Source organism: Enterobacter cloacae complex sp. HYC042_NIDB, from assembly GCF_056673315.1.
The window spans coordinates 3,659,978-3,890,663 of the sequence record NZ_CP109650.1 but is presented as its reverse complement, the minus strand read 5'-3'; the positions used below and the strand labels follow the sequence as shown (position 1 = coordinate 3,890,663).

Below are 230,686 nucleotides of genomic sequence, written 5' to 3'. Positions count from 1 at the left end.
ATTGGCGTGCTGGGGATCTCCGCCGCCAGCGCGTCCAGCGGGATGTCCGTGTGGTCAATCATGATCTTCCCGGCGCTCTTCGCCAGCGGCATGGCGCTGGTGGATACGCTCGATAACCTGCTGATGGTCGGTGCCTACGGCTGGGCGTTTGATAAACCGCAGCGCAAGCTCTACTACAACATGACCATCACCGGCACCTCCGTGGTGGTTGCGCTGTTTATCGGCGGGCTGGAAGCGCTGGGCCTGCTGATGGATAAATTTGCCCTCAGCGGCGGCATCTGGGATCTGATCGGCGCGGTAAATGACAACCTGGGCAACGCCGGGTTTGTGGTTGTCGGGCTGTTCGTTGCCTGCTGGCTCATCTCCATGGCCAACTATCGCTGGCGCGGCTACGACGCGCTGGTGGTGCGTTCCTGAACTCCCCACCCTGTTTTACCCGGCGGCGCTACGCTTGCGCGGGTCTGCATGTAGGCCGGGTAAGCGGAGCGCTACCCGGCAATACGAGGGTTAAGCAGGCAGCGATTTCAGCAGGGCGAAGGCCTCCTTCATCCTGTCTTCGCTGACGACAAAGGCGCATATCTGACCGTCTGCATCGGTGCCGCGCGCCACCATTCCCTGCGGTTCGAGGGTAATTTGCCAGTTCAGATCCTGACGCTGCGTTTCACCTGCAAGATGCAGCGGCAATTCCGGCGTTTTGACCTTTACCAGCATGGCGGGTAATTTCAGCGGCGCGCTGCCGCCGAGCAGGTTTTTTGCCAGATACATGGCGCTTAATTGTATCGGTTGCAGGAAGGGCAGCACCTGGCCGTTAATTTCCGCGCAGTCGCCCAAGGCATAAATATCCGGCCGCGTGGTTTGCAGGTAGCTATTTACCTTCACGCCGCGGTTGATTTCAGCCCCTGCACGATGCGCCAGCGCGGTTTCCGGGCGCAGGCCCGTCGCGGCAACCACCGCATCCACTTCTACGCTGCGGCTGCGGTCGAGCGTGGCACGGATACCGCCTTCGGTTTTGCTCAGGCTTTGTAGCTGCGATTTCAACATCAGATGCACGCCCATATCGGTCAGACGATGCTGTAAGCGACTGCTTACTTCTGCGGGCATCAGCGCCGACAGAATGCTCGCCGCGTGGTCAACCAGGGTGACAGATTTTCCCGCCCGACAGAAGTCCATCGCCAGCTCGGTGCCTATCAGCCCGCCGCCGACAATCATCACCCGTTGCGCATCGCGTAGCCGGGTTTCGCTGCCCTGATACTCCTGCTGGCTGTTGAGGGTAATCATCAGCTCGCGGCCCTCAACCGGCGGCACAAACGCAGATGCCCCGGTCGCCAGCACCAGCCTGTCGTACTGCCAGGTTTTCTCTTTCGCTTTTACCACGTGGGCGTCGGCATCGATATCGGTGACCCAGGTGTACGGAAACAGACGCAGGTTGAACTGCTCCGCGAACTCCCCCGCCGTCTGGCGGGTGAGGTCATCGGCGCGCTGATTCTGGCTAATGACGTGGCTTAAATCAGGCTTGTTGTACTCGTCCATGCTGTCGGCGGCGATCAGCGTCAACGGCACGTTTGCATCCTGTTTGCGGATATTTTTCACCAGCTGGCGGGCAGCAAAGCCCGAGCCGATGATAACGATGCCGTTGCTCATTTTGCCTCCGTTGCCAGTTCATCAAAGACGTCTTTGCCGAGGGAGCATTCCGGGCAGAGGAAGTTGTCCGGCACCTCGCTCCACGGCGTGCCCGGGGCAACATCCTGCAGCGGTTCGCCCAGCTCAGGATCGTAGGTCCACTGGCAGACGCTGCACTGCATGCGCGGACCTAGATCGGCGCTGGCTGCCGCAGAACAGGTTTGTGGCTGTTCCGCAGGTTTTGCGGTGACTTCAGGAAGCGGGGCGAGCGCCCACTGACGGGCGATGTCGCGGCCATGCTGGCGGCAGATTTCCAGCGCGTCGATATCCGGACGCCATTTCGCCTTCAGGCTCATGGACATCTCAAAACCCGCATCCTGTAAACGGGTGGAAAGACGGTCTACCGCGCCGCCGCTCCAGCCGTGAGAGCCAAAGGCGCTGGCGCGTTTGTTGCGAAAGCGCAGGCCGGTCATCTCTTCCACCAGGCCGGCAATCTTCGGCATCATCACGTTATTCATGGTGGATGTACCCACCAGCACGCCCTTGGAGCGGAAGACGTTGGTCAGGATTTCGTTTTTATCGCTACGCGCCACGTTGAAGATTTTCACCGCCACGTTCGGGTCAACTTCGTTGATGCCCTGGGCAATCGCGTCCGCCATCATGCGGGTGTTGTTGGACATGGTGTCATAGAAGATGGTGATGCGGTCTTCCTGGTAATCCGCCGCCCATTTCAGGTACAGCTCGACGATCTGGGTTGGGTTTTCACGCCATACCACGCCGTGGGAGGTCGCAATCATATCTACCGGCAGGTTGAAGCCAAGGATCTCGGTGATTTTTGGCGTGACCAGACGGCTGAACGGAGTCAGGATATTGGCGTAGTAGCGCTGACACTGTTCGAACAGCTCGGTCTGATCCACTTCATCATTGAACAGACGTTCGTCGCAGTAGTGCTGGCCGAAGGCGTCGTTGCTGAACAGCACCGCGTCGCCGGTCATGTAGGTCATCATGCTGTCCGGCCAGTGCAGCATCGGGGTTTCGACGAAGATCAGCTGCTTGCCGTTGCCGATATCCAGCGTGTCGCCGGTTTTTACGGTGTGGAAGTTCCACTCCGGATGATGGTGGTGGCCGTTAATTGAATCAATGGCGTTGGTGGTGCAGTAGATTGGGGTATCCGGAATGTGGGACATCAGCTCGGTCAGCGCCCCGGCGTGGTCCTCTTCCGCATGGTTGATGATGATGTAGTCGATGTCATTCAGGTCGATTTCACCGCGCAGGTTCTGCACGAACTCACGGCTGAATTTATGATCGACGGTATCAATCAGGACGTTTTTACCTTCGCGGATGAGATAGCTGTTGTAGCTGCTGCCGCGCAGCGTTTTGTATTCCGTCCCGTGGAAATCGCGCACTTCCCAGTCACGTTGACCCACCCAATGAATGTTATTTTTAACCAGAATAGACATAGCAACCTCAACTTAATACAGCGTTTTTAAATAAGATGGTTTGCTTATATCAAGTTGCGTGCCAACTTTTTAAATTATTAATATTCAATAAGTTGTGATTTAATGCCCCATAATGAGTAGTCATTATGACTATCCTAAAAAGAGTCAATATGACATTATGCATTGTCAAAATGACAGTGAGGCAGGCATGAGTTTTTCCGTAGACGTGCTGGCGAAGATCGCCATAGAACTGCAAACCGGTATCGGCCATCAGGACCGCTTTCAGCGCCTGATCTCCACGCTGCGCCACGTGCTGGATTGCGATGCGTCGGCGCTGCTGCGTTACGAAGGGCGGCAGTTTATTCCGCTGGCTATCGACGGCCTGGCGAAGGACGTACTCGGGCGGCGCTTTACGCTGGAGGGCCACCCGCGTCTGGAAACCATCGCCCGCGCGGGCGACGTGGTGCGTTTCCCGGCAGACAGCGATCTGCCCGATCCGTACGACGGCCTGATTCCGGGGCAGGAGAGCCTGAAGGTGCACGCCTGTATTGGCCTGCCGCTGTTCGCCGGGCAGAATCTGATTGGCGCATTAACCCTCGACGGCATGTCGCCGGATCAGTTCGATACCTTCAGCGACGAAGAGCTGCGCCTGATTGCGGCGCTGGCCGCTGGAGCGCTGAATAATGCGCTGCTGATAGAGCAGCTGGAGAGCCAGAATATTCTTCCCGGCAGCCCGGCGGCGTTTGAGCAGGTGGCGCATACGGAGATGATCGGCCTTTCGCCCGGCATGGCGCAGCTCAAAAAAGAGATTGAGATTGTTGCCGCGTCCGATCTGAACGTGCTGATCTTCGGAGAGACCGGTACCGGTAAGGAGCTGGTGGCGAAGTCCATCCACGAAGCTTCGCCGCGCGCGGTCAACCCGCTGGTGTACCTCAACTGCGCGGCGCTGCCGGAAAGCGTGGCGGAGAGCGAACTTTTCGGTCACGTCAAAGGGGCGTTTACCGGGGCCATCAGCAACCGCAGCGGCAAGTTTGAAATGGCCGATAACGGCACGCTGTTTCTTGATGAGATTGGCGAGCTTTCCCTTTCACTTCAGGCCAAGTTGCTGCGCGTATTGCAGTACGGCGACATCCAGCGCGTGGGGGATGACCGCAGCCTGCGGGTGGACGTGCGGGTCCTTGCTGCGACCAACCGGGATCTGCGCGAAGCGGTGCTGGCCGGGCAGTTCCGCGCCGACCTGTTCCATCGCCTGAGCGTGTTCCCGCTGTCCGTGCCGCCGCTGCGCGAGCGCGGAGACGACGTGGTGCTGCTGGCGGGTTATTTCTGCGAACAGTGCCGTCTCAAAATGGGGCTGTCCCGCGTGGTGCTTAGCCCGGGGGCGAGAGCGCATCTGCTCAGCTACGGCTGGCCGGGCAACGTGCGCGAGCTGGAGCATGCGATTCACCGCGCGGTGGTGCTGGCGAGGGCGACGCGCTCGGGGGATGAAGTGGTGATTCATGCGCGCCATTTTGCGCTGCATGAGGAAAATGCCCCGACCGTGAAGCCTGCTGTGCCTGGAAGCGCAATCGAAAACCTGCGCGAAGCGACGGAAGAGTTTCAGCGTCAGATGATTACCCGCGCGCTGGAGCTGAATAACCGCAGCTGGGCGGCGTGCGCGCGGGCGCTGGAGATGGACGTCGCCAACCTGCACCGGCTGGCGAAGCGTCTTGGGCTGAAGAGTTAAATAATCCCGGCCTGGTAGAAGTCCTGCAGGTTGATAGCGCCGCACAGCCTGCCGTGCTCGTCCACCACCGGTGCGGCGGTGATTTTGCGCTTCATCAGCACCTCTTTGGCTTCAATGGCGCGGCTGTCGGCATTGAGCGTCAGCCCGCCTTTGGTCATGGCGTCAGACACGTTTGTTTCCAGCCTGCCACCGCCCACCAGCCAGCGGCGCAGGTCGCCGTCGGTGAAGACGCCCTTCACGTTTCCGCCGTCATCGCATACCGCCACCAGCCCCAGACCGGTGCGGCTCAGCTCCAGCATCGCGTCCATCACGCTGGTATCGAGTTTGACCTGCGGAATGGCATCGTCGGTGCGCATCAGATGGTGAACCTTGTTGAGCAGTCGCGCGCCGAGCGCACCTGCCGGATGCGAACGGGCAAAATCTTCCTCATTGAATCCGCGCGCCTGCATTACCGCCATCGCCAGCGCGTCGCCCATCATCAGGGTGTTAACGGTGCTGGAGGTCGGGGCGAGGTGCATCGGGCAGGCTTCACGCTCAACGGAAATATCCAGCGTCGCTTTGGCGGCCAGCGCCAGCGGCGAGCGGGGTTTCCCGGTCATCGCCAGCAGGGCGACCGATTTTTCCTGCAGGCGCGGAATAATCAGATCCAGCTCTTTGGCCGAACCGGAGTAAGAGATAAACAGCATCACGTCGCGGCTTTCGATCATCCCGAGATCGCCATGCAGCGCCTCTGCCGGATGCACGAAGAACGCCGGGGTACCGGTGCTGGCGAGCGTCGCGGCAATCTTCTTGCCGATATGGCCGGATTTACCGATGCCCGCCACAATCACTTTGCCTTCGCAGTGGATAATGGTGTTGGCGGCGCGGACAAAATCCTCGCCCAGACGTTCCGGCAGGCGGCTGGCTTCCTGCAGCTCCAGCATCAGCGTCTGGCGGCCCGTTTCTAACAGAAAATCACTCATCTCTTTCTCCGGTTACGATCACGTCGATCCCTTTCTCTTCCAGCGCTTTTTTGAACGCCGGATCAATACCCGCGTCGGTAATCAGCTTATCAACGCTTTCGAGGCTACAGACAATATTGGGGCTTTTGCGGCCAAACTTCGACGAGTCGGCCATTAAAATCACTTCCCGCGCGGCGTTACACATGGCTTTGCTGACGCTGAACACCTCGTTAAACGTCGTGACGCCTGCGTTCAGGTCGATGCCGTCGGTGCCCATAAACAGTTTATCGAAGCTGAAGTGGTCGAAAGCGTTCTCCGCCAGTTGGCCGTGAAAGGACGCCGATTTTTTGCGGAAGGTGCCGCCGGGCATCAGGATGGTCTGCTCGCTGTCGAACTCCGACAGTGCGTTGACGATGTGCAGGCTGTTGGTCATCACCGTGATGTTGTTAAAGCGGCTGAGCAGGGGGATCATCTGCAGGACGGTACTGCCTGCGTCGAGGATTATGGAATCGCCGTCCTGGATAAATTTGACGGCGGCTTCGGCAATCAGCGCTTTCTGGTGGGTATTGATCAGCGTTTTGTGATCGATTGGCGGGTCCGCTTCGTCCTTGTTGAGCACCACGCCACCGTAGGTGCGAATAACGGCGCCAGAGTTTTCGAGCAATACCAGGTCCTTGCGTATTGTCGTGCCGGTGGTGTCAAAGTAGTGGGCCAGATCCTCTACCGAGCATTTTCCCTGCTTTTGCAGATGCTCGAGAATGGCCGCCTGCCGCTGACGTGGTTTCATAGGCGCTTCGTTCCTTAGGTTGCGAAATGATAATTTCGCAAGTCTATAACTTTCACAACGAAATTATCCATGTTTCAGATTGAGCGCTAATGATAGTGCATTCTGACAGAGTGGATCATGGGGAAAGATCACATCAGGCTGCAATTCCTGAAACAAGAGGCCGTTGATTGCCTGGATTTTGGCCGGACGGGCAAATACCGTCATGCCACGCATGAGGAGGGAATCGCACACCCGGTCGTGCTCGTCCAGCGCTACGGCGACGACCACGCGCGGTTTAAAGCGTCCGCCGGAACGCCCGACGCCGACGCGGCCCTTCTGACACAGCGCATCAAACGCGCGGTTAAACTGGTGGATCTGCCAGCCGCCAAACGCCATCTGGCACAGCCAGGCGAGGGCGGCGACGGTGATGAGTGCGGTTACCATATCGACTCCTTGTTTTGTTCCCTCTCCCGGTGGGAGAGGGTTAGGGTGAGGGCATCAGGCCGCTCGATCAGAACATGATCTGCCCACCGGTCACGTTAATCGACTGCCCGGTGCAGTACGACGCTTTCGGACTGGCGTAAAACAGCAGCATGTTCAGCACGTCCTGATAGTCACACCCGCGCTTCAGCGGCACTTTATCGATGTAGTACTGCTCCACTTCCTCAGCCTTGATGCCGAGCTTGGTGGCGTACTGCGGCAGCAGGGACTGGAACATCGGCGATTTCAGCAGGTTGCCCAGCATCAGCGAGTGCACGGTAATCCCGTATTCGGCCAGATCCAACGCCAGGGACTGCGTCAGCCCCACGCCGCCAAACTTCGCCGCGCTGTAGCCGGAGTTGTGCTTGCTGCCCACTTTCCCGGATTTGGAGTTGATCTGAATGATGCGCCCCTGAATCCCGTCGCGGATCATCAGGCGGGAAAACTCGCGGGCGCAAAGGAAATAGCCCACCAGATTCACCTGCAGCGAACGGTCAAAATCCCCCAGCTCGAAATCGCTGATAAACGCCGCTTTCGCAATCCCCGCGCTGTAGACCAGCAGATCGGTGCGCCCAAAAATCTCGTCCACGCCGCGAGCCAGCGCCATCACGCTCTGCTCGCTGGTGGCGTCGGCACCAAACCCGTACGCCATCCCTTCGCCAAACTCGGTGTTAATGGTGTCCGCCACGCGGGCGGCTTTTTCACTCTGAATGTCCACTACCGCCACGCGGTAGCCCTCTGCGGCAAGCCCACGGCAGAGGAACTCGCCTAAGGTTTGTCCCCCACCAATGACAACGGCAACCTGACTCATGTGACTCTCCTTAATTACGCAACAAATTTTAACGTGCAGCCTGGGGTGACAGACTGCGGAACCGGGCCATCCACGTGAACCGTACCGGGGTATTCCGCCTGCGGCTGGCCGTCGAAGCGCAGGGTGATGTGGCCGAGCTCGCGCAGGTTTTGCTCCGCCACGTCGCCGACGGCGGTGACGACATAGCGCGCCTCGCCCAGCTCCAGCTGGCTTCCGGCCTTCAGCTCGCCGTTCAGTTCGCCGTGGCAGTGGATAAAGCAAAACTCTTCGATATCCGCCGGAGCGCCTTCGCGGAAGGTGATCAGCATCTGGTCGCTCAGCGCGTCCGCTGCGCTCTGGCCGATGCGGATAATGGTGGTCTGGTAAATGACGTTCATTGCAGGAACCTCTTATTGATAGATAAAGCCGGAGACAAACCAGGCAATCAGCACCGTCGGCGCGCCCGTCAGGAAGCGGCTCACCAGCACGGACGGCACGCCCACGCGCACGGTGTCCTGGCGCGCTTCGGCCAGCGACAGACCCACGGGGATGAAGTCGCACGCCGCCTGGGCGTTAATGGCAAACAGGGCGGGCAGGGCGAGGTGCGGGGGAATGTTGCCCAGACCAATCTGCACCCCTATCAGCACGCCGATGACCTGGGCAATCACCGCGCCCGGGCCGAGGAACGGCGACAGCAGCGGGAAGGAGCAGATCAGCGCCAGCGTCACCAGCCCGAGCGGGTGGCTGGCGAGCGGGGCGAGGCCGTGGGCAATCCAGTCGCCCAGGCCGGACGCCATGATGATGCCGATCAGCGCCGAGATGAACGCCATAAACGGCAGAATCGTTTTCAGCACCGTATCGATAGTGTCGCGCCCGGACTGGAACAGCACCGCCACGGCGGAGCCCATCCCCATCCCGACCTTCGCCAGCAGGCCGTCGCTTTGCTCGGTGATTTTCTTGCTGGTGTCGTACTCGCGCGGGGCTGCTTTTTGCGGCGCGGCAGAGCCATTCACCAGAGTGATGTTGTCCTCCTTCACGCCCGAGACATAAATGTCCTCAAGGATGTACTGCGCCAGCGGGCCGGATTTCCCAGTGGAGTGAATATTCACCGTCGGAATGCGGCGCTTCGGATAGATGCCGCAGCGCAGCGTGCCGCCGCAGTCAATCACCGCCACGCCGATGTCCGCTTCCGGCGGCTCGCCCTCTTTAAAGCCGTCAACCGCTTCCCAGCCGGTCAGCTCGCGCAGCTTGTCGACAATCGCCGGGCGCGTGCCCGCGGTGATGTAGACGATCTTTTTGCCTTCGGTGGCGTCGAACTCCAGCGGGCCGCCCCAGCCGCCCGTGCCTTTCTCAATGCGGATCCGGTTCATGCTGTCGCTCCTGAAAGATGGACCTTCTGTTCAAGCTGGATGCCCATTTTTTTCTCGAAAATAGCGGTGGTGAGGTCAGTCACCCAGCCGCGAAAGAAGTTGGTCACCAGGCCAACCAGCAGGTAGCTCACCGCCAGCGGGCCGAGCGGCAGGCCAAGCGTGGTCAGGCCGCTGGCGATCCCGAGATAGACAAACAGCTCACCGGGGTTGATGTGCGGGAACAGGCCGTTCATCGAGTGGCAGCTGTAGGAGGCGGCGGCGTAGTAGCTCGGCTTGTACTTTTCCGGCATAAAGCGGCCGAGGCTTAAGGTCATCGGGTTACAGAAAACAAAGGTGCCGATGAATGGCAATATCAGGTAGCGGGACAGCGGGTTACCGGCGCAGCGCTGGGCAAAGCGTTCGATGCGCTGCTGGCCGATAAAGTTGATCAGCGCGTTCATGATCACCAGCAGGCTGATCAGCAGGGGCAGGATCCCGGTCACCATACCGGTGAACACTTCTCCGCCTTTCTGAAACAGCCCGATGAACCACTCGGCGCCGTGGGTGATGGTCTCTATCATTCTTCTCTCCTGTGGGGCTTTTTTGTTTTTGTATAACTGCGGCTAATAATAATCACTTTGAAAGGTTTTAAAGTGTTAGTTAGATCTCACAATGAAAGAAAAATGTATTATTTTGAAAGTTAATTGATGAGGTGAATGATTTTCGGTGGAAAAAAGCGCGGATTTGCGTTGTGGAGGCGCGTACCGCTTCCTTGAGGTGTTGCGGATGCTTTACCATACTGGGTTCTTGTCGAACCCGTTAAATGGATGTCTCATGTTCAAGCGTCGTTATGCAGCGCTGTTGCCTGCGCTTATCCTGCTGTCTGCCTGTAGCAGCAAACCTAAGACCGAAGCCGTTCAGCAAACGGCGGGCGCACCTTCCGGGGGATTCCTGCTGGAGCCGCAGCACAATATGATGCAGATGGGAGGCGACTTCGCGAATAACCCGGCGGCCGAGCAGTTCATCGATAAAATGGTGAGCAAACACGGTTTCGACCGCCAGCAGCTGCATGAAATTTTGTCTCAGGCGAAGCGTCTGGACTACGTTCTGCGCCTGATGGACAGGCAGGCACCATCCGCCCAGGTGCCGAGCGGGCCGAACGGCGCGTGGCTGCGCTACCGCAAACAGTTTATTACCCCGGACAACGTGCAAAACGGCGTGGCGTTCTGGAACCAGTATGAAGATGCGCTCAACCGCGCGTGGCAGGTTTACGGCGTGCCGCCGGAAATCATCGTCGGGATTATCGGCGTAGAGACCCGCTGGGGGCGCGTGATGGGCAAAACCCGCATCCTCGACGCACTGGCGACACTCTCCTTTAACTACCCGCGCCGCGCGGAGTATTTCTCTTCCGAGCTGGAAACCTTCCTGCTGATGGCGCGCAACGAGCAGGACGATCCGCTCGATCTGAAAGGGTCATTTGCCGGCGCGATGGGCTACGGCCAGTTTATGCCGTCCTCCTATAAGCAGTATGCCGTCGACTTTAACGGGGATGGTCACATTAACCTGTGGGATCCGGTGGATGCCATCGGCAGCGTGGCGAACTACTTTAAAGCGCACGGCTGGACGCCGGGCGGCCAGGTTGCCGTGCAGGCGAACGGCGAAGCGTTTGGTCTGGAAAACGGCTTTAAAACCAAATACAGCGTTGCGCAGCTGACGGCGGCAGGCTTAACGCCAACCCAGCCGCTGGGCAATGTTGACCAGGTGAGCCTGCTGCGTCTGGACGTGGGAACCGGCTACCAGTACTGGTACGGCATGCCGAACTTCTACACCATCACCCGCTACAACCATAGCACCCACTATGCGATGGCGGTGTGGCAACTGGGGCTGGCGGTATCGCAGGCTCGCGTCCCGGCGGCGTCGCCGTTTAGTCAGTAACTCGCCTTTTTCCGCCCTCTCCCTGTGGGAGAGGGCACCCGCGCGCACCTCTTCCCGCAGAAACATTTCGCCACACTCCCATTTCATTCCCGCCGTTTACATCTTCATCGCCTTTCATTATTGTTATGTTATAACATTATTTTTGAGTTGAAATATCCATGTCCCTGTTTTCTCTCTCATCCCCGGTTCGGCTGCTGCTGGCGATGGTGCTCATTCTTTTTCTCGGGCTGGCCGTGCGCTGGGCGGTGGCGCTGCCATGATCGTGATGAACGCACTGGTTGCGGGCTACGACCGCCAGCCCGTCACGCGTCCGCTTTCGGGCGTGATTGAACGCGGCAGCATGACCGCGATTATCGGCGCCAACGGCTGCGGCAAATCCACGCTGCTGAAAACCCTCGCCGGATTTATTCCGCCCGTCAGCGGCAGATTTCACTGGCAGGGTAGACGACCGGTAATCGGATGGCTGGCGCAGCGTCACGCGCTGGAAGCGCAATTTCCGCTGACCGTCCAGGACGTGGTGAGCATGGGCTGCTGGCCCGGAATTTCGCTTTTCGCCGGTTTTCGTCGCGAAGCGCGTCTGCGCATTAGTGGTGCACTTGAGCGCGTGGGGCTGGAGTCGATGGCGCTCTCCACCATTGATGAACTCTCCGGCGGCCAGTTTCAGCGCATGCTTTTTGCCCGCGTGTTAGTACAGCAGGCGCCGCTGGTGATGCTCGACGAGCCCTTCACCGGCGTTGATGAAGCGACTTGCAACGTGCTGATGGATCTGATGCTGGAGATGTATATGCAGGGGCAAACGCTGCTCGCGGTACTGCACGACAGCGAGCGCGTGGCGCGCCACTTCCCGCAGACGCTGCGGCTGGATACTGACGCCCCCCAGTGGAAAACCGAACGGGTGAGGGTGGCATGATCTGGCACACATTCTTCCAGCCGTTTATCGAATTCGGCTTTATGCGCCGCGCGCTGGTGGTTTGCCTGGCGCTCTCCGTCAGCACCACCGCGCTCGGCGTGTTTCTTCAGCTGCGCCGGATGAGCCTGATGGGCGATGCGCTTTCTCACGCCATTTTGCCCGGCGTCGCCGTGGGGTATTTGCTCAGCGGGATGTCGCTGTTGGCTATGACCGTTGGCGGGTTTATCGCCGGGATTGCCGTTGCGCTGGTGGCCGGGCTGGTCAGCCGCCGCACGCCGCTGAAAGAGGATGCCAGCTTTGCCGGTTTTTACCTGGGGTCACTGGCGCTGGGCGTCACGCTGGTATCTCTGCGCGGCTCGAATGTCGATCTGCTGCATCTGCTGTTTGGCTCAATCCTCGCGGTGGACAACGACGCCGCGCTGTTTGTGACCGGCGTGTGCATCTTCACCCTTATCATGCTGGCCCTTTTTTACCGCGGGCTGGTGACGGAGGCGTTTGACACCGCCTGGCTGCAGGTGAATGCCCGCTGGCTACCAGGCTTATTGCACGGTCTGTTTCTGGCGCTGCTGGTCCTGAACCTGGTGGCCGGTTTTCAGGTGCTCGGCACGCTGATGGCCGTCGGGCTGATGATGCTCCCGGCGGTGGCGGCGCGCTGTTGGGTACGCACCTTACCCGGATTACTCCTGATGGCCGGTATCAGCGGTATTTTCTGCGCGTGGCTGGGGCTAAGCCTCTCCTGGGCGGCAAGTTTACCCGCGGGGCCATCTATTGTGCTGACCGCCAGCGCGCTGTTCTTTATTTCCGTTTTATTTGGCACGCGCAGCAGGCTGGCTGGCAGCCTGCGGGCGCTTTTTTAACGCAAGGGGAAACGATGAAAAGTACAGGATTAATCATGGCGCTAGCGCTGGGGATGATGTCGCATAGCGTGATGGCGAAAACGCTGAATGTGGTCACCAGCTTTTCGATACTGGGGGATATCGCGCAGGAGGTGGGGGGCGATCGTGTAAACGTGACGACGCTGGTGGGGCCGGACGACGATCCGCATACCTTCGAACCGTCGCCTAAGGACAGCGCGGCGCTGAGCAAGGCTGACGTGGTCGTGGTCAACGGTTTGGGGCTGGAAGGCTGGCTCGACCGCCTGGTGAAAGCCTCCGGGTTCAAAGGCCAGCTGGTCGTTGCCTCAAACGGGGTGAAAACCCACACGCTTGAGGAAGATGGAAAGACCGTGACCGATCCGCACGCCTGGAACAGCGCGGCGAACGGTGCGCTGTATGCGCAAAATATTCTGAACGGGCTGGTGAAAGCCGATCCAGAAGACAAAGCGGCGCTGGAGGCTTCAGGAAAACCATACATTGCGCAACTGACTCAACTGGACAGCTGGGCCAAAACGCGCTTTAGCCAGATCCCGCAGGAAAAGCGCAAAGTGCTGACCAGCCATGACGCGTTTGGTTATTTTGGCCGCGCTTACGGCGTAACCTTCCTGGCACCTCAAGGGCTCTCTTCAGAGAGCGAGGCCAGCGCGTCGCAGGTGGCGGAGATTATCAAGCAGATTAAAGCCGACGGCGTGAAAACGTGGTTTATGGAAAACCAGCTCGACCCGCGTCTGGTGAAGCAGATTGCGTCGGCGACGGGCGCACAGCCGGGCGGCGAACTTTACCCGGAAGCCCTGTCGGCAAAAGGTGGGGCAGCAGACACCTACGTTAAGGCGTTTCGCCATAATGTCGATACGCTTGCGAACAGCATGAAATAATATTTCTACAGCCGGTGCGCCCGCACCGGCTTTTTTCTGAAGCCCCCTCGTAAAACCTGAAGCGCATCCCCATATCTGACGAGAAAGTGCTATCTTGTGCTGCACGTTTTTCTCAAGCCTGGAGCAAGAATGACTGACCATGAATTGATGCAGCTTAGCGAGATCGTTGGCCTTGCCCTGAAGCAGCGTGGCGCGACTATTACCACCGCGGAATCCTGCACCGGCGGCTGGGTGGCGAAAGCGATTACCGATATCGCCGGCAGTTCCGCCTGGTTTGAACGTGGCTTTGTGACCTACAGTAACGAAGCTAAGGCGCAGATGATTGGCGTGCGCGAAGCCACGCTGGAACAGCATGGCGCGGTCAGCGAACCGGTTGTCATTGAAATGGCCATTGGCGCGCTGAAAGAGGCGCGGGCAGATTACGCCATTTCCATCAGCGGCATCGCGGGGCCGGACGGCGGCAGCGACGTGAAGCCTGTCGGCACCGTCTGGTTCGGGTTTGCCACGTCCAAAGGGGAAGGGATCACCCGCCGGGAGTGCTTCAGCGGCGATCGCGAAAGCGTGCGTCGTCAGGCTACCGTTTATGCGTTAAAAACGCTCTGGCAACAATTTCTACAAAATACTTGATACTGTATGACTATACAGTATAATTGCACCAACAGAACAGAAGTCCATGGTGAAGCGCAGTTGCTTCTCCCGGCATGACAGGAGTAATAATGGCTATCGACGAAAACAAACAGAAAGCGTTGGCGGCAGCACTGGGCCAGATCGAAAAGCAATTCGGTAAAGGCTCCATCATGCGCCTGGGTGAAGACCGTTCCATGGATGTGGAAACTATCTCCACCGGTTCGCTTTCTCTGGATATCGCACTGGGCGCGGGCGGTTTGCCGATGGGGCGTATCGTAGAAATCTACGGTCCGGAATCCTCAGGTAAAACGACGCTGACCCTGCAGGTTGTTGCAGCGGCGCAGCGCGAAGGTAAAACCTGTGCGTTTATCGATGCCGAGCACGCGCTGGACCCGGTCTATGCCCGTAAGCTGGGCGTTGATATCGACAACCTGCTGTGTTCCCAGCCGGACACCGGCGAGCAGGCGCTGGAAATTTGTGACGCGCTGGCACGCTCCGGTGCGGTTGACGTGATCATCGTCGACTCCGTTGCGGCGCTGACGCCAAAAGCGGAAATCGAAGGTGAAATCGGTGACTCTCACATGGGCCTCGCGGCACGTATGATGAGCCAGGCGATGCGTAAGCTGGCCGGTAACCTGAAGCAGTCCAATACGCTGCTGATCTTCATCAACCAGATCCGTATGAAAATTGGTGTGATGTTCGGTAACCCGGAAACCACCACCGGTGGTAACGCCCTGAAATTCTACGCCTCTGTCCGTCTGGATATCCGCCGTATCGGCGCGGTTAAAGAGGGCGAGAACGTGGTGGGTAGCGAAACCCGCGTGAAGGTTGTGAAGAACAAAATCGCAGCACCGTTCAAACAGGCCGAATTCCAGATCCTCTACGGCGAAGGTATCAACTTCCTCGGCGAGCTGGTTGACCTGGGCGTGAAAGAGAAGCTGATTGAAAAAGCGGGCGCCTGGTACAGCTACAACGGTGACAAGATTGGTCAGGGTAAAGCGAATGCTATCTCCTGGCTGAAAGAGAACCCGGCTGCGGCGAAAGAGATTGAGAAGAAGGTGCGTGAGCTTCTGCTGAACAACCAGGACTCCAAACCTGATTTCGTGGTGGATGCCGCGGATGCTGAAGAAACCAACGAAGACTTTTAAGTCTCTCGTGTAAAGATGAAGGGCTGCTGACGCGGCCCTTTTTGCATTTCTGATTCTGCAGGTTTTTTATGAGTGAACCGACATCACGCCGACCCGCCTACGCGCGCTTGCTGGATCGTGCGGTACGCATTCTCGCCGTGCGCGACCACAGTGAACAGGAGCTGCGGCGGAAGCTGTCAGCGCCCGTCATGAGCAAAAACGGGCCGGAAGAGATTGATGCCACTGCGGAAGACTACGACCGCGTGGTGGCCTGGTGCTATGAGCATCATTACCTGGACGATGACCGGTTTGCCTCGCGTTTTCTCGCTAGCCGTGGTCGCAAAGGGTATGGGCCCGCGCGCATCCGCCAGGAGCTTAACCAGAAAGGGGTGGCCAGGGAGTCCATCGAAAAAGCGATGCGCGAAAGCGACACGGACTGGTGCGAACTGGCAAAAGAGCAGGCGATTCGTAAGTACGGCGAACCGCTGCCGCGTGAATTTTCAGAAAAAGTCAAAATCCAGCGCTTTTTGCTCTACCGCGGCTTTCTGATGGAAGATATTCAGGATATCTGGCGTAATTTTGCCGATTGAACGCATGCGGGATTTTACTTCCCACTAAAGAAAACTTATCTTATTCCCACTTTTTCCAGTAGCTGGTCCGTCCAACGGTTTACCGATACAGGCTGGCTACGACATTTCGTTAGCTTGATTTCAGGATAATTATGAGCAAGAGCACCGCTGAGATCCGTCAGGCGTTTCTCGATTTTTTCCATAGTAAGGGACACCAGGTTGTTGCCAGCAGCTCCCTGGTACCGAACAACGATCCGACTCTGCTGTTTACCAACGCCGGGATGAACCAGTTCAAGGATGTGTTCCTTGGTCTCGACAAGCGTAATTATTCCCGCGCCACAACCTCACAGCGTTGCGTGCGTGCGGGCGGTAAACACAACGACCTGGAAAACGTCGGTTACACCGCGCGCCACCACACCTTCTTCGAAATGCTGGGTAACTTCAGCTTCGGCGACTACTTCAAACATGATGCCATTCAATACGCATGGGAGCTGCTGACCGGTGAAAACTGGTTCAACCTGCCGAAAGAGCGTCTGTGGGTGACCGTCTACGAAACCGATGACGAAGCGTTCGAAATCTGGGAAAAAGAAGTGGGTATCCCGCGCGAGCGTATTATTCGCATCGGTGATAACAAAGGCGCGCCATATGCGTCTGATAACTTCTGGCAGATGGGCGACACCGGTCCTTGCGGTCCGTGCACCGAGATCTTCTACGATCACGGCGACCATATCTGGGGCGGCCCTCCAGGCAGCCCGGAAGAAGACGGCGATCGCTATATTGAGATCTGGAACATCGTCTTCATGCAGTTCAACCGCCAGGCTGACGGCACTATGGAGCCGCTGCCGAAGCCATCCGTTGATACCGGTATGGGCCTGGAGCGTATCGCCGCGGTTCTGCAGCACGTTAACTCCAACTACGAGATTGACCTGTTCAGCACTCTGATCAAAGCCGTTGCGAACGTTACCGGCGCGACCGATCTGAACAACAAATCGCTGCGCGTTATCGCAGACCATATTCGTTCCTGTGCGTTCCTGATTGCCGACGGCGTTATTCCGTCGAATGAAAACCGTGGCTACGTGCTGCGTCGTATCATTCGCCGTGCGATCCGTCACGGCAACATGCTGGGCGCGAAGGACACCTTCTTCTATAAACTCGTTGGGCCACTGATTGGCGTGATGGGGTCAGCCGGCGACGAGCTGAAACGCCAGCAGGCGCAGGTTGAGCAGGTTCTGAAAACCGAAGAAGAGCAGTTCGCTCGTACGCTGGAGCGCGGTCTGGCGCTGCTGGACGAAGAACTGGCGAAGCTTAAGGGCGACACGCTGGATGGCGAAACCGCTTTCCGCCTGTACGACACCTACGGCTTCCCGGTTGACCTGACGGCGGACGTTTGCCGCGAGCGCAACATCAAAGTTGATGAAGCAGGCTTTGAAGCCGCGATGGAAGAGCAGCGTCGTCGTGCGCGTGAGTCCAGCGGTTTCGGTGCAGACTACAACGCGATGATCCGCGTTGATAGCGCGTCTGAATTCAAAGGTTATGAAGCGCTGGAACTGACCGGCAAAGTGACCGCCCTGTTTGTTGACGGTAAAGCCGTAGACAGCATCAGAGCGGGTCAGGAAGCCGTCGTCATTCTGGACAAAACGCCGTTCTATGCGGAATCCGGCGGTCAGGTTGGCGATAAAGGCGAACTGAAAGGCAACGGTTTTAGCTTCAGCGTCAGCGACACCCAGAAATACGGTCAGGCGATCGGTCACCAGGGCAAACTGGTATCCGGTTCTCTGAAAGTGGGCGAGGGCGTACAGGCTAACGTTGATGAAGCACGCCGTGCGCGCATTCGTCTGAACCACTCTGCAACCCACCTGATGCACGCAGCCCTGCGCGACGTGCTGGGTACCCACGTTGCACAGAAAGGTTCTCTGGTAAACGATAAAGTGCTGCGCTTCGACTTCTCGCATTTTGAAGCGATGAAGCCGTCTGAAATTCGCGCGGTGGAAGACCTGGTGAACGCGCAGATCCGTCGTAACCTGCCAATTGAGACCCACATTATGGATCTTGAGGACGCGAAGAAAAAAGGTGCGATGGCGCTGTTTGGCGAGAAATATGACGAGCGCGTTCGCGTGCTGAGCATGGGCGACTTCTCTACCGAACTGTGCGGCGGTACTCACGCCTCGCGCACCGGTGACATCGGCCTGTTCCGCATTGTTTCCGAATCCGGTACGGCTGCAGGTGTGCGTCGTATTGAAGCGGTGACCGGTGAAGGCGCAATCGCCAGCCTGCATGCGCAGAGCGATCAGCTGCACGACATCGCGCAGCTGCTGAAAGGCGATAGCCAGAATCTGGGCGAGAAAGTGCGCGTTGCGCTGGATCGCACGCGTCAGCTGGAAAAAGAGCTGCAGCAGCTGAAAGAGCAGGCTGCGGCGCAGGAGAGTGCAAACCTCTCCAGCAAGGCTGTAGACATTAAGGGCGTCAAACTGCTGGTCAGCGATCTGGCGGGCGTTGAGCCTAAGATGCTGCGTACTATGGTCGACGATCTCAAGAACCAGCTTGGTTCTACCGTTATCGTGCTGGCGACAGTGGCAGAAGGTAAGGTTTCTCTGATTGCGGGCGTCTCTAAGGATGTGACCGACCGCGTTAAAGCAGGGGAACTGATTGGTATGGTCGCTCAGCAGGTGGGCGGCAAGGGTGGCGGTCGTCCGGACATGGCGCAAGCCGGTGGTACGGATGCGGCGGCACTTCCTGCGGCATTAGCCAGCGTTGAAAGCTGGGTAAGCGCGAAACTGTAATAACTACAAAGCACAAGCAGACGCCATAGCGGCAACGTTATGGCGTCTTGTTCACTGTGCTATCGATAACGATAAAGTCAGGTTGAGTTTGTGTATATCGGCTAAACTTACGTTTAACAGAATGTGATGCCGTGACTGCTTACACTTTACGTGTTTGTCATCGCTTACTTTTTGGCGTTATATGATGGATAATGCCGGGATACAAGAGACCCGACTCTTTTAATCTTTCAAGGAGCAAAGAATGCTGATTCTGACTCGTCGAGTTGGTGAGACCCTCATGATTGGGGATGAGGTCACCGTGACAGTTTTAGGGGTAAAGGGTAACCAGGTACGTATTGGTGTTAACGCTCCTAAAGAAGTATCTGTCCACCGTGAAGAGATCTACCAGCGTATCCAGGCTGAAAAATCCCAGCAGTCCAGTTACTGATATTGTCGCGTCTCGCTGTCGGGCGAGACGCAACCCTCCCGCTATTTTTCCTGCTCAAAGTTACCGTTTAATTTCAATCGCTCTCTTTTTAACCACTCCGTTACCCTTAACTCGTCTCAATACCGCCATTTCGGCAGATGTTTTCTGTGGCGTTGCCTGCAAAATTCGCTTATAAAACACCCTCTTTGCGGCTTTTACATGCGAATTGCGTGTGATTTGTGCAAACGATAAAAGCTTTTGGAAAATTGTTTGACTTATAAGTCCCAGAAAGTAATATATGCGCCACGCAGCGACGAGAAGCTCTTAACGAGTTGCTCGAAGCACTCGAAAGAGGCGTTGTGTGGTGAGGTGGCCGAGAGGCTGAAGGCGCTCCCCTGCTAAGGGAGTATGCGGTCAAAAGCTGCATCCGGGGTTCGAATCCCCGCCTCACCGCCATTTTGCATCCGTAGCTCAGCTGGATAGAGTACTCGGCTACGAACCGAGCGGTCGGAGGTTCGAATCCTCCCGGATGCACCATCTATTACTTCATATTGCTTTCGAAGTGATATGAATATCGAGCAGTACAGTAGTAAATCCCGATGCATCCGTAGCTCAGCTGGATAGAGTACTCGGCTACGAACCGAGCGGTCGGAGGTTCGAATCCTCCCGGATGCACCATATTCTCCGAGATAACAGCGATGCTGTTGTTTCAAGGTCTGCGAGTTAATCGCAAGCACCAGGGAGGATAACGTTGCTTTAGCAACGGCCCGAAGGGCGAGGCGCAGCCGAGTAATCCTCCCGGATGCACCATTTACTATTTCTGAAAGCAGTTCCCTGATGCATCCGTAGCTCAGCTGGATAGAGTACTCGGCTACGAACCGAGCGGTCGGAGGTTCGAATCCTCCCGGATGCACCATTTACTGTTTCTAAAAGCATTTCCCCGATGCATCCGTAGCTCAGCTGGATAGAGTACTCGGCTACGAACCGAGCGGTCGGAGGTTCGAATCCTCCCGGATGCACCATCTTATCTTCTTTTGTCTATTCCTTCGACGTTCCGTCAGCAATCACACTCTCAATCAGCGACAAAAACCCCCTTTTACGATAAAGTAATGCTTTGTTAATCGTTTAGCGAGAGCACGATGTACGCACAGTATGACGGTTTGATCTTCGACATGGATGGCACCATCCTGGATACTGAACCCACGCATCGTCAAGCCTGGACCGAGGTCCTTGGCCGCTACGGCATGCGTTTCGACCTTCAGGCGATGATTGCCCTCAACGGATCCCCAACCTGGCGTATTGCGCAGGCCGTGATTGAACTGAATCAGGCCGATCTCGACCCACACCTTCTCGCACGTGAAAAAACCGATGCGGTAAAAGCCATGCTTTTAGATACCGTATGCCCTCTGCCACTGATTGATGTGGTAAAAGAGTGGCACGGGCGTCGCCCGATGTCTGTCGGGACGGGCAGCGAGAGCGCGATAGCAGAAGCGTTGCTCAACCATCTTGGCCTGCGCCACTATTTTTCTGCCGTGGTGGCCGCCGATCATGTTAAAAATCACAAGCCCGCGCCGGACACCTTCCTGCTTTGCGCAGAATTAATGGGCGTACCGGCGGCAAAATGCGTCGTGTTTGAAGATGCCGACTTCGGTATTCAGGCCGCGCGTGATGCCGGAATGGCGGCGGTGGATGTGCGCTTACTGTGAGTGACGCGCTGTCACTTGCCTCATTATTCGCCAGCAGTTTTCTAAGCGCCACGCTGTTACCGGGAAATTCGGAAGTGGTACTGGTGGCGATGCTGTTGTCCGGCGTGAGTCAGCCCTGGCTGCTTGTATTAATAGCAACAATGGGTAATAGCCTTGGAGGGCTGACTAACGTTATTCTTGGGCGTTTCTTTCCGCTGCGCGAAAAATCGCGCTGGCAGGAAAAGGCAGTCGGCTGGCTAAAACGCTATGGCGCTGCCACGCTGTTATTAAGCTGGATGCCTGTAATAGGCGATTTACTGTGTCTGCTGGCGGGATGGATGCGCATCTCCTGGGGACCGGTGCTCTTTTTTTTGTGCCTTGGCAAGGCGTTGCGCTATGTTCTCGTGGCGTGGGCAACACTACAGGGTATGACGTGGTGGCACTAATTGGTGGAATGAATACGCGACCTTCAATCGTCAACCATTACAATTATGCTGAGTAACATTACTTTGACAGGCGGGAGGTCAATTTGATCCCGGACGTATCTCAGGCGCTGGCCTGGCTGGAAAACCACCCTCAGGCTCTGAAGGGTATTCAGCGTGGTCTTGAGCGTGAAACGCTGCGCGTTAACGCGGACGGTAGCTTAGCGACGACGGGTCACCCGAAGGCGTTAGGCTCGGCGCTGACACATAAATGGATCACAACCGATTTCGCTGAAGCGCTGCTGGAGTTCATTACGCCGGTGGACGGCGATATTGATCATATGCTGACGATCCTGCGCGACATCCATCGCTACACCGCGCGCAATCTCGGCGATGAGCGTATGTGGCCGCTCAGCATGCCGTGCTATATCGAGCAGGGCCAGGAGATTGAGCTGGCGCAGTACGGCACGTCAAACATTGGTCGGCTGAAAACGCTTTATCGCGAAGGTCTTAAAAATCGCTACGGCGCGCTGATGCAGACGATCTCTGGCGTGCACTACAATTTCTCTTTGCCGATGGCGTTCTGGCAGGCGAAGGGGGGAGAAACGGATAAAGAAGCGATCTCCGCCGGTTATTTCCGTCTGATCCGCAACTATTACCGTTTTGGCTGGGTGATTCCGTATCTGTTTGGCGCGTCGCCTGCCATTTGTTCATCGTTCCTGCAGGGGAAACCGACCACGCTGCCGTTCGAAAAAACCGAGTGCGGAATGTACTATCTCCCGTACGCGACTTCTCTGCGCATGAGCGATCTGGGCTATACCAATAAATCGCAAAGCAATCTCGGTATTACGTTTAACGAATTGCACGAATATGTGGCAGGATTGAAGCGGGCGATTAAAACTCCGTCGGAAGAGTACGCGAAAATCGGCCTCGAAAAAGACGGAAAGCGCCTGCAAATCAACAGCAACGTATTGCAGATTGAAAACGAACTGTATGCGCCAATTCGTCCGAAGCGCGTGACGCGCAGCGGTGAAACGCCGTCGGATGCGCTGCAGCGCGGCGGCATTGAATACATTGAAGTGCGCTCGCTGGACATCAACCCGTTCTCACCGATTGGCGTTGACGAGCAGCAGGTTCGCTTCCTGGATCTGTTTATGGTCTGGTGCGCGCTGGCGGATGCGCCGGAAATGAGTTCAGACGAACTGCTTTGTACGCGCACGAACTGGAACCGCGTGATTCTGGAAGGCCGTAAACCGGGTCTGACGCTGGGTATTGGCTGCGAAACGGCGCAGTTCCCGCTGGCTAAGGTAGGTAAGGATCTGTTCCGTGACCTGAAGCGTGTTGCCCGCACCCTGGACAGCATCGACGGCGGCGACGCGTATCAACAGATTTGCGACCAGCTGGTGGAATGCTTTGATAACCCGGAACTGACGTTCTCTGCGCGCATTTTGCGCACCATGATCGAGCAGGGGATTGGCGGCACGGGGCGTTCACTCTCAGCGGAGTACCGTGAGATGCTGATGCAGGAGCCGTTAGAGATCCTGAGCGAAGCGGATTTTGTCGCGGAGCGCGACGCGTCCCTGGTGCGTCAGAAAGAGGTTGAAGCGGCGGATACGGAGTCGTTTGAGGCGTTTCTGGCGAAGCAGGCTTAAGCAGAAAAGAAAAAGGCCACATCGCTGTGGCCAAAATATACATCTCTGAATTCAGGGATGATGATAACAAATGCGCGTCTTTCATATACTCAGACGTGCATTCTGTAGAAGAGTTCAGTTTATTTTAAAAAAAATCACTATCGGAGGTGACGTATGCCGTTATTAGATAGCTTTACTGTCGACCATACCCGTATGGAAGCACCTGCAGTCCGCGTGGCGAAGACCATGCACACCCCGCACGGCGACACGATCACCGTCTTCGATCTGCGCTTCTGCGTGCCGAATAAAGAAGTGATGCCGGAGAAAGGCATTCACACCCTGGAACACCTGTTCGCCGGTTTCATGCGTGACCACCTGAACGGCAACGGCGTTGAGATCATCGACATCTCTCCGATGGGCTGCCGTACCGGCTTCTACATGAGCCTGATTGGTCAGCCTGAAGAGAAACGCGTCGCCGATGCGTGGAAAGCGGCGATGGAAGACGTGCTGAAAGTGAAAGAGCAGAACCAGATCCCTGAGCTCAACGTTTACCAGTGCGGCACTTACCAGATGCACTCTCTGGAAGAAGCCCAGGAAATTGCCCGTCACATCATCGAGCGTGACGTTCGCGTAAACAGCAATGAAGAGCTGGCCCTGCCAAAAGAAAAACTGCAGGAGCTGCACATCTAGTATTGTGCCTGTGGATGCCCGGTGGCGCTTCGCTGGCCGGGCCTACAATCCTCATGACGACAACCACCACCTTCTCCTTTACCCATCGCCCGCTTGTGCCGTTTTCGCATGATTATGCTCATGGCGATAGCGAGCCGTGGCATGAGCACGACTGCGCTCAGCTGCTGCACAGCCTGACGGGCGTCGTGCGGGTCGATACCGCATCCGGCTGCTGGGTAGTGCCGCCCGGGCGCGGCGTCTGGCTACCGGCGGGGACACAGCACTCGCTTCGCATCACCGGCAACGTTGCAGCCCGCACGCTGTTTATCGATCCGCTGGCGCGAGCCGATCTCCCGGCGACCTGTCAGATCGTGCAGATCTCCCCGCTGCTGCGCGAGCTGATCCTCACCTCCCTGACGCTACCTGAGTCGTACTCGCCGGGAAGCCGTGACGAGCGCGTGTATGAGCTCATTCTGGATGAAATTCGCATCATGCCGGTGCTGCCGTTTCACCTGCCGGAACCGGAAAGTGAAGCGTTACGCCAGCTGTGTCGGCAGGTCCGTCAGTTACCAGGTGAAAGCTGGAGCGGTCAACAGAGCGCGAGCTTGCTCGGCATGAGCGAGCGTACGCTGAACCGCCATTTTCAGCAGCAGACCGGGTTAAGCTACGGCGAGTGGGTGAGGAGGGCGCGCCTGCTGGAAGCCTTAGTGCGGCTGGCGCAGGGCCAGCCGGTGCTGCGCGTGGCGCTGGATCTGGGATACGGCAGCCACAGCGCCTTTACGGCGATGTTCCGCCGGGCGATGGGTATCTCACCCAGCGATTACTTTAAGAACGACTAACCGCGTTAAACAGCGCCTGAAGCGACGCGCGCGCCACGTCGCTGTCAATGCCCACGCCCCAACTGCTGGTGCCGTCCTGGAACAGGCAGCGGATATAGGCCACCGAGCGGCTGTCGCTGCGTTCGCCCAGCGTATGTTCGTGATAATCCTTAATCACAAACGGCGCGTTGACCCAGCGGCTCAGGCCCTGCGCGGCAGCGGAGAGCAGACCGTTGCCCTGACCCTCCAGCTGGCGCGTTCCCCCCTGCGTGACGACGTTTGCCGTCAGCCGCAGCTGGCCGTCCTGCTGGCCGTCGCTGCGGTAGGATTGCAGCGCCAGCTGCGGGGTCGTTACCAGCCCGTAGCGGGTGCGGAATAGCTGCCACAGCGCGTTCTGCGTCATTTCTTTCCCGTGGCGATCCGTTTCCTGCTGCACGTGCTGGCTAAAATCCTGCTGCAGGGCGCGGGGCAGCTTCAGGCCGTGGTTTTGCTCAATAAGCCAGGCGCTGCCGCTTTTTCCTGACTGGCTGTTCACGCGGATCACCGCTTCGTAGGTGCAGCCGATGTCCTGCGGATCGACGGGCAGATAGGGCATCTCCCAGCGATCGCCAGGCCTGCGGGCATCAAAGCCTTTCTTGATGGCGTCCTGGTGCGAGCCGGAGAAGGCGGTATAGGCCAGCCGTCCAGCCCACGGATGGCGCGGATGGACAGGCAACTGGTTGCAGGCCTCTACCGTTTCGACCACCCGATTCATATCGCTAAAGTCCAGATTGGGACTAATGCCCTGGCTGTAGAGGTTCATCGCCAGCGTTACCAGGCAAACGTTGCCCGTGCGTTCGCCGTTGCCAAAAAGGCAGCCCTCTACGCGGTCGGCCCCGGCCATCACCGCCAGCTCCGCGCTGGCGACGCCCGTTCCGCGGTCGTTATGCGGATGCACGCTGATGCACACGTCGCGGCGGCGGCTGAAGTGGCGGCAGAAATACTCGATCTGATCGGCATAGACGTTCGGCGTACTGACCTCGACGGTAGCGGGTAAGTTGATCACCATTGGCCGTTCATCGCACGGCTGCCAGATCTCCGCCACGGCTTCACAAATCTCCAGCGCAAACTCCGGCTCGGTAAAGCAGAAAGTTTCCGGGGAGTACTCGTACTGCCAGCGGGTTTCAGGGTTCTCTTCACAAAGCTGGCGGATAAGCCGCGTGGCGCGGGTGGCCAGCTCGACGATCTGCGCTTTCTCCATGCCGAACACCAGGCGGCGGAACAGCGGGGCGGTGGCGTTATACAGGTGGACGGTGGCCTGCTTCGCGCCGCGCAGGGATTCAAAAGTACGATGGATGAGATCTTCCCGCGCCTGTGTTAACACCTGAATCGTGACGTCATCCGGAATGCGGTTCTCTTCGATGAGCTGGCGGACAAAGTTGAAGTCGGTCTGCGAGGCGGACGGGAAGGCGACCTCAATCTCTTTAAATCCGCAGCCCAGCAGCAAATCCCAGAACTGCAGCTTGCGCGCGCTGTCCATCGGCTCGGCAAGCGCCTGGTTGCCGTCGCGTAAGTCTGTCGAGAGCCAGCGCGGCGCGCGGGTGATGGTCTGCTCCGGCCAGCGGCGGTCGGGCAATGAAACGGTGGGATAAGGCTGGTATTTGTCGGCGGGTGTGTTCAGCATGATGCGCTCCTGTTGTCTTTTCACTATCGTGAATTGATTTCAGGAGCGCTGCTTTATCGAAACTGACAATCGCTGTCGCGTTCTGGACAACGCGAATTAGTGCGCCCCTCCGCCGCCGCCACCGGCGCCAAACGGCGGTCTGGCAAACCACACCAGCCCCAGCAGGACGATGAAGATCCCCGCCGATATCCAGAAAATCTCGTTTGCTGAGATAATCAGCCCCTGGTTGGTGATCTGCTGGGCAATCCAGCCGGATGCCTGCTGCTCCGTCATCCCCATGCCCTGAAGCTGACTGTACATCTGCTGGGCGTTCGGATTGTACGGGTTCACCGCTTCGGTCAGCTGGGCGTGGTGCATCGATTCACGGTTGGTCCACAGGGTAGTGGTGATCGACGTCCCGATGGAACCCGCTAGCGTACGGGTGAAGTTCGACAGGCTTGATGCCGCCGCCAGACGCTCAGGCGGCAGGCCAGAGAGCGTAATGGTGGTCAGCGGCATAAAGAAGCACGCCACCGCAAAGCCCTGAATGAACTGCGGCCACGCCGAGGCGCCAAAATCCATTCCCGGCTCAAAGGTGTACGCGCGCCAGTAGAAGCACACGGCGTACATAATGAAGCTGAACGTCACCAGCCGACGCATGTCGAGCTTGTGGGCGAAGCGGCCAATAATCGGCGACAGCAGAACCGGGATCACCCCAACGGGCGCTGAGGCCAGACCCGCCCAGGTCGCGGTATAGCCATACACCTCCTGCAACAGCTGCGGCAGCAGAACAATCGCGCCGAAGTAGAGCATATAGGCGAGGCTGATACACAGGCAGCCGATGGTGAAGTTTCGCGATTTGAAGAGCGAGAGATCGACAATCGGGTTGTCGTCCGTTAGCTCCCAGACAATCAGGAAGCTTATCGACACCACCGCGACAATGGTCAGGATGATGATCTCCTGCGAGTTGAACCAGTCGAGCTCTTTACCGCGGTCGAGCATGATCTGCAGACTGCCGATACCCAGGATCAGCAGCGCCAGCCCGATGCTGTCGATACGGCGCTGTTCGGTGCGCGTCTCTCGTCCCCGTAGCGACTGCAGCGTCATCAATACCACGACGGCGCCAATCGGTACGTTGATAAAGAAGATCCAGCCCCAGTGGTAGTTATCGCTGATGTACCCGCCCAGAATCGGTCCGCAGATAGGCGCGACGATAACGGTCATTGACCATAGCGCCAGCGCGACCGAACGTTTTGCTGGGGGGTAGTTGCTCAGCAGCAAACTCTGCGACAGCGGGATCAGCGGCCCGGCGACAATCCCCTGAATGACGCGGAAGAAAATCAGCATCGTCAGGCTGCTGGACATGCCGCACGCCCAGGAGGCAAGAACAAACGCTACCGTGGACCAGAGGAACAGCTTCACCTCACCGACGCGCTTCGCCAGCCAGCCGGTGATAGGGATGGAGATGGCGTTTGCCACCCCAAACGAAGTAATGACCCAGGTCCCCTGGCTCAGCGACGAGCCAAGGTTGCCGGCGATGGTTGGGATCGCCACGTTTGCGATGGTGGAGTCCAGCACCTGCATGAATGTCGCCAGCGACAGCGCAATGGTCATAATGACCAGCTGCGCGCCTTCCAGCGGTTTTTGCGGCTTTTGCTGTTGCATAACGCTCACCTTCGGTTTAACCGGCGTTTGCCTTCACGATGTCATCGATCAGTTTGTTGACCGGATCGAGGCTAATTTCACGGGCGTTACTTTCATAAACCGGGCTGCTACGCACCTGGCTTGCCAGGATCTGACCGTCGCGGTTGGCGGTATCGACCGTCACAAGCGTGGAGAGGCCGATACGCAGCGGGTGATCCGCCAGCTGTTTGGCATCCAGCTCGATACGCACGGGCAGACGCTGAACCACTTTGATCCAGTTACCGGTGGCGTTTTGCGCAGGCAGCAGGGAGAAAGCGCTGCCGGTCCCCATATCCAGACCCACCACTTTCCCGGTGTACTTCACGTCATCGCCGTAGATGTCGCTGACGACCGTCGCGGTCTGGCCGATACGCATATGGGCGAGCTGCGTCTCTTTAAAGTTGGCGTCTACCCACAGGTTGTCTGCCGGCACGACCGCCATCAGCGGCGTGGTCGGGCTAATCTGCGCCCCTGGCTGGACGGAACGGCGGGAGACGTAGCCGGTCATCGGGCTGACGATTTTGGTACGCTGCAGGGCAAGCCATGCGTTGCGTACTTCAGTCGCCGCCTGTTGTACGGCGGGCTGGTTTTCGAGGCTGGTGCCGAGCACCATCGCCTGGTTGGCGTTGTACTGCTGAATCGCCACGTCCAGCTGTGCCTGGGCACTGGCAACCGCGTCGCGCGCGTGCTGCAGCTCTTCACGGCCAATCAGGTTAGCGGTGCCGAGCGGTACACGGCGGTTCAGGTCGCTCTGCGCCTGCGCGAGTGCTGTTTTCTGTACGTCGATGTTGGCCTGCAGCTGTTTACTGTTGATCATCAGCTGGCGGGTCTGACGGACGCTGGAGGCCAGCGCGGTCTGGGCTTTCTCAAAGGCCTGCTGGGCGTCGGTTGGATCGAGGGTCACCAACACATCGCCTTTTTGCACAAAGTCGGTATTGTCAGCCCAGACTTTCGTCACGCTGCCCGACACCTGCGCCATAATCTGTACCTGGTTCCCTGCCACGTATGCGTCGTCAGTCTCTTCTGCATGACGCAATACTAAAAACCAATAGATCCCATATGCCACGGCAATAATAATAAAGAGCAAGGTCAACAGAAGAAGGGCACTTTTACGTTTGCCTTTCTTATTGGCCGGTTGCTGCGGGGTAGTGCTCTCCGCATTTGCGCTCATTGTTGTTCTCCACGATCTTCTTATTTTCACATCGGCTGAGCCGACCTGTTGTCAGAAAGGCCAGCAGTGTGACGTGCTGGCCTGTCGGTTTTCTTATATAAATCTGGATTGTTGAGCGTGTCGTCGCGTTAGCGCAGCGCCTCAAGAACAGCGCCTTCTTCATCCATCTGGTCCAGACGGGTGAGCAGCTTGCGAGTGATATGCTCAAGCTGGTCGCGCTCGGAAGTACTGAGGGCAGACCAGAGTTTGTGCAGGCAATTGTGCTGAGGTGGCAGCACCTCACGCAGGAACTGGTGACCTTTATCGGTCAATTGCAGATGCAGGCAGCGGCGATCGTTATCGCTTTCACGGCGCTCAATCCAGCCGCGCTTTTCCAGCTCATCGGCAATACGGGTCGCATTGGTACGGGACGATCCCAGCGCGCAGCTCAGCTCAGAAGGCTGAATGCTATGGTTTTCCTGAGACTCCAGCGTAATCAACGCCATAAACAACGTCTCGTTAATCCCTTGAGCTTTCAGCATTTTATTACGATTTTCCAGCAGCTTACCCTGCATGTGCATGCACAGGCGGGTCAGCAGGATTTCCTGATAAGGGAAGTCCTCATGACGACTGGCGCGGAATTTAAGCATTTGTTCAATGGGCGTAAACGAACTATCCATTTTGGGCATAACCTCATTAATTACAGCCGATATAGTAACGATGGTGACAAATAATGTAAATGAATTATTTGTGCGGTTATATCCGCCAAACGAATGCCACCATCAAAGAGCGCCGGGTAAGTCCGTGACCCGGTGAGCACAGAAAGCGTAGGGTATAAACCCGCTGAAGAGAGGATGTGGGGACGGGGGTCTGAACTATTCATGCCAATTGTAGATATGTCACCCACATTAAAATTTCTGGGATAAATGATTACGTTTACATTAACAGACTGCCGGGCCCCTTTACACCCTAAGAGGCCCAAAGCAATGTAAAACTTAATGAATTGCTTCCTGACGATGATAGCCGCGCCACCATACAACCAGGTTAAGCGCGGCGACGATTGCCCCTATCCCGCACACACCTGACCAGCCGGCATGCTGCCACGCCGACGCTGATATTAACGAACCCGCCGCACCACCAATGAAGTAGCTGGTCATGTATCCGGCCGTGAGGCGGTTACGCGCCTCGGGCTTCACGCGGTAAATCACGGTCTGGTTGGTGATGTGAACACCCTGTACGGTGAGATCGAGCACCAGAATACCGACGATCAGCGCCAGCACCGAGACGTGCCCATACCAGATGGCCGCCCAGGAGAGCAGGAGCAAAATCAGTCCGGCTGTCGTGGTCATGTGCGATTTGCCTTTATCAGCCAGCCCGCCTGCCGGGCGAGCGCCCAGTGCACCTGCTGCACCGGCCAGACCGAACAGACCAATCACCCCTTCGGAATAATTGAACGGCGGTGCTGCCAGCAGAAATGCCATCGACGTCCAGAGAATGCTGAAGTTGGCGAAGGTTAAACACCCCAGCAGAGCGCGGGTGCGCAGCAGTTTATCCTGCGTGAACAGGCTAAACACGGAGGCCAGAAGCTGCGGGTAATTCAGGTGGTTCTCCTGCTTCACCTTCGGCAGCCCGCGCCACAGCGCCAGCGCCATCACCACCATCAATACGCTCGCCACCCAGTAGACGGTGCGCCAGCCGCCGAGGCTTGCCAGCAGCCCGGCAACGGTTCGCGCCAGCAGAATGCCCAGCAGCAGGCCGCTCATGATAGTGCCGACCACTTTGCCGCGTTTTTCCGGCGAGGCGAGCGTTGCGGCGAGAGGCACCAGGATTTGCGCCACGACGGAGAAAAGCCCCGTTAGCGCGGTACCGACGATCATCATCGTCAGCGACTGGCTGCTGGCGGTGATCAGCATGCCGCCTGCCGCCAGAAGCGTCATAGAGACGATAAGCATCCGACGCTCAAACATATCGCCCAATGGCACCAGGAACAGCAGCCCTGCCGCATAGCCGAGCTGCGCAGCGGTGACGATAAAGCCGGCGGAGCTGGCTGAAAGATCGAAGGCGCGCGCGATAGTATCAAGCAGAGGTTGTGCGTAATAGTTGCTGGCGACTGCCAGACCCGTTGCCACGGACATTAAAAGGATGAGTGCGGGGCTAAGCCCCTGAGATGTTTTTGTCATTAGTTTCAGGAATCGTGAGTTAAGTGATTATTTTTCCGGAAACCATAATAGCTAATGATTGAGAATGTTGGGGGATTGTTATGTGTGTGTTTGTGCGGTTAATCCCCTCACCCTAACCCTCTCCCCAGAGGAGGGGCGGGCCGGGGTGAGGGGTAAGGTTGTGTTGTGTTTTTACTTCTGCGCCGCAAGCGCCTCTTTCACCCAGCCATCAAACTGCTGCTGGTGGGCTTTGATCCAGCCATCCACGTGGCCTTTAACATCCGCCTCAGAGGATTTGCCCGCATGCATCATCGCATTCTGGGCGTTGATGTCCGCCAGCGGCAGCTTCATCACCGAGAACAGCTTCGCCGCAGCCGGGTTTTTCTCCGCCCAGGCTTTGTTCGCCACGATGTGCATAGTGTTCACCGGGAAGCCATAGTTCATGCCGTTCGGCAGTTTGGTGTCGATATCTTTCTGCTCGCCGGGCAGGGAGGAGAAGGGCACCTGTAACCACACCACGTCTTTGCCCGGCTTCAGCACGTCGCTCACCCAGTACGGCGTCCAGGTGTAGTAGATCACCGGCTTGCCTTCTTTAAAGCGGGCAATGGTGTCGGCCATCATCGCGGAGTAGTTGCCGTGGCTCACGTCGACGGTTTTCGCCAGATCGAACGCTTTGTTCTGGTGGTTAATCACCGCTTCGCAGCCCCAGCCCGGCGAGCAGCCCATCATGTCGGCCTTGCCGTCACCGTTGGTGTCGAACAGTCTGGCGATCTTCGGATCTTTCAGCTGCTCAATATTGGTGATGTGGTACTTATCAGCGGTTTTCTTGTCGATCAGATAACCCTGCGCCGCGCCGGTCACGAAGGTGCCTTCGCGATAGAATTTCTTATCGCCACCTGCGGCGGCATACATGTCGTCGTGCAGCGGCTGCCAGTTCACGGCGGTAAAGGTGGCATCACCGGAGGCAATCGAGGTGTAGCCCACGTTGTAATCCACTTCGCTCGGCGTGTTGACCGTATAGCCCAGCTTCTCCAGCGCGCGGCTGACGATCAGGGTCTGGAAGCTCTCTTCCGAAATGGTGCTCTGCACCGGCTGCACGGTAATGCCTTTGCCCGGCAGGTCAGCGGCAAACGCGCTGGTGGAGACAAGGGTGGCAAACGCTGTGGCAAAAAGTACGTTATGTCGCATCGTTGTTCCTTATTTTGTAAATGGGCGGGTCAGTAACCCGACAGGGCCGGTGGTGTACCAGCGACGGTTGCCGCGACTGCGTGAATCACGACCGACAGCTTGGGTCAGGCGGTCAAGGATAATGGCGAGGATCACAATCCCGACGCCGCCGACGGTCGCCAGCCCCATGTCGAGACGGCCAATACCGCGCAGCACCATCTGGCCGAGACCGCCAACGGCGATCATCGAGGCGATCACCACCATGGACAGTGCCAGCATCAGCGTCTGGTTAACGCCCGCCATAATGGTCGGCATCGCCAGCGGAAGCTGAACCTTAAACAGCATCTGACGCGGGCTGGCGCCGAACGAGCGCGAGGCCTCGATCAGATCCGCAGGCACCTGGTTAATGCCCAGGATCGTCAGGCGAATAATCGGCGGCAGGGCGAAGATAATGGTCACCACCACGCCCGGCACGTTACCGATGCCGAACAGCATCACGATAGGCACCAGATAGACGAACGCCGGGGTGGTCTGCATCGCATCCAGCAGGGGACGAATAATCTTCGCCGCCCGCGGGCTGCGCGCCAGCCAGATCCCCATCGGCAGGCCGATGACAATGCAGAAGAGCAGGGCGGTCAGCACCAGCGCCAGGGTAATCATCGCCTGAGACCACGCGCCAATCGCGCCGATGGCGATCAGGGAGATCAGCGTGGCGACGCCCATACCCGCGCTACCGAACTGCCATGCGATCAGCGAGAACAGGATTATCGCCACGGGCGCAGGCATGCCCAGCATCAGCTGCTGGAAGCCGTTCAGGATGTAATCCACCGGGATGCGGATCCCCTGGAACACCGGGCGGAAATGGGTAACGACCCAGTCGATCCCCTCTGTCACCCAGCTGTCCAGCGGGATCAGCGTCTTGTGGAACGGATCCATAATATTGAAATGCTCTGGCGCAGGCGCGGGTGCGCTGTTGAGCCAGTCCGCCGCGCCGCCGCCGTCGGCAGGTGCGGGCGTGGAACCCCACGCATCGGCAGATTGCGCCGCGCTGTCCGCAGCTTCAGTGGTACCCCATGGGTTTGATTGATCAGCCATTGTTTGCCCCCTCGCGATCTAAAGCCTGTAGCAGCATCCGTTTTGAGATGATGCCAACGTACTGTTGTTCTTCACCGACAACCGGCACGGCGCAAGGCGCCTGACCCACGTGAGAGAGCAACTCGCTAAGCGGCGTTTCGGCATCTACGGCAAGTGGAGCGTCAATCAACGCCGCATCGATTCCCTGGTTTTCGCTCAGGGCGGTTTTCAGAGAGTCGATGGAGACAACGCCGACAAATTTATTGCCGCGTTCAACCAGATAACCGTATTCACGGTCTTCATCCTGCAACAGCTTCAGCGCGGAGCGCGGGCCGAAGCCTGGCGTTTTTCGAATAATGCCGTTCGGCGTTCGGCGGGCAATATCTTTCGCGCTAAATACCTGGCTAATATCCACGCCGCGGAAGAAGGTGCGCACGTAATCATTCGCCGGATTATTCAGAATTTCATCCGGCGTGCCGACCTGCACCACTTCGCCATTTTGCATAATGGCAATGCGGTCGCCAATACGCATGGCTTCATCGAGATCGTGAGAAATAAAGACAATGGTGCGCTGGTGTTTGGCCTGTAATTTTACCAGCTCATCCTGCATCTCGGTGCGAATTAAAGGATCGAGGGCTGAAAAGGCTTCATCCATTAATAATATGTCTGGATTAATGGCTAACGCGCGGGCTAATCCGACGCGCTGACGCATCCCGCCCGAAAGCTCGTCCGGGTAGGCATGAGCGTAATTTTCCAGCCCAACCTGACGCAAAGCATCCAGGGCTTTTTCCTGACGTTCCTGAGCAGGCGTGCCGGCTAATTCCATACCGAAGGCGGTATTATCGAGCACCGTCATATGCGGCATCAGCGCGAATGACTGAAACACCATTGCGATCTTCTTTCTGCGCACCTCGCGGAGTTCTGCGTCTGAGATTCTGGCGATATCCACGCCGTCAATCAGCACCTGTCCGCGGGTGGGTTCAATCAGGCGATTGAGAAGGCGAACCATAGTGGATTTACCCGAACCGGATAACCCCATGATGACAAAAATCTCGCCTTCTTCAATGGCCAGACTGGCGTCTTTAACGCCAAGCGACAGCCCGGTTTTTTCCAGAATTTGCTCTTTCGAAAGGCCTTTCTCAATATATTTGAATGCGCGCTGCGGGTGCTCGCCAAATATTTTATAAAGATTTTTCACTTCTAATTTAATTGCCATGCAATAGAGAGTGTCCTGTTATTTGTTTATGTCGATATGATTACCATGGTAAATTGTTAACGGGCATAACCCTAACATACTGACAATCTGAGGCAACCCTGAGTTGGCCTGACGCCGGAATTTTGCTGCAAGCGAAACGGCTGAATTTCCCATGAATAAAGGGCTGAGGACGGTTTGAATTTTTCTCAATTTTTTGCTGCTGCGTCGGGAAATTCGCCTGAATCGGTGTGATTCAGGCGAATATGACGAGGAAATTACAGTGTAGTGCCTGGTGAAATAGTGGTATGGAAATAATGAGATTTATATTTAATTAATGAACGTTAATTCATACATTAAAAATCCCAATCCTCATCTTCTGTCTCCACCGCTTTACCCATCACGTACGACGATCCGGACCCGGAGAAGAAATCGTGGTTTTCGTCCGCATTGGGCGACAGCGCCGCGAGGATCGCCGGGTTTACCTCCGCCATCTCCGGCGGGAAAAGCGCGTCGTAGCCCAGGTTCATCAGCGCTTTGTTCGCGTTGTAGCAGAGAAACGCTTTCACGTCCTCTTCCCAGCCCGTTCCGGCGTACAGCTCTTCGGTATAGCTTAACTCGTTGTCATACAGATCCATCAGTAAATCGAGGGCGAAACCTTTGAGTTCCTCGCGTTTTTCCGGGCTGACTTTCTCCAGCCCTTTCTGATACTTATAGCCGATGTAATACCCGTGCACCGCCTCGTCACGGATAATGAGGCGAATCAAATCGGCGGTGTTGGTGAGCTTGCCCCGGCTCGACCAGTACATGGGCAGCCAGAAGCCGGAATAGAAGAGGAAGGATTCCAGGAACACGCTGGCGATCTTCTTCTTCAGCGGCTCGTCGGCGCGGTAATACTCCAGCACCAGCTCCGCCTTGCGCTGCAATGACGCGCTCTCTTCGCTCCAGGCGTAGGCCGCGTCCACGTCTTTGGTCTGGCACAGCGTCGAGAAAATCGAGCTGTAGGAGCGGGCATGCACCGCCTCCATAAAGCTGATGTTCGACATCACCGCCTCTTCGTGCGGCGTCAGCGCGTCGCTCATCAGCGCGGGGGCACCCACGGTATTCTGAATAGTGTCCAGCAGCGTCAGGCCGGTAAAGACGCGGATCGTCAGCTGCTGTTCGGCGTGGCTCAGCGTCTGCCAGGCTGGAATATCATTGGAGAGCGGCACCTTTTCCGGCAGCCAGAAGTTGCTGGTCAGGCGGTTCCACACCTCCAGGTCTTTATCGTCCTGAATCTTGTTCCAGTTAACGGCACTCACGCGTGACAGTTTCATCCTTTCTCCTTACAGCGCGCAGGACACGCAGCCTTCGATTTCGGTGCCTTCCAGCGCAAGCTGGCGCAGGCGAATGTAGTACAGCGTTTTGATGCCTTTCTTCCAGGCGTAAATCTGCGCTTTGTTGATATCCCGCGTGGTGGCGGTGTCCGGGAAGAAGAGCGTCAGCGACAGCCCCTGATCCACGTGCTTCGTGGCCTCGGCGTAGGTATCAATGATTTTCTCCGGGCCGATCTCGTACGCGTCCTGGTACAGCGCCAGGTTCTCATTGGTCATAAACGGGGCAGGGTAGTAGACGCGTCCGGTTTTGCCTTCCTTACGAATCTCAATCTTCGACACGATCGGGTGAATGCTCGACGTGGCGTGGTTGATGTAGGAAATCGAACCGGTTGGCGGCACCGCCTGCAGGTTCTGGTTATAAATGCCGTAGCGCATCACGTCGTCGCGCAGCTGCTGCCACATCTCGCGCGTCGGCAGGGTAATGCCGGCGCGGTCAAACAGCGCGCGCACTTTTTCGGTTTTCGGCTGCCAGTCGCCTTCCAGATACTGGCTGAAATACGCCCCGCTGGCGTAGCGCGACTGCTCAAAGCCTGCGAACCGCTGGTTGCGCTCGCGCGCCAGCATCATTGAGGTATGAAGCGCATGCCAGGTGACGGTGTAGAAATAGAGATTCGTGAAATCCAGCCCTTCCGGGCTGCCGTAGGCGATGCCTTCCCGTGCCAGATAGCCGTGCAGGTTCATCTGCCCCAGGCCGATGGCGTGCGATGCGGCGTTGCCCGCCTCGATGGACGGCACGCTGCGGATGTGGCTCATGTCCGATACCGCCGTCAGCCCGCGAACGGCAGTCTCCACCGTGCGGCCAAAATCTGGCGAATCCATGGTGTGGGCAATATTGAGCGATCCGAGGTTGCAGGAGATATCTTTGCCGATCTCCGCGTAGTCCAGGTTTTCGTCGTAAGCGGAGGCGCTGTTGACCTGCAAAATTTCCGAGCACAGGTTGCTCATGTTGATGCGCCCGGCAATCGGGTTGGCGCGGTTAACCGTATCCTCGTACATGATGTACGGATAGCCGGATTCAAACTGAATTTCCGCAAGCGTCTGGAAGAAATCGCGGGCGTTGATGTATTTCTTGCGGATGCGATCGTCTGCAACCAGCTCGTCATAAAGCTCGCTTATCGCCACGTCGCCAAACGCTTTGCCGTAGATCCGCTCCACATCATATGGCGAGAAGAGCGCCATATCGGCATTCTCTTTGGCCAGCTTAAACGTGATATCCGGGATCGTCACGCCGAGCGACAGGGTTTTGATGCGGATTTTTTCGTCGGCGTTTTCGCGCTTGGTATCGAGAAAACGCAGGATGTCCGGGTGGTGCGCGTGCAGGTAAACCGCCCCCGCCCCCTGGCGCGCGCCAAGCTGGTTGGCATAGGAAAACGCATCTTCCAGCATCTTCATCACCGGGATGACGCCGGAAGACTGGTTTTCGATGCGTTTGATCGGCGCGCCCGCTTCCCGCAGGTTCGAGAGCAGAAACGCCACGCCGCCGCCGCGTTTGGAAAGCTGCAGCGCCGAGTTCACCGCACGGCCAATCGACTCCATATTGTCTTCGATGCGCAGCAGGAAGCAGGAGACCAGCTCGCCGCGCTGGGCCTTGCCGCAGTTGAGGAAGGTGGGCGTAGCGGGCTGGAAGCGGCCGGAGAGGATCTCCTCCGTCAGCCGTTCAGCCAGCGCTTCATCGCCCTGGGCCAGCGTCAGGGCCACCATCACGGTGCGATCTTCAAAGCTTTCCAGGTAGCGTTTGCCGTCGAAGGTTTTCAGGGTGTAGCTGGTGTAATACTTCCATGCGCCAAGAAACGTCTGGAAGCGAAAACCGCTGGCGTGCGCACGTTCAAACAGTCTTACCACGAAGGGACGATCGTAGCGGGCCAGGACGCGCTCCTCGTAGTAGCCCTCGTTAACCAGATAGTCGAGACGTTCATTCTGGCTTGCAAACGTCACGCTGTTGGGCCGCACGTGGGCGGCGAAAAAAGCCTCTACCGCCTCGCGATCTTTGCCAAACTGAATGCGCCCCTCCCGGTCATAGAGGTTAAGCATCGCGTTTAATGCGTGGTAGTCCGGCGTCGCCTGAATTACCCGTTCTGCGGTTGTCGTTGCCAAAATTCGTTCACTCCTTTACGCACGTTTTCTACGTCCTGCTGTGTCCCCATCAGTTCAAAACGATAGAGATACGCACGCCGCATTTTTGAGAGATGACATCCCCGGCGCGGCCAAAGGCATCGCCAAAATTACGATTGCCCGCCGCGATCACGCCCCGAATCAGTACCCGGTTATGAGGATCGTTCAGAAAGCGGATCACCTGGCGGGGTACTGCTCCTGCCGTACCGCCGCCGCCATAGCTGGGCACCACCAGAATGTAAGGTTCGTCTATCTGAATGCGCTCCCGCTCGTTGAGCGGAATACGCACCGCAGGCAGCCCGAGGCGCTCAATAAAGCGCAGCGTGTTTTCTGAGCTGCTGGAGAAGAAGACCAGCCCACTCATGCACGCGTGGCCTGAGCGCTCAGGCGGTTAATCATGTCCGGGCGAAAGCCAGACCAGCTGGTATCACCGGCAACCACCACCGGAAGCTGACGAAATCCCTGTTCGCGCAGGGTATCCGCGGCATCGGGCACCAGGTCGATATTTACCATCTCAAACGCCACGCCGCGGCTCTCCATCGCCCGTTTGGTGGCGTGGCACTGAACACAATCGTTACGAGTGTAAATAATAATGCTCATGATTCGTATTTCCATTTAGAATGAGAAAACGGCGCGAGTTAACGCGTCATAGAGTGTGTGTCTTTCTAAAGCGAATACTAGATGTAGTTGATAAAAGATTCAACCATACAAGATATGGGAAATTCAGATTAATATTGCCCTGATGATGAGCACAGCGGGGCAGGGCGGGCTGTACGGGTTTTTCAGGCTTACAGGCATAAAAAAGCCCCGGCGCCTGAGGCTACCGGGGTTGAGAATGTGGGCTTACTTACGCAGGCTGAGCAGGGCTCCGACAAAAATGCCGACCGCCGCGACGGTTCCCAGCGTACACAGTGGTTTTTCACGTACGAAGGTCGTAGCACAGCTTGCCATGTCGCAGGCCGCCTGCGTAGCGCGTGAACGTCCGTTCATACGGGCGCGGGTTTCACGGAGCAGAGACTGAGCCTTACGTTTCGCAGCATCTGCTTCATCCTTCGCATCCGATCCCCAGGATTTCAGCACTTCCTCAAGCGTGTCCGCTAATTGGCTGACATCATTACGAATATCCTGCGCGTCGTCGTTAATATCGTTTCGGTTCGGTCTGTTAAACATACGATCCTCCGTAATTTTGTGTTCCCGTTTAGTTTAGTTCAGAAATTTAATATCTGAAGCGCGTCACGCGTTATCCGCCAGTTTATGGACTATTCTGAAAGCCCTGCTAATGCTGATTACTGTAAGGTTGCCGGGCAGGAAAAGATAACGAGGAAAAGATATGTATTTACGACCTGACGAGGTGGCACGCGTTCTTGAAAAAGAGGGATTCACCATGGATGAGGTGACGCCAAAAGCGTATGGATATCGCCGCGGCGAGAATTATGTTTATGTTAATCGTGAAGCCAGGATGGGACGTACCGCTCTCATTATTCACCCGACGCTGAAAGACAGAAGTCTGTCATTTGCTGAGCCTGCCTCGGATATTAAAACCTGCGATCACTATCAGCAATTTCCGCTCTATTTAGGCGGTGAACGGCATGAGCATTATGGTATTCCGCACGGTTTCAGTTCGCGTATGGCGCTGGAGCGGTTTCTGAAGGGACTGTTTGGTGACGTACAGTAAATCTGCGACTGGCTTTCGCCAGTCGCTTCACATTACGCTTTTACCTGGCCGTACTGGCTGACCTTAAACAGGCGGCGGCAGTAGTCGAGGAAATAGCCGTATACCGCACCCATCAGCATTGATACCACGATATTCGAACTGACCGCTGCGGCGATCTGGTGCCAGTCCGCGCCCACTGTCAGGAGAATAGCCACGTAGACCGGCGACTGGAACGTGACGTACGCCAGCACGTCGGCAAGATTTTTCATCCAGCCCGCCGGGCTGATGCGGCGCGCGAAACGCATGACGGCATCGCGGTATAGCCCGTAAGGCCATGCGATAATAATATTGACCGGGATCGCCACCAGACGAGAAGAAAGTGACTGCTCGAAGGTCATTCCGGAGAGGAATATTTCAATCAGCATGTTCACAACGGAACAGTAGACAACCATCGCGAAAGTATCCGCCACCGCGTGGCGCAGGCGAGATTGCGGCGAGAACATGTCTGAACTCCTTGAGAAGAACGCAGTGGAATCGGTTTTCCTTCAGCGGCTAGTGCTTTAGGTTGGTTTGTTTGAGGTGTATAGCGTATATCTCTATGTTTGAACTAACAACTAGTTATTAATTTTTATTTACTCGCCTTTTGTCCACAAAATTCTCTAAAATTGGTTGTTTTTTATCCGGTTCGTTATAATCTGTCTCATTAAATGTTTTACTTATATAAATCAATTGGTTAGGTGTTTTGCTTTTGACGCAGAAATCCACTCCCCTGATGAGAGCGCACTATGCTGTGATTTGGATTAAAGTTGACCATTTATATTGATTCGGTGATTAGATCTACGTGTTTCCCGCCAATGCTATGCGCTATTATTAACGGCGATATTTAAATATATTTACATTTATGCCCGTTTGGACCTTTGGGTAGATATTTCAACTGAAATGAATTATTCTTGGGGCGATTTATCTATTTACCCCAAAGAAAAGGTTTTCAATAATATGTCTTTGACGTTACAGAATCTTAATAATATCCGAACCCTGCGCGCGATGGCGCGAGAATTAACCCTGGACGTTCTTGAGGAAATGCTGGAAAAGGTCAGGGTCGTTACTGAAGAAAAACGCAATGAGCTGGCGGAATTAGAGCAGCAGCGCGCTGAACAGCAGGAAAAAATTAATAACCTGCTGGAACTGATGAAAGCCGATGGTATTTCTCCGACTGACCTGCTGGGTTCAGAACTGGCGCAGGCGGGTAAACCGACTAAAAAGCGTAAACCGCGTGAAGCGAAATATCGCTTTATTGACCAGAACGGTGAAGAAAAAACGTGGACCGGCCAGGGCCGCACGCCGAAGCCTATTGCCAGCGCACTGGCAGAGGGTAAATCACTGGATGATTTTCTGATCTAATACGTGGACCGGGCGGAACAAGCCGCCCGGTTGTCTGTTCAGCAGACGCCGAAATCACCTTCTTCGGTATACGGCGCCAAATCGGCCGCTTTCAGCGTATATTTCTCGCCTTGTTCATTGCTGGCCTGTACCGCCACCACGTTTTCACCGTTCACTTCGAGCACTTTCAGCTTTGGGCCGCCTTTTAGCGGTTGCACATAATCACCGACAGAAAACATATAACCTCCTCATCGTTTTAGCGATCTTCACCTTAGCCGACGTCTGATGTCGGGTACAGCGTAATTCATTGATTACTGCTTATGAGGTATGACGGTTCCACGGCATCACTTTCAGCAACCGTGCCATACCGCAAAAACCTGTCACACCGGCGAACAGCAGCCCGGCACCGACGAAACCGCTCAGCAGGAAAAAGCCGCTGGAGACGCTATAACCCAGCACCACGCCGCAGAGGATCAGCAGCCCGGCGGCAATTTGTACCTGCCGCATCAGCGGGAGCGGCTGGGATTTATCTTCAACGGTCAGCAGCCCTGCCTGCTTCCAGCCCTGAATGCCCCCCTCAACCACGAAGGCCTGAGCCGGCAATGCTGCCTGCGCAAGTCGCGCAGCATTGTTTGATGTCCGTGTCCCGGACTGACAGTGGAAAATCACCGTTTCACCAGGGGCAGCGTTGAGCCCGCCGGGTAAAGAATCCAGCGGTATGGAGCGTGCTGCCGGAATATGCTCGCGGGCATACTCATCGGGATCGCGAATATCAATCAGTTTTGCGCCTTCTTTAATAAGCGCGTTCGCCTGCTGTGGCGAAATAAGAGAAAGAGACATGGTGTTTCCTTACGGTCAATTTATGAGTAGTAGAACATTTAAGGAAGGGCTTAAGCCAGTGTAAAGAGGGTAAAGGCAGGTAAAAGCGCGAGAGACGAATGGCAGTAACCCGTAAACTGGCTATGCTTAGAGAAATGTCTCTTTTTAATTTTCAATTGGTTAGCTTGCACGGAGTGATTATGGGTTTTTGGCGCGTTGTTTTTACGATTATTCTCCCGCCGCTGGGCGTGCTGCTTGGCAAGGGACTGGGCTGGGCGTTTATTCTGAACATCCTTCTGACCATCCTGGGTTACTTCCCGGGCCTTATCCACGCGTTTTGGGTGCAGACGAAAAACTAAGCACGCCACAGTAAATCACTGTATATACCGGTTAATACGCCTTCCGGGCCAAACTGCTGTTTGATCCAGCGCGTCACCTGGCCGGTCGCCGCATGCTGCGTGGCGAGCAGCATGCGCGAGTCCTGCCGCGGATTGTTAATACGCCGCGTGATGAGCAGACCGTCTTCCATCGCTTCTCTTGCGATGTATTCCGGCAAAAAGCCAATCCCTTCCCCCAGAATCTGGCACTGGCACTTGGTGTTGAAATCCGGCACCAGAATCGCCTCCTGACCGTGCAGCAGCCAGCCGACCTTCTTGTTGATGGTATGCGCGGTATCTTCCACCATGATGTTGGGGTACAGGCGCAACTGGCTCTCCGCTATCGGTTCGGGAACTAAGGCGAGGGGATGTTCCGGCGCGATGGCAAACACCCAGCGAATGGCGCCAATTTCGGTGTAATCAATCCCGCCGCCGTCCAGCAGCGTATCCGGCGCGCCAATCGCGATGTTGGCCTGATTGTTGATGATCGAATCCCATACGCCGTTATACACCTCGGTCGTCACCGTGATCTGGCAGGTGGGAAACTGCTTTTTCAGCACCTGCAGCAAACGCGCGGTATGGCGCGGCGTATACAAGAGCTGATTAATGCAGATGCGCACTCGCGCCTCGATGCCCTGCGAAATGGTATCAATCCCGCGCTTGATGGCGTGGAAGTCGTTCAGCAGCTCGGTGGCCTTACGGTAAAAATAAAACCCGGACTCCGTCAGCTCGATGCTGCGCGTGTTGCGCACAAACAGCACCACGTCCAGCCCGGTCTCCATGCGCTTAATGGTGTAGCTAATGGCGGAGGTCGTCACACCCAGCTCGGCGGCGGCTTTGCTGAAGCTGGCGAAGCGTGCCGCGGTGGTGAAGGCCAGCAGGTTCTCTTCGGTAAAGATGGAATTCATATCACAGCATCCTCAGCCATCAGTTTTGAACATATTTTAACAGCGCCGTTACATCATATTTGAAGTCTGTCACAGTTCTGACTATTTACGCGGAGCCGCGTCCTGCAAGGCTTTTACAACCATAAGGATAATGCTGCCTGAGGCGCTAAAAAACGGTAAACCATAAGAAAAAGGTTGCACAGACGCACGTTTTAGCCTGACTGTTGAATTTAACTCAACAATGAATTGCGTGTCGATGAATCATTTTTAAGCGGATTCTTTTGTGACCAGGCTGTTGCTATTCTCAGGTCATCAGAAGTGAAACATTGGGAGACTGAATATGTCTGCAAACGCACTCGTTACGGAATTTCTGCTGGCGGCAGAAGAGGGCAACATCGACGCGCTAAAAGCCTGCCTGGATAACGGCGTGGATATTAACGCCACCAACCGCCAGAAAAGAACCGCCATTATTATTGCCAGCCTGAAAAAGCATTATGCCTGCGTGGAATTTTTAATTGCCGCCGGCGCGGATATTGATAAACAGGACCAGACCTGTTTTAACCCCTTCCTGATAAGCTGCCTGACTAATGATTTAACCCTGCTGCGCATCGTTCTTCCGGCGAATCCGGATCTCGACCGTCTGACGCGCTTCGGCGGCGTGGGCATTACCCCTGCCAGTGAAAAAGGCCACGTTGAAATCGTGCGCGAGCTGCTGGAAAAAACCGATATTAACGTCAACCACACTAACTTTGTCGGCTGGACGCCGCTGCTGGAAGCCATCGTGCTGAATGACGGCGGCGCAAAGCAGCAGGAAATTGTGAAGCTGCTGCTGGACCACGGCGCGAACCCGCACATGACCGATAAATACGGCAAAACCCCGCTCGAACTGGCGCGGGAAAAAGGCTTCGATGTAATAGCCGACCTGCTGCTGGCGGCGGGCGCATAACGCATTCGGCCAGCCACGTCCGGCTGGCCGTTAATTCAAACAGTATTTTTACCGACGTGCATTCTGCGCGACGGCGGCCCCCTTTTATCCGTATTCAGGAGAAAACAATGCCAACCAAAATCGTCATAAAAAAGAACACGTATTTCGATTCGGTTTCCTTAATGTCGGTTTCCACCAAAGCCAATAAACTGCCGGGCGTCGAACAGGCGTTTGTGGCAATGGCGACGGAAATGAATAAAGGCGTTCTGAAAAATCTCGGGCTGCTCACGCCGGAATTAGCGGAAGCCAAAAATGGCGACCTGATGATCGTGATTAAAGGCGACGCGGCGAACGATGAAACGCTGGCGGAAATAGAAGCTTTATTTACCCATAAAGCGAGCAGCGGCACCCATGAAGCACGCTACGCGACAATTGCCAGCGCCAAAACGCATCGCCCGGACAGCAACCTGGCGGTCATTTCCGTCAACGGCACCTTTGCCGCCCGCGAAGCGCGTCAGGCGCTGGAAAACGATCTTAACGTCATGCTCTTTTCCGATAACGTGTCGCTCGACGACGAGCTGGCGCTGAAGCAGCTGGCGCATGAGAAAGGGCTGCTGATGATGGGGCCTGACTGCGGAACCGCCATCATCAACGGTGCGGGGCTGTGCTTCGCCAACGCGGTGCGTCGCGGGCCGATTGGGATTGTTGGCGCTTCCGGCACCGGCAGCCAGGAGCTGAGCGTACGCATTCACGAGTTCGGCGGCGGCGTGTCGCAGCTGATTGGCACCGGAGGGCGCGATCTCAGCGAGAAAATCGGCGGCCTGATGATGCTCGACGCCATCGACATGCTTGAGGCGGATGAGGGCACCCGGGTGATTGCGCTCATCTCCAAGCCGCCTGCGCCAGCGGTGGCAGAAAAGGTGCTGGCCCGCGCCAGAGCCTGCCGCAAGCCGGTGGTTGTTTGCTTCCTCGGCCGCAGCGAACCGCCCGCCGATGAAGACGGCCTGCAGTTTGCGCGTGGCACCAAAGAGGCGGCGCTGAAGGCGGTGCTGCTTACCGGCATTAAAAAAGAGTCCCTGGATCTGCATCCGCTCAACTGGCCTTTGATTGAAGAGGTGCGCGCCCGCCTGACCCCGCAGCAGAAGTACATTCGCGGCCTGTTCTGCGGCGGCACCCTGTGCGACGAAGCGATGTTTGCCGCGCTGGAGAAGTTCGACGATGTCTGGAGCAATATCCAGCCCGATCCGGCTAAGCGCCTGAAGGACATCAGCGTCAGCCAGGCCCACACCTTCCTGGACTTCGGTGACGACGACTTCACCAACGGCAAACCGCACCCAATGATCGACCCGACCAACCGCATCAGCCGCCTGCTACAGGAGGCGCGCGATCCGCAGGTGGGCGTCATCGTGATGGACTTCGTGCTCGGCTTCGGCGCGCACGAGGATCCGGTGGGGGTGATGATCGACGCGATCAAAGAGGCGCAGGCGATCGCGAGAGCCGATAACCGTCCGCTGGAGATCCTCGGCTACGTGCTCGGCACCGACCAGGATCCGCAGTCGCTGGCGCAGCAGTGCCAGCGGCTGACCGACGCAGGCGTCATCTGGGCCAGCAGCAGCACCAACACCGGATTACTGGCACGCGAATTTGTTTGCAAAGGGGAGAACGCATAATGACCACTTTATTCAACCAGCCGCTTAACGTCATTAACGTCGGCATTGCGATGTTCAGCAACGACCTCAAAAAGCAGCACGTTCCCGTGACCCAGCTCGACTGGACGCCGCCGGGGCAGGGCAACATGCAGGTGGTAGAAGCGCTCGACCAGCTGGCAGAGAAACCGCTGGCGGAGAAGATCGCCGCCGCGAACAAAATCGCCCTTGAGCGCATTATCCAGTCTCACCCGGTGCTGGTGGGCTATGACCAGGCAATTAACGTAGTGCCGGGCATGACCCGCACCACCATTCTGCACGCCGGTCCGCCCGTCGCATGGGAAAACATGTGCGGCGCGATGAAGGGCGCGGTTACCGGTGCGCTGGTATTTGAAGGGCTGGCAACGGATCTGGAGGATGCCGCAAGGCTGGCGGCTTCCGGGGAGATCACCTTCTCGCCGTGCCACGAGCACGACTGCGTGGGCTCCATGGCGGGCGTCACCTCCGCGTCGATGTTTATGCACATTGTTGAAAACAAAACCTATGGTAACCGGGCGTTCACCAACCTCAGCGAGCAGATGGCGAAGATCCTGCGCATGGGGGCTAACGACCAGAGCGTGATCGACCGTCTGAACTGGATGCGCGACGTGCTCGGCCCGATGCTGCGCGACGCGATGAATATCATCGGCGAAATCGACCTGCGCCTGATGCTGGCCCAGGCGCTGCACATGGGCGACGAGTGCCACAACCGCAACAACGCCGGCACCACGCTGCTGATCCAGGCGCTGACGCCGGGGCTGATTCAGGCGGGCTATCCGGTGGAGCAGCAGCGCGAGGTGTTTGAGTTTGTCGCCAGCAGCGACTACTTCTCCGGCCCGACGTGGATGGCGATGTGTAAAGCCGCGCTGGATGCCGCTCACGGCATTGAATATAGCACCGTGGTTACCACCATGGCGCGCAACGGCTACGAGTTCGGCCTGCGCGTTTCCGGCCTGCCGGGGCAGTGGTTTACCGGTCCGGCGCAGCAGGTGATTGGCCCGATGTTCGCAGGCTACAAGCCGGAAGACTCCGGACTGGATATTGGCGACAGCGCCATCACCGAAACCTACGGCATCGGCGGCTTTGCGATGGCGACGGCACCGGCCATCGTTGCGCTGGTGGGCGGCACGGTGGAGGAAGCCATCGACTTCTCGCGCCAGATGCGCGAAATCACCCTCGGCGAGAACCCGAACGTCACCATTCCGCTGCTGTCGTTTATGGGCATTCCAACCGCCATCGACATCACCAGAGTGGCGGGCAGCGGCATTCTGCCGGTGATCAACACCGCCATTGCCCACAAAGACGCGGGCATCGGCATGATTGGGGCGGGCATCGTTCACCCGCCGTTTAGCTGTTTTGAAAAGGCGCTGTTGACCTTCCGCGATCGCTACGTTCTATAAGGTATGCATCCATGAAAAACATGAAACTGGAGTGGAAAAGAGGTGACTGGGCGGCCTATTTCGGGTTGATGACCAACAACCTGACTAATTTGCTGACCATGATGGGGTTGCTCATTTTTGTCGTCGGCATCCCGAAGGAGATTGTTTATGGACGCATCGCGCCGGCCTTCGGGCTGGCGGTGCTGGTAGCGAGTTTATGCTACACATGGTTTGGTCTGCAAATGGCGCGCGCCACCGGACGTACGGACGTCACCGCGCTGCCGTCCGGCCCGAGCGCACCCTCGATTTTTACCGTGACCTTCCTGGTCCTGATGCCCGTCTACCAGCAAACCGGCGATGCGGATTTCGCGATTCAGATTGGCCTGGTGTGGTGCTTCGTGGAAGCGATGATCCTCGCGGGCGGCTCGTTCCTGGGTGAGACCATCCGCAAGATGATCCCGCGTACCGTGCTGCTGTCGTGCCTGTCCGGTCTTGGCCTGCTGCTGCTGGCGATGAACCCGATGTTGCAGGCGTTCGAAGCGCCCACCGTGTCGTTCATCGTTCTGCTGCTGATCTTCATTAACTGGTTCGGTAAAAAGCCAATTTTCGCCAAAATCCCGACCGGCCTGCTGCTGCTGATTGCCGGAACAGCGCTGGCGTGGATTTCCGGACTGCAAAGCCCGGATGCCATCAAGGCGTCCATGTCATCCTTCGGCTTTAACCCGCCGGAAGTGCACGTGGACAGCTTTATGCAGGGCCTGCCGCACGCGCTGCCTTATCTGGCGTCCGCCGTACCGCTGGGGCTGGCGAACTACATCTTTGACCTGGAGAACATCGAAAGCGCCCACGCAGCGGGGGATGAGTACCCGACCCGCAAGGTGATGCTGGCGAACGGCCTGGCTTCCATGCTCGGCTGCCTGATGGGCAACCCGTTCCCGGTCACGGTCTACGTGGGCCATCCCGGCTGGAAGGCGATGGGGGCGAGCATCGGCTACACGCTGGCGTCCGGCGTGACCATGTTCATCGTGCCGCTGTTCGGGCTGGGGGCGTTTATGCTCGCCATCATACCGATGACCGCTATCGTGCCGATTCTGGTGTTTATCGGCGTCGTCACCGCCAACCAGGTGGTGCGGGAAACGCCGAAAGTAGAGGTGCCCGTCATCTTTATCTGCCTGTTCCCGTGGATCGCTAACTGGGCGCTGACCATGATGAACAGCGTGATGAGCGCGGCGGGAACCAGCGCGGCGAAAATTGGCACCGACGTGCTGCACAGCAAAGGGATCTACTACGAGGGGCTGATGCACCTCGGCAACGGTGCGCCGCTCGCCAGCATGCTCTGGGGCTGTATCGCTATCTTCGCCATCATTAACAAACCGCTGCGCGGGGCCGTCGCCGCCGCAGGAGGCGCCCTGCTGGCGCTGTTTGGCGTGATCCACGCGCCAGTGGTGGGATTTGCCGAGGGCAGTTCCCTGATGTTCGTCACGGCCTACCTGATGATGGGCGGCATGTTTGTGGTGAAGCATTTCCTCGACAGCCGCGAAGTTGCGAGCGCTGAAGTTACTGTTGCGAAGGAAAACGTATGAAAGAGCTTATGGTCGTCGCCATCGGCGGCAACAGCATTATCAAAGACAACGCCAGCCAGTCGGTTGAACATCAGGCGCAGGCGGTCAAAGCGGTGGCCGAGTCGGTGCTCGAAATGCTGGCCTCCGACTATGACATCGTCCTCACCCACGGCAACGGCCCGCAGGTGGGGCTGGATCTGCGCCGCGCTGAGATCGCCCACGAGCGGGAAGGGCTGCCACTGACCCCGCTGGCAAACTGCGTGGCGGATACCCAGGGCGGCATCGGCTACCTGATCCAGCAGGCGCTTAACAACCGCCTGGCGGCGCGTGGCGAGCAAAAGGCGGTCACGGTCGTCACCCAGGTGGAGGTGGATAAAAACGATCCCGGCTTTACGCACCCGACAAAACCGATCGGCGCGTTCTTCAGCGAGGCGCAGCGCGACGAGCTACAGCTCGCGCACCCGGACTGGCATTTTGTCGAGGATTCAGGCCGGGGCTATCGCCGCGTGGTGGCCTCGCCCCAGCCGCTGCGCATCGTCGAGGCGGATGCGATTAAGGCGCTAACGCAGAAAGGTTTTGTGGTCATCGGCGCGGGCGGCGGAGGCATTCCCGTGGTGCGCAGCGAGCAGGGGGATTATCAGAGCGTGGATGCGGTTATCGATAAAGATCTCTCCACCGCGCTGCTGGCCCGTGAGATTTGCGCCGACGTGCTGGTGATAACCACCGGCGTGGAGAAAGTCTGCGTTAACTTCGGCAAGCCAGACCAGCAGGCGCTGGACACCGTCAGCGTGGCGCAGATGACGCGCTACATGGACGAAGGACACTTTCCGGCGGGCAGCATGCTGCCCAAAATCGTCGCCTCGCTGGCATTTTTACGCCACGGCGGCAGGCGGGTGATCATCACCTCGCCGGACTGCCTGCCCGCGGCGCTGCGCGGTGAAACGGGTACCCACATTGTTAATGAAGGAAGATAAGATGAGTGAAAACAAAAGCCGCCGCGAGTTTATCAGCCAGAGCGGCAAAATGGTCACCGCCTGCGCGTTGTTTGGCGCAACCGGCTCCGTGGCGTATGCTGCCGACACTGCAAAGGCAACCTGCGAGACGGGGAAACCGATGAACATCACCGCAAAACATTACTATCTGGACAACGTGCTGCTTGAAACCGGGTTTAATTTCGATGGCAGCGTGGCGACGAGCACCCGCACCGAGCTGAAAACGCTGGAGATCAAAGACGGGAAAATTGTCGCCCTGCGCGACAACGGCAGCCACGCCGACGCGACCCTGCCGCACTACGACGCGGGTAAAAAGCTGATGCTTCCGGCGATGCGCGACATGCACATTCACCTGGATAAAACCTTCTACGGCGGCCCGTGGCGCTCCCTGAACCGTCCGGCGGGCACCACCATTCAGGACATGATCCGCCTGGAGCAGACGCTGCTGCCGGAGTTACAGCCCTACACGCAAGAACGCGCCGAAAAGCTGATCGACCTGATCCAGTCCAAAGGGTCCACCATCGCCCGCAGCCACTGCAATATTGAGCCGGTTTCCGGCCTGAAAAACCTGGAAAATTTGCAGGCGGTGCTGGCGCGCCGCAGCGCAGGTTTTGACTGCGAAATCGTTGCCTTCCCGCAGCACGGCCTGCTGCTCTCCAACGCTGAAAAGCTGATGCGCGAGGCGATGCAGGCCGGGGCGCACTACGTGGGCGGGCTGGACCCAACCAGCGTTGACGGCGCGATGGAAAAATCGCTCGATACCATGTTCCAGATTGCGCTGGACTACGACAAAGGGGTGGATATTCACCTCCATGAAACCAGCCCGGCGGGCGTGGCAGCGGTGAACTACATGGTGGAAACCGTGGAGAAAACGCCGGAGCTGAAGGGGAAGCTGACCATCAGCCACGCCTTCGCGCTGGCGACGCTCAACGAGCAGCAGGTGGATGAGATTGCCACCCGCATGGCGGCGCAGCAGGTGACCATCGCCTCCACCGTGCCGATTGGCACCCTGCACATGCCGCTGAAGCAGCTGCGGGAGAAGGGCGTGTTTGTTATGACCGGCACCGACAGCGTGATCGACCACTGGTCGCCGTACGGTCTGGGGGACATGCTGGAGAAAGCCAATCTGTACGCCCAGCTCTATATTCGCCCGAACGAGCAGACGCTCTCCCGCGCGCTCGGCATCGCCACCGGCGACGTGCTGCCGCTGAACGATAAAGGTGAACGCGTATGGCCGAAAGCGCAGGACGACGCCAGCTTTGTGCTGGTGGACGCCTCCTGTTCCGCCGAGGCGGTGGCGCGCATTTCTCCGCGCACCGCGACGTTCCACAAGGGGAATCTCGTCTGGGGGACGGTCGCCTGACGCCACGATGGGGTATCGCTACAGGTGATACCCCGACAATCGCAACTCCCGATCAATCCACTCGACGAACTGCTGGATCTTCCACGCGCGTTCGTTCATGTGCGGCATCACCAGATGATGCGCGTTAATGGCGATTCCCATCTCATCCGGCAGCACCTGTACCAGCGAGCCATCCTTCAGGTGATCGGTAGCCATCATTTTGCTCTCCAGAATAAACCCCAGCCCCATGCGCGCCGCTTCAAAGCTCATATAGGAACGGTCGAAGCTGAGGCTGAAATTGAGCCAGGGCCTGTCGATATTGTGCCAGGCGAACCATTTTTCCCAGTTCACCAGAGTGCTGGTGGAGGAGATAAGCGACTGTTGCAGCAGATCGGCGGGCGTGCTGATGGGATGCTCTTCTGCATAGCCCGGCGAGGCCAATACTACCAGCGTGTCGTTTTTAATGGTCATCACCCGGTAAGCATCCCAGTCCGGAATACCATGACGGATATCAATGTCGATATTATCTCTGGCGAACTGCAGGTTCTCATAGGAGCAGGTGAGATTGATGGTGATATCAGGATATTCGGCGCGGAATCTGCCCAGACGGCGCAACAGCCATGACAGTCCGAAGGTGGGGGAAGAGTGCACGCGAAGCACAGCATTGTCTTTTTCTTTCACGATCTGATCGGTGGCGCGCCCAATGGCGCTCATCGCCGCCGAGACCTCCCGCAGATATTTTTCTCCCGTCGGGGTGAGTTGAACCCCTTTGCCGCTGCGGATAAATAATTTCTTGCCCAGCCACGATTCCAGCGACGCAATCTGGTGGCTTACCGCCGAAGGCGTGACGTTGAGCTGTTCCGCCGCCTGATGGATGCTCAGGGCGTTAGCAACGGCGATAAACGCCTGCAAATTTCTGAGCGAGGGCAGCGATAACGTCTGGCGATCCTGCGCGGACATGGCCTACTCCTTACACGATAATTGATAAAAAACATAACATTGAGACTGCGAGCGGGCAATTTTATCCCGATGTTATTTTTTTGAGCTGTATCGCGAATCAAATTTATCTCAGCAATAAATGAGCTTTATTGAATGGCGTTTCATGGGTGAACCGATATATTGACGTTGAACGCAATAATAAAATGACTCACGGTGTTCGAATAATGAGGTAAGTTATGTCTCGTATAGAACAAGCTGTCCCCTACATAAAGACTAAAAAAACCAATTACCGTTTCGTTGTGCTGGCATTAATTTTTATTGTTTATGCCATTAACTATGCTGACCGAACAAATATTGGTGCGGTACTGCCGTTTATCATTGACGAATTTCATATCAATAATTTCGAAGCCGGTGCCATCGCCAGCATGTTTTTTTTGGGATATGCCCTGAGCCAAATTCCTGCGGGCTTTTTTATTGCCAAAAAGGGAATTCGCGGCATGGTGGCACTGTCGATATTCGGCTTTTCTGCCTTTACCTGGCTGATGGGCACCGCAACCTCGGTTCTGGGCCTGAAGTGTATCCGCCTGGGGCTGGGGTTAACAGAGGGGCCGTGCCCGGTAGGGCTGGCCTCCACCATCAATAACTGGTTTCCGCCAAAGGAGAAGGCCACGGCCACGGGCGTCTACATCGCCGCCACCATGTTCGCGCCCATCCTCGTGCCGCCGCTGGCCGTGTGGATCGCCATGACCTGGGGCTGGCGCTGGGTCTTCTTCTCCTTTGCGATCCCAGGATTGGTCATTGCCGTCCTGTGGTATCTGCTGGTACGCACGAAGCCGTCCGAGAGCGCATTCGTCTCTAAAGCGGAGCTGGAGACCATTACCGCCGGTCAGGAGACGCCGGACGCCAGACGTGAAAACATCGTGATTTCACCGGGCTTTGCACGCCTCGATCGGCTGATCCGCGTTCGGGAGTTAGCCCCGGTAAGCACGGTGAAAGGGCTGTTTACCTCGAAAAATATTCTCGGCGACTGCCTGGCCTATTTTATGATGGTCAGCGTGCTGTACGGACTGTTGACGTGGATCCCGCTCTATCTGGTGAAAGAGAAAGGCTTTACGTTTATGAGCATGGGGCTGGTCGCCAGCATGCCGTGCATCGGTGGATTTATCGGTGCGATTTTTGGCGGCTACGTCTCAGACAAACTGCTCGGCCGCCGACGTAAACCGACCATGATGTTTACCGCCATCAGCACCGTTTTAATGATGGTCATTATGCTGAATATTCCGCAAAGCACCGTGGCGGTTTGCGTCGGACTATTTTTTGTCGGTCTCTGTCTGAATATTGGCTGGCCCGCTTTTACAGCTTATGGCATGGCTGTTGCGGACAGTAAAACCTATCCCATTGCCGCGTCCATCATCAATAGCGGCGGTAATCTCGGCGGATTTGTTTCCCCGATGCTGGCAGGTTATCTGCTGGATAAAACAGGTAGTTTTAATTCCGTGTTTATTTATTTCGGTATTTGCGCAGCCATTGGCTTAATTATGATTATGCTACTGGAAGAGCCGAAATAAATCATTAAATCTCTCTTGTCCGAATGGAGTAAATATATGCTACTGAAAAATAAAGTCGCCGTTATTACCGGCGCGGCTTCCGTACGCGGTTTGGGTTTCGCTACGGCGAAATTATATGCCGAACAGGGTGCGAAAGTGGTGATTATCGATTTAAACGCTGAAGCCAGCCGGGCTGCCGCCGCGAGCCTGGGCGACGAACATCTGGGCCTTGCGGCGAACGTCAGCAATGAATTACAGGTTAATGCCGCCATTGAGCAGGTGCTGGGGAAATACGGGCGCATCGATATTCTGGTGAATAACGCCGGTATTACTCAGCCGATCAAGCTGATGGATATCAAACGCGAAAATTACGATGCGGTGCTTGACGTCAGCCTGCGCGGCACGCTGCTAATGTCCCAGGCGGTTATTCCCACTATGCGCGCGCAAAAGTCGGGCAGCATCGTCTGCATTTCATCGGTATCGGCCCAGCGCGGCGGCGGCATCTTCGGCGGCCCACACTACAGCGCTGCAAAAGCGGGTGTGCTGGGACTGGCAAAAGCCATGGCGCGTGAGCTGGGGCCCGACAATGTGCGGGTAAACTGCATCACGCCGGGTCTTATCCAGACAGACATCACCGCAGGCAAGCTGAGCGATGAGATGAAAACGTCCATTCTGGCGGGCATTCCGCTTAACCGCCTCGGAGACGCGCAGGATATTGCCCGCGCCGCGCTGTTCCTCGGCAGCGACCTCTCTTCTTACTCCACCGGTATCACGCTCGACGTGAACGGCGGGATGCTGATCCATTAAGGAGATACGACGATGACGGATACCACAGTTCAACAGGTTGCCGCCGCGGCCTGGCGCATTCGCCGCTACGCGCTGCGCATGGGCGAAGTGCAGGGGCAGGGCTACATCGGGCAGGCGCTGGGCTATGCCGATGTGCTGGCCACCGCGTTTACCCACGGAATGAACCTTAAGCCGGGCGAGCCGGAGTGGGAAGGGCGTGACCGTTTTCTGCTCTCCCACGGCCATTACGCCATTGCCTGTTATGCGGCCCTGATTGAAGCCGGGATCGTTCCTGAAGAGGAGCTGGAGACCTACGGTGCGGACGACAGCCGCCTGCCGATGTCCGGTATGGCAACCTACACGCCAGGTATGGAGATCTCCGGCGGTTCGCTGGGGCAGGGCTTAAGCATTGGCGTTGGCATGGCGCTGGGGCTGAAGCACAAGCAGAGCGCGGCATGGGTCGTAAACTCCATGTCGGACGGCGAGCTGGACGAAGGGTCAACCTGGGAAGCGGCGATGTCGGCGGCACATCACGGCCTGTCGAACCTGATCGTGCTGGTGGACATTAACCGCCAGCAGGCGGATGGCAACTCGCACGCGATCCTCGGCTTTGAGCCGCTGGAGGATAAATGGACCTCCTTCGGCTGGTACGTGCAGCGCGTGAACGGCAACGATGTTCCTGCGCTGGTGACGGCGTTTGATAATGCCAAACGCTACCCGGAAAACCAGCCGCGCGTCATTTTGTGCGACACGCTGATGGGCAAGGGCGTGCCGTTCCTCGAAAAGCGTGACAAGAACCATTTTATTCGCGTGGATGCTGACGAGTGGCAAAAGGCACTCGCCGTGCTGGATGCCAACAAACCTGAAGGAGTGCTGTAATGAGCCAGACCACGGAGAAAAAACCGCGTTTAACCACGTCGGCGATGATTGCCTCTATCGCGGAAGAGGGTCAGGAGACGCGCGCCGCACCGTTCGGTCACGCGCTGGTGAAGCTGGCGGAACAGCGACCGGAGATCGTCGGCATGACGGCGGATCTGTCGAAGTACACCGATCTACACATTTTTGCCCAGGCCTACCCGGAACGCTTCTTCCAGATGGGCATGGCCGAACAGCTGCTAATGGGGGCCGCGGGCGGCATGGCGAAAGAGGGCTTTATTCCTTTCGCCACAACCTATGCCGTCTTCGCTACCCGCCGCGCCTACGACTTTATCCATCAGGTGATTGCTGAAGAGCACCTGAACGTGAAGATCTGCGCGGCGCTGCCGGGGCTAACCACCGGTTACGGGCCGAGCCACCAGGCGACGGAAGATATTGCGATTATGCGCGGTATTCCGGGCATGACGATTATCGATCCCTGTGACGCAATCGACACGGAACAGGCGGTGCCGGCGATGGCAGCGAACGATGGCCCTGTCTATATGCGCCTGCTGCGCGGCAAGGTGCCGGTGGTGCTGGACCAGTACAACTACCAGTTTAAGATTGGCAAAGCTGCGCTGCTGGAAGAGGGGAGCGATGTCCTGATCGTCGCCTCAGGCCTGATGACCATGCGTGCGCTGGAGGCGGCGAAGCAGCTGCGTAAGGATAACGTCAGCGTGGCGGTGCTGCACTCGCCCACCATTAAGCCGCTGGACGAAGAGACGATCCTGGCGCAGGCCGCGAAGCCGGGACGGCTGGTCATCGTGGCGGAAAACCACAGCAGCGTAGGCGGGTTGTGCGAAGCCGTCGCGTCGCTGTTGATGCGCAACCGCGTGAACGTGGATTTCGATACCGTCGCGCTGCCGGACGTGTTCCTTGATGCGGGCGCGTTGCCCACCCTCCATGACCGCTACGGGATCTCAACCACAGCCATGGTGGAGAAAATCCGGCGCAGGCTGTGATTTATCAGACAGATACGTTGCCAACGGGCGAGGGGTGCTTTACCCTCGCCTCTGTTGCGATAAAGGAGTCCGTCATGGCACAAAACATCTACGACAACCCGGCGTTTTTTGAAGGCTACGCTCAGCTTCCGCGTTCGGTGCAGGGGCTGGACGGTGCGCCTGAGTGGCCTGCGCTCAAGGCAATGCTGCCTGATTTAACCGGCAAAGCGGTTATCGATCTCGGCTGCGGTTACGGCTGGTTCTGCCGCGCGGCGCGCGAGCTGGGCGCTAGCGACGTTACGGGCGTCGATATCTCAGAAAAAATGCTTGCCCGCGCGGCTGAACTGACGGATGACGTACAGATTCACTATCAGCGTAGCGATCTGGAATCTCTTCAGCTTCGCGAAAACAGTCTCGATCTGGTCTACAGCTCGCTGGCGCTTCACTACCTGCCGGAGCTGGGCACGCTATTCGCCAACGTTCAGCGTGCGCTAAAACCGGGTGGCAGCCTGGTCTTCTCGATGGAGCACCCGATTTACACCTGCGCCACCCGTCAGGGCTGGCTGACCGACGACAGCGGCGAGCGGTTCTGGGGCGTGAACCATTATCAGGACGAAAGCCAGCGCGTCAGCAACTGGCTGGCGGATGGAGTGATTAAATACCACCGCACGCTGGGCACCACGCTTAACGCGCTGATAAAGGCCGGGTTAACGATAAGTGAAGTCAATGAGTGGGGACCAACGCAGGCGCAGATTGACGCCTGGCCTGCATTGTCCGAAGAGGCGGAGCGCCCGATGCTGGTGCTGATGTCCGCCCGTAAGGCTCAGTAACCTACCTTATACACCCGCCCGCTCTGCACCCCTTCCACGCTGCGGCGGTAGGCCTGGGCCACGGTCGCGGCGGGAACGCTTTCAAAGCCAGGGAAGAACCCGTCATATGCTTCGGCGGATTCCGTCAGTACCGTTGGGCTAATCAGGTTAATGCGGATCCCGCGCGGCAGTTCGCAAGCTGCGGCGCGGACAAACCCTTCCAGCGCCGCATTGACCGTGGTGGCATTTACGCCCTGCGCAATCGGCTCGTGCGCCACAATCCCGCTTATCAGCGTAATCGAGCCGCCTTCGTTCAGATAATGCTGGCCGGTCAGCGCCAGACGCACCTGCCCGAGCAGCTTGTCCTGCAGGCCCTGGTTGAAGTCACTGTCCTTCATGGTCGCGAGCGGGCCAAAGTAGAGACCACCGCTGGCGGAGACAATCGCATCCACCGGGCCGATTTTCTCAAACAGCGCCTGCACGCTCGCCTGCGAGGTGATATCCACCTGGTAGTCGCCCCGAGTGCGACCCACGCGGATGACCTCGTGACGACGGCTTAACTCTTCGGTTACGGCACGACCGACCGTACCGCTGGCACCAATAATGACGATTTTCATATCCGACTCCTCATGTTGTGAGCCCTCATTCTTTAATAAATAAAAATTCAGATAAACTGGGCTAAAGTTAGATGATTACTAACCAGGAGTTTGGAATATGGATAAGCTTCGCGGCATGGAGACGTTTATCGCGGTGGTAGAGAGCGGCAGCTTCACCGGCGCGGCGGCGCGGCTGGAGATGTCGGCGGTGATGGTCGGGAAATATATTGCGCTGCTCGAATCTCAGCTCGGCACACGGCTGCTGGAGCGCAATACCCGTCGCCAGAGCCTGACCGACGCCGGACGCGTTTATTTCGAAGAGGCCAGGCGCGTGCTGGAGCAGGTCTCGATTGCCGAAAGCGCGGTTGAACGGCTGCGCGCGACGCCCGCCGGCACCCTGCGCGTCACCGCCCCCACGTCGTTTGGCGGCTGCGCGATCGCCCCTCTGACGGCCACATTTTTGCAGCGCTACCCGGAAGTGCGTATCGAACTGGATCTCACCAACCGGATGGTCGATCTGGTGGAAGAGGGGGTCGATCTGGCCATTCGCATTGGCGATATCCGCAATGACGATCTGGTGGCGAAATATCTGTGTCCCTACAACATGGTGATTTGCGCCGCGCCGGATTATCTGGCGCGACACGGCACGCCGCAGACGCCCGCCGATCTGGTGGATCATCTGTGCCTGTCGCACACGGTATGGACCGCGCGCAACGAGTGGCGGCTGCCGGGTGCGGAAGGGGAGGTGCGCTGGAAGCGGGATGCGATCTTAAGATGCAACGACGGCTACGGCTTACGGATGGCGGCGCGAGCTGGGGCAGGGCTGCTGCTGCAACCGGAAGTGCTGGTGGCGGAAGAGCTGGCAAGCGGCAGGCTGGTGCGTGTGCTGGAGCCGTTCACGCCCGCGCCGAGGCCGGTGCATTTACTGTGGCGTCAGGATTTGCGTCCCCTCCCTAAGCTAACGGAATTTATTGCTCATATTCTGCTAAGATTGGGCACAATATAAAAAAAGAAGGTAATCAAAGAATGTCTGCAAACAAACTCGCCAGCAGCGCGCAGGGCCTGCAATCATCTGCCATCCGTGAATTATTAAAACATAGCAAAATGGCGGGCGTGATTTCGCTGGGCGGCGGTATTCCCAATCCGGACCTGTTCGATCGCGAAGGGCTTAAAATTGCCGCCGATGCCGTGTTGTCACAGAATTTTGGCGAGGCGTTCCAGTATGGCCTGACGGAAGGCGTACCGGGGCTGCGCGAAGAAATTAAACGCATCTGCGAGGGGCGCGGCATCGCCTGTAAGGCCGATGACGTGGTCATTACTTCCGGCTCTCAACAATCTCTGGACGTGCTGGCGCGTGCGTTAATTAATCCGGGCGATACGGTTGTCGTTGAACGTCCTACCTATCTCGCCGCGCTGCAGGTCTTTGGCCTGGCACAGGCGAATTTTGAATCCGTCGGCACCGACGGCGACGGCATGAAGGTCGATGAACTTGAAGCGCTGGTGGCGAAGAAAACCATCAAGGCGGTTTATATCGTTCCAACCTTTGGTAACCCTGGCGGCGTAACGCTTTCCGAAGCGCGCCGTAAACAGCTGGTGGAATTATCAAAGCGCTATGATTTCGTGATTATCGAAGACGATCCATACAGCGAAATTAACTACACCGACGACGTGTTCCGCCCGCTGATTGCCCATGCGAAAGATATCGGCAATGAGGATAACGTGGTGTACACCTCTACCTTCTCCAAAATCCTCGCGCCGGGCACCCGCGTGGGCTGGGTGCTGGTGCCGGAATGGCTGAAGCGCGCGGTGGTGAACCTCAAGCAAACCACCGATCTGCACACCAGCACGCTGTCCCAGCTGATGACCTACGAGTACCTGAAAACCGGGCGTCTGGCGAACCAGATTAAAATGATCCGCGAGGCCTATCGCCAGAAATACCAGACGTTTGCAACGGAACTGGAAGCCGAGCTGGGCGATGTGATGTCGTTCCACAAGCCGAAGGGCGGGATGTTCCTGTGGGCAAAAATGAACAACGGCATGAATACGACGAAATGGCTGGAAAAAACCTTAAGCAACGGCGTGGTGTTTGTACCGGGCGAGTTCTTCTACTGCAACGAACCTGACCAGACAACGCTGCGCATGTCATTCGTCACCCCAACGGATGAGCAGCTTAAAGAAGCGGTTCGACGCCTGAAGATCTCCCTGTAACAGAGCGCGCATAACGGCAGTTGCCGTTGTGCGCGCAGGGTGAGCTTATTGCGTGGCGTGGGCGAGCGCGCGGTCTGAAGCATCGCCGCCGATCGTCTGCGTCACTTCATGGATACGACAGATTTTCCCCTCGCGCAGTGCGGCAAACATATACACCTCTAATTCCGCCTGGCGACCATCTGGATACGTCACCGTAGCCCAGTGCCGGTCTGCTAAAAGATTCTCGTGACAGGCCAGCTCTTCTACCCTGAATGCGATCGCGCGGATCTGCGAGCGGACGTGGTTCAGGTGCTGCACAAAACCCCGAAAATCAAGCGCGTGACCATCCGTGTACTGCTGGTAATCGGGCGTGAACACCTCTGCGGGATCTAATTCGCCTTTGAACAAGCGGCTTAACAGGCACGCCATTTTTTCGCGCTGTAGGATATTGTCAGGCTGGGCTATCAGGGTTGTGATGATGCTCATGTTGGCTCCTTGTGTAGTTGAGCCACCATTATCCTTGACAGTCGACGTCGCAGTTTCTGTAATACGTCGATGAATAACGATTTTCGGCCAGGATAAGATGATCGGTACAGAGACGCTCCGCCATCCCGGCGGTTACCGCACCGCGTGGCACAGCCATCCCACAGGACAGCTCTGGCGTATTGCAACGGGGCTGCTGGTGATTGAGACCCAACAGGGGCGTTCGGTTGTACCGGCAAACCATATTGGCTGGATCCCGCCGGGCCAGCAGCACGCCGCCTTTTCTGAAAGCGCGATAGAAGGCTGCGCTATCTATCTTGACCCTGCGTGCTGTGCAATGCTTCCCGATGCCCCCGCGCTGTTTGAGCCCGACGATCTCACTCATGCACTGTTTTCCCGCTTAAGCGTTGCAGAAAACGAGTACGATCCGCGAAAGCTCACCCTGCTGCTGGATGAGCTTGCCCTGACGCCTCAGGTGCGCTTTTATCTGCCCGTACCGACGGATCCGCGTCTGAAGAACGTGGTCAGCCACTTGCTGCAGTGTGTCGATGATAATCAAACGGTCAAGAGCCATGCCAGCCATGCCGGGATGAGCGTGCGTACGTTTAACCGTCGATTTAGCGCCCAGACGGGAATGAACTTCGTCAACTGGCGGCAGCTGGCGCGCGTCATGCAGGCAATGGAGTGGCTGGCGGCGGGGAAGCCGGTGGGATGGATTGCGCTGTCCTGCGGCTACAGCAGCGTCAGCGCATTTATTGAGGTTTTCAGAATGTGGACCGGTAAAACGCCGGGGCAGTGGGGGATTAAAGGTGGCGCTGTAGAGCCGGTTTGATTCAGGCCACATCCGGCTGGCCTGATTTCCTTTTTGCCATGATTTCTGCAATCGTTTTTATACGGCTCAGCTCCTCCTGAGTCCGGGAATTGGTTTGCGCTTCCCAGACGTCGACGTTTAGCTGCAGGTTCAACCAGAATTCAATGGTGGTATCGAATGCCTTGGCCAGTCTGATTGCCATATCGGCCGTCAGTTTACGATTATTATTAACGAGAGCACTGATGGTGTTACGGTGCACGTTAAGCATTTCCGCGAGATCGCTAATTTTCAGATTGAGCGGCTCAAGATATTCATACTGCAACACATCGCCCGGCGTGGTGGGTTTGCGTAGAGCCTGTTGAAGAGTCATAGGTAATGCCTCATTTGTATGGCGTGTACTTGTGCGAAGAGAGGTAGAGATCGTCTGCTTTGCCCTCTGACCACCTGAATACCAACCTGTATTGCCTGTTAACGCGAATCGCAGAGTACCCTGCAAGCGGGGGATTCAGCGATTCATACATATTGCCTGGCGGGGATCTCAGCTCCCGGTGCGAGGTGGCAGCGTTGATCATATCCAGCTTCCTCGCTAAGGCTGATTCAAGGCTTGAAGGGATCACATTGCTTGATTTCCCGTACAGAAAAAAATCCTTAAGCCATTGATCACGAAAATGATTAATCATAGCGCTTATGAGCTCCACTCCATGAAGCTATGTGGATAATAATGCACTCTTGCACAGTGCGCAAGTGCGTTTCGATTGGCGGCTATGTTACCCTGATGCAGGCTGAAGGAAAGCGTAAGGCGTCATTAAAAGCGGTTTCTTCGAGGCGGATTCCAGAAAAGGGGGATTGTGGTGTGGGTGCGGCATGATGCCCTCTCCCACAGGGCTGAAGAATCCCCACAAATTAATGCGGGCAGCGAATCATCCCCTCGCCCCTTTGGGGAGAGGGTGAAGGGGAAGATCGTAGCCGCCACCCGGCGAAGACTATCGCTCCCTCAGCGCCTCCTTCGCCCGGTTAAACGGCTTGATCAGATAATCCAGTACCGTTTTCTCTCCGGTCTTGATGTCCACTGTGGCAATCATCCCCGGCACGATCGAGAAATGCCTGCCCGCCTTATTCACCAGGTAATCCTGGCTGGTGCGGATAAACACGCGGTAGTAGAACACTTCCGGCTTGGCCTCGTCCTGGATAGTGTCCGGGGATATAGTCTCCACCACCCCGTGCAGCCCGCCGTAGATGGCGTAATCGTAGGCGGTGATCTTCACCAGCGCCTCCTGGTTCGGGTGGATAAAGGCGATATCGCGCGGCGAGAGGCGGGTTTCAATCAGCAGATGATCGTCCACCGGCACAATCTCCATCAGTTCGCCGTTGGGCGGGATCACGCCGCCGATGGTGGTGACTTTGATGTTTTTTACGATCCCGCGCACCGGGGATTTTACCGTCAGGCGGGTGACGGAATCCTCGCGGCCTTTGAGGATCGCCGAGACCATATCCACCTCGGCGTTGGCCTTGGATAGCGCCTCGCGCGCCTGAACGTAATACTGGGAACGCACGTCGGTGAGCTTCAGCTCCAGGTCGCTTTTCTGCCGCTGCAGGCGGAGCACTTCCACGTGGCTGGCGGCGCCGGTTTTTACCAGCCGCTGGGTGATTGCCAGCTCTTTGTTTGCGAGATCTAACGCTGAACGCAGTTCACGCTGCGTGTCCTCCAGCTGCGCGCGGCGCGAATTGTAGAGCCGCGTTTCGGCGGCGGTCAGTTCGGTCCATTTCTCCAGCGAAGGCGGGAACTTCAGCGGCAGATCGTTCACCTCGGCGTACAGACGGGCGCTGGAGGCCAGCGACGCGCGGTAGCGCGCCGCGCTTTCGCCGACGTTAGATTCCGAGCGGGTAGGATCCAGCCGCGCCAGCACCTGTCCGGCCTGCACTTGATCGCCCTCGTGAACGTTCAGCTCGGTGAGGATCCCCCCGTCCAGCGACTGCAGCACCTGCTCGCGCGAGCTGGGGATCACTTTTCCGGTTCCCGTTGAGACTTCATCCAGCATCCCAAACCACGCCCAGACGCCCAGCGCCACAAACATCAGCAGCGAAAAGATCACAATCCGCCGCGCGCCGGTATAGCCGCTTTCGGAGTCGAGCGCATTATCCAGATCGTCCATCGCGGCTACGTCACGCTGACTGATTTTCATTTTTCCACTCCCGTCCGGTTGCTGCCTGCTGCTGTTGCTGCATGCGGCTGTTGTTCAGCGCTTGCGCTTTTGGCGCGTCCATGACCAGCATCCCATCTTTCAGCACGACCACGCGCTCCACCAGCTCCAGCACCGGCACGCGGTGGGTGGCGACAACCAGCGTCCGGTTGCCGAGCCACGCCCCCAGGCGCTGGATAAATTCCCGCTCGGTGTGTTCGTCAAGGGAAGCGGTCGGTTCGTCCATCAGCACGATATTCGGATCGCGCAGCAGCATCCGCGCCAGCAGAATCGACTGCCGCTGACCGCCGGACAATCCCACGCCGTTCTCCATGATCGGGTAGTCCAGCCCCTTTGGCAGCTTCTGCACAAAACTGGCCGCGCCGCACATCTCCAGCACCTCGAAGATCTCCTCGTCGGTGGCGCGGGGCATGCCGAGGGTGATGTTCTCGCGCAGGGTGCCGTAAAACAGCCGCGCGTTCTGGGTCATAAAGCCAACGTTTCGCCGCACGTCGGCCACGTCCAGATGCGGCAGGCTGAGGTTGTCGAGCCGCAACTCGCCGGCCGCCAGATCCATGCCGCCCGCCATCGCCTGCAGGAGAGTGGATTTGCCCGCGCCGTTACGCCCGAGGATCGCCACTTTCTCGCCCGGCCTGATCTCCAGACGGTTAATGCGCAGCGCCATGCGCGGATCTTCCGGCTGATAGCGGAACTGCGCCTGCTCGAAAAGATAGTGTCCGCGCAGCACGTCCTGGCGGATCGGCGTCTCTTCACGCTGATTTTCAGTAGGAAGCTGCATAATGCTGTCCAGCCCCTCTTTGGCGGCCTTAACCTGCTGCCAGCGGGCGAGTACGCCGCACAGCGTCGCCATCGGGGCGATCATCCGCGAGGCCAGCATTGAGGCGGCTACCACCGAGCCGGTGGTCAGCGTGCCGTCAATCACCATCGGCGCGCCAACCACGATCACGGCGGCGTAAACCAGGCTCTGAACGGTCATCCCCCAACTGATCAGGTTCTGGGTCAGCTCGCGGGTGCGCAGGCCGGATTCCGCGGTGATCTGGATATAGCTGTTCCACTGCTGCAAAAAGCGGTTCTCCGCCTGCATCAGCTTGATGTCCTCCAGCCCCTGCACGCTCTCCACCAGCACCGCGTTGCGCAGGGTGGATTCATGCGCCGACTGCTTCGCCAGCTCGGCCAGCTTCTTTTGCAGCAGCAGGCCCGGCAGCACCATGATCACTGCCGCCACCGGGGCGATCCACGCCAGCTGCGGGGCGATGATCGCCAGCACCACCACAAACAGGAAGAAGAAGGGCAGATCGACAATCGTCGAGATGGTGGAGGAGGTGACCATCTCGCGGATCTGCTCCAGCTCGCGCAGCTGGGAGATAAAGCTGCCGGTGGAGCGCGGAATGGCGCTATGGCGCAGCCGTAACGCGTGGCCGAACACGCGATCCGAGACGCGCAGATCCGAGCGTTTGCCCAGCAGATCCATAATGTGCCCGCGCGCAACGCGCAGCACAAAGCCAAACAGGGTGGCGATCAGCACTCCGATGGTCAGCACGTAGAGCGTCGGGTAGGACTGGGCGGGGATCACCCGGTCATACACCTGCATGGAAAAGACAATGCCGGAGAGGGAGAGCACGTTGATAAACAGCGCCGCCAGCATCACCCAGCTGTAGGGACGCAGGTCGCGCATCACCAGCCGGTAGAGCCAGTCCGGACGGTACTTTGAGATGTAGGCGTCCACGCGGCTGTCTTTCAGCGCGGCCAGCGGACGCAGGGCGATAACGTGGCGGATGGCGGGCAACATTGCGCTCATCGACAGGCGGTTGGTGTATGTCTTGTCGTCGAAAAAGCTGACCTCGAGCGTATCGTCTCCGTCGAAATTCTCGATCACGCCGATTTTTCCGTCGTTCAGCGCCACCACTACCGGCAGACGCCAGCTGTTGATCGACTGCTGATCGGCCGTCAGCAGCTGGAACGTCAGCCCGGCTTCACGGGCAAGCTGAGTCAGTGCGGGCACCATCGGTTTGCCTTTCAGCCACGGCGCGCCCGCGACGAGCGAGCCTGGCGAACAGGCAACGCGGTAGCGCGTGGCGACAAAGCCAAACGCCTGAGCCCACTGCTCCAGCGCCTCATCCGTCATCGTTTCCCCCTGCGGGATGTCGCGTTGCTTCATGGCTGGATCTCCACGGTCTGGATGGTGCGGTTATCAAGATCGAACGCATGACGCAATTGCCCGGTGTTATACAGGCAGTTGAGCTGCAGCTGATGCAGCTGACCGAGGGTCTGCTGCTGGGTAAAGCGCGCCTGATAGACCTCCTGCTCGGCGTTGAGCACGTCCAGCAGCGGGCGCGAGCCGAGATCGAGATACTGCTGCTGGTAAAGCTCGCGGGTGCGGGCGCTGAGCGCCTCCTGGCGACCCTGAATTTGCAGCGTGCTTTGCAGGCTCATGACCTGGCTGCGGGCCTCCAGCAGCTTCTGGCGGACATCGAGGCGCGTGCGCTGAATGGTCGACTGCGCCGCTTCCACCGCGTGACCGGCGGCGTTGCGTCGGGCGGTGAGCCCGCCGCCCTGATAGAGCGGCATCTGGACTTTCACCCAGGCGGAATATTGGGTGCGGTCCCGCGTTTCGTTACCCGCGTAGCGATCGTTCAGATAGTGACGGACTTCCGGCTCCAGCGAGACGGTTGGCGTCATCTGCGCGTCGGCGTAGTCAAGGTTAGCCTGAGCGACGTTCGCCTGTGCCCAGGCGGCGAGGACCGCAGGCACCAGACGATCGTCCGGCTCGGCGATATCGCAGCTGCGGGCCAGCTTCTGCGGAAAGTCATTGCTGATATCGTTCAGGCTGTTCCAGCCGAGAAAGCTCATCAGCGTGGCGCGGGCGCTGTCGAGGCTGGCCTGATACTGCATCAGCTGGGCGCGCGCCCCTTCAATGCGCGCGTCGGTCTGCACCACGTCAGAGAGCGAGGTGGCCCCTTCGTCGTTACGCTGGCGGGTCAGGGTGCCTATTGATGAGAGGGCGTCAAGCTGCTCTTTGGCGGTGTCGACCATCTGCTGCCAGGTTTGCACCTGCACCATGGCGATAGCGGTATCGTGGGCGATGGTGTCGATACTGACCAGCACGTTGGCCTGCTGCTGGGCGACCCCGGCGTTTTCGGCCCGCACCTGGCTTGCCACTTTGCCGAAGTCGTAGAGCAACTGTGAAAGAGAGAGCACCAGCGACGGCGTAAAGCCGTTCTGGTCGCCGTCGTGGGAATACCCGTTGTCCATGCCAGCGTTGATTTGCGGATAGTATTTCGATTTGGCGACGTCGACTTCTTCGTTCTGTTCGTAGAGTTTGCCCACGGCTTCAGCGATCGCCGGGTGCCAGGTGACGGCGCGATTAACGGCCTCGCCAAGCTGTAGTGAACCGGGAGCGGCTTTGCCTGCCACCGGGGCGACGCGGCCATTCAGTGAGGGGAGTTCCTGCGTTTCGCGGAGCTGTCCGGTATTGATGGTTGCCGCCGGGTTTGCCGCGATGGCGGGTGCAGATATCAGGCAGCACGAGAGCCACCAGTAAGGCATCTTTATTCCCATGTCTTGTCCCTAATAAATAAGTACAGCTTTATTATTTATGCCCGGGCGCTGTGCGCCCGGGTCATGTCCTGCAGGTGCTATCAGGTAATGATGTGTTGCTGGTTCACAAGCTCGTCGTACGTGGTCTGCACGTTATCAAGCGTAACGAGTGCAGTATTAGTGTAGGTGCTCCCTGTGCCGTCACGGTCGATGGAGATCACAGTGTTGCTACCGCTTTGCGTGACATTGATATAATTCCCCAGCGAGGCGGTATTACCGTCCCAGCCCACCAGCAGATCGCCAATGTCGATCTTGTCTCCCTGCGCCAGGGAGAAGTTCGTCCAGTGGTCGCCGCCGGCGCTGGTGATGTTGCCCCCCGTCGCGTTGCCCGCCGTGCTGTTCAGCACCTGATAAATCAGCGTGTCGCCGTAGGCCGTACCGCTAATCACATCGTTATGCTCCGAACTGATAAATTTCGGCGCCATGTTGATGGTCAGCGACGCGGTGTCCGTGGTGCCGTTGGCATCGGTCAGGGTGTAGTTAAAGACCTCCTTCGTGGTAATGGTAGAGAGCGATATCCCCGGGTTGAGCGTATAGGTGTAACTGCCGTCTGCGGCAATCGCCAGCGTGCCGTAATGACCCGTGATGCTCGACTGCGTGCTGCCGGTGTAGGGATCCAGCGTAGTGGTAATGCCGTCGTAGCCGGTAATGCTCACGCGGGTATCCACCGAGTGCAACTGGTCCATCGTCCCTGCGGAACCGGTGCCGTCGAAAATGTTGCCGTCAACGGTGTGGGTGCCCGTGGCGTCGAACTGCGACAGCGAGTAGCTTGTGCCGGTGACGCTTGGGGTGATGGTGATATTTCCTACTCCCAGCGGCCCCATTCTGCCGGTATAGCTCAGGGTGTAGGTCCCCGCCTCCAGGTCGAGACCCGTCAGGTTGACCGTTGCCGTGCCGCCCAGCAGCAGCCCGCCGTTGAACGAGCCGGTTCTGACGGTGGTGGCGCCGTTGGTCAGCGTCCAGTCAACCGTCAACCCTGTAAGCGTCAGCAACGAGGCGACGTTAAACGACAGCACCACGTTGTGCAGCGCGGTATTGGCATCCACCACGAAGGTGCCGGAGCCGGAGCCCTGGGTTGAAGCGAGCAGCGCGGCGTTCCAGCTCGCCGACCCGACGGTTGTATCCGAGTACGCGGCGGTGTGGTGTACCGACGTCACGTCCATCGCGGTGCTGACATCATTCACCGCATTCATCGGCTGCGCGGTTGGGGTGATGTTGAGCGAAGCCGTGTCTTTTGTGCCGTCCGGCGCGGTAATGGTGTAGACGAAGGTATCCGGGGTGCTGATGTGGTCAACGCCGACGCCGCTATTCAGGGTGTAGGTGTACTCCCCGGCCGCGTTGATGCTCAGCGTACCGTACTCGCCGGTAATGTTCGTCAGACCGCTGCTGTTCACCGCTACGCCGTTAACTTCCGTCACCAGCGTGCCGACTGGCGCAATATCATCCGACAGAACGTCCCCGGTAGTGCTCGCGCTGACGCTCGCCACGCTGTAGACATGATCCTGCAGCACGTTCAGCGTGTAGGCCGTCAGGGCGGTGATCCCTGCAGCCGTATTCAGCAGGAACAGGTACTCACCGGCCGGCAGTTGCAGCGTCAGCTGAGGCGAGGTGCCGCCCAACAGCGGCGCGCGCAGCCAGCCTGGTTCAACGCGCATCTGCTCGAAGGTCTGGGTCGCGTTGTTGAACTTATAGACGTACAGATCAAACACCGACGCCAGCGCCACGCCGCCCACGGAGGCCTGGATGGTCATGGTGCGGGTAGTGCCTTCCTCCACGTTATAGATGATGGGATTGGTCATATCGTCCAGCAGGTTCAGCCCCAGCGTGTTGCCGAGATTGATTCCCACCAGGGTAAAGCCGCCCTGGGACGACGTACCGTTGTTAATCGCGTTGACGGTGGTATCGAAGGTCAGCGAGTTCGTATCGTCAACCGCGACAATACCGCTGGTGGCGGTACCGGTGCCCAGCGACAGCACCAGATTCGCCGACGCGCTGACGCCGTTATGCGTGATGGTGTAGCTGAAGCTCTCCGTCCGGCCAATCACCGATGCGCTGGTGTTGGTCAGATCGTAGGTGTAACTGCCGTCGCGGTTAATGGTCAGCGTACCGTACTGACCCTGGATCACCGTGCCGTCGGCAGTGACGCTGGTGGTGACACCCTGGGCGTTAGTGACGGCCGTGACCGTTGCCCCTGCCGGAGCGTTGTCGCTGCCTGCGGTTGGGTCAACGTCGGTGATCACGTTACCGCCGAGGCTGGTGTCGCCCGTAACGGTGCCCGGCCCGGTCTCTTTCACCGCCACGTCGAGGCTGGTGTAGGAGCCGGTTGCCAGCAGGTTGGTGTTATAGCTCAGCACGCGGTAGTTGCCGTCCGCCAGCCCGGTCAGGTTTAGCGAAACGCCGGTTGCCCCCAGGGTCAGCAGGTCGGCAAACTGCGGCTGTCCGGTATCGACTACGGTAGTCCAGGTGTTGTTAACGGTGTCAAAGCGCTGAACCACCAGCTCAAGGGTGTTGAGCAGAGAGAGCACGGCCCCCGTGGCGTTGGCGTTCACGACGATATCCGCGCTGCCGCCGCTGCCCACGGTGAAGTTGACCTGAGCGGTGTCATTACCGAGCAGCGTCAGGACGTTGCCCACGGCGCCGACCAGCAGGAAGCCGTAGTCGCTGTACTGGCTGTTGGTGACGGTGGCCGTGGTGCTGAGATCCAGCTCTTCGACATTATTGCTGGCGGAGAGCGGCACCACTGGCGCAAGCGCCGAGCCGGGCTGCGAGATATTGCCCGCCGCGTCGGTGGCGGTGATTTGCAGCGTCTGGCCTTCAGTCTGTTTGTTAACGAAGGTGTAGCTGTACGTGCCGTTGCTGCCCGCTGTGGTCGTGACCGTCGAGCCGTCCGTGAGTCGGATGGTGACGGTACTGCCTGCTTCAGCATTCCCGGTTAATACGCTACCGTCGGCGTTGAAGGTTCCGGTTGGGGCCGTTGGCGCGGTCAGATCGACGATAATCGTCGTCACGGCCGATGCCGGGCTGGTGTTGCCTGCGGCATCGGTGGCCGTGGCGGTGAAGTTGTGGGTGCCCTGCGTCAGCGTGGTGGTTTCCGGCAGCGTCCAGTTGCCATTGCCGTCGGCGGTGACGGTGCCCACCAGCGTGATGCCATCGTAGATCCGTACCGTTGCATTCGCTTCGGCGGTCCCGCTCAGGGCCGGACGCGTGTCGTTGGTCGGGTTGGTGCCGGTTACCGGGCCGATGACGCTACCGACATCATCAATTACCGAGCTGATGACCGGCGCTGCCGGGGCAAGAGTATCGACGTTAATCGTGTACCCGGCGGTTGGCGCGCTGGCATTGCCCGTCGCATCGGTGGCGGTAAAGGTCAACGTGTGCGGGCCGTTGCCCAGCGCCGGAGAAGGCGTATAGCTCCACGCCCCGCCGGTGGCGATCACGCTGCCGATCTGCACGCCGTTATCGAAGATTTTCACCGTAGAACCCGCTTCCGCCGTACCGCTGAGGGTTGGCTGCGCGTCGTTGGTTATTCCTCCGTTCGCGACTGGCGTTGCCGCATTGCCGACGTCATCCAGAATGCTGGTGAGCACCGGCAGCGCTGGCGGCGCGGTGTCAATCGTCAGACTGAAGCTTGCGGACGACGCGCTGGTGTTGCCTGCGGCATCCGTAGCCTGCGCGGTGAAGCTGTGCGCCCCCTCTGTCAGCGTGGTATTGAGTAAGATACTCCAGCTGCCGCTGCCGTCTGCGGTACCCGTCCCGACCAGCGTGGTTCCCTCATAGATATTCACGGTGGCAAACGGTTCGCTGGTTCCGACCAGCCGCGGTACGGTGTCGTCGGTCGTCTGCCCGGACGTGATTGGCCCGGTAATGCTCCCCACATCGTCAATCGCCTGGCTGATAACCGGCGCGGTGGGTGCCGTGCTATCGACAACCAGCGTAAAGCCTGGCGAGGCGGGGCTGATGTTCCCTGCGGCATCGGTGACCGTGGCGGTCCAGGTGTGGCTGCCAGCCGCCAGTGGCGTGGACGGCGTAAAGCTCCATGCACCGGTACCGTCAGCCAGCGCGGTGCCGACAGGCTGCCCGTTTTCATAGATAGTGACCGAGGCGTTGGCCGTCGCGGTGCCGCTCAGCGTTGGCGTGGTGTCGTCGGTGCTTTGCCCGGAAGTGAGCGGGGTTTGAATACTGCCCACGTTATCTGCCGCGGCTGAAATGACCGGCGCAGACGGCACGCCCGTATCCACCGTCAGGTTAAACGGTGCCGTTGCAGTACCCACGTTGCCCGCCGCGTCGGTGGCGTTGAAGGTAATGGCATGCGGTCCGTCGATCAGATCGGTACCCGGCGTGAAGGTCCAGCTGCCCTGGGCATTGACCACGGCGGTGCCAATTTCGTTGCCATCAACAATCACGTGCACCGTAGAACCCACGTCGCCCGTACCGTTGAAGGTCGGACGCGCATCGTTAGTGCTGTTACCCGACGTGAGCGTCCCCGTGGTCGGTGCGACATCGTCAATCACGCTGGTCACCACCGGCACGCCAGGGCCTGCGGTATCGACGGTGAAGGCGAAGACCGACGAGTTCGCCGAGGCGTTGCCCGCGGCATCCGTTGCGTACGCGCGCAGGGAGTAGCTGCCGTCGTCCAGCGGCGTGGTCGGGGTGAAGGACCAGTTACCGTTTACGTCGACGGTCGTCGTACCCAACTGCGTACCGTTATTCATGATGTAGATGGTGCTGCCTGCCTGTCCGGTGCCGCTAATCGTTGGAGTGTTGTCGTTGGTCGCCTGCCCGCTGGTGAGGTTGCCCGTGACGCCGCCAGGGACGTTATCACTTACCGTATCCAGAGTTGGAACTGTCGGCGCCGTGAGGTCAACCACCACGCTCCACGGGGCGGAGACCAGGCTCAGGTTACCCTGCGGATCGGTTGCCTGAACCGTGAACGCGTGTGGCCCTTCGACAAGCGCGGTCTCTGGCGTAAAGCTCCACGCGCCGGTGCCATCAGCCGTAACCACGGCAATCTGGGTAGCGCCATCGAAAATGGTCACGATGCTGTTTGCGTCCGCTGTCCCCGAAAGGGTTGGCGTGGCGTCGTTCGTTTCGCTGCCGCTGGCTACCGGGGTGGCGGTATTGCCCACATTATCCGTTACGCTGGTGATGACCGGCGTGGTGGAAATGGAATCCACCACGATGGTGAAGTCAGCCGAAGGACCGCTCTGATTTCCCGCCGGATCGGTCTCGCGGATGGTCAGAACATTACTGCCTTCTGGCAGGGCGGGCGTGGTGTAGCTCCAGGTGCCGGTATTACCAACCACCACGCTGTCCAGCAGCACGCCGTTGTTGTAGATGGAGATAGTATCACCCACCGCGCCGGTGCCGGTGAGGGTCGGCTGGCTGTCATTGGTGGTCTGGCCGCTGGTCAGCGGACCGGTGACAGGACCCACGTCGTCAATGACCGAGCCAATGGTTGGCGTGCCAGGCGCGGTCAGATCGACGGTTACGCTGGCCGCTGGAGAGCGGCCGCTGGTGGCACCGTTGAGGGTCGCGGTCACCTCAAAGGTGTGCAGCCCCTCGCCAAGCGCGGCCGGCGTATAGCTCCAGTTGCCGCTGCCGTCGGCGGTCACCGTTGTTAATGGCGTCGTGCTACCGTCCTGATAGATAGTAATCACGCTGCCCGCTTCGGCCGTACCGGTAAGCGTTGGCGTGGTGTCGTTAGTGGTTTTGCCTTTCACATCGCCGGTGACCGGGTCCACGTCATCGACGATGGCCGTAATGACGGGTACCTGGGGCAGCTCAAGCGGCGAGTCGGTGACGATAAAAGGCACGTTAGCGCTGGCATTTCCTGCGGCGTCCGTGGCGGTCACGGTCAGCGTGGTTGGATCCAGCTGCGCCGGGCTCAGCGCAATGGAGAAGCTGCCGTCGCTGCCGACAACGCCGGTACCAATGACCGTGCCACCGCTGTCTTTCACGGTAATGGTGCTTCCCTCTTCGCCGGTACCGGTCAGCGGTGTCCCTTCATCAGCCAGGAGCATGTTGCCCGGATCGGCCGGGGCGACGGTATCGACCGTCACGCTCAGCGGTGCTGAACTGCCAGAGAGGTTACCCGCCGGATCGCTGGAAGAGACGGTGAAGGTATATGTAGCATCCGGCAGCGTCGCGTCGGCAGTCCAGCTCCAGGTGCCATCCGGCTGCACCGTTACCGTCACGGCAGATGGCGTGCCGTTTACGGAAACGATCACGGTAGTTCCCGGCTCACCGGTCCCGGTAAGGGTTGGCGTGCCGTCCTGCGTATACAGCTGGTTGTTGGAGAGCTGGCTGTCAGCAACGGCGCTAATGACGGGGATTTCCGGCGCAAGGGTATCAAGCGTGACGGAAACGACCGGGCTCGGCGCGCTGACGTTACCCGCGGCATCGACTCCCGCAACGGTGATGTTCAGCAGGCCGTCCTGCTGTGGTGGCAGGACAAAGCTCCATTCTCCGTTAACGACATCGACACGTCCTACCTCAACGCCGTTGTTGTAAACGATGACCGTGTCGCCAGTCGTGCCGGTACCTCCGACGGTTGGCGTCGCATCGGTGATTAAGCCCCCATTCGGCTGGCCCCCGACGGCGTCAAATACCGGTACATCCGGTGCTACGGTATCCACGGTAATCGTAATCGCTGGCGACGGGTCAGAGACGTTGCCCGCCTCATCGGTGGCGGTGGCGGTATAGACGTGGCTGCCTTCCCCAATATTACTGTCAGGACGCCAGCTCCAGTTGCCGTTGCTGTCTACCGTCACGGTGCCCACGATGGTCGGTGTGCCGTTAACGGTATCAGTGATGTTGATAACGTCATTCGCCGTACCGGTGCCGCTCAGGACCGGGCGCGGATCGTTGGTGGTTCCGCCATCGGGAACGGGGCCGGTTATCTGGCTGACGCTGTCGGTGATCACCGGTGCTGCTGGTGCTGTTGGCGCATCGGTATCAATGGTGATGGTAACCGGCTGCGACGGGGCGCTTTCGTTGCCCGTGCCGTCCATATTTGTGACGGTCAGGGTAATGTCATAGGTGCCGTTAGGCAGCGGGGTAGCTGGCGTCCAGGTCCAGTTGCCGGTGCCGTCCACGAGCACATCATCAAGCTTGACCCCACCGTTGTAGATGGTCACGGTATCGCCCGGATTGCCGGTGCCGCTCAGGGTCGGCGTGGTGTCGCGGGTGGTTTCTCCCGGGTTCAGCGGCGTTTCTGTACCGTCAGGATTGACGGTGATTGCCGGGATATCCGGCGTGGCTGGCGGAACGGTATCTACCGTCAGTTCAAACGGCGTTGAGATGGTGGTATTGCCCGCGGCATCCGTGGCATGCACCGTCAGCGTATGCGGGCCGTCGGTGAGCGGGATAACGGGGGTAAAGCTCCAGCCGCCGCTGCCGTCGAGGGTCGCGGTGCCGAGCAGGGTGGTACCGTCATAGACGGTAATCACCGCATCTGCCGGCGCGGTGCCGTTCAGGGTCGGCGTGGTGTCGTCGGTGGTGTCGCCGCTGGTAAGCGGCCCGTTAACGCCGCCGACGTCATCGGTTACGGTGGCGATGGTGGCCGCCGCTGGCGGTGTGGTATCGACGGTCAGGGTGAAGCCGCCTGACGGCTGGCTGGTATTACCCGCTCCATCGGTGGTGACGGCGGTAAAGGTATAGGTGCCGTTAACAAGCGGTGTGGTTGGGGTATAGGTCCACGTGCCGCTGCTGTCGATCACAATTGTCGTGAGATCGACGCCGTCCTGGCGGATGGTGACGGTTGAGCCCGGCTCCGCGGTGCCGTTGAGCGTCGGCGTGGTGTCATTGGTGCTGTCGCCAGAGTTGAGCGCGCCGAGGCGCTCTGGCACGTCATCCACCACCTGGGTAATGACCGGCGCATCCGGGGCAACGCTGTCAATGATGATGCCCCAGCTGTTGGAAACGTCGCTAATGTTGCCCGCCGCGTCAGTTGCGACGGCGGTCAGGGTATGTTGACCCTCAGCGATCGGGGTGTCCGGAGTAAAGCTCCACGCGCCGAGGCCATCGGCGACGGTGGTTCCAATATCAACCCCATCCACGCGGATGGTGACCGTGGCGTTGGCCGCGGCGGTACCGCTGAGCGTCGGGGTTGAATCATTGGTGGTCTCATTGAGGTCGAGCGAGCCGGTTCGTTCAGGCACATCGTCAACGACCTGCGTAATCACCGGGGCGGCCGGTGCCGTCCCGTCGACAATAATGGTCCACGCGTTCGATTGTCCGCTCGGGTTGCCGGCGGCATCCGTCGCCGTTGCCGTCAGCACGTACGTACCATCGGCCAGCGGAGAGGGCGGCGTAAAGCTCCACTGGCCGGATGAGGGGACGGCCACCGTGCCGATGATATCGCTGCCGTTGAAAATCGTGATGGTCGAACCGGGTTCGCCCGTGCCGTTAAGGGTCGGTGCCCGGTCGTTGGTCAGCCCATTCTGGTCCACGGGACCGGTTGTGTTCAGCACGTCGTCAATCACCGACACGATAACCGGGGCCTGCGGTGGGCTGATATCCGGCGCTGCTGCGGAGGTTGCTGGCCCCGTGTTGCCCGCAGCGTCGGTGGCGTCTGCGGTCAGGATTTCGCCGTTGAGCTTAGGCGGGGTCAGCGTCAGGCTAAAGTTGCCCTCGCTGTCGGCCACCGGGGTGCCAAGGATAGCGTCGCCTTCACGGATGGTTACCGTGCTGCCAGGCTCCGCGGTGCCGGTGATGGTGCCGCCATCATTCGATACGACGAGGTCGCCGGGGGCCAGCGGCGGCGTGGTGTCCACGGTGAAGATGATTGGCTCTGAGGCCGCACTCTGGTTTCCGGCTGCATCGGTTTCAACGACGGTTATCGTGTGCGTTCCGTCCGCGAGCGGGCCGTCTGGCGTGACGCTCCAGGTGCCGTTCGGCAGCACCGTTGTGGTTCCAACCGCGACGCCGTTATCGTAGATAGTAATTGTGCCACCGGGCTCGCCCGTTCCCGCCAGGATCGGCTTTGACGCATCGGTAGGCGTGCCTGCGGTTATGGTCCCTCTGATCGCACCCGTGTCGTCGGTCAGCACAATCGCGGTTGGCGCGGTCGGCGGGGTAAGATCCACGGTGAGGGTAAATACCGGTGAGGCCGGTCCGAGGTTGCCGGCGGCGTCGGTTGCCCGCACGGTAATCTGGTGGGTGCTTTCAGTCAGATCGGTTGACGGGGTAAATGTCCAGGTGCCGTTGCTGGCGACGAGCGCCGTGCCAATGGCGACTCCGCCGTCATAGATGGTTACGGTGGAGCCCGCCTCCGCGGTGCCGCTGAGCTGCGGGCGTGGATCGTTGGTGCTGCCGCCGTTGGTGACCGACCCCGTTTGAGGATCAATATCGTCCGTCACGCTGCCGATCGTTGGGGCATCGGGTGCGGTGAGATCCGGCGCCGTAATCGTTGTGCCCTGGCTGGTATTCCCGGCCGCATCCGTCGCGGTGGCGGTCACCTGTTCGCCGTTGGTCAGCGGAGTGCCGAGAGACACGGTAAAGTTGCCGTCACTGCCGGTTTTTCCGGTGCCAAGGACGTTGCCGTTCGCGTCTTTCAGCGTGATGGTACTGCCGGGCTCGGCGGTACCGGTGACGCTTTTACCGTCCGACGAGAACTGAAGGCCGGAGGGTGCATTCGGCGGTGTTGTATCCGGGTTGGTGGGATCGACTGGCGTACTGGGGTTAGGGTTAGGATTGTTGTTATTCCCATCATCGTCATCCCCGCCGCCGCCGCCGCTGGAGCTTGCCACCGCCGCGATGGCGCCAGCCGCGACAATGCCGCCCAGCGCCCACGGCCAGATGGCGGCACCACCTGCATCACTCCCGGATGCGGCCAGCAAGGCGTCCGTGGACGCGATGGATTCGTACGTGGCGGCCCCGGTGGGATCTTCAATCCACCATAACGCACCGTCACTCTCCTGGAGCACCAACTGGCTCACGCCCTGTGCGTCGGTGACATAGAAATTTTTAAGGGTGATCACTTCCCCTGAGTGCAGTGTCACCACCAGATCGTTACCACTTCGCGCGAAGTGGGAGACATCGGCTCGCTCTACATGAAGCTCAACGATAGAGGAATGGCTCAGCGTAACCTGTGTGCCTTCCGTAGTCGTTTCCACGCCAGTGAGTTTTGATATAACAGAGATTTGGCTCATTTAGGTATTACTCCAGCAGAGTTATCGTGAACGACGAGCAAGACGAGCCATCTCTGGAGAAGGTAAAGGGCGCCCCCGGCGGAGTTACTGTTTTTTAAACAGCACTCACCGTCTTTTTTAGAGCGAACGATGCCCGCCAGGATTCAGAGTGGCAACATCAGAGCGAATGTAATTACTTACGAGACAGAATGTTTGTTATGCGTATTTTGTGCCTTATAAAACCCTGTAATTAATAGAGGATTTGGTTTTGAGGATATAAAAATGATATAGCCAGAAAACGGTGAATGTGCAAATTAAGCTTTCGTAAATAAAGAGGTAGGTCGTAAAGAGGCCATTAATTTATTGATGAGGTTTATGTATTTGTTTTATTAATGGATTGTTTTTGTTGGATATTTTCTGATTTCACTATGCTTTTTTATTTATGTTTTAGATGTAGTTTAATAATTGGTGGTGTCGTTTTTGAATGCAATTAAAAATGTTATTATTTAAAGCTGCTTAATCATGGTTTAAGTTAGGATAACATTCTTGATGTAGGATATATTATATTGATAGGGGTTTAAAATATATTCTTATGTGGTGTTGGAATTATGCTACTGCGAGCAGGAAATATAATAACCTGCTGTATTTTCAATACGGTCATTCATTAACCTGATACTGAGGGCGAAAAAAAATGACCGCAGGGATGGGCATCCGGACATTTGCATCAATCCTATCTGTCGTCATAAGGCGGCGAACAAAAAGGGGCAGATATACACGACGTATCGCTTTTATTCGAAGCAATAAAAAAGGCCGCTAACGCGGCCCTGAGGTGTGTATGTCGGTTATTCAGTGACTTTCTTTTCCAGCTCGCTGGCACCTTCTTTGGTTTTGTTCCAGCCTTTCTCTGCGCCTTCTTTAGTGGCATCCCACCCCTTCTCGGTGCCTTCTTTGGTTTTATGCCAGGCTTTCTGGGAATCTTCGCTGACTTTGCTGCCAAAGCTTTCGCTTTTACCTTCCGCAGCATGCTGCTGTTTCAGCTTCAGCTCTTCGCCTTTGTTCTGCTCTTCGTGCAGTTTTTGCTTCGCTTCGTTGGCGTTTGCGTTCGCCGCAGCGACGGTATCGTCAGTTGCATGTGTGGTCGCAGCAAATACTGGGGAAGCCAGCAGAACGGCAGATAATGCGATAATTGTTTTTTTCATAATATCCTCATTTAACGTTATCGGTTATGAGCGTGATTCAGCATGGCACAGACGAAGCGGGGTAGCTTTAGGAAAAAACTGTAATGAGATCAAAGTACCCAGGCAAGCGCCCCCTTGCTTGAGGGTCACCCGAAGGATAAAAAACCTATTTCTATGAGGGCTGCAAGGGTCAGCAGAATAAAGAAAATAACGACCATGGGTCTGTACATTTTAAGGCTCCATCCTTGTGTGATGTCTTGTCCAGCGTACGAGATACATCGTTAAGCCATCCCCGGCACGACATATCCCCTGAGTGAATTGTGTCCGTTTTTACTTTTCCATGGGAGGAGGGCGGTGTCGTTGATGTTTATCAAAGGGCAGCGGCAGGGTAAGGAAAATCTGCATGAAAGTTACTGGCCTTGTTAGCGTTGAACGCTTTACGTTGCCGCTGGCTCTCGCCACTGGCGGACGTGCTCGATCAGGGCTCTTAGCTTGGGCGCCATATTGTGACGCTGGGGGAAATAGAGATAAAAGCCTGGAAAAGACGGAAGAAACGTATCCAGCAGGGCAACAAGCTGCCCCGTTTCAATATACGGAGTGAATGTATCCTCCGTGGCTAAGGTTATGCCGCCGCCGGCCAGTGCCAGGCTGAGCATAAGGCGCAGATCGTTTGTGGTGATCTGCGGTTCAATCGCCACATCGAAAGGAACGCCCGCCTCCTCAAATTCCCAGCGATAGGGGGCAACGTCCGGGGCTGGGCGCCAGCCGATACACCGGTGAGCCACCAGCTCGCGGGGGTGCTCAGGTACGCCGTGAGTCGCCAGATAGGACGGTGAAGCCACCACCCTCTCACGCTGCTGACCCGTAAGGGGAACGGCGATCATGTCTTTTTCAATAACTTCACCCAGCCTTACCCCGGCGTCATAGCCCGCCGCCACGATATCGAACTCCTCGTCCGACACGAAGATATCAAGCGATACCGCAGGATGCGCAGCCGCAAACGAAGCGAGCAGCGGGCCAGAGAGAAACGCTTCCGCGATTGAGGTGACCGCGATTCTGAGCTGGCCGCGCGGTGTGCTGTCCGACGCGACGTCTTCAAATGCCGCTTCAATATTGGCGATGGGGGCCTGCAACGATTTACGCAGCCGTTCCCCTGCTTCAGTGAGGCTTACCGAGCGCGTGGTGCGCATCACCAGCAGGGTTTGAAAACCATCTTCAAGACGCCTAATCCCCTGACTGACAGCGGAGCGGGTTATGCCCAGCCGCGCGGCGGCAGCGCTAAAGCTACGCTCCTCGGCGACCGCCAGAAAAACGGGTAACAGATTGAGATCGATTTTCATTGTTTAATATTGCTAACCAGTGAGTCCAGTAAATGCAGGATACAAGAAACAATGGTGAGTATCTATTATCACGTTGAACTCAACGTAAGGAGCAAAACATGAACAAAGTTATCTTAATTACCGGTGCATCAAGCGGTATCGGAGAAGGTATTGCCAGAGAGTTAGGCAAGGCAGGAGCGAACGTTTTCCTGGGCGCTCGCAGGCTGGATCGCATCAACGCCCTGGCTGCTGAAATCCGCAGTGCAGGGGGGGAAGCAGAGGCCGCAGTCTTAGACGTTACCAGCCGCCAGTCGATGGCTGACTTCGTACAGGCAGCGCGTGAAAAGTGGGGCCGCATTGACGTGCTGATTAACAACGCGGGCATCATGCCTCTTTCTCCGCTTTCGGCAGGCAAGCAGGATGAGTGGGAGCGCACCATTGACGTGAATATCAAAGGCGTGCTGTGGGGGATAGGCGCCGTTCTGCCGATTATGGAAGCCCAGGGGTCGGGACAAATCATTAATATCGGCTCGATTGGTGCCTTGTCCGTGGTGCCCACGGCTGCTGTCTACTGTGCCACCAAATTCGCCGTACGGGCGATTTCGGATGGTTTACGTCAGGAAAGTTCGAACATCCGCGTGACCTGCGTTAACCCTGGGGTAGTGGAAAGCGAACTGGCCTCGACCATTACGCACCCGGAAACCATGGCGGCGATGGACGCGTACCGTGCTATTGCCCTCAAACCTGCTGATATCGCCCGCGCTGTGCGCCATATCATCGAGGCGCCTGAGAGTGTCGATACAACAGAAATTACGATCAGACCGACGGCATCTGCGAACTAACGTTGCGGATGAAAATTAGCGGGTCAGGCCGTTGCCTGACCCGCTTTACTTTCTTACCACGGCTGCTCGGTCGGCATAATAAACAGCTCTGCCACGTCCACATGTTCCGGTGCCTGCAGCACGTAAACAATCGAGTCGGCGATATCATCGGCTTTCAGGAACGTCATCTTCTCCTTCAGCTGTTCCATCTGCGCACGATAATTTTCGTCACTGATATGCTCGAATAATTCACTTTCTACGGCACCCGGCTGGAGTGAGGTGACGCGAATGTTGAACTGCGGCGCCACTTCCATACGCAAAATATCCGAGAAGGCGGCAACGGCGTGCTTCGTTGCACAGTACACCCCAAGTCCGGGGAACGTTTTGCGCCCAGCGATCGACGAGGTATTGATGATGTGACCAGACCGCTGCGACTGCATAATCGGTAGTACGGCCGCTACGGTGTTAAAGAGGCCTTTTACGTTCACGTCTACCATTTGGTGCCATTCATCGACTTTGAGGCTGGCAATATCAGAGATCGGCATCAGCCCGGCGTTATTGAAGGCGATATCAATGTGGCCATAGCGTTTATGCAGTGTCGCGACCCCTTCATTAACCGAGGCCGGGTCAGTGACGTCCATAACCAGCGCAATGGCTTCGCCGCCAGCAGCCTCAATGTCAGAGACCAGCGCCTGCAGGCGATCCAGGCGGCGGGCGGCGAGACCGACCCTGACGCCCTGTTTCGCTAATTTTTTTGCCGTGGCGGCACCAATCCCGCTTGAAGCACCGGTGATGAGAGCGACTTTATCTTTAAGTTCCATAACTGATCCTCGTGAGAGTTAATTTCAACGCTTCAGAAAGAACGTCTGAAGTACGGGTCAATAATGGATGTTTCAGGCGGTGGCTTCGCGCGGGCTTTTGCTTAAACTGTCGGACTTTTGCTGCGAACGATATCGCTGCGATAGTGCGAGGGCGTCACGCCGTTATGCCTGAGGAAGACGGCAGCAAAATGGCTGGGGCTGGTGTATCCCACGTTCAGGGCAATATTGATAATGGAATCATTGGTTTCCGACAGCATGCGGCGCGCTTCCTCCATGCGTAGCCGGATAAAATAGTGGGAGGGCGAAAGCCCGGTCGACTGTTTGAAGGCGCGGCTAAAATGGTATTCGCTGAGATCGGTCAGCTTAGCCAGCCGTGCCAGGTCAAACGGCTGGGCCAACCCTTCCCGCATTGCCGTAAAGACCCGGTGCAGTTTAAATGCCTGCAGACCTCCCCGGTGTCGTTTCGTATGCGTGCCGTAGGTGCGAACCAGGTGTACCGTCAGCGCTTGGGCAATCCCCTGGATAAAGGGGCCGCTTGGGGGAGTTTGCAGATACAGCTCCTGGCGTATCTGCTCCAGCAGCGCGGATAGCGTTTCGTCGCGCGCGCCGGAGACTTCCCGCAGTTCACACTCCTGCATCATGGCCACGCCGATATACACATGCATGACGACGAACGGTATATCTGGCTCGGCTTGCCACCGCATTTCAGTGGGAGAGGCCGCCGTCGTGAGAAAGAAATCGCCTGCGGTAACGCGGTTTGCTAACCACGCCTCGCCTGGGGAACGCTCCTCAACAACGGCTTGACCAGAAAGGATCCAGACGATAAAGGGCTCCGGAACCGCCGGAATAATGACGTTTTCCTGGACTTGTCTGCGGGCCAGAATTTGAACGAATACATCCCGGGAAGATTGCGCCCGATGCTCCCGGAGCAGCTTGCCGGGAAGGTATTCTTCAAACGTCTCTGCGGAAGTTCGCTGAGTCATCGTTAGCGTTGCCTTTTGCTATGCCAGTTGCACCAGATTTACCCCCGGAAGAGGCCCTCCAGGGAATTGTTGTAGCGTCCCGCCGATCTCAAGACTGCCTAAATCAATGCTTGCGAAGCCCAGTTGCCCGGCTAACGCTTTCACTTCCGCCTTCGCCTCTGCATCGTCTCCGGAGATAAAGACGACACGATGGCCACCCGCTTGCGCCGGATCCTGAGCCAGCACCCCTGCAAGAAGGGTATTGAAAGCTTTGACGACGCGTGCCCCTGGCGCCCACTGGGTCACAAGCTGGCTTGAGTTTTTTCCACCCAGTTCTGCCAGTTTATAGCCGGGCAAAAGTACCGGGTTCGTGGCGTCAATCAGGATGCGTCCATTCCAGGTAATTCCGCTTAACGCGGCTTCGGTTTTGTCCCAGTTAGTGCTGACAAAAACGATGTCAGCTTCAGCGGCCTGTTGTGCGGTGCCTGCGCGAGCCCCGCGGCCCAGTCCTTCAACCACATCAGACAGGCTTTCCGGCCCGCGGCTGTTGCTCAGAATAACGTTCATGCCCGCATTTACCAGCTGTTTCGCAAAGGCTTGCCCAATTGCACCAGCGCCGATAATACCTACAGTTGTTGTTTTCATGCTTAATTTCCTTCAGGAAGAGTAGTGAACATGCGTAGAGAGTAGTAATCTCCGTCCTATCTGAGTAGCCTATATAATTAGATGTATTCCATCTGCCGGAGCGATACATGCTGGACGGTATGTCTGTTGATCAACTGCGCACATTTATTGCCGCCGTTGATGAGGGAAGTTTTTCGGCCGCCGGGCGTAAACTGCGGCGCGCGCAGTCGGTTGTTAGCGCGACGCTGGCCAATCTTGAGGCGCAGGTCGGATTCCCATTATTCGATCGCTCCGGGCGATATCCGAAACTGACGGAGGCGGGCGTCGCGATGCTGGAAGCGGCACGCCTTGCCGCTGCCGGGATGGACGCCTTCAAGGCTAAGGCGCGCACCTTAGCCGAAGGGCTGGAGCCTGAACTGGCGGTCTCCGTCGATGTGATGTTTCCTGTTGCGCAGCTCACCGCTGCGGTGCAGGCATTTCATCAGGTATTTCCCGACACGCCGCTGCGTTTGTATGTGGAAGCATTAGGGGCGGTTCTCCAGCCTCTGCTGGACGGCCACTGTCGGGTGGCGATTATCGGCTCGCTGCCGCATATTCCGGCTGGATGCACCTCTGAATTCCTTCTCAACGTGCCAGCCGTGGCCGTTGTCTCTCCTGAACATCTGCTGGCTAACCTGCCAGGGCCGATCCTTCGCTCGCTTTTAGCGGAACACGTCCAGCTGGTGCTGGCCGATCGTTCGTCGCTTACCGTAGGCCGGAGCTTTGGCGTGATGTCGTCAAAAACCTGGCATTTGGCCGATATGGGCGCGAAGCACGCTTTCCTGCGTGCCGGGCTTGGATGGGGTTATATGCCGCTGCCAGTGGTTGAGGAGGATCTTGCGACGGGTAAATTGGTCACGTTGAATTTGCAGATGCAGCCTGACGTCGGACCGGGTTTTGCCATGCAGGCCGTGCATTTAGAAGAGCATCCTCCGGGCCCGGCTGGCCGCTGGTTCATTAATAAGCTCAAAATGCAGGTTAGCGCAGCTGGTTTACAACAGATCTGACTGGTCTGCGAATCCAGACTACGCTTGCTAAAAAATGGTCGTCTGAATTTCGGTTGTGACGTTCATACTGAATGCTTAGATTCATTTTCAATCTATTGAGAGGAAATGAATATGAATTTTGCAGAACTCCACAACCAGGATCAGCCCCTGCTTATCGCTAACGTTTGGGACGCCGCCAGTGCTGTCGCAGCGCAAGAAGCAGGCTATCAGGCACTGGGAACCTCCAGTGCAGCAATAGCGTCCATGCTGGGATATGAAGACGGGCAGGGAATGCCGTTTGATGCGTTATTTTATGTGGTCACCCGTATCCGGGCTGTCAGCAGCCTGCCATTGAGCGTTGACATGGAAGCAGGATATGGTGATTCAGCCGAAGAGATAGTCGCTAATCTCAGGCACCTTGCTCAGACAGGCGTAGCAGGCGTTAACCTTGAAGACAGCAGAGTCATTAATGGTAAGCGTCAGCTTGACGATATCTCTGATTTTTCCCGTAATCTCAGAACAGTATGCAATGCGCTGAGAAGCGAAAACTGTAGCCTGTTTCTGAACATTCGGACTGACACTTACCTGCTCGGGCATGAAGACGCTTTGCAGGAGACGATATTACGGGGTCAGAGCTATAAAGCTGCAGGTGCTGATGGCCTTTTTGTTCCCTGTCTTACGTCAGAGAAAGACATCAGCCTCATTGCAGAGGCAACGGGTCTGCCTCTGAACGTCATGTGTATGCCCGATCTTCCGTCGTTCGACAGGCTGAAGCTGGCCGGGGTAAACCGCATTTCAATGGGCAATTTTGTTCATTCAGCCATGCAGTCAACGCTGAGTGATGTAATGCATGCGATTCGAACTCGTCAGTCATTTGCAGGACTTTTTAGCGATGAAAATAACCGATAAGAATTTGTGTGATATCTGGTATCAGGCATTGCTCGAACGAGATTCAGAATATACCGGCGTATTTTTTGTTGGCGTCAAAACTACTGGCGTATTCTGCATTTCGGTATGCCGGGCGCGAAAGCCCAGGCGCGAAAATGTTGAATTTTATAAAGATGCCAAATCTGCCCTGGCGGACGGCTTTCGTCCCTGTAAGGTCTGCAGACCCGCTGAAAATGCGCACAGCGCGCCATTATTTGTTGAACAGGCGCTTGCGCTTGTCAGGCGCGATATTAAATCCCGTGTGGCTGACGCGCAGCTTCGCCAGCACGGAATCAGTCCGGAGCGGGTAAGACGCTGGTTCCTGCAACATCACGGCATCACTTTTCAGGCTTTCCAGCGAATGCAGCGGGTGAACGTTGCCCTGCAGGAGCTAAAAAGCGGACGAGCGGCTACTGACGTTGCGCTGGACAATGGCTATGAATCCCTGAGCGGGTTTGGTTACATCTACAAGCGGCTTACTGGCGCAGCGCCGACTCAGGCAACCGAGGTGATTGTCATTCATCGGTTTACCACTACGCTTGGGCCTATGTTTGTCTGCGCGACAGAGCGGGGAGTGTGTCTGCTGGAGTTTACCGATCGCCGGATGTTAGAAACGGAATTCCGCGATATCCAGCGTTTATTTAACGCCAGAATTGTCACCGGAGAAAACAGCCATACCCGGCAGACAGTAAAAGAAATCAGCGAGTATTTTGCCGGAACTCGCCGACAGTTTGAGCTCTCTGTGGATGCCCCGGGCAGTGATTTTCAACAATCCGTCTGGCATGAGTTGCGTGCAGTTCCCTATGGACAGACTTCGCACTATCAGGCCATTTCGCTAGGGATGAATAAGCCCAATGCTGTGCGCGCCGTCGCTGCAGCTAATGGTGCAAACCGGATTGCGATTGTGATCCCTTGTCACAGGATAATTGGCAAAGATGGAAAGATGACGGGTTACGGCGGTGGTATTTCGCGCAAAGAATGGCTCATTGAGCATGAGCGAAACAATGTTTGATGGCGTAATGTTCCATTGTTGCCGGAATATTTTAAGAACTTCGCGGGATAAAATGCAGACACAAAAAAGCCCGCAGGGCTTGCGCCGTGCGGGCTCTTAGGACTTCATCGGATGACTCTGGTAATCACCGAGCTGGCGGAGTCTGAATAAATTAATTAAATACCTGTTTTTATTGGAAATTCATTAATTCAACTTTCATCGGTATACCTAAGCGTATACCAATGGCGATTTGTTGCAGTGTCGCCTGAGTTTAAGCAAACCTGTTTTTCGAATGGATCACATCAAGAAAAAAGTTTTTTTGCATATAACTGTTCACACTGTTCACCTTTTATTTTTTACAAGTAATTTCATGTAGTTAGATGGTGAATATACGGTGAAGAGTGAACAGTGGACTGTTCACTCTAAAGTTATTTTTAGGGAGTAAAAGACCGGCTGTTGCCATCTGAGGTCGGTTAAGCCGCTGCGGGTTTGTCTACATGTAGCTACTTCGAAGAATGGGCAAGTCTGCGCACAGTCATCAGGAAATAGAATGGGGTTGAATCCCACAACTCAGGTGAAAAATCAAATCCATACCGGCTTTTGAACTCCTCATCCAGCCTGTCTCCGTAAAGCGCAAGGAAAGAATCGACCTCTTCGGCTAAACTCACTCGACTGTCTGCGTGAGGCGCTGCTGGTCTGGCTGGCCGCCGGTAAAAAATTAATTATTCGGTGCAGGATAATGACATTTTAACGGCCATCGGATTCAGGCCTGATGCGGCTTCGCGAGATGATAGTCGTGAAAAATTCACGCCAGCACAGAACCTGAATTACACCCGCAGCCGTGCAGAACTGGCCGTGCGGTAGTCCGCTTAAGAATCCCCGAAAATCCCTCCATTTTTACGTATAAAAGCCATGCATGCATAAGGTGCATGGTTTTGCATGCGTTTTACAGACACTGGATCCCCCGCCAGCACCAGCACTGGCGCGCCCTGAGGCCGGTCATGCACCTGCATTAAAAGCGCCCCCTTAAGCTGGCAGGCGGGGTGGGGAGAGCATTGCGCGCTGAGTGGATATACACATATTTATTATACTGAGGTGTTTAAAACCAATTTATCGAAATATCCTCATATGAATATAAAATGTGTTGTGACAATAAAAAGTTGCTAATTATTATTAATAAATTAGCAACTTAGATTTGTGAAGATAACTACATTAAATGACTATGTCTTTAAATGGCGTTGTCAAATTTTCAAAATGTAGTCATTTTTGTCATAATAACGACCAACCCCGTAAGTGTTGTTATTTAAAGATGAGTCGATTTTAGATGTGGTCATAATAAGTTGAAAGCCTTTTGAATTACTAAGGCTTGTAGTGATTAATTTTTGGAGGTTATGGCTTCGAGCTTCATTTATATCCCCGCATTCAAAGTCCATGATGGAGAAACGAGGATATCGGCAAGCTGAATCAACGATTGAAAAAATAAGGAATGCTAAATGCAGAGCTGCTTTTTTGACAACGTTTGAACTATCTGAATAATTTACCCGTTCATTCAAAAGCCAGCGATCTTTTGCGAAGTCAATCTCTGAGGAGAGTTGAGTTGCTGTTTTAAATAGCTCTTCATTCCCCGAATCTCCTTCCAGAATAAAAGTGGAAAACTCAGATAGTTTTGAGTAAACATATTCTTTTCTATGCTGACTTTTGGCCTCGAGAGCGGCTATTCGTGAACGACAACTTTCCATTTGCTTTGCGATGTCTTCACGTTTTAATTTTAAGTCGTCAACTTTAGCTATTGAATCAATTTTATCTTGCAGGGAGTTGATTTCAATTAGTTTTGCAGTTCTTTCTTCTATGATTGAAGTTATAGCCAACTCACGATGATTTGAAACCAAGTTGATTTCAAATAATCTATTTTGCAAGCTTTCAAGTTCTTTTCGGAGTTCTTGAATATAGTTCTCTATATATTCTGCTGAACTATATAGTTTTTCTACGATCTTATCATTCTGACGCTGTTGATATTGCAGTTCGTTCAGTGACTCAATGTATTTCTCCTCTAATGAGGAATTGTTGACTGTTGATTTGCAAAGTGCGCAACCACTATCATTATCAGTGTTATCGTGTTCTGATATTGGTGTTAAGCAACAAGGGCAGTATTCAAAAGAAATTCGACCTAAACCTTTATATGTTTCTTGTGATTCATTTAAAGATTTTAAACGATATACTAAATTTTGCCCAAAAAGCAAACAGTCCTGAATCTCGGTCTTGTTTGAGCTTAACTCATTGTTATTAAATGATATTTTGTTTGTTAGTGATTGTATTTTTAAAAGGATGTCATTGCGTTCGATAGCTAAGTTATATTCGTTGTTGCTATCAATATTATCTGTTGAACGTAATAATATTTCTTTCTTTGAGTCTATTTCGGATAGCTCAATGTATTTTTCATTCAATAATTCGTTAATTATTTCAACGGTTAGACTGGCATCATTTCCCAAAAGCTCGAAATATGCTCTTAATTCTGTTCCAGTATTTTCATAATCTCTCTCATACTTCAATAGATTTTGACGAACTGAGTGAGTTTCCAAATCATCAAGACCGAAAAGAAACTCAGCGATGGCTGTTCTAGTGTTTTCATTATCAGAGCGAGTAGATTCTTTGCGAAATATTCTGTTGGAATCTGATGATTGACTTAAATAAATGAGTCGCATTATTTGATGCATAGTTAAATTTTGATAGCTGTCAGATTTATATTGTCCCCAATCGAAAAGTTCAAACATCATTTCTGAGAAGCTCAATCGCTCATTGCTTCTCCTTGAACCATAGTCTAGCCAGCCATCCGCATCTTTCATCGCCTTTTCATACTCTCCCTCATAGATTTTAATATGAGGAACTGCACCACTAGGATCCACCGGTCTGGTTAAGGTAATAATTCGGTCATTGATTGTAATTTCTGCATTGACATTCGAGCATTCATCAGCTGGATATTTCCAGTCGTCTTTTTTTAATTCGCCACCTAAAACATAAAAAATCATATCTAAAATTGTTGATTTTCCTACAGAGTGTTCTCCTCTGATTATGTTTATTCCATCGTGAAATTTTTCGTCATATAACTGTTTGCCAGCTTTAGTTATGACTAATCTATTTAATTTGAGATATGATGGTTTTTTAATCATAACGATATTCCATTAAATTAGTTTTTGCCTTGAGGCCTTTTTTGCCTTTGATTGCCAGTTTTGGTATTTCGTTAGCAATAGTAGTAAATTCAAAGCTAGCTCTAAAGGTGTCAGCTTCAAGCGTATTAATCAGGGATGCTGGTATTCTTTCAATATTCAGGAAGATATATTCATCTATCAAAGATAGAATTCCCTTCGAAAATAAATGTGCCAAGGTGTTTTTACGTATTATATTTAATTCAAAGAAAATTCTACGAGGATTTTCAATTGTTTCATAAGAGTGCGCTATATTAGAAATTTGGCGTGCAAGTTTTGAATTTGAGCGCGGCCATCCATCAATATTCTGCATTTGACAAGGGAAAAGGTAATAAAAATCCATAAAATTAAGGTGCTCATCCCTAATCTTACTATTATTTTTATATAGCAAACTTATAATACGATATGAGCAATGGTTTGCATCTTTAAATGGATGATAAATAATCATTAACCAACCCACCGTAAGTGACATTTACCCGTTAAGAAGAAAATCATACCTCTAATTAATTCGCTAGAAATGGCGGTACTAACTTCCGATACTTCTTCATAAAGAGGTTCAACTATTCTGTCATAAATGACTCTGTCAATTATAGCAGTGTTTACTGTGTTTTTAAACAGTGGTTTGACGTATTGTGAAAAAGATGAGTTTATTTTACTTAAACAATGACAGTAAATTATTTCTTCTGATATGGAAAACTGATGCTTGCTAACTCGCCTTGCAAACTTATTTTCTAAATAAGCCGCATCTTCTAACAAATCAAGACGATTGCCTTCTTTTAGTTTTTCTTCTAATCCTATGATTTTACGACCGGGACGGGGCTGAAGATACTCTTGCAACTCTTCGAGCATGTATCTATATTCTTGATCTGTCTCGCAAAGTTTTTTAGAACGTTCTAATAAATTTGCTAGTGCATTGCTCCGATTTTTAACCTCATTGAAACTTATGTGTGTCCCAACGTTAAGATCTCTTCCTGGACTATTATTAGTTATTTCATTATCAGAAATGACTAGGCCTTCACTTTTTTCCATTTTTGAAGCCCTGTCCAATATTAATGTCACCATCGCTTTCATTATTACTGACGATGTTTTTAGTTATTTCCCCATTGGAAAGTATGTTAATGTTTTTTGCTTTATTTCCGGTTATTTTGTTTCCTTTTATACCCGGCTGAGAATTTGTTTTTTTGTTATGGGATGTCCAGTAGATTATTAAAAGTAAAGAATTTACTAATAATATAAATAGCACTGAAACGATAATTGGATGGTTCGAGATAAAATTAACATTTTCAAAAATAGGCATTGATAAATATAATGCAAAAACACAGAAAATCGTTGCTCCTGCATTGTATTTCAAGCTACTCTTAAAGAAACCAAGTTCCATTTATTACTCCGTGTATGTAGAATTGAGTCAAAAAGATGCTGCTATCGAACAGTCCCATTTTTTGCAGAAGTGCACTGCATACCCCACCAGTCCATCAATTCTTTTCGATGCTCTAGATAGGTTGAGCGGTTATAGGCTTTTCTAACATCATAACTTTCAATATGAGCTAATGCAGCTTCAATTACATCAGGATTAAATTCTGCTCCATTAATACATGTACTAGCAATTGCCCGTAAACCATGAGCTACTAATTTACCACCATATCCGATTCTCTTTAAAGCAGCATTTGCAGTCTGGCTATTCATCGCTTGCTTTGGATCATTCCTGCTTGGGAAAAGATGTTCACGATGAGCACTGATTGGTTTCATCACTTCCAGAATCTCTAATGCCTGAGGCGATAAGGGAACAATATGCTCACGCTTGGCCTTCATCCGTTAGGCTGGAATCGTCCAGAGCTTTGCATCGAGATCGAACTCTGCCCACCGAGTGCCGGAGGCTTCAGAAGGACGCACAAAGGTCAGAAGTTGCCACTCAGTAAGACAGCGCGTCGAAACAGACAGATTAGACATAATCAAAGAACGCATCAGCTTCGGCAATTCTTCTGGCCGCAGCGTCGGCATATTTTGTTTTTTGGGCTTCTCAAAGGCCATCCAACACCTGATGCTGGATTAGCATCAATGAGGCCAGTGTTTACTGCATAAATCATTATCTCGTTAATCCGCTGCACCAGCCGGCGCACAGTCTCAAGTGCTCCACGTGCTTTTATTGGCTCAAGAGCTTCAACCAGTGTCATGACTTTGATTTGCTGAACGGGGATCTCACCAATGGCAGGGAATACATCTTTCTCCAATGAGCGCCATATGTCTTTTGCGTAATCAGGGGTAACGCTTTTGCTTTTGAGCTGGAACCAGTTAGCGGCGACCGTTGAAAAAATACTGTCCAGTGCGATTTGCTGCTGTTACTCTGCAACTTCAACTTGAATTTGCGGGTCGATTCTGTTAGCTAATAAGGCAAGGTAATCAGCTCTTAACCCTCGGGCATCAGCAAGCGAAAGGGCAGGGAAGGCACCAAGCCCCATCATTGTTCGCTGCTTTGTTACCGGACGTTGATAACGGAAACGCCAGAGCTTTTTCCCGCTGGTTTTAACAATCAGGAAAAGCCCATCGCCATCATGAAGCGTTAGATCCTTTTCTAACGCTTTAGCGCGCAGAACTTCGGTGTTGGTCAGGGGGCGTGTTGTCAGTGCCTCTGAGGCTGCTCCTTCATGAATTTGTATACGCTTTTAGGTGTACATCCTGTCGTATACCTAAACGTATACCAATAATCACCGGATTTAGCCGGATGTTCTCGGACAACAATAGACACAAAAAAGCCCGCAGGGCTTGCGCCGTGCGGGCTCTTAGGACTTCATCGCATGACTCTGGTAATCACCGATGGAGAATTTTGGTGGAGCTGGCGGGAGTTGAACCCGCGTCCGAAATTTCTACATTCTCCACTACAATATGCAAAAACAACAGCATGCGTTTATTTTCAATAAGATACCTAACAGTAGCTGACAAGCTTTAACAGTCCATGACAGGCTGGCTGGACACTATATGGATCTTTAGTATTGTGAAAAAATCACTGCCTCGCTTTTAGAATTTTACCAGCCAGGTCTGCTAAAGCATCCGTTCCGTCCATCACCGAGGGGATTTTATCTTCATTTGGTTGAATTGGGCTAAATATTAGTGATTCAAAGGCTTTCCAGGAATCATTGACTTTATCAGAGTGCGTTTTATCTCTAGTTTCAATATAGTCATATATGAATTCACATAGATTGAGCCTAAGGTCAATTTGAACTAATTGACTTTTAAGTGATTTAACCTCAATATAAAAAAGTCTCATAAAGTAAAAGAATAAAATCTCTAAGCTGATTAGTGGGATGCATTTCACTAAAGTTAATAGGTCAGCATTGTTTAATTTGCGCTGAAAATACCAAAATGAAACAATTGGTAATAAAATTAGAAGACCTACAAATGCCCACATTCTAAGTTGCGCATATTTTACTTCAGAGTTTTTGTTTTTTCTTAATGCAGAGAATGCCTTTGCTAATAATTTAAAATTGCCTTCCCTTTTTACATTCGTTAAACGCTCTTCTAAATCCTTTGCTTCTTGTCGCACAGCATCGAGATATTCAATGCTGTCTCCTGCTAAAGAAATAATATTTTCTACATCGGTTTTTAATTTTTCCCTCTCGATGTTTATATTGCCTGTTAATTTTTTTGCGTCTTGGAAATCTGAAGAAGATATAAATCTTCTATATATATCATAAGGCATGATATCCACAATCCAACTAAAGGCAGGTGTGTATGCGCCGTTTTCTACATTCCATGAAGTATCATTTATATTATCTAAGTAACGGATCTTTTGACTGTCGAAACATATTTTCCCGATAGGTGTGTTAGTGGTATGGATAGATAAATAATACTCCCAAATAAATCTTAGGGAAACGTATAGATGATATTTGCAATCGGTTTTGTAAATTTCTTCATCTATTAAAAAATCACCAACAAACTCGCGTGAGAAATCAGTTCTGCCATCGAATTGCACTGGGTTACTGTAAAATTCCTTTAATTCTTTCCAAGCTGAAACATACATTAAGCTAATAAATTCTGTATCACTAGGATTTCTTTGACTTAATGCTTCCTTAAATTTCTTTTCATGATTTTCAAGTATGTAATCATATGCTTTGTTGAATTTACGTTTTACTAATGAATCTGTAAAGCTAATCATAATACGCACCATTCTGATTTAAGATAAAATTAATCATACATGTTCGAACCGACTTGAAGTATTATTTCCCAGATTCGAAAGTGGATTCTTTTCAACAGCATCTTCTAAATGTGTAGGAGCAAAATGTGCATAAATCATTGTCATTTTTATATCTGAATGACCTAATATCTCTTTTAAAACAAGTATGTTTCCACCGTTCATCATGAAGTGGCTCGCAAAGGAATGGCGTAGCACATGTGTACACTGCCCTTCTGGAAGTTCTATCCCTGCTTTCTCTATAACTCTTTCAAAAGTTTTTCTACATGGAGTAAATAAACGCCCGCGTTTTTTTGGAATTTCATCATAAAGTTCTTTAGAGATTGGAACTGAGCGAACCTTACCACTTTTTGTATTTTTATAAGTTATACGATAAGGAGTTATTTGGGCGCCTTCAAGATTCTCTGCCTCACTCCAACGTGCACCAGTAGCAAGACATATTTTTGAAATTGTCAGAACATCCGGGCTTTTAGATTCTGCTAAATATTGCAGCAGGGTTTTGATCTCATGTTCATAAAGAAAAGAAACCATCTTTTCGTCTACTTTAAAGGTAGGGATACCCGCCACCGGATTTGGAAGAGACCAATGCCCTAATTTTTTTAAAGTACCAAAAACAGCGGATAAGTTACGTTGTTCATGGTTTACGGTTTGTGGCTGGATTGGCATGCAACGACCATTAACATCTGGGATTACTCCTTTCAGACGTCCTTCACGATAGGCACTAAAATCAGCAGCAGTTATGTGTGAGGCTATTGGATTACCCATGCCAGCACAAATACCCTTTAACTTAGACATCATTCGATCTGAATCAGATAGAGTTCTCCCATATAAAGCATGCCATTGCTCTATAAGGTCTGACAGCCTTCTTGTATCCTCCTTTTCACCTAGCCATGGTTTATCTGCAAGTTCATTTGTGATGAATTTCTCATAGGCTAAAGCTTCTCCTTTGGTTGCAAATTTTTTTCTTATGCGTTTTCCTTTTGCACCGTTCGGGCGCAAATCGCAAATCCATTCTCCTTCCTTAGTTTTTCTTACTGTCATTATTCATTAACCAAATATGTTGCAACCACTTTCCCGACTAACGTTACATCAGAAATATCGCAATCTACAGGATATTTTCCCCAATCAATTCGTAGCTTGTTACCTGGAAGCAGTGTTAATTCTTTAATACTTTTCGTGCCTGAATACTCAATCAAATACTTACCATCAGTTGCTTGATGAGAATAGATATCTACAAAGTAGGTTACATTATCATCTTTGATTATTTGTAGTTCTCCAGAGTAGTTCGGCAGCAAAGATTTGTCATAGATGAAGGATGCCTGCCGCATTAACTCATTGTTCGAAATTTTGTAGGCAGGGATTCTTAGGGTATCGCTGGCGAGATGGTCAAATGTAGCCCCCTCGCCAGTAGTTAACCAATAGATTGATGCTCCGGTTTCTAAAGCACATCTCAAGACAAGGTCTGCTGGGAAGTTGTCCCGCATGATCCTTGTACCCAAAGCACTAGGGGACATTTCCAAGTATTGAGCCAATTGAAGCCTGGAAGTGAAACCGTACACCTCGCAGATCCTTGCAACAGCCTCTCTAGCGCCTGTTTTGATATTATATTTTTGCATCTTTGTAGTTCTTAATGGTTGACAAACTACAAACGGCTACATAGGATTCATGGTGTTCGTTTGTAGTTTGTGTATGTGAATAATAGTAGTTCGTTGTTAACCACTGCCACCATCTGCAAATGGTGGTTACTTCAAAGTGAGATTTTGCCTTATGAAAACTACCTCCGCAACCTATTCAGAGAACCGCTGGATACCTATCAAAACTTTCAGTGAGCGTGTTGGTATCAAATTACGTACTGCGCGTTACTGGGTTCACTCGGGAAAAGTAAAAATCAAGCCGAAGGAAAAACCAAAAGAACACGTATATGTAGATTGGTACGCATGGAATGCAGACCGTTAGTAGTTCGTTTTGTCCATTCATCATGATCATTCTGTATATGGAATGGGGTAGGAACAATGTTTGATTACCAAACTTCCAAACATGCTCATTTTGATGCAGCTTGCCGAGCGTTTGCACTGTCCCACAATCTGGAGGATGTGGCAGCTGCCGTTGGTATACGTCCGCAGATCCTCCGTAATAAGTTGAACCCAATTCAACCGCACCGCCTGACCTGTGACGAGTTGCTGGCTATTACCGATTACACCGAAGATGCGCGTTTGCTGGATGGAATGCTGGGGCAGATTAACTGCCTCCCGTCCGTTCCTATCAACAACGCCACTGAAGCCAATATGCAGTTTTGCGCGTTAAGTGCCACCGCCAATGTGGGGGCAATCGCTGGGGAAGCTGTATCAACTGAGCACATGACAGCAGCACGCCGCACACAAATTCTCGATCGTGCTCGTGATGCTATCCGTTCCCTTTCCGTCCTGGCTTTCCTCGTTTGTAATGGGGGGACTGCGTGGGCTCTGGAAGGCACTTACATCGGTAACGAAGATTTACACCGCCACAATCTGGCTGGCGCAGAAGGCCGTGCTTATCTGGAATATTACGCTGGGTGCACTGCGCGGAATACTTCTGGCGGTTAGAATGGCAGCGATTTTGGCCGGGGTTGGTATCAATTTTATGAGCTGGCCTATTCTCCTGATTATTGGTGCTTTAGCTCTGCTTGCCGTTGGTTGCTATCTCCTGATTAAACACTGGGATGCGATCAAAGCTGCGGTAATGAATACGGAAGCCTTTACTACCGTCGCCGCTGTAGTGGAATGGCTGGGGGGGATATTTTCCAGCGTCTGGCAGTATATCAGTGAGGGATGGGATAATTTCATAGCGCTACTCAAGGGCTTTTCCCCCTCTGAGGCATTAAGCGGCATGGCCAGCGGCATCGTATCTATGTTTGATAATGTCTGGAAAACTATTAAAGGGAGTTTCCTGAAGTCATGGAACTGGATTGTCGGGAAGTTAAATAAAATCCCTGGCGTTAATGTTTCTCTGGCGGCGGAGCCACCTCCTGCCATGACGCCAAATGCTCTTTTAACGGGAGGGGAGTTAAAAGGTATTGAACGTGGTGGAATCAGTAAAACCATGAGCAGCAATTCTAAATCTGTGACGGATAACAGCCGGAAAATTGGAACGGTAAATATATACCCGAAAGAAAATATTTCACCGGGACAATTGCAGGAATGGCAGGAGCTAAACCCATGAGTGATTTGCTTTACATCGATCTGCTGATTGAAAACGGTAATTTCGTACTGAATACCGGGAAAGAGCCGGAGCTGTGTAATAACAGAAAAAGTATCGGCCAGGACATTATTCACAGCATTCTGGAAAGCGGACTGGCCACGCAATTAATTGGTGAACGCAGCCCGACTTTACGCGCCGATATTTTCACGCAGCTGGAGCTGCTGATCGAAGAGGATGAACGCATTGTGCCGGGCACGGTGGAAGTCAGCGAAGAAAATCAGAAACGTTTATGGGTAACGGCCAGCACGTACGACTTTGGCGGAATATCGGCACAGGTAGATTTATGACAGAAAAGCCGCAGGTTGATTTTGAAGAGGTGGTGAAGTCCAGCGGGATGCCCGTGACTGAAGAGGCTGTGCGCACCCGTTTTAATGCGATTGCAGATCAGGAAGGGCTCATTACAAACACGTCGCGTATGTCACCGTTCTGGCGACTCATTACCGCGATAGTGACCGCCCCCGTGATGTGGCTTAAGGACGCGCTGGTTTCCGTAGTCATGGTCAATATGTTTGTGGCCACGGCGGGCGGGGAGATGCTGCGCCTTTTGGCCAGGGCGGTGAACGTTACGGCTAAACCCGCCAGCGCGGCGGAAGGGGTGATCCGATTCTTCAAAGAGGATGTAAACCAGGCCGTCACAGTTAAGGCCGGGACGCTCATTCAGACTGAAAGGATTAACGGCAAAATTTACGCCGTGGCAACCGTAGCTGATGTGGTGATCCCGTCCGGTACGGCCAGCGCCTTGCTTGCCGTCAAAGCTACGGGAACAGGCGGCGCGTACAACCTTGCGCCGGGTTATTTTCGCATTTTGCCCGTGGCCGTGGATGGCATCAGCCATGTGGCCAGTGAAGAGGACTGGCTGACAGTACCGGGCGCGGATGAGGAAAGCGATGATGAACTGCGTGAGCGTTGCCGCAATCAGTTCAACCTGGTGGGGAACTACCACACGGATGCAGTTTACCGTTCGATGATTGCCAGCGTGGCGGGGCTGAGTATTGATCGCATCTTCTTTCTTCACGATGCGCCGCGTGGGCCAGGTACGGCGAACGCGTATTTATTGCTGGATAGCGGGGTAACGTCTGAGCCGTTTATTGATGCGGTAAATGACTATATCAACACGCAAGGCCACCACGGCCACGGGGATGATATGCAGTGTTTTGCCATGCCGGAAACCCGGCACGATCTGAGCGTTACGGTTTACGTCAGGAGCCTGAGCAACCTTGAGCCGGAACAGCAGACCACGCTGAAAAAAGGGATTGAAAACCTGATCCGCTGCGCTTTCAGGGAAAACACGGATTACGACGTGAAAAAGACGTGGCCATATTCCCGGTTTTCATTCTCCCAACTGGGGCGGGAGATTCATAAAACCTTCACTGATGCGGATTCGGTTGAGTTTTCACTGAAGGATATTACGAGCGATCTGGGTGTTCCGCGCCTCAACTCTTTGACGGTGGCTCTGCAAGATGACTGATTTTCTGAAGAAGCTGGCCAGCATGGCGCTGCCGTCCTGGATGAATAAGGGCGAGCCGCTGAAATTGCTTAAGACCGCGCGGACGTTCTGGGCGGAGGTGTACGACTGGATAACATGGCCGCTGCGGCAGTTTGATCCGCTGACCTGTATTGAGCCGGTTCTGAATTTAATCGCTTATGACAGGGACATTACCCGCTTTAGCGGCGAACCGTTAAGCCTCTTTCGCAAGCGTGTGGCCTATGCCTTTATCAACGCGCGTGATGCAGGTTCGGTTGAGGGATTTATTAATATTTTCGAGCGGCTGGGGATTGGTTACGTGGAGCTGGTTGAACGCCAGCCGGACATTGACTGGGATGTGATCCTGGTGCGTGTGACTGACAGCCAGATAGCGGATAACACGCAGCTGATGATTCAGATAATCAGGCAGTACGGGCGAACCTGCCGCCGCTATCAGTTTGAAGTGATTACGTCTGAACGCCTGTCTATCCGGGCGGGATGGGATCAGGGGGAATACGTGGTTTATCCGGCACGGCTAAACAGCACGGAAGCCATTGACGCTACTTTTAGCGCGAGTTTATAGGGAGTATTTATGTCACAGACTGCTATCACACTGGCTTTTGAGCAGTGGAAGGCAATCCAGTCCGTCACTGGCGATCCCGTTCTGCTGGATGAATTTGTTTTCGCCAGCGTACCGGGACTGGATGCCACTAAGCCAATTGATCGAAATGAAACGCTGCCGCCAGATGCGCAAATTGTTCACCGTCAGGCGGTAAGCCGTAAGGGCGTTGTTAATGAAAATGCTGTGGTGCACTCCGTTGTGCTGGGCGCTGATGTGGGCGACTTTTCATTTAACTGGATTGGCCTGATTAACAAGGCAAGCAATACGCTGGCCATGATTGTGCACGCGCCATTACAGCAAAAGCTAAAAACGAAAGATGGCCAGCAGGGGAACGTACTTACCCGTTCGTTTCTGATGGAATTTAACGGCGCACAGACTGAAACAGGAATCAACACGCCAGCGGAAACCTGGCAGATTGACTTCACTGCCCGTATGGCCGGGATGGATGAACGCCAGCGCCTGGAAAATATCGACATTTATGGTGCAGCTGCATTTTTCGGTGACGGCTATCTGGTCGGTAAAAATGGTTCTCAGTATTTTGTAACCCCGGGGGTGGGGTATGTGCGCGGGCTGCGCACACAGCTGCTGGCCAGCCAAAATATTGTCGTGACAAACAAGCCGGTAAAGGTCTGGCTGGATGTTGCATGGACGGGGACACTGACAAGCGCCTGGGTGGTGGAAAGTAAAATCACAATTGCCGATGCCCTTGCGGATTATGTGCGGGATGGTGTTCAGCACTTTGTATTTGCAGTGGCCAGCATTGATGCCAGCGGCAACATTACCGATCTGCGCCCAAAAGGAACGCTTGATGAACAGGCCGCCAGTGACGCACTGAAAAAACATGAGCAATCACGTAACCATCCTGATGCAACAACATCAGCCAGGGGGTTTACGCAGTTAAGCAGTGCCACTAACAGCGACTCTGAAACCCTTGCTGCAACCCCGAAAGCAGTAAAAGCCGTCAGCGATAATGTTACGAAACTGGAAAAAAGCCTGGGGACTGCGGCTAAAAAAGACGTTCAGGAAAGCCGCGACGACATCACAGCCGGGCGCGTGCTGGTTAACGGTGGCGCGGTGGCAGTGCGTTCAGTACGCGCAAAAGCGGGTGAAGCGATAGCAGATGCCAGCGCCCTTCCGGCTAACTCTGTGAGCTTCTGTTATGCCGATGCAGCGTTTTCCCCCGGTTATGAAGCGACAATTCTTGATGTCGGTGGCGGCTGGGGGGATTACCGTGTCCAGTACGCCGCGTCGTATGGCGATGGTGGGAAGCGCCTAAAATTCCGCACATTGAACGGCGATAATGGATACTGGGGAAGCTGGACGAACGTTCTGACGAATTACGGTGGAAGCGTAGATTATTTAGACAATGCAAAGTATTTTGCCACCAAAGCGGAATACTGGCAGGGGATCGGCGGTTTTGCACAGCAATACAGTAACGGAACTGCCCCATTTTTTATGCCGGGTTATACCACGCCTAATGGCATGTCGGTGTATCTGCCTATTGTTAAAGGAACAAGCCAAACAAGCGGGCATGGTTATGGTGCATCTGTTAGCTTTGGGATATTGCGAACCGGAAATAATGATTTTGGTTCTGCCGTTATCCATATTCTCGGTGATAGCGGAAACGGTGCAGTATATCAGTTTGGTTATGACGGAACTTTCTATGCCCCCCGTCAAGTAAACGCTGGCACTAACGTCGTCGCTAGTCAGGGGGTTTATGAGTCAGGCGGTGCGGTAAGGGTTTACTCTTCAAATAACCCTCCACCAAACCAGTCAGGGTCAACCACTACCGGAAATAGTTCCGCCTATTATCGCCACGGCAACGGACAAATCTTTATGCAGTGTATTACCGGAGTTTATTCCAATTCGAGCTCTAATCCTGATGTTACGATTTATTTACCTGCATCATTTCCAAATGGGATTCTGGGCATTGGTGGGTCATACAGTGGAGACGGCGGAAATAATCAGTCTACATGGTGGACAGCATCAGCAATAAGTGCAAATGCTTTCAATTTGCACACGCACAACATGAACGGATATTTCTCTTTTGTGGTAACGGGGTATTAATCATGCACAGTCAGTTATTCAGCAATAAGACACGCGGATTTTATCCGATTAAAAGTCTGCGTTATTACAAATCTGTTGATGCGCTTCCTGACGATCTGGTGCGTGTAAGCGATACAGAGCATGAAAAATTTATTGGTGTCGCTCCCGTTAACTGCGTGCCTAACTACAACGTTAAAAGTAAACAGATGGAATGGCTCAGCGTTCCCCCTCCAGCGAAAACTAAAGAGCAACTTATGAAGGAGGCGGAGGAGCGGAAAAACTGGTGTATGAACGATGCCCGCCTGGCAATTGAGCCTCTCAAAGATGCCGTTGACTTAGGTATAGCGACAAAAGAAGAAGAAAATCTCCTGTTAGCCTGGAGAGAATATCGGGTGTCTCTGATGCGGATTGATACATCGCTGGCGCCTGATATTGAATGGCCGGAGGTTCCACAAGGTGTGGCGTGAGGCGCAGATTGCATTCAGCGATTCAGTTGCGGCTTTGAATTGTTCAGTTATCCCGGCTCATCCGTGGATTTACGGGCTGGGACAGCATACAGAAAACGGTGCTTATCTCAGTCCGGTTAATGCGATCACTTATCTGGCTGAAAAACTGGCCGGAACGGGCGGGGCGGCTGATATCGTGATCATGATGGTTTCTGGCCAGACGCATGAAAGCTTTATGGCCAGCCTCAATAAACTTGTGGATGTGTTTCCCAGTCCGGCATTTACCCAGGTGCGGAGGCTGGCGCAGTCCGCCGCGCAGCTGGCTACTGAGAAGATGCTAATCCCGGCAAAATACAGTCAGAGTTTGCCAGCGGCGATCCCGCTTTCGGTGCCTACAAGCCGTACCGCACTGGCTGCTGCTGCGGTGAAGAAAGCCCAGCAGGAAGCCGCAACAGCAGCGGATTTGACGGGGCTAAAAGAGTTGATGGCGGATTTCACACTGCAACGTGAAAGCCTGATTTCTGGCATTGCCAGCGGGTTGGCGGAATTACAGGGCAAAAGCGCCAGGGCATGGGTATTTACCGCCAGCGGCGATCTGCCGTCCACGCTTCTGGAGCTGGTAAAAGGGATTCCGCTTCAGTCCTCCGTGTATACCGCAGCGATGATGCTGGTTGGCGACAATCTCGACGGCATAAAAGGAATGATACATGACATCGAACCCGACACTGGCGCTTAACGGCGAAGCCATTCTGCTGAAGAACATGCGCGTTACGGTTTCCCAGCAATTCCAGGATAAAGACCAGTCCGGCCAGACAAGTGCCACGACAAAATCAGAGCAGGGCATAAAAGGCAAAGAGCTGCGCGTATCAGGGGAAATCCCGTATAAAAATCCGGAGATCCTGCGTCGTATCTTTGAGTTGGGCAGCGCGACGGATGCCAGCGGCCAGCGCCAGAAATACCGTGTAGCGCATGAGGCCGCGCGGGCTGTGAATTTTCGGGAGGCGACTTTCACGGGAACCCTGGACGCGCCGCCGCAGGACGGGCGCATGTCCTGGCTGGTTACGTTCACGCTAACCGAGCATATCAGCGTGCAGGAAAAACGTGAGGCCAGAGCTAGCGGAAAAAACAAAGCCGTGAAACAAACGCCGGGAAGTGGCAGCGGCAAGAACGGAAGTCAGACAGCTGGCGAGGATGAAGAAAAACTGACGTGGTTTGAACGCAAGGTGCTCAAGCCCGTAAATGATGCACTGGGATAAAAATGAAGCCGATTAAACGCCTGTACCTTTCAACGGATGAAATCCACCTGGCTGATGCCAGCCTGGTGCTGGAGCTGAACAGCTGCGGCCGGGGGTTTATTACTGCCGGGACAACGCAGGACTATACGGGGAAACTGGTGCGTCTCGATGTGGGTTATACCGATCTGGTGTTGCGCTGGTTCACCGGGTATGTGGAGCGCTCGCAACCTGCTGAAAATGGTTTCCAGCGGTTGTTTGTTCGTGAGCTGGTCGGTGTGTTTGAACGTCTGTGGCCATGCTCATTCCAGCATCCTACGCTGCGCGATGTAGCCAGCTGGTTGACGGAGCATAGCGGGCTGACAATCAGTGTACCGGATGCAGAGTATTCAGACCGTCCGATCCCACACTTCACCCATAGCGGTACGGGTTATCAGTTGCTGGATAATCTGGGTAAAGCTTTTGGCGTTACGGATTACGTCTGGTACCAGCTGCCGGACGGCGGGGTATATGTAGGCGGCGCGGAAAAAGCCCTGTTTGCTGATCGCCCGATTGAGATCCCCCATGAATTTAACCAGGGGGCGGCTGGCGGGAACTCCATGACGCTTCCCCTGGTGCAGAGCCTGCGCCCCGGCGTGGATCTGAACGGGGAGAGGGTGACAAAAGTCCACCTGCAAAATGACACGATGTCTGTGACATGGACACCGCGCAACCGCTCAACGGGTCAGGCTCTCCAGAAAACGCCCGTGCAGCGCCAGATTGAAAGCCATTATCCGGAGCTGGCTTCCGGGATGCACTTACCAAAATTCGCCCGCGTCATGAATCCCGTTGAAGCGGTGAAAAGCGGCAATTTCTCCGATCCGTTCCGTCCTCGTTATGCGGTTGATGTGCAGCTGTTAGACGCGGACGGCAATCCGGATAAAGACACGCCTGTTTACTCAGCTGTGCCTCTGCCGGTTCCTATGGCGGGTAACGATTCCGGGATGTTCCAGTTTCCCCCTGAAGGGACGCTGGTTGAAATTGCTTTTACTGGCGGAAGGCCGGATAAGCCCTTTGTGCGGCAGACCGTGCCGGAGGGAACCAGCTTACCGGATATCCAGCCTGGTGAGCAGCTGCAACAGCAGCGTGCGGAAGTGTCGCAGCGCGTCACCCAGGCGGGCGACTGGGTGAGGCAGACAGACCAGACTATCAGTGAAACATCTATGGCGCGGATGGTTAAGGCCGATACTGAACAGCGGGAGCTGGTCAGCCGGGAAACTACCATTAAGGCCACGGATACAGTTACGGTGCTGGGCACGTCCACACTGATGGCCGGAGCCATTCAGCAGGTATGTACGGGTGATTACAGCCAGGCAGTGAATAACCGCGTTGCGAGTATCGGCGGCAATGATGAAACGGACATAGCCGGGAGCAAGACAGTCGCCACGGGTAAAGACCTGATTGAGAAAATTGGGCTGATACGTAAAAGCGTGGCGGCCGTTCAGCAGCAGATTATTGCCCCGGTAGTGTGGATTGGCTCTGGCACCATCAACGTGGCACAGCTGATGCTGGACACGCTGGACGTGGTAAAAGAGCTGGCAGATCAAACGGCCGACCACACGCACAGCAATACAGGAGCACCAACCAACGCGGGAGCCATCCGGAGCACCGGAGCTAAAGCGGACACGCTGAACGGCAAATACTCCCCGGTGATTGGCAAATAAGCCGTTTAAGACCTGAGCCCGCGCAAGCGGGTTTTTTTATGCCCTTCATCCCCCGCAGGGCGTCTCTTCTCTATCCTCACAAACAGACTTTGCCACGCGCAATCAGTAGCGCTCTGGCGTGTTCCAGCCTTTCAGGCAGTCAGCGCCATCCTTAAAGTAGATCGTATCCTCAGCAGGGCGCTGGCGCGTCACAGCATGGCAAAAAAAATCTTTCGCAGACAAAAATCGCACTACACCGCACCCGCCTGCGGTTTTTGGATCATAAAAATTTTTCAGTTTTATTTTTCTTCAAACCAGACCGTCAGACCGTGCCAGTGCTGGCGGCTTTGCGGAAAACCGAAACTGAAAACATTGAAAAGAATTTCAGTGTTTTTCAGTTTACTATAGTGTTTGGTATCAATGTCATGGGTTTAAGGTGTTGATATTATTGTCTTTTATATTTTTTAGCCTCTGTGAAGCGTTTTTAGAAACCCCCTTCTCGCAGCTCCGTATGGCTTTGAAGAGCTACCGGAAACTGAAATGTATAAACAAACTGGATTTCAAATTGATTCATTATCTTATAATGTGGAGGAAAGACAACGTGTGACTGATAGGAACAAACATGGATAGCTCTCTTACACTTACTGTTGCACAAAGTGAAGCTTGGCAACACGCAGCATTGATTCTAGCCAAAAAAATAGGAGTAGGTTCCAAAAAATCCAATGCCGAGTTAAAAAGTTTATTATTAAATTTTGGGAGTATACAAAAGCTATATGATTATCACTTTTCAATGATACCACCCGATTCGGATATAGTTTCTAAGCTTGATAAGATATTTTCAAATTTGAAAGTAAATTTTGGAGTGATTAATTGTTTAGACGATAATTATCCAGATTTGCTTCAAGATATTTATGGTGCTCCACCTGTTTTGTATTATCGAGGTGATATTAATATTTTGAAATTACCTCGAAGCATTTCTTTTGTTGGTACAAGGAATCTTGATAATCCTGAACATATTACGCAAGGTTTAAATGCCTTGGAACGGCTTGTAAACGCCGGTTTTCAGGTTATTGTCAGCGGACTTGCAAAAGGTTCGGATACGCTTGGCCATCAAACAGCAATAAAACTTGGAGCAAAAACGATAGCGGTTTTAGGTAACCCTATCAATATTGCCTATCCAGCTGAAAACAAAAACCTTCAAGAATTGATTGCGAAAGATCATCTCGTTTTGAGTGAATATCCGGTTGGTATACTTTCTCAAGGCTCATATTTTGCGAACAGAAATCTCACAACAGTTAGCCTTTCAAGAGAAGGTGTTGTGGTAGCAAGAGCTGGAGATAAAAGTGGAACTCAATATGCGATAAGAACATGTGTTGAACAAAACAAAACTGTTTATGCGTTAGAAAATAATATTCATGAACCAGAATATCAGTGGGTTCATAAGTATAAAAACTCGATTAAAGTTGTTAAGGATAGATAAAGGGAATTTACCATGAATTCAAGAGCTATAATCTTTGACTTAGATGATACAATCTTTGCTACAGAAGAATTTAAACCATACCTCCGAACCGAAATTGGACGAGAAACCATTCCTGGTCTTATTGAACGCGATGAGATTGAAGTGCGAGAAAGGCATCAGGGCGTTGTGGAATACATCAATAAACTGATAAATAGTGGGATTGCTGTCTTTATATTCTCTGACTCTCCCTCGGCTTATTGTTTTGCTATTCTTGATAAAGGTGGTGTCAAAGTAAGTCGAGACAATATTTATTGTAGTCAACATAAACCTACAGTTGATGATAATATTATCTTTACTTCATATCAAGATATTTTGGTGGTTGGTGATAGTCCCAAAGATATATATTTTGCTCATTTAAGAGCTTTCCCCTCTATCTTGCTTGGACGATTGAGCAAAAAATCCTGTGAATATTATAATCGCTGGACAAAGCCAAGTGCTATATGTACAAATCTGGATGAATTGAAATCTGCTGTTGATGACTATCTAAATGGACAGTTGGTTTTCCAGCAACATGATTTTAAAAGAAATTATGATACCGTCGATCCTGATGAATGCGATTTAACAACAATACCATCAGAAAATATAGGGCATGCCTTTGAATATTGGCCAAATTCAGATGACTGGGATGACGTAGAAGAACGAAAAAAAGTTTGGTTTGAAGTAAAGAGATCAATTAAAGTTGCAAAAGAATTAACTCAAAGCCAAATAGAAAATAGTGAAAGAGTTGCATTTTACAATCGAAATAAAACAATCGGATATGGAAAAGCTTTTAAAGCATTGATGTGGGTATCATTCCAGGAGTTTGTAAAATGGGCGAAAAAAGAGAAGCTAACTGGGAAAATATATTTGGTTCCTACACCACCCTCAGTTCCGATGGAATGTAATAAATCATTTCCGATGCTAATTTTGGCTGAATGGTGGTCAAAGTATGCTTATTTTGCGCGGAAAAAGGGTGAGATAAACTTTATTCTTGAACATTTTTACATCGTTGAACGCTTTTTGCCAACGCCTCCAGCTCATATGTCAAATGGAAGGAGAGAGGTTAGGCCCCATCTGGAGACATTAGGTACTTATAAGAAAATCAAAAAAAATGATGGAACGGCTGTAATAATTTTAGATGATATAGTTACCTCTGGAACTCAAATGAATGCTGTTGCAACACTACTAACCGAAGTTGGAATTTTTAAAAATGAGATTCCTTTTTACGGATACGCCTTTGCTCGAACAACACGTCCAGGTGCAGATGTCTCCGAACTGTTGAGGCTATTTAGCGCATCTGAAATTGCTGGATCGTGAGTAACTATCCTACAGGCATTATGTCATGTTGCCCACTCTCACGCTTTGTCGAATGGACTCATTCGGTCGAGGAGGCTGCTTATTCTCCTCAACCAAACACAATGACTCTGTCGCCATTTCGTCGCCGTTGGTGATTGATGTTTTACATATGTTGTTGATTTTTAATGTTTTAAATTCCAGGCAACAAAAAACCCATTTACGGCTAAGTAGATGGGTTTAGCGAAGATTAGAAATCTTCGATGTCTCCGGGTTTCACGTAAGGTCGACTTCCAGCAAGCGCCTCAACACATGCAAAGAGTGCGTCCTCCGCCCCACCTCTTTCTCTAATCGTATCTTCTTTTACGAATAGTTTTTCTTTATGCATTTGCAAAATCGCTTCGTCAACGAACGTGTATAGGTCTTGGCCTGTGCGATGCAGTTCAGTGAGCAACGCTTTTAGAGCCAGTTCGGTTTGGTATTTTGTGGCCATCTGCATTTCATCCTTAAGCTTGGTGGACGTAAAGTGGACATGGACAAAAAAAAGGGGTTACGCTTTCACGTAACCCCTTGTTTTAATTGGTGGAGCTGGCGGGAGTTGAACCCGCGTCCGAAATTTCTACATCCTCGGTACTACATGCTTAGTTTGTCTTTACATTCGCACGCCAGCTGCGGACAGACACGCCACTAACGAACTAGCCTGATTAGTTTTAACGCTTCAACCCCAGGCAGGGCTTCCACGCGATCTCTTTTGGGTTTGACCTCTCTTTGATCCCCGTCTTAAGAGCGGAAGCTAGGGAGAGAGGGCTCAGAGCAGGTTATTAAGCTGCTAAAGCGTAGTTTTCGTCGTTTGCGACTATTTTTTTGCGGCTTTTAACGAGGCAAACCGCCCCTCGGCATGCACCTTGGGTTTCGCAAATCCCGTCGAATCCAGAATCAGCCCCAATAGTGTTGAACTAAGTATACCAGATTTCACTTCCTGGATACCAGCCCGGAACGCTAACTTATTGAATAGTACAATAAGTGTGCAGAATCAACGTCCTGCGTTTTTCATAATGCGCGCTTTATCCAACTGCCACTCGCGTTCTTTCAGGTCAGTACGTTTGTCGTGCTGTTTTTTACCTTTCGCGACGCCAACTTTTACTTTGCACCAGGCATTTTTCCAGTACAACGACAGGGCGACTACGGTGAAACCTTCACGGTTGATGCGTCCGTAGAGGGATTCCAGCTCACGCTTGTTCAGCAGTAGCTTACGGGTGCGCGTTGGGTCACATACGTAGTGCGACGAGGCGACGGTCAGTGGCGTAAAGTTCGCGCCGAACAGGAAGGCTTCGCCATCTTTAAGGATCACGTAGCTGTCGCCGATGTTAGCTTTCCCGGCGCGCAGCGATTTTACTTCCCAGCCCTGCAACGCAAGGCCAGCTTCGAATTCTTCTTCAATGAAATACTCGTGGCGAGCACGCTTGTTGAGCGCAATGGTCGCCGAGCCTGGTTTATGTGCTTTTTTCTTCGTCATAAGTGTCGTAAAGCCGTCGGTAATCTGATTTCAAAAAGTCACCTCATTGCGTCCTGTGAGGTCTAACGCGCTATCTTAGCATGAGATGAGGCTTAGCGTTTTTTTAACAGGTGATAAATGTTATTATTTGTCCGTTGTGTGACCATGGAAAATGCTATGCCTCAGATTAGCCGTACTGCGCTCGTTCCTTACAGCGCGGAACAAATGTATCAGTTAGTGAACGATGTTCAGTCTTATCCAGAGTTTATCCCGGGATGTACCGGGAGCCGCGTTCTGGAGTCTGGCCCGACGCAGATGACTGCGGCGGTGGATGTCTCCAAAGCGGGGATCAGCAAGACGTTCACCACCCGCAATACGCTGACTAACAATCAGAGTATTTTGATGCATCTGGTGGATGGTCCATTTAAAACCCTGATGGGTGGCTGGAAGTTTACGCCACTGAGCGCTGACGCCTGCCGCATTGAGTTCCATCTGGACTTTGAGTTCACCAATAAGCTAATTGAGCTGGCGTTTGGCCGCATCTTTAAAGAGCTGGCGTCAAATATGGTTCAGGCGTTTACCACCCGCGCCAAAGAGGTTTACAGTGTCGCATAAGATTGCTGTAGAGGTGGTCTACGCGCTGCCGGAGAAGCAGTATCTGCAGCGCGTGACGCTGGAAGAGGGGGCGACCGTTGAGGCGGCTATCCGCGTGTCCGGCATCCTTGAGCTTCGCAGAGATATCGACCTGGCGAAAAATAAGGTCGGGATTTACAGCCGTCCGGTGAAGCTGGGCGATGTGCTGAGGGAGGGCGACCGGGTCGAGATTTATCGTCCGCTGATTGCCGATCCGAAAGAGCTGCGTCGTCAGCGTGCGGAGAAGGCGGGTAAGTAGCGCTTCTTCCCCTCACCCTGTTCCTCTTCCCAAAGGGGGGAAGGGATAAAGAAAAACAAAAAAGGTGCTCGTTGAGCACCTTTTTGCATTTCTGGCTTCTGATTATTTTGTCAGGGCAGGTTTGTTGTCGATGTTGGTCAACACACCGGCGCTGCTGAAGGTCAGCGTCAGGGTCTGCTGGGTCACGCTTTCGTGGCCAGGCTGCTGACGGAATACATAGAACCAGGTGTTAGTGCCGAACGGATCGGTCATCATCGGGGTTCCCAGTGCATAAGCGACCTGCTGTTGTGTCATCCCCACGCGGATTTTGGACACATCGTTAGGGGTAAGGTAGTTCCCCTGGTTGATGTCAGGACGGTAAACCACTTTCTCCAGAGTGGAACAGCCTGCGGTCAACATCAGAAGAACCGCTGCGGCAGCGGTCAGCATTTTACAACGCATAGTGATTTGATTCCTTTTCGGGCCCGAGCAGAACGCGGCTCATATGTAATATGCCGATGATAATAGACCTTGCCCCACTTTGAAACCGGTCTGGCGGCGTTTTTGTTGTTCTGTATGACCCTGAGATCCCGAAAAAGTTTATGCCGCCAGCAGTTCTTTCGCGTTCGCGAGCGTATTACGCGTGACTTCACTGCCGCCGAGCAGTCGTGCCAGCTCCTGCAGACGCGCGCGTTTATCCAGCGGCTTCATGTGCGTTTCGGTCATTTCGCCGTCGGTTTCTTTACTGACAATAAAGTGATGATGACCACAGCCCGCGACCTGCGGCAGGTGGGTGACACACATCACCTGCGTTGACTCACCTAGCTGGCGCAGCAGTTTACCCACCACTGCCGCCGTTGGGCCACTGATGCCGACATCCACTTCATCGAAAATCAGCGCCGGGGTTTCCATTTTACGTGCGGTAATCACCTGAATCGCCAGCGCAATACGCGACAGTTCACCGCCGGATGCCACTTTGGAGATTGCCTGCAGCGGCTGCCCCGGGTTGGTGGTGACGCGGAACTCGATGCGATCCGCCCCTTCTGCCGTCAGGTGGTTCTCTTCAAAACGGACATCAATAGTGAATACACCGTGCGGCATCGCCAGCGTGTGCATGCTGTCGGTGATGTGCTGGCTTAGCTCCTGAGCGTAATGTTGACGGATCTCATGCAGTTTTTTCGCCGTGGTCAGCGCCTGCTGATGATGCAGGTTCACGGCCAGAGAGAGGGTTTCCTGCGAATCCGCCTGATCGTCAAGCTGCTGCTGTTCTTCGAGCAGAGACTGATAATAGCCTGGTAGTTCTTCCGGCGTGACATGGTGCTTGCGCGCCAGTGAAATCTGACGAGAAAGGCGCTGCTCCAGCTCAAACAGGCGGTTCGGGTCGAGGTCCAGCCGTTCACAATAATGACGCAGTTCGTCACTGGCTTCTGAGATTTGAATCGCGGCCTCTTCCAGCATATCCAGTACGCCAGAAAGTTTACTGTCCATGCCGGCCAGTTCGGTGACCAGTTGACGGACATTGTACAGCTGGCTCTGCAGGTTAACGTCTTCGCCATCTGCCAGCATGTTGAGGGCATTCTGGCTGGTTGAGAGCAGGTGGCCGCTGTTGGCGAGGCGCTTGTACTCTTCGTCAATTTGTTCAAACTCACCCGCCTGCGGGTTGAATTCGTTCAGCTCTTTAAGCTGGTACGCCAGCAGCTCCGCACGCGCGGCGCGCTCCTGGCTTTGCTGCTGGTGCTGGGCGAGCTCGCGGCAGCTTTGATGCCACTGGCGGTAGTGCTCCGCCATAAGTTGAGTAAGCGCGTACTCACCCGCATAGCCATCAAGCAGGGCTTTCTGCTGTTCTGGTTTGACGAGTTGCTGATGCGCATGCTGACCGTGGATCTGGATAAGCAGCTGGCCGAGTTCGCGGAGCTGGGAGAGCGGGACTGCCGTGCCGTTGATAAAGCCTCGGGAGCGCCCGTCGCTGCTGATCACGCGGCGAAGTAAACACTCTCGTCCATCTTCGAGCTGATTTTGTTCCAGCCAGCGCAGGGCTGCAGGGGTATCTTTCAGGGAGAAACGTGCGCAAAGATCGGCACGGTTTGCGCCCATGCGCACCATGTCGCCTTCTGCACGGCCGCCAAGGCACAAGCCGAGGGCATCAATGGCAATGGATTTACCCGCACCGGTTTCGCCGGTGATCGCCGTCATGCCGCTGTGGAAATCGATCTCAAGCTCACGAACAATGGCAAAGTTGCTGATGGTCAGTTGTGCCAGCATAATTGTTTTCCTGTATGAAAAACCATAACTGTGTTTTCATACAGTATAAACTGGTTTTTTATACAGTAAAGTACTGGATGCAAAATCAGAACAATTTTTTTGACCAGCCAAGCTTCGAGCTTAATGTGTTGAAATAGCTGTAATCTTTCGGGTGAATCAAGTTCAGGTGGTAATCACACCGGCGAATAAGAACATCTTCACCTTCCTGGATTGGCAGCGCGATCTGGCTGTCGCAGCTGATCTCCAGGTCGTTACGGCGGTGCGAGAAGCGCAGACGTATCGTACTGTCGCCGTTAATCACCAGCGGGCGCGCGGAGAGCGTGTGCGGGAACATCGGCACTAGCGTAATAGCATCCAGAGAGGGCGTCAGGATCGGGCCGCCCGCAGAAAGCGAGTAGGCGGTTGAGCCGGTCGGGGTGGAGATAATCAACCCGTCAGAACGCTGGGAAAAGGCAAAGATTTCGTCGATATAAACTTCGAACTCAATCATGTGTGCCACTTTGCCGGGATGAAGCACCACCTCGTTAATCGCGGTGCTGATGCGCTTCTGACAGTCCTGCTGGCACACCTGCGCTTCCAGTAAAAAGCGTTTTTCGCTGATATAATGACCTTCCAGCACGTCGGCCAGCTGTTGCTGCGCGTTGTCCGGGTCGAGGTCGGTTAAAAAGCCGAGATTGCCGCGGTTGATACCGATGACCTTGATGTCATAACGCGCCAGCGTGCGTGCCGCGCCGAGCATGTTGCCATCGCCGCCCACCACCACGGCGAGATCGGCCTGTTGGCCAATTTCCGCCAGCGTGCCGGTTTTGACGCTCTTCAGCTGCAGTTCCTGCGCAATTTGCTGCTCGACCATCACTTCATAGCCTTTGCTACACAACCAGCGATACAACATTTCATGTGTCGTCAATGCGGTAGGGTGACGCGGATGCCCGACGATCCCAATACACCTGAAATGATTATTCATTTTCTGGAGGTCCTTGTGCCTGATGAATGATGACAATCTCTCTTGTTCCCTTGAATCCAGGAAACTGATCCCCATAATAAGCGAAGTTAGCGAGATGAATGCAGAAAAACGCGGAGAAATTCATGAGTAGTAAAGAACAGAAAACGCCTGAGGGGCAAGCCCCTGAAGAAATTATCACGGAACAGCACGATGAAGTTGAGGCTGTAGAGCCAGACGCATCTGCTGAGCAGGTGGACCCGCGCGATGAAAAAATTGCGAATCTGGAAGCCCAACTGGTAGAAGCACAGAATCGCGAACGCGACACCGTTCTGCGCATCAAGGCGGAAATGGAAAACCTGCGTCGTCGTACCGAGCAGGACGTTGAGAAGGCGCATAAATTTGCGCTGGAGAAATTCGTCAACGAACTGCTGCCGGTGATCGATAGCCTCGACCGCGCGCTGGAAGTGGCTGACAAAGCGAATCCGGACAACGCGGCGATGATCGAAGGTATCGAACTGACGCTGAAATCCATGCTCGACGTGGTGCGTAAGTTTGGCGTGGAAGTGATTGCGGATACCGATGTGCCGCTGGATCCAAACGTTCACCAGGCCATTGCGATGGTGGAATCTGAAGAGATTGAAGCCGGTAAAGTGCTGGGCGTGATGCAGAAAGGTTACACCCTGAACGGCCGTACCATTCGCGCTGCGATGGTGACCGTGGCGAAAGCGAAAGCCTAATTTGCTATCTGTAGTGCCGGGTGGCGGCATTCGCCTTACCCGGCCTACGTTTTATTCAGCAATACTTTCCCTAAGTGGCGTAACGGGCAGCACCTTCACCTGCTTAATCATATTGTCCTGCACGTCCAGGATATCAATATCGTACTGCTCAATGCGCACCCGCGTGCCCGCCGCTGGGATCTCTTCAAGCGCTTCCAGAATCATCCCGTTCATGGTACGAGCTTCATCTTCCGGCAAATGCCAGTTAAAGGCTTTGTTGAGTTCACGGATGTTCGCGCTACCGTCAATCAGCACCGAACCGTCGTTCTGCGGAGTCACTTCCTCCGCGAGGGAAGGGGACATCGATGTGGTAAAATCTCCGACAATCTCTTCCAGAATATCTTCGACCGTCACCAGGCCCTGAATATCGCCGTACTCGTTGACCACCAGGCCGACTTTTTTCTTGTTGCGCTGGAATTTAACCAGCTGCGTGCTGAGCGGCGTACCTTCCGGCACGTAGTAAATCTCGTCGGCGGCGCGCAGCATCACCTCTTTGGTGAACTCTTTTTTCTCGGTCATCAGACGGTAGGCTTCGCGCACGCGCAGCATGCTGATGGCGTCATCCAGCGAGTCGCGATAGAGCACGATGCGCCCGTGCGGAGAGTGCGTCAGCTGGCGGACAATGGCTTTCCAGTCGTCGTTGATGTCGATACCGACGATTTCGTTGCGCGGCACCATGATGTCGTTCACGCTCACTTTTTCCAGATCCAGCACCGACAGGAGCATATCCTGATTGCGCCGGGAGATCTGCGAGCGGGATTCGTTCACGATGGTGCGCAGCTCTTCTTTGCTGAGCGCGCTGCTGATAGTGACGTCGGCTTTGATCCCCACCATCCGCATCAAAACGCGCGTGACCATGTTCAGCAGCCAGACCAGCGGCATCATCAGGATCTGCAGCGGCGCCAGCAGGAAGCTGCTCGGGTAGGCCACCTTTTCCGGGTAAAGCGCGGCGATGGTTTTTGGCAGTACTTCGGCAAACACCAGCACCACAAACGTCAGCACGCCGGTGGCAATCGCCACCCCGGCATTGCCGTACAGGCGCATCCCAACGATGGTGCCGAGGGCTGAGGCCAGAATATTGACAAGGTTGTTGCCGATAAGCACCAGGCTTATCAGCCGATCCGGCTTGCGGAGCAGTTTTTCAACGCGGCGGGCGGCACGGTTACCCTGTTTAGCACGATGACGCAACCGGTAACGGTTTAAGGTCATCATGCCGGTTTCCGAGCCGGAGAAATAGGCGGAGATGACCACCATGACGATCAGGATAACGATCAGCGTGGTGGTAGAGATGTGTTCCAGGGGGAACTCCTTTTATAACTTAGCCAGCAAATTGCTGTATGAAGCGGCTGCCAAAATAGGCAAGGGTGAGAATGCCCGCACCCGCGACGTTGAACCAGACGACGCGACGACCGCGCCAGCCTTCATGATAATGGCCCCACAACAGGACAATATAGACAAACCACGCGATGATGGAGAGCACTGCTTTATCGATATTCTCCACGCTGAACAGGTTCTTCATGTAAAACAGGCCGGTGCAGAGCGTGAGCGTCAGCAGCACCACGCCTATCTGGGTGATGTGGAACATCTTACGCTCAATGACCATCAGCGGCGGCATTTCATGGTTGAACGCCAGCTTTTTGTTTTTCAACTGGTAATCAATCCAGGCGAGCTGCATGGCGTAAAGCGCGGCGATGATCAGCGTTGCATAGGCGAACAGCGACAGGCCGATGTGCACCAGCATCCCCGGCGTCGCCTCCAGATGCGTAATGAATTCATTAGGCATAAAGGTGGCTAAAGCCAGATTGATCAGCGCGAAGGTATAGACAATCGGCAGCAGCAGCCAGCCGCGATTTTTAGACGCGACGATGGTCATTACCGTACAGATCATCAGGCTGACCAGCGAGCCGACGTTGAGGACGCTCAGGTTTTGCACGCTGCCGTCGCCGGGAATAATGCGTGATTCCAGCGCAAACGCGTGGCTTATCAGTGCGATGACCGCCGAAAGAATAGCCATGCGCCTCCAGCCGCTGTTTTTTTGCAGCAGTCCGGGAATAATCAGCGCGAGGCTGACAGAGTAGGCAACAAGGGCGATCAGTGCGAAAACAGGCATATTGGCATCGACAGTTGTCTTAATAAGAAAGAGAAGCAGTATAACGTTACGTGACGCCTGCTCCAACCGTTGCATAACAACAAAGGCGCCTTCATGTTATACTCCGGCAAAATTCTGTGTATGTGTCGCTCAATGCGGCCCAACGTTTCTACTCAGGCGAGAGACAATGTTTGATAATTTAACCGATCGTTTGTCGCGCACGCTGCGCAACATCAGCGGCCGCGGACGCCTTACTGAAGAGAACATCAAGGAAACGCTGCGCGAAGTGCGCATGGCGCTGCTGGAAGCAGACGTGGCGTTGCCGGTTGTTCGAGATTTTATCAACCGCGTAAAAGAGAAGGCGGTTGGTCATGAAGTTAACAAGAGCCTGACCCCGGGTCAGGAGTTCGTCAAAATCGTTCGTAACGAACTGGTCTCGGCGATGGGCGAAGAGAACCAGGTGCTTAACCTGGCGGCTCAGCCGCCGGCCGTGGTGCTGATGGCGGGCCTGCAGGGTGCGGGTAAAACCACCAGCGTCGGTAAGCTGGGTAAATTCCTGCGCGAAAAGCACAAGAAGAAAGTGCTGGTTGTCTCTGCGGACGTCTATCGCCCGGCGGCGATCAAGCAGTTGGAAACGCTGGCCGAGCAGGTCGGCGTGGACTTCTTCCCGTCCGACGTTGCCCAGAAGCCTGTCGACATCGTTAACGCCGCGCTGAAAGAAGCGAAGCTGAAATTCTACGACGTGCTGCTGGTGGATACCGCCGGTCGTCTGCACGTTGACGAAGCGATGATGGACGAAATCAAGCAGGTGCACGCTTCTATCAACCCGGTAGAGACCCTGTTTGTCGTTGACGCCATGACCGGTCAGGATGCGGCGAATACCGCGAAAGCGTTTAACGAAGCGCTGCCGTTAACCGGCGTGGTGCTGACCAAAGTCGACGGCGACGCCCGCGGCGGTGCGGCGCTTTCTATTCGTCATATCACCGGTAAGCCGATCAAGTTCCTCGGCGTGGGCGAGAAAACCGAAGCGCTGGAGCCGTTCCACCCGGACCGTATCGCCTCCCGTATCCTCGGCATGGGCGACGTGCTGTCGCTGATCGAAGATATCGAGAGCAAGGTTGACCGCGCGCAGGCTGAAAAGCTCGCCAGCAAGCTGAAAAAAGGCGACGGTTTCGATCTGACCGACTTCCTTGAGCAGCTGCGTCAGATGAAAAACATGGGCGGCATGGCAAGCCTGATGGGCAAACTGCCGGGCATGGGCCAGATCCCTGACAACGTTAAATCCCAGATGGATGACAAAGTGCTGGTGCGTATGGAGGCGATCATTAACTCCATGACGCTGAAGGAACGAGCCAAGCCAGAAATCATCAAAGGTTCCCGTAAGCGCCGTATCGCTGCCGGTTGCGGCATGCAGGTGCAGGACGTTAACCGCCTTCTGAAACAGTTCGACGACATGCAGCGCATGATGAAGAAAATGAAGAAAGGCGGCATGGCGAAGATGATGCGCGGCATGAAAGGCATGATGCCTCCCGGTTTTCCAGGGCGTTAATCGCTTTTGAGATTGCTTTTTGCCCGAAAATGAGTAAAATTTTCGGGCTTTTAATATGACACCCGGGCTCCGTTCCTCGATGGGGCCCGGTTGTTTTATTCACACAAGAGGATGTTATGGTAACTATTCGTTTAGCACGTCACGGCGCTAAAAAGCGTCCGTTCTACCAGGTTGTTGTGACTGACAGCCGTAATGCACGCAACGGTCGCTTCATCGAGCGCGTTGGTTTCTTCAACCCACTGGCCTCTGGCGCAGAAGAAGAAACCCGTCTGGATCTGGATCGTATCGCTCACTGGGTTGGCCAGGGCGCTACTGTTTCCGATCGCGTTGCTACGCTGATCAAAGCAGCAAACAAAGCAGCTTAATCTGTCACGGTGGTCATGATGAGCAATAAAGCACCTGTTGAACCGATCGTATTGGGAAAAATGGGTTCTTGCTACGGTATCCGTGGTTGGCTCAGAGTGTTTTCCTCCACTGAAGACGCTGATAGCATTTTTGATTACCAGCCCTGGTTCATCCAGAAAGCCGGTAAGTGGGAAGAGGTCGAGCTGGAAAGCTGGCGTCACCACAATCAGGACATCATCATCAAGCTGAAAGGCATTGACGATCGTGATGCCGCGAATGCGCTGACTAATTGTGAAATTGTCGTGGATTCGTCGCAGTTGCCACAGCTGGAAGAGGGCGACTACTACTGGAAAGACCTTATGGGCTGCCAGGTAGTCACCACTGAAGGTTACAGCCTGGGGAAAGTCATCGATATGATGGAAACCGGGTCAAATGACGTTCTCGTCATTAAGGCAAACCTGAAAGATGCATTTGGCATCAAGGAGCGGCTGGTCCCGTTCCTCGATGGACAGGTTATCAAGAAAGTCGATCTCGCTACTCAAACCATTGAAGTAGATTGGGATCCTGGTTTTTAAATTCTCCGGATAAACGGTAAAAGACGGCGCTATGTGGATTGGCATAATTAGCCTGTTTCCTGAAATGTTCCGCGCGATTACCGATTACGGGGTAACTGGCCGGGCAGTAAAGAATGGCCTGCTGAGCATCCAGAGCTGGAGTCCGCGTGACTTTACTCATGACCGGCACCGTACCGTGGACGATCGTCCTTACGGCGGCGGACCGGGGATGTTAATGATGGTGCAACCCTTACGGGACGCCATTCACACAGCAAAAGCCGCGGCAGGTGAAGGCGCAAAGGTGATTTATCTGTCACCTCAGGGACGCAAGCTTGATCAAGCGGGCGTGAGCGAACTGGCGACGAATCAAAAGCTGATTCTGGTCTGTGGGCGCTACGAAGGGATAGATGAGCGCGTAATTCAAACCGAGATTGACGAAGAATGGTCTATCGGCGATTACGTTCTCAGCGGTGGTGAGTTACCGGCAATGACGCTGATTGACTCCGTCGCCCGGTTTATTCCGGGGGTTCTGGGCCATGAAGCTTCGGCAACGGAAGATTCCTTTGCCGATGGATTGCTGGACTGTCCACACTATACTCGTCCTGAAGTGTTAGAAGGGATGGAAGTACCGGCAGTGTTACTGTCTGGAAACCATGCCGAGATACGTCGCTGGCGTTTGAAGCAGTCGCTGGGCCGAACCTGGCTTAGAAGACCTGAACTTCTGGAAAACCTGGCTCTGACTGAAGAGCAAGCAAAGTTGCTGGCCGAGTTCAAAACTGAACACGCGCAACAGCAGCATGAACATGATGGGAAGGCGTAATACGCTCCCGAATATCAGTTTACCCAGGATAAGAGATTAAATTATGAGCAACATTATTAAGCAACTTGAACAAGAGCAGATGAAGCAGGACGTACCTTCCTTCCGTCCAGGTGACACCGTGGAAGTGAAAGTATGGGTTGTTGAAGGTTCCAAAAAACGTCTGCAGGCATTCGAGGGCGTGGTTATCGCTATTCGTAACCGCGGTCTGCACTCTGCATTCACTGTTCGTAAAATTTCCAACGGCGAAGGCGTTGAGCGTGTCTTCCAGACTCACTCTCCGGTAGTTGACAGCATTGCTGTTAAACGTCGTGGTGCTGTACGTAAAGCTAAACTGTACTACCTGCGTGAGCGTACTGGTAAGTCTGCTCGTATTAAAGAGCGTCTGAACTAAGATTCGCTTAAGCGACATCCTGTTAGAAAGGGCTGGCCGAAAGGCTGGCCCTTTTTTTATCCCATCGCACCTCTCGCATTAACCCTTTCGTCATAAATCATTTACAATGCTTGCCTCTTGAATGGAGGGGAAGTGGATAACGTACTGCATCAGCCTAACCGGAAACGCGCAGCGGCATTGACCGCGCTGTTTGCGATCCTGCTGATCGTGGTTGCACCCCTTATCTCCGTCTCGCTGCAGAAAGACCCCATGAGCGCCATGCCGGGCATGCATCATGACATGAGCATGATGTCGATGGACGAGCATCACGGCGATATGCCACACACAATGCCGGTCGACCATGCGGAAGCGTGCGGCTACTGCGTGCTGTTAGCCCACGTGCCGGGCGTGATACTCGCGCTGATAGTGCTGCTCAGTATCGTGCTGCAGAGGCTTCGCGTTAAGCCGCCGCGTCAGGCGGTCAGCCACTGGCACTTTTTCCCCTGGCTTTACCCTGATACCCGCGCGCCGCCGCGGCAGTCTGCTTTTTCCCTTTAAAAACTCAATCGATAACTTTTTGCCTTAAAAAGGAAAAGTATGACTACCTGCACCTCGCGCGCGGCATGGGGAAACCTGCTGCGTCGCCTCCATTTCTACGTCGGGCTGTTTGTCGGCCCGTTTATCTTCTTCGCCGCGCTGACCGGTACGCTGTACGTGGCGACCCCGCAGCTCGAGAATGCGCTCTACCGGCACGCGCTCCATACGGATTCCGTGGGCGAGCCGAAGCCGCTGGCGGAACAAATCGCCACGGCGGAAAAGGCCGTTGGCTCAGATTTGCGTTTGCACGCCGTTCGCCCGGGGCTGGTTGAAGGTGAAACCACCCGCGTGATGTTTGCTGACCGGACGCTGGGGCCTTCGGAAAACCGGGCGATCTTTATCGATCCGGTAAGCCTGGCGGTGCGGGGGGATATGACGGTGTACGGCACCAGCGGGATTTTACCGCTGCGTCAGACCATTGATTATCTGCATACCTCTCTGATGCTGGGCGATATCGGGCGGCTCTATAGCGAACTGGCCGCTTCCTGGATGTGGGTGGCCGCACTGGGAGGGATTGCCCTGTGGTTTTATACCCGACCAAAACGCCGGATTAACAATCGCTTCCAGAACCGCCGTCGGGTGCATGTGACGCTCGGCTGGATATTACTGGGGGGCATGCTGCTCTTCTCTGCAACCGGCCTGACCTGGTCCCAGTGGGCGGGGGGGAATGTTGATAAGCTGCGCGCTGAGTTGAACTGGCTAACCCCGCAGGTGAATACGACGCTATCCGGCGTGCCGGAGAGCGTGGATGAGCACGCCGAACACCGTGGCCATCACGGCGGAATGGTGATGCCGGAAATGGCGATGGATCTGACTCGGTTTGACGGTGTGTTAAGCGCGGCGCGTAAAGCGGGGATTGATGCCAACAGGCTGGAGATCCGCCCGGCGAAAACAATGGATCGCGCATGGACAGTGACGGAAATCGACCGCAGCTGGCCGACTCAGGTGGACGCCGTTGCGGTTGATCCCGGTACGATGCAGATCCTCGACAGAACCCGATTCGAGGACTTCCCGCTCATGGCAAAACTGACCCGCTGGGGCGTGGATTTCCATATGGGGATCTTATTCGGGCTGGTGAATCAGCTGCTGCTCGTTGCTTTCGGCCTTGCCCTGTGCGTGCTTATCATCTGGGGATACCGGATGTGGTGGATGCGTCGTCCGGCACAGTCGGCAATGAATCCGGTGCAGACGCTTACTCAGAGCTGGCTGGCGCTGTCAGGGTGGGGAAGAGGTGTTACCGTGGTCATCAGCGCACTGCTGGGGCTGGCTTTGCCGGTGATGGGCGTGAGTCTGGCGCTGTTTGTTCTGATTGACTGGCTGCGCTGGCGAGCGGCAACAGGCGTGTCGCTCACCGAATCATCCGCTAAATAATCCTATGGCGCGCTGATCACCACTGACACCCGGCGGTTTTCAGCGCGCCCTTGTGTGGTGCTGTTGCTCGCAATCGGATATTTTTGGCCTAATCCCCGGGTGGTGAGATTGCTGCGCGGGATATTCGCGCCTTTCGCCCAGGCGTCGGCCACGGCATTGGCGCGTTTTAACGACAGGGCTTCGTTGTAGCTTGCTTCACCGTAATTATCCGTATGACCGTCCATTCGCGCGTGATTCAGGCCAGTTTTCGCCAGACGAGAGGCCATGGACTGGATCTGTGTTTCACTTTCCGGACGCAGTCTGGCGTCATTCTTATCAAAGAGGATGGTGTCCGACATACCAAGCGACCAGTCGCCGTTCAGTTCGTTAAAACCGTATGACTTCATCGCCGCGATTTGCTCAGGAGTAAATTTGCCCTGGGGCGGCGACTGACAGCCTGCCAGAACCAGTGAGGCCATAACTAACGGCGCGAAGTAACGTTTTAACATAGTGTATCCTTTCTAACTTATTGTTTTCGTACGCTGGTTTTTAACCTGGTACATGTTGCGGTCAGCCCTCTCCAGTAATGCTTCCACGGAAGCATTTTCCCACGCCAGAGCAAAGCCAATGCTGAGTGACATCGATGCTTTTTGTCCGTTATGCAGATCAAACGGACGGATAAACTGCTGCGCTAGCGCAGCACAAATGTGTTGAACCTCTGGTTCAGAATGCACCCCGTACAGCACCATGGCAAATTCGTCACCGCCAAGGCGGTAGGACTGATGGCGTTTATCGCCAAATTCCATCATCCTGCTGGCGACTTCAATCAGCACGCAGTCTCCTGCCGCGTGTCCCCAGGTGTCGTTAATAAACTTAAAATTATCACCGTCGAGAAAGAGCAGGGCCGAGTTTGTTTTTGCCGAGGGGTCATTCATTAATGCCGCAATACTGTTACGAAACGCAGCGCGGTTAGCAAGACCGGTGAGCGGGTCGTGCATGGCGGTACGAAGCAGCTGAGCGTTTTTCGCCTGGAGCTTAAGCTGCCACTCCTCCATCTCGTCCAGCAGGCTGTTGAAGTCTTCTCCAAACTGATGGAATTCTTCAATGCGCCCATCTTTCACCCGACGGGAAAAGTTGCGATTGGTGCGGACGTCATGCACAACGTCGGTGATATTTTGCAGCGCAGTGACCATGCCGCGGTGCAGAGACTGGGTAATGGTGAGCGCGACGACGGTTGCAAAAAGAATACAGCCGGTGAGGACGGCAAACGACATCCAGATGAAATGGCTGATAAGGCTGTCACGCGCGGTAAGACGTATTTCACCTATCTTCGCGCCGTTGTGCAGGATGGGCTGCGCAACCGGAACGGGGAAAAGCCAGCGGCTGACCAGCGCCCCCAGCGTGTCGTTATTATCCTTCGGGTTCCAGGACCAGTAGGCAAAGCGCTTTTTATGCCCGTTGATGACTTCTGCTGCGGCAAACTGCCCCTGCTTACCCAGCGCAGCGAGCGTTTCATTGGCCGCCAGTGAATCGTTGAAAACCAGAGAGGCTTCAAGGCTGTGGCTCATTGTGGCGCCGGTTAATTCGAGATTTTTTTGCGCGTATTGTTTTAATGTTACGACCGAGGCAAAACAGAGCAACAGCCATATTAACGTCATTGTGATGATGACGCTTATCATGCTGTTTCGCCTCAGCGTTCTTTTAAAGGTCGGACGCTGCGTCGAGATGAAATCTTTATCCATGCTGCTTATTCCGTGCAAGCATCAATACATCCGGGTTAACCCTGACGCCACTGCGTGTCAACGCATCCAGATTGACGGAAAATCGCACCTGGCCACGATCGATTATCAGGCAAAAGGCGCTGCCAATAACACATTCCGGATTTTGCTCTGAGATTAATAGCAATGCTCTGCCCTGATATTGACTTATTAATTCAAGTTGTTTCGCAGGTGGTTCAGTCCCGAAATAAACAGCATCGCATGTCGCGGCCAGGGCTTCCCGATCGTTACGTACAATAACGGGGGTATAAGGTAACTCGTTATGCCCCTGGTTTTCGCTGAGCGCGTGCGTATAGTGAGAAGTGGCATAGATGCAGAGTTTAGGCTGACCGGAAAGCGACGGCCATCGCGTATAACTCACTATGCCTGAGACAATAGAACGTACCGATTTATCTGTCTCCGAGAGCGCGCCTGCCATCGCCGGGCCCACCATAAGGAACAGCATTAGCACCAGAGTGAGTCGGAACAAAGAGTTCAAGTATAAATTTCTCACCAGAATCCGCCGTACCGCTCCGGAAATAGATGTCCTTAAGAGTTGCGGGCAGAATACCATTGTTTATCAGAACCGTCATTATGTCAGAAATAGCCCATGGCTGACCTAAGCTAAATCCTACAGTTGTTTATTTTCCAAAGAATAAAAGCAGACTTAATTAAGCCTGCTGGAACGCATACTTTCATCCATTCCTTTTTGCCATGACGCATGCAGTTTCGCTGCATTTTCAACAGCATCACAACTGGCTGGATAAGATTTGCCCGCTAATCCCCATGCATGAATAAAGCCTTCTTCACACACTTTCTTCTGACCATCAGCATAGCCGCGAAGATATTCATTACGATCGACGTGGGGGTCGTTAAAACTATCGGCCAGGGTCTGGTTATCTTTAACCGGCAGGCCATTTATGGCGTCTTCTTTACCCGCGCTGAACCAGTCCGGGCTCGTCCAGTTGGGCTGGAAAGTGTAAGGATTAATCTGACATCCCGATAAAAACAGCGACAGCAGGACGAAAGCAATCGATCGCATAACCCTTCTCCTTTTTCTTCAGCATAGCCTGGCGGAAGAAATTTAGAGTGTAATTTAAAGTTTACGATTTTAGCGGCTGATTTTTGCCTCTATTGTGCGACTGTAAACTAATATGTACGCATTTTGGATTGAAATGTTTACTTTTTATGGTATCGTGGTTTCACCTCACTGAGGAAAACAACTATCGCAAACGAGCTTTACAGGATCGCTATCATGCAAAAAGACGCGCTGAACAACGTACATATCACTGACGAACAGGTTTTGATTACCCCGGATCAACTGAAAGCGGAGTTTCCGCTGAGCGCCGCGCAGGAGGCTCAGATCGAGCACTCTCGCCAGACCATTTCTGACATTATCGCTGGCCGCGATCCGCGCCTGCTGGTGGTTTGTGGTCCTTGCTCTATTCACGATCCTGAAACCGCCATTGAGTATGCGCGTCGATTTAAAGCATTAGCGGAGGAGGTCAGCGATAGCCTCTACCTGGTGATGCGCGTCTATTTTGAAAAGCCACGCACGACGGTTGGCTGGAAAGGATTGATCAACGATCCGCACATGGATGGCTCGTTTGATGTGGAAGCAGGCCTGAAGATTGCGCGTCGCCTGCTGGTGGAACTGGTCAGCATGGGGCTGCCGCTGGCAACCGAAGCGCTGGATCCAAACAGCCCGCAATACCTGGGCGATCTGTTTAGCTGGTCCGCAATTGGTGCGCGTACGACTGAATCGCAAACCCACCGTGAGATGGCGTCTGGCCTGTCGATGCCGGTTGGCTTTAAAAACGGTACCGATGGCAGCCTGGCGACGGCGATCAACGCCATGCGCGCCGCCGCCATGCCGCACCGCTTTGTTGGGATCAACCAGGCGGGCCAGGTGTGCCTGCTGCAAACGCAGGGCAACCCGGACGGTCATGTGATCCTGCGCGGCGGTAAAGCGCCAAACTACAGCCCTGCGGACGTGGCGCAGTGTGAAAAAGAGATGGAACAGGCGGGACTGCGTCCGGCACTGATGGTAGATTGCAGTCATGGTAATTCGAATAAAGATTACCGTCGCCAGCCAGCGGTTGCGGAATCCGTGGTCGCACAGATCAAAGACGGAAACCGTTCGATTATCGGCCTGATGATTGAGAGCAATATTCATGAAGGTAATCAGTCATCAGAACAGCCGCGCAGCGCGATGAAGCACGGCGTCTCCGTGACGGATGCCTGCATCAGCTGGGAAACCACCGATGCGCTGCTGCGTGAGATCCATAAAGATTTAAGCGGCCAGCTGGCGACGCGTCTGGTTTAAGAGGGTAGTTATGGTTGCTGAATTGACCGCACTGCGCGATCAAATTGATGAAGTGGATAAGGCGCTGCTGGACCTGCTGGCACGCCGCATGGCGCTTGTTGCCGAAGTCGGTGAGGTGAAAAGCAAATACGGCCTGCCGATTTACGTCCCGGAGCGCGAAGCCTCAATGCTGGCCTCCCGTCGTAAAGAGGCGCAGGCGCTGGGCGTTTCGCCGGATTTGATTGAAGATGTTCTGCGTCGCGTGATGCGGGAATCCTATTCCAGCGAAAACGACAAGGGCTTTAAAACTCTCTGTCCGTCCCTGCGTCCGGTGGTGATTGTTGGCGGAGCAGGGCAGATGGGGCGTCTGTTCGAGAAAATGCTGACGCTTTCTGGCTATCAGGTGCGCATTCTGGAAAAAGAGGACTGGGCACAAGCACCGGAACTGATGAAAGATGCCGGAATGGTTATCGTCAGCGTGCCGATCCACGTGACGGAGCAGATCATCGGGAAGCTTCCTCCTTTACCAAAAGACTGCATTCTGGTGGATCTGGCTTCCGTTAAAAACGGTCCTCTGCAGGCGATGCTGGCTGCGCATACGGGCCCGGTGCTCGGGCTGCACCCGATGTTTGGCCCGGACAGCGGCAGCCTGGCAAAGCAGGTGGTGGTTTACTGCGACGGCCGTCAGCCTGAAGCCTATCAATGGTTCCTGGAACAGATTCAGGTCTGGGGCGCGAGGCTGCACCGCATCAGCGCGGTCGAGCACGATCAGAACATGGCGTTCATTCAGGCGCTGCGCCACTTTGCGACCTTTGCCTACGGCCTGCATCTGGCGGAAGAGAACGTGCAGCTTGAACAGCTGCTGGCGCTCTCTTCACCGATCTATCGTCTTGAGCTGGCGATGGTCGGGCGTCTGTTTGCGCAGGATCCTCAGCTTTACGCCGACATCATCATGTCGTCTGAAAATAACCTGGCGCTGATCAAGCGCTACTATCAGCGCTTTGGCGAAGCCATTACGCTGCTGGAGCACGGAGACAAGCAGGCGTTTATCGACAGCTTCCGCAAAGTGGAGCACTGGTTCGGCGATTACGCCACGCGTTTCCAGAGTGAAAGCCGCACGCTGTTGCGCCAGGCAAATGACAGTCGCCAGTAATCCAATGATGTATATACTGAAAGCCAGCAATGCTGGCTTTTTTCATTTTGGGGAACTGTCATGGCTGAACCGCAGCTGCTGTTGAACTACACCGGGCATCTGCCCGAATGCCCGACGTGGAGCGCAGAAGAAAATGCGCTTTACTGGGCGGATATTCTGGAAGGGGAGATCCACCGCTACCACCTGCCGACGGGGGAACATACCGTGCTTTCCTTCCATGAAGAGGTGGGCTGCTTTGCCCTGCGTGAGCGAGGCGGCTTTATCGTCGCTATGCGCAACGGCATCTGGCTTGCCGATAAGCATGGGCTCCTGCAGCGCAAGGTGTGTGATAACCCCTCTAACCCGCAACTCGCACGTTTTAACGATGGGGGCACCGACCATCAGGGCCGGTTCTATGCGGGCACGTTCTGGGGGCCGGGAGATTACAACGGCGCGCTGCTGATGCGCATCGACAACGACCTGACGCCGAAGGTGATCCAGTGCGATATCCACGGGCACAACGGCCTGGCGTTTAGCCCGGATAAGCAGTGGATGTTTACCTCAGACACGCCCAACGGTGTGATCTTCCGTACCCCGCTTGATGAACAGGGTGAACCCGGCAGGCGTGAGGTGTTTCGTCAGTTTAAAGAGGGCGAGGGGATACCGGACGGTGCGGCGATGGATGTGGAAGGCTGCTACTGGAGCGCGCAGTTTGACGGCTGGCGTATCGCGCGTTTTTCTCCACAAGGGGAGCAACTGGAAGAATACCGCATGCCGGTGCGTTGCCCAACGATGGTCTGCTTTGGCGGCGATGATATGAAAACGCTGTTCATTACCACCACGCGGGAAAATATGGATGCGGAGGAGGTGGCGAAGTATCCGCTTTCCGGAGCCGTCTTCACCCTGCCGGTTAATGTGGCAGGGATGAAGAAAAGCCGTTTTATCGAATGCTAGCTTGGATCGACCGGGACGACGTTTTCGCTCGGATAGCAGCCCAGCACTTTCATTGAACGGGTAATTTCACCCAGTTCGCGCAGGGCTTTCTGCATGGATGCAGATTCCAGGTTGGCCTGGATATCGAGGTAAAACATCTCTTCCCAAGGATTACCGTGGATTGGGCGTGATTCCAGCCTGGTCATGATCAAATTGTGGTTGCGCAGCACCAGCAGGGCTTCTACCAGCGCGCCCGCCTGCTGGCCGGTCGCCATCAGCAGCGTGGTTTTCGCCGGCACCTGGTCTGACACGTTGATTGCCTTGCGGGCCAGCACCACGAAGCGGGTGATGTTTTGCGTCTGGTTAGCAAGATTGCGTTCCAGAACCTGTAAGCCATACAGCGCGCCGCCCGCTTCGCTGCCGAGCGCAGCAACGGTTGGGGAGTTGGCTTGCGCTACTTTTTCCATTGCCGCCGAGGTGCTTTCGGTGTACTCAATTTTCCAGTTCGGATAGCGGTTCAGGAACTGGCTACACTGCTGGAAAGGCTGCGGATGGCTGTAGACCGTTTCGATCGTGTTCAGGTCCGTTGAACCGGAGACCAGCACGCAGTGATCGATAGGGATCGTCAGCTCGCCGACCAGCGACAGGCTGGTGTGCTGCAGTAAATCGTAGACGTCGTTGATGGCACCGGAACTGGTGTTTTCAATCGGCACGACGGCGTAATCCGCCTGGCCGGTCTCAACCTGGTTAAAAATATCGGCGAATTTTGCGCAGCCGCTCTCAATAAACTCTTCAAAATGACGTGCGGCATACTGGCGTGCGGCCAGATGAGAGTAGGAGCCTTTAGGCCCGAGGAAGGCGATGCGCGCCGAGTGCGGGTTGGTTTTATTGAGATGCTGCTGGAGTAGCGCTTGCTGGGTCAGAACGGAATCTTCGATGATGAGCTGGAACAGCCGGGTGATGTAGTGGGCATCGAGGTGATGCGCTTTGCCGAGCTGGATGAGACGTTCCAGCAGATCCCGCTCGCGGTCGATGTCACGGACCGGACGATGGGAGTCCAGCTTAGCTTTGCCCACTTCAACGGCGAGGGCGCGACGTTCGGCCAGCAGCGCCAGTAATTTTTCATCCAGCGCGCTGATTTTTACTCGCAGATCCAGTAACGGGTTTTCCGGTGTCATAGTGTTGCCTGTCTCATTTTATCGTTATCAATAAAAAAGGCCCCCCGGTGTGGGAGGCCTTGTTGTTCGTCTTCGCATTCTTTATCACACGACGAAACGCCTCCCGTTCAGGGGAAGGTAAAAAAGAATGCGAAGAAGAACGGCGTAAGTTTCATAAAGTCATCCTGTGATTGATACCGTTAAAGTACCCGTACTGTTTTCACCCTGTCAATAAAAAACGCGCCCGAAGGCGCGTTGGCGGTACACTCAATTTAAAGGATTACTCTTCTTCAACTTCTTCCGCGAAGCTGGCGTCTTTCACCGACGTTGCGGCGCGACGGGCTTCACCTTTGTGTTGCACTTTATTGAGCTGCCGTTCCAGCTTGTTGATCAAATCGTTGATTGCGGTGTACATATCCTCATGTTTTGCGCTGGCGACCAGATGGCCGTTTGGAGTATTGATAGTTGCGTCAGCGATGAAACCCTGGGGCTCCTTGGACAGGATGATATGTGGATTAATCAAATGTGTTTGCCATTTATCCAGTTTGGCGAGACGGTCTGCGACGTGCTGGCGAATTGCCGGAGTAATTTCCATTTGTTTACTGGTAATGTTCATTGTCATAAATTTTACCTCTTGTCTTTCCGTCTTGGTGATTCCAGCATACCCGACCTAATGTCAAAATGTGTGATTTAGATCACGTTATTTTGTCGGTTTTTGTCAGGGAATCTTTTTTGTGAGGCAGGGCAGGAAGAGATGAGATTTACCTTGTGGAAGGTACGAATTGCGGTCATAGTTGACGGGATGTGTTGAGGCTAAAGCGCTTCAGCGGATGTCTGAATTGAATAAAAAAACGGCAGCCTTCGGGCTGCCGTTTTGCATTGAAACGCTATCACGTGTTGCTGCTGTTCGCGGCGATGATTTTCGCCACTTTTTCAGCCTGAGCGGTCATCTGCATCTGACGGTAAGCATTTTCCATCAGCTTCAGGCCGTCACGCGTTGCCTGAGTATCCGGGTAATCACGCAGCATACCTTCTACGCGGTTAACCACAGCAACCCATGCGCCACGGCGGGTATAGTATTCCGCAACGGAGTACTCATATTTCGCCAGACGATCTTTCAGGAACACCAGACGTTTGGTCGCGTCGGTGACATACTGACTGTTCGGATAGCCGCGCACCAGCTTGGAGAAGTCATTGAAGGCGTCGCGCGCATGCTGCGGGTCACGGTCGGAGCGATCTACGCCGAAGAAGCCCTGCAGGGCGCTGTCGTCCAGCGCCATGTTGGTCAGGCCGCGCATGTACATGACGTAGTCGATGTTAGGATGAGTCGGGTTCAGACGCATGAAACGATCGATAGTTGCCTGAGCCAGCGGCAGATCGGCATTTTTGTAGTAGGCGTAGATAAGATCTAACTGTACCTGCTGCGAATACGGACCAAATGGATAGCGATTATCCAACGCTTCCAGTTGCGTTATCGCCTGTTTCCAGTTACCGTCCTGCAACTTTTGTTGTGCAGTCGCATAGATTTCATTCGGCGGATTGTCAGGGACCTGTTCATTCGAACCGGAGCAGCCCACCAAAGCCAGGCTCAACGTGGCCGCTGCCACCAGATATTTCATGCGCGTCATGACGTTTTGACTTTCCTCAAATGTTTGTCCGGGAGAAACTCTGTTCCTGCTCCCGATTAAGACCAGCTACAATAGCACACTATATTAAACGGCAAAGCCGTAAAACCCAACGTTAAACAAAGAAGCAGTTTATGGCACAACGAGTAGAACTCACCGCAACAGTCTCCGAAAATCAGCTCGGTCAACGCTTAGATCAGGCTTTGGCCGAATTGTTCCCTGATTATTCGCGTTCACGTATAAAAGAATGGATCCTTGACCAGCGCGTGCTGGTAAACGGCAAGATCTGGGACAAACCAAAAGAGAAAGTGTTTGGTGGGGAAGCTGTTGCCATCAATGCTGAAATCGAAGAGGAAATCCGCTTCGAGCCGCAGGATATCCCACTGGACATCGTCTATGAAGATGATGACATTCTGGTGATCAACAAGCCGCGCGACCTGGTTGTTCATCCGGGCGCAGGGAATCCAGACGGTACGGTACTTAACGCACTTCTTCATTATTATCCGCCGATTGCGGATGTCCCACGTGCAGGCATCGTTCACCGTCTGGATAAAGACACCACCGGTCTGATGGTGGTGGCGAAGACCGTTCCCGCTCAGACCCGTCTGGTGGAGTCGCTGCAGCTGCGTGAGATTACTCGCGAATATGAAGCGGTGGCGATTGGACACATGACCGCTGGCGGCACGGTAGAAGAGCCGATCAGCCGTCACCCGACGAAACGTACCCATATGTCGGTGCATCCGATGGGTAAACCGGCGGTGACGCACTATCGCATTATGGAGCACTTCCGTATTCATACCCGTCTGCGCCTGCGCCTGGAAACCGGTCGTACTCACCAGATCCGCGTTCACATGGCGCACATTACCCATCCGCTGGTGGGGGATCAGGTGTACGGCGGTCGTCCGCGTCCGCCAAAAGGCGCGTCGGATGAGTTCATCAGCGTACTGCGTAAATTCGATCGTCAGGCGCTGCACGCGACCATGCTGCGTCTTTATCACCCGATCAGTGGTATCCAGATGGAATGGCATGCGCCTATCCCGCAGGATATGGTGGAACTCATTGATGCCATGCGTGCCGATTTCGAAGAACATAAGGATCAAGTGGACTGGTTATGACCAAACTGATTGTCCCGGAGTGGCCGCTGCCTGCAGGCGTGGCCGCCTGTAGTTCGACCCGTATTGGCGGCGTGAGCCAGGGCGCGTGGGAGTCTTTAAACCTCGGCGCACACTGTGGCGACAGCCTGGAACACGTTGAAGAGAACCGCACGCGTCTGTTTGCTGCGGGAAATCTGCCGTCGAAACCGGTTTGGCTGGAGCAGGTTCACGGCAAAGCGGTACTGAAGCTGACGGGAGAACCTTACGCTTCCAAACGCGCCGATGCTTCTTACAGTAATACGCCGGGTACGGTTTGTGCCGTAATGACCGCCGATTGTCTGCCGGTTCTGTTTTGTAACCGTGCCGGTACGGAGGTGGCAGCAGCGCACGCGGGCTGGCGTGGCTTATGCGAGGGCGTGCTGGAAGAGACCGTCGCCTGCTTCAATGATGAACCCGCCAATATCATGGCCTGGCTAGGTCCGGCGATTGGCCCTCGTGCTTTTGAAGTGGGGCCGGAGGTTCGCGAAGCATTCATGGAAAAAGATCCGCAAGCCATTGAGGCCTTCCTGCCTGCCGGGGAAAAATATCTGGCGGATATTTACCAGCTTGCCCGCCAGCGTCTGAATAATATTGGCGTAACGCAGATCTTCGGCGGCGATCGCTGTACGTTCACCGAAAAGGGTGATTTTTTCTCCTATCGCCGCGACAAGACGACGGGTCGTATGGCAAGTTTCATTTGGCTGATATAACCTAAAGAATCAAGACGATCCGGCACGTGCCGTTTTCTTTTCACATAATTCAGGTCATTAACCTTGAATAATTGAGGGATGACCTCATTTAATCTCCAGTAGCAAATTTGACCTGTTATGGGAGGAGTTATGCGTCTGGATCGTCTTACTAATAAATTCCAGCTTGCTCTCGCCGATGCCCAGTCCCTTGCACTGGGGCACGACAACCAATTCATCGAACCTCTTCATTTAATGAGCGCCTTGCTGAATCAGGAAGGGGGATCGGTACGTCCTTTATTAACGTCTGCTGGCATTAATGCTGGCCAGTTACGCACCGATATCGATCAGGCGCTGAGCCGTTTACCGCAGGTAGAAGGTACCGGCGGCGACGTTCAACCGTCGCAGGATCTGGTGCGCGTGCTGAACCTTTGCGACAAGCTGGCGCAAAAACGTGGGGACAACTTTATTTCGTCGGAGCTCTTTGTTCTGGCGGCGCTTGAATCACGCGGTACCTTGACCGACCTGCTGAAATCTGCCGGTGCGACCACCGCCAATGTGACTCAGGCGATTGAGAAAATGCGCGGAGGTGAAAGCGTGAACGATCAGGGAGCCGAAGACCAACGTCAGGCTTTGAAGAAATTTACGGTCGATCTGACCGAACGTGCCGAGCAGGGCAAACTTGACCCGGTTATCGGCCGTGACGAAGAGATCCGCCGTACGATTCAGGTACTGCAGCGTCGTACCAAAAACAACCCGGTACTGATTGGTGAGCCGGGGGTCGGTAAAACCGCCATCGTTGAAGGGCTTGCGCAGCGTATCGTAAACGGTGAAGTGCCGGAAGGGTTGAAAGGCCGCCGCGTACTGGCGCTGGATATGGGCGCGCTGGTGGCCGGGGCGAAATACCGCGGTGAGTTTGAAGAGCGTTTGAAAGGCGTGCTGAACGACCTGGCGAAACAGGAAGGCAACGTCATTCTGTTTATCGACGAACTGCACACCATGGTCGGGGCCGGTAAAGCTGACGGCGCAATGGATGCCGGGAACATGCTGAAACCTGCGCTGGCGCGTGGTGAACTTCACTGTGTCGGTGCCACTACGCTTGATGAGTATCGTCAGTACATTGAGAAAGATGCCGCTCTGGAACGTCGCTTCCAGAAAGTGTTTGTTGCTGAGCCAAGCGTTGAAGATACCATCGCGATCCTGCGTGGTCTGAAAGAGCGTTATGAACTGCACCACCATGTACAGATTACTGACCCGGCCATCGTTGCGGCGGCGACGCTTTCGCATCGGTATATCGCCGATCGTCAGTTGCCTGATAAAGCAATCGACCTGATCGATGAAGCGGCGTCGAGCATTCGTATGCAGATTGACTCGAAGCCGGAAGAACTGGACCGACTCGACCGCCGCATCATTCAGCTCAAGCTGGAACAGCAGGCGCTGAAAAAAGAGTCTGATGAAGCCAGTAAGAAACGCCTGGATATGCTCAATGAAGAGCTGGACGATAAAGAGCGCCAGTATTCTGAGCTGGAAGAAGAGTGGAAAGCCGAGAAAGCCTCCCTCTCTGGCACGCAGACCATTAAAGCGGAACTCGAACAGGCCAAAATTGCCATTGAGCAGGCTCGCCGTGTGGGTGACCTGGCACGTATGTCTGAACTGCAGTACGGCAAAATCCCTGAGCTGGAGAAACAGCTTGAGATCGCCACGCAGTCTGAAGGCAAAACCATGCGTCTGTTACGTAATAAAGTGACGGATGCCGAAATTGCCGAAGTGCTCGCTCGCTGGACCGGTATTCCGGTGGCGCGCATGATGGAAAGCGAACGCGATAAGCTGCTGCGTATGGAGCAGGATCTGCATCAGCGGGTGATTGGTCAGGACGAGGCGGTTGAAGCGGTCTCCAACGCTATTCGCCGTAGCCGTGCAGGGCTGTCCGACCCAAATCGCCCGATCGGTTCGTTTCTGTTCCTGGGGCCGACCGGTGTCGGTAAAACCGAACTGTGTAAAGCGCTGGCAAACTTTATGTTCGACAGCGACGATGCGATGGTGCGTATCGACATGTCCGAGTTCATGGAGAAACACTCCGTCTCGCGCCTGGTCGGTGCGCCTCCGGGATATGTTGGTTATGAAGAGGGCGGCTACCTGACCGAAGCGGTGCGCCGGCGTCCTTATTCCGTCATCCTGCTGGATGAGGTGGAAAAAGCGCATCCGGATGTGTTCAACATCCTGCTTCAGGTGCTGGATGATGGTCGTCTGACAGACGGGCAGGGGAGAACGGTCGATTTCCGTAATACGGTCGTCATCATGACCTCGAACCTGGGTTCCGATTTGATTCAGGAACGTTTCGGTGAGCTGGACTACAGCCATATGAAGGATCTGGTGCTCGGTGTGGTGAGCCATAACTTCCGTCCGGAGTTCATTAACCGTATTGACGAAGTGGTGGTATTCCATCCTCTGGGTGAGAAACACATTGCGTCGATTGCGCAGATCCAGCTGCAGCGTCTGTACAAACGTCTGGAAGAGCGTGGATATGAAATTCACATCTCCGACGATGCGCTGAAGCTGCTGAGCGAGAATGGTTACGATCCGGTTTATGGTGCGCGTCCACTGAAACGTGCTATTCAGCAGCAGATCGAAAACCCGCTGGCGCAGCAGATCCTCTCCGGAGAACTGATTCCGGGCAAAGTTATCCGTCTGGAAGCCAACGACGATCGTATTGTGGCAGTGCAGTAAGTCACAAAACGCAAAAACGAGCCGCAAGCGGCTCGTTTTTGTTTAAAAACCAGGCGAAAATTGAGGTCTGGGATGCGTTTTGCCTGGAAAGTGAGCAGTCAGTAAATAATTTTCACTTTATCCTTGCAGCTTCGGAATTACTCCCTATAATGCGCCTCCACTGACACGGAACAACGGCACACACGCCGCCGGGTCAGCAGAGAAAAGCAAAATAAACGCTTGACTCTGAAGCGGGAAAGCGTAATATGCACACCCCGCGCCGCAGCGAAAACGAAGCGGCACTGCTCTTTAACAATTTATCAGACAATCTGTGTGGGCACTCAAAGTGACATGGATTCTTAACGTCCTCGGACGAAAAATGAATACCAAGTCTCTGAGTGAACATACGTAATTCATTACGAAGTTTAATTCACGAGCATCAAACTTAAATTGAAGAGTTTGATCATGGCTCAGATTGAACGCTGGCGGCAGGCCTAACACATGCAAGTCGAACGGTAGCACAGAGAGCTTGCTCTCGGGTGACGAGTGGCGGACGGGTGAGTAATGTCTGGGAAACTGCCTGATGGAGGGGGATAACTACTGGAAACGGTAGCTAATACCGCATAACGTCGCAAGACCAAAGAGGGGGACCTTCGGGCCTCTTGCCATCAGATGTGCCCAGATGGGATTAGCTAGTAGGTGGGGTAACGGCTCACCTAGGCGACGATCCCTAGCTGGTCTGAGAGGATGACCAGCCACACTGGAACTGAGACACGGTCCAGACTCCTACGGGAGGCAGCAGTGGGGAATATTGCACAATGGGCGCAAGCCTGATGCAGCCATGCCGCGTGTATGAAGAAGGCCTTCGGGTTGTAAAGTACTTTCAGCGGGGAGGAAGGCGGTGAGGTTAATAACCTTATCGATTGACGTTACCCGCAGAAGAAGCACCGGCTAACTCCGTGCCAGCAGCCGCGGTAATACGGAGGGTGCAAGCGTTAATCGGAATTACTGGGCGTAAAGCGCACGCAGGCGGTCTGTCAAGTCGGATGTGAAATCCCCGGGCTCAACCTGGGAACTGCATTCGAAACTGGCAGGCTAGAGTCTTGTAGAGGGGGGTAGAATTCCAGGTGTAGCGGTGAAATGCGTAGAGATCTGGAGGAATACCGGTGGCGAAGGCGGCCCCCTGGACAAAGACTGACGCTCAGGTGCGAAAGCGTGGGGAGCAAACAGGATTAGATACCCTGGTAGTCCACGCCGTAAACGATGTCGACTTGGAGGTTGTGCCCTTGAGGCGTGGCTTCCGGAGCTAACGCGTTAAGTCGACCGCCTGGGGAGTACGGCCGCAAGGTTAAAACTCAAATGAATTGACGGGGGCCCGCACAAGCGGTGGAGCATGTGGTTTAATTCGATGCAACGCGAAGAACCTTACCTACTCTTGACATCCAGAGAACTTAGCAGAGATGCTTTGGTGCCTTCGGGAACTCTGAGACAGGTGCTGCATGGCTGTCGTCAGCTCGTGTTGTGAAATGTTGGGTTAAGTCCCGCAACGAGCGCAACCCTTATCCTTTGTTGCCAGCGGTTAGGCCGGGAACTCAAAGGAGACTGCCAGTGATAAACTGGAGGAAGGTGGGGATGACGTCAAGTCATCATGGCCCTTACGAGTAGGGCTACACACGTGCTACAATGGCGCATACAAAGAGAAGCGACCTCGCGAGAGCAAGCGGACCTCATAAAGTGCGTCGTAGTCCGGATTGGAGTCTGCAACTCGACTCCATGAAGTCGGAATCGCTAGTAATCGTGGATCAGAATGCCACGGTGAATACGTTCCCGGGCCTTGTACACACCGCCCGTCACACCATGGGAGTGGGTTGCAAAAGAAGTAGGTAGCTTAACCTTCGGGAGGGCGCTTACCACTTTGTGATTCATGACTGGGGTGAAGTCGTAACAAGGTAACCGTAGGGGAACCTGCGGTTGGATCACCTCCTTACCTTAAAGAACCTGCCTTTGTAGTGCTCACACAGATTGTCTGATGAAAAGTAAAAAGCAAGGCGTCTTGCGATTGAGACTTCAGTGTCCCCTTCGTCTAGAGGCCCAGGACACCGCCCTTTCACGGCGGTAACAGGGGTTCGAATCCCCTAGGGGACGCCACTTGCTGGTTCGTGAGTGAAAGTCACCTGCCGTCATATCTCAAAACTGACTTGCGAGTCATGTTTGAGATATTTGCTCTTTAAAAATCTGGATCAAGCTGAAAATTGAAACGACACATCTTTAAGGTGTGTTCGAGTCTCTCAAATTTTCGCAATCAGAAGTGAAACATCTTCGGGTTGTGAGGTTAAGCGACTAAGCGTACACGGTGGATGCCCTGGCAGTCAGAGGCGATGAAGGACGTGCTAATCTGCGAAAAGCGACGGCGAGGTGATATGAACCTTTGACCCGTCGATGTCCGAATGGGGAAACCCAGTGTGTTTCGACACACTATCGTTAACTGAATACATAGGTTAACGAGGCGAACCGGGGGAACTGAAACATCTAAGTACCCCGAGGAAAAGAAATCAACCGAGATTCCCCCAGTAGCGGCGAGCGAACGGGGAGCAGCCCGGAGTCTGAATCAGCTTGTGTGTTAGTGGAAGCGTCTGGAAAGTCGCACGGTACAGGGTGACAGTCCCGTACACGAAAATGCACAGGTTGTGAACTCGAAGAGTAGGGCGGGACACGTGGTATCCTGTCTGAATATGGGGGGACCATCCTCCAAGGCTAAATACTCCTGACTGACCGATAGTGAACCAGTACCGTGAGGGAAAGGCGAAAAGAACCCCGGCGAGGGGAGTGAAAAAGAACCTGAAACCGTGTACGTACAAGCAGTGGGAGCACCTTCGGGTGTGACTGCGTACCTTTTGTATAATGGGTCAGCGACTTATATTCTGTAGCAAGGTTAACCGTATAGGGGAGCCGCAGGGAAACCGAGTCTTAACTGGGCGTTAAGTTGCAGGGTATAGACCCGAAACCCGGTGATCTAGCCATGGGCAGGTTGAAGGTTGGGTAACACTAACTGGAGGACCGAACCGACTAATGTTGAAAAATTAGCGGATGACCTGTGGCTGGGGGTGAAAGGCCAATCAAACCGGGAGATAGCTGGTTCTCCCCGAAAGCTATTTAGGTAGCGCCTCGTGAACTCATCTTCGGGGGTAGAGCACTGTTTCGGCTAGGGGGCCATCCCGGCTTACCAACCCGATGCAAACTACGAATACCGAAGAATGTTATCACGGGAGACACACGGCGGGTGCTAACGTCCGTCGTGAAGAGGGAAACAACCCAGACCGCCAGCTAAGGTCCCAAAGTCATGGTTAAGTGGGAAACGATGTGGGAAGGCACAGACAGCCAGGATGTTGGCTTAGAAGCAGCCATCATTTAAAGAAAGCGTAATAGCTCACTGGTCGAGTCGGCCTGCGCGGAAGATGTAACGGGGCTAAACCATGCACCGAAGCTGCGGCAGCGACACTATGTGTTGTTGGGTAGGGGAGCGTTCTGTAAGCCGTTGAAGGTGTGCTGTGAGGCATGCTGGAGGTATCAGAAGTGCGAATGCTGACATAAGTAACGATAAAGCGGGTGAAAAGCCCGCTCGCCGGAAGACCAAGGGTTCCTGTCCAACGTTAATCGGGGCAGGGTGAGTCGACCCCTAAGGCGAGGCCGAAAGGCGTAGTCGATGGGAAACAGGTTAATATTCCTGTACTTGGTGTTACTGCGAAGGGGGGACGGAGAAGGCTATGTCAGCCGGGCGACGGTTGTCCCGGTTTAAGCGTGTAGGTGTGTGTTCCAGGCAAATCCGGTTCACTTTAACACTGAGGCGTGATGACGAGGCACTACGGTGCTGAAGTGATAAATGCCCTGCTTCCAGGAAAAGCCTCTAAGCATCAGGTAACACGAAATCGTACCCCAAACCGACACAGGTGGTCAGGTAGAGAATACCAAGGCGCTTGAGAGAACTCGGGTGAAGGAACTAGGCAAAATGGTGCCGTAACTTCGGGAGAAGGCACGCTGATATGTAGGTGAAGTCCCTGCGGACGGAGCTGAAATCAGTCGAAGATACCAGCTGGCTGCAACTGTTTATTAAAAACACAGCACTGTGCAAACACGAAAGTGGACGTATACGGTGTGACGCCTGCCCGGTGCCGGAAGGTTAATTGATGGGGTTAGCGGCAACGCGAAGCTCTTGATCGAAGCCCCGGTAAACGGCGGCCGTAACTATAACGGTCCTAAGGTAGCGAAATTCCTTGTCGGGTAAGTTCCGACCTGCACGAATGGCGTAATGATGGCCAGGCTGTCTCCACCCGAGACTCAGTGAAATTGAACTCGCTGTGAAGATGCAGTGTACCCGCGGCAAGACGGAAAGACCCCGTGAACCTTTACTATAGCTTGACACTGAACACTGGTCCTTGATGTGTAGGATAGGTGGGAGGCTTTGAAGCGTGGACGCCAGTCTGCGTGGAGCCGTCCTTGAAATACCACCCTTTAATGGCTGGTGTTCTAACGTGGACCCGTAATCCGGGTTGCGGACAGTGTCTGGTGGGTAGTTTGACTGGGGCGGTCTCCTCCCAAAGAGTAACGGAGGAGCACGAAGGTTAGCTAATCCTGGTCGGACATCAGGAGGTTAGTGCAATGGCATAAGCTAGCTTGACTGCGAGAGTGACGGCTCGAGCAGGTGCGAAAGCAGGTCATAGTGATCCGGTGGTTCTGAATGGAAGGGCCATCGCTCAACGGATAAAAGGTACTCCGGGGATAACAGGCTGATACCGCCCAAGAGTTCATATCGACGGCGGTGTTTGGCACCTCGATGTCGGCTCATCACATCCTGGGGCTGAAGTAGGTCCCAAGGGTATGGCTGTTCGCCATTTAAAGTGGTACGCGAGCTGGGTTTAGAACGTCGTGAGACAGTTCGGTCCCTATCTGCCGTGGGCGCTGGAGAATTGAGGGGGGCTGCTCCTAGTACGAGAGGACCGGAGTGGACGCATCACTGGTGTTCGGGTTGTCATGCCAATGGCACTGCCCGGTAGCTAAATGCGGAAGAGATAAGTGCTGAAAGCATCTAAGCACGAAACTTGCCCCGAGATGAGTTCTCCCTGAGACTTTAAGTCTCCTGAAGGAACGTTGAAGACGACGACGTTGATAGGCCGGGTGTGTAAGCGCAGCGATGCGTTGAGCTAACCGGTACTAATGAACCGTGAGGCTTAACCTTACAACGCCGAAGCTGTTTTGGCGGTGAGAGAGACGATTTTCAGCCTGATACAGATTAACAGAATTTGCCTGGCGGCTTTAGCGCGGTGGTCCCACCTGACCCCATGCCGAACTCAGAAGTGAAACGCCGTAGCGCCGATGGTAGTGTGGGGTCTCCCCATGTGAGAGTAGGGAACTGCCAGGCATCAATTAAGAAGAACCCCGTACCGTAAGGTGCGGGGTTTTTTGCTTTATGCGCCGGAAAATACCGGGTGGCGGCACCGCCTGACCGTGCCTAAAATTGTTAAAACGATTTTAACAATGGTGCCGCTTTGACACGTCCCTTTAATTACCAACAAGATTTTGCCAACATTAATTTCCGTGACCATGCAGAGCTGTATCAGGTGGGGCGGGGAGAGCAGGGTGTGCTCATGGTGGAACCTTACAAAAGCGAGATCCTTCCGCACTGGCGATACAAAGATGCTGAAGTTGCAGCGCGATCGGCAAAAGAAATTTACGCCCTGTTTGAAGAATATCGTCAGCAAAACGACTTTGTGGGAATGGATATGGCGCGTAAATTCATTCAGATGGGCTATACGCGCGCCAGACGATACGCCAATCATAAAGGCGGTAAAAAGTACGATGAGAAGCGCCAGGTCAAACCGCTGGATTGCGATCCCGTAAAAGCCGAAGCCGCCGCGGTCTTCAAAAAGTGGTGGGATAAAATTCGTGCAGATGAAGATTATTTGCAGCGAAAAAAGGCGCATCAGCAGAAGTGGGGATAATTACTACGTCCGCTAATAATTCGATACCTGATCGAGTTCACAAAACGTAATGAAACATATTGGAAACATTTTATTTACCTAACGATTCGTTTTAAATCCGGTTTTACTGTTTGTGGGCAATGGCCCGCAATGTGAGACAGAGGATTTTAAAATGACAGAAACCGTAGCCAGTGCAGATACGGATAACACCAATTTGGCAGGTAAGGATACCCGTCGTCGGGTTTGGGCAATCGTTGGGGCCTCCTCGGGGAACCTCGTAGAGTGGTTTGACTTTTACGTCTATTCATTCTGTTCACTCTACTTTGCTCATATCTTTTTCCCGTCCGGGAATACCACCACTCAGCTTCTGCAAACCGCAGGCGTTTTTGCCGCCGGTTTCCTGATGCGCCCGATCGGTGGATGGCTGTTCGGCAGGATCGCAGACAGAAAAGGGCGCAAGACCTCCATGCTCATCTCCGTATGCATGATGTGCGTCGGCTCGCTGGTGATTGCCTGCCTGCCCGGATATGACACTATCGGAACATGGGCACCCGCGTTGCTGCTGCTGGCACGTCTGTTCCAGGGGCTGTCGGTCGGTGGGGAATACGGCACCAGTGCGACATACATGAGCGAAGTGGCGGTTGAAGGCCGAAAAGGTTTCTATGCATCATTCCAGTATGTGACCCTCATTGGCGGACAACTGCTGGCATTACTGGTTGTGGTGATCCTGCAACAAATCCTTAGCGATGAAGATTTGCACGCCTGGGGCTGGCGCATCCCGTTTGCTATGGGCGCTGCCCTGGCGGTTGTCGCCCTGTGGCTACGCCGTCAGCTTGATGAAACCTCTCAACAGGAGGTCAGGGCGCTGAAAGAGGCGGGCTCGATGAAGGGGCTCTGGCGAAACCGCAAAGCATTTTTGATGGTGTTAGGTTTTACCGCCGCGGGCTCGCTAAGTTTCTATACCTTTACCACCTACATGCAAAAATATCTGGTTAACACCACGGGCATGCATGCAAACGTTGCGAGTGTCGTCATGACGGTGGCGTTACTCGTCTTTATGCTTATCCAGCCGATTGTCGGCGCGCTGTCGGACAAAATAGGTCGCCGCACCTCCATGCTGATCTTTGGCGGCATGCTCACCCTGGGTACCGTTCCGCTTTTGACTGCGCTACAGCAGACAACGTCGCCGTATGCCGCTTTCGCGCTGATCATGGTGGCACTCATTATTATCAGTTTTTACACGGCAATCAGCGGCATTTTGAAAGCGGAAATGTTTCCCGCACAGGTGAGGGCACTGGGTGTTGGCCTCTCTTATGCGGTCGCGAATGCCCTGTTTGGCGGTTCGGCAGAGTATGTCGCGCTATCGCTTAAGTCGTGGGGCAGTGAAACGACCTTCTTCTGGTATGTCACCGTAATGGGAGCGCTGGCGTTTATTGTCTCGCTGATGCTGCATCGCAAAGGAAAAGGTATCCGCCTTTAATAATGTGCCATCTGCCAGACGGCGTAGCCGGTTGTTGCGCCGGCTACGTCCCAGGCGAAATCTTTCCAGCTCCAGCCGCTTCCTGAGGGGCGGCTATCCCAAAGCTCTTTCGATGCCCCCAGGCTTATGGAGAACATCAGACCCATTGTGGCACTTCGATCCCGGCTATATCCCTGGTGCAGCGCATACTCATTGCCCGCAGCGGACAACATTGCAGACGCCAGAAAGTGTTGAGCTTTGTCCTGACCCGACCAGCTATCATTCGCCATATGGCTGCAACCGGTCAGGAAAAGGGGAATTATCAGGAAAGGGGTACGCATTAACAGGCTCCATAAAAAAGCCCCGTCAGTGACAGGGCCCGGGAATTACAGAATACGGCTAATGAGGCGATCGATACGGATCCGACGTAGACGGCGAATCAGCTTGCGAACTTTCACCGGATAATCCGCGATGCTTTGCAGATCGCGGTAATGACGAACCACTGTGGTATGCGTGCGTATAAGCTCCAGCTCACGATCGCGTTTCGCGGCTAATGCATGCTGAGGATCGTGAATCAGGATGGCATTCTCCAGATCCAGACGCCAGGCGCGCGGGTTCAGGTTATTACCGGTCAGCAGCATCCACTCATCATCGACCCACATCCCTTTTAGATGATAGCTGTTATCTTCATCTTTCCAGAGACGCACGACCAGCTGGTCCGTGTTCACGTAGTACTGTAAACGGCTCAGGAAGCGACGCAGGTTAATCTCATAAAGATAAGGCAGTGCGCCGATGATCTTGAAAGGTTGATCTTCCGGAATGAAAAAGTCGTTTGCCGTTTTATCCCCGACGATGATCTCCACCTTTTTACCCTCGCGCAGCAGCTGAATAATATTGCGCACCAGAACGGCGGGAAGGTTGAAGTATGGCGTGCAGATGGTGAGCTTATGCTCCGCGCACGGCATCAAATGGAAAATCGTCTTGTTCAGCAGGCTGGTTTTTCCCAGGCCTACCAGCGGCGTAACGGACAGCTCTTCATTACTGGCGTCACCCTGGAAACGATAAACCGCATCGCGCAGCTCCTGGCGGAAGGAGCGAACGTCGTTTTTAATTTCCGGGCTTTTCGGGCGATGAGGATCGTCAAGACGGTGGACACCCCGGCCATGAACCAGGTTTTTATCCACCCAGTTGAACATGATGTCGGCCATCTGCGGATTGCGGATCAGATGGTAGCGATCGTAACGGTATTTATCGAGCTGATGAAGGTAGACATCATTGAGGCTTGCGCCGCTGTAAAGCACGCTGTCATCGATGATGAATCCTTTAAAATGAAGGACGCCGAGCGCTTCGCGGGTATTCACCGGGACGCCATAAACAGGTACATCGACGCCAGGATTTTCCTGCGCCGTGCGGCAATACCAGTCTGCATTGGTGTTTGAAGCGGCCGCGCCAATACGGCCACGCTGGGCGCGATGCCAGTCAACCAGCACGCGAACATCCAGCTCCGGACGCTGACGCTTGGCTTCATAGAGCGCGTTCAGGATCGCGCGCCCGCCTTCATCTTGTTCAAGATACAGGGCCACAATGCAAATGCGTCGCGTGGCACTGGCAATCTTTTCCAGAAGCGTCTCCCGGAAACGAGCGGGAGCATAAAAGAACTCTACATCATCAACTGACTGAGAAATCTTCGGTAGTTGAGCAAGGTGTTGTTGATGTTTATTACGCTTAAATTTTGACAACATCACAGTGCGTTTCTTCTCTGTTCATTGAAGGGTTGTCTGTACCATGCAAACAACATAAGCGGACAATGATACCACCAGTCCCGTCCAAAGTGGGTAACATTTCCAGTAGCTTACTCGGGTTTGTCTGCTGGTGTCAGGCCGAGGGATAAGGCGACAATACCTTCGTCCAGCTGAATATCAACGTCAAATCCGAGTTTTCGCGCCAGGGTCACCATACCGCGATTGTTCGGCATAGTAATGCCATTCAGGCGTAACAATCCGTGATCTCGCGTATAACTGATGAGTTTTTCCAGCAGCCGTCTGCCCAGACCCAGGCCTTTAAGATCGGAGCGCACCAGCACAGCAAATTCCGCGTCAATGTTATCCGGGTCAGAAATTGCGCGCGTCACGCCGAGGATCTCATCGCCCCGATCGGAACGTCGAACGGCGACAAACGCCATCTCTCGATCGTAGTCGATCTGGGTCATATTGGCTAAATCATCGTGGGTAAATTCGTTGATTTCGCTAAAGTAGCGATAATAGAGATCTTCTTTCGTAACCTGAGAAATAAAGGCACGCAGCTGCGGTTCATCTTCCGGCAGAATAGGGCGGAACAGGGCGCGTTCCCCATTCTTCATCTCGACCCACTCCTCCAGCTGCAGAGGATACGGACGGATCGCCAGGCGGCTCTCTCTGTCCCCTTCAAATGGCGCGATATCCAGCGTTACGTCCAGCGCCGTAAACTCAGTGCCGGAGGCGAGCAGTGGATGGATATCCAGCCGCTGGATCTCCGCACAATCTACAACCAGGTTAGACACCTGCACCAGGAACTGACTCAACCCGGCAATATCGAGCGGACGCAGGGCGCTGCGGCCACGGATCTTTTTGCTTTTAATCGCCTGAATGATCAGATAGCGCGCCAGATTCATGTTCAGCGGCGGTAGCGCCACCGCGGCCTGTTCCTCTGGACGCCACTCAACGCCGCCTTCCCCCAACATAATGAGCGGGCCGAAGACAGGATCGTGTTCAACCACCACCCGCAGTTCCTGGGCACCCGCGCGGTGAGCCATGCTTTGCACCAGCAGTCCGTGGATCCGAGCCTGCGGCCAGGCCATTTTGACGCGATCGAAAATGGCATCGGCTGCCTGCTGCACCTCCGTTGCCGTACGCAGGTACAACATGACTCCCTGAACGTCAGACTTATGCGGGATATCGGGGGAACGAAGCTTAAGGGCGACCGGGTAGCCAATCTGTTCGGCTATATGTACGGCCTCAGCGCTGTCGCTGGCGATCCAGGTTGGCAGAGTTTGCATCCCGTAGCTGCCCAGTATGGGCTGCACTTCATGCGTATCAAGCGAGGTCGCGCCTTCTTCAATGGCCTGCTGTAACAGCCGATGAACATCGACGGTGTTCGCCGTCAGGTTTCCGGGCAAAGCCGGTGTCTCACGCAGCTGTTTCTGGTTGCGGCGATATTCCACCATATGCATAAATGCCGTGATGGTGCCTTCCGGCGTGCGGTAGGTTGGCAGTCCGGCTTCACTGAACAAGCGTCGCGCCTCCTGAGAGGAAAACTCACCGCACCAGTTGGTCAGCAGGGTGACATATTTGCCGCGCGGATGATTTCGTACCGCCTCAATCAGCGCCCGCGCGCTTTCACTGCCCGGCGCGGCCGCGCTGGGGGAGTGGATAATCATTAGCGCATCGAAATCCTGGCTGTCCAGCAATATGGAGATTGCCCTGATATAGCGATCGCTGCTGGCGTCATCGCGCAAATCAAGCGGATTGCCGGGCGTCACGCTTGCCGGAAGCACCTCTCTGAGGCGTTGCAGCGTCTCTTCATCCAGCGTGGCCAGCTTGCCGTTACGCAGCCAAAGCTCATCCAGCGCCAGCGCGGCAGGGGCCGCGCCATTGCTGACAATCATTAACTTCTCGCCGCGCAGCGGACGCATGTGGCTCAACGTCTCGACGGCGGAAAAAAGCTCGTGTGTATCCTGCACCCGCAGCAACCCCGCGCGCTGAATGGCTGCATCCCAGGCCGGATCCATACCGGAATGAGACTGCAGCAGACGCTGCGCCGCAGGGCTGCGACCGCTTTTGATAACGAGGATCGGTTTATTGCGCGATGCGCTACGCGAAGCGGAAACAAAACGACGGGCGTCGCTCAGGTGCTCAAGATAAAGGAGGATTGCGCTGGTTTTGCTGTCTCGCGCCAGGAAATCCAGCAGTTCGTCAACGTCAATATCCAGGCTGTCGCCCAGAGCAATGAAGTAGGAGAATCCCATTTCACGCTGCTGCGCCCAGTCAAGGATAGTGTTTGAGACCGCAGCCGACTGCGAGATAAACGCCAGCTTGCCTTTACGGATCGGCACCGGGGAGAAGCTGGCGTTCAGCCCCTGCCAGGGCGCGAGCAGACCCAGGCTGTTCGGCCCGAGAATGCGCATCTGATAGCGGCTGGCACAGGCCAGCAGTTCGGGCTGCTGTTCAGGCGGAGACGAGAGAATAATGCAGGTTTTACACCCTTTCTTGCCGAGTGACTCCAGCAGTTCCGGATTGCGTTTGGCGTTTGTACACAGAACGGCGAGATCCGGTACGAAAGGCAGGCTCTCCACGTCCGGCCAGGCAAGCACGCCCTGAACGGCCTTATAAGACGGCGTGACGGGCATAACGGGACCGTTAAATCCTCCGGCCAGCAGGTTGCGCATCATCAGATAGCCTGCACGATCCGGTTTCATTGATGCGCCGATAACGGCAATGGATTTAGGACGGAGTAGCGCTTCTAACCCTCTCTGGCTCATGCAGGCCTCCTGTGAATGCAAGCGACCTGATGATTTTAAACGCTTTCTGTCTCCGTTGCTGTGATGCTGCCCTTATGAACGGTTTTTCCCGCCAGATAGCGCTCCCGGAAGCATGAGAAATGGTTGCCCAGGGCACCAGCTGCAGCGGTATCTCCTGCTAAATCCAGTAGCGCAATGGCTACTTCGGCAGTGCAGTATTGCCCGTCAGCATGCGCTTCGCGCAGGCGGTAGGCCGAGACGCGGGAAAGATCGACAGAAATAACCGGCAGAGCGTCGAGGTAAGGGCTTTTGCGAAACATTTTCCGCGCTTCGGTCCAGGTACCGTCCAGCATAATAAACAGCGGTGGTTTGCCTGATGGCGGCGCGGTAAGGACCTGACGCTGTTCTCCCGCATAAGATGCCGGGAAAACCACCATCGGCTGGTAGTCCGGGCTTGCCACCAGGTCGAGCAGAGCCTGAGGTGGCTCAGTGCGCGACCACTGAAACGCGGCGGTATCCGGCAGAATATCGGCAATAAGACGCCCCGTATTACTGGGCTTCATCGGCTCGGTATCGAACATGACCAGACAAAAGCGGCTCTCCGCAGTACTTGGGGCCAGCGTCTCGCACAGACACACCTTCAGCGGCAGCAGGCAGCGCTGACAGCGACGTATGCGATTGCCACGAGCAAGAAAGGGGCGAGTCGCGCGCGCAAGGCGTTCGGCGCGTAATTTAAGGACAGCGTTATCAGTCATGGGCGAAATGGAGGAAAAACCCTATTTTCGCAGAGGCGGGAACGGGGCACAAGGTGTGCCCCGGGAATGTTACAGCGATTCGTTTAACCAGCTATCAAAAGGTGCTTTTGGAACCGCACCGTTGAGCATATCGATCACTTCACCATTTTTAAAAATCATGATGGTCGGGATACTGCGAATACGAAAACGTGCGCTTAACTCGCGTTCGGCCTCGGTATTAACCTTAACGAACCGCATTTTTCCGCTGCGCTCTTCGGCCACATCTTCGAAGATTGGCGCGAAGCTGCGGCACGGACCGCACCATGGCGCCCAGAAATCGACCACCACCGGGAGATCGTCCTTGAGGAGTTTGTCCAGCGTAGCACCCGTCGCGTTAATGACATCGCCATCAAACAATTCATGGCCACAACGTCCGCATTTCGCACCGTCATCCATCCGATCGTCCGGAATGCGGTTTAAAGCCTGACAGTTGGCACATACGGTATTCATAACTAACCTCTGATAGAGCCGTGGGACAGCGGCAGAACGCCGATAATGTTTCTGATATGTTACATATTATCAGTGAGCCTGTATGAAACGACAATGCGTTTTATTCAATGGGAACAATAGTCACAGGCTTTTGTACGAAATTATGGCTATGCGCTGGCACATCGGGTAATCTGCGCGCTTCGCGCAGCGCTGGTGGAGAAAAGCATGAACGACGAAATGAAAAACAAAAGCGGCAAGGTCAAAGTGATGTATGTCCGCAGTGATGATGACTCTGATAAACGCACCCAAAATCCGCGTACCGGAAAAGGTGGCGGGCGTCCAGCGTCCTCTCGTGCAGACGGTGGCCGTCGCCCCGCCCGCGATGACAGAAATAACCGCGGTGATGACCGCAAACGTGATGACCGCAAGCGTGATGATCGCAAGCGCGATGACCGTCCGCGTGATGACTTCTCACGTGATAACGCCTCTCCGTGGCGCACCGTTTCTCGCGCCCCAGGCGATGAGACGCCGGAAAAAGCCGATCACGGCGGTATCAGCGGTAAAAGCTTTATCGACCCGGAAGTGCTGCGTCGTCAGCGCGCGGAAGAGACCCGCGTATATGGCGAGAACGCCTGCCAGGCGCTGTTCCAGAGCCGTCCTGAGTGTATTGTCCGCGCCTGGTTTATCCAGAGCGTGACCCCGCGCTTTAAAGAAGCGCTGCGCTGGATGGCGGCGAACCGCAAAGCCTACCACGTGGTTGATGATGCTGAACTGACAAAAGCGTCCGGTACCGAGCACCACGGCGGCGTCTGCTTCCTGATTAAAAAACGTAACGGCACGACAGTTCAGCAGTGGGTCAGCCAGGCAGATGCCGATGACTGCGTGCTGGCGCTGGAAGACGTGGGCAACCCGCACAACCTGGGCGCAATGATGCGCAGCTGCGCGCATTTTGGCGTGAAGGGCGTGCTGCTGCAGGATGCCGCGCTGCTGGAATCCGGCGCCGCGATCCGTACTGCGGAAGGCGGAGCCGAGCACGTACAGCCGATCACCGGCGACAGCGTTCTGGATGCCCTCGAGCAGTTCCGTAAAGCGGGCTATTCCATCGTGACCACATCCAGCCATGCCGGTACGCCGCTGTTTAAAGCGACGCTGCCGCGCAAGATGGTGCTGGTGTTGGGTCAGGAACGCGATGGTCTGTCTGATGCGGCGCTCTCCAGTTCGGATCTGAGCGTCTCCATCGACGGGACGGGCAATGTGGAAAGTCTGAACGTATCCGTTGCGACCGGCGTGCTGCTGGCCGAGTGGTGGCGTCAGAATAAGGCATAAGCCTCTTATGTGCCGGGCCTGACCCGGCACATTCAAACCCTACTCGCTCTCTGCCGGTAACACAGGCATCCAGTCAATTGGCGTTTCGCCACGTTTTTCCAGCCATTCATTTGCCAGAACAAAATGATTACTGCCAAAGAAACCGCGATGGGCAGAAAGCGGTGACGGGTGCGGTGCCTTCAACACGTGATGACGCTGACGATCGATAATTGCCCCTTTCTTCTGCGCGTGAGAACCCCAGAGTAAAAACACGACCCCTTCACGATGCTCGTTGATAAGGCTGATAACTTTATCGGTAAAGGTTTCCCACCCAAGGCTGGCATGCGAGTGCGCCTGGCCCGCCCGTACGGTGAGCACAGTGTTCAATAACAGCACGCCCTGGCGCGCCCAGCTTTCCAGATAACCGTGGTTGGGGCGGGTAAACCCGGGCACGGTTCCCTCAAGCTCTTTATACATGTTGAGCAGAGAAGGGGGGATCGCCACGCCTGGGCGTACGGAAAATGCCAGCCCGTGCGCCTGCCCAGGGCCGTGATAGGGATCCTGGCCCAGAATGACGACTTTCACATCGCTCAACTCGGTATAGCGAAACGCGTTGAATACATCTTTTTGCGGCGGATAAATCGTTTGCCCGGACTGACGCTCAGCGGCAACGGTACTGAGCGTATTGATAAAATAAGGCTGCTGCTTTTCTTCTGCCAGCACGTCATGCCAGGTTAAAGGTGTCGTCATGTCGCTCTCCTGCGAATCTCAATCTGTCACTAGCTTACCTGTTTAACGCTTGTGAGCAAAATTACGCGCTGAAATGCGTGCTAAGTCGTTAAATTTATTTTGAAATGATGCAGGTTAAGTTGAGTTGATGGGGGTATGAAATTGATCTAAAGCAATAAATTCAAACCACACTCTTTATGTGGTTGGTGTTTTTGTTGATTTAAATCAATAAATCGCCGTGGTGTGAATGATATATATACACACAAGAAACAATGGTTTTACCAATTGGCCGCGTAAGGCCAGCATCAGTTAATGTAGCCTAAGGGAGGCAACACATGATTACAGGTATCCAGATTACCAAAGCGGCAAATGACGATCTGCTCAACTCTTTCTGGCTGCTGGACAGCGAGAAAAATGAAGCGCGCTGTGTGGTTGCGAAAGCGGGTTTTGCTGAAGATGAAATCGTACCGGTGAATAAACTGGGCGAAATCGAATACCGTGAAATCCCAATGGAAGTGCAGCCGGAAGTGCGCGTTGAAGGGGGTCAGCACCTGAACGTTAACGTGCTGCGCCGCGAAACGCTGATGGATGCCGTTGAGCACCCGGAAAAATACCCACAGCTGACTATCCGCGTGTCTGGTTATGCGGTTCGCTTTAACTCACTGACTCCAGAACAGCAGCGCGACGTTATCGCCCGTACCTTTACTGAAAGCCTGTAAGGCTTCAGCCACGGGGGGGGAACAAAAAAGCCGGGGATTACCCCGGCTTTTTCTTACTCTTCAGTCTTCGTTTCCTGCGCGGCAGCGCTTGGCTTACGACGCTTACCAATGTTTTTGGTATCGCGGTGGCGCTGCTTCACGCGCGGCTTCTCTTTTTCTTTCTCTTTTCTCTCAGCACGTTTCGCGAGCGCTTTCTTGGACGGTTTACCCGTCATTTTTTCACTCGGCGCACGTGTGGTTGGGCGCAAGCCATCAATAACGCGCGCTTTCAGCGGCTCGTCAACATAGCGGCCAATTTTCTGCAGCAGCAGGTAGTCATGCGCTTCAACCAGTGAAATTGCAATCCCTTTGCGGCCCGCGCGACCGGTACGGCCAATGCGGTGCAGGTAGGTATCTCCGCTGCGCGGCATATCGAAGTTAATGACGTGGCTCACGTCAGGGATGTCGATCCCGCGGGCGGCAACGTCTGTTGCGACCAGCACGTTAACGCGGCCATCGGTCAGGCGCTTAATGCCTTCGGTACGCTTGATCTGCGCCATCTCACCTTCAAGATAGCAGTTGTTGATCCCGGCGTTGCGCAGCATTTCAGCCAGCTCGTGCACGCGCTCGCGCTTACGCACAAACACGATAGTGCGGGTGGCGTCTTCCTGCGTCAGCAGGTGCTTGAGCAGCTCAACCTTATGCTCAAGGTTGTCCGCACGGTAATACCACTGGTGGATCTTTTTACGCTCTCGCGTGGATGGCGTCGCAGAGACTTCCACCGGATCTTCCAGCAGACGCTCTGCGAAGTCTTTAATCGCATCCCCTTCAAGGGTGGCAGAGAACAGCATCGTCTGGTTACGCCAGCGCGTTTCACCTGCAATATGCTCGATATCCTGCGCAAAGCCCATGTCCAGCATGCGGTCCGCTTCGTCGAGGATCAGCGTTTCTACCGCGCGGCAGTCGAAGTTCTCTTCTTTAATATACTGCAGCAGGCGGCCCGTCGTCGCGACGACGATGTCCTGGTTTTCGCTGAACACTTCGGCGTGGTTCATATACGCAACGCCGCCGGTGATGGTGGCGATATCCAGATGCGTATTCGCCGCGAGTTCACGCGCATGATCGGCAACCTGCATGGCCAGCTCGCGCGTAGGCGTCAGGATCAAAATACGCGGCGGGCCAGATTTTTTACGTGGAAAGTCGAGCAGGTGCTGCAACACAGGCAGCAAATAGGCTGCTGTCTTCCCCGTGCCGGTTGGCGCAGAACCGAGCACATCGCGGCCCTCAAGCGCAGGCGGAATGGCCGCTGCCTGAATGGCGGTCGGGCGTGTAAAGCCTTTGCTCTCAAGAGCATTGAGCAGGCTTTCATCGAGTTCAAGTTCGGAAAAAGTCGTTACAGTCATGTTCTACCTCTGTGTGGGGCGCTGATTATAGACGTTACGGCTGTAATCTTCATCTGTTTGTATGGATATCGCTTTGCGGCCACTTCGCTTTCCCCTATGCTACTCCAGTTTCACTTAGAAGGTTGCCCTGACATGTCTCAACTCAAAGCGCAGCTGCGCCGCGATGGTTTTACGTTTAAACAATTTTTTGTCGCTCACGATCGCTGTGCCATGAAAGTCGGTACAGACGGCATTTTACTGGGAGCATGGGCACCTGTCGCAGGTGTTAAGCGTATTCTTGATATCGGTACCGGCAGCGGGCTGGTGGCCTTGATGCTGGCGCAGCGTACTGAAGAGCATGTCACTATTGATGCCGTTGAGCTGGATGCGCAGGCCGCAGGGCAGGCGGGTGAAAACGCGGCCGAGTCCCCCTGGGCTGACCGGATAACCGTTAAGTGCGCGGACGTGCTGGCCTGGGCGCCAGAGCAGACGGCGCGTTACGATCTGATTGTCAGCAACCCCCCTTACTACGAGCCCGGCGTGGAGTGCGGTACACCGGAGCGTGAACAGGCGCGCTATACCGGTTCACTCGATCAAAAAGCGCTGCTCGTCAACGCGGCTGAACTTATCTCAGAAGAGGGCTTTTTCTGCGTGGTGCTGCCAGAAAGTACGGGCAACACGTTTATCGCTACCGCGCAGGAGATCGGCTGGACGTTACGTTTGCGAACTGACATCTCTGATACGGAAGGCCGATTGCCGCACCGCGTGCTGCTGGCGCTTTCGCCAAAAGAGGGTGAGTGTTTTAATGAGCGTATGGTGATCCGTGGGCCAGACCAGCGTTATTCCGAAGATTACACGGCTCTGACCCAGGCGTTTTATTTGTTTATGTAAACCTGCGGGGCGAGTATCGACGGGCCGGACTCAGCAAGCCGATCCGGGTAGTCGAGTATGTAGTGCAAACCACGGCTCTCTTTACGCATCATCGCGCAGCGAACAATCAGCTCGGCAACCTGCACCAGATTGCGCAGCTCCAGCAGATTATTGGAGACGCGGAAATGGGCATAATATTCATCAATTTCCTGCTGCAGCATCGTAATGCGGCGCAACGCGCGTTCCAGACGTTTCGTGGTGCGCACAATCCCAACGTAGTCCCACATAAACAACCGTAGCTCGTGCCAGTTGTGCTGGATCACCACCAGCTCGTCCGGGTTCTCCACGCGGCTTTCATCCCAGGCCGGTAAACGCTCTGTTTCACGGGCGTAAGGCATGCGCTTCGTGATGTCCTCCGCCGCTGACCAGCCGTACACCAGACATTCAAGCAGCGAGTTAGACGCCATACGGTTCGCGCCGTGTAGCCCGGTATAGCTGACCTCACCAATAGCATACAGACCGTCTACATCAGTGCGTCCGTGATCGTCAACCATCACGCCGCCGCAGGTATAGTGGGCGGCTGGCACAATGGGCACCGGATCGCGTGTTAAATCAATGCCAAGATTGAGCAGCTTTTCGTAAATCATAGGGAAATGCTGGCGAATGAATTCTGCCGGCTTATGGCTGATATCGAGATACATGCAGTCCACGCCAAGGCGCTTCATTTCGTGGTCGATGGCGCGGGCAACAATATCACGCGGCGCCAGTTCACCGCGGGCGTCAAAGTCCGGCATAAAGCGGGTACCGTCAGGGCGTTTCAGATAAGCCCCTTCGCCGCGCAGGGCTTCCGTCAGCAGGAAATTTCGCGCCTGAGGGTGGAACAGGGCGGTGGGGTGAAACTGATTAAATTCGAGATTCGCCACGCGGCAGCCGGCGCGCCAGGCCATGGCGATACCGTCCCCGGAAGCGATATCCGGATTCGTGGTGTACTGATACACCTTAGAGGCGCCACCTGTAGCCAACACCACAGCCTTCGCCTGACAGGTTTCCACCTTCTCTTTATTACGGTTCCAGACCCACGCTCCCACCACGCGACGCGTGCCGGGCAGGCCTATCTTGTCGGAAATGATCAGATCAACCGCGTTGCTCCGCTCAAGGACCCGGATGTTAGGATGGTTCAGCGCTTTGCTGACCAGCGTGGTTTCCACTTCTTTTCCGGTAGCATCCGCGGCGTGCAGGATGCGGCGGTGGCTATGGCCGCCTTCACGCGTTAAGTGGTAGCTCTCTTCACCGTTGGGCTGAACCTGAGTATCGAATAAAACACCCTGATCGATAAGCCACTGAACGCAATGGCGGGCATTGCTGGCGACAAACTCTGCCGCGTGCGCATCCACGATCCCGGCCCCGGCAATCAGCGTATCTTCCACATGTGACGCAATGCTGTCGGTCTCGTCAAATACCGCGGCAATGCCGCCCTGAGCATAAAATGTGGAGCCTTCACTTATCGGGCCTTTGCTCAGAACGATAACGTTCTGATGTTCAGCCAGACGCAGCGCCAGAGAGAGACCGGCAGCGCCGCTGCCGATGATCAGTACATCACAATGAAGTTCAGGTGTTGTGTTCATGATTGTTGTTTAATTTACTAAACAGTGTTGGGGCAGAATAGCACCTGAATGCGAGATATCGCACGTTTTTTTTAATGAAAGTTGCAATGACTAAACGCACTGGCAGGGGTAAACGAAGGGTAAATAAATGAAATTATTTTGCGAAGCAGATCGTTAGCGTCAGATTTTGTGGTGAAATAAAGCCTGTGTTGCGTTACTCTTCTGGCGGGAAAAAGATGTTTCTTGTCAGAAAGTGGTGCGTATCGTGAACAGACTTATAATGAGAGAAAATGAACGGTCTGCGGCGCGATGAACAAAAACAAAGGCGTTACGGAACTTATTGAAGATCAGACACTCTAAGCTGGTGCTTGCTCAAAGTGCGGTAGTTATAGAGTGGCGTTTCGATAACGCGTGGAATTTAGGTTTGGGGAGACATTACCTCGGATGAGCGAGCAGTTAACGGACCAGGTCCTGGTTGAACGGGTCCAGAAGGGAGATCAGAAAGCCTTTAACCTACTGGTGGTGCGCTACCAGCATAAGGTGGCGAGTCTGGTTTCCCGCTATGTACCGTCAGGTGATGTACCTGATGTGGTGCAAGAGTCTTTTATTAAGGCCTATCGCGCGCTGGAATCTTTCCGGGGAGATAGTGCTTTTTATACCTGGCTGTACCGTATTGCTGTCAATACGGCAAAGAATTACCTGGTTGCTCAGGGTCGTCGTCCGCCGTCCAGTGATGTAGACGCTATCGACGCCGAAAACTTCGAAAGTGGCGGTGCGCTGAAAGAAATTTCGAACCCTGAGAACTTAATGTTGTCAGAAGAACTGAGACAAATTGTTTTTCGCACGATCGAGTCACTCCCGGAAGATTTACGCATGGCAATTACGTTACGGGAGCTTGATGGTCTGAGCTATGAAGAGATAGCCGCTATCATGGATTGTCCGGTCGGCACGGTTCGTTCACGAATTTTCCGTGCGCGAGAAGCTATTGATAATAAAGTTCAACCGCTTATCAGGCGTTGACGATAGCGGGATACTGGAAAAGGTATTAGGCATGCAGAAAGAAAAACTTTCCGCTTTAATGGATGGTGAGACGCTGGATAGTGAGCTGCTCAACGAGCTGTCTCATTCTCCCGAAATGCAAGAGACCTGGGAGAGTTACCATCTCATCCGTGACACGCTGCGCGGTGATACCGGAGAGGTTCTCCATTTCGATATCTCAGCCCGCGTGATGGCGGCCATCGAGAATGAGCCTGTTCATCAGACCACTCCGCTGATTCCTGAAGCTCAACCCGCACCGCACCTGTGGCAGAAAATGCCGTTCTGGCAAAAAGTGCGTCCGTGGGCCAGCCAGCTTACCCAAATGGGGGTGGCTGCATGCGTATCGCTTGCAGTTATCGTTGGCGTCCAGCACTATAATACTCAGTCTGAAACTAATCAGCAGCCAGAAGCGCCAGTGTTTAACACACTGCCGATGATGGGCAAAGCCAGCCCGGTAAGTCTGGGCGTACCGGCTGATGCCTCCGCCAGCGGCGGTCAGCAACAGCAGGTTCAGGAGCAGCGCCGTCGCATTAATGCGATGTTGCAGGATTATGAGTTGCAGCGTCGTCTGCACTCTGAACAGCTTCAGTTTGAGCAGGCCCAAACTCAGCAAGCTGCTGTGCAGGTGCCCGGAAACCAAACTTTAGGAACGCAATCGCAGTAATGAAGCAACTTTGGTTCGCCATGTCTCTGATGGCGGGTAGCCTGTTCTTCTCTGCTAACGCCTCGGCTGATGTTTCATCCGGGGCGTTGTTGCAGCAAATGAATCTGGCCAGCCAGTCACTCAATTACGAGTTGGCATTTATCAGCATCAACAAGCAGGGCGTCGAGTCGTTACGCTATCGCCATGCCCGTCTTGATAACCAGCCGCTCGCCCAGCTATTACAGATGGATGGCCCGCGTCGGGAAGTTGTCCAGCGTGGCAACGAAATCAGCTATTTCGAGCCCGGTCTGGAGCCTTTCACGCTGAATGGCGACTATATCGTTGATTCTCTGCCGTCGCTTATCTATACCGACTTCAAACGACTTGCCCCTTACTATGATTTTATTTCGGTAGGGCGTACCCGTATTGCAGACAGGCTGTGTGAAGTGATCCGCGTGGTTGCGCGCGATGGTACGCGCTACAGCTATATCGTCTGGATTGATGCGGAAACCAAGCTGCCGATGCGCGTGGACCTGCTCGACCGCGACGGCGAGACGCTTGAACAGTTCCGCGTCATCTCCTTCAGCGTGAACAATCAGGTTGGCAACAGCATGCAGAATCTGGCGAAGGCCAGCCTGCCGCCGCTGCTTTCTGTTCCTGCAGGGGACTCCGCTAATTTCAACTGGGTTCCTTCCTGGATACCGCAAGGCTTTAGCGAAGTGTCCAGCAGCCGTCGTCAGTTGCCCACCATTGATACGCCGGTTGAATCACGCCTCTATTCCGATGGCTTGTTCAGCTTCTCGGTGAATATCAACCGCGCAACGGCAAACAGCGCTGAACAAATGCTTCGTACCGGGCGTCGTACGGTCAGCACCATGGTTCGCGATAACGCAGAAATCACGATTGTGGGGGAATTACCTCCGCAGACGGCGAAGCGCATTTCAGACAGCATTAAATTCAGGGCCGCACAATGATTAAAGAGTGGGCGACCGTCGTCTCGTGGCAGAATGGTATTGCGCTGGTCAGCTGTGATGTTAAAGCCTCATGCAATAGCTGCGCATCCCGAGCCGGTTGTGGCAGTCGCGTGCTGAATAAGTTAGGGCCACAGACATCGCATACGATCTCCGTGCCGAGCGAACAGCCGCTGGTGGCGGGTCAGAAGGTGGAACTGGGCATTACGGAAGGCAGTCTGCTGAGTTCCGCGATGCTGGTCTATCTCTCCCCGCTGGTGGGGCTGTTTGTCATGGGCGGCCTTTTTCAGATGCTGTTTGGTACCGACGTGGCCGCCATGTGCGGCGCAGCTTTGGGTGGCGTAGGGGGATTCTGTCTTGCCAAAGGCATCTCACCGAAGCTCGCCGCGCGCGATGAGTGGCAGCCCGTTATTCTGAGCGTTGCGCTGGCGCCTGACCAACTTCGCGTCGAGACGCTCTCTTCTGAGGCCCGGTGATCCACCGGGCTTTATCATTATTTACATCTCAAAAAAGAAAACGCCATTTCTTCGCGCTATGCTTGGCTCTAAGTGCATTTCCAGGTTGCGGGTATGTAGTGTAGAATGCTGCGTTTTCGCACTGAAAAACGTCAGGCTAAGAACAGCGGCCTCCAGGAATTCGTAAGGCATAATTATTTAACTATATGAAGAACATACGTAACTTTTCGATCATTGCTCACATTGACCACGGTAAGTCGACGCTGTCTGACCGTATTATCCAGATTTGCGGTGGCCTGTCTGATCGTGAAATGGCAGCCCAGGTACTGGACTCCATGGACCTGGAACGCGAACGCGGTATCACCATCAAAGCGCAGAGCGTGACGCTCGACTATAAAGCTTCTGATGGCGAAACCTATCAACTGAACTTTATCGACACCCCAGGCCACGTTGACTTCTCCTATGAAGTATCACGCTCGCTGGCGGCCTGTGAAGGTGCGCTGCTGGTGGTCGATGCCGGGCAGGGCGTTGAAGCCCAGACCCTGGCGAACTGCTACACCGCGATGGAAATGGATCTCGAGGTTGTGCCGGTTCTGAACAAAATCGACCTGCCAGCCGCCGATCCTGAGCGCGTGGCGGAAGAGATTGAAGACATTGTCGGCATTGACGCGACCGACGCCGTACGCTGCTCCGCGAAAACCGGTGTGGGTGTGACCGACGTGCTGGAACGCCTGGTACGTGATATTCCGGCCCCGGAAGGCGACCCGGATGGTCCATTGCAGGCGCTGATCATCGACTCATGGTTCGATAACTACCTGGGCGTGGTCTCTCTGGTGCGTATCAAAAACGGCACCATGCGTAAAGGCGACAAAATCAAGGTTATGAGTACCGGACAGGTCTACAACGCAGACCGTCTGGGTATCTTCACGCCAAAACAGGTTGACCGTACCGAGCTGAAATGCGGCGAGGTAGGCTGGCTGGTCTGCGCGATTAAAGACATCCTCGGCGCGCCAGTAGGCGATACCCTGACCGGCGCGCGTAACCCGGCAGACAAAGCGCTGCCAGGCTTCAAAAAGGTGAAACCGCAGGTTTACGCGGGTCTGTTCCCGGTCAGCTCTGACGACTACGAAAACTTCCGCGATGCGCTCGGCAAGCTGAGCCTGAACGATGCCTCCCTGTTCTACGAGCCAGAAAGTTCAACGGCGCTGGGCTTCGGCTTCCGCTGCGGCTTCCTCGGCCTGCTGCACATGGAGATCATTCAGGAACGTCTGGAGCGTGAATACGATCTGGATCTGATCACCACCGCACCAACGGTAGTCTACGAAGTGGAAACCACCTCGAAAGAAGTGATCTATGTCGACAGCCCGTCCAAGCTGCCGCCGCTGAACAACATTCACGAGCTGCGCGAGCCTATCGCAGAATGTCACATGCTGCTGCCGCAGGAGTTCCTGGGGAACGTTATTACGCTCTGTATTGAGAAGCGTGGCGTGCAGACTAACATGGTTTACCACGGTAACCAGGTGGCGCTGACCTATGAAATCCCTATGGCGGAAGTGGTACTCGACTTCTTCGACCGTCTGAAGTCTACCTCCCGTGGCTATGCGTCACTGGATTACAACTTCAAGCGTTTCCAGGCTTCCAACATGGTGCGCGTGGACGTGCTGATCAACGGCGAGCGTGTGGATGCGCTGGCGCTGATCACCCACAACGACAATGCGCCGTACCGTGGCCGCGAGCTGGTTGAGAAGATGAAAGATCTTATCCCGCGTCAGCAGTTTGACATTGCGATTCAGGCGGCCATCGGTAACCACATCATTGCCCGCTCAACCGTGAAGCAGCTGCGTAAAAACGTTCTGGCGAAGTGCTATGGCGGTGACGTCAGCCGTAAGAAAAAGCTGCTGCAGAAGCAGAAAGAAGGTAAGAAGCGTATGAAGCAGGTCGGTAACGTTGAGCTGCCGCAGGAAGCATTCCTTGCCATTCTTCATGTCGGTAAAGACGGCAAATAACCTTAAGGAGTTGGCATGGCGAACATGTTTGCCCTGATCCTGGTCATCGCTACGCTGGTGACAGGCCTGCTGTGGTGCCTGGATAAGTTTATCTTCGCCCCAAAACGCCGTGAACGTCAGGCTGCCGCGCAGGCAGCGACTGGCGATGCGCTTGACGCGAAAACCTTGAAGAAAGTTGGCCCGAAACCGGGCTGGCTGGAAACGGGCGCGTCGGTGTTCCCGGTGCTGGCGATTGTGCTGGTGGTACGTTCGTTTATTTATGAGCCGTTCCAGATCCCATCGGGATCAATGATGCCAACGCTGCTGATCGGTGATTTTATTCTGGTTGAGAAGTTTGCCTACGGCATTAAAGATCCGATTTACCAGAAAACGCTGATCGAAACGGGGCATCCGAAACGTGGCGACATCGTGGTGTTTAAATATCCGGACGATCCGCGTCTGGATTACATTAAGCGCGCGGTGGGTCTGCCGGGTGATAAAGTGACCTACGATCCGGTTGCGAAGGAAGTCACCGTTCAGCCGGGCTGCAGCTCCGGTACCGCGTGTGAAAACGCGCTGCCAATCACCTACTCAAACGTTGAGCCAAGTGATTTCGTGCAGACTTTCGCCCGTCGTAACGGCGGTGAAGCGACCAGCGGGTTCTTCCAGGTGCCAAAAGGTGAAACCAAAGAGAACGGCATTCGTCTGGTTGAGCGCAAAGAGACGCTGGGCGATGTCACTCACCGCATTCTGACCGTGCCAATCGCGCAGGACCAGGTGGGGATGTATTACAAACAGCCGGGTCAGCAGCTGGCCAGCTGGATCGTACCGCCGGGACACTACTTCATGATGGGCGATAACCGCGATAACTCCGCGGACAGCCGTTACTGGGGCTTTGTGCCGGAAGCGAATCTGGTGGGTAAAGCAACCGCGATCTGGATGAGTTTTGAGAAGCAGGAAGGCGAGTGGCCGACCGGCGTGCGCCTGAATCGTATTGGCGGAATCCATTAATTCTCAGGAAAAGAACACGTAGCCGCGTTATTTCGCGGCTACGTGAATTATTTCCTCGATAAATCTCTTTGAACTAACGACATCCCCTGTCGTTGTGTATAGAATATTCCCCCGAAGTTTAAGGTTGGCCCTGCAAGGGCGCCACGGCACACGAAACCGCGTTGGTTTTCTCAGGTCGGTTTCGTGTGCTGCATTTTTGACGCATTCATTTATTGGTATCGCATGAACCCCATCGTAATTAATCGGCTTCAACGGAAGCTGGGCTACACTTTTCATCATCAGGAGTTGTTGCAACAGGCATTAACCCATCGCAGTGCCAGCAGCAAACATAATGAGCGTCTCGAGTTTCTGGGTGACTCTATTTTAAGTTTCGTGATTGCGAATGCGCTTTATCATCGTTTCCCGCGCGTGGACGAAGGTGATATGAGCCGCATGCGCGCCACGCTGGTGCGCGGCAACACCCTCGCTGAAATCGCGCGCGAATTTGAACTGGGTGAATGTCTGCGTCTTGGGCCGGGTGAACTGAAAAGCGGCGGCTTCCGTCGTGAATCTATTCTTGCCGATACGGTCGAAGCATTAATTGGTGGCGTGTTCCTGGACAGCGATATCCAGACCGTAGAAAAGCTGATCCTCAACTGGTATCAGACCCGTCTGGACGAAATTAGCCCGGGCGATAAACAAAAAGATCCGAAAACGCGCCTGCAGGAATATTTGCAGGGCCGTCATCTGCCGCTGCCATCCTATCTGGTGGTGCAGGTTCGTGGCGAAGCGCACGATCAGGAATTTACCATCCATTGCCAGGTCAGTGGCCTGAGTGAACCGGTGGTGGGCACAGGTTCAAGCCGCCGTAAGGCTGAACAGGCTGCCGCCGAACAGGCGTTAAAAATGCTGGAGCTGGAATGAGCGAAGAAAAAACCTATTGCGGATTTATTGCCATCGTCGGACGTCCGAACGTCGGCAAATCCACCCTGCTGAATAATCTGCTTGGGCAGAAGATTTCCATCACCTCGCGTAAGGCGCAGACCACGCGTCACCGCATTGTCGGCATCCATACTGAAGGCGCGTATCAGGCGATCTACGTCGATACCCCTGGCCTGCACATGGAAGAGAAGCGTGCCATTAACCGTCTGATGAACAAGGCGGCGAGCAGCTCCATCGGCGACGTAGAGCTGGTGATTTTCGTTGTGGAAGGCACCCGCTGGACGCCGGACGACGAAATGGTACTGAACAAGCTGCGTGACGGCAAAACGCCGGTGATCCTCGCTGTCAACAAAGTTGACAACGTGCAGGAAAAAGCTGACCTGCTGCCGCACCTGCAGTGGCTGGGCAGCCAGATGAACTTCCTCGATATCGTTCCGCTGTCTGCTGAGACTGGCCTGAACGTCGATACCATCGCGGGCATCGTACGTAAGCACTTGCCAGAAGCGATTCACCACTTCCCGGAAGACTACATCACCGATCGCTCTCAGCGCTTTATGGCGTCTGAAATCATCCGTGAAAAGCTGATGCGTTTCCTGGGCGCCGAGCTGCCGTACTCTGTGACGGTGGAGATCGAGCGTTTCCAGAGCAACGAGCGCGGTGGCTACGACATTAACGGCCTGATCCTCGTCGAGCGTGAAGGGCAGAAGAAGATGGTGATCGGCAACAAAGGCGCCAAGATCAAAACCATCGGTATCGAAGCCCGTAAGGACATGCAGGAGATGTTCGAAGCGCCGGTTCATCTGGAACTGTGGGTGAAGGTGAAATCTGGCTGGGCCGATGATGAGCGTGCTCTGCGCAGCCTCGGTTACGGCGAAGATCAGTAACTCAAGACGACGAGTATAATGGAAGGTTGGCAGCGCGCCTTCGTTCTCCATAGTCGTCCCTGGAGCGAAACCAGCCTGATGCTGGACGTCTTCACGGAAGAGTCGGGCCGCGTGCGCCTTGTTGCGAAAGGCGCACGTTCCAAACGTTCTAATCTGAAGGGTGCCCTACAGCCTTTTACGCCGCTGCTGGTTCGCTTTGGCGGGCGAGGGGAAGTCAAAACCTTGCGCAGCGCTGAAGCCGTCTCTCTGGCGCTTCCCCTTTCTGGCATCACGCTCTACAGCGGTCTGTATGTCAACGAGCTCATCTCCCGCGTCCTTGAACATGAGACTCGCTTCTCGGAACTTTTCTTCGATTATCTGCACTGTATCCAGGCACTGGCGGGTGCGACCGGCACGCCCGAACCCGCCCTGCGTCGTTTCGAACTGGCGCTGCTGGGCCACCTCGGGTACGGCGTGGATTTTCTGCACTGCGCAGGCAGCGGTGATGAGGTGGAAGACACCATGACCTACCGCTACCGCGAAGAAAAAGGCTTTATTGCCAGCGTCGTCGTTGATAACAGTACTTTTACCGGACGCCAGCTCAGAGCGCTTTATGAACGCGAGTTTCCGGACGCCGACACCCTGCGCGCAGCAAAACGCTTTACCCGGATTGCCCTCAAGCCGTATCTTGGCGGCAAGCCCTTAAAGAGCCGCGAATTATTCAGGCAGTTTATGCCCAAACGTTAGACCACAGCATCAGAAAGAAAACCGAGGATTGTCATGGCTGAATTACTGTTAGGCGTCAACATCGACCACATCGCCACCCTGCGCAACGCGCGCGGCACGGCGTATCCCGATCCGGTTCAGGCGGCGTTTATCGCTGAACAGGCTGGTGCCGACGGCATTACCGTTCACCTGCGTGAAGACCGCCGCCACATTACCGACCGCGACGTGCGCATTCTTCGTCAGACGCTGGACACCCGTATGAATCTGGAGATGGCGGTCACCGAAGAGATGCTGACCATTGCCTGCGAGACCAAACCGCACTTCTGCTGCCTGGTGCCGGAAAAACGCCAGGAAGTGACCACCGAAGGCGGGCTGGACGTGGCGGGGCAGCAGGACAAAATGCGCGATGCCTGCAAGCGCCTGGCGGATGCCGGTATCCTGGTTTCTCTGTTTATCGACGCCGATTTCGCGCAGATTAAAGCGGCAGCCGACGTGGGCGCGCCGTATATTGAAATTCACACTGGCTGCTATGCCGATGCTAAAAACGATGCCGAGCAGGCCAAAGAGCTGGAGCGTATCGCCAAAGCGGCCACCTACGCCGCGAGCCTGGGATTGAAGGTTAATGCCGGTCACGGCCTGACCTACCACAACGTGAAGGCCATTGCTGCTCTGCCGGAAATGCATGAGCTGAACATCGGCCACGCCATTATTGGCCGCGCGGTGATGAGCGGCCTGAAAGAGGCGGTTTCAGAGATGAAACGCCTGATGCTGGAAGCGCGTCAGTAATGGCCATTTTGGGCTTAGGCACCGATATCGTCGAAATAGCCCGCATCGAAGCGGTGATCGCCCGGAGCGGCGATCGCCTCGCAAGGCGCGTGCTGAGCGATAACGAATGGGCCATCTGGGAAGCGCACCAGCAGCCGGTGCGTTTTCTGGCAAAGCGCTTTGCGGTAAAAGAGGCGGCAGCCAAGGCCTTCGGGACCGGCATTCGTAACGGCCTGGCATTTAACCAGTTCGAAGTTTTTAATGATGAGCTGGGCAAACCGCGCCTGCGTCTGTGGGGTGAAGCGCAAAAGCTGGCGGAGAAGCTGGGGGTGAATCATATGCACGTGACGATCGCAGATGAACGCCACTATGCCAGCGCGACGGTGATTATCGAAAGCTAAATTTTGTCCGCGTGGTGCATCAGGACAAATTTATCCCACAGCTGCTCTTCGCTCTCGACGTGTGTCGGATCCTTCAGAATAGTGTTGGGGATCGGGCACACCTTCTGACAGGTCGGCGTCTCATAGTGGCCGACGCATTCCGTGCAGCGGTCGCTGTTAATCTCGTAAATGCTGTCGCCCATCGAAATCGCCTGATTCGGGCATTCGGGTTCGCACATATCGCAATTGATGCATTTTTTGGTAATTAACAGCGCCATCAGGAAATTCTCAGAAACAACACAAACTGGGCGGGCATTATACGCGTCAAACCAGTTTCTTTACCAGTTCTTCGCTGTGACGAATGCGCTCAGGCGCGCGCTCCAGATCCTGCTGTACCAGCGCCATAAACAGCAGGTCCGTCAGCATCATTTGTGCGCTGGTGGACGAAATTGCCGCGCTGCGCGTGGCCTGCTCTTCGGCAATGGTATACAAACAGCGCGTTGCCCGCTGCTGCAGCGCATTTGGCGTAAAGCCGGTGATCGCCAGAATTTTGCCGCCGACGCGCAGGGCTTCGTCGGTCGCCATGTTGATCTCGCGGCGCTCGCCGGAGTAGGAGATGGCCAGCAGCAGATCGTCAGGATCCATCGCCTGCACGGTCGCCAGCAGGGCGTGCATATCCTGCTCGACGATGGCGTTAAAACCGATTTTAGTCAGCTTCCAGCCAAAATTACGCGCCACCAGACCGGACGCGCCAATACCGGTCAAAATAATACGCCGCGCCGCCCGCAGCATCGCCACGCTTTCCAGTAATTTCTCTTCGGTATTCACGTCCAGCGTGGCGTGCATGGCCGCCACGTTCTCCTTGATCAGCTTTTCCCCAACCAGACGCATCGGGTCATCGCCGCGGATCTGGTTATGCACCGGCATGGACTGCGGATTCGGGTTACTCACCAGCGCTTCGCTGATTGCCAGCTTAAGAGCGGGAAAACCCTTAAACCCGATCTTCTGGGCAAATTTCACCACGCTTGACTGGCTCACTCCAGCTTCGCTTGCCAGCTGCTGTGAGCTGAGGTGGCGGGCGCGATCGGGCTGAGAAAGCAGAAAATCCGCCAGCTTTTTGTCGCTTTGAGCAAAGCCGGCGTAGCGCTGGCGAATGCGAATTAAACAGTTCATGAGTACTCCCGGCGGAAATGTGATTGTCTGCGCAAAAACGAATTCTGCTCGCCTGAATGAATTTTATATTCCATTATAGTGTGATTATTATGAATTAAAAATTCTTGAGGTACAAAAAATGAATCTTGGCTCACTTGTTTCTGAAACGCGTAACCCGCAAACCATGGATCTGGATGCGCTCTCCACCCTGGAGCTGGTTAACCGCTTTAATCAACAGGATACGCTGGTCGCGCAGGCAGTGAAAGAGACATTGCCAGAGGTGGCGAAAGCGGTCGATGCGGCGGCGGAAGCTCTTAAGGCCGGTGGCCGCATTATCTATATGGGGGCCGGTACCAGCGGGCGTCTCGGGGTGCTGGATGCCTCGGAATGTCCGCCCACCTTTGGCGTTCCGCACGGCCTGGTGGTTGGCCTGATTGCAGGTGGTCCCGGCGCGCTGCTGAAGGCCGTTGAAGGGGCGGAGGACAACAAACAGCTGGGTGAGGATGACCTGAAGGATCTGAACCTGACGGCGAACGACCTGGTGGTCGGCCTGGCGGCATCCGGGCGCACGCCGTACGTCATTGGCGGCCTGGAATACGCCAACCGGACCGGCTGCACGACGATCGCCATCTCCTGCAACCCCGGCTCGCCGATTGCGCAGGTGGCCGCTATCGCCATCTCTCCGGTCGTTGGGCCGGAAGCGCTCACCGGCTCCACGCGCCTGAAATCCGGGACCGCGCAAAAGCTGGTGCTCAATATGATCTCCACCGGTGCGATGGTGAAGTTCGGCAAGGTCTACCAGAACCTGATGGTCGATATGCAGGCCACCAACGTCAAGCTGGTGGACAGAGCCTGCCGCATGGTGATGGAGGCGACAGGCGCGGGCCGTGAAGAGGCAGAAGCGGTGCTCAGGCAGACCGAGCACGACGTTAAACCGGCCATTTTAATGATCTTAAGCGGGCTGGACGCGGCGGCTGCGCGAGCCAAACTCGACGCGCACAACGGCTTCTTACGGGCGGCTTTAGAAAACTAGCAGAGGCGTTTATGGACAAAACAGCAGCGCTCGCCAGCGATATCCTGCAGGGGATAGGCGGGGAGAAAAATATTCAGCGTCTGGAAAACTGCATGACGCGCGTGCGCGTCGAGGTGCATAACGACGATCAGCTTGACGTGCCGGGTCTGAAGAAGCTGTCCGGCGTCAGTGGCTACGTGAAACAGGGGCAGCAACACCAGTTGATCGTCGGGCCGGGCAAGGCGGCGCAGGTTGTCGATGCCATGCGCGCGCTGATGGTCGGCGGTGCAAGCGTGACGGTTGACGACGCTGAACGCACCAAAGCGCAGGCGAAGGCCAAATACAAAGCTCCCATGAGCGATGCGCTGCGACAGCTGGCAAACGTCTTTATCCCGTTGATCCCGGCGTTTATAGCTTCCGGCTTGATCACCGGGATCATCAACATCCTTAAGCGGCCAGATATCGTCGGGGATTTTGCCACGCAGTATCCGAACCTGCTGGGCATTCTCGGGATCTTCGGCAGCGCGGTGTTTGCCATTATGAACATCCTGGTCGGGGTCAATACCGCGAAGGTGTTTGGCGGCTCGCTGGCCATGGGCGGCGTAATGGCAGGGATCTTGTCCAGCCCGCAGCTGGCGCAAATCACGCTGTTTGGCGAGGCGCTCCAGCCTGGTCGCGGCGGGGTGATTGCCGTGCTGCTGGTGGTTATTCTTATGTGCTGGATCGAGAAAAAGCTACGCGCGGTTCTGCCTGGCTCGATTGAGCTGATCCTCAACCCGCTGCTGACCACGTTAATTACCGGTAGCGTCGCGATTGTGGTCCTTCAGCCACTAGGCGGGTGGATCTCTGACGCCATTGCCCACGGCGCGTCTCTGGCTATCGACCGCGGCGGTCTGCTGGTGGGGGCGGTGCTGTCAGGTACCTTCCTGCCGCTGGTGCTGACCGGCCTGCATCAGGGGCTGGTGCCGATCCACGTCGAGCTGGTGCAGGCGCACGGCTATAACGCGCTGCTGCCTATTCTCTCGATGGCGGGCGTCGGGCAGGTGGGGGCAGCGATTGCCGTCCTGATGAAAACCCGCAACGCGCGCCTGAAAAAAGTGATTAAAGGGGCGCTGCCGGTCGGGCTGCTCGGCATTGGCGAGCCGCTGATATTCGGCGTCACGCTGCCGCTGGGTAAACCGTTCCTTGCGGCCTGTCTGGGGGGCGCGGTAGGCGGGGCACTCATCAGCTACTGGAAAGTCGCCACCGTTATCACCTTTGGTCTCTCCGGTTTACCGCTGGCATTAACCATCGTGACCGGAAAAGTCATGCTCTATCTGTTAGGCTATTTAGTAGCGGTGATCGCCGGGTTCCTGTTTACCTGGCTGTTAGGATTCAACGACCCAGAGGAGTAAGGTTTGGCCAATCACGAGCGTCGCGTTGTCTTTTTCGATCTGGATGGAACGCTGCATCAGCAGGATATGTTTGGTACGTTTATGCGCTACCTGCTGCGGCGTCAGCCTCTGAACGCGCTGCTCGTCTTACCGCTCTTACCCCTCATTGGCATCGCGCTGCTGGTAAAAGGCCGGGCGGCGCGCTGGCCGATGAGCCTGCTGCTGTGGGGATGTACGTTTGGCCACAGCGAAGCGCGGCTCAAACAGCTCGAAAACGAGTTCGCTCTCTGGTTCCGCGGCCACGTTGCCGCGTTTCCCGTGGTGCAGGCGCGTCTGACCAGCTATCTTGACGCCAACGATGCCGATATCTGGCTGATTACCGGCTCCCCGCAGACGCTGGTGGAGCAGGTCTACTTTGATACCCCCTGGCTGCCGCGCGTAAACCTTATCGCCACGCAAATTTCCCGCGGCTACGGCGGCTGGGTCCTGACGATGCGCTGTCTGGGGCATGAAAAAGTGGTCCAGCTGGAAAAACGCATCGGCACGCCGCTGCGTCTTTACAGCGGCTACAGCGACAGCAAGCAGGACAACCCGCTGCTCTATTTTTGCCAGCACCGCTGGCGCGTTACTCCCCTCGGTGAACTTCAGCAACTCGAATAGTCTTATCTGTAAGGGCTGTGTATAATGCCGCCCGCTTTTAGACTGGAGTATCAGCCCTTGTCCACCTCAGAACACAATCATGAATACTGGATGCGCCACGCGCTGGCGCTGGCTCAACGGGCCTGGGACGAGGGCGAAGTGCCCGTGGGCGCGGTGCTGGTTCATAACAACCGGGTGATTGGGGAAGGGTGGAACCGTCCTATTGGCCGCCACGATCCTACAGCGCACGCCGAAATTATGGCGCTTCGTCAGGGCGGCCTGGTGCTGCAAAACTATCGTCTGCTCGATACCACTCTGTACGTCACCCTTGAACCCTGCGTGATGTGCTCCGGGGCGATGGTGCACAGCCGAATCGGTACCCTGGTGTTTGGAGCGCGAGATGAAAAAACCGGTGCGGCCGGTTCACTGATGGACGTGCTGGGTCATCCAGGAATGAATCATCAGGTGCAGACTATCGGTGGGGTACTTGCACCAGAGTGTTCGGGGCTATTAAGCGATTTCTTTCGAATGCGCCGTCAGCAGAAAAAGCAACAAAAGGCAGAAATGAAGTTGTCGGATGATTAAGCTCGTCCGGCGCTACAACCGGATAACTTTCCGCCAGCTGTTTTGCCTCTGTTGCCTCTTTCTCTTTCTCCAGCAGATAGCCGACCAGGCTAATCTGATACTTACGTATATTTTCCACGTAGGCGTAGGCTTCATGTCCGCGCGCGTAGCCATACGTCAGCTTGTTGTACCATGGCTTCTGGCTCAGCAGCGGCAGGCGCTGTTTTACGTCTGACCAGCTGTCCGGGTTTCCCTTCGTTTTCGCCGTCAGAGCCCGCGCGTCAAGCATGTGCGCGTAGCCCATGTTGTAGGCCGCCAGCGCAAACCAGATCCGTTCCTCTTCCGGCACGGTTTCCGGGACTTTAGCCATCATATCCTGCAGGTAGCGCGCCCCGCCGCTGATGCTCTGTTCCGCATCGGTACGGTCGTTAACGCCCAGGCTCAGCGCGGTATTTTTGGTTAACATCATCAGTCCGCGTACGCCCGTTGGCGACGTGGCCTGGGTGTCCCAGTGGGACTCCTGGTACGAGATAGCCGCCAGCAGTTTCCAGTCAATCTCCTGGGCATATTTTTCGAAAAGCGGCTGCAGGTCAGGCAGGACGCTGTCAACCGCGCGCAGGAAGCTGCGGGTGTCAACGTAGTCAAAGTCATCCCCGTGGCCGAGGTACTTCTCCTCAAGTCGCGCCAGCGTGCCGTCTTCATTAATGGTGTTATAAAAATCCAGCATGGCCGCCGAGAGGGTCTGGTCATCATCCAGATGGGTAAACCAGGTCACCGGCTGTTCGTCCGTCACGTCCAGCGCCACGGCGATTTCAGGATGCACCCGCTGGAACAGGCTGATCGCCACCGAATCGGCAATGGTGTAAGGCAGTTTCTGATCTTTGACCTGCTCCAGCAGCTCCGTCGTGCCGAGTTTAGGGTCAACCGTCCAGCTCAGATCCGGGTATTTTTTCTCCTTTAACTCACGCAGGTCGTCAATCACTACGTGGCCGGGAGCAATCGTCAGCTGTTGCGCGTTGATCGAGGCAAGCGTACGCGGGCGCAGGCTCCCGACGCGATAAACCAGCTGCTGGGAAACGGAGTAGTAGGTCGGGCCCGGCTGGTAGTTCTTGCTGCGCTCGCTGTTATAGACCAGCCCGGCAGCGAGGATATCGGCGTTGTTGTTGTCCAGGTCGTCAAACAGCTGGTTGATGTTCTGGCGGACGGTAATTTTAAGCTTCACGCCCAGATAATCGGCAAACTGCTGCGCCAGCTCATAATCCAGACCAATAATTTTGCCGTTGATGTCGCTGTAAATCAGCGGAGAGTTGAGGGTACTGACGCGCAGTTCCCCCCGCTCCTGAATGGCGGCGATACGATTTTCGGCTTTGCCGAACCAGGGGATGGAAGGCCAGAGGGCCACTGCCAGCAGCAACGTTACAATGCCGATGAGCAGATAATTAATCTTTAATTTTTTCAATTAGTTAATTCTCTGCGACGCCGGTTGCCTCAGTCTGCTGTAGCCATGTTAATCATAAGGTTTGTCATTGAATGAGCGGCATTTTGCGTAAACTTGCGCCACTTGGCAACCAATTAGAGAGACAGGTCACATCTATTGTTAAACGCTGAAGTCGATTTTATTTCGACGCAAACGGTTTCGTCGGCGCTCAGGATTCTCTATAATGACGCCCGTTTTCCCCCCTTGCGCACACTGTAAGCGCCCCGGCGCTTCGAAGACGAGAGACTTATGATGGAAATTCTGCGTGGTTCGCCTGCACTGTCTGCCTTCCGTATTACCAAACTGCTGGCACGTTTTCAGGCGGCCGACCTTCCGGTAAGCAATATTTACGCTGAGTATGTCCATTTTGCTGACCTGAATGCCCCCCTGAATGCAGAGGAGCGCGTACAGCTGGAACGCCTGCTCAAGTATGGCCCAAATCTGAGCAGCCATACGCCAACCGGCAAACTGATCCTTGCGACGCCGCGTCCGGGCACCATCTCCCCCTGGTCTTCCAAAGCCACCGACATTGCCCACAACTGCGGCCTGAGCCAGATTAACCGTCTGGAACGCGGCGTAGCGTACTACGTCGAAGCCTCTACCCTGAGCGACGCGCAGTGGCAGGCGGTTGCGGCTGAATTGCACGACCGCATGATGGAGAGCGTGTTTGCCTCTCTTGATGACGCACAGAAGCTTTTCTCCCATCATCAGCCTGCGCCGGTACAGAGCGTGGACCTGCTGGGGCAGGGCCGTCAGGCGCTGATTGACGCCAACCTGCGTCTCGGCCTGGCGCTGGCAGAAGACGAAATTGACTACCTGCAGGACGCGTTCGTTAAGCTCAACCGCAACCCGAACGACATCGAACTCTACATGTTCGCGCAGGCCAACTCTGAGCACTGCCGCCATAAGATTTTCAACGCCGACTGGATCATCGACGGCGAACAGCAGCCGAAGTCGCTGTTCAAAATGATCAAAAACACCATGGAACAAACCCCTGACCACGTGCTGTCTGCCTATAAAGACAACGCCGCGGTGATGGAAGGTTCCGAGGTGGGCCGCTTCTTCGCCGATCGCGAAGCAGGGCGCTATGACTTCCATCAGGAGCCTGCGCATATTCTGATGAAAGTGGAAACCCACAACCACCCGACGGCCATTTCTCCGTGGCCGGGTGCGGCGACCGGCTCCGGCGGCGAAATCCGTGACGAAGGGGCGACCGGTCGTGGGGCGAAACCAAAAGCGGGTCTGGTCGGTTTCTCCGTCTCCAACCTGCGCATCCCTGGCTTTGAACAGCCGTGGGAAGAAGATTTCGGCAAGCCAGAGCGCATCGTGACCGCGCTGGATATCATGACCGAAGGTCCGCTGGGCGGCGCGGCGTTTAACAACGAATTTGGTCGTCCGGCGCTGAACGGTTACTTCCGTACCTACGAAGAGAAGGTGGACAGCCACAACGGCGAAGAGCTGCGCGGCTACCACAAACCGATCATGCTGGCAGGCGGGATCGGCAACATCCGTGCCGATCACGTGCAGAAAGGCGAGATCGTCGTCGGCGCGAAGCTGATCGTGCTGGGCGGCCCGGCGATGAACATCGGTCTGGGCGGCGGCGCGGCCTCCTCTATGGCCTCCGGCCAGTCTGATGCGGATCTCGATTTTGCCTCCGTGCAGCGTGACAACCCAGAGATGGAGCGTCGCTGCCAGGAAGTGATCGACCGCTGCTGGCAGCTGGGCGATGCTAACCCGATTCTGTTCATCCACGACGTGGGCGCGGGCGGCCTGTCCAACGCCATGCCGGAGCTGGTGAGCGACGGCGGTCGCGGTGGCCGTTTCAACCTGCGCGATATCCTGAGCGATGAGCCGGGCATGAGCCCGCTCGAAATCTGGTGTAACGAATCCCAGGAGCGCTACGTGCTGGCGGTTGCGGCCGACCAGCTGCCGCTGTTTGACGAGCTGTGCCGCCGCGAACGCGCGCCGTATGCCGTCATCGGTGAAGCGACCGAAGAGCAGCACCTGACTCTGAGCGACACCCATTTCGACAACCAGCCTATCGATCTGCCACTGGACGTGCTGCTCGGTAAAACGCCGAAGATGACCCGCGACGTAACAACCCGTAAAGCAGCGGGCAAAGCGCTGGATCGCCAGGGCATCACCGTGGCAGAAGCCGTTAATCGCGTGCTACACCTGCCTGCTGTTGCTGAGAAAACCTTCCTGGTGACCATCGGCGATCGTACCGTGACCGGTATGGTGTCGCGCGATCAGATGGTTGGCCCGTGGCAGATCCCGGTGGCGAACTGCGCCGTGACCACCGCGAGCCTCGACAGCTACTACGGCGAAGCGATGGCGCTGGGCGAACGCACCCCGGTGGCGCTGCTGGACTTCGCCGCCTCCGCACGACTGGCGGTTGGTGAAGCGCTGACCAACATTGCGGCGACGCAGATTGGCGACATCAAACGTATCAAACTTTCCGCGAACTGGATGGCGGCAGCCGGTCACCCTGGTGAAGACGCGGGCCTGTATGAAGCCGTGAAAGCGGTGGGTGAGGAGCTGTGCCCAGCCCTCGGCCTGACCATTCCGGTGGGTAAAGACTCCATGTCGATGAAAACCCGCTGGCAGGAGGGTAACGAGCAGCGCGAGATGACGTCTCCGCTGTCGCTGGTGATCACCGCGTTTGCCCGTGTAGAAGACGTACGCCATACCGTTACGCCGCAGCTGGCGACCGAAGATAACGCCCTGTTGTTGATTGACCTGGGTAAAGGCCACAACGCGCTGGGCGCCACCGCACTGGCGCAGGTTTACCGTCAACTTGGCGACAAGCCAGCCGACGTGCGCGACGTGGCGCAGCTAAAAGGCTTCTACGACGCAATTCAGGCGCTGGTGGCACAGCGCAAGCTGCTGGCCTACCACGACCGTTCCGACGGCGGCCTGCTGGTGACCCTGGCAGAGATGGCCTTCACCGGCCACTGCGGCGTGGAAGCGAACATTGCAACGCTTGGCGAAGACCGCCTGGCGGCGCTGTTTAACGAAGAGCTGGGTGCAGTGATTCAGGTTCGCGCCGCAGACCGCGAGGCGGTGGAAGCGATTCTGGCGAAGCACGGTCTGGCAGACTGCGTCCACTATCTGGGGAAAGCCGTTCAGGGCGACCGTTTCGTCATTGAGGCCGACGGTCACGCCGTGTTCAGCGAAAGCCGCACCACGCTGCGCATGTGGTGGGCAGAAACTACATGGCAGATGCAGCGCCTGCGCGATAACCCGGAATGCGCCGATCAGGAGCATAACGCGAAAGCGAATGACCAGGATCCCGGCCTGAACGTGAAGCTCTCCTTCGACATCAACGAAGACATCGCTGCGCCGTACATTGCGACCGGCGCGCGTCCGAAAGTGGCCGTGTTGCGCGAGCAGGGCGTTAACTCCCACGTTGAGATGGCTGCGGCCTTCCACCGCGCGGGCTTTGACGCTATCGACGTCCATATGAGCGACCTGCTGGCCGGGCGTACCGGTCTGGAAGATTTCCATGCGCTGGTGGCGTGCGGCGGTTTCTCCTACGGTGACGTGCTGGGCGCAGGCGAAGGCTGGGCGAAGTCCATTCTGTTTAACAGCCGCGTGCGCGACGAGTTCGAGACCTTCTTCCATCGTCCGCAAACCCTGGCGCTGGGCGTGTGCAACGGCTGCCAGATGATGTCTAACCTGCGCGAGCTGATCCCGGGCAGCGAAGCCTGGCCACGCTTTGTGCGCAACCAGTCCGACCGCTTCGAAGCGCGCTTCAGTCTGGTTGAAGTGACTCAGAGCCCGTCTCTGCTGCTGCAGGGGATGGTTGGCTCTCAGATGCCAATCGCCGTTTCCCACGGCGAAGGTCAGGTAGAAGTGCGCGATGCGGCCCATCTGGCGCAGCTCGAGAGCAAAGGCCTGGTGGCGCTGCGCTTTGTCGATAACTTCGGCAAGGTCACGGAAACCTATCCGGCGAACCCGAACGGCTCCGTCAATGGTATTACGGCGGTGACCAGCGAAAGCGGTCGCGCGACCATCATGATGCCGCACCCTGAACGCGTGTTCCGTACCGTGAGCAACTCCTGGCACCCGGAAAACTGGGGCGAGGACAGCCCGTGGATGCGTATCTTCCGCAACGCGCGTAAACAGCTGGGTTAAGATGTAAAGCAGGTACTTTGTAGACCCGGTGAGCGTAGCGCCACCGGGTTTTTTTATGCGTGTCGCAAAATTGCGACAAAGAGGGTATAGGGGTGTCTCCAAATGGAGACATTTAACTCATTGATTTATATATGGCAGGACAGGTTCCCGTTAAGGTGTTGCTTAATAGCGACACTTAGCCTGGAAATCATTCAGCGCACAACAAATAGATTAAACCAATAAAAGATATATATTTCAATGTGTTAATATTTTGTTTTGCATTCTGGCATGGGTGTTGCATAATATTAACCAGTGGCTCATTCACCTTCTTATGTCAGCCCCTTCGGGACGTGCTACATAAACTTCGAATGACGCACAAAAAGGTGCCTGCCGTCCAACTACTGATCATAGCGATGCTTTATCAGGCCAGGGCGAAACGTCGAGTTAGGCACCGCCTTATTCCATAACAAAGCCGGGTTTTTACCCGGCTTTGTTGTATCTGAAGGGCAGACTCAGTTACGCTCTCCGTAAACCCCCATGAAGAGAGTAATGCGTTGAAACGCTGGCCCGTTTTTCCCCGCTCCCTGCGACAGCTCGTGATGATGGCCTTTCTGCTGATCCTGCTGCCGCTGCTGATCCTCGCCTGGCAGGCATGGCAGAGCCTCAACGCACTGAGTGCCCAGGCGGCGCTGACGAACCGCACCACGCTTATCGATGCCAGACGCAGTGAAGCGATGACCAACGCTGCGCTGGAGATGGAGCGTAGCTATCGTCAGTACTGCGTGCTCGACGATCGGACGCTGGAGAAGGTGTACCAGAGCCAGCGCAAACGCTACAGCGAAATGCTGGATGCCCACGCGGGCGTGCTGCCGGACGACAGGCTGTATCAGGCGTTACGTCAGGATCTGAACGATCTCGCGCAGCTGCAGTGCCAGAACAGCGGCCCGGATGCGGCTGCCGCCGCGCGCCTTGAGGCATTCGCCGCCGCCAATACCGAAATGGTGCAGTCAACGCGCACGGTCATTTTCTCTCGCGGCCAGCAGCTGCAGCAGGAGATTGCCGAGCGCGGCCAGTTCTTCGGCTGGCAGGCGCTGGTGCTGTTCCTGGTGAGCCTCGGGCTGGTGCTGCTCTTTACCCGCATGATCATCGGCCCGGTGAAGGGTATTCAGCGTATGATCAACCGCCTGGGGGAGGGGAAATCGCTCGGGGATACGGTTGCCTTTAAAGGCCCGCGCGAGCTGCGATCCGTCGGTCAGCGCATTATCTGGCTATCCGAGCGCCTGGCGTGGCTGGAATCCCAGCGTCATCAGTTCCTGCGCCATATTTCCCATGAGCTGAAAACCCCGCTGGCCAGCATGCGTGAAGGAACGGAGCTGCTGGCGGACGAGGTGGCAGGGCCACTTACGCCGGAGCAGAAAGAGATTGTCGAAATTCTGGACGCCAGCAGCCGCAACCTGCAAAAGCTGATCGAGCAGCTTCTGGATTACAACCGCAAGCTGGCTGACGGGACGGTGGTACTGGAAGAGGTGGAGATTGAGCCACTGGTGGATATGGTGATCTCCGCCCATAGCTTGCCGGCAAGAGCTAAAATGATGCATACCGGGGTGGAGCTGAATGCGCTGACCTGCCTGGCTGAACCCATGCTATTAATGAGCGTTCTGGATAATCTTTACTCCAATGCGGTGCACTATGGTACTGAATCCGGTAACATTTATATCCGAAGTTATACGAAGGGCTCCCGGGTGTTTATTGACGTCGCAAACACCGGCACCCCGATCCCCGATGACGAAAAAACCATGATCTTCGAACCCTTTTTCCAGGGGAGTCATCAGCGGAAAGGCGCGGTAAAAGGAAGCGGTCTGGGATTAAGCATTGCCCGGGACTGCATACGACGCATGCAGGGTGAGCTAAACATTGCCACGGACGAACGTTCAGATGTTTGCTTCCGTATTGAACTGCCCCTGAGCCGGAAAAATTAATAAAATGAATCTATATCTGGTGAGTATGTCACACGTCTTTTTCCGCGCCATACGCGCGGTGTTTTCCAGCAAAGCGGGTCGCCTGAGTCTGCCCTGTTTAGTTCTGGCGGGGTGCGTTTCCCATGCGCCGCAAAGTGCGATAAGCGGTAAACAGGAAGACAAATGGCCCGATAACCAGCTGGCGGATTTCCTCTCTACCCGCTGTGAGGATATCTGGAATCTGTCAGGGCATGATGTCGAAAATAATCCGCTGTTCTGGCTGCGCGGAATAGATTGCGCCCAGCGGCTTGCGCCGGTAGACGCCCGCATGAAGGCGGCGATGCTGGATGAAGACACCTGGCAGGACGCTTTCAAGCGTGGGATTTTACTGGCCGATGCGAAAATTACCCCCGTTGAACGTCGGGCCAACGTGACCCGTCTGGACACGTTTGTGATCAATCTTCCCGCACAGGTGCGCCCGGTATACCAGCTCTGGCGGGATGGGCAGACGTTACAGCTGCAGCTGTCTGAAGAGCGCTCCCGCTACAGCAAGCTACAGCAGTCAACTGACAGCGAGCTGGATACGCTGCGCCAACAGCAACAGCATTTACGTACTCAGCTGGATACCACGACGCGAAAGCTGGAAAACCTGACCGATATCGAAAGACAGCTCTCGTCGCGTAAATATCAGCCTGGTAGTTCATCTGCTGCACCGGACAGCGATATGCCGAAACAAGAGGATGTGAAGCATGACGAGCCGTAAACCAGCCCATCTTTTACTGGTGGATGACGATCCCGGCCTGTTAAAGCTGCTGGGGATGCGTCTGGTGAGTGAAGGCTACACCGTGGTGACCGCGGAAAGCGGGCAGGAGGGGCTTAAAGTCCTCAGCCGCGAAAAGATTGACCTGGTGATCAGCGACCTGCGGATGGACGAAATGGATGGCATGCAGCTGTTCGCCGAAATCCAGAAGCAGCAGCCTGGCATGCCGGTCATTATCCTGACGGCGCACGGGTCAATCCCGGATGCCGTCGCCGCAACCCAGCAGGGCGTGTTCAGCTTCCTCACCAAGCCGGTAGATAAAGACGCGCTCTACAAAGCCATCGACAGCGCGCTGGAGCACGCCGCGCCCTCCGGAGACGACGCATGGCGTGAATCTATCGTCACCCGCAGCCCGATAATGCTGCGTCTGCTTGAGCAGGCGCGAATGGTCGCACAGTCAGACGTCAGCGTGTTGATTAACGGCCAGAGCGGAACCGGGAAAGAGATCCTGGCGCAGGCGATCCACAACGCCAGCCCGCGCAGTAAAAATGCTTTTATCGCCATTAACTGCGGTGCCCTGCCAGAGCAGCTTCTTGAGTCTGAACTTTTTGGCCATGCCCGCGGCGCATTTACCGGCGCGGTAAGCAGCCGGGAAGGGCTGTTCCAGGCCGCGGAAGGCGGCACGCTGTTCCTCGACGAAATTGGCGACATGCCTGCGCCGCTGCAGGTCAAACTGTTGCGCGTACTTCAGGAGCGCAAAGTGCGCCCGTTGGGCAGCAACCGCGATATTGATATTAACGTGCGAATCATTTCCGCTACCCACCGCGACTTGCCCAAAGTGATGGCCCGCAACGAGTTCCGTGAAGATCTCTACTACCGTCTGAACGTGGTGAACCTGAAGATCCCGGCGCTGGCGGAGCGTGCGGAAGATATTCCGCTGCTGGCGAATCACCTCCTGCGCCAGGCGGCAGATCGGCATAAACCGTTCGTGCGCGCCTTTTCGACTGATGCGATGAAACGGCTGATGGCCGCCAGCTGGCCGGGTAACGTGCGCCAGCTGGTGAACGTGATTGAGCAGTGTGTGGCGCTGACGTCCTCGCCCGTTATCAGCGATGCGCTGGTGGAACAGGCGCTGGAAGGGGAGAACACGGCCTTGCCGACGTTTGCGGAAGCGCGTAACCAGTTCGAGCTGAACTATCTGCGCAAGCTGCTGCAGATCACCAAAGGCAACGTGACCCACGCGGCGCGGATGGCCGGACGCAACCGCACCGAGTTCTATAAGCTGCTCTCACGCCACGAGCTGGAAGCAAACGATTTTAAAGAGTAATGCCGTATGGTACTGTGAGCAATCGATTACGAGGCAGCTTACAGGCAAGAGTTTAAGGACCCACCATGAAAAAGATTGATGCGATTATTAAACCTTTCAAACTGGATGATGTACGTGAAGCGCTGGCGGAAGTAGGCATCACCGGGATGACCGTGACGGAAGTGAAAGGTTTTGGTCGTCAGAAGGGCCACACCGAACTTTATCGTGGCGCAGAGTACATGGTCGACTTTCTGCCGAAAGTGAAAATTGAAATCGTGGTCAGCGACGATATCGTCGATACCTGCGTGGATACCATTATCCGCACGGCGCAGACGGGCAAAATTGGCGACGGGAAAATCTTCGTCTTTGACGTGGCGCGCGTGATCCGTATCCGTACCGGCGAAGAAGACGACGCCGCGATTTAACCATTCGCCACCCGGCGAAAAAAAAGCCCCTCGAACGAGGGGCTTTTTGCGTTACAGCACCTTATGCGGCCCGAAACATTCGTAATGAATGTTGTCTTTATTCACGCCCAGCTCAACCAGCTGCTTCGCGGCATACTGCATAAACGCCACCGGTCCACAGACGTAGAACTGCATTTCCGGCGCGCTAAACGCCCCTTCCATCTGGCTTAAATTCATCAGTCCTTCGCTGTCAAAGCGTGCGGCAGTGCGGTCTGCCTCCGTCGGCAGGCGATACCAGGTATGCGCGGTGAAACGCGGCAGGGTCGCTCCCAGCGCTTTCACTTCATCCGCAAAGGCGTGCACGTCGCCGTTCTCCGCTGCGTGGAACCAGTTAACCTGCGCGCTGTGGTTTGCTTTCGCCAGCGTATCCAGCATCGCCAGCATTGGCGTTTGGCCCACGCCCGCGGAGATCAGCGTGACCGGGGTATTGGTTTCAATGGCCATAAAGAAGTCGCCCGCCGGCGCGGCCAGATGAACCACGTCGCCCACGCTCGCTTCGTTATGCAGCCAGTTGGATACCTGACCGCCGTCCTCGCGCTTCACCGCAACGCGGTAGCCTTTGCCGTTTGGTTTGCGGGTCAGAGAGTACTGGCGGATCTCCTGGTGCGGGAAGCCTTCAGGCTTCAGCCATACGCCCAGATACTGGCCCGGCTGGTAATCGGCCACCGGCTGGCCGTCAACCGGCTCAAATTCAAAACTGGTGATAAGCGCGCTGCGCGGCGTTTTCTCGACGATACGGAAGGCGCGCGTTCCTTCCCAGCCGCCGTTCTTGCTGGCGTTTTCGCTGTAGATCTGCGCTTCACGGTTGATAAACACGTTTGCCAGCACGCCGTAGGCTTTACCCCAGGCGTCCAGCACCTCCTGGCCCGGGCTGAACATTTCGTCCAGCGTTGCCAGCAGGTGAGTGCCGACGATGTTGTACTGCTCGGGTTGGATCTGGAAGCTGGTGTGCTTCTGGGCGATTTTTTCCACCGCAGGCAGCAACGCCGCCAGGTTTTCGATATTGCTGGCGTAGGCCGCGATGGCGTTGAAAAGCGCTTCACGCTGATCGCCGTTACGCTGGTTGCTCATATTGAAAATCTCTTTGAGCTCCGGATTGTGCGTGAACATGCGATCGTAGAAATGGGCGGTAAGTTTAGGGCCGGTTTCCACCAGCAGGGGAATGGTGGCTTTAACGGTAGCGATGGTTTGAGCGTCGAGCATGGCAGCTTCCTTCTGGTATTATCTAATGATGTATTTTAAATACATCTTATAAAAAATACCCATGCTTTGTAAATGGTTCTTTGCAAGATGAAAAATACGCATCACAAACCTGAAAAGAAATCCGCTGGAAATAGTGAGATCTTTATTCCTCAAACCCTTGCGTGGCGTGAAGGAAAACGTTTGCGTAAAATCGTTTGTCAAGACCTGTTATCACAGAACTATTCAGTTATACTGTTGCCCGTCGTCCAACAGGACTGCCTTTTCAGGCCAAAATTTACTTGTTAGCTGAGTCAGGAGATGCGGATGTTAAAGCGTGAAATGAACATTGCCGATTATGATGCCGAACTGTGGCAGGCTATGGAGCAGGAAAAAGTACGTCAGGAAGAGCACATCGAACTGATCGCCTCCGAAAACTACACCAGCCCGCGCGTAATGCAGGCGCAGGGCTCTCAGCTGACCAACAAATACGCTGAAGGTTACCCAGGCAAGCGCTACTATGGCGGTTGCGAGTACGTTGATATCGTTGAGCAGCTGGCTATCGACCGTGCGAAAGCACTCTTCGGCGCTGACTACGCGAACGTCCAGCCGCACTCCGGCTCTCAGGCTAACTTCGCTGTTTACACCGCGCTGCTGCAGCCGGGCGATACCGTTCTGGGTATGAACCTGGCGCAGGGCGGCCACCTGACTCACGGCTCCCCGGTTAACTTCTCCGGCAAACTGTACAACATCATTCCTTACGGCATTGATGAGTCCGGTAAAATTGACTACGAAGACATGGCTAAGCAGGCCAAAGAGCACAAACCGAAAATGATTATCGGTGGCTTCTCTGCCTACTCCGGCGTGGTTGACTGGGCAAAAATGCGTGAAATCGCTGACAGCATCGGCGCATACCTGTTCGTCGACATGGCGCACGTTGCCGGTCTGATTGCCGCCGGCGTTTACCCGAACCCGGTTCCTCACGCTCACGTTGTGACCACCACTACTCACAAAACCCTGGCGGGTCCACGCGGTGGCCTGATCCTGGCGAAAGGCGGTGACGAAGAGCTGTACAAAAAACTGAACTCTGCCGTGTTCCCAAGCGCGCAGGGCGGCCCGCTGATGCACGTTATCGCCGCAAAAGCGGTCGCGCTGAAAGAAGCGATGGAGCCAGAGTTCAAGGTGTATCAGCAGCAGGTTGCTAAGAACGCCAAAGCGATGGTGGAAGTGTTCCTGAACCGTGGCTACAAAGTGGTATCCGGCGGGACTGAAAACCACCTGTTCCTGCTGGACCTGGTTGATAAGAACCTGACCGGTAAAGAAGCTGACGCTGCCCTGGGCCGCGCCAACATTACCGTGAACAAAAACAGCGTGCCAAACGATCCGAAGAGCCCGTTCGTGACCTCCGGTATCCGTATCGGTTCTCCGGCCGTGACGCGCCGCGGCTTCAAAGAAGCGGAAGTGAAAGAGCTGGCTGGCTGGATGTGTGACGTTCTGGACAACATCAATGACGAAGCGGTTATCGAGCGCGTCAAAGGTAAAGTTCTGGATATCTGCGCACGCTTCCCGGTATACGCATAATTCCTCTGCTTTGCAGAAATAAAAAAGGCCGCGCTTGCGGCCTTTTTTTATGGCTTAACGCCGGTCCAGGGAAATGGCCCCCGGTCCCACAATCGCCAGCAAAATAAACGCGCCAGCAATACTGACGTTCTTGTAGAAATTAATCATATTCGGCACAACCGCATCTCCGGTCATATCCCAGTAGTGGTGACCGATAATCGCCGTGCCCAGCGTGTAGAAGACAAAGAGCACCGCGAGGGGGCGGGTGAAAAAGCCGAGCACGATCAGGATCGCGGCGGGAACCTCCATTACTACGGCGATAATGGCCGCCAGCATCGGCATGGGTGCGCCGAGCGACGTCATATACTGAACGGTGCCGCTAAACCCCGTCAGCTTGGGATAGCCAAAAATAATAAACAGGACAACGATGGCAATACGGGCAATCAATAGCAGGAAGGAGCGTGAGGAGCCGAAATCGAAATAACGTAAGCTGTTCATGGCAAACGACCTCTTCAGGCGATGTCTTTTAAACGTAATACAATTTTGCCGCTCACGCCATACGCCGACCGGCTGTCCAGGACGTTAATTTATCGTTAATTTATAGCGCGCTAACGACTTGCTAAAGTGCAGGATAAACGCCAGACTATCGCCTCCATTTCGGGAGGGATTCATGGTCTTGCATTCCACGCGCTGGCTGGCGCTCAGCTACTTCACCTACTTCTTTAGCTACGGTATTTTTCTGCCTTTCTGGAGCGTCTGGCTCAAGGGAATTGGTTTGACGCCAGAAACCATTGGCATCCTGCTGGGCGCGGGGCTGGTGGCGCGTTTCCTCGGAAGCCTGCTGATTGCCCCCCGCGTCAGCGATCCCTCCTTACTGATTAAAGCGGTGCGCATTCTGGCCCTGCTGACGCTGGTCTTCGCGGCCTGCTTCTGGGTCAGCCACCAGTTTGCCTGGCTGATGGTGGTGATGGTTGGCTTTAATCTGTTCTTCTCCCCGCTGGTACCCCTGACGGATGCCCTGGCGAACACCTGGCAAAAGCAGATAACCATGGACTATGGTCGCGTGCGCCTCTGGGGATCGATTGCCTTCGTGATCGGCTCGGCGCTGGTGGGGAAACTGGTCAGCCTTTACGACTACCGCGCGATTCTGGCGCTGCTGAGTATCGGTATTGCCTCGATGCTGCTGGGAATGCTGCTGCGCCCGTCGGTGATGCCGCAAGGGGAGAGTCGCCATCAGGAGAGCGCCGGCTGGCCCGCCTGGCGGAGCCTGGTGGCCCAGAGCTGGCGTTTTCTGGCGTGCGTCTGTCTGCTTCAGGGGGCGCATGCGGCGTACTATGGCTTCAGCGCCATCTACTGGCAGGGGGCGGGCTACTCGGCCTCTGCTGTCGGTTACCTGTGGTCGCTGGGGGTGGTGGCTGAAGTCATTATTTTCGCCCTGAGCAAAAAGCTGTTCCGCCGCTTCGGCGCGCGCGATCTGCTGCTGCTTTCCGCGGTCTGCGGCGTGGCGCGCTGGGGGATTATGGGCTGGACAACCGAACTGCCGTGGCTGATTATGGCGCAGATCCTTCACTGCGGCACCTTCACCGTGTGCCACCTGGCGGCGATGCGCTATATCGCGGCGCGCGAGGGCGGGGACGTGATCCGTCTGCAGGCGGTCTACTCTGCGGTGGCGATGGGCGGCAGCATTGCGGTGATGACGGTCTTTGCGGGCTTTCTGTATCAGCATCTGGGACACGGCGTGTTCTGGGTCATGGCGCTGGTGGCGCTCCCGGCGATGTTTGTTCGACCGAAAGTGGCCGCACGGGCATAGCTACGATTCCAGCATGGCGCGAATATGTTCCTGCTGCTGCGTGTTAAGTGATTCAACCGCGTGGATCAGCGGCGGCGAGAACAGCGGCAGCACGGTAGGATAGGGGGTGACAACCAGCGCGGCTTCGCGCGGTGCCCCCTCTTTCTGGAACGCCTGCAGCGTCAGATAGCGAATGTTGAGCGGCAGCAGGGTTAATTCGCGCAGCTGCTGTTCAATCACCTCCTCACAGGATTTATCCTCCCCGGTCAGCAGCACTACCTGTTTTTCATGCAGATCGGTCTCCTGCATCAGCCAGGCGCCGAAAATAACCGCTACCAGCGCCATCTCTTCATCGGAGAACCGCAGCCCAAATTCGGCTTCCAGCTCAAAGAGTGCCTCTTTCGTGGTGCGTAACAGCCGGGGATAGAGACGGTGAATTTCCTCGGGCAGGCTATTGTCGATGCCGATCTCAAACAGTGAGCGGTCCAGCGCCTGAGCCAGATGGATATACAGCTGATCGGTCAGCCCCTGCTCATCGCTGAAGTTCATCCCGGTCTGGGAGCGGAAACGGGCCACCATGCGCACAATGGCGCGGCGCAGGCGCTGATCCTGCTGGTGTTTATCGAGCACTGGATCGGGCGTGCGGAGCATCATAAACAGCAGCGCCAGAAACAGCTGCTCGTCCACGTGCGCGCCCTGCGGCACGCGCCGCTTCCAGTGACGAACAATCTCCTGCGCCGTAAAATACTCTCCCCGCGACTGGGTCCAGCTGCGCTGCGCGTGGGAAAACTGCGGCGTATTCCCTAAGTGGTGCTGGATGAGGCAGTATTGCAAGTAGAGCTGTAAGAACTGGACGTCCCGGCATTCAAACTGACGCTGCAGCTTGCGTGAACAGAAGCCGATCAGCGCCCGCAGATTAGCATCGTCGTAGAGCGGCCGCGCGATGCCGTGCTGTTTAAGCGCGGTTTTTAAGGCTGGGGTAAACTGGTGCGAGACAAACTGCGGACAAAGGCGGAGCGCCCTGCGCAGCCAGTGCAGCAGACATAAACGCTGATTCAGGGCAGTGCCTTCAATTCGGTAGCTGCCGTCATGGTGCGTGACGATATCCAGCCGGTGATAGCGCTGGATTTCATCGCGCGTCTCGGCTATATCTTGCCGTGCCATGACCTCGTCCACGCCGTTGGCAGCGATTATGCTCTGTGCGGTGACGGCAGCATCGGGCAGGTAAAGCATCAAAAGCACCTGGCAGCGGCGCTGCGAACTGGAAAGCACAGATGGAATTTCAAGCGTCGTCATCATCTGTCGGGTATCCAGTGTGAATGTTTGATAAGAATAGCTAAAGGATGGGCGCTGAAAAGCGCGCCGGCAGGCCTTTCACTCAGGATTGCTGGGGAACATCACAGAATTTTTGACGTGAGGAATTGATGCAGACAGTTAAACAAAATGCGATGGCGTTATTTTTGGCGGTTATCACCTTTACCGCCAGCGCACATCCTCACAGTTTTATCAGCCTGAAAACCGAGCTGGTCACCGACGGCACGCAGCTGAGCGGCCTGAAAATGCGCTGGACGATGGATGAAATCACCTCGGCGGATCTGCTTTATGATGCGGGTAACGCGAAGCCCGGAGACGAAATCTGGAAAAAGCTGGCGGCAGAAGTGATGGCCAACGTGCTCGGGCAGCACTACTTCACCGAGTTCTGGCATAACGGACAAAAGGTGAAGTTCCTCAATCGCCCGACAGAATACGGCATGTCCCGCGACGGACATCAGGCGGTGCTGACGTTCGTGCTCCCACTGGCGCATCCGCAGCCGCTGGCAGGACAAACCTATACGTTTTCCACTTTTGACCCAACGTACTACGTCGATATGAGCTACGCCGAGGACAGCGACGTGCAGCTTCCTGCGTCGTTGCAAAAAACCTGCAACATTACGGTTCACACCCCGAAGCCCAGCGAAGAGACGCTGAATTTTGCTGTCTCTCTTGATAAAGAGGATGCCCCACCGGAGGACATGGAACTGGGTAAACAGTTTGCGCAGAAGGTGACGTTACAATGTCAGTGATCTCCTCTCCGGTACGAAAGCCGCGCCGCTGGCTGCACCTCTGGCCGCTGGCGCTTTTTCTACTGCTCGCCGTTTGCGGTTCGCTCTGGCTGTGGCAGGCCTGGCCGCAGGTGATGATGAAAAGCATCATCTGGCAGCGTGAGGTCAACCAGCAGATGAGCGGGCTGCTGAAGGCTGTGGCGGAGAACCCGACCAAAGCGGGCGGTTCCCTGCTGGCGTTCAGCTTTATCTATGGCGTGCTGCACGCGCTGGGGCCGGGGCACGGCAAAATCGTTATTACCACCTGGCTTGCCACCCATCCGTCGAAGCTGAAATCAAGCATTGGCCTGACGCTGGCCTCTTCGCTGCTTCAGGGGGGCGTGGCGATTGCGCTGGTGGTGGTTGTGCTTTCGCTATTACAGCTTCCCGCGCGCCAGCTGCACCTGAGCAGCTTCTGGCTGGAGAAGGGCAGCTATGCGCTGGTCGGCGTGCTGGGGCTGATCCTCTGCTGGCGGGCGCTGAAAAAGCTGCGCGCGCTGCTGCAAAAGCCCAAATTCAAAACCTTTACGCCGCACCACGTTCATGATGAACACTGCGGCTGCGGGCATCAGCATCTGCCGACGCAGGAACAATTACAGAGCGGTGACGACTGGCGCGCGCGGCTGATGATAGTTCTCTCTATGGGGATGCGCCCGTGCTCGGGGGCAATCATGGTGCTGCTGTTCAGTAAAGTGATTGGCGTGTTCGGCTGGGGCATGCTCTCGGCGCTGGCGATGGCGGCAGGAACCTCTCTCACCATTTCGTCTTTGGCGTTGCTGGTTCACAGCTTCCGTCAGCTTGCGGTAAAACTCAGCGGCAATAAAACGCCGGTACTGTGGCGGCAGGTAGGATGGACAACGCTCGCGCTGGCGGGGGGAGTGATTCTGCTGGTGGCGGCGGTAACGATGTGGATGAGCGCGGCGCCGTTTAGCACCCTCTCCCCTTTGGGGAGAGGGCTGAGATGAGGAGATTAACGCTTCAGCGCATCGCTCAGCTCGTCACGCATGTTGGCCAGCATAGCTTTAACAACGCGTGGGTTACCCGCAACGATGTTGCCGGTGGTCATGTAGTTGTGGCCGCCGGTGAAGTCGCAAACAATCGCGCCTGCTTCACGTGCGATCAGCTCGCCCGCAGCGAAGTCCCACGGCTTCAGTGACAGTTCGAAGTAACCGTCAACGCGGCCGGTTGCCACGTAGGCCAGATCCAGCGCAGCAGAGCCGGTGCGACGGAAGTCCGCGCATTCGGTGAACAGCTTGCCCAGGATATTCATATAGGTGGTTGCGTGCTGCTTCGCCTTGAACGGGAAGCCGGTCGCCAGGATGGTGCCGTCCAGATCGCGTGCATTGCTGCAGCGCAGACGGTAGCCGTTCAGCTGTGCGCCCTGGCCGCGGGTCGCGGTGAACAGTTCGTTACGCATTGGATCGTAAACAACGGCGACTTCAGTACGGCCTTTAATGCGTACTGCGATTGACACAGAGAAGTGTGGCAGGCGTTTAACGAAGTTGGTGGTGCCATCCAGTGGATCGATAACCCATTGAACATCCTGATCGGTACCTTCATGTTCACCGCTTTCTTCGGTGATGATGGTGTGCTGCGGGTAAGATTTGCGGATCGTTTCGATAATAATCGCTTCTGCGGCTTTATCGACGTTAGTCACGAAATCATTGCTGCCTTTCTGGCTGGTTTCTACGGAGTCTGGCGTTTCGTAGTGTTTGGCAATTACATTACCCGCCTTGCGCGCTGCGCGCACGGCGATGGTCAGCATCGGATGCATCGGTCTCTCTCACTGGATGTTAAAGAACAGGAAAATCGGCGCAGAGTATAGCAGCGGGATCGGATTATGTCTCCCGTTTATGATAATATGCCCGAATATTCTTCAGACACTGAACCCAGACATCTAAAAATTATGCTGCAAAACATTCGAATCGTGCTGGTCGAAACATCGCACACCGGCAACATGGGCTCTGTGGCCCGCGCTATGAAAACCATGGGCTTAACGAACCTGTGGCTGGTTAATCCGCTGGTGAAACCAGACTCTCAGGCTATCGCCCTGGCGGCCGGGGCCAGCGACGTGATCGGCAACGCGCAGATCGTTGATACCCTCGACGAAGCGCTGGCCGGCTGCAGCCTCGTTGTCGGCACCAGCGCGCGTTCACGCACGCTGCCGTGGCCGATGCTGGATCCGCGTGAATGCGGCCTGAAAAGCGTCTCAGAAGCAGAACAGGCGCCGGTTGCGCTGGTGTTTGGCCGCGAGCGCGTTGGCCTGACCAACGACGAACTGCAGAAGTGCCACTACCACGTGGCGATTGCCGCCAACCCGGAATACAGCTCGCTGAATCTGGCAATGGCGGTGCAGGTTATCGCCTACGAGGTGCGTATGGCGTGGCTGGCGACGCAGGAGAAGCAGGCAGAACCGAAAGAAGAGACGGCCTACCCGCTGGTGGACGACCTTGAGCGTTTCTACGGTCACCTGGAGCAGACGCTGCTCGCTACCGGCTTCATCCGTGAAGGCCACCCTGGCCAGGTGATGAATAAGCTGCGCCGCATGTTTACCCGCGCGCGTCCGGAAAGCCAGGAGCTGAACATCCTGCGCGGAATTCTGGCGTCGATTGAGCAGAAGAATAAAGAGTAGTGCCGATTTCCCCCTCTCCCCGTGGGAGAGGGTTGGGGTGAGGGCATCAGGCCGCACCTATATTATGAAGGCACAGAAGGTTAAATACCTGACTAAAACAGTCAAGTAAATAGTTGACCATTTTAGTCAGGAATGTCAGACTTGGCCCTGCTATGCAATACCCCCATTTTACAATAAAAAACCCCGGGCAGGGGCGAGTTTGAGGTTAAGTAAGACATGAGACTGACATCTAAAGGGCGTTATGCCGTGACCGCGATGCTGGACGTTGCGCTCAACTCCGAAGCGGGCCCGGTTCCGTTGGCTGATATTTCTGAACGACAAGGGATCTCCCTCTCTTACCTGGAACAGCTGTTCTCCAGACTGCGTAAAAATGGACTGGTGTCCAGCGTTCGTGGCCCGGGCGGCGGTTATCTGCTGGGTAAAGACGCGGGCAGTATTGCGGTTGGCGAAGTGATTAGCGCGGTGGATGAATCCGTTGACGCAACCCGTTGCCAGGGTAAAGGCGGCTGCCAGGGCGGCGATAAGTGCCTGACCCACGCGCTGTGGCGCGATCTGAGCGACCGTCTGACCGGCTTCCTGAACAACATCACCCTCGGTGAACTGGTCAATAACCAGGAAGTTCTGGACGTATCAGGCCGTCAGCACAGCCATGATTCACAACGCAGCACCCGCGCGCAGGACGCTATCGACGTCAAATTACGCGCGTAATAAAACGATAAGTATTTCAGAATCAGGCCGGGGTGGTCACACCCCGCGTACTCGGTCGTACATCCAGCCGGTTGCCTGATTCCTTGCATTGAAGCGATGTACGGAGTTTATAGAGCAATGAAATTACCGATTTATCTCGACTACTCCGCAACCACGCCGGTGGACCCGCGTGTTGCCGAGAAAATGATGCAGTGTCTGACCCTGGACGGAAACTTTGGTAACCCAGCTTCCCGTTCACACCGTTTTGGCTGGCATGCTGAAGAGGCGGTGGATATCGCCCGTAATCAGATTGCTGACCTGGTGGGTGCCGACCCGCGTGAGATTGTTTTCACCTCCGGTGCGACCGAATCCGACAACCTGGCGATCAAAGGTGCAGCCAACTTTTATCAGAAAAAAGGCAAGCACATCATCACCAGCAAAACCGAACACAAAGCCGTGCTGGACACCTGCCGCCAGCTGGAGCGTGAAGGTTTCGAAGTGACCTATCTGGCGCCGCAGAGCAACGGTATTATTGACCTGAAAGAGCTCGAAGCGGCGATGCGTGACGACACCATCCTGGTCTCCATCATGCACGTTAACAACGAAATCGGCGTCGTTCAGGACATCGCGACCATCGGCGAAATGTGCCGCGCGCGCGGTATCATCTACCACGTGGACGCGACCCAGAGCGTGGGCAAACTGCCTATCGACCTGAGCCAGCTGAAAGTAGACCTGATGTCCTTCTCCGGCCACAAAATCTATGGCCCGAAAGGGATCGGCGCGCTGTACGTTCGTCGTAAGCCACGTATCCGCATCGAAGCACAGATGCACGGCGGCGGTCACGAGCGCGGCATGCGTTCCGGTACGCTGCCTGTTCACCAGATCGTGGGCATGGGCGAAGCGTACCGCATTGCGAAAGAAGAGATGGAAACCGAGATGGCACGCCTGCGCACGCTGCGTAACCGTCTGTGGGACGGCGTGAAAGATATGGAAGAAGTGTATCTGAACGGCGATCTCGAGCAGGGCGCGCCGAACATCCTCAACGTCAGCTTCAACTATGTTGAAGGCGAATCGCTGATCATGGCGCTGAAAGACCTGGCCGTTTCTTCCGGTTCTGCCTGTACGTCTGCAAGCCTGGAGCCATCCTACGTGCTGCGCGCGCTGGGTATGACTGACGAGCTGGCACACAGCTCTATCCGTTTCTCTTTAGGTCGTTTCACTACCGAAGAAGAGATTGACTACACCATCAAGCTGGTTCGTAACTCCATTGGCCGTCTGCGCGACCTTTCTCCACTGTGGGAAATGTTCAAGCAGGGCGTGGATCTGAACAGCATTGAATGGTCACATCACTAATCGGTATATAAGGAGAATTCAATCATGGCATACAGCGAAAAAGTTATCGATCATTACGAGAACCCGCGCAACGTTGGCTCTTTTGACAACAGCGATGAATCTGTCGGTAGCGGCATGGTTGGTGCGCCGGCGTGTGGCGACGTAATGAAGTTGCAGATTAAAGTCAACAATGAAGGTATCATTGAAGACGCGCGCTTCAAGACCTACGGCTGCGGTTCTGCAATTGCGTCCAGCTCCTTGGTCACCGAGTGGGTGAAGGGCAAGTCTCTGGACGAAGCACAGGCAATTAAGAACACGGATATTGCTGAAGAACTCGAACTGCCGCCGGTGAAAATTCACTGTTCAATTCTGGCAGAAGACGCGATCAAAGCCGCCATTGCGGATTACAAAAGCAAACGTGAAGCAAAATAATTGAGGTTTGAGTATGTCGATTACCCTTAGCGACAGCGCTGCCGCGCGAGTAAGCTCTTTTCTGGCGAACCGTGGTAAAGGCTTTGGCCTGCGACTGGGCGTACGTACCTCCGGCTGTTCTGGTATGGCTTACGTACTGGAGTTTGTTGACGAGCCGGCGTCTGATGACACCGTGTTTGAAGACAAGGGCGTGAAGGTGGTGGTCGATGGCAAAAGCCTGCAATTTCTCAACGGCACTCAACTGGACTTCGTAAAAGAAGGCCTGAACGAAGGGTTCAAATTCACGAACCCGAACGTCAAAGACGAGTGTGGTTGCGGCGAAAGCTTCCACGTTTAACCGCGCGTCATCCGAAACCCCACCGTGGCTTTGCTGCGCGTGGGGTTTGTTCTAACAGGCTACCCCTGAGATTGTTATGGATTACTTCACTCTCTTCGGACTACCCGCTCAATACCCGATCGATCTTCAGGCACTGACGGTCCGTTTTCAGGATCTGCAGCGTCAGTATCATCCGGATAAATTCGCCAGCGGGACGCAGGCAGAGCAGCTGGCTGCGGTATCGCACTCCGCGACCATCAACCAGGCCTGGCAGACGCTGCGCCATCCGCTGGCGCGTGCAGAATATCTGCTCTCGCTCCACGGCTTTGATCTGGCGAGCGAACAGCACACCGTGCGCGACACCGCGTTTCTGATGGAACAGCTGGAGCTGCGCGAAGAGCTGGATGAGATTGAACAGGCCAAAGACGAAGCGCGTCTGGAACGTTTTATCACGCGCGTGAAGGGCATGTTCGATACCCGCCATCAGCAGATGGTGGAGCAACTGAACAACGAGACCTGGGACGTGGCGGCAGACACTGTGCGCAAACTCCGTTTTCTCGATAAACTGCGAAGCAGCGCTGAACAACTCGAAGAAAAGCTGCTCGATTTTTAATTTCGGAAGCAATTATGGCCTTATTACAAATTAGTGAGCCTGGCTTAAGCGCCGCACCGCACCAGCGTCGTCTGGCGGTCGGTATTGACCTGGGCACCACCAATTCCCTCGTGGCGACCGTGCGCAGCGGCCAGGCGGAAACGCTGGCCGACGAGCAGGGCCGCCATCTGCTGCCTTCCGTGGTCCACTACCAGCAGCAGGGTCACGCGGTCGGCTATGACGCACGCGCCAACGCCGCGCGCGATCCGGCCAACACCATCAGCTCCGTAAAGCGCATGATGGGCCGCTCGCTGGCTGATATCCAGACCCGCTACCCGCACCTGCCGTATCAGCTGCAGGCCAGTGAAAACGGTCTGCCGATGATTGCCACGGCGGCCGGTTTGCTGAACCCAATTCGCGTGTCTGCTGACATCCTCAAAGCGCTGGCGGCGCGCGCGACGGCGACGCTTGGCGGCGATCTGGACGGCGTAGTGATCACCGTTCCGGCCTATTTTGACGACGCACAGCGACAGGGCACCAAAGACGCCGCGCGTCTGGCGGGCCTGCACGTGCTGCGCCTGCTGAACGAACCGACGGCGGCGGCGATTGCCTACGGCCTCGACTCCGGTCAGGAAGGGGTAATTGCGGTCTACGATCTGGGCGGCGGCACCTTTGATATTTCTATCCTGCGCCTGAGCCGCGGCGTGTTTGAAGTGCTGGCGACAGGCGGGGATTCCGCGCTCGGCGGCGATGATTTCGACCATCTGCTGGCGGACTACATCCGCGATCAGGCGGGCATCAGCGATCGCAGCGATGCGCGCGTTCAGCGCGAACTGCTGGATGCGGCCATCGACGCCAAAATTGCGCTGAGCGATGCGCAGTCGGTCAGTGTTAATGTCGCAGGCTGGCAGGGTGACATCACCCGTGACCAGTTCAGCGAGCTGATTGCGCCTCTGGTTAAACGCACCCTGCTGGCCTGCCGTCGCGCATTGAAGGATGCGGGCGTGGAGGCTGACGAGGTGCTGGAAGTGGTCATGGTGGGCGGCTCAACGCGCGTGCCGCTGGTGCGTGAGCGCGTGGGCGAATTCTTTGGCCGCACGCCGCTGACCTCCATCGACCCGGACAAAGTGGTTGCCGTCGGCGCCGCTATCCAGGCCGATATTCTGGTTGGCAACAAGCCGGACAGCGAAATGCTGCTGCTGGATGTCATCCCGCTGTCTCTCGGTTTAGAAACCATGGGCGGCCTGGTGGAGAAAGTGATCCCGCGTAACACCACCATTCCGGTGGCGCGTGCGCAGGAGTTCACCACCTTCAAAGACGGCCAGACCGCGATGTCCATCCACGTGATGCAGGGCGAGCGCGAACTGGTGCAGGACTGCCGCTCTCTGGCGCGCTTTGCGCTGCGCGGCATCCCGGCGCTGCCAGCTGGCGGGGCGCATATTCGCGTGACCTTCCAGGTAGATGCGGACGGCCTGCTGAGCGTCACGGCGATGGAAAAATCGACCGGCGTGGAGTCGTCCATCCAGGTGAAGCCGTCCTACGGCCTGACCGATGGCGAAATCGCCTCCATGATCCAGGATTCAATGAGCTACGCCGAGCAGGATGTGAAGGCGCGTATGCTGGCTGAACAGAAAGTTGAAGCCGCACGTGTGCTGGAAAGTCTGAACGGGGCGCTCGCTGCCGATGCCGCGCTGTTAAGCGCCGCCGAGCGTCAGGTGATTGACGAGGCTGCCGCGCGCTTACGCGCAGTCGCCGAAGGCAATGACGCTGGCGCAATAGAAGAAGCCATTAAAAACGTTGATAAACAAACCCAGGACTTCGCTGCTCGCCGCATGGACAAATCTGTCCGCGTCGCGCTGAAAGGCCAGTCCGTGGACGAGGTTTAATATGCCAAAGATTGTTATTTTGCCTCATGCGGACCTCTGTCCGGATGGCGCTGTTCTGGAAGCGAAGACCGGTGAAACCATTCTCGATGTTGCCCTGCGTGCAGGTATCGAAGTGGAACACGCCTGTGAAAAATCCTGTGCCTGCACCACCTGCCACTGCATCGTGCGTGAAGGTTTTGACTCTCTCGCCGAGAGCACCGAAGACGAAGACGACATGCTGGATAAAGCATGGGGTCTGGAGCCAGACAGCCGCCTGAGCTGCCAGGCCGCGGTGACCGATGAAGATCTGGTCGTGGAATTCCCACGCTACACCATCAACCACGCACGCGAGCATTAATATGGGACTGAAGTGGACAGACAGCCGTGAAATCGGCGAAGCGCTCTACGACGCGAACCCGGATCTCGATCCCAAAACCGTACGATTCACCGACATGCACCAGTGGATCTGCGATTTAGAGGATTTCGACGACGATCCAAACGCATCCAATGAAAAAATTCTGGAGGCGATTCTGTTAGTCTGGTTAGATGAAGCAGAATAAATAACAAAACGGGCTGCCTTCAGGCGGCCCGTTTGCTAGTTGCTAATAAGGAAAAATAAAATGACCGAAGCGATGAAGATTACGCTCTCTACGCAGCCCGCCGACGCGCGCTGGGGCGAGAAAGCCAGCTACAGCATCAACAACGACGGTATCACCCTGCACCTGACGGGCAAAGATGATTTAGGTCTGATCCAGCGCGCCGCGCGTAAAATTGACGGCCTGGGCATTAAGCATGTCTCGCTGGAAGGCGAAGGTTGGGATACTGACCGCAGCTGGGCGTTCTGGGCGGGCTACAAAGGCCCGAAAGGCACCCGCAAAATTGAGTGGGCGAACCTCGACGAAGCCGGTCAAAAAGAGCTGGAAAGCCGCCTGCACATTATCGACTGGGTGCGCGACACCATTAACGCCCCGGCGGAGGAGTTAGGCCCTGAGCAACTGGCGCAGCGTGCGGTTGACCTGCTGTGCGGCGTGGCGGGGGATAACATGTCCTACCGCATCACCAAAGGTGAAGATCTGCGCGAGCAGAACTACATGGGCATTCATACCGTGGGCCGTGGCTCCGAACGTCCTCCGGTCCTGCTGGCGCTGGATTACAACCCAACCGGCGATAAAGAAGCGCCGGTCTTTGCCTGCCTGGTCGGTAAAGGTATCACCTTCGACACCGGCGGCTACAGCCTGAAGCAAAGTGCGTTCATGGATTCCATGAAGTCCGACATGGGCGGCGCGGCAACCATCACCGGCGCGCTGGCATTCGCCATCACCCGCGGTCTGAACAAGCGCGTGAAGCTCTACCTGTGTTGCGCGGACAACATGGTGAGCGGCAACGCCTTCAAGCTGGGCGACATCATTCGCTACCGCAACGGTAAAAATGTCGAAGTGATGAACACCGATGCCGAAGGCCGTCTGGTGCTGGCCGATGGCCTGATCGACGCCTCTGCCCAGAAGCCAGAGCTGATTATCGACATGGCGACCCTGACCGGCGCGGCGAAAACCGCCCTGGGCAACGACTACCACGCGCTGTTCAGCTTTGACGACAAGCTGGCCGCTCGCCTGCTGGCAAGCGCGGCTGCGGAAAACGAACCGTTCTGGCGTCTGCCGCTGGCCGAGTTCCACCGCAGCCAGCTGCCGTCTAACTTTGCCGAGCTGAATAACACCGCGAGCGCGGCGTACCCGGCGGGGGCAAGTACCGCAGCAGGCTTCCTGTCGCACTTCGTTGAGAACTATCACGAGGGCTGGCTGCACATCGACTGCTCCGCAACCTACCGTAAGGCGGCAGTTGAGCAGTGGTCCGCGGGTGCGACCGGTCTGGGCGTGCGTACCGTGGCGAACCTGCTGACGGCTGAGTGATCTTTTTTGCCCGTCGGCGCTGCGCTTGCACGGGCCTGTGGTTTTGTAGGCCGGGTAAGCAAAGCGCCACCCGGCGTTTATTGAAGTAGCCAAACTATGTCAGATACCAAAAACGAATTAGAAACCCTGCTGGAACAGGCGGCGACCGAGCCCGCCCACCGTCCTGCATTTTTCCGCACGCTACTGGAATCCACCGTCTGGGTACCGGGCACCGCGGCGGAAGGTGAGCAGGTTGTCGAAGACAGCGCGCTGGATCTGCTGCACTGGGAGAAAGATGACGGCACGTCGGTTATCCCGTTCTTCACTTCATTGGAAGCGTTGCAGGAAGCGGTAGAAGATGAACAGGCGTTCGTGGTGATGCCGGTGCGCACGCTGTTCGAAATGACGCTGGGCCAGACGCTGTTCCTTAACGCTAAGCTGCCAACCGGGAAAGAGTTTACCCCGCGCGAGATCAGCCACCTGATTGGTGAAGAGGGTAACCCGCTTAGCACCCAGGAGGTGCTGGAAGGGGGCGAAACGCTGCTGCTGTCTGAGGTGGCCGAGCCGCCTGCGCAGATGATCGATTCGCTGACCACGCTGTTCAAAACTCTGAAACCGGTAAGACGCGCGTTCCTCTGCTCTATCAAAGAGAGCGCTGACGAAAAGCCTGTTCTGCTGATTGGGATTGAAGCCGACGGCGATATCGACGACATCATTCAGGCGGCGGGAAGCGTGGCCACCGACACGCTGCCGGGCGATGAGCCGATCGATATCTGTCAGGTGAAAAACGGTGAGAAGGGCATCAGCCATTTTATTACCGAGCACATCACGCCGTTCTACGAGCGTCGCTGGGGCGGCTTCCTGCGCGATCTCAAGACCAACCGCATCATCTGATTACGGCGGGGTGAATGTCACCCCGTTGCCTCCAGCAGCAGTAAATCCATCAGCAGCACCAGATTCGACTCAAACGACGTCACGCCCGCGGCTTCGGCAGCGAAGTGCACCGCCTCGTCATACAGCGCAAAGTGCACGTCCGCCATGCCCGCCAGCGTATTGGCCGAGGCGCGGGTAAAGGCGACGACCGTCATGCCGACGTTTTTGGCAATCCGCGCCTTATCCAGCACCTGTTCCGTTTCGCCGCTGCGGGAGACGGCAATAAATACCTGATAACGCGCAGCGTTGCTGAGAAAAATGTTTCGGCTGTCCCCCGGCCCGGAGATGAACGCCGTTTTGCCCAACACCTGCAGCTTCTTGGTCAGGTATTCGGCAAAGAGATAGGAAAACCCGGCGCCGTAGAGAAAGAAGCTCTCTTTCTGCCGCAGCAGGTCGGCGAACTGCTGGCGCTTCTCCTGCGTGATCCACTGGAAGGTGTGCTGATAGTTAGCGATAAACTGATTAAACAGCGCCGGGAGCTCAGGAAGAGATTGCGCCTGAGCGGCAATATGCGGCGTGTCGGAGAGCAGCTGCTTGCAGTGCCAGATAAACTCACTAAAGCCGCTAAACCCCAGCTTCTGACACAGCCGCATAATGGTGGCGGTAGAAACAAACGTCGCCTGCGCCAGCTCGCGCACCGTAATGTTGCCCACCAGCAGCGGATGCTCCGTCAGGTGGGCGAGGACGCGATACTCCGCGCGGGTCAGCGACGCCCCGCGCGTTAACAGCGTGGCCAGGCGGTTATCCATTATTTCGCCGGTTCAACTGGCAGATCGTCACGCGCCCCCCATTCGCTCCAGGCGCCATCGTAGAGCGTAACGTCGTTGACGCCGAGGGTGGCAAGCGCCAGGATCACCACGCAGGCCGTCACGCCGGAGCCGCAGCTGGCAATAATCGGGCGATGTAAATCCACGCCCGCGCGGTCAAAAATGGCACGCAGCTCGTCGGTAGTTTTCAGTTCGCCCTCAAACACCAGGTCGCCCCACGGCACGTTCAGCGCACCTGGAATATGGCCTCGTCTCAGCCCTGGACGTGGTTCATCCGCTTCAGCGTTAAAGCGTGGTGCAGGGCGCGCATCGACGATTTGCGCCGTCTTTTCATGGCTCGCGACCAGTACGTCGGTCAGGCGCTTCACCACGTTAGCGTCGAACGTCGCGTCGAACTCGCCTTCCGGCAGCGTCACGTCGCCCTGCTGGAGCGGCAGCTCGTCACGCTTCCAGCCCGCCAGACCGCCCGCCAGAATCGAGACTTTTTCCACGCCAAACTGTTTCAGCATCCACCATGCGCGCGGCGCGGAGAACAGATTGCCTTCATCGTAAACAACAAGATGTTTGTCTTTGCTGACGCCCAGCTCGCGCATCGCCACGGAAAACGCTTCCGGGCGCGGCAGCATGTGCGGCAGGGGAGAGGTATGATCGGAGAGGGCTTCGATATCAAAAAATACCGCGCCAGGCAGATGCCCTGCGCGGTATTCACCGGGAACGTCACGATGTTCCTGGCCCGGCGGGGCCATACGCGCGTCAATAATCTGGACTTCCGGATCGTCGCCGTGCTCAATCAGCCAGTCGGCGGCGACAAAATATGAGGTGGACATGGGTTGCCTCCATTCTTTTCCGTAAAAAAGGATTGTCGGTGTTTTTTCTGACACCGACAAGCAAACCACGTTCAACTCGCGAGCAAGCCCCTATTTTTTCACCGTTTCGCCGTCCTGCCAGGCTTTTTGCAGCGCAGGCCAGTAGTCGCGGTTGGCTTCTATCATCTCATCCAGAATCGCTTTTGCGTGCTCCATGGTGGGCACGGTGCGGTTGAGGGTGAACGCCTGAAGCGCTTTCTCATAGCTGCCTTCGATGGTCGCCTCTACCAGCAGCTGTTCAGACGCCAGCTGCTGTTGCAGCAGGGTCTGGTGGAACAGCGGTACCAGCCCCACGCGCACAGGCTCCGGCCCTTCGGAGGTGATGTAGGCGGGTACTTCCACCACCGCATCGTATGGCAGATTAGTAATCGCCCCGCGGTTCTCCACCATTACCAGATGGCGTTGGCGCAGGTTAAAGGCCAGCGAGCAGGCGACATCGACGATAAACTCGCCGTGAACGCCCACGTGGAAGGCATCCGGTAAAATCCCGGTGCGCTTGTACTCTTCGGCGGCGGCGAACAGCTTTTTCTCACGCCCGTTCATCACTTCGTTGGCGCGGGTATAGTCCGGGTTCTGATGCTCCACAATCTGGTTCGGCATCAGGTAGTACTGCAGGTACGGGTTCGGCAGGTACTCCGGGAAGTTATCCATAATCGGCTTGATGTTGCGCCAGGTTTTAACCCACGAAGGATCCGAGTGCTGCGGATCGGTTTTTGCGGCATCTTCCGTCAGCAGGCCAAACTTCGCGATATGTTTACGCAGCTCCGGTAATTTGTCCTCGCCGTCCACCAGCACGCGGGTAAACCAGCCGAAGTGGTTCAGGCCAAAGTAGTCCACCTCCAGTTTGCGACGATCGACACCCAGAATGGCCCCCATATTACGCATCGCCGCGACCGGCATATCGCAGATGTTCAGCACGCGAGCATTTGGTCGCAGGCGTCGCACGCCCTCCGCGACGATCGCCGCCGGGTTGGAGTAGTTCACGATCCAGGCTTTCTCATGCGCGTAGCGATCCACCAGATCGATAAGCTCGACCATCGGCAGGATCGTGCGCAGTCCGTAGGCCAGCCCGCCGGGGCCGCAGGTCTCCTGGCCGACCACGCCGTGACGCAGCGGGATCTTCTCATCCTGCTCGCGCATTTTGTACTGGCCGACGCGCATCTGGGCGAAAACGAAATGCGCGCCGCTGAAGGCCACTTCCGGGTCACTGGTGACGGTAAATTTGATGCTCTGGCTGTGGTCGCGAATCACTTTCTCAACCACCGGCGCAATGGTGTTCTGACGCGCCTCGTCGATGTCATAGAGGCGGATTTCGGCCAGCGGAAAATCCTGCAGGCGCACCATCAGGCTTTTCACAATACCCGGCGTGTAAGTGCTGCCGCCGCCGGCAATCGACAGAATGAATGGGGGTGTAAACATCTTTAGCTCCTTTCAGAGAAACGTCTCAACGGCTTCTCGCATTTTTTTGACGTGCAGCCCGTAGACCACCTGAACGTTGTTACCTTGTTTGATAACCCCTTTCGCGCCGGTCGCCTTCAGGCGCGGCTCGTCGATGATGGCGACATCCTTCACCGTGACGCGTAAGCGGGTGTAGCAGTTATCCACAACCTCAATATTTTCCCGGCCGCCCAGGCCCACCACGATGGACTCGCCCAGCCCGTCGTTATTGCCTTTCGCCTGGTACTCCTGCTTGCTGTAGAGGCGTGTCTCCTGATCTTCATCCTCACGGCCCGGCGTTTTCATGTTGAAACGCAGGATAAGGAAGCGGAACACCACGAAGTAGAGGGCAAACATGATCAGCCCAACCACGATGTACATCGGCCAGTTGGATTTCTCGGTGCCGAGCGGCAGGTTGTAGAGAATGAAATCGATAATCCCGTTGGCGCCGATGGCATGAACGCCCAGCAGCGAGAACAGCATCATGCCAATACCGGTCAGGACCGCATGCACCACGAACAGTAGCGGGGCGACGAACAGGAAGGAGAATTCAATCGGTTCGGTCACGCCGACCAGCAGCGAGGTTAGCGCCGCCGGGATCAGAATGGCTTTCGCAATCGCCTTACGCTCCGGCTTCGCGGTCATGTACATCGCCAGCGCCGCGGCGGGCAGGCCGAACATCTTGCTGATGCCGCGCGCGTCCCACACTACCGTGCTGCTGAGCTGCTTCACGTCCGGGCAGGCCATCTCGGCGAAGTAGATATTGCGCGCCCCCTGGTAAGCCGTGCCGCACACCTCCTGCGTGCCCCCCAGTTCGGTATACAGGAACGGCGTATAAACCAGATGGTGCAGGCCGGTCGGCACCAGAATGCGCTCAAGGAAACCGTAGATCGCCACCCCGAACGGGCCAGAGCCTTTAATTGCCAGTGCCAGGGCGCTAATGCCGTGCTGGGCAAACGGCCAGAGTTCGCTCATTACCACGCCGAGCAGCATAGAGACGGGCAACATGACAATGGCGACAAAACAGTGGCCGGAGTAAATCGCCATCGCGCCGTTAAACTGTACGCCGGAGTATTTGTTGTACAGATAACCGGAGAGTGCCCCGGTCAGGATCCCGGCGAAAACGCCCATCTCCAGCACCTGAACGCCCAGCACCATGCTTTGCCCGGCGGCTTTCATCTGCTCAGCAGGGGCAAGCTCGCCCTGCAGCTGCAGCGTCACGTTCATGGCGTTGATAAACACCACGAAAGTCACCAGACCAATCAGCGCCGCGTAGCCTTTATCGCGCGTCGCCAGACCAATCGGGATCCCGACGGCAAACACCAGCGCCAGGTTGACCAGCACCGACACGGCAGATTTGGCGATCAGCTGGCCGATACTCTGGATAAGCGGATGACCAAGGAACGGCAGGTATTCGGCCAGGTTACCGTTGCCCAGCACATTGCCAAAGGCGATAAACAGACCGACAATCGGTAAGATAAGTACCGGTCCGTATAATGATTTTCCGAAATTTTGTAGGGCGTTCACGGCTCGTTTCATGGCTTTCTCTCTTTTTGAACCGCGCACTCGGGGTGCGTCATGGTCATAAAACTAGCAGGCTCTGAGCGAACATATCCAGCTATCCTCTTGTTTTAAAAACAAATGACGTAAAAGGTAACATGTGACGTTATGCGTTGTGATCGCGGTTCCATCCCGGTGTAGCGGCGTGATGCCATTCTGCGAGGCGCTTTCCAGATTCTTAAATTGGACTTTTTGTATTAACGAAACTTGCGGATAATACTTATCCGGACGACGACCAACAGGCCCCCTCAGGCCAGGGACACAGGATGAAACCGTTTCGCTTAGCCGCGATCTCTCTCGCGCTGCTCACCACCTTTACGCTTGTCGGCTGTGATAACAGCGACGATAAACCTCAGGCTGCGGCTCCCGCAGCATCCACCGCATCAACACCGAAAGCCGCGGAAAAGCCCGACGCTGAAAAGCTGGCTAAAATGGCCGCCCAGAGTCAGGGAAAAGCGCTGACTCTGCTTGATGCGTCTGAAGTGCAACTGGACGGCGCCGCTACGCTGGTGCTGACCTTCTCTGTCCCGCTGGATCCGGAACAGGATTTCGCGCAGACGGTTCACGTCGTGGATAAGAAAAGCGGCAAAGTTGACGGGGCGTGGGAACTTGCGCCTAACCTGAAAGAGCTTCGCCTGCGCCATCTGGAGCCTAACCGAAACCTGGTCATCACCGTGGATCGTGGCCTGGTGGCGCTGAACAAAGCGACCTTTGGCATTGATTATGAAAAAGCCCTGACCACGCGAGATATAGAGCCGTCGGTCGGTTTCGCCAGCCGCGGCTCGCTGCTGCCGGGCAAAGTGGTGGAAGGGCTGCCGGTGATGGCGCTTAACGTCAACAATGTGGACGTCAATTTCTACCGCGTGAAGCCGGAGTCGCTGGCCTCGTTTGTCAGCCAGTGGGAGTACCGCAACTCGCTGACCAACTGGGAATCTGACAATCTGTTGAAGATGGCGGAACTGGTCTATACCGGTCGTTTTGACCTCAACCCGGCGCGCAACACGCGTGAAAAACTGCTCCTGCCGCTTAAAGATATCAAGCCGCTTCAGCAGTCCGGCGTTTATATCGCCGTCATGAACCAGGCAGGGCACTACAACTACAGCAATGCCGCAACGCTCTTTACCCTGAGCGATATCGGTTTGTCTGCTCACCGCTATCATAACCGGCTGGACATTTTCACCCAGAGCCTGGAAAACGGTGCGGCGCAGTCCGGCGTCACCGTCACGCTGCTGAATGACAAAGGTCAGACGCTCGCCGAAGCCAGCAGCGACGCCGACGGCCATGCGAAGCTTGAAACAGACAAAGAAGCCGTGCTGATCCTCGCCAGCAAAGACGGCCAGACTACGCTGCTCGATCTCAAGCTCCCAGCGCTCGACCTGGCAGAGTTCGACATCGCCGGTAGCCCCGGCTTCAGCAAGCAATTCTTTATGTTTGGCCCACGCGATCTCTATCGTCCGGGTGAAACGGTGATCCTTAACGGCCTGCTGCGCGACAGCGACGGAAAACCGCTTCCCGATCAGCCCGTGAAGCTTGACGTGCTGCGCCCGGACGGGCAGGTGGCACGCACGATCGTTGTTCAGCCTGAGAACGGCCTCTACCGCTTCAATTACCCGCTGGATAGCGGTGCCCAGACCGGCATGTGGCATATTCGCGCGAATATCGGTGATAACCAGCAGCGCCTGTGGGATTTCCACGTCGAAGATTTTATGCCCGAGCGTATGGCGCTCAATCTGACGGGACTAAAAGCACCGGTTTCCCCACAGGATGAGGTGGACTTCAACATCGTGGGCTATTACCTGTATGGCGCTCCGGCCAACGGCAATTCTCTTCAGGGCCAGCTTTTCCTGCGTCCGCTGCGTGAGGCCGTTGCTGCGCTGCCCGGCTTCCAGTTTGGTGATATTGCGGAAGAAAACCTGAGCCGCAGTCTGGATGAAGTGCAGCTTACGCTGGATGAGCAGGGTCACGGGCAGGTCACCATCGAAAGCCAGTGGAAAGAGGTACACTCTCCTCTGCAGCTGATCCTGCAGGCGAGCCTGCTGGAATCAGGCGGTCGTCCGGTGACGCGCCGCGCGGAGCAGGCTATCTGGCCGGCGGCGCAACTGCCGGGTATCCGTCCGCAGTTCGCCAGTAAGGCGGTCTACGACTACCGTACCGATACCACCGTCAACCAACCGATCGTCGACGAGAACGGCAACGCCAGCTTTGACATCGTCTATGCCGATGCCAGCGGCGCGAAAAAAGCGGTATCCGGCTTACAGGTACGCCTGATCCGTGAACGCCGTGACTATTTCTGGAACTGGTCCGAGAGCGAAGGCTGGCAGTCTCAGTTTGATCAAAAAGAGCTGATTGAGGGCGAGCAGGAGCTTAGCCTTAAGGCCGATGAAACCGGCAAAGTCACCTTCCCGGTGGAGTGGGGCTCATACCGTCTGGAAGTGAAAGCGCCTGATGATGTGGTCAGCAGCGTGCGCTTCTGGGCAGGTTACAGCTGGCAGGATAACAGCGACGGCACGGGTGCGGTGCGCCCTGACCGCGTGACCCTGAAACTGGATAAACCGGCCTATCAGCCAGGCGATACCATCCAGCTGCACATTGCAGCGCCAGCCGCAGGCAAGGGCTATGCGATGATCGAGTCCAGCGAAGGGCCGCTGTGGTGGAAAGAGATCGACGTACCGGCAAACGGGCTCGATCTTTCCATTCCGGTGGATAAAGCCTGGAAACGTCACGATCTCTATCTCAGTACGCTGGTGGTGCGTCCTGGCGATAAATCCAAATCCGCCACGCCGAAGCGCGCGGTTGGTCTGCTGCATCTGCCGATGGGCGACGAAAATCGCCGCCTGAACATAGCGCTGGATAACCCGCAGAAAATGCGTCCAAACCAGACGCTCTCCGTGAAGGTGAAGGCCAGCGTGAAAGAGGGGGCGGTTCCGCAGAAAGTGAACGTGCTGGTCTCGGCGGTGGACAGCGGCGTGCTGAACATTACCGATTACGTTACGCCAGATCCATGGCAGGCCTTCTTCGGCCAGAAGCGTTACGGCGCCGATATCTATGATATCTACGGCCAGGTCATTGAAGGGCAGGGCCGCATGGCCGCGCTGCGTTTCGGTGGTGACGGCGATGAACTCAAGCGCGGCGGTAAACCGCCGGTGAACCACGTCACCATTATTGCCCAACAGGCTCAGCCGGTTACGCTGGATGCCAACGGAGAAGGCACCGTTACGCTGCCTATTGGTGATTTCAACGGCGAACTGCGTCTGATGGCGCAGGCGTGGACGGAAGATGATTTCGGCAGCAGCGAAAGCAAGGTTGTGGTGGCCGCGCCGGTTATTACCGAGCTTAATACTCCGCGCTTCCTGGCAAGTGGAGATACCTCACGGCTGACGCTGGATCTCACTAACCTGACCGACAAACCGCAATCGCTGAACGTCGCCCTGAGCGCGACAGGAAAAGTGTCGCTGGAAGGTGCACAGCCGCAGCCGGTTCAGTTGCCGCCGGGCGCGCGCAGTACCCTGTTTATTCCGGTGCGTGCGCTGGAGGGTTATGGCGACGGTGAGGTGACGGCGCAGGTTACCGGCCTGGAGCTTCCGGGCGAAACCTTTGCCCCGCAGCAGAAGAGCTGGAAAATTGGCGTACGTCCGGCATTCCCGGCGCAGACGGTCAATACCGGTGCCATGCTGAACCCCGGCGAGTCCTGGACCGCACCGGCGCAGCACAGCAACGGTTTCTCTCCTGCCACCCTGCAGGGGCAACTGCTGCTGAGCGGCAAACCACCGCTCAACCTGGCGCGCTATATTCGTGAACTGCAGGCGTATCCGTATGGCTGCCTGGAGCAGACCACCAGCGGCCTGTTCCCGTCACTCTATACCAACGCCGCGCAGCTTACCGCGCTTGGTATAAAAGGAGATACCGATGACCAGCGCCGTGCTGCCATTGATATTGGGATCTCCCGTCTGCTGCAGATGCAGCGTGATGATGGCGGTTTTGCCTTGTGGGATAAAAACGGCCCTGAAGAGTACTGGCTGACCGCCTATGTGACTGACTTCCTGGTGCGCGCGGGCGAGCAGGGTTATAGCGTACCTGCCGATGCGGTGAACAACGCCAACAACCGTCTGCTGCGCTACCTGCAGGATCCGGGCATGATGTCTATCCGCTACAGCGACGACGCCAAGGCCAGCAAATTTGCCGTGCAGGCGTATGCCTCGCTGGTGCTGGCGCGTCAGCAAAAAGCCCCGCTGGGCGCGCTGCGTGAAATCTGGGAGCGCCACGGGCAGGCGGCTTCCGGGCTGCCGCTGATGCAGCTGGGCATGGCGCTCAAACTGATGGGCGATGCGCCGCGCAGCCAGCAGGCGCTGGATCTGGCGCTCAAAACACCGCGTAACGACAGAAAAACATGGATGGCCGATTACGGCAGCCCGCTTCGCGATAACGCGCTGATGCTCTCCCTTCTGGAGGAGTATAAATTGCTGCCGGATGCGCAAAATACGCTGCTGAATGCTCTTTCTGAACAGGCATTCAGCCAGCGCTGGCTATCCACCCAGGAGAGCAATGCGCTGTTCCTGGCCGGACGTTCGCTGCAAACCCTGTCAGGTGCATGGCAGGCGAAAACCACGTTGTCTGATACCGCATCAGGCGGCGATAAGGCGCAGGTACAAAACGTAAGCGGCGACCAGCTTGGTGCGCTTCAGGTAACCAATACCGGCACGGCACCGCTGTGGGTACGTCTGGACAGTACCGGCTATCCGGAATATGCGCCTCAGCCGAGTTCCAACGTGCTGCAGGTTGAACGTCATATCCTGGCAACCGATGGCAGCAGCAAATCGCTCTCTTCGCTGAAGAGCGGTGAGCTGGTGCTGGTCTGGCTTGAAGTGAAAGCCAGCCAGAACGTGCCAGATGCGCTGGTTGTGGATCTCCTCCCGGCTGGTCTGGAGCTGGAAAACCAGAACCTGGCGAGCAGCAGCGCAAGCCTGCAGGACAGCGGCAGCGAAGTGCAGAACCTGCTCAGCCAGATGCAGCAGGCGGACATTCAGCACATGGAGTTCCGCGACGACCGCTTTGTGGCCGCCGTGCCGGTAAACGAAGGTCAGCCGGTTACGCTGGTTTATCTGGCCCGTGCCGTAACGCCGGGCACCTACCAGGTGCCGGTTCCGATGGTGGAGTCTATGTACGTTCCGCAGTGGCGGGCAACGGGTGCGGCCAGCGGCCCGCTGATTGTTGTTCCGTAATATGTTGATAGCGCGTCTGACACGCTCCCGCTGGCTTTGGCTGGCGGGAGCGCTTCTCGTTTTAGGGGGGCTGATTGTCGCCGCCGACCGCCTGTGGCCGCTGCCTCTGAAAGAGGTTAACCCCGCACGAGTTGTGGTGGACGAGAAGGGCGCGCCGCTCTGGCGTTTTGCCGACAGCGAAGGCATCTGGCGCTACCCGGTGACCATTGAAGAGGTTTCTCCCCGTTATCTTGAGGCTCTGATCCAGTACGAAGATCGCTGGTTCTGGGAGCATCCGGGCGTAAACCCGCTCTCTGTCCTGCGCGCCGCCTGGCAGGATCTCAGTTCCGGAAGAGTGGTTTCGGGAGGAAGCACGCTTACCATGCAGGTGGCACGCCTGCTGGATCCGCATCCGCGCACCTTTGGCGGCAAAATTCGCCAGCTCTGGCGGGCGATGCAGCTGGAATGGCACCTCTCTAAGCGTGACATTCTTACGCTCTATCTCAATCGTGCTCCGTTTGGCGGCACGCTGCAGGGCGTGGGAGCAGCAAGCTGGACCTACCTTGGGAAACCCCCGTCGCAGCTGAGCTACTCCGACGCGGCGTTGCTGGCGGTACTGCCGCAGGCACCCAGCCGTCTGCGCCCGGATCGCTGGCCCGAGCGGGCCGAAGCGGCACGCAACAAAGTGCTCGATCGCATGATGATTCAGGGCGTCTGGTCAGCAAAGCAGGTGAAGGAGTCTCGTGAAGAGCCGGTATGGCTGGCTCCCCGGCAGATGCCGCAGCTGGCGCCGCTCTTTGCACGCATGATGCTCGGCAAAAGCCGCGACACAAAAATTGTCACTACGCTGGATGCCGGACTGCAACGGCAGCTGGAAGAGCTGGCGATGAACTGGAAATCCCGCCTGCCGGCACGCAGTTCGCTGGCGATGATCGTGGTCGATCATACCGACATGAAGGTGCGCGGCTGGGTGGGATCGGTGGATATCAACGATGACAGTCGTTTTAGCCACGTGGATATGGTCAACGCGATCCGATCGCCGGGATCGGTGTTAAAACCCTTTATTTACGGTATGGCGCTGGACGATGGCCTGATCCATCCCGCCTCGCTGCTTCAGGACGTGCCCAGAAAAACCGGTGATTATCGCCCAGGAAATTTTGACAGCGGGTTCCACGGACCGGTCAGCATGAGTGAAGCGCTGGTGCGCTCTCTCAACCTGCCAGCCGTCCAGGTGCTGGAAGCCTACGGTCCCAAACGGTTTACCGGGATGCTGAGTAACGCAGGCCTGCCGCTGATCCTGCCTGCGGGCGCGCAGCCGAATCTGTCGCTGATCCTGGGTGGCGCAGGCGCGAGGCTGGCAGATATCGCCGCCGCGTACAGCGCCTTTGCAAGGCATGGCAAGGCGGGCCGGCTGCGCTTACAGCCGGGCGACCCGCTAACTGAACGCCCGCTGTTATCGCCAGGTTCGGCGTGGATTATTCGCCGTATTCTGGCGAATGAAGCGCAGCCGCTGCCGGATAATGCGCTACCGCAAATCGCCCCGCTGGCATGGAAAACCGGTACCAGCTACGGCTACCGTGATGCCTGGGCCATCGGTCTGAATGCCCGCTACGTGATAGGCATCTGGACCGGACGACCGGACGGCACGCCAGTGGCGGGGCAGTTTGGTTTCGCCAGCGCAGTGCCGCTATTAAACCAGGTCAATAACCTGCTTCAGTCGCGCTCGACAATAGACGAAGCCCGCCTGCCGCGCGATCCGCGCCCGGAAAGCGTTGGGCGGGGTGTGATCTGCTGGCCGGGCGGCCAGTCGCTGCCGGAAGGCAGTGAAAACTGTCGGCGTCGTCTTTCGACCTGGCTGCTGGAAGGGAGTGAACCACCCACGCTGCTGCTGCCGGAACAGGAAGGCATTCGCGGCATTCGTTTCCCGGTCTGGCTGGATAAAACGGGCAAGCGTGTGGCGGCAGATTGCCCTGATGCCACAGAAAAAGTTCTCGACGTCTGGCCGCTGCCGCTGGAGCCGTGGCTGCCCGCAGCGGAAAAAAGGGCTGCGCGTCTTCCTGCGAGATCGACGCTCTGCCCGCCGCTGGATAATAACAATGCAGCACCGCTTATGATTTCGGGTATCAGAGAGGGGGCTGTTATTAAGCGACTCCCTGGTGAAGGGAACGTGACGCTATCTGTTATTACGACTGGAGGAGAAGGTGGGCGCTGGTGGTTTTTAAATGGAGAACCGTTAGAAGGCCGCAATAATACTCATTCATTAAAATTATATTTGCCTGGCGAATATCAATTACTTGTAATGGATGACTCAGGACAAACGGCGACGGTGAATTTTGAATTAGACCGTTAAGTGTTACCCCCGAAGAGTTAGTTTGATAATTATCAATATTCGTTCCTGAAAAAAAACGAGAATGCGTTTTTATTTTAAGGAACGAGCAATGAAGAAAAATAAAAATCAGGGAGAGGGGCTTATTCCCGCGCTATCCCGGCGTCATTTTATTCAGGCAGGGTCGGCGCTCGCCGCCCTTCCTTTTGTAGCGACAACAGGTAAAGCACAGGCACAGAGTACGGCGGCAACACACGCGACGCCTGAAGAAAAAGTGGTGCAAACCTGCAGCACGTTTGACTGCGGCGGTAAATGTGATATTCGCGCTCACGTTAGTGAGGGCGTTGTTACCCGAATTTCAACGCGTCCGGACAATGCGTTAGATCCGCAGATGCCGATAATGCGCGCCTGCGTTCGTGGCCGCGCTTATCGGAAATTTGTTTATCATCCCGATCGGCTTAAATATCCAATGAAACGCGTGGGTAAACGTGGCGAAGGAAAATTCGAGCGTATTACCTGGGATGAAGCCACCACGCTTATTGCGAATCAATTAAAAACGATTACACAAAAATACGGCGCTGCCTCACGCTATGTGCATGTGGGCACTGCGGTATCCGGCGGAACGTTTTCCGGCGATAAAATGGTTCGTCGTCTGCTCAACTTAACCGGCGGCTATCTTGAAAGCTATCACTCGGTCAGTATGGGCAACACGGCGGCAGCCACGCCGTATACCTACGGCACCGCCGCCAGCGGCAGCTCTCTGGACACGCTGCTGGATACCAAACTGGTCATCCTCTGGGGGCATAACCCGACGGAGACGATCTTTGGTCACAGCAACTACTTCTATCAGAAGATGAAGCAAAACGGCACGCGCTTTATCGTTGTCGATCCGCGCTATTCCGATACGGTTTCCTCCCTGGCTGACCAGTGGATCCCGCTGCTTCCCACAACAGACAACGCCCTGATGGACGCCATGATGTACACGATCGTCACGGAGAATCTGCACGATCGCGACTTCATTCAGCGCTATACCCTGGGCTTTGACGAAGCATCCATGCCGGAAGGCGTTCCGGCCAATGAATCCCTGATGGCTTATCTGAGCGGCGCAAAAGATGGCGTGGCGAAAACGCCCGAGTGGGCAGAGAAAATCACCCACGTGCCTGCGCAGACCATTCGTCAGCTGGCGCGCGACTACGCAACCACCAAACCCGCCGCGCTGATCCAGGGCTGGGGACCGCAGCGCCATAACTGCGGCGAGCGCACCGCGCGCGGCTCGACGTTACTGGCAACGCTGACGGGTAACGTTGGGGTGAAGGGCGGCTGGGCGGCAGGCTATGGCGGCTGCGCTAATCGTAAATTTGCTGCCGGGCCGGAGATGCCGGATAACCCGGTAAAAGCCAAAATATCGGTGATGAACTGGGTGCAGGCCGCCGATGATGCTTCTAAGGTAACGGCGGAAGACGGCCTGAAGGATGCAGAGAAGCTGGACAGTAATATCCGCATCCTCTTCTCGCTGGCGGGAAATTATCTGGCTAACCAGAACCCGGATCTGCATCAGGCGACGCGCGTGCTGGAAGACGAGTCGAAAATCGAGTTTATCGTCGCAAGCGATCTGTTTATGACGCCGAGCGCCCGATACGCCGATCTTCTCCTGCCGGAAACCAGCTTTATGGAACGCTGGAATATCGGCGAAACCTGGGGCACGGCAAGCTATCTGATCCTGTCGGAAAAGCTGATTGAACCTGAATTCGAACGCCGTTCAGACTACGACTGGCTGCGGGAAGTTGCTGCTAAGCTTGGCGTCGAACCTGCATTCAGCGAGGGCCGTGACGAAAAAGCGTGGATTGAGCACATCTGGGAGCAGACGCGGCTCTCCATGCCAGATGAAAACCTGCCGGACTTCGCGACGCTACAAAAGACGCGCCAGCATCTTTTCAAAAGCGCGCCGTTCGTCGCTTTTGAAGACAATATTCGCGATCCGCAAAATCATCCGTTCCCGACGCCGTCCGGGAAAATTGAGATCTTCTCGAAGCGTCTGTACGACATGCACCATCCGGAGATTCCGGCGCTGTCGCACTACGTGCCCGCCCACGAAGGGCCGGAAGACGAACTGGCGAAAACCTTCCCGCTGCAGCTGATCACCTGGAAAGGCAAAAACCGTGCTAACTCAACCCAGTACGCCAACCCGTGGCTGATTGAGGCGCAGCAGCAAAAGCTGTGGATCAACCCGCAGGACGCGCAAAAGCGCGGCATTTCCCAGGGGGATACCGTGCGCATTCATAACGCGCGCGGCATTTGTGAAATTCCGGCTGAGGTCACGCCGCGCATCATTCCGGGCGTTGTTGCCATGCAGGCAGGCGCCTGGTGGCAGCCGGACGAACAGGGCGTCGATAAAGGCGGCTGCGCGAACGTGCTTAGCTCTGCCCGTATTACCGCGCTTGCGAAAGGGAATTCCCATCAAACCATGCTGGTGGAGGTAGCTAAAGCATGAGTCAGTTTAAACACTACGCGCCGGTGAGCGATAAACAGCTGGGTTTCTATATTGACTCTTCCCGCTGCTCGGGCTGCAAGGCATGCCAGGTGGCGTGCAAAGACAAAAACAACCTTGAGGTCGGACGTCGTTTCCGTCGCGTATACGAAGTCAACGGCGGGAATTTCATCCCAACCGGGCAGGGCGGCGTTAGCAACAACGTTTTTGCCTACACGCTCTCTATTTCCTGTAACCACTGTGCGGACCCGATCTGCACCAAAAACTGCCCGACCACCGCAATGCACAAGCGTCCGGGCGACGGCATCGTGCGCGTCGATACGGACAAGTGCGTTGGCTGCGGCTACTGCGCGTGGTCTTGCCCTTACGGCGCGCCACAGCTCAACGAGCAGACCGGGCAGATGTCCAAATGCGATTTTTGCGTGGATCTGCAGGCGAAGGGCGAGCAGCCCGTCTGCGTGGCAACCTGTCCGCTTGAGGCGATCAAATTTGGGCCTATTGATGAACTTCGGGCGAAATACGGTGCGGTATGCGATGTGAAGGGCTTGCCTGATTCCTCGATTACAAAACCGAACCTGGTGATCAAAGCGCATCAGGGCGCAGAGAAAGAGGGGAAACGTCATGCATGAGTTACCGCTGCTGATTTTTACGCTGTTCCTGCAGGGATCGGTTGGCGTGACGCTCTGGCTGGCGTTCGGGGGAGCGCATACTACACCGCGTAGCGCGCTGCTGCCTGCCGCTGGGGCGTTTGTGCTGGCGAGCCTGGGGCTGCTCGCCTCAGCGCTGCATATGGGCTATCCGCTCAACGCCCTGAACGCGCTACGCCACGTTTCCAGCTCGTGGCTGAGCCGCGAGATTATCTTCGCCAGCCTTTACCTGGCGGCGCTTGGCCTCGCCGTGCTGCTGATGTTTTCCAATAAGCCAGGCTGGAAGCTGCTTTTGGCCGTGGCGGGTCTTGTCGGGCTGGTGGACGTGTTCTGCATGGCACAAATCTACATGCACGCGTCCGTAGTGACCTGGAAGCACATTAACACGCTGGTACTGTTTATCGGCTCGGTGGGTATCATCGGTTCAGCCTGCATGGCAAATGGGATGCGTTCCCAGACCACCTTGCGTGCGGCGGTTGTCATTATCACGCTGGTGGTGCTTGTGCGTCTGGTGATGCAGCCCGTCTGGCTGGCAGACATCACTGCCATGGACAATACCGTGGTGACGTTCCCTCACGCACCGCTACGGATGCTCGAACAGCTGCGCGCGGTACATCTGCTGAGCTGGTGCGTGTCCGTTGCAGGTATGCTCTGCTTTGCTGCGGGCGGCCTGAAAGCGGCGCGCGGCACGCTGCTGCTGGGCAGCGCCTTGCTGATTGCGGGTGAGCTGATGCTGCGCTTCGTTTTCTTCAGTATTGGCTGATGGGCAGATTGACGTTTGCCCCGGCGATGGACGTGACGCATGCGTGCGTCCGTCGCCGTTTTCGCCACGCTTCCTGCTGCGCCTGCGCGGACGTTTGTCCAGCGCAGGCTTTTTCTTTTACGGAAACCGGCGTCTCGGTTGATGAAAATCGCTGTATTGAATGCGGTGACTGCCTGTTCGTCTGCCCCTCCGGGGCCATTACCGGCATCGCGCCGCGAAAACGATTTCTGCGTGGAGATACCCTTGTTGGGCCTTTTACTGAACGCGCACCTGGGGTGAATGAGCTGCTGCTGTGGCACGCGCAACGCCAGGTTCGTTTTATCAGTATCGACGCAGAGCAATACCCTGACTGGCTGCTGGCGCTTGCCCGGCTTAATCTTGCGCTTCGTCGCCGTGGTGAAGCGGAGTGGGGGTTTAAGCTCATACCGAGCGGCGAGGTGAATATCGCTCGTCGTGCGCTGATGCACGTTCCCCGCGAGGATGTAAAAGCCTGTCGCGTTTCCCCGGGGCCGCGGGAGCTGCGCAGGGCATTCTCGACGTTTAGCGAGTCAGATATCGCACTCGATATTAATAAGTGCGTGCTGTGTGGTGCATGCTGGAGAAGCTGCCCGGAAAACGCGATTCGGTTTGAGAACGCCGCGCTGGTGGTGGAGACCGGGCGCTGTACCGGCTGCGGTGGCTGTGAGGCAGTATGTCAGCACGAGGCCATAAACGTCGTAGAAACAGATGGACCGGCAAAAAACGTGGCCACTCCCGCATATAAAGCAGTTTGCCTGACGTGCCAGCGCCAGTTCTGGTCATTTACGCCTGATGAAAAGCAGTGCCCGCTCTGTTTACGCCATCAACACGGTATGCGAAATCCGGCCTGTTGCTAATCTTCGTCTCATTTTAAAAAAATGTTATGCAGAACCATAGGCAATGGCGCTATTGCTCTTTATAATCCGCGCCACACCATACTCAGGTATGCAAAACAACAGAACATTTTACAGAGGTTATCATGGCTATTGAACGTACTTTTTCCATCATCAAACCAAACGCGGTGGCAAAAAACGTTATTGGCAGCATCTTCGCTCGCTTTGAATCAGCAGGGTTTAAGATCGTTGGCACCAAAATGCTGCACCTGACCGTTGAGCAGGCTCGCGGTTTCTACGCTGAGCACGAAGGTCGTCCATTCTTTGACGGCCTGGTGGAGTTCATGACCTCCGGTCCAATCGTGGTCTCCGTGCTGGAAGGCGAAAACGCAGTACAGCGTCACCGCGATCTGCTGGGTGCAACCAACCCGGACAACGCGCTGGCAGGTACCCTGCGCGCTGACTACGCGGACAGCTTCACCGAGAACGGCACCCACGGTTCCGACTCCGTTGAGTCTGCCGCACGCGAAATCGCGTTCTTCTTCGCTGAAGGCGAAGTGTGCCCGCGCACTCGCTAATAATTTCGTAAATGCCGCGTGCAAACGTGGCATCCCTGCGCCAGACTTTGTACAATGCAACGCCCCGGACGAGCAGACTGCTTACCGGGGCGTTTCTTTTCAACCCACCAAGGGCCACAACGTGTAACAACGAGGCCGGAAAAAATTATGTCTGAACTAGTGAATACCTCCGAAGTCGCCATTCCTGCGGTTCCCAATAAAAATGGAAAAATTAACCTGCTGGACCTGAACCGTCAGCAGATGCGCGAGTTCTTTAAAGATATGGGTGAGAAGCCGTTTCGTGCCGATCAGGTAATGAAATGGATGTACCACTACTGCAGCGACAACTTTGATGAGATGACCGACATCAACAAAGTGCTGCGCAACAAGCTCAAAGAAGTGGCTGAAATCCGCGCGCCGGAAGTGGTGGAAGAGCAGCGCTCGGCAGACGGCACCATCAAATGGGCGATTGCCGTAGGCGATCAGCGCGTTGAAACCGTCTACATCCCGGAAGACGATCGTGCCACGCTGTGCGTTTCTTCTCAGGTGGGCTGTGCGCTGGAGTGCAAATTCTGCTCTACGGCTCAGCAAGGTTTTAACCGTAACCTTCGCGTGTCTGAAATCATCGGTCAGGTCTGGCGTGCCGCGAAGATCGTGGGTGCGGCAAAAGTGACCGGCACGCGTCCGATCACCAACGTGGTAATGATGGGGATGGGCGAACCGCTGCTGAACCTGACCAACGTGGTGCCGGCGATGGAAATCATGCTGGATGACTTCGGTTTTGGCCTGTCCAAGCGCCGCGTGACGCTGTCTACCTCAGGCGTTGTGCCTGCGCTGGATAAGCTCGGCGACATGATTGACGTTGCGCTGGCTATCTCCCTGCACGCGCCAAACGATGAAATTCGTGACGAAATTGTACCGATTAACAAAAAGTACAATATCGAAACCTTCCTCGCTGCCGTGCGTCGCTACCTGGAGAAATCCAACGCAAACCAGGGCCGCGTCACCATCGAGTACGTGATGCTGGACCACGTCAACGACGGTACTGAGCACGCGCATCAGCTGGCTGAACTGCTGAAGGATACGCCATGCAAAATCAACCTGATCCCATGGAACCCGTTCCCGGGCGCGCCGTATGGCCGTAGCTCGAACAGCCGTATCGACCGTTTCTCCAAGGTGCTGATGGAGTATGGTTTCACCACCATCGTGCGTAAAACCCGCGGTGATGATATTGATGCTGCATGCGGACAGTTGGCCGGTGACGTCATTGACCGTACCAAACGTACCCTGCGTAAACGCATGCAGGGCGAGACCATTGCGGTTAAAGCTGTTTGATTATTATGCATCACGGCGCATTATCTACGCTGTGATGCATAATCTGACTGAATAATCAGTCAGATTCGTGACGTTTGATTAATAATTACGGTGCGTTTCATATGAGTTTCGGGCAGTATGTAACGACGTAACAACAGTTTAGCCACGCGGGCAGAGCTGCACTGTCATCTACCGGCTGACAGTCTTATACTGTCTGTTCAAGGTTAACTGACCTGAAGTTTCGCGGTGCGGGCGGCATTGTGACTCACCGGCACCTGAACCCTTTTTTTCACGTACCAGTAGTTGTAGCGAATGAATACTGAAGCCACTCACGACCAACATGAAGCACTCTCCACTGGCGTTCGTCTTCGCAACGCCCGTGAACAACTCGGACTCAGCCAGCAAGCTGTTGCAGAACGCTTGTGCCTGAAAGTTTCCACGGTTCGCGATATTGAAGAAGATAAGGCGCCTGCCGATCTGGCTTCAACATTTCTGCGCGGCTATATCCGCTCTTACGCAAAACTGGTGCACATCCCCGAAAATGAATTACTGCCAATGATGGAGAAGCAGGCACCGGTTCGTGCAGCAAAAGTTGCCCCGATGCAAACTTTCTCCCTGGGGAAACGTCGTAAAAAACGTGATGGCTGGCTGATGAGCTTTACCTGGCTGGTGCTGTTTGTTGTTGTCGGCCTGACCGGCGCATGGTGGTGGCAAAACCACAAGGCGCAGCAGGAAGAGATCACCACGATGGCCGATCAATCCTCCGCTGAACTCAATCAGGCGAGCAATGGTGGTGCCCAGAGCGTTCCGCTTAACACCGACGGTGCGGCGGCCTCAAGCGAGCCGCAAACAACGGCTCCGGCAACCGATGCAGCACAGGCTCCGGCCGCAACGGCGAACACCGCTGCGCCTCAGGCTCAGGATCAAAACGCGGTCGTCGCCCCTTCTCAGGCAAATGTCGATACTGCGGCGAACGTCCCTGCAGCGACTCAGCCGGCGAACAACGCCGCGGCGTCCCTGCCGACCGACCCGGCGGCAACCGCCGCGCCAGCCGCCGATCCAAATGCGCTGGTGATGAACTTCACGGCTGACTGTTGGCTGGAAGTGACTGACGCGACAGGTAAAAAACTGTTCAGCGGCCTGCAGCGGAAAGATGGCACGTTAAACCTAACGGGTCAGGCACCTTACAAACTTAAAATCGGCGCTCCGGCAGCGGTACAGATCCAGTATCAAGGAAAACCTGTCGACCTGAGCCGCTTTATCAGAACTAACCAGGTTGCACGTCTTACCGTTAATGCCGAACAATCAGCAGCACAGTAACAGACGGGCAACGCGGGAGATTTTTCATGCATAACCAGGCTCCGATTCAACGTAGAAAATCGAAACGGATTTACGTTGGGAATGTGCCAGTCGGCGATGGGGCACCTATCGCCGTCCAGTCGATGACCAATACGCGCACCACGGATGTGGAAGCAACGGTCAACCAAATCAAAGCATTAGAGCGTGTAGGTGCGGACATTGTCCGCGTCTCAGTGCCCACGATGGATGCCGCTGAGGCGTTCAAGCTGATCAAACAGCAGGTCAGCGTGCCGCTGGTTGCAGATATCCACTTCGACTACCGTATCGCGCTGAAAGTTGCTGAATACGGCGTTGATTGCCTGCGTATTAACCCGGGCAACATCGGCAATGAAGAACGCATTCGCATGGTGGTTGACTGCGCCCGCGACAAAAACATTCCAATCCGTATCGGCGTAAACGCCGGCTCTCTGGAAAAAGATCTGCAGGAAAAATATGGCGAGCCAACGCCGCAGGCGCTGCTCGAATCCGCCATGCGTCACGTCGATCATCTGGATCGTCTTAACTTCGATCAGTTCAAGGTCAGCGTAAAAGCCTCTGACGTTTTCCTGGCCGTTGAATCGTATCGCCTGCTGGCAAAACAGATCGATCAGCCTCTGCATCTCGGGATCACCGAAGCGGGCGGCCTGCGTAGCGGTTCGGTGAAGTCTGCGATCGGCCTGGGCCTGCTGCTCTCCGAAGGGATCGGCGACACCCTGCGCGTCTCGCTGGCGGCGGATCCGGTAGAAGAGATCAAGGTCGGTTTCGATATTCTGAAATCGCTGCGTATCCGCTCGCGTGGGATCAACTTCATTGCCTGCCCAACCTGTTCGCGTCAGGAATTTGACGTGATCGGCACGGTGAATGCCCTGGAGCAGCGTCTGGAAGACATCATCACCCCGATGGACGTCTCCATCATCGGCTGTGTCGTGAATGGTCCGGGTGAAGCGCTGGTCTCAACCCTGGGCGTAACCGGCGGTAACAAGAAAAGTGGTCTCTATGAAGATGGCGTTCGTAAAGATCGTCTGGATAATAGTGACATGATTGACCAGCTTGAAGCCCGCATCCGCGCCAAAGCCGCGATGATGGACGAGACACAGCGAATCAGCGTTCAGCAGGTTGAAAAATAACGTGATGGGAAGCGTGCCGCTTCCCATGTATGATTGAACCCATTCTTTGGGTTTTTTTTGTATATAGAAAGAGAATAAACGTGGCAAAAAACATTCAAGCCATCCGCGGCATGAACGATTACCTGCCTGGCGAAACCGCCATCTGGCAGCGCATTGAAGGCACGCTGAAGCAGGTGCTCGGCAGCTACGGTTACAGCGAAATCCGTTTGCCGATTGTAGAGCAGACCCCGTTATTCAAACGCGCGATCGGTGAAGTGACCGACGTGGTTGAAAAAGAGATGTACACCTTTGAGGACCGCAACGGCGACAGCCTGACCCTGCGTCCGGAAGGTACGGCGGGCTGCGTACGCGCCGGCATCGAACATGGTCTTCTGTACAATCAGGAGCAGCGCCTGTGGTATATCGGCCCGATGTTCCGCCACGAACGTCCGCAGAAAGGTCGTTATCGCCAGTTTAACCAGCTGGGTGTGGAAGTCTTTGGCCTGCAGGGCCCGGACATCGATGCCGAACTGATTATGCTGACCGCTCGCTGGTGGCGCGCCCTCGGTATCTCTGAGCACGTTTCGCTGGAACTGAACTCAATCGGTTCTCTTGAAGCGCGCGCTAACTACCGCGATGCGCTGGTGGCTTTCCTGGAGCAGCATAAAGAGAAGCTGGACGAAGACTGCAAACGTCGCATGTACAGCAACCCGCTGCGCGTGCTGGATTCCAAAAACCCTGATGTTCAGGCGCTGCTGAACGATGCCCCTGCGCTGGGTGACTACCTGGACGACGAGTCTCGCGAACACTTTACCGGCCTGTGCAAGCTGCTCGAAGCGGCGGGCATTGCCTACACAGTGAACCAGCGTCTGGTGCGCGGTCTGGACTACTACAACCGCACCGTATTTGAGTGGGTAACCACCAGCCTCGGTTCTCAGGGCACCGTGTGTGCCGGCGGCCGTTATGACGGTCTGGTTGAGCAACTGGGTGGTCGTGCGGCGCCTGCGGTTGGCTTCGCGATGGGTCTTGAGCGACTTGTTTTGCTGGTTCAGGCAGTTAATCCGGAATTTAAAGCAGATTCCGTTGTCGATATATACCTGGTGGCTTCAGGCGCGGAAACGCAGTCTGCGGCGATGCAGCTTGCCGAACGCGTGCGCGATGCGCTGCCGGGCGTTAAGCTGATGACCAACCATGGCGGCGGCAACTTCAAAAAACAGTTTGCTCGTGCCGATAAGTGGGGCGCAAGTATTGCACTGGTGCTGGGCGAGTCCGAAGTGGCTAACGGCGAAGTGGTAGTAAAAGACCTGCGCTCTGGTGAGCAGACAACGGTAACGCAGGACGGCGTTGCGGCGCACTTGCGCACTCTATTGGGCTAAGGAGAAAGACGGCGTGGAAATGTACGAGAACGAACACGATCAGGTCGACGCGATTAAACGCTTCTTTGCTGAAAACGGCAAAGCGCTGGTTGTTGGGGTTATTTTAGGTGTGGGTGCGCTGGTGGGCTGGCGTTACTGGAACAACCATCAGGCGGATTCCGCGCGCGGCGCGTCCCTGTCCTATGAAAATACCGTTAGCGCGATTCGTGCCGACCAGCCGCAAACGCTGGCTGCGGCAGAGAAATTTGCCGCTGACAACAAAAACACCTACGGTGCACTGGCAGCGCTGGAAGTGGCTCAGCAGTACGTTGATAAAAACGAACTGGATAAAGCCGCTGCTCAGCTGTCTCAGGGCCTTGCTGCTGCCAGCGATGAAAACCTGAAAGCGGTGATCAATCTGCGCCTGGCACGTATTCAGGTTCAGCAGAAAAAAGCTGACGACGCGCTGAAAACGCTCGATACCATCAAAGGCGAAGGTTTTGCTGCCATCGTTGCCGATCTGCGCGGTGAAGCACTGCTGAGCAAAGGTGACAAAGCGGGCGCGCGTAAAGCGTGGCAAGCTGGCGTAGAGAGCAAAGCGTCACCTGCGCTGAGCGAAATGATGCAGATGAAAATAAATAATTTGTCCGTCTGAGAGGGACCCGATGCAATTGCGTAAATTACTTCTGCCAGGACTGCTTTCTGTTACGTTATTAAGTGGTTGTTCACTGTTCAGTGGCGAAGAAGACGTTGTGAAAATGTCCCCACTGCCGACGGTTGAAAACCAGTTTACCCCATCCACCGCGTGGGATGTCTCCGTGGGCAGCGGGATTGGTGATTTCTATTCCAACCTTCATCCTGCGTATGCAGACAGCGTTGTCTATGCCGCTGACCGCAAAGGTACCGTGAAAGCGGTGAACGCCGATGACGGGAAAGAGGTCTGGTCCGTTAACCTGGCGGAAAAAGACGGCTGGTTCTCCCGTAAACCTGCACTGCTGTCTGGCGGCCTGACCGTTTCCGGTGGGCATGTCTACGTGGGCAGCGAAAAAGCGCAGGTTTACGCGCTGAATGCCAGCGATGGTTCTGTTGCATGGCAGACCGCCGTAGCCGGTGAATCCTTGTCACGTCCGGTCGTGAGCGACGGGCTGGTGCTGATCCATACCAGCAACGGCCAGCTGCAGGCGCTGAACGAAGCGGACGGTCTGGTGAAATGGACCGTTAACCTGGATATGCCTGCGCTCTCTCTGCGCGGTGAATCCGCACCTGCAACCGCATTTGGCGCTGCCATTGTGGGCGGTGACAACGGTCGCGTGAGTGCCGTGCTGATGCAGCAGGGCCAGATGATCTGGCAGCAGCGTATCTCGCAGGCCACTGGCTCAACTGAAATCGACCGCCTGAGCGACGTAGACACTACTCCGGTTATCGTTGACGGTGTGGTTTACGCCCTGGCCTATAACGGCAACCTGACCGCGCTGGACCTGCGCAGCGGCCAGATCATGTGGAAACGTGAGCTGGGCTCTGTGAATGATTTCATCGTGGACGGTAACCGCATCTATATGGTTGACCAGAACGATCGCCTGCTGGCGCTGAGCACCGAAGGCGGCGTGACGCTGTGGACGCAAAGCGATCTGCTGCACCGTCTGCTGACCGCGCCAGTGCTGTACAACGGTAGCCTGGTGGTTGGCGACAGCGAAGGCTATATGCACTGGGTTGATCCAGAGAATGGCCGCTTCGTGGCGCAGCAGAAAGTGGACGGTTCAGGCTTCCTGACCGACCCGGTTGTGGCTGACGGCAAACTGCTGATTCAGGCAAAAGACGGCACGCTGTACGCGATCACGCGTTAATTACCCGGCGGTTGTAGTATACTAAACGGCTCCTGTTCACTCAGGAGCCGTTTTGACATTTTTAAAAACGCCGCGAATGCGACGTTTATTTGAATTTTATGAGGCTTCAAACATGGTACCTGTGGTCGCGCTTGTCGGGCGCCCTAACGTTGGAAAATCCACTCTTTTTAACCGTTTAACACGCACCCGTGATGCGCTGGTTGCGGATTTCCCGGGGCTGACGCGTGACCGTAAGTACGGTCGTGCAGAGGTGGAAGGACGCGAGTTCATCTGTATTGATACCGGCGGTATTGATGGCACAGAAGACGGCGTTGAAACCCGCATGGCGGAACAGTCCTTGCTGGCGATTGAAGAAGCGGATGTCGTGCTGTTCATGGTAGATGCGCGCGCTGGCCTGATGCCGGCGGACTCCGCAATCGCTAAGCACCTGCGTTCTCGCGAAAAGCCAACTTTCCTGGTGGCGAACAAAACTGACGGCATCGATGCCGATCAGGCTATCGCGGACTTCTGGTCTCTGGGCATGGGGGATATCCACCCGATTGCGGCATCGCATGGCCGCGGTGTGACCAGCCTGCTGGAAACCGTTCTGCTGCCATGGGTGGACGAAGTGAACCCGCCGGAAGAGGTGGACGAAGACGCCGCATACTGGGCGCAGTTCGAAGACGGTGAAGAGGGCGAAGAAGAAGAGCCTGAGGATGACTTCAACCCGCAGGATCTGCCGATCAAGCTGGCTATCGTCGGTCGTCCAAACGTAGGTAAGTCTACGCTTACTAACCGTATTCTGGGTGAAGAGCGCGTGGTGGTTTACGACATGCCGGGCACTACGCGTGACAGCATCTACATCCCGATGCAGCGCGATGAACGTGAGTATGTCCTCATCGACACCGCCGGTGTACGTAAGCGCGGAAAAATCACCGACGTGGTGGAAAAATTCTCCGTTATCAAAACCCTGCAGGCGATTGAAGATGCCAACGTGGTGCTGCTGGTCATCGACGCGCGCGAAGGTATCTCCGATCAGGATCTCTCTCTGCTCGGCTTTATCCTCAATAGTGGGCGCTCACTGGTCATCGTAGTCAACAAGTGGGACGGCCTGAGCAATGAAGTGCGTGAGCAGGTGAAAGAGACCCTGGACTTCCGTCTGGGCTTTATCGACTTTGCCCGCGTGCACTTTATCTCTGCGCTGCACGGCAGCGGCGTCGGTAACCTGTTCGAATCCGTGCGTGAAGCCTACGACAGCTCCACCCGTCGTCAGAGCACCGCCATGCTGACCCGTATCATGAATATGGCAGCGGAAGACCACCAGCCGCCGCTGGTGCGCGGTCGTCGCGTGAAGCTGAAATATGCCCACGCCGGTGGCTATAACCCGCCAATCGTGGTGATTCACGGCAACCAGGTGAAAGACCTGCCGGATTCCTACAAGCGCTACCTGATGAACTACTTCCGTAAATCGCTGGACGTGATGGGCACGCCTATTCGTATCCAGTTTAAGGAAGGGGAAAACCCGTTCGCCAACAAGCGCAACACCCTGACGCCGAACCAGATGCGTAAGCGTAAGCGTTTGATTAAGCACATTAAGAAAAGTAAATAATCATTGCCGATCTCACTAAGGCCCGCGTTTATCGCGGGTTTTTTTGGCCCAATCATACCGTCGGTTCTCTCTGTGTGAAGTCAATCACTATTCACTCCCAACCATCTTTAAATCCAGAAAAGTAGACAATCGTCGAATTTTCATCTTAAAGTCCCTGGTCCGGTACTAGACAAAACTAGAGACTGGTTATCAAATGGTTAACTAACTTTTCGCCGCATGTAAAAAATCGGTCAGATACGTAACTGGCCGGCGTACCTGCTGGTGTTTACAAGCACGACACATACCTTTCGGGAGAATTATGCAATCCTCTGTTAATCACAAAGAGAGCCGAACCTTCTTCGGCCATCCTTATCCGCTCGGTTCGCTGTTCTTTACCGAGATGTGGGAGCGTTTCTCGTTCTACGGCATTCGCCCGCTGCTGATCCTGTTTATGGCCGCCACCGTCTATGACGGCGGGATGGGCCTGGCGCGTGAAAACGCCTCGGCGATTGTCGGTATTTTTGCCGGTACCATGTACCTGGCCGCGCTGCCGGGCGGCTGGCTGGCGGATAACTGGCTCGGCCAGCAGAGAGCCGTCTGGTACGGTTCGATTCTGATCGCGCTCGGCCACCTGTCGATTGCGCTGTCGGCTATCATGGGCAACAACCTGTTCTTTATCGGCCTGATGTTCATCGTGCTCGGCTCTGGCCTGTTCAAAACCTGTATCTCGGTGATGGTCGGCACCCTGTATAAAAAAGGCGATGCGCGTCGTGACGGCGGTTTCTCGCTGTTCTACATGGGCATTAATATGGGCTCGTTCATCGCCCCGCTGATTTCCGGCTGGCTGATAAAAACCCACGGCTGGCACTGGGGCTTTGGTATTGGCGGCATCGGGATGCTGGTGGCGCTGATTATCTTCCGCGTGTTTGCGGTTCCGGCGATGAAGCGCTACGACAGCGAAGTCGGTCTGGACTCGACATGGAACAGCCCGGTGGTGAAGCGCAACGGCGTGGGCGTCTGGCTGCTGGCGCTGGCGGCAGGCGTGGCAACGCTCGTGACGCTGATCGCGCAGGGCGTGATTGTCATTAACCCGGTCGCGGTAGCCAGCGTGCTGGTCTACGTAATTGCGGCGTCCGTTGCTCTCTACTTTATCTACCTGTTCATCTTCGCGGGCCTGAACCGCAAAGAGCGCGCCAGGCTGCTGGTCTGCTTTATTCTACTGGTCTCCGCCGCGTTCTTCTGGTCCGCGTTTGAGCAGAAGCCAACCTCGTTCAACCTGTTTGCCAACGACTACACTAACCGCATGATCGGTGATTTTGAAATTCCGGCGGTATGGTTCCAGTCGATCAACGCCCTGTTCATCATCCTGCTGGCCCCGGTGTTCAGCTGGGCATGGCCAAAGCTCGCGAGCATGAACATTCGCCCGAGCAGCATCACCAAGTTTGTTATCGGTATTCTGTGTGCGGCAGCGGGCTTTGGCCTGATGATGCTGGCGGCACAGAACGTGCTGAGCAACGGCGGGGCGGGCGTATCGCCGTTCTGGCTGGTGGGCAGTATCTTGATGCTGACGCTGGGTGAGCTGTGCCTGAGCCCGATCGGTCTGGCGACCATGACCCTGCTGGCGCCGGAGAGAATGCGCGGCCAGATGATGGGGCTGTGGTTCTGCGCCAGCGCGCTGGGTAACCTGGCGGCGGGCCTGATTGGCGGTCACGTGAAGGCCGACCAGCTGGATATGCTGCCGGATCTCTTCGCGCGCTGCTCCATCGCGCTGCTGATTTGTGCCGCAGTGCTGATCGTCCTCATTGTTCCGGTGCGCCGCATGCTGGAAAATGCGCAAACTAAACCGGCAGCTAGCGCCTCATAAACCTCAGTGTGCCGGGGCAGGCGTTATGCCCCGGCACTGTACTTCCTGAGGTGAAACCATGCAGTTAGGATTTGTTGGTCTTGGTGCGGTAGTGGAAACAGCGTATCTGCCCGCACTACGTAATCTGTTCGATGGCGCTGTTCGTTGTTTCGGTTTTGATGTTCTCCCCGCAAAGCACCCTGAAGGCGTTACGCGCTGCGCCTCGCTTGCGGCGCTTTTAGCCACCCCGCTGGATACCCTTTTTATTACCACCGCATCGCTGCACCACCTTGAGGTGCTTGAGCTGGCGATTGCCTCGCCGGTTCCGCGGATTGTGATTGAAAAACCGATTGTCGCCACGCTTCCTCAAATCGAAAAACTTAACACGCTGCTGGCAACGCCCGGCGTGGCGTCCCGCGTGCTGGCGCTCGACCACTGGATGGCGCGCATCGAAACGGTGAAGCGGTCGCTGGTCGGCCATGTATCTGACATTGCCAGAATCGAAGGTTTTTTGCAGGAGCCGAGCAGATATAACGCCGCAGGGGAACCCATCGCGCTCAATTTCGCGACCGGAGAACCGGATACCAGAACGCTTCGCCACCCGGACGGCGTGATTCTGGATATCGGAACGCACGTGCTGGTGATGCTGCGTGAAACGCTGTGCTATCTGGGCGGTCAGGACGATATGACGCTGCAGGTGGTAACGGCTAAAGACCGCCTGGGCCACGATATCGCAAAGGGTGACCTGACCACCGCGGAAGGCGAGGCGCACTTGCAGGGAACCATCAGCGGCGTGCCGGTGGATATCTGGCTTAATAAATACGCGGGACCCGCGGGCGGGCAAAAGGGCCTGCGTCTCTATTTACGCGACGGCCGCATTATCAACTACGACCGACGCGGCGCGGAAGATGTGCTGGAGCTAGTTAAAGGTAAGAATATTCAGCGCTGGTATATCCCCGGCACGATCTACGAACGCTGTCTTGCCGGTCATATTCTTGGCGCAAACAGTCTGTTTGAGCGCGATCCGCAGGAGGTGAGCCGCACAACGCGCCGCAGGATAGATGAGGTGGCGCTGCTGCTGACCTTGCAGCAACAGTTGCGTGGCCCGCACTGAAGACGTGGTAAAATTATCGCAGACCTGAACGCCCTGAAGGAGACACCATGACCATTACCTGCCCGGATTGCCAGGCACAGCTTGAACCCCTGAACGGGGCGGCGCACTGCGACAGCTGTACTAAAGATATTGCGCTCGAAGCCCGCTGCCCGGAGTGCCATCAGCCACTCCAGGCCTTAAAGGCCTGCGGGGCGGTGGACTATTTCTGCCAGAACGGCCACGGCTTAATTTCTAAAAAGCGCGTGGAGTTTGTTCCGGCCGAAGATTAATCGCACACGCAGTCTTCGCCTTTTTTCCACAGCTCGACCAGCGACTCGGGCGCTTCCTGCTCAGGTACCAGCACGATGATATCGGCGTAGTGCGCCTGATTTTGGCCGGTCCAGATAATCTGGATGCGGAAATAGCGCTGGTCACCGCTGCCGGGTGACGACGTCTGACCCGGCGGCTGCCCGCGTGGAAAGGCCTGCTCCAGGATGCTCACCAGGCGCTGGCGCTGGGCCTCATTAAGCGAGGAGAGCGCGATGGTACGCTGGCCGCTCAGCTTAGGAATAAAAGCGACGCCGCCTTCCCGGGCCAGCTCAACCACGGCGTCATCCGTCAGTTCCGGAACCTGCATTTACAGCACTCCCACCTGTTCCCAGGCCTGTTTTATCGCCGCCCCAACGTCGCTACCGGAGCGTTTCTCTCCGTGCGCTATCGTCAGTTTTGCGAAGGCATCAAAATCCGCATCCTGCGCCAGATTGCGATCGCAAACCGTGTCGTACCAGGCATAACCGGCTTTTTCCCAGGCGTAACCGCCGATCGCCGTCGCGGCCAGGTAAAACGCCCGGTTGGGGATGCCGGAGTTAAGATGGACGCCGCCGTTATCCTCGCGCGTTTTGATGAAATCTTTCATGTGCGCGGGCTGCGGGTCTTTGCCGAGCAGGGGATCGTCGTAGGCGGTGCCGGGTTCAGACATGGAGCGCAGCCCTTTGCCGTTAATGCCCGCGGCCAGCAGCCCTTCACCAATCAACCAGTCTGCTTTATCGGCGGTTTGCTTGAGATGGTACTGTTTCACCAGCGAACCAAACACGTCTGACAGGGACTCATTCAGTGCGCCTGACTGTTCGAAATAGATTAGCCCGGCTTCGGTCTCGGTGACGCCGTGGCTCAGCTCGTGCGCCACCACGTCGATGGCAATCGTAAAGCGGTTAAAGATCTCCCCGTCGCCGTCGCCAAACACCATCTGCTGACCGTTCCAGAAGGCGTTCTGATATTCCCGGCCATAGTGAACGGTGCCGGTCAAAATCAGCCCCTTATTATCGAGCGAATCGCGCTGATATTCTTTCCAGAAGAAATCATGGGTGATACCCAAATAATCGTACGCCTCGTCCACGGCCACATCGCCATTCGACGGCTGGCCTTCGTAACGCACCTGGGTACCCGGCAGCTCCTGGGTCTGTTTCGCATCGTAGATATCGCGCTCAAGCTGACCGGCTTTATTCACGTGCGGCGCGGCGGGTTTGCCCGGCATATGCGCCATCAGCGTCTGGACGTGGGTTAAGGTCTGACGGGCATAGCGCTGCTGCGGTTCGGAACCGCTTTCGATAATACGACGAAGAATATAAGGGGGAATAACGCTACGAAGATGGGACATGCTGCTCTCCTTATTAAAAAAGGGAATAGCAGCAGTATAGTAAGTAACCGGCGAAGAATTATCCGGTTTTGCGCTGACGCGTCTTTTTCACCGGTTTAATTGATTTCACTTCGCTTTCCACCCAGCCGTCAGACAGGCGGGTGGTAAGAACGTCACCGGTGTTCACCTGTTTGGTTTGCTTCAGCACTTTGCCGTCCGCTGCCGTCGTTACGCTATAGCCGCGCGCCAGCGTGGAGAGGGGGCTGACGGCTTCCAGATGGGTCACCGCGTTGCCAAAACGCTCACGTGTGGTGCTCAGGCGCGCCCGGAGAGTCTCCGCCAGACGATATTCCAGCTGCTGAATGCGCGTTTGCGCACGATAGATTTTCGGCTGCGGATTCTGCTGGTTCAGGCGCTGGGTCACACGCTGCTGGCGCGTCACCGCGCGCTTAAGCTGATTATCAAGCGCAAAGTTCATGCGCTGACGCAGGCGTTCCAGCACGGTCTGCTGACGCGCCAGACGAAGCTGTGGGTGCTGCTGCTGAAGACGGTGATGAAGCTGGGTAAAGCGGCGGGTACGGTTGGCAAGGAAGTAGTCCATCGCCATCTCAAGACGCTGCTGGCCGTTCTGAAGCTGACGCAGCAGCTCCAGCTGGTTACGGCTCACCACTTCCGCCGCCGCGGACGGGGTAGGTGCACGCAGATCCGCAACAAAATCCGCGATTGTCACGTCCGTTTCATGCCCGACGGCGCTCACCACGGGGATCTCGCTTGCAAAGATTGCCCGCGCCACGCGCTCGTCGTTAAAGCTCCACAGGTCTTCCAGCGAGCCGCCGCCGCGCCCGACGATCAGGACATCACACTCCTTACGCGCATTTGCCAGTTCAATAGCGCGTACAATCTGGCCTGGCGCATCGTCACCCTGAACGGCGGTCGGGTAGATAATGACGGGCAGGGAAGGATCGCGACGCTTCAGTACGTGCAAAATGTCGTGCAGGGCGGCACCGGTTTTCGAGGTGATGACACCCACGCAGTGGGCAGGTGAGGGCAGCGGCTTTTTGAACTGTTGGTCGAAAAGTCCCTCTTCGGAGAGCTTCGCCTTTAACTGTTCATACTTTTGCTGCAGCAGGCCTTCGCCCGCGGGCTGCATGCTCTCGACGATAATCTGATAATCACCGCGCGGTTCATACAGGGTGATATTGGCGCGAACCAGAACCTGCTGGCCGTGCTGAGGACGAAACGTCACGCGACGGTTGCTGTTGCGGAACATCGCACAACGCACCTGGGCGGTATCGTCTTTTAAGGTAAAGTACCAGTGTCCGGAAGACGGCTGCGTGAAGTTTGAGATTTCACCGCTGATCCAGACCTGCCCCATTTCCTGCTCAAGCAGCAAACGCACCGTCTGATTAAGGCGGCTGACAGTATAAATTGAGGGGGATTGAGAGGATAACATGTGAGCGGGATCAAATTCTAAATCAGCAAGTTATTCAGTCGATAGTAACCTGCTGAGAGGCATTCGCAAGCATTTTTTCAAAAAAGTGTAGATGCAATCGGTTACGCTCTGTATAATGCCACGGCAATATTTAACCACCCAGGTCAGAGATATTGCCCATGCTACGTATCGCTAAAGAAGCACTGACGTTTGACGACGTCCTCCTCGTTCCCGCTCATTCCACCGTTCTGCCGAATACTGCCGACCTCAGCACGCAGTTGACGAAAACCATTCGTCTGAACATTCCTATGCTCTCCGCGGCAATGGACACCGTGACTGAAGCGCGCCTGGCTATCGCCCTGGCACAGGAAGGCGGCATTGGCTTTATCCACAAAAACATGTCTATCGAGCGTCAGGCGGAAGAAGTTCGCCGCGTGAAGAAGCATGAGTCCGGCATCGTGTCCGACCCTCAGACCGTTCTGCCAACCACTACCCTGCACGAAGTGAAAGCCCTGACCGAACGTAACGGCTTTGCCGGCTACCCGGTAGTGACCGAAGACAATGAACTGGTGGGCATCATCACCGGTCGTGACGTGCGCTTTGTGACTGACCTGAACCAGCCTGTCAGCGTCTACATGACGCCAAAAGAGCGTCTGGTGACCGTCCGCGAAGGCGAAACTCGCGACGTGGTGCTGGCGAAAATGCACGAAAAACGCGTTGAGAAAGCGCTGGTTGTGGATGCGAACTTCCACCTGCGCGGCATGATCACCGTTAAAGATTTCCAGAAAGCAGAACGTAAACCGAACGCCTGTAAAGACGAGCATGGCCGTCTGCGCGTCGGCGCTGCCGTAGGCGCGGGTGCAGGTAACGAAGAGCGCGTTGACGCGCTGGTGGCGGCGGGCGTTGACGTCCTGCTGATTGACTCCTCTCACGGCCACTCCGAAGGCGTGCTGCAGCGTATTCGCGACACCCGTGCAAAATACCCTGACCTGCAGATCATCGGCGGCAACGTGGCGACCGGCGCAGGCGCTCGCGCGCTGGCTGACGCCGGCTGCAGCGCGGTGAAAGTGGGTATCGGCCCTGGCTCTATCTGTACCACTCGTATCGTGACCGGCGTGGGCGTTCCGCAGATCACCGCGGTTTCTGACGCGGTTGAAGCGCTGGAAGGCACCGGTATTCCGGTTATCGCTGACGGCGGTATCCGCTTCTCTGGCGACATCGCTAAAGCCATCGCCGCGGGCGCTGCTGCCGTAATGGTTGGCTCCATGCTTGCTGGTACCGAAGAATCCCCGGGCGAAATCGAACTCTACCAGGGCCGTTCTTACAAATCTTACCGTGGGATGGGCTCCCTGGGCGCGATGTCCAAAGGTTCCTCTGACCGTTACTTCCAGACCGATAACGCTGCTGACAAACTGGTACCGGAAGGTATCGAAGGCCGCGTGGCCTATAAAGGCCGTCTGAAAGAGATCATTCACCAGCAGATGGGCGGCCTGCGTTCCTGTATGGGTCTGACCGGCTGTGGTACCATTGACCTGCTGCGTACCAAAGCGGAATTCGTACGTATCAGCGGTGCGGGTATCCAGGAGAGCCACGTTCACGACGTGACGATCACCAAAGAGTCCCCGAACTACCGTCTGGGCTCCTGATAAGTTTCCGCGCCCGGCTTCTGCCGGGCGCTTTGTTTTGTTTCACTTGCCTCGGAATTAGCGTCAATGACGGAAAACATTCATAAACATCGCATTCTCATCCTGGACTTCGGTTCTCAGTACACTCAGCTGGTGGCGCGTCGCGTGCGTGAACTGGGCGTTTACTGTGAGCTGTGGGCGTGGGATGTCACGGAAGCACAGATTCGCGAATTCAATCCAAGCGGCATCATCCTCTCCGGCGGCCCGGAAAGCACCACTGAAGAGAACAGCCCGCGCGCGCCGCAGTACGTGTTCGAAGCGGGCGTGCCGGTATTCGGCGTCTGCTACGGCATGCAGACCATGGCGATGCAGCTGGGCGGCCACGTAGAAGGCTCTAACGAACGTGAGTTCGGCTACGCGCAGGTTGAAGTTGTCACCGACAGCGCGCTGGTGCGCGGTATCGAAGACTCCCTGACCGCAGACGGCAAGCCGCTGCTGGACGTGTGGATGAGCCACGGCGACAAGGTTACCGCCATCCCGTCCGACTTCGTGACCGTTGCCAGCACCGAAAGCTGCCCGTTCGCCATCATGGCGAACGAAGAAAAACGCTTCTACGGCGTGCAGTTCCACCCGGAAGTGACCCACACCCGTCAGGGTATGCGCATGCTGGAGCGCTTCGTGCGTGACATCTGCCAGTGTGAAGCCCTGTGGACCCCGGCAAAAATCATCGACGACGCCGTTGAGCGTATCCGCCAGCAGGTTGGCGATGACAAAGTGATCCTCGGCCTCTCCGGCGGCGTGGACTCCTCCGTCACCGCGATGCTGCTGCACCGTGCCATCGGCAAAAACCTGACCTGCGTCTTCGTGGACAACGGTCTGCTGCGTCTGAACGAAGCGAAGCAGGTCATGGACATGTTCGGCGACCACTTCGGTCTGAACATCGTTCACGTGGAAGGCGAGCAGCGCTTCCTGGACGCGCTGAAAGGCGAGAACGATCCGGAAGCAAAACGTAAGATCATCGGCCGCGTCTTCGTGGAAGTGTTCGACGAAGAAGCGCTGAAGCTGGAAGACGTGAAGTGGCTGGCGCAGGGTACTATCTACCCTGACGTGATCGAGTCTGCGGCATCCGCTACCGGCAAAGCGCACGTCATCAAATCTCACCACAACGTGGGCGGCCTGCCGAAAGAGATGAAGATGGGTCTGGTTGAACCGCTGCGCGAGCTGTTCAAAGACGAAGTGCGTAAGATCGGTCTGGAACTGGGTCTGCCGTACGATATGCTCTACCGTCACCCGTTCCCGGGTCCGGGTCTCGGCGTGCGCGTGCTGGGCGAAGTGAAGAAAGAGTACTGCGACCTGCTGCGTCGCGCGGACGCGATCTTCATCGAAGAGCTGCACAAAGCTGATCTGTACAACAAGGTAAGCCAGGCGTTCACCGTGTTCCTGCCGGTTCGCTCCGTCGGGGTAATGGGCGATGGCCGTAAGTACGACTGGGTTGTTTCCC

General features: G+C 55.6%; 207 protein-coding genes, 6 tRNA genes, 3 rRNA genes, 1 other RNA gene, 5 pseudogenes and 1 other annotated feature (2 of these 223 cut by a window edge). Of the genes and pseudogenes, 135 read left to right on the top strand and 87 right to left on the bottom strand.

What is annotated here, in order from left to right; genetic code table 11:
• A protein-coding gene (locus OKF39_RS18600) for a HoxN/HupN/NixA family nickel/cobalt transporter (protein WP_045261259.1) crosses the window boundary here: on the top strand, positions 1-417 show its 3' portion. The gene continues 606 nt to the left of window position 1, outside the view; the window shows 417 of its 1,023 coding nt (coding positions 607-1,023); its start codon lies beyond the left edge, outside the window; its stop codon occupies positions 415-417.
• A 90-nt stretch (positions 418-507) separates the two neighbouring features.
• Here the strand turns inward: OKF39_RS18600 and norW are convergent, their stop codons facing one another.
• Positions 508-1,641 carry an NADH:flavorubredoxin reductase NorW gene (gene norW, locus OKF39_RS18595; RefSeq protein WP_479983237.1) on the bottom strand — a complete coding sequence of 378 codons (1,134 nt, stop codon included), beginning with the start codon at positions 1,639-1,641 and terminating at the stop codon, positions 508-510.
• Positions 1,638-3,080 carry an anaerobic nitric oxide reductase flavorubredoxin gene (gene norV, locus OKF39_RS18590; protein ID WP_479983236.1) on the bottom strand — a complete coding sequence of 481 codons (1,443 nt, stop codon included), beginning with the start codon at positions 3,078-3,080 and terminating at the stop codon, positions 1,638-1,640. Before norV ends, norW begins: the two co-directional genes overlap by 4 nt.
• A 187-nt stretch (positions 3,081-3,267) precedes the next feature.
• Between norV and norR the strand changes: the two genes are divergently transcribed.
• Positions 3,268-4,782: a nitric oxide reductase transcriptional regulator NorR gene (gene norR / locus OKF39_RS18585; RefSeq protein WP_479983235.1), complete on the top strand. Its 1,515-nt coding sequence runs from the start codon at positions 3,268-3,270 to the stop codon at positions 4,780-4,782.
• On the opposite strand, the gene gutQ is transcribed toward norR, so the two are convergent.
• From gutQ to srlA, 7 genes are all read right to left on the bottom strand, one after another.
• A complete protein-coding gene (gene gutQ, locus OKF39_RS18580; RefSeq protein WP_041908497.1) occupies positions 4,779-5,744 on the bottom strand; it encodes an arabinose-5-phosphate isomerase GutQ in 966 nt (321 codons plus the stop codon). The two genes, norR and gutQ, sit on opposite strands and share 4 nt — an antisense overlap.
• A complete protein-coding gene (srlR, locus tag OKF39_RS18575; RefSeq protein WP_010434430.1) occupies positions 5,737-6,510 on the bottom strand; it encodes a glucitol operon DNA-binding transcriptional repressor SrlR in 774 nt (257 codons plus the stop codon). Before srlR ends, gutQ begins: the two co-directional genes overlap by 8 nt.
• A 63-nt stretch (positions 6,511-6,573) precedes the next feature.
• Positions 6,574-6,933, bottom strand: a complete 360-nt coding sequence (gene gutM / locus OKF39_RS18570) for a transcriptional regulator GutM (protein WP_479983234.1) — start codon at positions 6,931-6,933, stop codon at positions 6,574-6,576.
• A 67-nt stretch (positions 6,934-7,000) separates the two neighbouring features.
• Entirely contained in the window at positions 7,001-7,780 is a 780-nt protein-coding gene (gene srlD, locus OKF39_RS18565; RefSeq protein WP_047367508.1) for a sorbitol-6-phosphate dehydrogenase, read from the bottom strand.
• Between the two features lie 14 nt (positions 7,781-7,794).
• Entirely contained in the window at positions 7,795-8,157 is a 363-nt protein-coding gene (gene srlB, locus OKF39_RS18560) for a PTS glucitol/sorbitol transporter subunit IIA (RefSeq protein ID WP_479983233.1), read from the bottom strand.
• Positions 8,158-8,169: 12 nt separating this feature from the next.
• Entirely contained in the window at positions 8,170-9,129 is a 960-nt protein-coding gene (gene srlE, locus OKF39_RS18555; RefSeq protein ID WP_479983232.1) for a PTS glucitol/sorbitol transporter subunit IIB, read from the bottom strand.
• Positions 9,126-9,689 (bottom strand): PTS glucitol/sorbitol transporter subunit IIC, encoded by a 564-nt coding sequence (gene srlA, locus OKF39_RS18550; RefSeq protein ID WP_003862164.1) that lies wholly within the window; start codon positions 9,687-9,689, stop codon positions 9,126-9,128. Before srlA ends, srlE begins: the two co-directional genes overlap by 4 nt.
• Before the next feature lie 253 nt (positions 9,690-9,942).
• Here srlA and mltB point away from each other — a divergent pair, with 253 nt between their 5' ends.
• From mltB to OKF39_RS18455, 19 genes are all read left to right on the top strand, one after another.
• Positions 9,943-11,043 carry a lytic murein transglycosylase B gene (mltB, locus tag OKF39_RS18545; RefSeq protein WP_168733281.1) on the top strand — a complete coding sequence of 367 codons (1,101 nt, stop codon included), beginning with the start codon at positions 9,943-9,945 and terminating at the stop codon, positions 11,041-11,043.
• Positions 11,044-11,299: 256 nt separating this feature from the next.
• The gene (locus OKF39_RS18540) at positions 11,300-11,953 is read left to right on the top strand and encodes a metal ABC transporter ATP-binding protein (protein WP_045629920.1); all 654 of its coding nucleotides are present in this window, start codon (positions 11,300-11,302) and stop codon (positions 11,951-11,953) included.
• The gene (locus OKF39_RS18535; RefSeq protein ID WP_045629919.1) at positions 11,950-12,810 is read left to right on the top strand and encodes a metal ABC transporter permease; all 861 of its coding nucleotides are present in this window, start codon (positions 11,950-11,952) and stop codon (positions 12,808-12,810) included. The genes OKF39_RS18540 and OKF39_RS18535 overlap by 4 nt, the downstream gene beginning before the upstream one ends.
• Before the next feature lie 14 nt (positions 12,811-12,824).
• Positions 12,825-13,703, top strand: a complete 879-nt coding sequence (locus OKF39_RS18530; protein ID WP_479983231.1) for a metal ABC transporter substrate-binding protein — start codon at positions 12,825-12,827, stop codon at positions 13,701-13,703.
• A 129-nt stretch (positions 13,704-13,832) separates the two neighbouring features.
• Positions 13,833-14,330: a nicotinamide-nucleotide amidase gene (gene pncC / locus OKF39_RS18525; protein ID WP_028014190.1), complete on the top strand. Its 498-nt coding sequence runs from the start codon at positions 13,833-13,835 to the stop codon at positions 14,328-14,330.
• An 89-nt stretch (positions 14,331-14,419) separates the two neighbouring features.
• Positions 14,420-15,478: a recombinase RecA gene (recA, locus tag OKF39_RS18520; RefSeq protein WP_028014189.1), complete on the top strand. Its 1,059-nt coding sequence runs from the start codon at positions 14,420-14,422 to the stop codon at positions 15,476-15,478.
• Between the two features lie 68 nt (positions 15,479-15,546).
• Positions 15,547-16,047, top strand: coding sequence for a recombination regulator RecX (recX, locus tag OKF39_RS18515; RefSeq protein ID WP_028014188.1), 501 nt, complete (start codon positions 15,547-15,549; stop codon positions 16,045-16,047).
• Between the two features lie 131 nt (positions 16,048-16,178).
• Complete coding sequence (gene alaS, locus OKF39_RS18510; protein WP_479983230.1) at positions 16,179-18,806, top strand: alanine--tRNA ligase; 2,628 nt, start codon at positions 16,179-16,181, stop codon at positions 18,804-18,806.
• A 241-nt stretch (positions 18,807-19,047) separates the two neighbouring features.
• Complete coding sequence (gene csrA / locus OKF39_RS18505; RefSeq protein WP_000906486.1) at positions 19,048-19,233, top strand: carbon storage regulator CsrA; 186 nt, start codon at positions 19,048-19,050, stop codon at positions 19,231-19,233.
• Between the two features lie 342 nt (positions 19,234-19,575).
• Positions 19,576-19,668: transfer RNA gene (locus OKF39_RS18500), tRNA-Ser, on the top strand.
• Positions 19,669-19,672: 4 nt separating this feature from the next.
• Positions 19,673-19,749 (top strand) — tRNA-Arg (locus OKF39_RS18495).
• 64 nt (positions 19,750-19,813) lie between these two features.
• Positions 19,814-19,890 (top strand) — tRNA-Arg (locus tag OKF39_RS18490).
• Positions 19,891-20,051: 161 nt separating this feature from the next.
• Positions 20,052-20,128: transfer RNA gene (locus OKF39_RS18485), tRNA-Arg, on the top strand.
• Between the two features lie 29 nt (positions 20,129-20,157).
• Positions 20,158-20,234 (top strand) — tRNA-Arg (locus tag OKF39_RS18480).
• A 117-nt stretch (positions 20,235-20,351) separates the two neighbouring features.
• On the top strand, positions 20,352-20,918 hold the full coding sequence (yqaB, locus tag OKF39_RS18475) for a fructose-1-phosphate/6-phosphogluconate phosphatase (protein ID WP_479983229.1): 567 nt from the start codon (positions 20,352-20,354) through the stop codon (positions 20,916-20,918).
• On the top strand, positions 20,915-21,343 hold the full coding sequence (locus OKF39_RS18470) for a YqaA family protein (protein WP_008499541.1): 429 nt from the start codon (positions 20,915-20,917) through the stop codon (positions 21,341-21,343). Before yqaB ends, OKF39_RS18470 begins: the two co-directional genes overlap by 4 nt.
• Before the next feature lie 83 nt (positions 21,344-21,426).
• Positions 21,427-22,971: a glutamate--cysteine ligase gene (gene gshA / locus OKF39_RS18465; RefSeq protein ID WP_041908520.1), complete on the top strand. Its 1,545-nt coding sequence runs from the start codon at positions 21,427-21,429 to the stop codon at positions 22,969-22,971.
• Between the two features lie 153 nt (positions 22,972-23,124).
• Positions 23,125-23,640 (top strand): S-ribosylhomocysteine lyase, encoded by a 516-nt coding sequence (gene luxS, locus OKF39_RS18460; RefSeq protein WP_008499539.1) that lies wholly within the window; start codon positions 23,125-23,127, stop codon positions 23,638-23,640.
• A gap of 53 nt (positions 23,641-23,693) precedes the next feature.
• Complete coding sequence (locus tag OKF39_RS18455; RefSeq protein ID WP_045260898.1) at positions 23,694-24,458, top strand: AraC family transcriptional regulator; 765 nt, start codon at positions 23,694-23,696, stop codon at positions 24,456-24,458.
• Here the strand turns inward: OKF39_RS18455 and leuA are convergent.
• The 13 genes and pseudogenes from leuA to OKF39_RS18390 form a co-directional block, all read right to left on the bottom strand.
• The gene (leuA, locus tag OKF39_RS18450; RefSeq protein ID WP_193532606.1) at positions 24,445-26,100 is read right to left on the bottom strand and encodes a 2-isopropylmalate synthase; all 1,656 of its coding nucleotides are present in this window, start codon (positions 26,098-26,100) and stop codon (positions 24,445-24,447) included. The genes OKF39_RS18455 and leuA overlap by 14 nt on opposite strands.
• Before the next feature lie 96 nt (positions 26,101-26,196).
• Positions 26,197-27,744, bottom strand: a complete 1,548-nt coding sequence (gene emrB, locus OKF39_RS18445; protein ID WP_028014182.1) for a multidrug efflux MFS transporter permease subunit EmrB — start codon at positions 27,742-27,744, stop codon at positions 26,197-26,199.
• A 16-nt stretch (positions 27,745-27,760) separates the two neighbouring features.
• Positions 27,761-28,933, bottom strand: a complete 1,173-nt coding sequence (gene emrA / locus OKF39_RS18440) for a multidrug efflux MFS transporter periplasmic adaptor subunit EmrA (protein ID WP_021241959.1) — start codon at positions 28,931-28,933, stop codon at positions 27,761-27,763.
• A gap of 128 nt (positions 28,934-29,061) precedes the next feature.
• Complete coding sequence (mprA, locus tag OKF39_RS18435; RefSeq protein ID WP_041911975.1) at positions 29,062-29,592, bottom strand: transcriptional repressor MprA; 531 nt, start codon at positions 29,590-29,592, stop codon at positions 29,062-29,064.
• A 315-nt stretch (positions 29,593-29,907) separates the two neighbouring features.
• Positions 29,908-31,092, bottom strand: coding sequence for an MFS transporter (locus tag OKF39_RS18430; protein WP_047367513.1), 1,185 nt, complete (start codon positions 31,090-31,092; stop codon positions 29,908-29,910).
• Between the two features lie 171 nt (positions 31,093-31,263).
• Positions 31,264-32,259, bottom strand: coding sequence for a glycine betaine/L-proline ABC transporter substrate-binding protein ProX (gene proX, locus OKF39_RS18425; protein WP_045260894.1), 996 nt, complete (start codon positions 32,257-32,259; stop codon positions 31,264-31,266).
• Between the two features lie 9 nt (positions 32,260-32,268).
• On the bottom strand, positions 32,269-33,333 hold the full coding sequence (proW, locus tag OKF39_RS18420; protein ID WP_028014178.1) for a glycine betaine/L-proline ABC transporter permease ProW: 1,065 nt from the start codon (positions 33,331-33,333) through the stop codon (positions 32,269-32,271).
• A complete protein-coding gene (gene proV, locus OKF39_RS18415; protein WP_045260893.1) occupies positions 33,326-34,528 on the bottom strand; it encodes a glycine betaine/L-proline ABC transporter ATP-binding protein ProV in 1,203 nt (400 codons plus the stop codon). Before proV ends, proW begins: the two co-directional genes overlap by 8 nt.
• A gap of 332 nt (positions 34,529-34,860) precedes the next feature.
• Positions 34,861-35,820 (bottom strand): class 1b ribonucleoside-diphosphate reductase subunit beta, encoded by a 960-nt coding sequence (gene nrdF, locus OKF39_RS18410; protein ID WP_045260892.1) that lies wholly within the window; start codon positions 35,818-35,820, stop codon positions 34,861-34,863.
• A gap of 9 nt (positions 35,821-35,829) precedes the next feature.
• Positions 35,830-37,974 carry a class 1b ribonucleoside-diphosphate reductase subunit alpha gene (gene nrdE, locus OKF39_RS18405; RefSeq protein WP_150144955.1) on the bottom strand — a complete coding sequence of 715 codons (2,145 nt, stop codon included), beginning with the start codon at positions 37,972-37,974 and terminating at the stop codon, positions 35,830-35,832.
• A pseudogene (gene nrdI / locus OKF39_RS18400) lies at positions 37,947-38,356 on the bottom strand (class Ib ribonucleoside-diphosphate reductase assembly flavoprotein NrdI). Before nrdI ends, nrdE begins: the two are co-directional and overlap by 28 nt.
• Positions 38,353-38,592 (bottom strand): glutaredoxin-like protein NrdH, encoded by a 240-nt coding sequence (gene nrdH, locus OKF39_RS18395; protein ID WP_041908533.1) that lies wholly within the window; start codon positions 38,590-38,592, stop codon positions 38,353-38,355. The pseudogene nrdI and the gene nrdH overlap by 4 nt, the downstream one beginning before the upstream one ends.
• Before the next feature lie 243 nt (positions 38,593-38,835).
• Complete coding sequence (locus OKF39_RS18390) at positions 38,836-39,162, bottom strand: ElaB/YgaM/YqjD family protein (RefSeq protein WP_023308924.1); 327 nt, start codon at positions 39,160-39,162, stop codon at positions 38,836-38,838.
• A gap of 160 nt (positions 39,163-39,322) precedes the next feature.
• Between OKF39_RS18390 and OKF39_RS18385 the strand changes: the two genes are divergently transcribed.
• A complete protein-coding gene (locus OKF39_RS18385; RefSeq protein WP_023308923.1) occupies positions 39,323-39,667 on the top strand; it encodes a DUF2002 family protein in 345 nt (114 codons plus the stop codon).
• Positions 39,668-39,699: 32 nt separating this feature from the next.
• On the opposite strand, the gene alaE is transcribed toward OKF39_RS18385, so the two are convergent.
• A complete protein-coding gene (gene alaE / locus OKF39_RS18380; protein WP_028014172.1) occupies positions 39,700-40,149 on the bottom strand; it encodes an L-alanine exporter AlaE in 450 nt (149 codons plus the stop codon).
• Between the two features lie 493 nt (positions 40,150-40,642).
• Here alaE and stpA point away from each other — a divergent pair, with 493 nt between their 5' ends.
• Entirely contained in the window at positions 40,643-41,047 is a 405-nt protein-coding gene (stpA, locus tag OKF39_RS18375; RefSeq protein WP_048959573.1) for a DNA-binding protein StpA, read from the top strand.
• A gap of 38 nt (positions 41,048-41,085) precedes the next feature.
• On the opposite strand, the gene OKF39_RS18370 is transcribed toward stpA, so the two are convergent.
• Both OKF39_RS18370 and OKF39_RS18365 read right to left on the bottom strand, forming a co-directional pair.
• Positions 41,086-41,265 carry a hypothetical protein gene (locus OKF39_RS18370; RefSeq protein WP_028014170.1) on the bottom strand — a complete coding sequence of 60 codons (180 nt, stop codon included), beginning with the start codon at positions 41,263-41,265 and terminating at the stop codon, positions 41,086-41,088.
• 79 nt (positions 41,266-41,344) lie between these two features.
• Positions 41,345-41,866: a rhodanese family protein gene (locus OKF39_RS18365; protein ID WP_028014169.1), complete on the bottom strand. Its 522-nt coding sequence runs from the start codon at positions 41,864-41,866 to the stop codon at positions 41,345-41,347.
• 179 nt (positions 41,867-42,045) lie between these two features.
• On the opposite strand from OKF39_RS18365, the gene OKF39_RS18360 reads away from it, so the two are divergent.
• On the top strand, positions 42,046-42,204 hold the full coding sequence (locus OKF39_RS18360; RefSeq protein WP_032644909.1) for a YqaE/Pmp3 family membrane protein: 159 nt from the start codon (positions 42,046-42,048) through the stop codon (positions 42,202-42,204).
• On the opposite strand, the gene OKF39_RS18355 is transcribed toward OKF39_RS18360, so the two are convergent.
• Positions 42,201-43,130, bottom strand: a complete 930-nt coding sequence (locus tag OKF39_RS18355) for a LysR substrate-binding domain-containing protein (protein ID WP_479983228.1) — start codon at positions 43,128-43,130, stop codon at positions 42,201-42,203. The two genes, OKF39_RS18360 and OKF39_RS18355, sit on opposite strands and share 4 nt — an antisense overlap.
• Before the next feature lie 319 nt (positions 43,131-43,449).
• Here OKF39_RS18355 and OKF39_RS18350 point away from each other — a divergent pair, with 319 nt between their 5' ends.
• From OKF39_RS18350 to OKF39_RS18325, 6 genes are all read left to right on the top strand, one after another.
• A complete protein-coding gene (locus tag OKF39_RS18350) occupies positions 43,450-44,055 on the top strand; it encodes an ankyrin repeat domain-containing protein (protein ID WP_193532610.1) in 606 nt (201 codons plus the stop codon).
• 107 nt (positions 44,056-44,162) lie between these two features.
• A complete protein-coding gene (fdrA, locus tag OKF39_RS18345; protein ID WP_479983227.1) occupies positions 44,163-45,704 on the top strand; it encodes an acyl-CoA synthetase FdrA in 1,542 nt (513 codons plus the stop codon).
• On the top strand, positions 45,704-47,119 hold the full coding sequence (locus tag OKF39_RS18340) for a YlbE family protein (protein WP_252009048.1): 1,416 nt from the start codon (positions 45,704-45,706) through the stop codon (positions 47,117-47,119). The genes fdrA and OKF39_RS18340 overlap by 1 nt, the downstream gene beginning before the upstream one ends.
• 11 nt (positions 47,120-47,130) lie before the next feature.
• Positions 47,131-48,681 carry a hypothetical protein gene (locus tag OKF39_RS18335; RefSeq protein ID WP_045260886.1) on the top strand — a complete coding sequence of 517 codons (1,551 nt, stop codon included), beginning with the start codon at positions 47,131-47,133 and terminating at the stop codon, positions 48,679-48,681.
• A complete protein-coding gene (locus OKF39_RS18330; RefSeq protein ID WP_028014163.1) occupies positions 48,678-49,634 on the top strand; it encodes a carbamate kinase family protein in 957 nt (318 codons plus the stop codon). The genes OKF39_RS18335 and OKF39_RS18330 overlap by 4 nt, the downstream gene beginning before the upstream one ends.
• Position 49,635: 1 nt before the next feature.
• Positions 49,636-51,015, top strand: a complete 1,380-nt coding sequence (locus OKF39_RS18325) for an amidohydrolase family protein (protein WP_479983226.1) — start codon at positions 49,636-49,638, stop codon at positions 51,013-51,015.
• Between the two features lie 18 nt (positions 51,016-51,033).
• Here OKF39_RS18325 and OKF39_RS18320 read toward each other — a convergent pair whose 3' ends face one another.
• Positions 51,034-51,954: a LysR substrate-binding domain-containing protein gene (locus OKF39_RS18320; RefSeq protein WP_028014161.1), complete on the bottom strand. Its 921-nt coding sequence runs from the start codon at positions 51,952-51,954 to the stop codon at positions 51,034-51,036.
• A gap of 215 nt (positions 51,955-52,169) precedes the next feature.
• Here OKF39_RS18320 and OKF39_RS18315 point away from each other — a divergent pair, with 215 nt between their 5' ends.
• The 5 genes from OKF39_RS18315 to OKF39_RS18295 all read left to right on the top strand — a co-directional run bounded on the left by OKF39_RS18315 (position 52,170) and on the right by OKF39_RS18295 (position 56,952).
• The gene (locus OKF39_RS18315) at positions 52,170-53,501 is read left to right on the top strand and encodes an MFS transporter (RefSeq protein ID WP_041908551.1); all 1,332 of its coding nucleotides are present in this window, start codon (positions 52,170-52,172) and stop codon (positions 53,499-53,501) included.
• Positions 53,502-53,537: 36 nt separating this feature from the next.
• Positions 53,538-54,287: an SDR family NAD(P)-dependent oxidoreductase gene (locus OKF39_RS18310; RefSeq protein ID WP_003862216.1), complete on the top strand. Its 750-nt coding sequence runs from the start codon at positions 53,538-53,540 to the stop codon at positions 54,285-54,287.
• A 12-nt stretch (positions 54,288-54,299) separates the two neighbouring features.
• Positions 54,300-55,145, top strand: a complete 846-nt coding sequence (locus OKF39_RS18305; RefSeq protein WP_048957980.1) for a transketolase — start codon at positions 54,300-54,302, stop codon at positions 55,143-55,145.
• On the top strand, positions 55,145-56,143 hold the full coding sequence (locus OKF39_RS18300; RefSeq protein WP_248038302.1) for a transketolase family protein: 999 nt from the start codon (positions 55,145-55,147) through the stop codon (positions 56,141-56,143). Before OKF39_RS18305 ends, OKF39_RS18300 begins: the two co-directional genes overlap by 1 nt.
• A 74-nt stretch (positions 56,144-56,217) precedes the next feature.
• Complete coding sequence (locus OKF39_RS18295) at positions 56,218-56,952, top strand: class I SAM-dependent methyltransferase (protein ID WP_248038310.1); 735 nt, start codon at positions 56,218-56,220, stop codon at positions 56,950-56,952.
• Here the strand turns inward: OKF39_RS18295 and OKF39_RS18290 are convergent.
• Positions 56,946-57,548 (bottom strand): short chain dehydrogenase, encoded by a 603-nt coding sequence (locus tag OKF39_RS18290; protein WP_028014155.1) that lies wholly within the window; start codon positions 57,546-57,548, stop codon positions 56,946-56,948. The genes OKF39_RS18295 and OKF39_RS18290 overlap by 7 nt on opposite strands.
• A 97-nt stretch (positions 57,549-57,645) precedes the next feature.
• Between OKF39_RS18290 and OKF39_RS18285 the strand changes: the two genes are divergently transcribed.
• Both OKF39_RS18285 and OKF39_RS18280 read left to right on the top strand, forming a co-directional pair.
• Positions 57,646-58,533, top strand: coding sequence for a LysR family transcriptional regulator (locus OKF39_RS18285; RefSeq protein ID WP_063437854.1), 888 nt, complete (start codon positions 57,646-57,648; stop codon positions 58,531-58,533).
• A 20-nt stretch (positions 58,534-58,553) separates the two neighbouring features.
• Positions 58,554-59,735 carry an aminotransferase-like domain-containing protein gene (locus tag OKF39_RS18280; RefSeq protein WP_028014153.1) on the top strand — a complete coding sequence of 394 codons (1,182 nt, stop codon included), beginning with the start codon at positions 58,554-58,556 and terminating at the stop codon, positions 59,733-59,735.
• 45 nt (positions 59,736-59,780) lie between these two features.
• Here OKF39_RS18280 and OKF39_RS18275 read toward each other — a convergent pair whose 3' ends face one another.
• Positions 59,781-60,200, bottom strand: a complete 420-nt coding sequence (locus OKF39_RS18275; RefSeq protein WP_302231865.1) for a nuclear transport factor 2 family protein — start codon at positions 60,198-60,200, stop codon at positions 59,781-59,783.
• A gap of 97 nt (positions 60,201-60,297) precedes the next feature.
• On the opposite strand from OKF39_RS18275, the gene OKF39_RS18270 reads away from it, so the two are divergent.
• Positions 60,298-61,029: an AraC family transcriptional regulator gene (locus tag OKF39_RS18270; RefSeq protein ID WP_047367526.1), complete on the top strand. Its 732-nt coding sequence runs from the start codon at positions 60,298-60,300 to the stop codon at positions 61,027-61,029.
• A gap of 1 nt (position 61,030) precedes the next feature.
• Here the strand turns inward: OKF39_RS18270 and OKF39_RS18265 are convergent, their stop codons facing one another.
• From OKF39_RS18265 to OKF39_RS18230, 8 genes are all read right to left on the bottom strand, one after another.
• Positions 61,031-61,378: a HigA family addiction module antitoxin gene (locus OKF39_RS18265; RefSeq protein ID WP_047367527.1), complete on the bottom strand. Its 348-nt coding sequence runs from the start codon at positions 61,376-61,378 to the stop codon at positions 61,031-61,033.
• Positions 61,379-61,388: 10 nt separating this feature from the next.
• The gene (locus OKF39_RS18260) at positions 61,389-61,688 is read right to left on the bottom strand and encodes a type II toxin-antitoxin system RelE/ParE family toxin (RefSeq protein ID WP_479983225.1); all 300 of its coding nucleotides are present in this window, start codon (positions 61,686-61,688) and stop codon (positions 61,389-61,391) included.
• 303 nt (positions 61,689-61,991) lie between these two features.
• Entirely contained in the window at positions 61,992-63,161 is a 1,170-nt protein-coding gene (locus OKF39_RS18255) for a beta-barrel domain-containing protein (RefSeq protein WP_088204896.1), read from the bottom strand.
• 10 nt (positions 63,162-63,171) lie between these two features.
• A complete protein-coding gene (locus OKF39_RS18250; RefSeq protein ID WP_193066103.1) occupies positions 63,172-65,367 on the bottom strand; it encodes a type I secretion system permease/ATPase in 2,196 nt (731 codons plus the stop codon).
• On the bottom strand, positions 65,364-66,767 hold the full coding sequence (locus OKF39_RS18245; RefSeq protein WP_479983224.1) for a TolC family outer membrane protein: 1,404 nt from the start codon (positions 66,765-66,767) through the stop codon (positions 65,364-65,366). The genes OKF39_RS18250 and OKF39_RS18245 overlap by 4 nt, the downstream gene beginning before the upstream one ends.
• Positions 66,768-66,847: 80 nt before the next feature.
• The gene (locus OKF39_RS18240) at positions 66,848-76,957 is read right to left on the bottom strand and encodes a BapA/Bap/LapF family large adhesin (RefSeq protein WP_479983223.1); all 10,110 of its coding nucleotides are present in this window, start codon (positions 76,955-76,957) and stop codon (positions 66,848-66,850) included.
• 821 nt (positions 76,958-77,778) lie between these two features.
• Positions 77,779-78,135 carry a hypothetical protein gene (locus OKF39_RS18235; protein WP_028014145.1) on the bottom strand — a complete coding sequence of 119 codons (357 nt, stop codon included), beginning with the start codon at positions 78,133-78,135 and terminating at the stop codon, positions 77,779-77,781.
• Positions 78,136-78,551: 416 nt separating this feature from the next.
• Complete coding sequence (locus OKF39_RS18230; RefSeq protein WP_047367533.1) at positions 78,552-79,454, bottom strand: LysR family transcriptional regulator; 903 nt, start codon at positions 79,452-79,454, stop codon at positions 78,552-78,554.
• A gap of 98 nt (positions 79,455-79,552) precedes the next feature.
• Here OKF39_RS18230 and OKF39_RS18225 point away from each other — a divergent pair, with 98 nt between their 5' ends.
• Positions 79,553-80,275: an SDR family oxidoreductase gene (locus OKF39_RS18225; RefSeq protein WP_047367534.1), complete on the top strand. Its 723-nt coding sequence runs from the start codon at positions 79,553-79,555 to the stop codon at positions 80,273-80,275.
• A 53-nt stretch (positions 80,276-80,328) separates the two neighbouring features.
• Here OKF39_RS18225 and OKF39_RS18220 read toward each other — a convergent pair whose 3' ends face one another.
• From OKF39_RS18220 to OKF39_RS18210, 3 genes are all read right to left on the bottom strand, one after another.
• Positions 80,329-81,075, bottom strand: coding sequence for an SDR family oxidoreductase (locus OKF39_RS18220; protein ID WP_047367535.1), 747 nt, complete (start codon positions 81,073-81,075; stop codon positions 80,329-80,331).
• 101 nt (positions 81,076-81,176) lie between these two features.
• Complete coding sequence (locus OKF39_RS18215; RefSeq protein ID WP_047367536.1) at positions 81,177-82,058, bottom strand: helix-turn-helix domain-containing protein; 882 nt, start codon at positions 82,056-82,058, stop codon at positions 81,177-81,179.
• Positions 82,059-82,076: 18 nt separating this feature from the next.
• Positions 82,077-82,682: an NADPH-dependent F420 reductase gene (locus OKF39_RS18210; RefSeq protein WP_049136903.1), complete on the bottom strand. Its 606-nt coding sequence runs from the start codon at positions 82,680-82,682 to the stop codon at positions 82,077-82,079.
• A 119-nt stretch (positions 82,683-82,801) separates the two neighbouring features.
• Between OKF39_RS18210 and OKF39_RS18205 the strand changes: the two genes are divergently transcribed.
• From OKF39_RS18205 to OKF39_RS18195, 3 genes are all read left to right on the top strand, one after another.
• Positions 82,802-83,707 (top strand): LysR family transcriptional regulator, encoded by a 906-nt coding sequence (locus OKF39_RS18205; protein WP_317845830.1) that lies wholly within the window; start codon positions 82,802-82,804, stop codon positions 83,705-83,707.
• A gap of 111 nt (positions 83,708-83,818) precedes the next feature.
• Positions 83,819-84,595 (top strand): isocitrate lyase/PEP mutase family protein, encoded by a 777-nt coding sequence (locus OKF39_RS18200; RefSeq protein WP_150144934.1) that lies wholly within the window; start codon positions 83,819-83,821, stop codon positions 84,593-84,595.
• Complete coding sequence (locus OKF39_RS18195) at positions 84,579-85,625, top strand: bifunctional transcriptional activator/DNA repair enzyme AdaA (RefSeq protein ID WP_045631577.1); 1,047 nt, start codon at positions 84,579-84,581, stop codon at positions 85,623-85,625. The genes OKF39_RS18200 and OKF39_RS18195 overlap by 17 nt, the downstream gene beginning before the upstream one ends.
• A gap of 482 nt (positions 85,626-86,107) precedes the next feature.
• Here the strand turns inward: OKF39_RS18195 and OKF39_RS18190 are convergent, their stop codons facing one another.
• Complete coding sequence (locus OKF39_RS18190; protein WP_190320722.1) at positions 86,108-86,272, bottom strand: contact-dependent growth inhibition system immunity protein; 165 nt, start codon at positions 86,270-86,272, stop codon at positions 86,108-86,110.
• Between OKF39_RS18190 and OKF39_RS18185 the strand changes: the two are divergent.
• Positions 86,266-86,468: pseudogene (locus tag OKF39_RS18185) on the top strand (phage polarity suppression protein); the annotation flags it as partial. The gene OKF39_RS18190 and the pseudogene OKF39_RS18185 sit on opposite strands and share 7 nt — an antisense overlap.
• A 377-nt stretch (positions 86,469-86,845) precedes the next feature.
• Here OKF39_RS18185 and OKF39_RS18180 read toward each other — a convergent pair.
• The 8 genes and pseudogenes from OKF39_RS18180 to OKF39_RS18145 form a co-directional block, all read right to left on the bottom strand.
• Positions 86,846-88,771 carry an SMC family protein gene (locus tag OKF39_RS18180; protein WP_150144930.1) on the bottom strand — a complete coding sequence of 642 codons (1,926 nt, stop codon included), beginning with the start codon at positions 88,769-88,771 and terminating at the stop codon, positions 86,846-86,848.
• Entirely contained in the window at positions 88,764-89,255 is a 492-nt protein-coding gene (locus OKF39_RS18175; protein WP_150144928.1) for an ABC-three component system middle component 5, read from the bottom strand. Before OKF39_RS18175 ends, OKF39_RS18180 begins: the two co-directional genes overlap by 8 nt.
• Positions 89,255-89,836, bottom strand: a complete 582-nt coding sequence (locus OKF39_RS18170; protein WP_223824775.1) for an ABC-three component system protein — start codon at positions 89,834-89,836, stop codon at positions 89,255-89,257. Before OKF39_RS18170 ends, OKF39_RS18175 begins: the two co-directional genes overlap by 1 nt.
• Positions 89,823-90,185, bottom strand: coding sequence for a hypothetical protein (locus OKF39_RS18165; protein ID WP_126502266.1), 363 nt, complete (start codon positions 90,183-90,185; stop codon positions 89,823-89,825). The genes OKF39_RS18170 and OKF39_RS18165 overlap by 14 nt, the downstream gene beginning before the upstream one ends.
• Before the next feature lie 41 nt (positions 90,186-90,226).
• Positions 90,227-91,455: pseudogene (locus OKF39_RS18160) on the bottom strand (integrase domain-containing protein).
• A 350-nt stretch (positions 91,456-91,805) separates the two neighbouring features.
• The gene (locus OKF39_RS18155; protein ID WP_479983222.1) at positions 91,806-92,957 is read right to left on the bottom strand and encodes a hypothetical protein; all 1,152 of its coding nucleotides are present in this window, start codon (positions 92,955-92,957) and stop codon (positions 91,806-91,808) included.
• 33 nt (positions 92,958-92,990) lie between these two features.
• A complete protein-coding gene (locus OKF39_RS18150; protein ID WP_368982214.1) occupies positions 92,991-94,034 on the bottom strand; it encodes a phage integrase in 1,044 nt (347 codons plus the stop codon).
• Positions 94,034-94,609 carry a phage repressor protein CI gene (locus tag OKF39_RS18145; protein ID WP_121424459.1) on the bottom strand — a complete coding sequence of 192 codons (576 nt, stop codon included), beginning with the start codon at positions 94,607-94,609 and terminating at the stop codon, positions 94,034-94,036. The genes OKF39_RS18150 and OKF39_RS18145 overlap by 1 nt, the downstream gene beginning before the upstream one ends.
• A gap of 396 nt (positions 94,610-95,005) precedes the next feature.
• Here OKF39_RS18145 and OKF39_RS18140 point away from each other — a divergent pair.
• The 12 genes and pseudogenes from OKF39_RS18140 to OKF39_RS18085 form a co-directional block, all read left to right on the top strand.
• Positions 95,006-95,431, top strand: a pseudogene (locus OKF39_RS18140) (phage regulatory CII family protein); the annotation flags it as partial.
• A pseudogene (locus tag OKF39_RS18135) lies at positions 95,421-96,191 on the top strand (phage tail tape measure protein); the annotation flags it as partial. The pseudogenes OKF39_RS18140 and OKF39_RS18135, both read left to right, overlap by 11 nt.
• Entirely contained in the window at positions 96,188-96,517 is a 330-nt protein-coding gene (locus tag OKF39_RS18130; protein WP_063929746.1) for a DUF2590 family protein, read from the top strand. The pseudogene OKF39_RS18135 and the gene OKF39_RS18130, both read left to right, overlap by 4 nt.
• Positions 96,514-97,698, top strand: a complete 1,185-nt coding sequence (locus OKF39_RS18125; protein ID WP_479983221.1) for a baseplate J/gp47 family protein — start codon at positions 96,514-96,516, stop codon at positions 97,696-97,698. The genes OKF39_RS18130 and OKF39_RS18125 overlap by 4 nt, the downstream gene beginning before the upstream one ends.
• Positions 97,691-98,278, top strand: coding sequence for a hypothetical protein (locus OKF39_RS18120; protein ID WP_414455945.1), 588 nt, complete (start codon positions 97,691-97,693; stop codon positions 98,276-98,278). The genes OKF39_RS18125 and OKF39_RS18120 overlap by 8 nt, the downstream gene beginning before the upstream one ends.
• Before the next feature lie 9 nt (positions 98,279-98,287).
• A complete protein-coding gene (locus OKF39_RS18115) occupies positions 98,288-100,384 on the top strand; it encodes a phage tail-collar fiber domain-containing protein (RefSeq protein WP_479983220.1) in 2,097 nt (698 codons plus the stop codon).
• Positions 100,385-100,386: 2 nt separating this feature from the next.
• Positions 100,387-100,830 (top strand): tail fiber assembly protein, encoded by a 444-nt coding sequence (locus OKF39_RS18110; protein WP_479983219.1) that lies wholly within the window; start codon positions 100,387-100,389, stop codon positions 100,828-100,830.
• Entirely contained in the window at positions 100,820-101,545 is a 726-nt protein-coding gene (locus tag OKF39_RS18105) for a hypothetical protein (RefSeq protein WP_368982213.1), read from the top strand. The genes OKF39_RS18110 and OKF39_RS18105 overlap by 11 nt, the downstream gene beginning before the upstream one ends.
• Entirely contained in the window at positions 101,517-102,065 is a 549-nt protein-coding gene (locus tag OKF39_RS18100; protein ID WP_368982212.1) for a baseplate complex protein, read from the top strand. The genes OKF39_RS18105 and OKF39_RS18100 overlap by 29 nt, the downstream gene beginning before the upstream one ends.
• A 2-nt stretch (positions 102,066-102,067) precedes the next feature.
• Positions 102,068-103,744 carry a hypothetical protein gene (locus tag OKF39_RS18095; RefSeq protein ID WP_368982211.1) on the top strand — a complete coding sequence of 559 codons (1,677 nt, stop codon included), beginning with the start codon at positions 102,068-102,070 and terminating at the stop codon, positions 103,742-103,744.
• 601 nt (positions 103,745-104,345) lie between these two features.
• The gene (locus OKF39_RS18090; protein ID WP_071884855.1) at positions 104,346-105,203 is read left to right on the top strand and encodes a DNA-processing protein DprA; all 858 of its coding nucleotides are present in this window, start codon (positions 104,346-104,348) and stop codon (positions 105,201-105,203) included.
• A 12-nt stretch (positions 105,204-105,215) separates the two neighbouring features.
• Positions 105,216-106,538, top strand: a complete 1,323-nt coding sequence (locus OKF39_RS18085) for a hypothetical protein (protein WP_039263455.1) — start codon at positions 105,216-105,218, stop codon at positions 106,536-106,538.
• A gap of 226 nt (positions 106,539-106,764) precedes the next feature.
• Here OKF39_RS18085 and OKF39_RS18080 read toward each other — a convergent pair whose 3' ends face one another.
• From OKF39_RS18080 to smpB, 3 genes are all read right to left on the bottom strand, one after another.
• Positions 106,765-107,007: a hypothetical protein gene (locus OKF39_RS18080; protein WP_039263488.1), complete on the bottom strand. Its 243-nt coding sequence runs from the start codon at positions 107,005-107,007 to the stop codon at positions 106,765-106,767.
• Positions 107,008-107,094: 87 nt separating this feature from the next.
• Positions 107,095-107,458, bottom strand: a transfer-messenger RNA (tmRNA) gene (gene ssrA / locus OKF39_RS18075).
• Positions 107,459-107,547: 89 nt separating this feature from the next.
• The gene (gene smpB / locus OKF39_RS18070; RefSeq protein ID WP_008502505.1) at positions 107,548-108,030 is read right to left on the bottom strand and encodes an SsrA-binding protein SmpB; all 483 of its coding nucleotides are present in this window, start codon (positions 108,028-108,030) and stop codon (positions 107,548-107,550) included.
• A gap of 156 nt (positions 108,031-108,186) precedes the next feature.
• Between smpB and OKF39_RS18065 the strand changes: the two genes are divergently transcribed.
• On the top strand, positions 108,187-108,624 hold the full coding sequence (locus tag OKF39_RS18065; RefSeq protein WP_008502504.1) for a type II toxin-antitoxin system RatA family toxin: 438 nt from the start codon (positions 108,187-108,189) through the stop codon (positions 108,622-108,624).
• Positions 108,614-108,901, top strand: a complete 288-nt coding sequence (locus OKF39_RS18060; protein WP_150144926.1) for an RnfH family protein — start codon at positions 108,614-108,616, stop codon at positions 108,899-108,901. The genes OKF39_RS18065 and OKF39_RS18060 overlap by 11 nt, the downstream gene beginning before the upstream one ends.
• A gap of 102 nt (positions 108,902-109,003) precedes the next feature.
• Here OKF39_RS18060 and bamE read toward each other — a convergent pair whose 3' ends face one another.
• From bamE to nadK, 3 genes are all read right to left on the bottom strand, one after another.
• Positions 109,004-109,342: an outer membrane protein assembly factor BamE gene (bamE, locus tag OKF39_RS18055; RefSeq protein WP_028014132.1), complete on the bottom strand. Its 339-nt coding sequence runs from the start codon at positions 109,340-109,342 to the stop codon at positions 109,004-109,006.
• A gap of 138 nt (positions 109,343-109,480) precedes the next feature.
• Positions 109,481-111,142, bottom strand: coding sequence for a DNA repair protein RecN (recN, locus tag OKF39_RS18050; protein WP_048957964.1), 1,662 nt, complete (start codon positions 111,140-111,142; stop codon positions 109,481-109,483).
• An 85-nt stretch (positions 111,143-111,227) separates the two neighbouring features.
• Positions 111,228-112,106, bottom strand: a complete 879-nt coding sequence (gene nadK, locus OKF39_RS18045; protein ID WP_008502500.1) for an NAD(+) kinase — start codon at positions 112,104-112,106, stop codon at positions 111,228-111,230.
• 122 nt (positions 112,107-112,228) lie between these two features.
• Between nadK and grpE the strand changes: the two genes are divergently transcribed.
• A complete protein-coding gene (gene grpE / locus OKF39_RS18040) occupies positions 112,229-112,822 on the top strand; it encodes a nucleotide exchange factor GrpE (RefSeq protein ID WP_032644906.1) in 594 nt (197 codons plus the stop codon).
• Positions 112,823-112,873: 51 nt separating this feature from the next.
• Here grpE and OKF39_RS18035 read toward each other — a convergent pair whose 3' ends face one another.
• A complete protein-coding gene (locus tag OKF39_RS18035) occupies positions 112,874-114,160 on the bottom strand; it encodes an HlyC/CorC family transporter (protein ID WP_032644905.1) in 1,287 nt (428 codons plus the stop codon).
• Between the two features lie 19 nt (positions 114,161-114,179).
• Positions 114,180-114,971 carry a cytochrome C assembly family protein gene (locus OKF39_RS18030; protein WP_032645009.1) on the bottom strand — a complete coding sequence of 264 codons (792 nt, stop codon included), beginning with the start codon at positions 114,969-114,971 and terminating at the stop codon, positions 114,180-114,182.
• A gap of 166 nt (positions 114,972-115,137) precedes the next feature.
• Between OKF39_RS18030 and ffh the strand changes: the two genes are divergently transcribed.
• The 7 genes from ffh to OKF39_RS17995 all read left to right on the top strand — a co-directional run bounded on the left by ffh (position 115,138) and on the right by OKF39_RS17995 (position 120,556).
• Positions 115,138-116,499: a signal recognition particle protein gene (gene ffh, locus OKF39_RS18025; protein ID WP_003863132.1), complete on the top strand. Its 1,362-nt coding sequence runs from the start codon at positions 115,138-115,140 to the stop codon at positions 116,497-116,499.
• Positions 116,500-116,615: 116 nt separating this feature from the next.
• Positions 116,616-116,864, top strand: coding sequence for a 30S ribosomal protein S16 (rpsP, locus tag OKF39_RS18020; RefSeq protein ID WP_022649067.1), 249 nt, complete (start codon positions 116,616-116,618; stop codon positions 116,862-116,864).
• A 15-nt stretch (positions 116,865-116,879) separates the two neighbouring features.
• The gene (gene rimM / locus OKF39_RS18015) at positions 116,880-117,419 is read left to right on the top strand and encodes a ribosome maturation factor RimM (protein ID WP_028014127.1); all 540 of its coding nucleotides are present in this window, start codon (positions 116,880-116,882) and stop codon (positions 117,417-117,419) included.
• A 31-nt stretch (positions 117,420-117,450) separates the two neighbouring features.
• On the top strand, positions 117,451-118,218 hold the full coding sequence (gene trmD, locus OKF39_RS18010; protein WP_047366682.1) for a tRNA (guanosine(37)-N1)-methyltransferase TrmD: 768 nt from the start codon (positions 117,451-117,453) through the stop codon (positions 118,216-118,218).
• A gap of 43 nt (positions 118,219-118,261) precedes the next feature.
• Positions 118,262-118,609: a 50S ribosomal protein L19 gene (gene rplS / locus OKF39_RS18005; RefSeq protein ID WP_002914145.1), complete on the top strand. Its 348-nt coding sequence runs from the start codon at positions 118,262-118,264 to the stop codon at positions 118,607-118,609.
• Between the two features lie 132 nt (positions 118,610-118,741).
• Positions 118,742-119,146, top strand: a complete 405-nt coding sequence (locus tag OKF39_RS18000; protein ID WP_479983218.1) for a DUF2946 domain-containing protein — start codon at positions 118,742-118,744, stop codon at positions 119,144-119,146.
• Between the two features lie 39 nt (positions 119,147-119,185).
• Positions 119,186-120,556: a PepSY-associated TM helix domain-containing protein gene (locus OKF39_RS17995; RefSeq protein ID WP_479983217.1), complete on the top strand. Its 1,371-nt coding sequence runs from the start codon at positions 119,186-119,188 to the stop codon at positions 120,554-120,556.
• A 2-nt stretch (positions 120,557-120,558) separates the two neighbouring features.
• On the opposite strand, the gene OKF39_RS17990 is transcribed toward OKF39_RS17995, so the two are convergent.
• The 4 genes from OKF39_RS17990 to OKF39_RS17975 form a co-directional block, all read right to left on the bottom strand.
• Positions 120,559-121,044, bottom strand: a complete 486-nt coding sequence (locus OKF39_RS17990; protein ID WP_479983216.1) for an OmpA family protein — start codon at positions 121,042-121,044, stop codon at positions 120,559-120,561.
• 12 nt (positions 121,045-121,056) lie between these two features.
• Positions 121,057-122,277, bottom strand: coding sequence for a diguanylate cyclase DgcN/YfiN (gene dgcN / locus OKF39_RS17985; protein ID WP_232948883.1), 1,221 nt, complete (start codon positions 122,275-122,277; stop codon positions 121,057-121,059).
• On the bottom strand, positions 122,270-122,731 hold the full coding sequence (yfiR, locus tag OKF39_RS17980; RefSeq protein WP_370528543.1) for a regulatory sequestration protein YfiR: 462 nt from the start codon (positions 122,729-122,731) through the stop codon (positions 122,270-122,272). The genes dgcN and yfiR overlap by 8 nt, the downstream gene beginning before the upstream one ends.
• 228 nt (positions 122,732-122,959) lie before the next feature.
• A complete protein-coding gene (locus OKF39_RS17975) occupies positions 122,960-123,334 on the bottom strand; it encodes a DUF2799 domain-containing protein (RefSeq protein ID WP_248226020.1) in 375 nt (124 codons plus the stop codon).
• Between the two features lie 213 nt (positions 123,335-123,547).
• On the opposite strand from OKF39_RS17975, the gene aroF reads away from it, so the two are divergent.
• From aroF to OKF39_RS17960, 3 genes are read left to right on the top strand one after another with little or no spacing between them, the layout of a single operon-like run.
• Positions 123,548-124,618 (top strand): 3-deoxy-7-phosphoheptulonate synthase AroF, encoded by a 1,071-nt coding sequence (gene aroF / locus OKF39_RS17970; RefSeq protein ID WP_045260858.1) that lies wholly within the window; start codon positions 123,548-123,550, stop codon positions 124,616-124,618.
• A 10-nt stretch (positions 124,619-124,628) separates the two neighbouring features.
• Complete coding sequence (tyrA, locus tag OKF39_RS17965) at positions 124,629-125,750, top strand: bifunctional chorismate mutase/prephenate dehydrogenase (RefSeq protein WP_028014119.1); 1,122 nt, start codon at positions 124,629-124,631, stop codon at positions 125,748-125,750.
• 60 nt (positions 125,751-125,810) lie between these two features.
• Positions 125,811-126,683, top strand: coding sequence for an SMP-30/gluconolactonase/LRE family protein (locus OKF39_RS17960; RefSeq protein WP_248071207.1), 873 nt, complete (start codon positions 125,811-125,813; stop codon positions 126,681-126,683).
• Here OKF39_RS17960 and pheA read toward each other — a convergent pair.
• The 4 genes from pheA to bamD form a co-directional block, all read right to left on the bottom strand.
• Positions 126,680-127,840 carry a bifunctional chorismate mutase/prephenate dehydratase gene (pheA, locus tag OKF39_RS17955; protein ID WP_028014117.1) on the bottom strand — a complete coding sequence of 387 codons (1,161 nt, stop codon included), beginning with the start codon at positions 127,838-127,840 and terminating at the stop codon, positions 126,680-126,682. The genes OKF39_RS17960 and pheA overlap by 4 nt on opposite strands.
• A 30-nt stretch (positions 127,841-127,870) precedes the next feature.
• Positions 127,871-127,996 (bottom strand) — a sequence feature (Phe leader region).
• Entirely contained in the window at positions 127,948-127,995 is a 48-nt protein-coding gene (gene pheL, locus OKF39_RS17950) for a pheA operon leader peptide PheL (protein ID WP_100249759.1), read from the bottom strand. (Overlaps the previous feature by 48 nt.)
• Before the next feature lie 103 nt (positions 127,997-128,099).
• Complete coding sequence (gene raiA, locus OKF39_RS17945; protein ID WP_003863162.1) at positions 128,100-128,441, bottom strand: ribosome-associated translation inhibitor RaiA; 342 nt, start codon at positions 128,439-128,441, stop codon at positions 128,100-128,102.
• A 268-nt stretch (positions 128,442-128,709) separates the two neighbouring features.
• Positions 128,710-129,447: an outer membrane protein assembly factor BamD gene (gene bamD / locus OKF39_RS17940; protein ID WP_023308867.1), complete on the bottom strand. Its 738-nt coding sequence runs from the start codon at positions 129,445-129,447 to the stop codon at positions 128,710-128,712.
• A 131-nt stretch (positions 129,448-129,578) separates the two neighbouring features.
• Here bamD and rluD point away from each other — a divergent pair, with 131 nt between their 5' ends.
• The 9 genes from rluD to OKF39_RS17895 all read left to right on the top strand — a co-directional run bounded on the left by rluD (position 129,579) and on the right by OKF39_RS17895 (position 141,424).
• A complete protein-coding gene (gene rluD, locus OKF39_RS17935; RefSeq protein WP_028014116.1) occupies positions 129,579-130,559 on the top strand; it encodes a 23S rRNA pseudouridine(1911/1915/1917) synthase RluD in 981 nt (326 codons plus the stop codon).
• Positions 130,556-131,287 carry a purine nucleoside phosphorylase YfiH gene (gene yfiH / locus OKF39_RS17930; RefSeq protein ID WP_479983215.1) on the top strand — a complete coding sequence of 244 codons (732 nt, stop codon included), beginning with the start codon at positions 130,556-130,558 and terminating at the stop codon, positions 131,285-131,287. The genes rluD and yfiH overlap by 4 nt, the downstream gene beginning before the upstream one ends.
• A 129-nt stretch (positions 131,288-131,416) precedes the next feature.
• The gene (clpB, locus tag OKF39_RS17925) at positions 131,417-133,990 is read left to right on the top strand and encodes an ATP-dependent chaperone ClpB (protein ID WP_028014114.1); all 2,574 of its coding nucleotides are present in this window, start codon (positions 131,417-131,419) and stop codon (positions 133,988-133,990) included.
• Between the two features lie 426 nt (positions 133,991-134,416).
• Positions 134,417-135,956, top strand: a 16S ribosomal RNA gene (locus OKF39_RS17920).
• 85 nt (positions 135,957-136,041) lie between these two features.
• Positions 136,042-136,117: transfer RNA gene (locus OKF39_RS17915), tRNA-Glu, on the top strand.
• 182 nt (positions 136,118-136,299) lie between these two features.
• A 23S ribosomal RNA gene (locus tag OKF39_RS17910) occupies positions 136,300-139,202 on the top strand.
• Positions 139,203-139,269: 67 nt separating this feature from the next.
• Positions 139,270-139,385, top strand: a 5S ribosomal RNA gene (gene rrf / locus OKF39_RS17905).
• Together the 16S, 23S and 5S rRNA genes with 1 tRNA gene alongside form the textbook arrangement of a ribosomal RNA operon.
• Positions 139,386-139,512: 127 nt before the next feature.
• Complete coding sequence (locus OKF39_RS17900; protein ID WP_045260159.1) at positions 139,513-139,965, top strand: DUF4385 domain-containing protein; 453 nt, start codon at positions 139,513-139,515, stop codon at positions 139,963-139,965.
• A 151-nt stretch (positions 139,966-140,116) separates the two neighbouring features.
• Positions 140,117-141,424 (top strand): MFS transporter, encoded by a 1,308-nt coding sequence (locus OKF39_RS17895; protein ID WP_041908648.1) that lies wholly within the window; start codon positions 140,117-140,119, stop codon positions 141,422-141,424.
• Here OKF39_RS17895 and OKF39_RS17890 read toward each other — a convergent pair.
• From OKF39_RS17890 to trxC, 5 genes are all read right to left on the bottom strand, one after another.
• Entirely contained in the window at positions 141,421-141,744 is a 324-nt protein-coding gene (locus tag OKF39_RS17890; RefSeq protein WP_063450551.1) for a YfiM family lipoprotein, read from the bottom strand. The genes OKF39_RS17895 and OKF39_RS17890 overlap by 4 nt on opposite strands.
• 45 nt (positions 141,745-141,789) lie before the next feature.
• On the bottom strand, positions 141,790-143,145 hold the full coding sequence (pssA, locus tag OKF39_RS17885; protein ID WP_479983818.1) for a CDP-diacylglycerol--serine O-phosphatidyltransferase: 1,356 nt from the start codon (positions 143,143-143,145) through the stop codon (positions 141,790-141,792).
• A gap of 110 nt (positions 143,146-143,255) precedes the next feature.
• Positions 143,256-145,919, bottom strand: a complete 2,664-nt coding sequence (locus tag OKF39_RS17880; RefSeq protein ID WP_479983214.1) for a bifunctional acetate--CoA ligase family protein/GNAT family N-acetyltransferase — start codon at positions 145,917-145,919, stop codon at positions 143,256-143,258.
• 35 nt (positions 145,920-145,954) lie between these two features.
• Positions 145,955-146,653 carry a tRNA-uridine aminocarboxypropyltransferase gene (gene tapT / locus OKF39_RS17875; protein ID WP_045260163.1) on the bottom strand — a complete coding sequence of 233 codons (699 nt, stop codon included), beginning with the start codon at positions 146,651-146,653 and terminating at the stop codon, positions 145,955-145,957.
• Positions 146,654-146,722: 69 nt separating this feature from the next.
• Positions 146,723-147,142, bottom strand: coding sequence for a thioredoxin TrxC (gene trxC, locus OKF39_RS17870; RefSeq protein WP_028014108.1), 420 nt, complete (start codon positions 147,140-147,142; stop codon positions 146,723-146,725).
• A 204-nt stretch (positions 147,143-147,346) separates the two neighbouring features.
• On the opposite strand from trxC, the gene OKF39_RS17865 reads away from it, so the two are divergent.
• Complete coding sequence (locus OKF39_RS17865) at positions 147,347-148,447, top strand: tRNA/rRNA methyltransferase (RefSeq protein WP_041908658.1); 1,101 nt, start codon at positions 147,347-147,349, stop codon at positions 148,445-148,447.
• Positions 148,448-148,486: 39 nt separating this feature from the next.
• Here the strand turns inward: OKF39_RS17865 and ung are convergent, their stop codons facing one another.
• Entirely contained in the window at positions 148,487-149,176 is a 690-nt protein-coding gene (ung, locus tag OKF39_RS17860; protein ID WP_023333064.1) for a uracil-DNA glycosylase, read from the bottom strand.
• A 314-nt stretch (positions 149,177-149,490) separates the two neighbouring features.
• Between ung and grcA the strand changes: the two genes are divergently transcribed.
• Complete coding sequence (grcA, locus tag OKF39_RS17855; protein ID WP_006176733.1) at positions 149,491-149,874, top strand: autonomous glycyl radical cofactor GrcA; 384 nt, start codon at positions 149,491-149,493, stop codon at positions 149,872-149,874.
• Positions 149,875-149,927: 53 nt separating this feature from the next.
• Here grcA and srmB read toward each other — a convergent pair whose 3' ends face one another.
• Positions 149,928-151,256, bottom strand: coding sequence for an ATP-dependent RNA helicase SrmB (gene srmB, locus OKF39_RS17850; protein ID WP_047368112.1), 1,329 nt, complete (start codon positions 151,254-151,256; stop codon positions 149,928-149,930).
• A gap of 132 nt (positions 151,257-151,388) precedes the next feature.
• Here srmB and trmN point away from each other — a divergent pair, with 132 nt between their 5' ends.
• Positions 151,389-152,126, top strand: a complete 738-nt coding sequence (gene trmN / locus OKF39_RS17845) for a tRNA(1)(Val) (adenine(37)-N(6))-methyltransferase TrmN (RefSeq protein WP_479983213.1) — start codon at positions 151,389-151,391, stop codon at positions 152,124-152,126.
• Here the strand turns inward: trmN and nadB are convergent.
• Positions 152,111-153,730 carry an L-aspartate oxidase gene (gene nadB, locus OKF39_RS17840; RefSeq protein WP_028014103.1) on the bottom strand — a complete coding sequence of 540 codons (1,620 nt, stop codon included), beginning with the start codon at positions 153,728-153,730 and terminating at the stop codon, positions 152,111-152,113. The genes trmN and nadB overlap by 16 nt on opposite strands.
• A gap of 343 nt (positions 153,731-154,073) precedes the next feature.
• On the opposite strand from nadB, the gene rseD reads away from it, so the two are divergent.
• The 12 genes from rseD to acpS all read left to right on the top strand — a co-directional run bounded on the left by rseD (position 154,074) and on the right by acpS (position 163,488).
• Entirely contained in the window at positions 154,074-154,157 is an 84-nt protein-coding gene (rseD, locus tag OKF39_RS17835; RefSeq protein ID WP_231940818.1) for a rpoE leader peptide RseD, read from the top strand.
• Positions 154,154-154,729: an RNA polymerase sigma factor RpoE gene (rpoE, locus tag OKF39_RS17830; RefSeq protein ID WP_028014102.1), complete on the top strand. Its 576-nt coding sequence runs from the start codon at positions 154,154-154,156 to the stop codon at positions 154,727-154,729. Before rseD ends, rpoE begins: the two co-directional genes overlap by 4 nt.
• Before the next feature lie 31 nt (positions 154,730-154,760).
• Complete coding sequence (gene rseA, locus OKF39_RS17825; RefSeq protein WP_479983212.1) at positions 154,761-155,411, top strand: anti-sigma-E factor RseA; 651 nt, start codon at positions 154,761-154,763, stop codon at positions 155,409-155,411.
• Positions 155,411-156,364, top strand: coding sequence for a sigma-E factor regulatory protein RseB (gene rseB / locus OKF39_RS17820; RefSeq protein ID WP_048999422.1), 954 nt, complete (start codon positions 155,411-155,413; stop codon positions 156,362-156,364). The genes rseA and rseB overlap by 1 nt, the downstream gene beginning before the upstream one ends.
• Positions 156,361-156,837 (top strand): SoxR-reducing system protein RseC, encoded by a 477-nt coding sequence (gene rseC / locus OKF39_RS17815; protein ID WP_126818728.1) that lies wholly within the window; start codon positions 156,361-156,363, stop codon positions 156,835-156,837. Before rseB ends, rseC begins: the two co-directional genes overlap by 4 nt.
• A 185-nt stretch (positions 156,838-157,022) precedes the next feature.
• A complete protein-coding gene (gene lepA / locus OKF39_RS17810; protein WP_028014099.1) occupies positions 157,023-158,822 on the top strand; it encodes a translation elongation factor 4 in 1,800 nt (599 codons plus the stop codon).
• A 15-nt stretch (positions 158,823-158,837) separates the two neighbouring features.
• A complete protein-coding gene (lepB, locus tag OKF39_RS17805; protein ID WP_047364182.1) occupies positions 158,838-159,812 on the top strand; it encodes a signal peptidase I in 975 nt (324 codons plus the stop codon).
• A gap of 222 nt (positions 159,813-160,034) precedes the next feature.
• Positions 160,035-160,715, top strand: coding sequence for a ribonuclease III (gene rnc, locus OKF39_RS17800; protein ID WP_003860711.1), 681 nt, complete (start codon positions 160,035-160,037; stop codon positions 160,713-160,715).
• A complete protein-coding gene (gene era, locus OKF39_RS17795; RefSeq protein ID WP_028014097.1) occupies positions 160,712-161,617 on the top strand; it encodes a GTPase Era in 906 nt (301 codons plus the stop codon). Before rnc ends, era begins: the two co-directional genes overlap by 4 nt.
• 18 nt (positions 161,618-161,635) lie before the next feature.
• Entirely contained in the window at positions 161,636-162,343 is a 708-nt protein-coding gene (gene recO / locus OKF39_RS17790; RefSeq protein ID WP_028014096.1) for a DNA repair protein RecO, read from the top strand.
• 33 nt (positions 162,344-162,376) lie between these two features.
• Positions 162,377-163,108 (top strand): pyridoxine 5'-phosphate synthase, encoded by a 732-nt coding sequence (pdxJ, locus tag OKF39_RS17785; RefSeq protein ID WP_041908673.1) that lies wholly within the window; start codon positions 162,377-162,379, stop codon positions 163,106-163,108.
• Positions 163,108-163,488 carry a holo-ACP synthase gene (gene acpS, locus OKF39_RS17780; RefSeq protein ID WP_028014094.1) on the top strand — a complete coding sequence of 127 codons (381 nt, stop codon included), beginning with the start codon at positions 163,108-163,110 and terminating at the stop codon, positions 163,486-163,488. The genes pdxJ and acpS overlap by 1 nt, the downstream gene beginning before the upstream one ends.
• Here acpS and OKF39_RS17775 read toward each other — a convergent pair.
• Positions 163,485-163,745, bottom strand: a complete 261-nt coding sequence (locus OKF39_RS17775) for a YfhL family 4Fe-4S dicluster ferredoxin (protein WP_028014093.1) — start codon at positions 163,743-163,745, stop codon at positions 163,485-163,487. The genes acpS and OKF39_RS17775 overlap by 4 nt on opposite strands.
• A 46-nt stretch (positions 163,746-163,791) precedes the next feature.
• On the bottom strand, positions 163,792-164,640 hold the full coding sequence (locus tag OKF39_RS17770; protein ID WP_028014092.1) for a MurR/RpiR family transcriptional regulator: 849 nt from the start codon (positions 164,638-164,640) through the stop codon (positions 163,792-163,794).
• Between the two features lie 118 nt (positions 164,641-164,758).
• Here OKF39_RS17770 and murQ point away from each other — a divergent pair, with 118 nt between their 5' ends.
• Genes murQ through tadA form a run of 4 tightly spaced genes read left to right on the top strand, consistent with a single transcriptional unit; the run spans position 164,759 to position 168,228 of the window.
• Positions 164,759-165,652, top strand: a complete 894-nt coding sequence (murQ, locus tag OKF39_RS17765; protein WP_479983211.1) for an N-acetylmuramic acid 6-phosphate etherase — start codon at positions 164,759-164,761, stop codon at positions 165,650-165,652.
• 11 nt (positions 165,653-165,663) lie between these two features.
• Entirely contained in the window at positions 165,664-167,025 is a 1,362-nt protein-coding gene (locus tag OKF39_RS17760) for a PTS transporter subunit EIIC (protein ID WP_041908677.1), read from the top strand.
• A gap of 3 nt (positions 167,026-167,028) precedes the next feature.
• Positions 167,029-167,664 (top strand): phosphatidylglycerophosphatase C, encoded by a 636-nt coding sequence (gene yfhb / locus OKF39_RS17755; protein ID WP_479983210.1) that lies wholly within the window; start codon positions 167,029-167,031, stop codon positions 167,662-167,664.
• Positions 167,665-167,688: 24 nt separating this feature from the next.
• Positions 167,689-168,228: a tRNA adenosine(34) deaminase TadA gene (gene tadA, locus OKF39_RS17750; protein WP_479983209.1), complete on the top strand. Its 540-nt coding sequence runs from the start codon at positions 167,689-167,691 to the stop codon at positions 168,226-168,228.
• On the opposite strand, the gene mltF is transcribed toward tadA, so the two are convergent.
• Positions 168,116-169,666: a membrane-bound lytic murein transglycosylase MltF gene (gene mltF, locus OKF39_RS17745; protein ID WP_479983208.1), complete on the bottom strand. Its 1,551-nt coding sequence runs from the start codon at positions 169,664-169,666 to the stop codon at positions 168,116-168,118. The genes tadA and mltF overlap by 113 nt on opposite strands.
• A 267-nt stretch (positions 169,667-169,933) precedes the next feature.
• Here mltF and purL point away from each other — a divergent pair, with 267 nt between their 5' ends.
• From purL to glnB, 5 genes are all read left to right on the top strand, one after another.
• Positions 169,934-173,821, top strand: a complete 3,888-nt coding sequence (gene purL / locus OKF39_RS17740; protein ID WP_049136688.1) for a phosphoribosylformylglycinamidine synthase — start codon at positions 169,934-169,936, stop codon at positions 173,819-173,821.
• A 533-nt stretch (positions 173,822-174,354) separates the two neighbouring features.
• Positions 174,355-175,779, top strand: coding sequence for a two component system sensor histidine kinase QseE/GlrK (qseE, locus tag OKF39_RS17735; protein ID WP_126345887.1), 1,425 nt, complete (start codon positions 174,355-174,357; stop codon positions 175,777-175,779).
• A gap of 4 nt (positions 175,780-175,783) precedes the next feature.
• A complete protein-coding gene (gene qseG / locus OKF39_RS17730) occupies positions 175,784-176,521 on the top strand; it encodes a two-component system QseEF-associated lipoprotein QseG (RefSeq protein ID WP_028014085.1) in 738 nt (245 codons plus the stop codon).
• A complete protein-coding gene (glrR, locus tag OKF39_RS17725) occupies positions 176,508-177,845 on the top strand; it encodes a two-component system response regulator GlrR (RefSeq protein ID WP_028014084.1) in 1,338 nt (445 codons plus the stop codon). The genes qseG and glrR overlap by 14 nt, the downstream gene beginning before the upstream one ends.
• Positions 177,846-177,910: 65 nt before the next feature.
• Complete coding sequence (gene glnB, locus OKF39_RS17720; protein WP_003860685.1) at positions 177,911-178,249, top strand: nitrogen regulatory protein P-II; 339 nt, start codon at positions 177,911-177,913, stop codon at positions 178,247-178,249.
• A gap of 51 nt (positions 178,250-178,300) precedes the next feature.
• On the opposite strand, the gene hmpA is transcribed toward glnB, so the two are convergent.
• The gene (hmpA, locus tag OKF39_RS17715) at positions 178,301-179,491 is read right to left on the bottom strand and encodes an NO-inducible flavohemoprotein (RefSeq protein WP_479983207.1); all 1,191 of its coding nucleotides are present in this window, start codon (positions 179,489-179,491) and stop codon (positions 178,301-178,303) included.
• Positions 179,492-179,794: 303 nt separating this feature from the next.
• Between hmpA and glyA the strand changes: the two genes are divergently transcribed.
• Positions 179,795-181,048 carry a serine hydroxymethyltransferase gene (glyA, locus tag OKF39_RS17710; RefSeq protein WP_479983206.1) on the top strand — a complete coding sequence of 418 codons (1,254 nt, stop codon included), beginning with the start codon at positions 179,795-179,797 and terminating at the stop codon, positions 181,046-181,048.
• A gap of 54 nt (positions 181,049-181,102) precedes the next feature.
• Here the strand turns inward: glyA and OKF39_RS17705 are convergent, their stop codons facing one another.
• Positions 181,103-181,525 carry a DoxX family protein gene (locus OKF39_RS17705; protein WP_028014082.1) on the bottom strand — a complete coding sequence of 141 codons (423 nt, stop codon included), beginning with the start codon at positions 181,523-181,525 and terminating at the stop codon, positions 181,103-181,105.
• Positions 181,526-181,697: 172 nt separating this feature from the next.
• Between OKF39_RS17705 and OKF39_RS17700 the strand changes: the two genes are divergently transcribed.
• A complete protein-coding gene (locus tag OKF39_RS17700) occupies positions 181,698-182,837 on the top strand; it encodes a 3-phenylpropionate MFS transporter (RefSeq protein WP_028014081.1) in 1,140 nt (379 codons plus the stop codon).
• On the opposite strand, the gene csiE is transcribed toward OKF39_RS17700, so the two are convergent.
• Positions 182,838-184,115: a stationary phase inducible protein CsiE gene (gene csiE / locus OKF39_RS17695; RefSeq protein WP_063437742.1), complete on the bottom strand. Its 1,278-nt coding sequence runs from the start codon at positions 184,113-184,115 to the stop codon at positions 182,838-182,840.
• Positions 184,116-184,240: 125 nt separating this feature from the next.
• On the opposite strand from csiE, the gene OKF39_RS17690 reads away from it, so the two are divergent.
• Positions 184,241-184,879, top strand: coding sequence for a DUF1007 family protein (locus tag OKF39_RS17690; protein WP_028014079.1), 639 nt, complete (start codon positions 184,241-184,243; stop codon positions 184,877-184,879).
• Entirely contained in the window at positions 184,870-185,862 is a 993-nt protein-coding gene (locus OKF39_RS17685; protein ID WP_028014078.1) for a nickel/cobalt transporter, read from the top strand. The genes OKF39_RS17690 and OKF39_RS17685 overlap by 10 nt, the downstream gene beginning before the upstream one ends.
• Positions 185,863-185,867: 5 nt before the next feature.
• On the opposite strand, the gene suhB is transcribed toward OKF39_RS17685, so the two are convergent.
• Positions 185,868-186,671, bottom strand: coding sequence for an inositol-1-monophosphatase (gene suhB, locus OKF39_RS17680; RefSeq protein WP_028014077.1), 804 nt, complete (start codon positions 186,669-186,671; stop codon positions 185,868-185,870).
• Positions 186,672-186,803: 132 nt separating this feature from the next.
• Here suhB and trmJ point away from each other — a divergent pair, with 132 nt between their 5' ends.
• The 11 genes from trmJ to sseB all read left to right on the top strand — a co-directional run bounded on the left by trmJ (position 186,804) and on the right by sseB (position 195,533).
• Positions 186,804-187,529 carry a tRNA (cytosine(32)/uridine(32)-2'-O)-methyltransferase TrmJ gene (trmJ, locus tag OKF39_RS17675; protein ID WP_028014076.1) on the top strand — a complete coding sequence of 242 codons (726 nt, stop codon included), beginning with the start codon at positions 186,804-186,806 and terminating at the stop codon, positions 187,527-187,529.
• 216 nt (positions 187,530-187,745) lie between these two features.
• A complete protein-coding gene (gene iscR / locus OKF39_RS17670; RefSeq protein ID WP_008502158.1) occupies positions 187,746-188,237 on the top strand; it encodes a Fe-S cluster assembly transcriptional regulator IscR in 492 nt (163 codons plus the stop codon).
• Positions 188,238-188,354: 117 nt separating this feature from the next.
• Positions 188,355-189,569, top strand: coding sequence for a cysteine desulfurase (iscS, locus tag OKF39_RS17665; protein WP_003860663.1), 1,215 nt, complete (start codon positions 188,355-188,357; stop codon positions 189,567-189,569).
• Positions 189,570-189,593: 24 nt separating this feature from the next.
• Entirely contained in the window at positions 189,594-189,980 is a 387-nt protein-coding gene (gene iscU / locus OKF39_RS17660) for a Fe-S cluster assembly scaffold IscU (RefSeq protein WP_003860661.1), read from the top strand.
• 13 nt (positions 189,981-189,993) lie between these two features.
• Positions 189,994-190,317 (top strand): iron-sulfur cluster assembly protein IscA, encoded by a 324-nt coding sequence (gene iscA / locus OKF39_RS17655; protein ID WP_003860659.1) that lies wholly within the window; start codon positions 189,994-189,996, stop codon positions 190,315-190,317.
• Positions 190,318-190,393: 76 nt separating this feature from the next.
• The gene (gene hscB / locus OKF39_RS17650; protein WP_045260178.1) at positions 190,394-190,909 is read left to right on the top strand and encodes a co-chaperone HscB; all 516 of its coding nucleotides are present in this window, start codon (positions 190,394-190,396) and stop codon (positions 190,907-190,909) included.
• A 14-nt stretch (positions 190,910-190,923) separates the two neighbouring features.
• The gene (gene hscA, locus OKF39_RS17645; protein ID WP_479983205.1) at positions 190,924-192,774 is read left to right on the top strand and encodes a Fe-S protein assembly chaperone HscA; all 1,851 of its coding nucleotides are present in this window, start codon (positions 190,924-190,926) and stop codon (positions 192,772-192,774) included.
• A gap of 1 nt (position 192,775) precedes the next feature.
• The gene (gene fdx / locus OKF39_RS17640) at positions 192,776-193,111 is read left to right on the top strand and encodes an ISC system 2Fe-2S type ferredoxin (protein WP_003860652.1); all 336 of its coding nucleotides are present in this window, start codon (positions 192,776-192,778) and stop codon (positions 193,109-193,111) included.
• Between the two features lies 1 nt (position 193,112).
• Positions 193,113-193,313, top strand: a complete 201-nt coding sequence (gene iscX, locus OKF39_RS17635; protein WP_003860650.1) for a Fe-S cluster assembly protein IscX — start codon at positions 193,113-193,115, stop codon at positions 193,311-193,313.
• A gap of 60 nt (positions 193,314-193,373) precedes the next feature.
• Positions 193,374-194,660: an aminopeptidase PepB gene (gene pepB, locus OKF39_RS17630; protein WP_088204541.1), complete on the top strand. Its 1,287-nt coding sequence runs from the start codon at positions 193,374-193,376 to the stop codon at positions 194,658-194,660.
• A gap of 96 nt (positions 194,661-194,756) precedes the next feature.
• A complete protein-coding gene (gene sseB, locus OKF39_RS17625) occupies positions 194,757-195,533 on the top strand; it encodes an enhanced serine sensitivity protein SseB (RefSeq protein WP_045260181.1) in 777 nt (258 codons plus the stop codon).
• Between the two features lie 17 nt (positions 195,534-195,550).
• On the opposite strand, the gene OKF39_RS17620 is transcribed toward sseB, so the two are convergent.
• From OKF39_RS17620 to OKF39_RS17605, 4 genes are all read right to left on the bottom strand, one after another.
• Positions 195,551-196,321, bottom strand: a complete 771-nt coding sequence (locus OKF39_RS17620; protein ID WP_028014071.1) for a MurR/RpiR family transcriptional regulator — start codon at positions 196,319-196,321, stop codon at positions 195,551-195,553.
• Entirely contained in the window at positions 196,321-197,166 is an 846-nt protein-coding gene (gene sseA, locus OKF39_RS17615) for a 3-mercaptopyruvate sulfurtransferase (protein WP_028014070.1), read from the bottom strand. Before sseA ends, OKF39_RS17620 begins: the two co-directional genes overlap by 1 nt.
• 90 nt (positions 197,167-197,256) lie before the next feature.
• Positions 197,257-198,624: a 6-phospho-alpha-glucosidase gene (locus OKF39_RS17610; RefSeq protein WP_041908712.1), complete on the bottom strand. Its 1,368-nt coding sequence runs from the start codon at positions 198,622-198,624 to the stop codon at positions 197,257-197,259.
• A 12-nt stretch (positions 198,625-198,636) separates the two neighbouring features.
• Positions 198,637-200,181, bottom strand: a complete 1,545-nt coding sequence (locus tag OKF39_RS17605; protein ID WP_069733426.1) for a PTS transporter subunit EIIC — start codon at positions 200,179-200,181, stop codon at positions 198,637-198,639.
• Between the two features lie 287 nt (positions 200,182-200,468).
• Between OKF39_RS17605 and OKF39_RS17600 the strand changes: the two genes are divergently transcribed.
• From OKF39_RS17600 to OKF39_RS17520, 17 genes are all read left to right on the top strand, one after another.
• Positions 200,469-205,421, top strand: a complete 4,953-nt coding sequence (locus OKF39_RS17600) for an alpha-2-macroglobulin family protein (protein ID WP_479983204.1) — start codon at positions 200,469-200,471, stop codon at positions 205,419-205,421.
• 1 nt (position 205,422) lies between these two features.
• Positions 205,423-207,750, top strand: a complete 2,328-nt coding sequence (gene pbpC / locus OKF39_RS17595) for a peptidoglycan glycosyltransferase PbpC (protein WP_479983203.1) — start codon at positions 205,423-205,425, stop codon at positions 207,748-207,750.
• 88 nt (positions 207,751-207,838) lie between these two features.
• Complete coding sequence (locus OKF39_RS17590) at positions 207,839-210,217, top strand: DMSO/selenate family reductase complex A subunit (protein ID WP_479983202.1); 2,379 nt, start codon at positions 207,839-207,841, stop codon at positions 210,215-210,217.
• The gene (locus OKF39_RS17585) at positions 210,214-210,843 is read left to right on the top strand and encodes a DMSO/selenate family reductase complex B subunit (protein WP_003860631.1); all 630 of its coding nucleotides are present in this window, start codon (positions 210,214-210,216) and stop codon (positions 210,841-210,843) included. The genes OKF39_RS17590 and OKF39_RS17585 overlap by 4 nt, the downstream gene beginning before the upstream one ends.
• Complete coding sequence (locus OKF39_RS17580; RefSeq protein ID WP_479983201.1) at positions 210,836-211,624, top strand: dimethyl sulfoxide reductase anchor subunit family protein; 789 nt, start codon at positions 210,836-210,838, stop codon at positions 211,622-211,624. The genes OKF39_RS17585 and OKF39_RS17580 overlap by 8 nt, the downstream gene beginning before the upstream one ends.
• Positions 211,624-212,499, top strand: coding sequence for a 4Fe-4S dicluster domain-containing protein (locus tag OKF39_RS17575; RefSeq protein ID WP_182034994.1), 876 nt, complete (start codon positions 211,624-211,626; stop codon positions 212,497-212,499). Before OKF39_RS17580 ends, OKF39_RS17575 begins: the two co-directional genes overlap by 1 nt.
• Positions 212,500-212,621: 122 nt before the next feature.
• Positions 212,622-213,053 (top strand): nucleoside-diphosphate kinase, encoded by a 432-nt coding sequence (gene ndk, locus OKF39_RS17570; RefSeq protein WP_003860625.1) that lies wholly within the window; start codon positions 212,622-212,624, stop codon positions 213,051-213,053.
• A gap of 147 nt (positions 213,054-213,200) precedes the next feature.
• Positions 213,201-214,367 carry a dual-specificity RNA methyltransferase RlmN gene (gene rlmN / locus OKF39_RS17565; protein ID WP_028014062.1) on the top strand — a complete coding sequence of 389 codons (1,167 nt, stop codon included), beginning with the start codon at positions 213,201-213,203 and terminating at the stop codon, positions 214,365-214,367.
• 291 nt (positions 214,368-214,658) lie between these two features.
• Positions 214,659-215,666, top strand: a complete 1,008-nt coding sequence (gene rodZ / locus OKF39_RS17560) for a cytoskeleton protein RodZ (RefSeq protein ID WP_047368095.1) — start codon at positions 214,659-214,661, stop codon at positions 215,664-215,666.
• Positions 215,667-215,692: 26 nt separating this feature from the next.
• Positions 215,693-216,811 (top strand): flavodoxin-dependent (E)-4-hydroxy-3-methylbut-2-enyl-diphosphate synthase, encoded by a 1,119-nt coding sequence (ispG, locus tag OKF39_RS17555; protein ID WP_025757688.1) that lies wholly within the window; start codon positions 215,693-215,695, stop codon positions 216,809-216,811.
• 80 nt (positions 216,812-216,891) lie between these two features.
• A complete protein-coding gene (gene hisS / locus OKF39_RS17550; protein WP_028014060.1) occupies positions 216,892-218,166 on the top strand; it encodes a histidine--tRNA ligase in 1,275 nt (424 codons plus the stop codon).
• Positions 218,167-218,179: 13 nt separating this feature from the next.
• The gene (locus OKF39_RS17545; RefSeq protein ID WP_028014059.1) at positions 218,180-218,800 is read left to right on the top strand and encodes a YfgM family protein; all 621 of its coding nucleotides are present in this window, start codon (positions 218,180-218,182) and stop codon (positions 218,798-218,800) included.
• Between the two features lie 10 nt (positions 218,801-218,810).
• Positions 218,811-219,989 carry an outer membrane protein assembly factor BamB gene (gene bamB, locus OKF39_RS17540; protein WP_028014058.1) on the top strand — a complete coding sequence of 393 codons (1,179 nt, stop codon included), beginning with the start codon at positions 218,811-218,813 and terminating at the stop codon, positions 219,987-219,989.
• Positions 219,990-220,101: 112 nt separating this feature from the next.
• Positions 220,102-221,577, top strand: a complete 1,476-nt coding sequence (gene der / locus OKF39_RS17535) for a ribosome biogenesis GTPase Der (protein ID WP_028014057.1) — start codon at positions 220,102-220,104, stop codon at positions 221,575-221,577.
• Between the two features lie 298 nt (positions 221,578-221,875).
• Positions 221,876-223,420, top strand: a complete 1,545-nt coding sequence (locus OKF39_RS17530; RefSeq protein ID WP_045630992.1) for a peptide MFS transporter — start codon at positions 221,876-221,878, stop codon at positions 223,418-223,420.
• Between the two features lie 58 nt (positions 223,421-223,478).
• On the top strand, positions 223,479-224,513 hold the full coding sequence (locus tag OKF39_RS17525; RefSeq protein ID WP_479983200.1) for a Gfo/Idh/MocA family oxidoreductase: 1,035 nt from the start codon (positions 223,479-223,481) through the stop codon (positions 224,511-224,513).
• A gap of 47 nt (positions 224,514-224,560) precedes the next feature.
• On the top strand, positions 224,561-224,782 hold the full coding sequence (locus OKF39_RS17520; RefSeq protein ID WP_479983199.1) for a zinc ribbon domain-containing protein: 222 nt from the start codon (positions 224,561-224,563) through the stop codon (positions 224,780-224,782).
• On the opposite strand, the gene OKF39_RS17515 is transcribed toward OKF39_RS17520, so the two are convergent.
• The 3 genes from OKF39_RS17515 to xseA are packed head-to-tail and all read right to left on the bottom strand — an operon-like array spanning position 224,779 to position 227,581.
• The gene (locus tag OKF39_RS17515; RefSeq protein WP_028014053.1) at positions 224,779-225,129 is read right to left on the bottom strand and encodes a protealysin inhibitor emfourin; all 351 of its coding nucleotides are present in this window, start codon (positions 225,127-225,129) and stop codon (positions 224,779-224,781) included. The genes OKF39_RS17520 and OKF39_RS17515 overlap by 4 nt on opposite strands.
• Entirely contained in the window at positions 225,130-226,149 is a 1,020-nt protein-coding gene (locus OKF39_RS17510; RefSeq protein ID WP_028014052.1) for a M4 family metallopeptidase, read from the bottom strand.
• Between the two features lie 58 nt (positions 226,150-226,207).
• Positions 226,208-227,581 carry an exodeoxyribonuclease VII large subunit gene (gene xseA, locus OKF39_RS17505; RefSeq protein WP_047368089.1) on the bottom strand — a complete coding sequence of 458 codons (1,374 nt, stop codon included), beginning with the start codon at positions 227,579-227,581 and terminating at the stop codon, positions 226,208-226,210.
• Between the two features lie 158 nt (positions 227,582-227,739).
• On the opposite strand from xseA, the gene guaB reads away from it, so the two are divergent.
• Entirely contained in the window at positions 227,740-229,206 is a 1,467-nt protein-coding gene (gene guaB, locus OKF39_RS17500; RefSeq protein WP_014884799.1) for an IMP dehydrogenase, read from the top strand.
• 66 nt (positions 229,207-229,272) lie between these two features.
• A protein-coding gene (gene guaA / locus OKF39_RS17495) for a glutamine-hydrolyzing GMP synthase (RefSeq protein WP_003860599.1) crosses the window boundary here: on the top strand, positions 229,273-230,686 show its 5' portion. It continues 164 nt past the right edge of the window; 1,414 of the gene's 1,578 nt are visible here — the first part of the coding sequence; its start codon is at positions 229,273-229,275; its stop codon lies beyond the right edge, outside the window.

What these genes read in the sequence shown, in the direction of transcription:
- proW (WP_028014178.1), bottom strand. Translation starts at nt 33,333, where the DNA reads ATGGCTGATCAATCAAACCCATGGGGTACCACTGAAGCTGCGGACAGC.
- OKF39_RS17590 (WP_479983202.1), top strand. Translation starts at nt 207,839, where the DNA reads ATGAAGAAAAATAAAAATCAGGGAGAGGGGCTTATTCCCGCGCTATCC.
- pncC (WP_028014190.1), top strand. Translation starts at nt 13,833, where the DNA reads ATGACTGACCATGAATTGATGCAGCTTAGCGAGATCGTTGGCCTTGCC.
- hmpA (WP_479983207.1), bottom strand. Translation starts at nt 179,491, where the DNA reads ATGCTCGACGCTCAAACCATCGCTACCGTTAAAGCCACCATTCCCCTG.
- rlmN (WP_028014062.1), top strand. Translation starts at nt 213,201, where the DNA reads ATGTCTGAACTAGTGAATACCTCCGAAGTCGCCATTCCTGCGGTTCCC.
- iscA (WP_003860659.1), top strand. Translation starts at nt 189,994, where the DNA reads ATGTCGATTACCCTTAGCGACAGCGCTGCCGCGCGAGTAAGCTCTTTT.
- clpB (WP_028014114.1), top strand. Translation starts at nt 131,417, where the DNA reads ATGCGTCTGGATCGTCTTACTAATAAATTCCAGCTTGCTCTCGCCGAT.
- rplS (WP_002914145.1), top strand. Translation starts at nt 118,262, where the DNA reads ATGAGCAACATTATTAAGCAACTTGAACAAGAGCAGATGAAGCAGGAC.
- srlE (WP_479983232.1), bottom strand. Translation starts at nt 9,129, where the DNA reads ATGAACCGGATCCGCATTGAGAAAGGCACGGGCGGCTGGGGCGGCCCG.
- ffh (WP_003863132.1), top strand. Translation starts at nt 115,138, where the DNA reads ATGTTTGATAATTTAACCGATCGTTTGTCGCGCACGCTGCGCAACATC.
- OKF39_RS17975 (WP_248226020.1), bottom strand. Translation starts at nt 123,334, where the DNA reads ATGCGATCGATTGCTTTCGTCCTGCTGTCGCTGTTTTTATCGGGATGT.
- murQ (WP_479983211.1), top strand. Translation starts at nt 164,759, where the DNA reads ATGAATCTTGGCTCACTTGTTTCTGAAACGCGTAACCCGCAAACCATG.
- rseC (WP_126818728.1), top strand. Translation starts at nt 156,361, where the DNA reads ATGATTAAAGAGTGGGCGACCGTCGTCTCGTGGCAGAATGGTATTGCG.
- pepB (WP_088204541.1), top strand. Translation starts at nt 193,374, where the DNA reads ATGACCGAAGCGATGAAGATTACGCTCTCTACGCAGCCCGCCGACGCG.
- OKF39_RS17995 (WP_479983217.1), top strand. Translation starts at nt 119,186, where the DNA reads ATGACTACCTGCACCTCGCGCGCGGCATGGGGAAACCTGCTGCGTCGC.
- smpB (WP_008502505.1), bottom strand. Translation starts at nt 108,030, where the DNA reads ATGACGAAGAAAAAAGCACATAAACCAGGCTCGGCGACCATTGCGCTC.
- OKF39_RS17515 (WP_028014053.1), bottom strand. Translation starts at nt 225,129, where the DNA reads ATGCAGGTTCCGGAACTGACGGATGACGCCGTGGTTGAGCTGGCCCGG.
- csrA (WP_000906486.1), top strand. Translation starts at nt 19,048, where the DNA reads ATGCTGATTCTGACTCGTCGAGTTGGTGAGACCCTCATGATTGGGGAT.
- OKF39_RS18170 (WP_223824775.1), bottom strand. Translation starts at nt 89,836, where the DNA reads ATGGAAAAAAGTGAAGGCCTAGTCATTTCTGATAATGAAATAACTAAT.
- suhB (WP_028014077.1), bottom strand. Translation starts at nt 186,671, where the DNA reads ATGCATCCGATGCTGACCATCGCCGTGCGCGCAGCGCGCAAGGCGGGT.
- OKF39_RS18260 (WP_479983225.1), bottom strand. Translation starts at nt 61,688, where the DNA reads ATGATTAATCATTTTCGTGATCAATGGCTTAAGGATTTTTTTCTGTAC.
- OKF39_RS17580 (WP_479983201.1), top strand. Translation starts at nt 210,836, where the DNA reads ATGCATGAGTTACCGCTGCTGATTTTTACGCTGTTCCTGCAGGGATCG.
- OKF39_RS18205 (WP_317845830.1), top strand. Translation starts at nt 82,802, where the DNA reads ATGTCTGTTGATCAACTGCGCACATTTATTGCCGCCGTTGATGAGGGA.
- bamD (WP_023308867.1), bottom strand. Translation starts at nt 129,447, where the DNA reads ATGACGCGCATGAAATATCTGGTGGCAGCGGCCACGTTGAGCCTGGCT.
- OKF39_RS17700 (WP_028014081.1), top strand. Translation starts at nt 181,698, where the DNA reads ATGGTCTTGCATTCCACGCGCTGGCTGGCGCTCAGCTACTTCACCTAC.
- mprA (WP_041911975.1), bottom strand. Translation starts at nt 29,592, where the DNA reads ATGGATAGTTCGTTTACGCCCATTGAACAAATGCTTAAATTCCGCGCC.
- stpA (WP_048959573.1), top strand. Translation starts at nt 40,643, where the DNA reads ATGTCTTTGACGTTACAGAATCTTAATAATATCCGAACCCTGCGCGCG.
- OKF39_RS18250 (WP_193066103.1), bottom strand. Translation starts at nt 65,367, where the DNA reads ATGAAGCAACGCGACATCCCGCAGGGGGAAACGATGACGGATGAGGCG.
- alaE (WP_028014172.1), bottom strand. Translation starts at nt 40,149, where the DNA reads ATGTTCTCGCCGCAATCTCGCCTGCGCCACGCGGTGGCGGATACTTTC.
- guaB (WP_014884799.1), top strand. Translation starts at nt 227,740, where the DNA reads ATGCTACGTATCGCTAAAGAAGCACTGACGTTTGACGACGTCCTCCTC.
- OKF39_RS18175 (WP_150144928.1), bottom strand. Translation starts at nt 89,255, where the DNA reads ATGATTATTTATCATCCATTTAAAGATGCAAACCATTGCTCATATCGT.
- leuA (WP_193532606.1), bottom strand. Translation starts at nt 26,100, where the DNA reads ATGCTGAACACACCCGCCGACAAATACCAGCCTTATCCCACCGTTTCA.
- glnB (WP_003860685.1), top strand. Translation starts at nt 177,911, where the DNA reads ATGAAAAAGATTGATGCGATTATTAAACCTTTCAAACTGGATGATGTA.
- pbpC (WP_479983203.1), top strand. Translation starts at nt 205,423, where the DNA reads ATGTTGATAGCGCGTCTGACACGCTCCCGCTGGCTTTGGCTGGCGGGA.
- trmN (WP_479983213.1), top strand. Translation starts at nt 151,389, where the DNA reads ATGTCTCAACTCAAAGCGCAGCTGCGCCGCGATGGTTTTACGTTTAAA.
- OKF39_RS18290 (WP_028014155.1), bottom strand. Translation starts at nt 57,548, where the DNA reads ATGAAAATCGTCATTATTGGTGCCAGCGGTACGGTCGGTCGTGCCGTA.
- OKF39_RS18210 (WP_049136903.1), bottom strand. Translation starts at nt 82,682, where the DNA reads ATGAAAACAACAACTGTAGGTATTATCGGCGCTGGTGCAATTGGGCAA.
- OKF39_RS18320 (WP_028014161.1), bottom strand. Translation starts at nt 51,954, where the DNA reads ATGTCCGCGCAGGATCGCCAGACGTTATCGCTGCCCTCGCTCAGAAAT.
- OKF39_RS18295 (WP_248038310.1), top strand. Translation starts at nt 56,218, where the DNA reads ATGGCACAAAACATCTACGACAACCCGGCGTTTTTTGAAGGCTACGCT.
- OKF39_RS18220 (WP_047367535.1), bottom strand. Translation starts at nt 81,075, where the DNA reads ATGGAACTTAAAGATAAAGTCGCTCTCATCACCGGTGCTTCAAGCGGG.
- acpS (WP_028014094.1), top strand. Translation starts at nt 163,108, where the DNA reads ATGGCCATTTTGGGCTTAGGCACCGATATCGTCGAAATAGCCCGCATC.
- OKF39_RS18225 (WP_047367534.1), top strand. Translation starts at nt 79,553, where the DNA reads ATGAACAAAGTTATCTTAATTACCGGTGCATCAAGCGGTATCGGAGAA.
- OKF39_RS18030 (WP_032645009.1), bottom strand. Translation starts at nt 114,971, where the DNA reads ATGCCTGTTTTCGCACTGATCGCCCTTGTTGCCTACTCTGTCAGCCTC.
- OKF39_RS18165 (WP_126502266.1), bottom strand. Translation starts at nt 90,185, where the DNA reads ATGGAACTTGGTTTCTTTAAGAGTAGCTTGAAATACAATGCAGGAGCA.
- nadB (WP_028014103.1), bottom strand. Translation starts at nt 153,730, where the DNA reads ATGAACACAACACCTGAACTTCATTGTGATGTACTGATCATCGGCAGC.
- OKF39_RS18085 (WP_039263455.1), top strand. Translation starts at nt 105,216, where the DNA reads ATGAATTCAAGAGCTATAATCTTTGACTTAGATGATACAATCTTTGCT.
- OKF39_RS18340 (WP_252009048.1), top strand. Translation starts at nt 45,704, where the DNA reads ATGACCACTTTATTCAACCAGCCGCTTAACGTCATTAACGTCGGCATT.
- OKF39_RS17605 (WP_069733426.1), bottom strand. Translation starts at nt 200,181, where the DNA reads ATGAAACGAGCCGTGAACGCCCTACAAAATTTCGGAAAATCATTATAC.
- OKF39_RS18280 (WP_028014153.1), top strand. Translation starts at nt 58,554, where the DNA reads ATGTCTGCAAACAAACTCGCCAGCAGCGCGCAGGGCCTGCAATCATCT.
- OKF39_RS18100 (WP_368982212.1), top strand. Translation starts at nt 101,517, where the DNA reads ATGACATCGAACCCGACACTGGCGCTTAACGGCGAAGCCATTCTGCTG.
- iscS (WP_003860663.1), top strand. Translation starts at nt 188,355, where the DNA reads ATGAAATTACCGATTTATCTCGACTACTCCGCAACCACGCCGGTGGAC.
- OKF39_RS18275 (WP_302231865.1), bottom strand. Translation starts at nt 60,200, where the DNA reads ATGAGCATCATCACAACCCTGATAGCCCAGCCTGACAATATCCTACAG.
- rimM (WP_028014127.1), top strand. Translation starts at nt 116,880, where the DNA reads ATGATGAGCAATAAAGCACCTGTTGAACCGATCGTATTGGGAAAAATG.
- OKF39_RS18115 (WP_479983220.1), top strand. Translation starts at nt 98,288, where the DNA reads ATGTCACAGACTGCTATCACACTGGCTTTTGAGCAGTGGAAGGCAATC.
- tyrA (WP_028014119.1), top strand. Translation starts at nt 124,629, where the DNA reads ATGGTTGCTGAATTGACCGCACTGCGCGATCAAATTGATGAAGTGGAT.
- raiA (WP_003863162.1), bottom strand. Translation starts at nt 128,441, where the DNA reads ATGACAATGAACATTACCAGTAAACAAATGGAAATTACTCCGGCAATT.
- pheA (WP_028014117.1), bottom strand. Translation starts at nt 127,840, where the DNA reads ATGACACCGGAAAACCCGTTACTGGATCTGCGAGTAAAAATCAGCGCG.
- dgcN (WP_232948883.1), bottom strand. Translation starts at nt 122,277, where the DNA reads ATGGATAAAGATTTCATCTCGACGCAGCGTCCGACCTTTAAAAGAACG.
- trmJ (WP_028014076.1), top strand. Translation starts at nt 186,804, where the DNA reads ATGCTGCAAAACATTCGAATCGTGCTGGTCGAAACATCGCACACCGGC.
- rseA (WP_479983212.1), top strand. Translation starts at nt 154,761, where the DNA reads ATGCAGAAAGAAAAACTTTCCGCTTTAATGGATGGTGAGACGCTGGAT.
- gutQ (WP_041908497.1), bottom strand. Translation starts at nt 5,744, where the DNA reads ATGAGTGATTTTCTGTTAGAAACGGGCCGCCAGACGCTGATGCTGGAG.
- OKF39_RS18360 (WP_032644909.1), top strand. Translation starts at nt 42,046, where the DNA reads ATGGGTTTTTGGCGCGTTGTTTTTACGATTATTCTCCCGCCGCTGGGC.
- alaS (WP_479983230.1), top strand. Translation starts at nt 16,179, where the DNA reads ATGAGCAAGAGCACCGCTGAGATCCGTCAGGCGTTTCTCGATTTTTTC.
- aroF (WP_045260858.1), top strand. Translation starts at nt 123,548, where the DNA reads ATGCAAAAAGACGCGCTGAACAACGTACATATCACTGACGAACAGGTT.
- OKF39_RS18065 (WP_008502504.1), top strand. Translation starts at nt 108,187, where the DNA reads ATGCCTCAGATTAGCCGTACTGCGCTCGTTCCTTACAGCGCGGAACAA.
- iscX (WP_003860650.1), top strand. Translation starts at nt 193,113, where the DNA reads ATGGGACTGAAGTGGACAGACAGCCGTGAAATCGGCGAAGCGCTCTAC.
- hscB (WP_045260178.1), top strand. Translation starts at nt 190,394, where the DNA reads ATGGATTACTTCACTCTCTTCGGACTACCCGCTCAATACCCGATCGAT.
- proX (WP_045260894.1), bottom strand. Translation starts at nt 32,259, where the DNA reads ATGCGACATAACGTACTTTTTGCCACAGCGTTTGCCACCCTTGTCTCC.
- rpsP (WP_022649067.1), top strand. Translation starts at nt 116,616, where the DNA reads ATGGTAACTATTCGTTTAGCACGTCACGGCGCTAAAAAGCGTCCGTTC.
- OKF39_RS17510 (WP_028014052.1), bottom strand. Translation starts at nt 226,149, where the DNA reads ATGTCCCATCTTCGTAGCGTTATTCCCCCTTATATTCTTCGTCGTATT.
- OKF39_RS18455 (WP_045260898.1), top strand. Translation starts at nt 23,694, where the DNA reads ATGACGACAACCACCACCTTCTCCTTTACCCATCGCCCGCTTGTGCCG.
- OKF39_RS18150 (WP_368982214.1), bottom strand. Translation starts at nt 94,034, where the DNA reads ATGACAGTAAGAAAAACTAAGGAAGGAGAATGGATTTGCGATTTGCGC.
- OKF39_RS17890 (WP_063450551.1), bottom strand. Translation starts at nt 141,744, where the DNA reads ATGCGTACCCCTTTCCTGATAATTCCCCTTTTCCTGACCGGTTGCAGC.
- emrA (WP_021241959.1), bottom strand. Translation starts at nt 28,933, where the DNA reads ATGAGCGCAAATGCGGAGAGCACTACCCCGCAGCAACCGGCCAATAAG.
- purL (WP_049136688.1), top strand. Translation starts at nt 169,934, where the DNA reads ATGATGGAAATTCTGCGTGGTTCGCCTGCACTGTCTGCCTTCCGTATT.
- OKF39_RS17705 (WP_028014082.1), bottom strand. Translation starts at nt 181,525, where the DNA reads ATGAACAGCTTACGTTATTTCGATTTCGGCTCCTCACGCTCCTTCCTG.
- OKF39_RS18430 (WP_047367513.1), bottom strand. Translation starts at nt 31,092, where the DNA reads ATGACAAAAACATCTCAGGGGCTTAGCCCCGCACTCATCCTTTTAATG.
- recO (WP_028014096.1), top strand. Translation starts at nt 161,636, where the DNA reads ATGGAAGGTTGGCAGCGCGCCTTCGTTCTCCATAGTCGTCCCTGGAGC.
- OKF39_RS18325 (WP_479983226.1), top strand. Translation starts at nt 49,636, where the DNA reads ATGAGTGAAAACAAAAGCCGCCGCGAGTTTATCAGCCAGAGCGGCAAA.
- norV (WP_479983236.1), bottom strand. Translation starts at nt 3,080, where the DNA reads ATGTCTATTCTGGTTAAAAATAACATTCATTGGGTGGGTCAACGTGAC.
- rpoE (WP_028014102.1), top strand. Translation starts at nt 154,154, where the DNA reads ATGAGCGAGCAGTTAACGGACCAGGTCCTGGTTGAACGGGTCCAGAAG.
- OKF39_RS18110 (WP_479983219.1), top strand. Translation starts at nt 100,387, where the DNA reads ATGCACAGTCAGTTATTCAGCAATAAGACACGCGGATTTTATCCGATT.
- rluD (WP_028014116.1), top strand. Translation starts at nt 129,579, where the DNA reads ATGGCACAACGAGTAGAACTCACCGCAACAGTCTCCGAAAATCAGCTC.
- OKF39_RS18310 (WP_003862216.1), top strand. Translation starts at nt 53,538, where the DNA reads ATGCTACTGAAAAATAAAGTCGCCGTTATTACCGGCGCGGCTTCCGTA.
- yfiH (WP_479983215.1), top strand. Translation starts at nt 130,556, where the DNA reads ATGACCAAACTGATTGTCCCGGAGTGGCCGCTGCCTGCAGGCGTGGCC.
- recN (WP_048957964.1), bottom strand. Translation starts at nt 111,142, where the DNA reads ATGCTGGCACAACTGACCATCAGCAACTTTGCCATTGTTCGTGAGCTT.
- OKF39_RS18130 (WP_063929746.1), top strand. Translation starts at nt 96,188, where the DNA reads ATGAGTGATTTGCTTTACATCGATCTGCTGATTGAAAACGGTAATTTC.
- OKF39_RS18390 (WP_023308924.1), bottom strand. Translation starts at nt 39,162, where the DNA reads ATGTTTAACAGACCGAACCGAAACGATATTAACGACGACGCGCAGGAT.
- OKF39_RS18235 (WP_028014145.1), bottom strand. Translation starts at nt 78,135, where the DNA reads ATGAAAAAAACAATTATCGCATTATCTGCCGTTCTGCTGGCTTCCCCA.
- OKF39_RS18120 (WP_414455945.1), top strand. Translation starts at nt 97,691, where the DNA reads ATGACTGATTTTCTGAAGAAGCTGGCCAGCATGGCGCTGCCGTCCTGG.
- OKF39_RS18540 (WP_045629920.1), top strand. Translation starts at nt 11,300, where the DNA reads ATGATCGTGATGAACGCACTGGTTGCGGGCTACGACCGCCAGCCCGTC.
- OKF39_RS18370 (WP_028014170.1), bottom strand. Translation starts at nt 41,265, where the DNA reads ATGTTTTCTGTCGGTGATTATGTGCAACCGCTAAAAGGCGGCCCAAAG.
- OKF39_RS18285 (WP_063437854.1), top strand. Translation starts at nt 57,646, where the DNA reads ATGGATAAGCTTCGCGGCATGGAGACGTTTATCGCGGTGGTAGAGAGC.
- sseA (WP_028014070.1), bottom strand. Translation starts at nt 197,166, where the DNA reads ATGTCCACCTCATATTTTGTCGCCGCCGACTGGCTGATTGAGCACGGC.
- OKF39_RS17575 (WP_182034994.1), top strand. Translation starts at nt 211,624, where the DNA reads ATGGGCAGATTGACGTTTGCCCCGGCGATGGACGTGACGCATGCGTGC.
- OKF39_RS18095 (WP_368982211.1), top strand. Translation starts at nt 102,068, where the DNA reads ATGAAGCCGATTAAACGCCTGTACCTTTCAACGGATGAAATCCACCTG.
- rodZ (WP_047368095.1), top strand. Translation starts at nt 214,659, where the DNA reads ATGAATACTGAAGCCACTCACGACCAACATGAAGCACTCTCCACTGGC.
- csiE (WP_063437742.1), bottom strand. Translation starts at nt 184,115, where the DNA reads ATGATGACGACGCTTGAAATTCCATCTGTGCTTTCCAGTTCGCAGCGC.
- grpE (WP_032644906.1), top strand. Translation starts at nt 112,229, where the DNA reads ATGAGTAGTAAAGAACAGAAAACGCCTGAGGGGCAAGCCCCTGAAGAA.
- tadA (WP_479983209.1), top strand. Translation starts at nt 167,689, where the DNA reads ATGCCGCCCGCTTTTAGACTGGAGTATCAGCCCTTGTCCACCTCAGAA.
- lepA (WP_028014099.1), top strand. Translation starts at nt 157,023, where the DNA reads ATGAAGAACATACGTAACTTTTCGATCATTGCTCACATTGACCACGGT.
- OKF39_RS18265 (WP_047367527.1), bottom strand. Translation starts at nt 61,378, where the DNA reads ATGACTCTTCAACAGGCTCTACGCAAACCCACCACGCCGGGCGATGTG.
- yqaB (WP_479983229.1), top strand. Translation starts at nt 20,352, where the DNA reads ATGTACGCACAGTATGACGGTTTGATCTTCGACATGGATGGCACCATC.
- der (WP_028014057.1), top strand. Translation starts at nt 220,102, where the DNA reads ATGGTACCTGTGGTCGCGCTTGTCGGGCGCCCTAACGTTGGAAAATCC.
- pssA (WP_479983818.1), bottom strand. Translation starts at nt 143,145, where the DNA reads ATGTTGTCAAAATTTAAGCGTAATAAACATCAACAACACCTTGCTCAA.
- norR (WP_479983235.1), top strand. Translation starts at nt 3,268, where the DNA reads ATGAGTTTTTCCGTAGACGTGCTGGCGAAGATCGCCATAGAACTGCAA.
- fdx (WP_003860652.1), top strand. Translation starts at nt 192,776, where the DNA reads ATGCCAAAGATTGTTATTTTGCCTCATGCGGACCTCTGTCCGGATGGC.
- recA (WP_028014189.1), top strand. Translation starts at nt 14,420, where the DNA reads ATGGCTATCGACGAAAACAAACAGAAAGCGTTGGCGGCAGCACTGGGC.
- OKF39_RS17685 (WP_028014078.1), top strand. Translation starts at nt 184,870, where the DNA reads ATGTCAGTGATCTCCTCTCCGGTACGAAAGCCGCGCCGCTGGCTGCAC.
- OKF39_RS18180 (WP_150144930.1), bottom strand. Translation starts at nt 88,771, where the DNA reads ATGATTAAAAAACCATCATATCTCAAATTAAATAGATTAGTCATAACT.
- nrdH (WP_041908533.1), bottom strand. Translation starts at nt 38,592, where the DNA reads ATGAGCATTATTATTTACACTCGTAACGATTGTGTTCAGTGCCACGCC.
- OKF39_RS18330 (WP_028014163.1), top strand. Translation starts at nt 48,678, where the DNA reads ATGAAAGAGCTTATGGTCGTCGCCATCGGCGGCAACAGCATTATCAAA.
- OKF39_RS17520 (WP_479983199.1), top strand. Translation starts at nt 224,561, where the DNA reads ATGACCATTACCTGCCCGGATTGCCAGGCACAGCTTGAACCCCTGAAC.
- trmD (WP_047366682.1), top strand. Translation starts at nt 117,451, where the DNA reads ATGTGGATTGGCATAATTAGCCTGTTTCCTGAAATGTTCCGCGCGATT.
- ispG (WP_025757688.1), top strand. Translation starts at nt 215,693, where the DNA reads ATGCATAACCAGGCTCCGATTCAACGTAGAAAATCGAAACGGATTTAC.
- OKF39_RS17865 (WP_041908658.1), top strand. Translation starts at nt 147,347, where the DNA reads ATGAACGACGAAATGAAAAACAAAAGCGGCAAGGTCAAAGTGATGTAT.
- OKF39_RS18535 (WP_045629919.1), top strand. Translation starts at nt 11,950, where the DNA reads ATGATCTGGCACACATTCTTCCAGCCGTTTATCGAATTCGGCTTTATG.
- bamE (WP_028014132.1), bottom strand. Translation starts at nt 109,342, where the DNA reads ATGCGTTGTAAAATGCTGACCGCTGCCGCAGCGGTTCTTCTGATGTTG.
- OKF39_RS18255 (WP_088204896.1), bottom strand. Translation starts at nt 63,161, where the DNA reads ATGGACGATCTGGATAATGCGCTCGACTCCGAAAGCGGCTATACCGGC.
- OKF39_RS17525 (WP_479983200.1), top strand. Translation starts at nt 223,479, where the DNA reads ATGCAGTTAGGATTTGTTGGTCTTGGTGCGGTAGTGGAAACAGCGTAT.
- nadK (WP_008502500.1), bottom strand. Translation starts at nt 112,106, where the DNA reads ATGAATAATCATTTCAGGTGTATTGGGATCGTCGGGCATCCGCGTCAC.
- OKF39_RS17760 (WP_041908677.1), top strand. Translation starts at nt 165,664, where the DNA reads ATGGACAAAACAGCAGCGCTCGCCAGCGATATCCTGCAGGGGATAGGC.
- OKF39_RS18230 (WP_047367533.1), bottom strand. Translation starts at nt 79,454, where the DNA reads ATGAAAATCGATCTCAATCTGTTACCCGTTTTTCTGGCGGTCGCCGAG.
- OKF39_RS18305 (WP_048957980.1), top strand. Translation starts at nt 54,300, where the DNA reads ATGACGGATACCACAGTTCAACAGGTTGCCGCCGCGGCCTGGCGCATT.
- srmB (WP_047368112.1), bottom strand. Translation starts at nt 151,256, where the DNA reads ATGACTGTAACGACTTTTTCCGAACTTGAACTCGATGAAAGCCTGCTC.
- OKF39_RS17960 (WP_248071207.1), top strand. Translation starts at nt 125,811, where the DNA reads ATGGCTGAACCGCAGCTGCTGTTGAACTACACCGGGCATCTGCCCGAA.
- sseB (WP_045260181.1), top strand. Translation starts at nt 194,757, where the DNA reads ATGTCAGATACCAAAAACGAATTAGAAACCCTGCTGGAACAGGCGGCG.
- OKF39_RS18355 (WP_479983228.1), bottom strand. Translation starts at nt 43,130, where the DNA reads ATGAATTCCATCTTTACCGAAGAGAACCTGCTGGCCTTCACCACCGCG.
- rseB (WP_048999422.1), top strand. Translation starts at nt 155,411, where the DNA reads ATGAAGCAACTTTGGTTCGCCATGTCTCTGATGGCGGGTAGCCTGTTC.
- tapT (WP_045260163.1), bottom strand. Translation starts at nt 146,653, where the DNA reads ATGACTGATAACGCTGTCCTTAAATTACGCGCCGAACGCCTTGCGCGC.
- OKF39_RS18155 (WP_479983222.1), bottom strand. Translation starts at nt 92,957, where the DNA reads ATGATTAGCTTTACAGATTCATTAGTAAAACGTAAATTCAACAAAGCA.
- norW (WP_479983237.1), bottom strand. Translation starts at nt 1,641, where the DNA reads ATGAGCAACGGCATCGTTATCATCGGCTCGGGCTTTGCTGCCCGCCAG.
- OKF39_RS18245 (WP_479983224.1), bottom strand. Translation starts at nt 66,767, where the DNA reads ATGGGAATAAAGATGCCTTACTGGTGGCTCTCGTGCTGCCTGATATCT.
- OKF39_RS18385 (WP_023308923.1), top strand. Translation starts at nt 39,323, where the DNA reads ATGTATTTACGACCTGACGAGGTGGCACGCGTTCTTGAAAAAGAGGGA.
- OKF39_RS18315 (WP_041908551.1), top strand. Translation starts at nt 52,170, where the DNA reads ATGTCTCGTATAGAACAAGCTGTCCCCTACATAAAGACTAAAAAAACC.
- OKF39_RS18350 (WP_193532610.1), top strand. Translation starts at nt 43,450, where the DNA reads ATGTCTGCAAACGCACTCGTTACGGAATTTCTGCTGGCGGCAGAAGAG.
- luxS (WP_008499539.1), top strand. Translation starts at nt 23,125, where the DNA reads ATGCCGTTATTAGATAGCTTTACTGTCGACCATACCCGTATGGAAGCA.
- OKF39_RS18145 (WP_121424459.1), bottom strand. Translation starts at nt 94,609, where the DNA reads ATGCAAAAATATAATATCAAAACAGGCGCTAGAGAGGCTGTTGCAAGG.
- OKF39_RS17620 (WP_028014071.1), bottom strand. Translation starts at nt 196,321, where the DNA reads ATGGATAACCGCCTGGCCACGCTGTTAACGCGCGGGGCGTCGCTGACC.
- OKF39_RS18090 (WP_071884855.1), top strand. Translation starts at nt 104,346, where the DNA reads ATGGATAGCTCTCTTACACTTACTGTTGCACAAAGTGAAGCTTGGCAA.
- OKF39_RS18530 (WP_479983231.1), top strand. Translation starts at nt 12,825, where the DNA reads ATGAAAAGTACAGGATTAATCATGGCGCTAGCGCTGGGGATGATGTCG.
- iscR (WP_008502158.1), top strand. Translation starts at nt 187,746, where the DNA reads ATGAGACTGACATCTAAAGGGCGTTATGCCGTGACCGCGATGCTGGAC.
- OKF39_RS18200 (WP_150144934.1), top strand. Translation starts at nt 83,819, where the DNA reads ATGAATTTTGCAGAACTCCACAACCAGGATCAGCCCCTGCTTATCGCT.
- srlR (WP_010434430.1), bottom strand. Translation starts at nt 6,510, where the DNA reads ATGAAACCACGTCAGCGGCAGGCGGCCATTCTCGAGCATCTGCAAAAG.
- srlB (WP_479983233.1), bottom strand. Translation starts at nt 8,157, where the DNA reads ATGAACGTCATTTACCAGACCACCATTATCCGCATCGGCCAGAGCGCA.
- OKF39_RS18365 (WP_028014169.1), bottom strand. Translation starts at nt 41,866, where the DNA reads ATGTCTCTTTCTCTTATTTCGCCACAGCAGGCGAACGCGCTTATTAAA.
- qseG (WP_028014085.1), top strand. Translation starts at nt 175,784, where the DNA reads ATGAATCTATATCTGGTGAGTATGTCACACGTCTTTTTCCGCGCCATA.
- OKF39_RS17600 (WP_479983204.1), top strand. Translation starts at nt 200,469, where the DNA reads ATGAAACCGTTTCGCTTAGCCGCGATCTCTCTCGCGCTGCTCACCACC.
- glyA (WP_479983206.1), top strand. Translation starts at nt 179,795, where the DNA reads ATGTTAAAGCGTGAAATGAACATTGCCGATTATGATGCCGAACTGTGG.
- bamB (WP_028014058.1), top strand. Translation starts at nt 218,811, where the DNA reads ATGCAATTGCGTAAATTACTTCTGCCAGGACTGCTTTCTGTTACGTTA.
- glrR (WP_028014084.1), top strand. Translation starts at nt 176,508, where the DNA reads ATGACGAGCCGTAAACCAGCCCATCTTTTACTGGTGGATGACGATCCC.
- OKF39_RS17895 (WP_041908648.1), top strand. Translation starts at nt 140,117, where the DNA reads ATGACAGAAACCGTAGCCAGTGCAGATACGGATAACACCAATTTGGCA.
- rnc (WP_003860711.1), top strand. Translation starts at nt 160,035, where the DNA reads ATGAACCCCATCGTAATTAATCGGCTTCAACGGAAGCTGGGCTACACT.
- lepB (WP_047364182.1), top strand. Translation starts at nt 158,838, where the DNA reads ATGGCGAACATGTTTGCCCTGATCCTGGTCATCGCTACGCTGGTGACA.
- ung (WP_023333064.1), bottom strand. Translation starts at nt 149,176, where the DNA reads ATGACGACACCTTTAACCTGGCATGACGTGCTGGCAGAAGAAAAGCAG.
- trxC (WP_028014108.1), bottom strand. Translation starts at nt 147,142, where the DNA reads ATGAATACCGTATGTGCCAACTGTCAGGCTTTAAACCGCATTCCGGAC.
- grcA (WP_006176733.1), top strand. Translation starts at nt 149,491, where the DNA reads ATGATTACAGGTATCCAGATTACCAAAGCGGCAAATGACGATCTGCTC.
- OKF39_RS17770 (WP_028014092.1), bottom strand. Translation starts at nt 164,640, where the DNA reads ATGAACTGTTTAATTCGCATTCGCCAGCGCTACGCCGGCTTTGCTCAA.
- OKF39_RS17775 (WP_028014093.1), bottom strand. Translation starts at nt 163,745, where the DNA reads ATGGCGCTGTTAATTACCAAAAAATGCATCAATTGCGATATGTGCGAA.
- OKF39_RS17690 (WP_028014079.1), top strand. Translation starts at nt 184,241, where the DNA reads ATGCAGACAGTTAAACAAAATGCGATGGCGTTATTTTTGGCGGTTATC.
- proV (WP_045260893.1), bottom strand. Translation starts at nt 34,528, where the DNA reads ATGGCAATTAAATTAGAAGTGAAAAATCTTTATAAAATATTTGGCGAG.
- OKF39_RS18240 (WP_479983223.1), bottom strand. Translation starts at nt 76,957, where the DNA reads ATGAGCCAAATCTCTGTTATATCAAAACTCACTGGCGTGGAAACGACT.
- gutM (WP_479983234.1), bottom strand. Translation starts at nt 6,933, where the DNA reads ATGGTAACCGCACTCATCACCGTCGCCGCCCTCGCCTGGCTGTGCCAG.
- recX (WP_028014188.1), top strand. Translation starts at nt 15,547, where the DNA reads ATGAGTGAACCGACATCACGCCGACCCGCCTACGCGCGCTTGCTGGAT.
- iscU (WP_003860661.1), top strand. Translation starts at nt 189,594, where the DNA reads ATGGCATACAGCGAAAAAGTTATCGATCATTACGAGAACCCGCGCAAC.
- srlD (WP_047367508.1), bottom strand. Translation starts at nt 7,780, where the DNA reads ATGAGTCAGGTTGCCGTTGTCATTGGTGGGGGACAAACCTTAGGCGAG.
- fdrA (WP_479983227.1), top strand. Translation starts at nt 44,163, where the DNA reads ATGCCAACCAAAATCGTCATAAAAAAGAACACGTATTTCGATTCGGTT.
- OKF39_RS17585 (WP_003860631.1), top strand. Translation starts at nt 210,214, where the DNA reads ATGAGTCAGTTTAAACACTACGCGCCGGTGAGCGATAAACAGCTGGGT.
- OKF39_RS17990 (WP_479983216.1), bottom strand. Translation starts at nt 121,044, where the DNA reads ATGTTAAAACGTTACTTCGCGCCGTTAGTTATGGCCTCACTGGTTCTG.
- pdxJ (WP_041908673.1), top strand. Translation starts at nt 162,377, where the DNA reads ATGGCTGAATTACTGTTAGGCGTCAACATCGACCACATCGCCACCCTG.
- OKF39_RS18300 (WP_248038302.1), top strand. Translation starts at nt 55,145, where the DNA reads ATGAGCCAGACCACGGAGAAAAAACCGCGTTTAACCACGTCGGCGATG.
- yfiR (WP_370528543.1), bottom strand. Translation starts at nt 122,731, where the DNA reads ATGGCAGGCGCGCTCTCGGAGACAGATAAATCGGTACGTTCTATTGTC.
- hscA (WP_479983205.1), top strand. Translation starts at nt 190,924, where the DNA reads ATGGCCTTATTACAAATTAGTGAGCCTGGCTTAAGCGCCGCACCGCAC.
- xseA (WP_047368089.1), bottom strand. Translation starts at nt 227,581, where the DNA reads ATGTTATCCTCTCAATCCCCCTCAATTTATACTGTCAGCCGCCTTAAT.
- srlA (WP_003862164.1), bottom strand. Translation starts at nt 9,689, where the DNA reads ATGATAGAGACCATCACCCACGGCGCCGAGTGGTTCATCGGGCTGTTT.
- OKF39_RS18215 (WP_047367536.1), bottom strand. Translation starts at nt 82,058, where the DNA reads ATGACTCAGCGAACTTCCGCAGAGACGTTTGAAGAATACCTTCCCGGC.
- OKF39_RS17530 (WP_045630992.1), top strand. Translation starts at nt 221,876, where the DNA reads ATGCAATCCTCTGTTAATCACAAAGAGAGCCGAACCTTCTTCGGCCAT.
- ndk (WP_003860625.1), top strand. Translation starts at nt 212,622, where the DNA reads ATGGCTATTGAACGTACTTTTTCCATCATCAAACCAAACGCGGTGGCA.
- era (WP_028014097.1), top strand. Translation starts at nt 160,712, where the DNA reads ATGAGCGAAGAAAAAACCTATTGCGGATTTATTGCCATCGTCGGACGT.
- OKF39_RS18335 (WP_045260886.1), top strand. Translation starts at nt 47,131, where the DNA reads ATGAAAAACATGAAACTGGAGTGGAAAAGAGGTGACTGGGCGGCCTAT.
- emrB (WP_028014182.1), bottom strand. Translation starts at nt 27,744, where the DNA reads ATGCAACAGCAAAAGCCGCAAAAACCGCTGGAAGGCGCGCAGCTGGTC.
- nrdF (WP_045260892.1), bottom strand. Translation starts at nt 35,820, where the DNA reads ATGAAACTGTCACGCGTGAGTGCCGTTAACTGGAACAAGATTCAGGAC.
- OKF39_RS18270 (WP_047367526.1), top strand. Translation starts at nt 60,298, where the DNA reads ATGATCGGTACAGAGACGCTCCGCCATCCCGGCGGTTACCGCACCGCG.
- OKF39_RS17610 (WP_041908712.1), bottom strand. Translation starts at nt 198,624, where the DNA reads ATGTTTACACCCCCATTCATTCTGTCGATTGCCGGCGGCGGCAGCACT.
- OKF39_RS17880 (WP_479983214.1), bottom strand. Translation starts at nt 145,919, where the DNA reads ATGAGCCAGAGAGGGTTAGAAGCGCTACTCCGTCCTAAATCCATTGCC.
- OKF39_RS18080 (WP_039263488.1), bottom strand. Translation starts at nt 107,007, where the DNA reads ATGGCCACAAAATACCAAACCGAACTGGCTCTAAAAGCGTTGCTCACT.
- OKF39_RS18195 (WP_045631577.1), top strand. Translation starts at nt 84,579, where the DNA reads ATGAAAATAACCGATAAGAATTTGTGTGATATCTGGTATCAGGCATTG.
- OKF39_RS18125 (WP_479983221.1), top strand. Translation starts at nt 96,514, where the DNA reads ATGACAGAAAAGCCGCAGGTTGATTTTGAAGAGGTGGTGAAGTCCAGC.
- mltB (WP_168733281.1), top strand. Translation starts at nt 9,943, where the DNA reads ATGTTCAAGCGTCGTTATGCAGCGCTGTTGCCTGCGCTTATCCTGCTG.